Below are 227,469 nucleotides of genomic sequence, written 5' to 3'. Positions count from 1 at the left end.
AACATACTGTCCCCGCCGCGCATCTGAGCGCAGCGGGGACGGAGCCCTCATTTTTTTCGCCGGCAGGCCGGGGGAATCCCAAGCTCTCCACGGTATTTGGCCACCGTGCGGCGGGACAGGTGGATATTCATTCCGGCCAGGGCGGAGCTGAGCACCTCGTCGGACAGCGGCTTCTCCGGCGGCTCGGCGGCGATGAGCTTTTTGATCTGCAGCTTGGCGCTGGCGGAGGAGACTCCCGATCCCTCCTCGGACTGAAGGGAGGTGGTGAAGAGGCTGCGCAGGCTGACGATCCGGCTACCCACCTGGATGTACTTGTCCTTGACCGCCCGGCTCACGGTGGAAATATTTACCCCAAGCGTCTCCGCCACCTGGGCCATGGTCATGGGCCGCAGATCCTCGTCCCGGGTGAAAGCCCCCTCCTGAAGCCGGACGATCACATCTATGAGCCGGAACATGGTGTTCTGCCGCTCCTCCAGGCTGGAGATCAGCGTATTGGCTTCCGCCAGCTTCTCCTTCAGATAGAGATGGGCCTCTTTGGAATCGGCGCCCTCCAGCAGCGCACAGTTTTCCCGGCTGATGGAGACCTGAGGCAGCACCGTGCTGTTCATCTCAATGACTATGCCCCCCTCCGCGCCGCGGCGGACCGTTGCCTCCGGAATGGTGTACACGGTCCGGGAACCGGTGTAAAACCCGCTGGAGGGGATGGGGTTCAGGCTGCGGATGTCGGCCGCCGCCCGCTTGACGTCCGCTTTGCTGACACCCAACAGTCTGGAGAGGCCGTCCAGGTCGTTCTTGGCAAGCAGCGGCAGCCCGTCCCGCACCAGATGGATGTTCACCGCGTTGAAATGCTCTCCCTGCACCAGCTGCAGCAGAAGGCACTCGGAAAGGCTTCTGGCTCCCACGCCCGGCGGGTCCAGGCTCTGCACCACATAGAGGGCCTGCTCCAGCTCAAAGTGGTCGCAGCCCAAATCCTCCGACAGCTCGTTTAAAGGGCAGTCCAGATAGCCGGCGGAATTCAGACAGCCCACCAGATACTGGCACATGGCCTGCATGGCGTTGTCCAGCCCGGTCATCTGGCCCAGCTGGCTGTTGAGATAGTCGGTGAACGACTCGGGCTGCGAGGCAAAATTGGAAAAGTTCCGCTCCTCGCCGCCTCCGTTTTCCCAGATAATCTGCTCCCGGCGCTCAATTGGCAAGTCCCGCAGCTCTTCCCGGGCCACGGCGGCTTTTTGCAACTCCATCATCTCCTCGCCCAGAGGCGGGTCCTCCACCTCCAAAACCGGATTGGACATGGACGCCTCCTGAAGAAAGTCCCGCAGAGAAATGGCCGGGAGCTGAAGAATCTGGAGTGACTGTCGCATTTTCTGGGTCAGCGTGAGCCGATAAGTCTGGCTCAGACTCTGGTCAAGAATCACAAGGCTTCCCCCTCTATCGCATCTTTACGCGGCGGCTGAGCGCCGCGTCCGGCGCGGTTTTCCGTTTGCAAACGGTCTGTCCGTGGCTATTATACCAGTTTTCCCTTTATTTGAAAAGAACCAAGTTCGCTGTTGCGCCCTTTACCCCTCCGTGAGTATGCTTTAAAAAATCAGGCAGCCCCTCCGGAGCTGCCTGCCATCGTCTATTCCGCCGTCTGTCCACCGTCCTTGCGGCCAAACAGGATAAAAAGATACGGCGCCAGTCCGTCTAAAAACACGCCGGCCCACAAAAAATCCATACCCCCTGCCTTGAAAAGCAGCTGCGAGAGAAAATGGCTCCACTCAGAACTCTGGGATAGGTACCAGAGGGCGGTGCCCAGCGATTCCGTCATGCCGCCCGCCGCAAGCTCAAATGCCGCAAGGGCCAGTTGAAACGCGACAATGATCGTGGCGGAGAGGGCGATCTCCTTTCGCGTCATGGAGCGGAGAATCATCGCCCCCACAGATAGAGCGGCAAGGAAAACGATCCCATAGACAATGAGCTGCCGTGTCAGATCGATGGAGACGACTCCGTCGGGCAGCGTCACAACCGCAAGCCGCCCAAGCCAGCGGATGATCAGCTGGCGGGAGACCACCCCTGCCGCCGCGCAGTACGCAGGCACTCTCCACAGGGTATGCTTCCTCACCTTCATCTCACTTGCCCCAATCTGATTCTTTCACTTCAAAATTAAACTTACACCCCGTTGACCACGTTGATTGGCCGGCCCGCAAGATACGCCTTCACCGTCTCCACCGCGCAGTCCATGATCCGCTGGCGGCTCTCCTTCGGCGCCCAGGAGATGTGAGGCGTGATGATGCAGTTTCTTGCGCTGAGCAGGGGGTTGTCGTCGCGGATTGGCTCCGTGGACGCCACATCCAGCCCGGCGGCCGCCACCTTTCCGGAATTGAGCGCGTCCGCCAGGTCCTGTTCCACCACCAGCTGGCCGCGGCTGTTATTCAGCAAAATCACGCCGTCCTTCATTTTCCCAATGCTCTCCCGGTTGATGAGCCCTTCTGTCTCCGGGAACAGCGGACAGTGGAGGGAGATCACGTCGGAACGCCGAAGCAGCTCCTCCAGCTCCACGTACTCCGCGATCCCGGCCCCCTCCTCCGTGGGGCGGGAGCCGGCGGCCAGCACCTTCATGCCCAGGGCCTTTGCGATCCGGCCCGTGCGGCGGCCGATGCGGCCAAAGCCGATGATGCCCATGGTCTTCCCCTCCAGCTCGATGAGCGGATAGTCCCAGTAGCACCAGTCGGCGCTGCGGCTCCACCCGCCGGCGTGGACGGAGTCGCTGTGGGCCCCGATGTGATGGCAGATCTCCAGCAGCAGCGCAATGGCAAACTGCCCCACAGCGGCGGTGCCGTAAGCGGGCACGTTGGAGACCGGGATACCCTTCTGCGCCGCGTAGGCGCAATCCACCACATTGTAGCCCGTGGCCAGCACGCCGATCATCCCGATCCCGGGGCATCGGTCCAAAATCCGCCTGGTGATGGGGGTCTTATTGGTCAGCACAATCTCCGCGCCGCCGATGCGGCTGACCGTTTCCTCCTCATCCGTCAGGGAGGTGCGGTCATAGACCGTCAGGTCGCCCAGCCGCTCTAAGTCCCCCCAGCTCAGATCGCCCGGGTTCTCCGTATAACCGTCCAATACCACAAGTTTCATACTCTGCGCCTCCTTTGTCTCCTCCCACTATATCGGCCGTTCCGGGTAAAGTCAACAAAAAAGGAGCCGGAGTTTCCTCCGGCTCCCTATGTACGGGAGAATCAGATCTTGTTGGCGGGGCAGGTGGGCTTTTCGCCGTTGCAGACGCGCACCAGGTCGTTTGCCACGTTGGTGCAGCAGTTGATGACGGACTCCTCAGTGGTGGCCGCGGTGTGGGGGGTCAGAACCACGTTCTCCAGGGTCAGCAGCGGCATGCTGGACTCGCACAGGGGCTCGGGCTCGTAGACGTCCAGACCGGCGGCATACAGCGTGCCGTCCTGCAGGGCCTTCACCAGCTCCTCTTCCTTGATCAGGCCGCCGCGGGCCACGTTGATGAAGATGGCGCGCCGTTTCATCAGCTTGAACTGCTCCATGCCGATGGTCCGCTCGGTGGCGGGCATTAGAGGCAGGTGCACGCTGATGAAATCGCCATTTTTATAGATCTCCTCAGCGCTGTCCTTCAGCTCAATGGCCAGATCGCCCAGCTGCTCCTGGGTGATATAGGGATCGTAGCCGATGACCTTCATGCCCATGCCGATGGCCTTGGTGGCCACCAGGCGGGAGATGCGGCCGCAGCCGATCAGGCCCAGGGTCTTGCCCTGAATCTCAAAGGTGTTCTCCAGACCCATGCGGACCCAGAAGTTGCCCTTGTGGAACTCGCGGTCCACGTAGTTGAAGCGGCGTGCGGTCATCAGCATCAGCATGATGGCGTGCTCTGCCACAGCGTTGGCGTTGCCTGCGGGGAAGAACACCACCTGAATCTTCTTCTCGGTGGCATAGTCCATGTCGATGTTATCCAGGCCGGCGCCCTGCTTGCCGATGCCCTTGAGGTTGCGGCAAGTGTCCATCATCGCCTTGGTGACGGGCTCCGTACGGCACATGATCACGTCGGGCTGGAACTCCTCCAGCTCCCGCACGTAGACCTCTTCGCTGATCTCGGAGGCGGTTTTCACCTCAAAGTCATTGCTCTCAAAGATATCCGTTGCCACACGGCTCAAATGGTTGGTATAGTATACCTTAAACTTGCTCATAAATCGTTCCCCCTACAATTTAAAATTGTAATAAAAATTTTTCTATAGGCCGCATTCCGATTGAAAATCATCTTGCAAAATCCGCTGTTTTTTTCTATTTTGCAGGAACAAATTCATTATATCAATGTATTTGCAGATTAGCAAGCGAATTATTCTCACTTTTGTGAGAAAATCAGGGGGAATTTTCGTGCAGATTGCTGTTTTTCAGAAAGAATGACAGAAAAATTACAATTGCAATATCTCTGTCATTTTTTTCACGAGTTTATCTGTTGAGATTGTGAAAGGCCGGACAGGGCTCCCGGAGCACCCTGTTGCAGGCCGCCTCCCCCTCCCGGGCCAGGGCCCGCTCGTCCACGCCGGTGAGCGTTCCGTCTTTCCAGACCGCCCGGCCGTTGACCATGGTCAGCTTGGTGTAGCCGGTGACCCCCGCGCGGGGCAGCAGGTTCTTAGGATCGTGGAGTGTACCGGTCAGCTCCAGCGTGCCCGCGTCGATCAGGAACAAATCCGCCGCCTTTCCCTCCTCCAAAGAGCCCAGATCGCTGCGGCCCAGTGTCTTAGCGCCGTTGACCGTGGCGATCTTCAGCATCTCATAGGGGGTAACGCAGCCGCGGCGCTCCTTGCTGTGGAAGGCCTGCATCATCCAAGCTATGCGCATGGCGTCCAAGAGGCTGGAGCCGTCGTTGGTGGCGCTGCCGTCGCAGCCCAGGCTGACGCAGACACCTAACTCCTGCAATTTTTGCAGGGGCAGAATGGGGAAGCCACCCAGGACGGCGGGCGTGGGACAGTGGGAGATGGCCATTCCGGCGGAGCCCAGATAGGCATATTCCTCCTCCGTCAGCTCCCAGGCATGGGCCAGCCATACGTCTTCGCCCACGAACCCGATGTCCCTGCACCAGTCCAGCGTGCGCTTTCCGTAGCGCTCCACCATGATCTCATTTTCCCCCTCGCCCAGGTGGGTGTGCATCCGGAGTCCCCGCTTGCGGGCAAAGTCCACGGTTTCAGAAAAGGTCTCCTGGTAGCAGTTGATGGGCTGGCAGGGGGCCATGACGATCTGGGACATGGAGAAGGGGTTGGGGTCGTGGTAAAGCCTGGCCAGCCGGTCGCAGTCCTCCAGAAACTCGTCCGTGGTCTCCAGCATACGTTCGGGGATGGAGCCGCCCTTGTCCCGGGGCAGCGTGTCAGTACCCCGGCCCGCGTGGTAGCGGATGCCAAGGAGCTTCGCCGCCTCCATCTGGCGGTCCACAGGCCGGTTTCCCGTGGCCTTTGTGTAGCAGTATTGATGGTCAAAGGCGCAGGTGCAGCCGTGCTTCACCAGATCCGCCATGGCGGTCAGGGAGGAGTAGTAGATCACCTCGTCGTCAATGACCTGGAATATCCGGTAGATCTGATCGATCCAGTCGGGCACCGTCATATTGGGGTAGTCGATGGTCCTCAGGTTCCGGACAAAGGTCTGGAAGAAATGGTGGTGGGTGTTGATGAGGCCCGGGTAGACAAAGCAGTCCGTGGCGTCGATGACCTCGTCACAGGGGTCTTCTATATTCCGGCCGATCTTCACAATCTGCGGCCCCCGCACCAGCAGATCTCCATGGTCATATACATGGTCCTCCGCGTCGCAGGTCACAATTGCCAGAGCGTTGCGGATGAGAATGGTCTTGTCCATCTTTGCTGCACTCCTCTCTTTTTCCTCAGTATACTACAGGCCGTCAACGCTGTAAAATGCTTTTTGTATATAAAATACGCGACCGGCGGTAAAGGCCGCCGGCCGCAATGAGGAAACATGTTGGATTGAATCTTAGTTGAGCTTGCCGATCTCCTTGAGGATGCCAAGGGTGACCTTCATCTCCTCTTCGGTGGCGGGAGCCAGCGGGCTGCGCGCGGGCCCAAGCTTGATGCCGGTCACAGCCTCGATGGCCGGACGCAGGATGGAGTTGGGCAGGATGCGGCCGTTCTGGCCGGTGGACTTGCAGAACCGGTAGATGGGCACAAACAGCTCCTTGGCCTTCTCGTTGTCGCCTTCCGCAAAGGCCTTGAAGATGGCGCGGATCTCATGGCCGAAGATGTGGGCTCCGCCGGACACCAGGCCCATGGCGCCCTGCACGATGGTGGGCAGCAGCATCACGTCGTCGCCGTTGTAGATGGCAAAGTCGGGGTCCACATCCGCCGTGGCCAAGAAGAAATCCGTCACCTGAGTGGGGTTGATTCCCGCCTCGTCCTTGATGCCGATGATGTTGGGGATGGACGCCAGGCGCCGCACCGTCTCCGCCTCCAGGTTCACGCCCACAAAGATGGGGATGTTGTAGAGCATGATGTTAGCCTTGGTGCTCTCAGCCAGGGTCTTGAAGTGGTTGTAGAGGCCCTCCTGGGTGGGCTTGTTGTAGAACGGGCACACCACCAGGCAGGTCTCGATGCCAAGCTCCACCGCCTTGTTGGTCAGAGCAACCGTCTCCTTGGTGGAGGCGCAGCCGGTGCCGGCGATCACAGGCTTGCGGCCTGCGGCGGCCTTCACCGCGGTCTCCATCAGCTTCACGCGCTCGTCAAAGGTCAAAAGGCTTGCCTCGCCAGTGGTGCCGGTGACGATCAGGGAGTCGCACAGGTCCTTCTCGATCAGGTACTCGATCAGCTCCGCGTACTTGCCGTAATCCACATCCTCGTTGGCGTCATACGGCGTGATCAGCGGCAGCAGAATCTGCCCATACTTTGCTACAAACTTGTTCATGTAATCTATCCTCCAAATTTAATATTGATCTCAGTTTTCAAAGGCCTCGCGGATGGCCTTTTTCTCTTCCTCGGGCAGGTATGTAATGGGGCTTCGGCAGTACCCGCAGTCGCGGCCCAGCACCTTCAGGGCATACTTCAAGCGGATGGGGAACTGATTGCCGCCCAACACCTGCCACTTCTTATAGAGGGACGCCTGAATGGCCAGGCCCTTGGCATGGTCGCCGTTTTGCGCGCATTCCCACATCTCCACGCACTCTTTGGGGAACACGGCCAGAATGGCGCTGATGGCGCCGGCGGCGCCAAAGTTGAAGCAGGAGTAAATCATATCGTCGGTGGCGGCGTACACCCGGCCATGGGTGCCAACCTCCATCAGATCGGCATACAGCGCGGCGATGCCGCCCACGCTCTGCTTGATGCCCATGACGTAGTCCGTCTCATTGAGCAGGCGGTGGAACAGGTCCGGATAAATGGTATTCTGAGGGATGACATTGTAGATGATGATGGGCAGCTGCACCTCTTTGGAAATGGTGCTGTAGAAGTCAAACATGCCCTCCGCGTTGGGAACCAGCACATTGTAGGCGGTGGGAGTCACCATGATGGCGTCGGCTCCGGCGGCTTTCGCAATCAATCCCGTGCGCACGGCGTCCCTTGTGCACATCCGCATGACGCCGCAGACCAGCGTCTGATCCGGACCCACATACTCCCGGCCGATCTTCAGCATCCGCTCCAGCTCCTCGTCCCGCAGCGTGGGACCCTCGCCGGTGCTTCCGCCAACGCTCAGGCCGTGGGAGCCCGCTTTCATGCAGTATTCCATCTCGCGGCGCAGAATGCTCTCGTTGATCTCTCCGTTCTCGTCAAAAGGAGTGACAATGGGAGGGATGCAGCCCTCAAATTTTTTAACCACGTTTCTTTTCCTCCTTCAAGGCCAACCGTCATCATACAATTACAGTCGGATTGTATGATGTGTGACTGTCTGATTCGTTTATACACCCAATCCGGTTCGCCGTCAATACTTTTCTGCCAAAAAACGGGTGTATCCAGGCCCTTTTGGCCAAATCCGTTTGATCTTCCAAAAACGCAAAAAATTTTTGGACAAAATCACAGGTTGACCACCGGCTTCTGTTCCTTCTCATGGATAAGCTCCATATCCATGGAGGTGATCTCAAGGTGCTTTTGCATCTCCTCCACCGCCTGGGCGGCGTTCCTGGTCTGGAAGCAGAAGAGGATCCGCTCGTGGGGCTCCACCGCGTTGACGTAGACGTCTTTGTTGGTAAAGGAATCCCCCCGGTAGATCCGGAAAGACTCCAGCAGCTGCTTGTTGATGTTGATAAGCAGCTGGTTGCGGGTAAAACCGATGATCTTGGTGTGGAACAGCTCATCCAACATAATCATGCGCACCAGGTCCTGGCTTCTCACCGCCCCGGCAAAAGACTCCTCCACCTGGGCCAGCTCCCGAACCTGCTTGACAGAGGCCCGCTCCACGCTCAGCCGCACCGCCAATGTCTCGATGGCCATGCGCACTTCCATGAAGTCGTAAAATTTGGCGTCCTCCACATCGTACCAGGATTTGACGTCGGAGGTCCGCTCTTCGCTGTTGGCCACAAAAGCGCCCTTGCCCGGCTTTAAGTCCACATAGCCCAAGGCCTGGAGCACCCGGATGGCCTCCCGGACGCTGGTGCGGCTGACCTGAAACAGCTCGCACAGCTTGGCCTCAGTGGGCAGCTTCTCCCCCACCTGGCACTGGCCGGAGGTAATCATCTCTTTCATATGGCCAACCACCTCGTCGGTGATCGATATTCTGCGAATCTCCTTCATGGGACACCTCCACAACTCTGGTCCTGCGTTCCTGTCCACGCGTTTCAGGACGCCTTTATATCGTATGATATCATACATTGTAACAGATGTTTGCCTGCCCGTAAATACCAATTTTAAGAATTCTGCATTTCGATCATCTTTTGCACAGAAGAACGGCTTTCGGCCCCTTTTTCTGTGTTCAGCGGGCACAGCATGCCTTTTCTTTGGGCAAAACTCACTATTTTTATCTTCTCTTTTATATCAGTTTGCTAAACATTCTAAAAAACATTTACTTATTTTGTACATTATGTTATTTTAATACAAGAGTTTTTGAGACCAGTTTGTCTGATGTCCTGCAAAGGAGGCTTCCCATGAAAGAAATTCACAGAATCTCCATTACGGATGCGGTTGTTGACAGCATCAAGGAGATGATCGAATCCGGCGAATATCCCATCGGGGAAAAGCTGCCCACCGAAACCAGCCTGTGCGACATGCTGAAGGTCAGCCGCACCAGCGTCCGGGAGGCCGTCCGGGTGCTCCAGGCCCTGGGCTATGTGGACTTAAAGCCGGGCAAGGGCGCTTTTGTGGCCAACTACAGCGCCGTTACCCACACGGACAATTGGTACGATGTGGAGGACGCCAAGTTTTACGACTTCATGGAAGTGCGCATGGCCATCGAGACATTGTCCGTCCGTCTGAGCGTGGAGCGGGCCTCTGCCAAGCAGGTCCATGAGCTGGAGGAAATCCACCAGTCCTTTCTGGAGGCCAACGAATCCAAGGACTTGGTGCGGTTGATTATGTTGGATGAGCTGTTCCACACCAAGATCATCAGTTTTACCCGCAACCAGCTGCTCATCAACATCAACAAGCAGCTGCTGGAGTGTTTTCGGGTTTATCGGGGTGACTCCTTTACCAACAAAGACGTCTACGTCAACGCGGTGGAACCCCACGAGCGGATCCTCTTCTGCTTTCAGACCAGGAATGCCGCCCAGGCCGTACAGGAGATGCGCAGCCACCTTGAGATTACCTCACGGGACATGGAGGCCATCCATAACAGCCATACCCATTGAACAAACAAAAGGTCTCACCCCAAAGGGTGAGACCTTTTTGTCAAATACAAAGCTTACGCGGAAATCATTTTCCTTCTTTTTCCAGTGCTTGCTCTATCGCCCTGGACAGCTGATCCGGGCAGGAGGTTTTTTTAAAGCCGCAGCGAATCCCCTGGAGCCGATCCACAGCTTCCCGGGCGCTCATGCCAGTGACCAGACGGCTGATCCCCTGAAGATTTCCGTTGCAGCCGCCCAAAACCTCCACGTTGCGGATGATTCCATCCTCTAACTCCACCTTCATCAGCTGGGAGCAGACGCCGCTGGGCCGATACGTATATACCATGTCGCAGTTCCTTCCTTTTTCCTTTACTCAGCAGGGAAAGAATAGCACAAAAACATGTTCTGCACAAGAGGTGGATGAAGAAAAAACGGAGGGCAAACGCCCTCCGTTTCATTAAGCTTTTCTGCTCTTGCGCTGAAGCACAAGGCGGTCGGCAATCATGGCAATGAATTCACTGTTGGTCGGCTTACCCTTTGTGTTGGAGACCGTGTATCCGAAGAATTTTTGCAGCGTCTCCAGATCGCCCCGATCCCAGGCCACTTCAATTGCGTGGCGGATGGCTCTTTCCACCCGGGACGGCGTAGTGCTGTAGCGTCTTGCCACCTCAGGATACAGCACCTTGGTCACGGCGTTGATGACGTCCATATCGTCCACCGCGATCATGATGGCTTCGCGCAGATACTGATATCCTTTGATGTGCGCTGGCACGCCGATTTCGTGGATGATGGCGGTCACCTTGTCCTCCAGTCCCGGAGCGTGGGTCCCCTCCTCCATGGCCTGCTCCTCGCAGGCGCCGCGCATTCTGTCCAGCAGGGATTCCATCTCACAGGGCTTCGGCAAAAAATAAGCCACACCTAACTCGGCGGCCTCTGCAACGGTGTGCTCATTGAAAAATGCGGAAACCAAAATCGTTTTCGGCGCCTCGGGAAGGGCGTTGATCCGCTTCACCAGCCCGAACCCATCCAGTCCGGGCAGCACCACGTCCACTAAAACAAGCTGCGGTTTTTTCTCCTCTATTAAATTGAGTGCTTCCAGACCGTCTCCGGCGGAACCCACTACAGAAAACTCTCCTGAATTTTCAATAGCGCTCTGCATCAATGCGCGGTATTCTTCGCTGGCATCTGCCAACACAACCTTTTTCTCCATTATTTAACCCTGTCCTCTTCCATTCATTTTTCAGTCCCTTGAATTTGACATTGGACTCTGCTTTGCGACGGATTCATGAAGCTTCATGCGGCCTTGTATATAAATTATCATAATCGGACAGGATTTTCAACCTAAAATTGTAAACAATTTCCATGATATTTCGACGTTTTTTGCAAAAACTACCCAAAATGCAGTATATTGTGTCTATCTTTTACAACAACCGCAATTTAGGAGACTTCCTCCGCGGATTCCCCGTAAGCCTGATGCATCATGTTCTGAATAAAGATGCCATAGCCCCGGGTGGGATCGTTCAAAAGGACGTGGGTGACGGCCCCCACAATCTTTCCATCCTGAAGGACCGGGCTGCCGCTCATGGTTGATGTCAATATGGGACAACTAAACTTTCTCAAAAAATTATCGAAATCACGCAAAGTAGATCAAATTCATGCACTTTCTGATGGCATTGAAATTTCAGTGCTTTTTTGCTCTACGATCTCATCCCGAAAGTTCCACTCGATCCGCATCCTGTTTTCAGGGAAAATCACGATTTGCCGGATCAGTTCCTTCATCACCGCCGGTGTAAGCTCCGCTATTCCGCGATATTGCGTCTGCTCTCTAAGCAAGTGTATTTCATTTTGCGCAGCGCCGTCAAGGCTTTTCAGTTCCTCCAGCCGCGTCTGCAAAAGGCTGATCTGTAGCGCAATGTCATTTTGATTCAGGCTCACTTCCTCTTTTTGCGACAGAAACATCTCTTTCGACAATTCCCCTTCAGCATACTGTTCGTACAGCTTCAGCTTTTCACGTTCCACCTGTTCCATAAGTTTCCGGCAGCGTTCGATTTCCTGCAGAAAAAACACTTTGTCCTTTCCGGCCTTTCGTTTCTGTTCATCTAATCTTTTTACTTTGGCATCAAACAATTCGCATTGCGTCCGAATGGCTCGCAGCAGGACTTCCTGCAATTTCCGGTCATCCATGCGCACCTGTTCGCAGGAGGTATCTCTCGTATACCTTGCAGAGGAACAAAGCCATGTTTTGTTGGCCTCTTTCCCTTTTGCCAGCCGGTTTCCGCAGCAGCCGCACACCAGATAGGAAGACAGCGGATTTCTCCTGCCATTTGTCGGCTTTCTCGGCGCCACGCCTTTGATCACCTTATGCGCCAAATAGTAGTCCGAGCGGGAAATGATGGCATCATGCGTTTCCGGAATGACCTGCCGCAGCTCTTCCGGGATCACGCGAACTCTCTTGCTCCCTACTCTCATCACATGGGATTTGAACACCTCCGTATCGCCGGTGTAAATGCGATTTCCGAGAATATTCCGTACCGAGTCATAGGTCCAAAAGGCTCTTGTCTTGTATCTCCCCCGCACATCCGCCAGATAGACGGAAGGTGTCTGCACATGATCCTCATTCAAGGTCAACGCAATTTGCGAAACAGACTTTCCCGAAGTCGCCAGCGAAAAGATATGGCGAACGATCTCAGCCGCCGGCTCATCTATCACAATGGTATTATGCCGCTCCCCCTTTTTATAGCCATAGGGAACCGCCCCAAACGCATATTCGCCGTTGTATTTCTTCATGTCCACAACGCTTTTGATCTTGCGGGAAATATCATGGCTGTACATTTGGTTGACAAGGTTGCGGATCGCAAGATCGAGTCCGCCGGTGTCTTCCCCCAGTTCCTCGCTGTCGAAGCCGTCGTTAACAGAAATGAAGCGTACTCCTCTGGACGGAAACTCGATCTCAAGATAATAGCCGGCTTCCAGATAGTTTCTTGCAAAACGTGATAGGTCGCGAACGATGACCGTTCTTACCTGGTTTCTTTTTATCATCGCCAGCAAACGCCTCATCCCGGGACGGTCAAGGCTCGTTCCGGAGTAGCCGTCATCTACGATTTCTTCGAAGTTGCTGCCTAACTCCGGCCTATCGTGCAGGTATTGCTCCACACAGGCTCTTTGTGACGAAATACTGTTGCTCTCGCGCTTATCCTCCTCATCTTCCTCAGATAATCTGAAGTACATGATATCCTTTTGCATCTCAAACGGCATGGCGTTCCTCCGTATACAGGTCCATATAAGCGTATAGAGGCTGGCACGGATCTGCATAATTCAGTTCGATCTTCACGCTCCTGTCCTGAAAAACCTTGATTTCTCGAATCAACAGATCGATCATAGGGCGGTCGATCACAGGGATCTTCTGATAGCGTTTCACCTCCGCAAGCCACTGCTCCGCACTACGAAGCTGCATTTCCGCTACCTTCATAGTTTCCCGAAGTGCAATTTCTTCTGACTGAATCTGCGCATACTGTTCATTGTAGCGCCGTTTTATATACTCATACTCATCCCTGGTAATCAATCCGGTCGTCAGGTCGTGCAGAAGCTGCTCCAGTTTGTTTTCGATATTTTGCCGTTTGACGCGCAGACTCACCTGCTTTTTTGTCTGTGCACTCTTAGCGGCCTTGATTGTCGGCATTTTCTGTACATCTGCAAGCATTTTCCCAAAATCAACAGCGATCCTGACCTGCTGATCGAGGGTATGCTGAATCGCATGAAACAGGGTCTCCTGTCGGATATAGTGACTGCTGCATTGGGTATGATTTGACTTCTTATAGGTACTGCAATCAAAAAACACTCTGCTCCCGCTTTTTGCTCCGGGTCGGGCGCAGCCCTTGGCCGCAGTGAGCAGATGCCCGCATTCTCCGCACACAACCTTTCCTCGAAACAGACTTCTGTGATCCACTGTCACCTCATTGCACGCCCCATAGCGCTCTCTTTTTGCCAATTCCTCCTGATTGATGCGCTGAATCTTCTCAAAAAGTTCCCGTTCCACAATGGCCGGATGTGCATTTTCAATGATCTGCCAACTTTCCTCCGGCCTTTGCGTCTTATTCCGTCCGATTTTATCCCGCTTGATTTTTCCGTGGATCCGGTATCCCAGATACACCCTATCGGTCGCAATTTTTCTTATTGTTTTGGGAAGCCACAGCGCATCCCGATACTTTTCGGATTTTGTAAGTCCGCGCTCATAGCGCAATCTCCCGGGACTCGGCACGCCGTCCGCATTGAGCGTTCGGGCTATTTCGTTGAAAGCACGCCCATCAGCCCGCATGGTAAAAATGCGTTTCACAACATCAGCGGCTTCTGAGTCAATATCATAGGTGTTTTCTTTCACATTCCTCAAATAGCCGTATGGGATACTGCCTGCGGCCGGCAGGAATTCTCCGCTGTTCATTTTTGCCGAAATTCCGCTCCTGATCTTTCGTGAGATGTCTCTGGCATAACTGTCATTCATCACCATTTTCAGCGGCAGCATCAGAAGGTCGGTGTCTGCCTCTTCCCTGATGCTGTCATAGCCATCATTGATGCAGATCAGGCGGACACCCATATTGGGCAAAATGCGTTCTACATACTCGCTGGTGCTCACAAATTCTCTCCCAAAGCGGGAAATATCCTTCACGATAATACAGTTGATCTTTCCCCGTTCCACATCCTCCATCATGCGCTGAAAATCCGGCCGGTCATAATTCATACCCGAGTAGCCGTTATCAAAATAGTGCTCCACAATTACAATGTCATCACGGCCCATCGCATAATGCGCAGCGATCTTTCTCTGATTTCCAATGGAATTGCGCTCGATATCATCGCCGTCTTCCACCGAAAGGCGGCCGTACTGTGCGGCTTGATAGGCTGCCTGCTCCGGCACATCCGCCTGCACAGGATCCGTATATCTGCTCTTTCTTGCCATCTCAGCCCACCGCCTGTTCCAACTGCTTCAAAAGCTCCTGATCGTATGCGATCTCATCCCGGTAGTTGAATTCGATTTTGAGCCGTTTATCTTCATAGACATATATCTTATCGACAAGTGTAACCGCCATTTCCCTTGTCAACGATTTTTCCGCTCGATATTGCGCGAACTGTTCGACCCATGTGCGGTTTCCGGGACGCTCATCGGCAACTCCGGCCCGCTCCTCCATGATTTTTTCAAGCGATGCCTTTGTCTTCTCGATCATTCCCGTGTATTTTTTTCGCATCCCATCATATTCATCACGATCGATCAGTTTCTCATGGAATGCTTCCAGAAGCTTCATACGAAAATCCTGATAATTTTCGATCTCCCTCTCCTTTTCCGCAACCATCGTGTCCAGCCTTTTCAGTTTTATCGCCATAAGATTCCCGTGTTCGGTCTCAGTAAGCAGCTTGTCCATTTCAACAACTATTTCAATTTGCTTTTGAATGGCATGGCACACGATCCGCTCCAGAGCGCTCTGAGAAAAGCTGTGACTACTGCACTCCTTTGTCCGCTTATTTGAGGAACACACATAATAGTAAAATGCGTGCTCTCCTCTTTTCACCACGCGACGGCACATCGCCCGCATACAATCCGCGCAGAACACGATCCCGCTGAGTGGCTGGACCGTTTCCTCCTCGGGTGACTTTCTGGTATCACGCTGCAGCATCCGCTGAACCAATTCAAACATCATCTCATCAACGATCGGCTCATGATTATGGGGGACCACAGACCACTTGCTTTCATCGCGCAGCCGCATCTGCTTGATTTTATAATTTGGTGTTCCACGCTTTCCCTGGATCAGCGTCCCCATATAAATCTCATTGGTTAAAATCCGACGGATCGTCATCGGTCCCCATTCGCTTATGCTCCCATTTTGAAACCCGCTTTTGTAGCGGCTGCCCATCTGCTTTTTGTACTGCGATGGAGACAGCACCCCGTTTTCATTCAGGTGATCCGCGATCGTCTGCGCACTATACCCCTTGATCTTCAGTTGGAAAATCCCCCGAACCACTTCCGCAGCATATTCATCGGGGATCAGCTTGTGTTTGTCTCGGGGATCTTTCAAGTACCCATAGCTCACAAAGGAACCGACATATTCTCCCCTGCTCCGCTGTACCTCAAATTGTCTGCGCAGCTTACGGGACAGTTCACGGCAATACGCCTCGTTCATGATATTCTTGACCGGGATAATAATATCGTCTCCGGCCCGCTCACGCTCACTGTCAACGTCATCATTGATGGAAATGAATCTTACGCCCATCGCCGGGAATACCCGCTCCAAATACTTGCCCGTTTCGATATACTCGCGTCCCAGACGGGAAAGGTCTTTGACAATGACGCAGTTGGCCCTCTTTTCCCTGATCGCCCGCATAACTGCCTGAAAACCGGGCCGCTCATAATTTGTTCCGGTAAAGCCGTCATCCTCTTGTTCATCCACCAGAAGGATCTCAGGGTGGCGGGATAAATACTCCCGAACTAACTTACGCTGATTGGCAATGCTCTCGCTGTCATTGCTCTTGGCGTATTTGGAAAGTCGATAATATGCAACGGCTTCATATACCGTTCCTTCATTTTGGCACAAAAAATCAGCCATAAAACAAACCTCCTTCAAAAGCTTCAGGAAAGTCGTTTCTGGCTGTTATCCTATTTGGCGGTTTCCGCCGTTCTTCATTGACAATGCTATTATGACGGAAATCCTGTTCTTTGTCAACAGATCTGAAGAATTGCCATCACTTTCCTGTCCCTTAACCCAAACTGCTCACATAGGACTTTAATCGGTCTTGCAGGCTGACCTGCGTATCCGCATATCCGATCGCAACCACAACGCCGTCATCTACATAGCAATACGGGTTGCCGATCTGGTCGATATAGCTTTTGATGCGTTCCTTGCATGGCAGCGTGGTATCGATCACAACATTGCGAATATCACAAAGCGCTGCTCTGTCCGCTTTTCTGACGTCAAAGTTCTCTCCACCGTCCATCATCTGCACCTCCCTGATACAGCCATTTTCCCCAACCAGAAGCAAAATTATTCCAGACCCGGATCGCACTTTTATGCGTGGTCTATTCCGTACAAATTACAAAAGGAGATGCCTCCATTCACTGGGGGCATCTCCTTTTTGTCATCCTAATCATACCACAGCGCCATATGACACTTCAAGTACATCGGCTTAGACATTTTTAGGACATTTTCAAAAAATCAGACGCGAAACTGATCGGAATAGGCATACATCTCCGCAAGATTTTCGATGGCAGTACGCTTGATCCGGTCGATGGTGCGGTAGGTCAAGCCAAAGCTGGCAGCAACTTCCTTCGTGGGAATTCCGTCCACAAACACCAGACGAATCACCTCAGCCTGCCGCTTATCCAATAGGCCAATAAAATATGTCAGGCGTCTCTGCTCACATTCCAAGGCAAACAGTTCCTTTGCAATTTCGTGTGCTGACTCTGCATTCATGCGTTCCGCCTGTTCTTCGTAATTGAGTGCAATGTAGAGGGTCTTATTGGAAATATGTCCCGCACTATGGTCAAGACCATCGCCATGTCCGAAGTTCATGGCTTCGATCTGTTCTGACCTGCTTACTTTGGCCGGGTGCTCCAGATTATACCGAAGTACCGCGATTTTGCGCGCTCTCTCGTTATAACTCTCCAACAGCATCAAAACGTATTTACTCATTTCCGTACTCATAGCAATTTCCTTTCTATCATAAATTTTTGGACGCCATGAGTATTGGCGGCGGAGACCGGCAGCGGATCTGTTGACTTTTCTGGGGTATAAAACACAAGTTGCCTTCGCAGGTATCATAACCTGCAAAGGCAACTTGATGTAATATGGAGTTTCTCCAACCGAACAAATATGCGGGGTGTGTATCTAAGTTCTTGCCAATATGCTGAATAAATTCATGTGCAAAGCCCGTAGTACACGACTTGCTGTAAGGAAGCTGTATATGCTGCTGCACGCCGCATTCTACAAGGATAGCATAAGGAGCCTCCTTTTCGTATATGAGTTATAACACACCTCTATATGTCGAATTAAAGCATTCATAGTCGTTTGCCTGCATTATAAGATTACGCTGAGGTGAGTTATAATGCAGGAAGTGAAGGCTAACCTGGGCAGGGTTGTTCGTACAGCACGCAAGCGAAAAGGAATCACACAAGATCATCTTGCTGAAGAGGTAGGGATTCAAACGCGGACAGTTCTGGAAATCGAAAATGGCAGAGGCAATCCTCGATTTGAAAATCTTTTTGCAATGGTTCGTGTTTTGGATATTGCCCCCAACGATATCTTTAATTTTGACCAGAGTTTATCCGAAGATTCTGAGTTGTTTCTTCAGGAACTGTCTGCTTTCAGCAAAGTTGAACAACAAATTGCTGTGGCTGCAGCCAGAGCAGTACTTCGACAGTTCCACCACGATGAAAATTCTGCAGTTTCCGATGATGACCACATGATGCATCCGGAAGAGAGCAGAAGTGGTTAGAGAATATGATCTGGCTCACTCGGATAGCAAGCCAAGAAAAATATACAGCGCAGCGTTCGGGTGAAATCCGTCCGCTGCGCTGTATGCGCATCGAGCTGCAACATTATGTCAGCGGCTTACATATTCATCTATAAGATTGATTTAGCAGACTAAATGAAAGGGGACTCAGCCATAGCTCCGCGTCAGATCAATGGAGTCCGTATCGTCCGGCAGGAAGGGAACCCCTTCGCCGCTGCGCGAACGCTGGAAATGCATCTCCTCGCCGGAGGGGGAGATGAGGATCGGGAAACTGCCGCTGAGGGAGCTGCCGACGCCGGCGGAGAGATCCAGCCGCAGGCAGTCATCCTCCATGCGCCACACGCCGGAAAAGACCCGTGTCAGCTCTGTATTGTCTTCAAAGCGGTGGTAGAGCTCGGCGATCCCGGCATAGTCAGGGTCGCAGTCGCCGTAGTGCAGGCTCATCAGCCAGTCATCACAGACCCAGGTGGTGTCTGCCAGACCCATATCCGTAGGCGGCAGCCACCAGTCGTCGCCCGCCGGCTCCCAATCCTCGGGATAGTCAAGACCTGTGATAGCGCCAAAAATTCCAAAATCCATCAGCATGGGGGCGTAGTTCACACCGGTGGGCACGACGGGGCAGCCGGACTCATCGGTCAGCGGATACCATTTCACCTCCAGGCCGTTGTTGGTCACAAGGTTGACCTCCGTGTCCGGCTCATCTGGCCACTCCTCATAATTCACGAATACCAGCACAGGCTGCGCGTATTCTTCCCGATAGAGAACCTCGTCCGCCACCGGCCACACGCCGTTGCCCTGTGACTCCCAGGTCACATGATTTACAGCGAGACTGGTGCTCTCGTCCCGGGGGACGATGCAGTAGAGTTTGCCGCTCTCTCCGCCGAGTACGCGCTCCGCTGGGATCTCCAGCAGAAACGGCAGCTCGGAAACAAGATCACCGCTGTTTTCGAGCAGCCACTCCGTCATCGACGATCTGTCGTTTGGCTCGCGCTGACCAAGGTAAGCCACCGCGCCGGCCAACTGGTCATCCTCTGCCATACACGCCCGCAGCAGGACAAGTCCCGCCTCCGCTTTCTCTGGATCGCCCTTTGGTTCAGACACATTGCCCTTGCCGCCGGAAAGCGCCCCTGTCATGCCGCTGCCGCCTTCTGTCTCGGGCGGCTCGGTCCCTCCGCCGCAGGCAGTCAGGCTCAGCGCAAATACCAGGCAGAGAAGCGCCGGAAGGAACCTGCGCAGGAACAAATGCTTCATCGTCCGCCTCCTTCTTAAAACTTTCCGCTGCGGCCACTGCCGCCGCCTCCGCTGCAGCTGCTGGTACCAGAGCTGCTGCTGTCATCGCTGCTGGAAATCTTGCTGCGAACCTCGGTGGTGTGGGTATAGCGGTCATACTGCTTGCTCAGCTGCAAGCCGCCCGGTGCAACATACTCGTTTGCCTCGACTTTCTGATGTACGGTTTTCATGCTGCGCTTTAAGAACAGACAAATCGCGCCGGACAAGAGGCAGGAGGCTACAACGGCAATCGCAATCAGCAGTGCCGGACTTTCCCGCACGGGTTTTCCTGCGTCAGCCCGGGTCAAGTACTCGTCGCAAGTGCTCAGATAATTGGAAACGCCGCCATACCAGTCATCTTCCTTGAAGTTGCCCAGGAATGCCTTTTCCAATTTTTCCTGACCGTAGCTGTTAAAGGCGGTTTCCGCATACGTACCGTAAACAAACATGGCGTAATCCCGCTCCGCCATGCTCAGCAGAATGATAATGCCGTCCCGGTCATCGCCCACACCCAGTTGATCTCCGTGGTAGAGCTGATACGTGGTTTTGTAAACACCGCCGCCGTCGCTGTACACGGTGTAATCATCTACAAACGCAACGTAGACGCCGCAATGATGGCGCAGGGAAATTTCCTTTGCCTGTGCCTCCAGCTCCGCCCGCTGGGTATCGGTGAGCATGTGGCTGTGGTCGAACACATAGCTCATGCTCTCGCTTTTCAAGGTCCGGGGCACATTTGGCACCGCCGTGGTGGGCGTTGCCGCCGGCTCCGGGTCCGGTTCCGTCTCGCTGGGCGGGCAATTCGCGTTGATATACTCCGTCACGGCATTCATCATGGCATCGGTGGCTTGAATCAGTGCCGTTCCGCTCATGGTCACGTCTTCCCCGTTCCATGCCCGCTCCGCCATGTAAGGTGCCACCGCATCATATACGGTATCCGCCAAATCCTGCGCGCTGCCCCGGGTCTGGCTCAAAAAGGTATAAATGCTCCAATCGTCTTCTGCCAGTGCATAGGTTCCGTCCGGCTGCGCCCGCATCAGCAGCGTCAGGGAAACGCCGTCCCGGTTCTCGCCCCAACCATAGCCGCTGTTTTCATAGACGTATTCCGCAATGTCCATGACGTCGGTATCTGCGGATACGTCCTCATCGGTAAATACGTCAATCCGCAGGTCCATCTGCAATTTTTCCGAAAGCTCCGGCAGGGCATGCTCGCCCATGTAATCCAGCTCCACGGAGCCAAGGGAATCGGTCTCGTCATAAATCACACCGTATTCCGACACCGCCATGGCAGGAACACACAGTGTCAGCGCCAACAGGAGCGCCATCAGCAAAGCTGTGAATTTCTTGTTCATGTCCGCCCCTCCTTATCGCAGCATCAGCACTGAGACAATCGTTCCCAAAATCGACAGCGGTGCGGCAATGGCGGCAAACAGCCCCCAAAACCGTCCCCAACTCATGGGAAGGTCGCCCACCAGTTTTCCGGTCTGTCCGTTCATGGCAAAGGTAAAGTCCTTGCCGTGCCACTTCGTGTTCAGCATCCACACCGGCATCAAGGCATAATGCACCTTGCCGCGCTGTAGACTGGAGCTGCCGCCGGTTTGAATGCAGGTATCATAACCTCTCACGCTGCTCCGCAGCGCTGCGTCCAAGGTTCCCTGACAGCGCTGATCCGCCCGCTCCCGGCTCTGCTCCACGGTGACGTCGAATTTATCCGCCAAATACCCGGGAAGATAGGCCGTGGAGAAGGGTTTCAGCTTTTTGTAGTCATAGGGTTCGATAGAATCCATGTGGTCATCCGGCATTTTACTGGACGCATCCACCGGAACCTTTTCAAAAGTCACTCTGCCGGCGCGGTAAACGTCAAAATGTCTTGTCTCCGTGATTTCATAATCCCCGGAGGTGTAGGTGCGGGAGCGGGTTGCCTGATAATGGGCATCGCCCTCCGCCTCGCCGTCAAACATCCAGAACGGAACATAAATGCCCTGAATTTTCTGAATATGGTTTTCGTTGGTGAAACTCTTGGGCAGGAAAATTTTTCCCGCGCAGTGCTCTTTCAGCGCCTTGACGGCGTCCTCTTTGCTGTACTTGAAGGGGATAATGAAATCCGGTTTCAGCTGACCGGCAAACTGCCCCGGCACCACCGTGGGGTTGCCGCAATAGGGGCAGGATGTTGCCGCCGTGCTCTCATCGCAGATGAGCTCCGCGCCGCAGCTGGGGCAGCTGTACGCTTTCATGTGCGCGCCCTCCTCGCCCCAGTCGTCACTGAAGCCGGAGGTATCCCAATCGCCGCCGTCGGCGGACGCTTTCTTCTGCTCCGCGGCCTTTTCTTCAGCCGCCTGCTGCGCCGCCGCGGCCTTCTCTTCTTTCTCCGCGTAGAGCGCCTCGATCTCCGCAACGTCGTAACTCGCACCGCAGTATTCGCACTCCAGCTTACCGGAAGCGCCTACGAAGTGCAGCGGACCGGTGCAGCCGGGGCATTGATAGTTGGTTACCTGTGTTGGCATAGATGGTTCCACCTCTTTCTTTTTCTCACAAGAAAGCGCCCGCCCGCGCTGCGGGCGGGCGCCGTTTGATACGCTGTGGTCAGGCAAAATATACCGATGACCTTACTTGATCGTCATGCCGCTGAGGATAACGTCGGGCATCGTACCCGGAACGCAGTCAATATCTGTCAGTCCGATGGACAGCGCACGCCCATCGTCGATCTGCGCGACGTACTCGATCCAGTCGTAGCCGATGCGCTTGTAGGTGCGGCCCTTGAAGGTGATACCGCCGATCACGCGATCATCGATATCCTGATAGTTTTCAAAGCTGTCCTTGTAGTAGTCGAAGTCCTCCACATTGGCTCTTACCTCGAATCTGATGGCACCCGCGCCGAAGGCTGTGGGATCGTCGTTTTCCACAAGGCACTTCTTTCCCTCGTCATACGACCAGCCGGACTCAGGGATCTTCGTCGTGATCTTGACCGCGACATCATCGTGCGCGAACTGCGTGACGGTTACGGAGAAGTCCTTCATCTTGGTGTTTGCGGTGGCGGCCTTATTCACCTCAGCCGCCTCAGCCTTCACGGTGTCAAGATACTTTTCAATCGCCTCCTTGCCGGAGAAGCCGCTGGTGTTGAAGGCGCTGACCTTATAAACGCCCGGTTCCTCCTCGGCGAAGTTGACGTAGACGTAGTGGCTGGGATCGTCCTTCGAGACCCACTTGTAGTAGCGTTGGTTCCTCTTCATGTGGTCGCTGTACTCTTCCTTGACGAACTCACCCTCCACGCCGAAGTAATCGACGAGGTCTTCGTAGGTGCTGTCAAAAATATTGTTATTGACCTCGTTCATCCACACGTAGCCCTTCTGCACCGCTTCCTCGCTCACAAGGCCGGTACCGCTGGGCGCATTTGAATTGCCGCTCGGCGCTGTGGACTTCGTATCGCCGCTGCTTGCCGGGGCGTCCGCGCCGATGGCGTCCGGCATGGACTTGCCCGCCTTGATGAGGGGCAGATACCAGTCGTCGTAGGACTTGGGGCGAGAATCCTCATCCGCGTCGTCCCAGTAGGTTCCCCACGGGCGCAGATAGATTTCGTAGTAGAACTCATCGTCGCCGTTTTCGTAGTAGCCGTCGATGCAGATGAGATCATCCCGATCCGCCAGGCCGGGGTCAACGATCCAGTCCGCGTGCTCGATAGCGATATCCGTGAACTGGCCGTCCTCAGAGGTCATCGTGCCGTGCTCGCCGGTACCGGCGCTGCTCAGGGTGACATTCACCTTCGCCATGAGGCTGTCTCTTGAGTAGTCCTCATCCCAGAGGCGGACGACGCCGGTCTTATCTGCGCCGATGTCAATATTGCCGCAGATATCCCACCAGTCGCCCTCCATGTCCTCGTAATAGCCCGAGCAGCCGGTCATCTTCCACCAGCCGTACCAGTCGCCGTTCCACCAGTCCAGCAGCGTATCACCGGTCTTTTCCGGCGAGGAGTCGGCATCTTCCTTCTCGTAGAGGGTGTAAACCTCGTTGCCCCAGAGATCGTCGAGCATGATGCAGCCGTCCTGTAAAAGGCCATTGCTTTCCAAACCGTCGCGCTTGAGCGTCAAAGCGCCGTCGCTTTCGAGCGACCACTTGATGTCGGTCGCCTCGCCGCCCAGACAGAACACGCCCTTGCCGTCGCTCTTGAGCTCGATATAGCACTCGCCGTCATAGAGGTCAGCTAAGGAATACCAGCTGTCGCCGTCGCTGGAGAACTCTGTGCCGATGTATTTGCCGAGGTTGGGGTCAGCGGATTTCCCGCCGTCCTTGCCGCCGCAGGCGGTAAGGGAGAGCACCAGCACCAATGCCAGTGCAAGAGAAACGATCTTTTTCATAGTAAACTCCTTATCATCGATCCTGTGGTTCCGCGATCTGCGCTTCAGGCGGCGGCATTATGCCTTTTGAACGACGTTGCCGTTTTTATCCGTGAATTTCCCGGTGGCGATCTTGACAAGGTCAATGAGCCAGCCGATCCCGAACAGGCCGCCGGTGAAGAGGTAGAGAATGCCCGTGCCGATCTTGCCCGCATAGAAGCGGTGGATGCCCGCGCCGCCAACAAAGATGCACAGCAGCAGGAGGGTCAGCCAGTTCAGGGGCTTATCCGCACCGGGAGCCACCGCAGGCGCCACATAATCGGGAACCGTCTCGTCGGCAAGGATCTTCTTGATGGTGTCGGTCACACCGTCGATATACTGGCCCTGCAGCAGCGGTCTGCTGGCAACGCCCTTGACGCCCTTGCGCATCACGCTGTTTTTGCCGACGTTGATGCCGTTGATCGTGGCGCTGCTGTCCTGCGTGACCGGCGTGATCTTGATGTGCGTGCCGTTCTTGACATGGAGCCAGATGATAACATCAAGGTTTGGTTCCTTCTCAAAGACGACGCGCTCGCCGGGAATACCGCCCTTGACGGAAAACGGCATCTGGAACGCCGCAGCGCGGGCGTTCAGCTTGTCATAGATCTCCTGGATCGTCATTGCGTTGGGGATATCAAATTCGCGGGGGAAGGTTGCGGTCATAGAGTCCTTCAAATTTCCGGTCAGGTTCGCCATAATCGTTTCCTCCTAAAATTTTTGTATTTATATATTGTTGATCCCTTGCAGGTTCCTCCCATGTATTCGGTTTACTTCTTGCCAAAGGTCAAAAACGGCTGGATCGCCGCGGCCACACCGGAGATGGGCATGGTCTGGAGCCAGATCTTGCCGGGGCCGGTAAGAACGGTGTTGAACAGTCCCTCGCCGCCAAGCACCATGTTTTTGAGTCCCTTGACCTGCTGAATGTCCATGGATACGCTCAATTCAAAGCCCATCACATAGCCGGTATCGACCACCATCTGCTCGCCGGGGGCGAGGGTGTATTCCACCAGTTCGCCGTCCACCTCTGCAAAGGCGATGCCGTTGCCGGTAAGCTTCTGCATGATGAAGCCTTCGCCGCCGAAAAAGCCCGCGCCCAGCTTTTGGTTGACGTGCATCGATAGCTGCACCCCCGCCTCCGAGGCAAGGAACGCGCTCTTTTGCAGGATAAAGCTCTTTCCCGGCGTGACCTCCAACGGAAGGATCTGGCCGGGGAAGCTCGAGCCGAAGGTGATCATTCCTTCGCCCCGCGCCGTGTAAATGTTCTGGAACATGCTCTCGCCGGTAAGGGCTTTGGAAAACATCTTTCCGATGCCGCCGCCACCGGTGGTGGTCATCTCCATGTTCGGCGTCATCCACACCATGGATCCCTTTTCGGTGATCATGCTCTCGCCGCTGTTGAGTCTGCACACTACAACGGGGAATGCGCCTCCTTTGAGTTCGTATTGCATAGGGGTACCTCTCTTTCTCGCTTTTGCGGGTCTCATTTATGCTTTCTCCGGCGTTCCGCCCGAGAGCGGCGCGCCGTTCGTCCCCTCATCAGGGCCGGGGGGATCCGCAGTATTCGCAGAATTTGCCCGTGTTGGCGCCGCCGCAGGCGGGACACGTCCAGGGTCCTGCCGCGGGAATGTCCTGTACAGCTTCGTGCATGATGATGTTCTCTTCCAGTGCAGCACCGGCAGGCTGCTTGCCGCCGCTGCGCGCCTGCTCGAGCGCTTGGCAGATCTCGTCGCCCATCTGACGGTACTTGCGGTACTCCGCACAGTCCTCCGGATCGACACGGCTCGCGTTGATCGTCTTGGGGCGTCCCGAGGGGCGATCCATCGGCGCGTGACTCATCGGAGCGCGCTGCGGCAGTTTCTGCGGTTCATAGTACACAGAGCTGCTGTTGAGCGAAAAGCGCATCTCGTCAAAGTAGGGGTGGCGGACGGAGATGACAAGGAAAAAGTCGTAGGAATACTCGTAGCGGGGCGGAACGTAGCTCACGTCCTTGCCGTCTGCGTCCTCGTGTGTCAGCTCCGTGCGGCTCTCATCGATGTCCATTCGGCAGCCGGTGATGGCGTCAAAGTCCAGAATATCGGGGTTGGCCTCCGCCAGATCCCGCGCGCGGGTGACGGTGAACCAGCGGTGATCCTCGTCCAGCAGCACCTTCCGATCCTCGCCGAATGAGCGGGTGGTGCGGAACTGCGCCGCCCTTTCCCGGTTTTCCTCGCGGTAGGCAAGCTGCCCTTTGATGTCCTCCACCGTGGAGCGGCGGCGGTCGCTGAACCACGGCGAAAGCTTTTTCGCGCAGTCCTTGCAGAGATTGCCGTCCTCTAACTTGCGGTTCCCGAGAAGGCCAATCTTCTCGCCGCAGATGTCGCAGTACTTCTTATCAAATAAGCCCATGATCTATTGCTCCTGTTCCTGTGTTTTTTGGAATGTCACCGTTTCTTCGCTCTCGTCCGGCCGTTCCAGCGTCAGCTCCAGCGTTCCGCTGCCCTCGCCGTCCGCTGCCTCATAGCCAAATTCCCTGATCCCGCCAAGCGAGACACCGTCCGGCGTCACAAGCTCGCGCTCCTCCACTTCCAGCTCCGTCCAGACGACCTTGCCCGGCCGGAGATAGGTAAAATGCAGTGGGGATGTCAGGACGGCTTCGCCGTCCGCGCGGAGAACGATGCCGCTCTCTTCGCCGATGCTCGCCTGCCAGCGGCCATCCGCGCTTTCCCACGCTCCCTCCAGCACGGGCCAGAGTGCGTCGTTGTCCACATAGGTGTGGTCGCCGTCCAGCAGGAATGCGGCATCCGGATTTTCCATGCCGTCGCCCCCGTCCATAATCTGATCTGTGACAAAGTGCTTATATAGCCCGGAAAGGGCTATACCCACGAGTATCCCCGCCAGAAGGATCCAGATCATCCGGCGTTTCATTCAACGATGTCCCCATCGTCAAAGGGATCGCCGCACTCGGGGCAGAACTTGGGGGGATGCTTGGGGTCGGCAGGCTCCCAACCGCACTTGTCACATTTATACTGGGGGACGCCGGCGGGCTTTTTCGCGCCGCACTCAGAGCAGAACTTGCCCTTGTTCACCGCGCCGCAGGCACACGTCCAGCCGTTGTCCGCGACGGCGGGCTTGGGACTGCCGCACTCGGGGCAGAACTTGCCGGTGGCGGTGGCACCGCAGGCGCACTTCCAGCTATCGCCGGCGGGCTTGGGCTCAGGCTTCTTGCTGCCGCAGTTGGGGCAGAAGTTGCCGGTGATGCCGCTCTGGCCGCAGCTGCAAGTCCAGCCCTGTACGGCGGGGGCCGGAGCGGGAGTGGGCTGCGCCGCCTGCTGCTGCATCTGCATCTGTTGCTGCTGCATCTGTTGCTGCTGACCCATCTGGAAGAGGTTCTGCGCGTTCATGCCGCCCGCCTGACCTGCCATACCCATACCCATAAAGGCCATGGCGGGGCCTGCGCCGGTGTTGGCGGCCGCCGCCTTCATCGCATCGCCCTGCGAGCCGACAAGGTGCGCCGCCGCGCGGGTGGGATCCATGAAGGCCGCGTTGCGCTGCAGCTCCTTGATCATCTGCTCGTCTTCCTCGTTGGCCTTCACACTGGAAACGCCGAAGGAAACGATCTCCATGCCGCGCAGATCCCGCCACTTTCCGGAAAGCTGCTCATTGAGGGCGTCCGCCAGCTCCAGGGTATGGCCGGGCAGGGCGGAGTAGCGGATCCCCATTTCGCTGATCTTTGCAAACGCGGGCTGAAGCGCGGTCAGCAGCTCAGTTTTCATCTGGCCCGCGATATTCTCGGTCTTATAGTCCTCGCTGACGTTGCCGCAGACGTTGGTGTAGAACAGCAGCGGGTTTTTCAGGCGGATGCTGTACTCGCCGAAGCAGCGGATGCCGATGTCGAGATCGATGCCCGCACGCTGATCCACCACGCGGAAGGGAACGGGACTGGGCGTGCCGTACTTGTTGCCCGTCAGCTCCTTGGTGTTGAAGTAGTAGATGCGCTGATCCTTGGGGGCTTCGCCGCCAAAGGTGAAGCGCTTGCCGATGTTGGCGAACACGTCCTTGACGCCATCGCCCAGATCACCGGAGAAGATGCTCGGCTCGGTGGACATATCGTAGGTGTATTCGCCGGGCTCTGCGCACACATCGACCACCTTGCCCTGCTCCACGATGAGCATGCACTGGCCGTCCGCAATGGCGATCACGCTGCCGTTGGTGATGATGTTGTCGTCGCCCTTGGTGTTGCTGGAGCGGCCTGTGACCTTTTTCCTGCCCTTGACCGCCAGTACATCCGAGGGGATGGCTTCGCAATAGAAGTATTCTTTCCACTGGTCGGCCAGCACGCCGCCGGCTGCGCCCAATGCCGCTTTAATGAGTCCCATAGTTCCTGTCTCCTTTTCTGTTTGGTTTTGTTTGAAATGGTTTTCTTGCAATGACTGCCGCTTCGCCGTCAGGGCGGCGGGACACTATTCTGCCTCCGTCAGGAAGGTGTCTCCGCTGACAAAAAACGGATCCTGATCCGTAATGGGCCAGGTAAACCAGCTCTCGTCCCAGGGCCGCTTCATGAACAGACACAGCTTTGCCGTTTCCTCCGGAATCGTAAGAGAGAACCACTGGGGTTCGTTGATTCGGATCGTTCCCTCATACAGTACCGTATCCGTGATCCACTCACCCAGTGTGCCGTCCTCATTCTGCTCGGCTCTGCCCGTGCAGAACTGGATATCCGTCTCATACCAGCGTCCCACCAGCAGCAGCTTGTTCTGCCCGCCTTTCTCCAGCGCGGTCATGGGGATCGCCGCAAGCGGCTGCGCCACCTCCGCAGGCGGGTCGCGCCAGTAAAACATCAGAGACTTATCGGGTTCGTCCGCCAGGGCCAGCGTCAGCGTCTCCGGCAGGAGGCTCTCTTCGCGGGTATAGATAGCGGTGCGGGCTGCCGGCGCGTTGTCCAGCTCATAGTATTGCCGGAGGTACAGGGTGTTCCGGTCCGTCAGGGTGACATAGTACTCCGTCTCAGAGTCTTCGGCGTAGAGCCGAGCGGACCAAAGCTCGTTGGGAAGGCCGTACATCAGCGGCTCATCCAGCTTTTCCGTCAGCAGGTTCTTCTCTGTCTCGTATTCCGGAGCGTCCGTATCCAAAAGCCGGGCGTTGTGGTAGTCTGCATGCAGGGTATAGCCGCCCTCATCGTCGGACCACCAGCGCTCAATGTCCAGCAAAGAGGCCATGTGCATCTCCTCCGGGCTGAACTCGTCGCCCTCCACTTCACCGGCGCTCATCCGCCAGGTTCCCTCCAGATCCGCCATACAGAGCTCCCCGCCGGAAGCCGGCCGTTCCGCCGGCTCAAAATAGAAGCGGTTCCCGTAAGGGGTTTCCAGCATCACGGAGCCATCCTTCTCCTTGCGTCCGTCCATGGAGATAAAGCTTCCGTCAAGGTCTTCTCCGGTCAGCCGCAGGGCATTGTCCGCCCCCAGCCACCATTCGGCGTTTATCAGGTAGGAGGCGTAGCCAAAGCCCAACACCTCCCGGAACAGCGCGGTTCCGTCCTCATTGAGATAGAGGTCCGCCCACCATTTCTCAGTGGGCATGGCGCTGACCTCCGTGCGGCCGAAGGAGGGGTTGTAGGACTCGTGCCGCACGGCGGTCCAATAAGTGGTGTCAAGCGGCGCAGGTATCGGCGGCGAGCTGCTGCCTCCCCCACTGGAGGTGGGATCGGTGGGGTCCGGCCGGCTGCCGCAGGCGCTCAGGCTGAGTGCCAGCAGCAGCGCCAGCACCAGCGTCAAACATCTCTTTCCCATCGCGTCATGCCCACGGGTCCTGCGCGGCGGGGATGCGGATGCCGCTCAAGGGGCTGGAATACTCCCACAAAAACCATTCCCCGGTAGAGGGCTTCTGCCGCAGCTTGATGGGACGGGGAGAATCCGCGCCTGCCGTCCTGAGAAATAGCCGGAGATAGCCCGGCTCCATGTCCTGGGGGCGGGGATCCGGCAGGACGTTCAGCACATAGGGCTGCGCGGGGGTATAGCTGTTTTCCGGCGCTGCGCCCTCAAAGTAGGCCAGAGGCAGATACTCCTTGCCCCGCAGACGGTCCCGCAGGAATTGGGTGTCGTAGGGCGTCATGGGGCGCGGTCCGCGCAGAATGTCCATGGCGGCCACACCCGCGTCCTTGTCCTTTATGTATAGGTTCAATGCGCACAGGAAGCATGCGCAGACCTGCTCGGGCGTCTGCCGGGGCAGGGCCTCAAATTCCGCGAGCGTCGTGGGGAGAGATCGCATCGTTACCTGCATGGATAAGCTCAGTCCTTTCCTAATGATCTGTTTCTAACTAAGGCAATACCGCATAATTGGACAAGAGCGATTTGTGAGTCAATTTTGCGTGCTGACGAGGCGCGGTTTTGCGGTAATACTTGATGTATTACCGTGAAATCGCAACAAAGTCAGGGTGCAAAATTTCCACAAAGCGCCGCAGCTCTAATTGTGCGGTGTTGCCCTAAGAATCTTCTGACCGTTTTTCTCTTGTTCGTCTTTATTTTAGTCATCTCCTTCTGTCGAATCGTCGTATGGTGTTTCTGGGTGGGTCTTCTGCGATGATGAGACATTGCCGGCTACAATGTCGCCGCGTACCTTCAGCTTTCCGGCGCAGGCAGTGCATAAATCCAGATCCTCGCAGATCAGGAAGCAGCGGTCGCACACAAGCCTTCCGCAGACAGGGCACCGGCTGAAGATCTCTGAGGCTTCCGCCGCGGCCTTTTCCCGTGCAGCCGCCCGTTCCCGCTCGTAGAGCGTCCGGAACACCGCACGCATCCCCTCTGTCTCCGGCTCCGTGCCGGCCTTGGAAAAGCGGACGGGGCTGCTGTGCCATGTTCTGCCGCACTCCTGACAGCGAAGGAGAAAGCGAAACTCCCCTATGGTAGAGCAGTCTCCCATCGCCTCCTTTATGACCTGCTTCATGTGTAGTCCCTCCTCTCCGGCAGTTCTCCCGATTGCGGCTTTGTTGATTCTATCTCTACCAGTTTTCGCAGGAAAAAAATATAGGCCTAAGTCCTGTTTTGGGGCAAAACCCGCAAAAATAGGACTCGGTCATAGACGAAATGCACAAAAGAAAGTGTGCTTGTTGGATATTTTCGACAAAAGAAAGACGGAGGACGGTTTTTCCGTCCTCCGTCTTTTGATAGAGATGTTCGCCCTTTGGGTAGGTGCTGCGGCACGGGAAAAACAGCCCCGTCCGTTATCGATATGAAAAAGGCTGCCAACCGGCAGCCTTTTTCATCGGTGCGATCATTTACCGCCGCCCTGCAGCATCTCCTCCAGCCGTCCGCAGCGCTTGAGAATGTCGAGATACGCCTTGAGCGCGTCGTAGGAATCCACTCCCAGCTTGCTGTAGATGTGGCTGTTGTGCCCCTTGACCGTACCCGCACTGATAAACAGCAGGTCGGGAATATCCTTAACGCCGTAGCCCTCGGCATAGTAACGCAAGATGATGCGCTCGGTACTCGTCAGCCCGCGCGAGCGGTCAATGAGTTCGCTGATGAGGTTCTCGACCTGCATTGGCAGGGCGTCGTCCGGCCGGCTCTCGCGCAGCTGGCTATGGAAGTAGGCGGTCAGTTCGTCGATCTCCCGAATGCCGGTGGGCTTCCAGTCCTGCTCGCAGCTTCTGGCCGCCTCAAAGCCCTGCGTGATGGGCATGGTAAAGCGGCGGGCGAGAACGGCGGTCAGCGCCAGCATGGCGGCGAGGAAGGCGAGCGAGCCGAGCACCCAGCCGATGCGCGCGGCCTGCGCGTGGTGGCGATATCCGCTCTCGGGCACCAGTGTTACCGCCGCGAGCGGATAGCCGTCCGCCAGCCGCCCGGGAACGATCTGGTATTTGCCGAGATAGGTCGTGTCGTTCCACGCAAAGGTGTCGTAATCGCGCCCTTCCTTGATCTTCATCGTGCCGGAAGCGGAAAGATTCGTCCCCTCCGTGCTGCCCAGCATCGCCTTATCGAGAAGGAGCGTATCGCCGTTGATTGGCGCGAGCAGCATGATGAAGCTGCCGTAGGAACTGGAAACGACGCTGTGGGAAAGGCTGAAGTAGAGGTCGCTCAGCTCCATACCGCAGATGCCGCGCACATGGCCTGCGCCGTCCCGCACGGGCACACACAGCAGCGTCACATTTTCCCATGTGTCGAGCAGCGGCACGCGCTCTGTCCAGAGGCAGCCGCCGGAAAGGCGCTCGCCCGTCCATGCCATCACCTGCTTATAGCCGGGGATCAGGGACGTGTCCAGCTCCGGATTCCAGCGGTTATGGAGCTGCAAGCCGCTTTCGCGCGCGGCGTCCACCGTGCCGCGGAAGTAAGCCGTGTTGCCGCTTGGTGGGATGGAGCGGAGGCTTGAATAGCGCAGGTATACGCCCATGCGGTGATTCTCCGCATCGGGCAGCGAAGTGTTGGCGGTCGCGTCAAGGCAGAAGTAAACACCGCTGCAGGTGCTGCCTTCCATGGCGGTCTTCAGCGTGGGGATCAGGTTTTTTTCCAGCTGCGCAATGAGGGTAGGGTCGTCGTTCAGTGCGTCAAAGGGAAGGTTCCTGCGGGCGAGAAAGCCTTCCAGCTCCCCGCTGACGGCCTCGGACAGTTCGATGCCGCGCGCGGTGAGCGCGTCCATCTGGGCGCTGAACAGCGCAGCGGTGTTCTTCTGCTGCAGGGTCGTTGTTTCGCCGAACTGCCGTGCCGTGCGGGACAGAACGCCCGTTACGCTCAGCAGGAACAGCGCGGCAGACAGCGTTGCGAGCGCCATGCAGAGCCAGTACAGCACCAGACGACTGCCAATGCTGCGGCTACTGCGCGTCGTGTCGGCAGCCGGATGTCGATTTCCGCGCGTCAGCATGGCGATCTCTCCTTTCTGCTGCGGCATGTCACTTGCCATAATTCTTCTCAAAATCCTCCATCGTGGAGCGCACGAGCGTGTCGAGCGTATCCTCGCCCTGCTCGAGATACTGCGCCCGCCCCGCCGTCAGGCGCAGGCGCACGGCTTTTTCAAAGCGGGTCTCAAGATCGAGATAATCCTCCCGCTGCGGCGGGGTGTAGAAGGTGTAGTCCTGCCGCGTGCGCAAAAATGCTTCATAGAGCGAAACGTACATAGGGTCGCTCAGCGTTTTGATCGCATCGGGCAGATAATCGTCGAAGCCCTCCTTTGTCACGGGCATGTAGCCAAGCTCCGTGACAAAGTCCACATTCCGCTTCGGCTCGGTGAGCCACTTGAGGAAGGTCATGCAGGCCTTTTCACGCTCGGGCGACGATTTCACGGTACAAAGCCCCGCGCCGCGCTGCATGACGAGCTTTTCCCCGCCTTCAAAGGTGGGGCAGGGGAGCGAGATGATCTCCACCTGCTCGGTGCTGTTGTCGGGATAGGTCACTACATTGGAATAGTAAAGAACGCTTGCCGAGGACGCGACCGACACGATGGCGTCGCCCGTGCGCAGGGGCTCAGTCGCATAGCCGCTGCCCAGCCACAGCCCGCCGGTCAGCGCGGCTCTGGCGTAGGGCTCCCATGCGTAGGCGAATTTGGGGCCGAAGGCAATGCCGTTCTTGTCGAAAAAGTCCTCGCCCAGCGATTCCACCCCCACCTGGAAATAGTTGAAGTGGTAGTCGTGAACGAAGAAGCACTTGCCGCCCGACCAGTCCGCATACCGCTCGGCGAGGGCATACAGCCCTTCCCAGGTGGAAAGATCATCGATGCTGGCGCCCGTGGCGGCGGCAAAGCGGTCGAAAGCAGTCTTATTAACGTACAGGATTTCCGTGGATTTGGCGATGGGCAGCACCGCAAGGCGGCCGTTCACCGTGCCCTCTTCCAGAAATTCCGGCAAAAAGGCATCCAGTTCCTCATCGGAGAAATAGTCGTGATAGTCCACCAGAATGTCTTCATCGGGCAGGGCCAGCACGGTTTTGGGATAGGAAATGAACAGATCGGGCAGCTCGGACGCGCCGGGATCGTCGTAGGCGGCGGCAAGCACGCTCTCGTGGATGACATTGGTATTGCTGACGCTGTCCACCCGCACGCGGATGTTCTGCTCCTGCCCGACAGTGCGGTTGAACTCCTCCACCAGCGCGTTCATGGGCGAGTTCACCTCACCTCCGTAAACATGCCAGAGGGTGACGGTGACGGGGTCTCCGTTGGTTTCCCCACAAGCGGCGAGGCACAGCACAAGACCGGCGGCCAGCGCCGCCAGCAGGAAGATTCGTTTTTTCATGGATATGCCTCCTCGCTCGGTGGGAAGGGATTCATTCTTCACGCCCATTTTTTTCTTCATAAGCGTTTCCTTTCAAGGGGGAAAAGGCGCGGCGGCGATGCCGCCGCGCCTTTCGGTGCTTTGCTTGCGCGTTATTCCCGGAGGATCACTTCATCGCGCGGTACAGGAACGTCACGATCTGGGCTCTCGTGCAGTTGTTGCCGGAACCGAACAGGCCGTTGCCGATACCGCCGGTAACGCCGTTCTTCTCCGCCCAGGTGACCGCTGCCGCATAGTAAGCGTCAGCTGCCACATCGGTGAAGGCGGAATTGCCGCTGACAGCAGGGCTGCCGTTGGCACGCCACAGGAAGGTGACGATCTGAGCGCGGGTGCAGGAAGCGTTGGGGCTGAAAGCGGTGTCGCTTGTGCCCTTGGTGATGCCCTGCTCCACAGCCCACAGCACCGCGTCATAGTAGTAGCTGCCCGCCTTCACATCGGTAAAGGGCATGGCGCTGGACTTGGGGGCGGGGGAACCGGCGGCTCTCCACAGGAAGGTGACCGCCTGGGCACGGGTGCAGATGCCGTCAGGAGTAAAGGTGGTGGCGCTGGTGCCGGTGGTGATGCCCTTATCCACGGCCCAGATCACAGCGTCCTCATAGTAGCTGCCTTCGGGGACATCGGTGAAGGGGTGGTCGATGACGGGAGCCTCGGCCTTGAAGGTGGCCTGGACGGTGACCTTACTGGCGGGCATGGTGAAGGTGAACTTGCCGCCCTTTTCGGTGAGCTTGATCTCCTTGTCCTTGCTGTCCAGCACGGTGATGTCGTCCAGCACATAGCCCTTATCGGGGGCCACAGTCAGGGTGATGGTGGTGCCCTTGGAGGCGCTCTTGCGGTTGGCGGACACATCGCCGTTTTTGGCGTCCTTCACGGTGATGGCGTAGGTGGTGACGCTGCTGCCGCCGCCACCGCCGCCGGAAGAACCGCTATCGCTATTTTTCACGGTCACGGCGCAGGAAGCAGACTGCTCACCAGCCTTGGCGGTGATGGTCGCGGTACCCGCCTTAACAGCGGTCACCTTGCCGTTTTCAACGGTTGCAACGGTTTCGTCGCTGGAGGTCCAGGTCACCGTCTTGTCTTCAGCGTTGTCAGGCTTGACGGTTGCAGTCAGGGTCTCATTCTTGCCGACCTCCAGGGTCAGAGCGGTCTTGTTCAGCTCGATGCTCGCCACGGGAACGGGGGTAGGAGTTGCTTCGTTCACGGTCACGGCGCAGGAAGCAGACTGCTCACCAGCCTTGGCGGTGATGGTCGCGGTACCCGCCTTAACAGCGGTCACCTTGCCGTTTTCAACGGTTGCAACGGTTTCGTCGCTGGAGGTCCAGGTCACCGTCTTGTCTTCAGCGTTGTCAGGCTTGACGGTTGCAGTCAGGGTCTCATTCTTGCCGACCTCCAGGGTCAGAGCGGTCTTGTTCAGCTCAATGCTTGCCACGGGAACGGGGGTAGGAGTTGCTTCGTTCACGGTCACGGCGCAGGAAGCAGACTGCTCACCAGCCTTGGCGGTGATGGTTGCGGTACCCGCCTTAACAGCGGTCACCTTGCCGTTTTCAACGGTTGCAACGGTTTCGTCGCTGGAGGTCCAGGTCACCGTCTTGTCTTCAGCGTTGTCAGGCTTGACGGTTGCAGTCAGGGTCTCATTCTTGCCGACCTCCAGGGTCAGAGCGGTCTTGTTCAGCTCAATGCTTGCCACGGGAACGGGGGTAGGAGTTGCTTCGTTCACGGTCACGGCGCAGGAAGCAGACTGCTCACCAGCCTTGGCGGTGATGGTTGCGGTACCCGCCTTAACAGCGGTCACCTTGCCGTTTTCAACGGTTGCAACGGTTTCGTCGCTGGAGGTCCAGGTCACCGTCTTGTCTTCAGCGTTGTCAGGCTTGACGGTTGCAGTCAGGGTCTCATTCTTGCCGACCTCCAGGGTCAGAGCGGTCTTGTTCAGCTCAATGCTTGCCACGGGAACGGGGGTAGGAGTTGCTTCGTTCACGGTCACGGCGCAGGAAGCAGACTGCTCACCAGCCTTGGCGGTGATAGTCGCGGTACCCGCCTTAACAGCGGTCACCTTGCCGTTTTCAACGGTTGCAACGGTTTCGTCGCTGGAGGTCCAGGTCACCGTCTTGTCTTCAGCGTTGTCAGGCTTGACGGTTGCAGTCAGGGTCTCATTCTTGCCGACCTCCAGGGTCAGAGCGGTCTTGTTCAGCTCGATGCTTGCCACAGGAACGGGGGTAGGAGTTGCTTCGTTCACGGTCACGGCGCAGGAAGCAGACTGCTCACCAGCCTTGGCGGTGATGGTCGCTTCGCCGGGGGCTACTGCAGTTACCTTACCGGTGGAATCAACGGTTGCTACTTCCGGTTTGTTGGAAGACCAAGCCACTGTATCAGTCGTGTCGGACGGGGTGACAGTTGCCGTCAGAGTTTCGGTTGCACCGGCCGTCAAAGTCAGTTCATCCTTGTTGAGGCTGATACCGGTTGCCGGCGTGGGCGCGGCGGTGACGGTGACGATAGCGGGGGTAATGGTATACTGAATATCCGTCAGGTCATCATCTTGTTCATACCATGTGTCAATCTGAAGAGTAACGGTTTGATCTCCCGTAGCATCAGCGTTGACTGTACAGGTAAAAGTAAGAAGCAAAGTGTCGGTGGTAGATGTATAACCCGCATTTAAACGACCCGCATCAAACGTGTCCAGTTTGAGTGTTTTTAAGTTGAAAGTGGGGGGATCGTCTGTGCCCATTGTCTGCTGAAGATCTTCCGGAACTGTACCGGATGTAAGTGTAAGACCATCTGAAAGCTTTAAGAACGCAGACAAGTTACACATATTGGTAACAGGCCCCATCTTAAGGGTATAAGTGATTTCTTCATTGGGTTTTACATTTGTTTTGTCTGTCGATATCGTCAGCATGGAATTTTGCACAGCCAATACAGGCATTGCATTCGCCAACATTGTAAAGACCATGACGAAACAAAGCAGCAGAGATTTGATTCGCTTGCTCATGACCAAGTTCCTCCTTTAAAATACATTTGCGGGACATCATTTTTACACCAATTCCGAAGTCTCGCTTAGTTTCGAAAGCGGCGACACAGATTTCTCTGTGATTTTTATATTCTTAATCCTTCTTTCCCGCCCCATATGGCGTATGGGGCGGGAACATCGGTTTAAGACGATTTGTGGTATCCCACTTTACCAAAGCGGTCTTGACCCATCCAGATGACGGTTAATTTGTGTCCTGTCTTTGGCATTGACCACTCCATTCCCGTCAATGTCGCCGCAAAGGAATTGATAATCGCTCAAAGGCCGCGAGTTTTCCAAGTGCCGATTTATGAATGTTCTATCCTTTGCATCCAGTTTCCCGTCTCCCGTTACATCTCCCTTGAGGTGAATCTTCACATCCTGGGTCACCGCTTCCGTGCCTACCGTGATGGTGTACTCACGGGTGACGTGATTTTGCTTGATGACCCTCATGGTGTAGGTGCCGGTGGGAACATCGGAGAAGGCGTAGGGGGCGGTGAACTTATTGCCGCTCTGGGTGCCGCCGGAGACCTGAACTTCATATGCCGCCTCGGAGGCGCCCTGCTCAATGAGCTGGATGGTCACGGGGTCGGTGTCGGAGTTGAAGCTCTCCACATTGCCGGAGACGCCGTAGCCCACGATCTCCGTTTCCGGGAAGGTGTAGACGCCCTGGGCCGCGGTGGTGTTGATGGGCACTTCAAGGTCATTGACCTTGAGGGTAAAGGCCTCGTTGTTCAGCCGCCCCATGCCCTCGGTAACGGCAAGCTCGAAGTAAACGCTGTAGGTCTTGCCGCCGAGGAACTTACCGTCCGCCGTGAGGCCGTTTTCAGGCGTGCATTCCTCGTTCTCGTCCAGCTGGCCGTTTCCGTTTGCATCAATGAACCATGTGAGTTTGCGGACGTAAACGCCGTGGTTGACGATCTCCTCGCTCTCGCCGGTGCGGGTCACGCCCGTGACGATGGCGTCGGACGCGACGGCGGCCTTCTCGCCCGTGACGGGCGCGGCCACCGTGACGGTGGCGGTGTTATACGCGGGCTGTCTGTCCGAAACGATGTAGTAGGTGGCTCTCAGCTTGCCGGGCGAGTAGCCGAGGAACTGGTAGCCGTACACATCGTCATACACATCGGCCTGCGAGAACGTGCCGTTGTCCGAGGGATGGAGCAGCTGCACCTTGTAGCCGTTGATGACGAGCGCGGTGTTGGGCTCGAAGTAATACTTCGTGCCGTCTGCCGCAACGCCCGCCGTGATGACCAGCTCGCTGATGTAAGTGCCCGCCTCGTAGCGCTGGCGCATGAGGTCGGCGTCGGGGCGCGGATTGCTGCCGTCATAGAGCACGTCATACCACGAGCCGGGATTATTGAAGCTGGTCGCGCTGTCCTTGTCGGCATACAGCACCGGCGCGTAGGCCGTGCCCGTGCCCGTCACATCGGGAACCTTGGAGACCTTGCTCTCGCTCGAGAGCAAGGGGTAGCCGCCCGCGGTGAAGATATTCTCAATGGTGTTGATGCGGACATTCAGCATATCATTGCGGTAGTTCGAGGGGAGCGTGCCGCCGTAGCGCGGGTCGCCCTCCATGGGCTCATCGGTGGTGAGGAAGACGGTGTTCAGATAGATCGTGCCGCCGGTGGGGTCCTTCAGGCAAGGCTCCTCGTAGGCGTAGTACAGCGTTGCGTTGGCGGGCGTGACGTACGAGCCGTTATAGTACTCGCCGCCCTCCTCACAGCCCTTGAAAATGGCGCTGTCAAGGGAGCTGTCGCCGGGGATGCTGCACTGGATGACCTTGCTGTTGGCCTTCTTGTACCAGGAATCGCCGCTGATGTACGAGGTGTACAGGACGAACTGGTAGCCCTCCTTGGGCTTGATCTCAAAGGTCGCGGTGAACTTGTCGTTGTACTGCACGGGGTCGGTGAGGCGGTTGATGATGCCGGTTTCGGCGTGCTGGCCCTTGATGGTTCTGACCACGGCGCTCATGTACTTGTTGTTCGTGTTCTCCACCCATGTGCCGTTGTAGCAGCGCACGCTCGTAATGGGCATCTCCACCGTTTCGTAGGTCTTGCCGCCGGCAGCCGCCGCGCCGAAGTTGGGCTCGCCCATGCGGAAGCCCTCGATGGGGATGATGACCTTGACATAGCGCGTATAGTCCGCGCCGCTGCCGGAGTATTTCATGCGGACGAGCGCCGTGCCGGGGCTATGCGCCGTCAGCTTGCCGGTGCTTTCCTCGATGGTTGCAATTTCCCGGTCGCTGTCCACGTACCACTTGACCGTGGGGCTGCGCGGGAGGGTGGCATTCGGCTGAATGGGCTGGCAGCCGAGTTTGATGATGTTCGTATTGCCGGGCATGGTGTAGCTCGGCGCGTTGGCGGCCGTTGTGCCGCCGCCGTTGGTGATGTTCTCGCTGCCCACCATCACGTCAACGCCGGTGGCGCGCTTGTCGATCTGAATCGTGCAGGGCGCGCTGTAGATATATTTTGTTTTATCGTTCTCGGTATAGGGCACCTTGAGCATGAAGCGGTACGTGCCGGGGACGAATTTATCGTCGTCAGCTTCGCCGATCCGCTTTATTCTCGTCAGATCGAAGGTCGCTGTGCCCGTGGAATCGAAGAAGATGCGATCGCCCGTCTGCGTATAGTTGCCGTAATAGATGCTCCGGCAGCTGACCTCATTGCCGGTCGTTTTTCCCCACGCGCCTTCGGGCACGCCGTCGCGCTGGAGGACGATATCCGCATAAAAGCTGTTTTTCCAGTCGGCATCGCCGAGGTTGAACTTGGCCGTCAGCGTGCAGCCGGTCTCGTTGTACACGGTGCTGTCCTTGCTCGCCGTCAGCGAGACCTCGCGGGCGCTGGCATCGTAGGTCCTGCCGACCACCGTGATGGGCGCCGCGGAATAACTCTTCACGTTTTTGAAGTTCATCATTACGCGGTAGTCGCCGGAGCGGTAGGTGGCAAGCTTGCCGTCGGCGCTGTTGATCCACACGCCGGGGACGCTGCTGGACTGCTGATAGCCCGTCCCCGTGCTGGTCACGATGACATCCTTCCACTCGCCGCCGGAGCGGTACTGCCACACATAGTCGTTGGTGGTCCTGCCGGCGCTTGTCAGGTAAGATGTACTGGTATAGGGCCGCAGGTAGACAAAATCGAGAGCGCCGTTCTCTTTTTTGGGGCAGTTGACCTTGTCTTTCTCGCGCCAGCTGTAATTCTTCCCCGAGTCGGTGCTTGCGTAGATGCGCGGGAAGACATAGACCTTCCTGGTCATGCCGAGGTTATAGGGGATGCCATTGCTTTCAAAGTCGAACTCGCAGCGCAGGGACTGCTCGCCCTCCGGCAGCGACGCGAAAAAGCTCTGACCCCAGCCGGTGATGGCGCTGGCGTTCGATCCAGAGGTGATATGGATGTCTTTTTCTGCCTCTGTGACCTCCTGCCCGTCCACATAGTAGATAAAGCGGAAGTTACCGTAGTCGAGGCTCGTGATGTGCGAGAAGTTCGTGGAGTTCGTCACCGTGGGCCTCATGATGAAGTCTGCCGTGTCGCCATCCGAGGAGTCGGCCTGCCAGACCTCGCCCGTCATCGTGATGCCGCTCATGTCCACCACGTCCTTCATGAAGCTCCACTCGTTGTAGTACGAGGCGGTGTATTCCTGCGTGGTGCTGAGCGTCTCGCTCACGGTGCAGCGCAGCGTGTAGGGCTTGAGGAAGTCGAGCTTGAGCTCGCCGCCGCTCTTGGCCTTAAAGTCGCTCACCTTCACCGTCCGGCTGGGCTGCGTGCCCGGCGTGAACACATCCGCGATCTCGTCGGATACGCGCTTGCCGTCCTTGTCGTAGATGGCGAAGATATAATATGGGGTGTAGCCCGTGCCGGTCGTGCCGAGGTACTGCTGCTCAAAGAGCTTGCCCCACGAGTTGTCCTCGGTGTAATAGGGGGTGTACCCGGTCAGCCTGACCGTGCCGCTGCCCTCGATGTTGGGGTTATAGATGTTGCTGTTGGTGGTGGCGAGCTTGACATAGTTCGTCTTGACGTTGGTGGGCGGGGAGACCGTGGCGCTGTGGGAGCCTGTGGACAGCTTCGCGCCCGGATAGAGGTGCTCCTCCTTCACGTTCACATCGCCGTATCTTCCTTCTTCATAAACATAATGCGGCGAAGAATGCGCTGCACCGGGATACCTGCCGCAGTGCTCCTTGTCGATCTTGCGGGTCTCAAAGTAGCCGCCGCGGATGCTTACGCTGGGCGGCTGATAGTCGCGGCAACGCAGCGCGTTTGCACCGCCGAGGCCGAGGATGCGGCCGCCGTTGATGACCACAGTGCCGCTGTTCCAAGCATAAATAGCGTCCCGGTAATCGCCGCGGCCGCAGACCGAGCCGCCGTTCATGATCAGCGTGCCGCCATCGACATCAATGCCCGTGGCGTAGAGCTGCTGGCGCACATAGCCGGTATAGTAGTCGGCACTACCGGCGGCATGGGAATAGGTTACCCAGACCTGCTTGGAGCGGCCGCCGTCCAGCTCGCCGCCGTTGAGGATCATCGTGCCCTCCACATGGAACAGGTTGCGAATGGCTCTAAACTTGACCTGACCACCTTCGCTGTTGCAACTCTGATCCATGTCCAGGTATCCGTCGTAGTGGATTCTGCCGCCGCCGCGGGAGTCGCAGACCACGATGGTGGAGCCTTCCGGCACCTCGAACAGCGTCAGCTCTTTTCCCCCGTCTCTATTGACATCGACGGAATAGCCGTTCAGGTCAAGGTACTTGGTTCCCTTGACGGTGATGCCTTCAAAACTGTCATCGTCCAGTGAAATGTTGCCGGTCAGCCGCATGTACCAGGTGTTGTTTTCGTCCTTGAGGTATTCCTTCAATGCGGCAACGCCATACGGGCCGTAAAGCTCGACCCAGCCGTTGTTGGAGTGGGGAGTGTTCGGGTTGGGCGTCGGCAGATAGGCCTCGGCCGTGGTGCTCAGGCCCGTGGGGATGAGGGTCAGCATCAGCGCCAGCGTTAAAAACAGAGATGTGATTCGTTTTCGCATCCGTGCGTTGTCCTCCTTTCGGTTGTCGGTTCATGGTTCATGGTTCTGTGCGCTCGTTCATGGCGCGCGCCGTCTCGGCCAGCCAGATTTCCGCCTGCCGGGCGGTCAGCCCGCCGATGCAATAGCCGTCGATGAGCTTCAGCTCCACCGCCTTTTCCAGCGCGGCCAGCTTTTCCGGGTGGCCGTCCTCGCAGACGAGATAGACCCGGCAGTCCGGCAGCTTCCGCCGCACCTCGACGGCGATGTCGCAACGAGAGGAAACATCCTTATCCTCCACTCCGTTTGAAAAGTCCAGCTCCAGCAGCAGAAGATCCGCCCTCTCCGCCGTACACTGCCAGACCACATCGTCGTAGTCGTCGGATAGAATACCCAGCGGACGGCAGCCGCCCAAATTACCCAGCCAGTCCGCCGCGCGGCGGGTCATGGCGGGAGTGATGAAGCAGGCTGCTGCTCTGGGCAGGGCCTGTTCTGCTCCGGGACCGCTGGCCGGCGGCTCCCGCTTTCGGAATAAGCTCATACCGCGGTCTCCTTTCTCCGTGTCACGCCTGCCTTCGGCAAGCGCGTCCCGCACTCCGGGCAGTACACCGCGTAGTCGGTGACAGCCACACCGCAGCCGGGGCAGCAGCGGTGGCGGGAGAGGTAGAAGTCATAGAGGGTCTTTTCCGGCAGTACCGCGCCGCAGTCAGCGCAGTGCGTGTCCTGCGCGGGGTTTGCCCTGCCGCACTCCGGGCAGAGCTTACATCGCCGCATGGTCTCCGGCCCGAAGCCGAACTCCAGCAGCGTCACCTGCCGCAAAGCTTTCCGGGTTCTCAGGTCATAGTTTGTCATTCGGCGGCTCCCTCCTTTCCGTCTGTGCCGCCCACCTGCAATCTTGCTCCACAGATGGGGCAGAAGCAGGCGTCCGGTTCCTGGAGGCGGACGCCGCAGTGATGGCAGAACGAGGGGTACTCGTCCTCCCACGGGGCGCAGTCCAGACACAGCCCCGCGTTGACATTGAACATAGCGGAGGATACATACTTCCCGCATTTGGGGCAGAGGTTGAACTCCCACTTGCCCTCCTTGTCCCACGCGATCTCCAGCGCCGCTTCCTCCGTGTCCGCCCGGATGGGCTTGGTCACGCAGCACAGCTCACCGGAGATGTCGCAGTAGAAGCGAAACACCCGCCCGCCTCCGGCGTCCGCAACGACCTTGTACGTTGCTGTTTTCTGTGATTCGGCCACAGACATTCCTCCCTTCCGTTTTTTCTTGCGAAGAACTGGGGGTTGTGCTATAATGCGAGAAAATCAAATGGGGGCGAGCGGTCCTTCCGTTGGAGCATAGCTCCAACGGAAAGGGGTACCCCTTTCCGATTTCTCTCTGCTGACCGGACGCTCCGAAGTGTTGCTTGACCGTCCGTTCTCCTGTTGTGTACCATATTTCCTCGCTCCTGTCATCTCCAAAAACCCGAAATTGGGTAGACGGAGACAAAAAAATTTTCAAAAACCATCAAAAATACGCCAATTCGCCAAACGCCTGTTCGATCTGGAGGTTTAACGCATGAAACCAAGATTTTTTGCCGCGCTGCTGGCGGCGCTGATGATTTTCTCCCTCACCGGCTGCGAGAAATCGCTGCTGGACAAGGATAACCCTGTGACGCTGACCTTCTGGCACGTCTACGGCGAGCAGTCCGGCTCTCCCATGGACGAGCTTGTGGACGAGTTCAACCGGACGGTGGGCGCGGAAAAGGGCGTGCGAGTGACCGTCACCGCTACCAGCAGCGCCTCTCAGATCGGTGCGTTTCTGCTGCAGGCGCAGGCGGGCGGCTCCGAGCTTCCGGAGATGCCGGATGTGTTCACCTGCCACATTGGGGATGCGATGGCGCTGGGGGCAGAGAACGTGGTGGACTGGAACGACCTCTTTACCGAGAAGGAGCGCGAGGAGTTCGTTTCCGGCTTTCTGGACGACGGCACGGCGGACGGCAAGCTGCTGGTATTCCCCATGTCCAAATCCACCCATGTGCTGATGCTCAACGGCTCCGCCTTTGACCGCTTCTCCGCCGCCACCGGCGCGCAGTACAGCGACCTTACCACATGGGAGGGCTTTTATCAGACCGCCGGCGCTTTCTATGACTACAGCGGCGGCAAGACCTTCTGCGCTCTGGACTATCCTCTCCGCGCTGTGGAGCTGCGGGCCATGGAGCAGGGTGCGGAGGATTTCTATACCGAGGACGGCTGGTACGACACGGACAACGCCATTTTCAAGGAGAGCTGGCTGGAATTTGCCCGCGCTCTGGTGCAGGGGCATATCCAGATGTCCGACCGCTATTCCAATACGCAGGTCATGACCGGCGAAACCATCTCCGGCATCGGCTCGTCCGCCGCCATCCTCTACTATAATGATAAGGTGAGCTATCTCGACGGCACGGTGGAGCCGATGAATTTGCAGGTCCTGCCCATGCCGAAAACCGACGGCGCGGACGCGCTGATGACTCAGGCGGGCGTGGGTCTTTGCGCCTATAAGACCGATGAAAAGCGGGCGGAGGCCGCGAGCCTGTTCGTCCACTGGCTGACGGAGCCGGAGCGGAACCTTGATTTTGTGGCCGAGACCGGCTATATGCCCGTGCGGAACGGTGCGTTCGATGCCATTGAGAACTATACGGATTTCCCGGAACCGCAGCAGGCATACCAGAATCTCTACGCCGCGCTGAACACCATGAGGCAGGAATATACACCGGTGTCCGAGCCGCGCTTTTCCGGCTATTACGGCAAGGTCAACGCCCTTTACGATGCGCTGCGGGAGGCGCAGAAGGCCTATCCCGCCCGCCTTGCGAACGGTGAGAGCGTGGATGAGCTGGCCAACGAGACATGGACGATGCTTTGCTCCATGGGCTGATGCGGATAAAAAAGAACCACAGGCAGGTAAAAATCGATGCGCCATGCACTGGAAAAACTGAACTACGCCAACCGCTCCATGAAGCACAAGCTGGTGATCTACATGGCGGCGATGGGCCTTCTTCTGGCCGCGGTGCTGCTGGTCAGCCTGCAAATTTTCGGGCGGATCAATACCCCCGGCGAGGAGCTGTCCAAAAGCATGAGCATCCAGATGGAGGTGTTCCGCTCGGATATGGCCTCCCTCTGGCGGAATGTCTCCGGCATGAGCGCCCATCTGTCCAAGGATATGACGGACATTCTGGAGGACACATTGGCCGAACAGGGCATGACCTTTTCGGAGCTGGACGGAAATCTTGACACCATCTCACAGGTAGAGGAGGCGCTGCTGGAGCCGCTGTGCCAGTATGCCCGTCAGACGGACTGCTCCGGAGCCTTTGTCATTCTGGAAGCCGCCATCGGCGTGAGCAGCGGCGAGGCTGACCGCAGCGGGCTGTATGTCCAGCGGAGCAACGCCGAGCATCTGACCGGGGATCTGCTGCTCTACCGAGGCATGGCGGAGATCGGGAAGGCCCACGGGGTCATGCCCCACCGGAAATGGAGCCGGGAGTTCAACACGGAGACTCTGCCGGATTACCGGCAATGCCTTGCGGATGCGGCCACGCCGGTATCTTCCGCCTCCTGCCGCACCTCGGCACTGATCACCCTTCCCGGCACCTCGGAGCGGGCCGTTCTGCTGACCATTCCCATGGTCGGGGAGGACGGCACGGTATACGGACTGTGCGGCTTTGGGGTCAACCAGACTTATTTTGCAGCTCACCACAAGCAGCCTACTGGCTTTCAAAGCGTTGCCTGCCTCATGGCATCGGAGGGCGGCGTGTCCAACACGCTGGACAGCGGCGGGTGTCTGATGACCGGCGGTGCGGGAGACTACTGCTATGTTCCCATTAACGACCGTCTCACACTCAAGCCCATGCGTCACGGCATGACATCCATGAAGTGCGGGGACCTTTCCTATGTAGGCATAACCATGGACTTTACCGCTGCAGGTGGAGACAGCGAAAGCCGGACATTGGCGGTGCTGATCCCCGCGCAGGATTACCGGCAGCTTGTGGTACGCAGCGTCTGGCAGACCGCTTTGCTGCTGTTCCTGCTGCTCTTTGCCCTGTGTCTGGCCTGCATTGTCCTCAGCCGCAGATACCTCTCTCCGCTGCTGCGGGATCTCCGGCAGCTTACGGAGGAAAACCGGGGCGACGGGCAGATGCGCTACAGCGAATTTGCCGCCGTATCCGGATCTCTGCGGGCGCAGGATGAAGCGCATCAGGAGACTGTTTCCGCGCTGGAGAGCGAGAAGGACGCGGCCCTGCGGCAAAGCGAATTTCTTCAGGCGCAGGTCGAGGAAACGCAAAGTCAGTTGGAAACCGTACAGACGGACGCATCCCGGATGGCTCACGCGCAGAAGGACGACATCGACCCGGAGGTGTACCGGATCTTTGTGACCGGGCTGGATAAGCTGACGAGTACGGAGCGCAAGATCTATGAGGGCTATGTTGCCGGCATGGGGCCACAGGAGATGAGCGTTCAATTCTCTGTTAAGGTGAGCACCATTTACAGCCACACCAAGAGCATTCTCCGAAAGACGGGGCTTGATTCCTACCGAAAGGTACAGCAATATGCCGCGATCCTGCGTCAGACGCAGGAGGAACAGGAGAACGAAACATAGTAACAGGCTCATCGTGCGAAACCTCCTGCAGGGGTGCCGATTGTTCCCCAGAGCGGCAGAGCTGCTCTGCCGCCAACATTCCATATTAACCTGAATTATATGGGATACCGGGCGAAAAAACAACAAAAAGTTCGCCTGCTCAACAGGATAAGGCGGGACTGCGCTTGCAGTCCCGCCTTGTGTCTGTACGCTTCAAGGCTTACGCAGCCTTTTGAAAGCGGATGCTCCGGGCCCGTACCTGAAGCTCCTGCGAAAGGAGCTTCAAGACGGAAAACTCATCGTCCAGCCCGTCCAGTTCGCGCTGCAGCACGCCCTCATAGTGGCGCTTCTTTTCCTCCAGCGCCTGCACCTTGAGTACCCAACGTTCCATAACTGCGGGACTCTGGCTGCTGCTCTTAATGAGGTAGTCGCACTTTTCCTGATAGGCAGCGATCTCCTTTTTCACTGCCAGATAGAATTCCTCCGTCATCTTATCCCGCTGCTTGGCATCGTCAATGATGTAGAAGCTGTTGACCACCAGCGGCGTCTGCTTTTTATTCAGTCCGCTGAGCAGGGTGATGAAGTCCTCGAAAATATCCACGCGCTCCATAAAAGTGCGGGGGACAAAGTACATATGGCCGGTGACACTCAGTTTGGTTGCCTCCATTCCCCGCAGGAAATTGACGCAGATGGTCTCGATCTGCTTGCGGTTTGCGCATCGCTGGTAGAGCTCAAAAAGCTCCTCCGCTTTTCGGCAGCAGCCCTGCACATCCACCGCATCGTCCAGCACGAGATTATCGCAGCGGAACATCCCGTCGTTCTTACCGCAGCTGATATTCGCCAGCTTTTCGTACTGGTTGGTATGGCGGTTCAAGGTTTCCTTCACCAGCTCACGGGAGAGAATGCCCGCCGTGTGCTTATTGTCACGACAGTAGGCGAGGTAGATATTCGTCTCGCCGTCCGTGGTGACCGGAACACGTTCCCGAATGTCTCCTGTGGCGGACCGAAACGCATCCGACACCGAGAGTCGGTTGCACCCGGCGTAAGCAATGCCCATGCTCTCACAGAGCGCGGAAAGTTCCTCTTTCTCTACCAGAAGGTTGGAAAGAGAAAAATAAAGAAACTTTCCCAACATGTGCCGCTTATCACCGGTGGCGGCACCGATAAATTCACCCATGTTTATGACATTGTCCATATTCGTGTCGTTCCTTTCTATGGTGAGATGCCTCACCAATTTTTGATGACCTCCGGGAGCTTATCATACTGCCCGGAGATCAGCAGCCCACATTCGTAGTGGAAATTGATGTAGGTGAGATGATATTCGATCTTTTCCATCGTCTTCTTATCACCGGTTTTCCGTGCGCGCCGGTGCTCTATGAAATACTGCTTCATTTGCTCCAGCGTAATGCCATAGCCGTCTTTTCGGATCTTCGCCATGATCCGCGCTTCCTCTTGTGCTGTTAACATTTTTTCTCCTTTACATCGTTGCCGCCCGGCTCAGAAGGTAGTCGTCCACTCCCTTGTAGGCGGGATTCCATGTGTACTTTGAATAGCGAATGCCCGGTATCTTCTGCACTTCCTTCCGCATGGTGAGAATGGCGCTGCGCACATTTGGATTGGTCATCTGATCCATGTCCATCGCCTCTATGACTTCGCGGACGCCAAGACCTCGGATGGTATCATTCAAGCCATTCAGCGCGTTGACGCCGCCGATGCAGATAAAGAGCGCATCTTGCGCAAGGAAACTGGCTACATCGCCCTTCAGCGGACCTTCCGTCAGAAACGCACGCTTGCTTTGGGTGTTCCCTGTCACATGCACCCACGAATAGCTGCGGGTGCCGGATGGCAGATTTCGGCTGGAAAGCCAGCGGTACTTGCGATTGGCCTGCTGCGCATCATCCAGACGGATCTTCAGCCCTTGAATCAGCCCATCCTTGTTCCGAACCGGAATCAAGAAACCGTTGGGGCCGGAGAGTGTCCAGTCGCTATAATAAGTGCGAAAGCCCGGAATACCGTGCAGGTCATGGCCGTGACTGCGCAGGAGGTCGGTCAAAAGCCGACGCCCGCGCTCTGTTTCCGGCATACTGCGATACTCGTTTCTTCGGATGCGCTCTTCGCTCAAGCCCCGTTCTAAGAGATTCTCGCCGTGTTTTGGGAGAAGCGTCAGATGCGCCAGCATATCCGAATACACGGCATGGCGCTGATCCAATGAGCAGGGCTGCCGTTCCTGTGTTTGGGGAGATGGCGATTGAGGCAAGGGGTAGACCTTGCTCTCATGCGCCAGCTCCAAATAAGCCTCTTTGTTACAGATCCCTTTGATCCGTGCATACAGGCTCACGCTGTTTCCGTGGGTGCCGCAGAGATTGCAGCGGTATTGGTCGGTATCCGTATTAAGGCTTAAATGATATTTCCCCGGCCCGTGGTCACCGCAGAAGGGGCAGCTTGCCTCGACTTCCTTTCGCCGCAGCGTCCGGGAGTCGAGGACAAGCCCACACCGTCTGGCCGTGTCCACAATGGGGATCTTATCGTAAATTTTTGCGGCCAAACGGTTTCACCTCCATCATGCGGCTCTCTGCTCCGCAAAGACAATGGGTCTTACGGGTTTTACCTGCAGCGCCGCGCCGCTGACACATTTTGCCATGATGATCTGTCCTGTTGGCCTTACATTGGCAAGGTCATCTACCGACTCCATGTTATCGACAAACACGGGGTAATTTCGTCCCGTCAGCCGCTTCATCAGCTCAGAGACCTCCATGCCGGCCCGGATCTTCTCCGAAAGAGAAAGCCGGTCGTAACGGCGACCGCCATACTGGAATTTGAAGGTGTCTTTGACTTCCCCGGTGGATTTCACCACATCGTAGAGTGAGATCTCCACACGGTTCATTTTAAGCTGCGAGAAGGTCAGCTCTGCCCGCTTGCTGATGTACGCGATCACATTGGCCATTTTGCGCTTGATCTCCGCAATGCTGGCATTGGCCTGCGCGATCTCCCGGTCAAAATCAGGAAGCTGCGCCGCCGTCATAGTCTGAAGCGCCGCTATTTTCGCTTCGCTCTGCCGCAGTTCCTCCCGGCATGTACCGAGGTGGTCGTATTCCGACTGCGAAAGATTGCCGTACTCCAGGTCAGCAGTCAGCGTCTGGATCTCTGCGCGCAGGCGCTCCGTTTCTGCGGAAGCCTGCTCCGCAAGCGAGGCACAGCGCTGCTCCATTTCCGCAGCTTCCGCGGCCCATTTGCCAAGGTCATCTTCTTTGAACTGTGCGAAGGTATCCGCAGCCTTTTTGTCCATCTCCTGAAGCTCTATCAGCTGAGCGCGCTGTTCACTGCCGGCAGCATAAAGCTCGGAGAGCACTTTTTTCAGCGCCGCCTGCACTTCGGGCAAGCTCTGCTCTGTCACGCTCCGGTGACAGGCAGGACACTCCATACCGGCATGAAACGCCTTATATGCAGCGCTTTCCCGCTGATACCGCACGCCCAGGTCTTTGACTCTGGCAGACACTTCCGCCAACGCTTCCGTGAATTTGGACTGGTACTTCTCCACTTCTCTGCGGGCGATCTTTTCCCGAAGAAGCTGAAGCTGTTCCCGCAATTTGGAAGTATCGGTGCGTTCATCCCTGGCAGCTTCCTCATATCGTCCGCTCAGTTCTACAAGCCGCTCCTGCATGTCACTTACATCCATGCCGGAAAACTGCCTTTGCTCCAGTTCCGCGATTTCCTCGCGAAGGGTGTCTGCCTGCAAGGTCAGCTCCTGCTCGGCCTGCTCATGGGATTCCCCCTGCGACGCCGCCAAGTCCTTCTGGCCTCTCAGATAGGTAATGCGTTCCTCCAGACCTCGGATCTCCTCCCGGCAGCGCTTGAGGCTGCCCTCCGGCGAGAGAATCGTCTCGTTTTTGAGATGTTCCCGCACGGGCTCAGATAGCTGAGAGAGTACCGTTTCATGAGGAATCGTCGGAAGATATCGCTCCAAAAGCTTTTTTCCATCCTCGCCCAACTCCTCAATAAAGTACAGAGGATTGAGAATGGACAAGAATACATCCCGCTCTCCAAAGAGATCTGCCAGATCCAACTGCCGGATCTCATAGCCATCATAGGTGATGGTCATGCGGTTTTTCCTGCGGGTGCGATTGAGCTCATGGAGCGTGCCTGTTTCGTCCACAAAGCACATCCGAATGGCGACATCGGGGTTATTCTCATTGTGCAGGCGGTCAATCCCACGCTCTCCAAAGAAGGGACAGCCGGTAACGGCAAAGGCGATGGCGTCTGCAATGCTGCTTTTCCCCCGCCCGTTGCCGCCGGTGATGACCGTAGGATTGCCGAACACCAGTTCTGTCGGCTCCTCATAGGACTTGAAGCCCGAAAGCATCAGGCTGGTGATTTGAAACTGCTCAATCTTTTTCAAAGAATTGCTCCTTTCCGTTTTTCGATGAATCGCTGTTTACGCCGCCCTGTCCTCCTGTGGGACAATCTCGTAGGATTCCAGCACGTAAAATGCCACGGTATCCTGCTGACGCATGGTGAGCTTTACATTGCTCAGAACGGTGCCTGCGCTCAGTTCGGGCCGTGCGCCGCGGGCGAAGGCCGGGATCTGCTTGCCGTCCGGCGCTCGGAGCGTAACAAGCGTGCTGCTGCCGCTCATACCGCCCTGTACCTTGGTGCTCAGAACCACATAGCAGTCTGTTCTCTGCCGCGCTGCGCTCTGCGGCGGGGTAAAGGGAACTGTGCGGGAAGCTGCCGCTCTGCTTTGCTGTGCGGGCAGAGTCTGCTGTGAAGCGCTCAGTGTCGTAGGCAACTCTGCTCTTTGCGAAGCCGGTGCAGGCGTGGGCTGGGAATTTCCCTGCTTTGGCTGCGGATTTGCTGCAGTCGCGTTTTCCTCCGGCGCTGTCTGCCCAGGCAGGGTTTTCGGCGTCAGCAGCGATTGAATGCCGCAGGCCGCGGCCGGTGTCAGCCCCAGACGCTTCAGCGCGCTCAGATAAGCGTTATCCAGCTTGGCGCGTTCGCTGTCCTTGATCACAAAGCTGCGCCCGCGCTTCTCAATCTCGACCCAGACGGTATTAAGGTCGTACAGCACGCGGCCGATCCCCCATTGGACGGCAGCGCGCTTCATACTGTCGGATAGGCCGCCCTTGACAGCCTCGATATCTGAGTCCTCGGCGCCGTCCCACTTGGTAATGAAGCCGCGGCCCTCAAAGTAGATGGCGATGCCGCAAAGCTGCGCCTCCTTTTTCCCGTTGCTATGCCAGGGCTTGAAGTCGTTATACCAGTTCTCCGGCCCGCAGACCTCGTCCAGGCGGTTCTGAATGGCGCGGTTTGTCACATAGGGAACGGCCAGGCCGCGCATCTTCTCTTCTATCGTGTTCTGCAGCCGCCATTCCAGATCCTCCGGGGCGAAGGGCTTTGCGAGAGCCTGCTGCATTTCTTTTGGGTTAAGCTGTGCCATGATGCTACCTCCTGCTGATAAAATCTCCCAGTGTTTTTCCATTGGAAACCAGAATGTCCGTGTAGTAATATGTGGGATCTTTGTCCTTGAGCTGTTCCAGAAGTTCTCCGTGCGAAAGCTTTAATCTGTTATGCTCCCTGTCATACATATCGTCGTTGTCAGGTAGACCCAACAGATACCGCGGAAAGTTCTTCAGCGCGGAAATCTTTCGATACCGCGGCAGCACATTGTTGCCCGTGCAGACCCGATCATCCGAATGGACATTGGAAAAGGGGTAAAAGAACATCGGCGTATCCACGGTTGGCGTTTCATCGGCAACGACGCCCATGGAACACTCCGCGACTTTGCCGTTTTCCAGAACCCGCACGCCAAACACCATGCGGGGAATCGGAAAATTTGGGTATTCCTTGTCCCCGTAAATCACATCTGCCCGCAGTTCCGGATTCCAAAGCACGAAATACTTCTCCGTAGCGGACATGGATAGGTGAAGGCAGTGTTCCGGAAGAAAGCCGCTGTCCAGATAATCATTGCTGGCATAGCTCTGGTTGATAACATAGTACAGCTCCAGAGGATCAATTTCCCTGTAGGCGGCAATGCCACCCGGTTTTTGCTCCTCTACAATGATCGTATTTCTGGTGGGAGATAACCGCAGAATGACATCTCTCGAATAATCCTTGTTTTCAGCCGGCTGCATCAGGCAGCCTCCTTTCTTATGTTTTCCGTTTCTCTCTCAGCAAGTTTTGCCTCTATTCGCCGGACACTGCATTGGCAGTAACGAAGCAGATCCACCAGCGAATTTGCAAAATAGAGCGGCTCGTAGTAATCCGGCGACAGGCAAAACTCCAGAACGACATGATCTCCGGCGATATGCTGTGAGAATTTGTTAACGGAGTTTGTTGCCCCCAGCACGAAATACTCAGTAATATCATGCAGCTTTTTACTCCATACGCTTTGCCTGCTTCCGTGCTTCGGATCAGAAGCACGCCCCTGCTCATACAGCCGGTCGATGATTGGATGGGAGCATTGCACGACGGTCGCTTCATACTCTTCATCGAAGAAAAAGTTCACATCGTCAAAAATATCCCACATAACTTCATCGATCACCATGAGAAGCTCCTCCATATCAACGACAGGGTAGCTTTGGCAAAAGATGTGTGCGGCATCCGGAGACTGCATATGCAGGAATTTAATCATACGCAGAAGCAGCAGGATATCGTCTTCATACTCAATTCCATACATAACCGGCACCTCAAAAGAAAGAACGCTCTTGCCGCTGGAAAACAGGAGCTTTCCGACAGTAGTGGATAAAGCCCTGTATCCAACCATCGAAGACCCGATGATAGACCCGCTCATAATTTTCGGGCGTTACATTCTCTATTTGGAACGCATCCCAATCAATGATAGAAAGGTCAATGGTTTCTTCTTTATCAAAGGCTTCCAGCAGCTTTTGGATATATGGGCTGCGCTCTGATTTGGGGAATAACGCCGCGTCGTCTTTTTGCGAAACAGAAAGCAGCATTTTTACGAAAACATTCCGATCAAATGCAGTCATCTTTTTCCACCTCCGGGCTGAGCCGCACGACGCAAATGGCATATCCGGCGGGGTTTGCCAGAATCGCCCGCTGTTCCTCTTGAGACGCGACCGCACGGCCAAGGGCGGTATAGTAAATCCCGCAGTCCGGGAGCGGTGCGCCTTTTTGCAGCGAAATGTGCCACAGCGCGTGAATCATCAGCTCCGGATCGCTGCCATCGACCACTACGGGGCAGATAAGCGAATCGCCCGCTTTCTGCGCCTTGTCCATATCCACCTTTTTGATCATGGCGGCTGCATGAAATGCAACGGCCTCCTGCTGTGTCTGCTGCCCGGCCAGGAAGAGCGTTAAGAACAGCTCCGGCTCCTGACAGCCCAGCGCCACGCCGAAAGGACTGGTGAGCTTATGTCCCCATGCGTCATTTGCGGGATGGAACTGGCGGTACAGCTTTCCCAAGGCAGGCATCAGCAGATTGGATGCCTGTCCCCAAACCTGCGCGCTGAGCGCGGCCTTGCTGCCGGTGAGCTGATCTATCGGGACAACAACTGCCATGTTGCAAAACTTCATTCTCATTCACCTCAATATTCTTCCGGCAGCAGGATCGTCGTTGCGGAGCGATCCGCTTCCGTGATGATCATAATGCGAAGCTCTTTGGATACCTGATACCATGAAATAATCCGGTTCCCGCTGCGAAGCGCCTCCTCATTGGTCCTTGCATCGCTTTCACAGGTATCACCCCAATCGCCGCTCAGATGGCGTTCCAAAAGCCGGATCAGCCCTGCTCTTCCGACCTTATCCAATGCCGCAGGCGTCGCACAGAGCTGACCGCAGCGAAAACGCGCTTTTTTGTCTTGCATAAATTCCGCCTCTTTTCATGTCAATGCCTTAAAGCCGTTTGGCGTCAGGACATTGAAAATCATTTTGTTTGTAATGGTTTCTTTCACTTCGCTGCCAATGTGATTGCCCTGCACGCTGAACTTTTCCTCGCTCTCTGTGCGGATGACCTTGACGATGCGGCCTTTGATGATGTGCGGCGTATCGCACGCTATGAGGCCGTTGATCATACCGGAGCCGCCGATCAGTCCGATCTGACTGATGGAGAGCGGGAGCAGCGGCCGCTTTACGCCGCTGTCCAGTTCGCTGCGCGCCATCATCTGTGCAAAGCTGTTGCAGCGCCGAAGCTGCTGCTCCAATTCTTTCTGATTGAATCGCTCTCCCTTGAAGGCATTGACCTCTATCGTGTGATCTGGCAGAGCGTAGCGTTCTTCCGGCATCTCTGCAAGAGAGCGAATGGACATGGGCGCGGACGCAAGCTCCTCCAGCCAGAGGGTATCCTGCAGTTCTGTCCCCCGGGGCTTTCGGACACCCAGCACCGCTACCTGCTTGAATTTCCGAAATTCGCTCTCGGTAAAGCGCCAGACGGTAAGATCATCAAAATTGTCCACAAGGATACGGCAGATATCCGGCGTTAAACGGTAATAGGGAATCACATAGATCAGTAGGCCGCCGTATGCCAACGCAGGCAGGCTTTCAATCAGAAATCGCTTTTCATGCCGGGAGCGTCCGCCGCTCTCATTGATGACCGAGAGATACGGCGGGTTGAGAAACAGCAGATGGAAAGCTTCGCGGCTGATGCTGCTATGAAAGAAGCTGCCGAAGCCCACGCGGTGAAGCCTTGTCTGCGCTTCCTCCGCGCGGCTCTCGTCCAGTTCCACGCCATAGGCATAGCAGTTATTGCCCTGTGCCAGTTGTCGAAGTGCCTTGCCGCAGCCGCAGCAGGGGTCCAGCAAGTTCGTGGTCACACCCTCCGGAAATTTGATCCCCCGCAAAAGAAGATCGATATTATCCGGGTCTGTTGGGTAATAGCCCAGCTTAATGTTGTTCATCAGCCGACCTACCACCGCAGCATTGGTCTTTTGCCCTACAGGAAGGGATGAGGCAAAACGGCTCAGAGCCTCGTAGACGCTCTTATAGCCGGTGCTCATCAATGCAAATCCCGCAAGGCCCTGCCGAAGCTGTCCGGATATTTTCGCAAGTGCGTACTCCTCCATTTCCATGAGGAAAAGCTGCGTCTGCGCAAGTGCTTCCACCAATGCTTCCCGCGTCTTACTCAGTTCCGCGTAAATGTCCCGCGCTGCGGCAAGGTCGCTTTGGCGGCAGCGCTCAATCCGCGCCCGCTGCAAAACCATGCTTTGGGAGAGCTGGATGATCTTACCTTTAAGCTGCGCAAGCTGATCCAGAGCATACGGCTTTTGCGCGGAAAGGTCAGGCAGCTCGCTCATAACGGCACCCATCCTTCCGCAAAGCACTCAGCGTCTCCAAAAGCTGCGGATATGACCAGGTTTTCAGGTCGCTGCTGGTGAGAAAATGATTGTATCCGCCTTTGAAGTCCCTGCTGCTTCGGATCGTCCGATAGCAAAGCACCTTCCCATCCGCGCATAAGCGCTGCTCGATCCACACTGCAATGCCGCCGTCCTCCCACATTCCATAAAGGGAGCATGTTCCCGACACCGCGATGCCGCCGCTGTTTGCACTGACTGTAACCTCGTGCAGTCCAAGATCCTTGGCAAGGGCACGGAGGAATACCTTCCCCACATTCAAAAAAGCTTTCTTACTTCCATTGGGTCCGCTTTCCCTCTCGCCAAAGATGCAACCTAAATCAGCGGTCAGCAGCAGCGCAAGCTGCCGCATGTGACCTTCCTGTGATTTGATAGACATGTTGTATCCTCCTTTATTTTCGGATAAAAGAGGGCAAGGAACAAGATCTGTTCCTTGCCTTCCGTTCGGGCGGCTCACGCCGCTCCCTTCCATTCTTTTTCGTGTCCCACCGCCCGCAGCTCCATCTGCATACGGGCAAGGGGAATCCGCCGCTCATAATATGCCAGCAGGCGCAGTCCGCCGCCTTGCGTCGGAACACCGCGATAGATCTTTTCATAGAGCACGGTGCGGCCGTGTTCCTCTACGCGGGTTCTGCTTTCCACTTTTACTTCACACATAGGCGATTAAGCTGCGGGGCGAAGGATGCGCTCGTTTTCAAAATCGAAAACAGGCGCGTTTTCCTCCGGTGTCCCGGGAATCAGCTTGAGGGTATAACCCTGCTCGCGTGAGAGCTTAAAGAGCCCAACGATACGGTTGAGTTCCTCGTCCACTGTCTCTTCCTGCTTTTCTTCGACTTCCGGTGCGCTCTGGTCAGATGCAGAGAACTCCGCGCTCCCTTCATTCTGCACAGTTTCCGTGTGGCCTTCCTGCGCGGGCACAAATTCAGCGTCCAGAACTTCAGCTTTCTGCCCGGGCGCGGTCAGCGCCGTCCAGAACGAGCGCAGCATGGAGGCAAAGAGTGTACCGAAGAGGGTGCGCTTTTTCGGTGTAAGATTCACGACCTCCTGCGCCACGACCTCATCCACCTCACTGATCGCTGCCGTCAGCTTTCCCGTTTCCACATAGGCTGCGGAGAGGAAGCAGGACACGGCGGCACTCTCGGAGGCAAACACCTCCGGCGCCTGCACACGCTTGGCAATCAGGCGCTTGCAGATCACGGTGCCGCTTTCCACATCGTCGATGCAGACGGTATCCGCGTTGATGCTGCCGGCGTCGATCACGCCGCTTCCGGTGATGCTCTGCGCCTTGACGCCGTAGGTCACATGAAGGCGGCCATGCACCACCAAATGCTCCGTTGCCAGAGACTCATAATGGACGGTTTCTCCCTTGGGAATGTAAACAGTTTTCATCTTGTATTCTCCTTTTTCTTTTTTAGATGGCTATGCCATCTGTTTTTCCTTTCAAGCTGCCATTTCTTCTTTCAGCCGGACCGGCACCACCAGGGCAAAATCACTGCGCCCCGCAGCATCGATCACGATAGGAGCATGAGGACTGCTGAGATGGATACAAACTTCCTCTTCGCCCTTAAACTGCTTCAGGGCATCCAGCATATGGTAGAGATCAAAGCCGAGAACCATGTCTCCGCGGCCCCTCACCTCAATGCCGGTTTCAAATGCTCCACTGGCCGCCGCAATGGAAAGCCGTTCACCCGCAAAGCGCACATAAGGCTTTGCCGTGAGTGCAGAGCACTCCTTCAGATAATTCAGTTCCCGCACAAAGTCAGCCGTTTTGACAGTCACGCTCTCCCGATACCCTTTAGGGATCACTGCATCCACGTTATAGGTATCCACGCCCTGTAAGCGGGCAAGCATACGCAAATTGCCGCTTGCAAACAGCACATGGCTGCTTCCGATCCGCACGGTCATATCTTCCTTGCCGAAAGCGCTCAGGTGCGCAAGCACATCGGCGCGCACCAAAAAAGGCTTTGGGAAAGAAACACCTTCCAGCGTATCGCAGGCAAGGCGGGTTCCATCCAGTGCGTAGACGCGATTCCCGCAAAACTGCACGCAGATCGCGGCGGGTCTTGCACTCACGCTGGGCTTTTCCGCAGCATAGCGCACACGCTCCACACAGGCGGAAAGCCTCGCGCTGCTTACTGAAAATGCATCGCCCTCCGAAGCCTGCGGCATATTCGGATAATCCGCTCCGTCGTAGACCTCAAATTCCGCGCCGCGGCGTTCACAGCGGAGCAAAACCCTTCCGGCTTTCTTACTGCCGCTCTGCGTTTCGGAAAATTCCATCGTCAGCTCACCGGCAAAGTGGGAACAGGCGCGCAGGATGTCCTTGGTTTTTCGGAAAGCAAAGAACATATCATCGCCCGAAGCCGGGAACTCTGCCGTAAGCCATGTTTCGAGATCTGTTGCCGTCAATGTGCAGCGCCCATTCTGAATCCGGAGACAGACCTCCTCCAGAATGGGTATTGCGCACTTTTTGAGGATTTTACTGATTTTGCTCATTGCATGGGAAAACTCTTTTGCGTCAATGACTGCACGACTCATGCCGCACGCCTCCTTGTCTTCTTTTCCAGCACCGTCTGCATCCGGATCGTTTGGGTGGAAAAATCCGTCTGCAAGGCATTGTTTTCTCCATGGGTCAGAATGTTATAGACCATGATGAGCACAGCGGTCGCCGCAGTCACATTGGCCACAATACTCTGCGGATCTTCCTGTGCGGCTTCCGCGCAGCTGATCTCCGAGGGAAACAGGTCGGTGTCCTTCAGCATTTCGGGATGAACGCCGCCAATAGATTTGCGGATCGTTCTTCCGTTTCTTCGCACGCCGCACACGACCTGCCCGGTATACTTTCCGTTGCCGCTGTCGATGTAGATGAGTTCCTCGCTCTGATGAAAAGCCTGATGGCAGAGCTGCCGCGTCTTATTGTTATCCACGCAGCCCAGCAGCAGTACCATTTCCTTCGTCCGCTTGGTAGAATAGGGATTCAGCTCCCATTCCTTCGGCTCGATCAGTTCCATCAGATCCGGCAGCTTTTCAATAAAGCTGGGAACATACTCTGTCTCCATTCCAAGCACAGTGGAATACCGCTCTGCCAGCACGCGGGCTTTATTTTCACCCAAGTCTGCGGGGACAAAGTTCTGCCGGTCCAGGTTCTTTGGCTCGACAATATCCCCATCGCAGACAACAAAGCGGGCAGGACGATCCAGCATATGAAGCAGGCGAAACACATACGGGGCAACATAGCCTCCTGTGCCGCCAGCCCCCAGCATAACCACCTTGACAGGGCGATCCGTTGGAAACTTCATAGGAACGCCTCCTCCAGAAGGTCCCGGAAGCTGCGCTTATCCGGCTTTTTGAATCGTTCGGGCTTTCTGCTGCGGATGCTTACCTGCGTCAACCATTCCTTGGGAAACGGCTGCTCCAATCCTTCCATCACAATATTGGGATCGATGGATGCAAAGGAGTCGCCGCAGAAAATACGTGCTTTGACGTCCGGATAGAATTTATCAAGTTTTCCCAAAACGAGGTAGAGTCCTGTGGAGCGCTCATCCTGATCATCTTTACCGGAGAAAAAGGCATCCATGCTGTTATGAGAGTGGATATCCGCGTAGCAAAGATACCGCTCTTCATCGTCATAGGGGCAGTCATGGAGATCGGCCTCTACTTCCTCCTTGCACACGCTCTGCTTGGGGACGTAGGCAAAAAAGCGTTTTTCCGCCTTGTCCCAGTAAATCTGGGCAAATGCTTCATTCTCCCCATGATCCGTCATAAAGGCACGGAAAAAGGCGATGATCTGTCCCATCAGCTCGGCGGGGATCTTCGGCAGAGCCGGGGAAAACCCGGCTCTGACCTCAGAGAAATCCACCACATTCTTTTTGGGGGCGATAAACTCGCCCTGCTCCATCTTGCGAAGCTCATAGATTCTGCCGTCGTTGGAGGGGATCAGGCAGATGACCTTATCCGAGGTGCGAGCCTCTTCCAAGGTGCCGAATTTCCCCTTATAAGCGGCATTCCCCTTGGTTTTCATTTCCACCTTTGGCTTTACATAGCAGCAAGGGGCTTTGTCCTTCGTTTTCTTGAGGGCGTCGAGAAATTCGCGGGAGCGTTCGATCATCTCCTTCATGGAAATGATCGTGGTTCCCTTGGGGTCTTTGACCTCTTTACGAATACCGCAGTATTCCACGCTCCAGGATACCCTTTTGCCTTCCTCCAGATCGGTAAAATCATCGGACTTACGGATGCGCAGCTCCTCAAAGGTCATGGAGGGATCGTCGATTTTCTCTTTCACGCCCTTGTGGTAAAATACCGGCGGCTTTTCCAACAGGCCCTTTTTGGTATTCTCCGCTGTTTTCTGCTCAAACGCTGCGGCAATGGGATTCTCCGCAGGAGCTTCGACCGGCGCCTTGGCGATGGGTGCGGTTGTCGGCTGCGATGTTGCAGCAACTGCCGGTGTGATTTCCTGCGCCACGGGTGTCGGAGACGACGGAACGCTCTGTGCTGCCGCCGGAGGCGCAAACGGGTCTCCCTGCGGCGCAGCGCTGCTGTTTCCAAAAATCGCGCTGATGTCCAATCCCTCTTCTTCTGGGATCTCCTGAAAGGGCCACGCGCCGTTGCTGGGTTCACTCATAGTAAATTACTCCTTTCGATTTTGGGACAAAAAAAGACCGCAATCACTCCTATGAGCAATTACGGTTTCGTTCTCGTCCTTATTACATTTCAAGTCGTTTGAGTTCGACGGTACTCGCAAGGAGCATGCCACATCTCTAAGCGGTAAAACCGCCATGAGTTGTGCAAAGGGCATACTACCTCCTTTCCACTCTTTCTTTCCTAACTTACTCCGCCCTAACTTACTTCGCCCTGAAATACAGCTTCATTGTAGCATTACAGGGAAAGGCTGTATAGTTGGAGTTTTTCCATAGTAACAGTTCTCCGCATCCATTTAGGGACGAGGGATACTATTGCAAGTGTTTTTCCTGCACATGGAAGCTTTGACACTCCCCACGGCTAAAGCCGGGGGATTCTCGGTTCAGCCACCGCCGCCTGCACCAGCGAGGTCTTACACGGTGTCCCCGAGCGTATAGGTTTGGGCGTGTCCCGCCCTACCGTATGTTTCTGCTACGCCAACAGGCGCAAGCCCTCATTCAAAATGTTCTTTGCGGCGTTTACATCCCGGTCATGGATAGTGCCGCACTTGGGGCAAGCCCACTCCCGGACGGACAGGTCTTTCGTCCCTGGCCATTGAGCACCGCAAGTGGAGCAAAGCTGACTGGACGGAAAGAAGCGGTCGACCGTGACCACCTGTTTTCCGTACCACGCCGCTTTGTACTCCAGCTGCCGCCGAAACTCGCCCCAGCTTGCGTCAGAAATAGACCGGGCAAGTTTGTGGTTCTTGACCATATTGGACGGAGCCAAATCCTCAATCGCAATCAGGTCATAGGTTCTCACAAGGCTGGTGGACAGCTTATGGAGCATATCCTGCCGCTGGTTGGAAACGTGTTCGTGGAGACGGGCTACTTGTATCCTCGCCTTTTCCCGGCGGTTACTGCCCCTTGATTTTCGGGACAACTGCCGCTGGAGTTTGGCAAGTTTCTTCTGGTTCCGTGTCAGGTATTTATGGTTCGGATACTCTACGCCATCGGAGGTGATTGCAAATGCTTTCAGGCCCATGTCGATACCGGCTACCGCCCCGGTAGAGGTCAGCGGCACTATTTCTACATCGGTGCAACAGAGGGCAACGAAGTATTCCCCGCTTGGATTCTGGCTGACAGTAGCGGACAGGATACGCCCCTTGACATCTTTGGAGATACGGCACTTTACAAAGCCGAGTTTTGGGAGCTGCACCGCCTTGTCCAGCACCTTGATATTCGTCCCCACGCACTTGCTCTTATAGCTTTTCTTGCTATGGTGCTTGCTCTTGAATTTTGGATAGCCGGGTTTCTGGCCCTGTTTCACACGCCGGAAGAAGTTTTGATATGCCGTGTCTAAATCACGCAGAGAAGATTGCAGAGCGGTTGCATCTACTTCTCTCAGCCAGGGAAGGGTTTTCTTGAGCTGTGTCATATCCCCAGAGCAGGTACTATAGTTCATTGTCTTTCCATCTTGCTCATAGAGGTCTTTCCGCAACGCGAGATAGTGATTCCAGACGAACCGACAACAGCCAAACGTCCTTTGTATCTGCCGCGCTTGCGCCGCGGTGGGGTAGACGCGGAATTTATAGCTGTATTCCATCTCGATACCTCACACATTCTTCTGGTTCTCTATGTACTGCTTGATGACCGACAAAGGCGCTCCGCCAACGGTAGAAACAAAATATGAATTTGTCCATAAAGACGGAATCCTTGAGCGGAGCCATCCATACTCTTGCCTCAAAACACGGGACGTTCGCCCTTTTATTAGTTTTACCGCTTTATGTATACCAAATTGCGGGTCTACCTCCATGAGCAAATGGATGTGGTCGGGCATGATTTCCATCTCTATGATGTCGATGTGGTATTCGCCGCAGATTTCCTCTATGAGTTTCTTCAAGCGTATATCGACACCGTTGACCAAGACCTTGCGGCGGTATTTTGGACACCAGACTACATGATACTTGCAGGAGTACACCACATTGTGATTACTTTTATATTCCATGGATTTATTATACCACTCAACGGCATCTAACACAATCCTCGGAAGTCTTGTTACGAGGGAACAATGTGTGGCTTATATCCCCATGCCTAAAGGCAGGGGTATTACGCCACGCGTGATAATTTTTTGACAGAGGCGATGACAAATAGACGCACAAGGCGGGAACATCTTCAATGATGTTCCCGCCTCTACTATTATGAGTGTTGCGATAGAAAACCATCGCCTTTTTCGTTCCGCTCAACCGTCCAAGACTGTTTTCTGCCGGTAGCACTCCGCAATATAATCGCGGGGCTGATAATAGAAGGCAGAATTATAGTCCGAAAGCAGACCGTCGATCCAGGAGGTAAAGACCTGCAAGATGGTTTCTACGATGTTGTCCTCATCGGACACATCCTCGATGAGCCTTGCATAGACCTTTCCCATCGTCCACACATCGGGGACTGTATATCTTGCCTCGGCAAGATTGTCAAAGTCTCCGCCTTGCAGTGAAAATTCCGTGATCACATCGTCCGCGACCTTTTCGATCGGCTCACAGTGCAGAATGTCTGCATTGAGGTAGAGCGTCTGAATGCCGGCCTCGCCCAGTTCCGCAGCCACCTTACCGCGCCGCATGTGAAGGGAGCGGCCAAGCTGTTCGATCAGAGAACAGGTGAAAAAGAGCGCGTCATTGTTTCTCTTGCACATTGGCGACATAGCTCCTTTCAAATTTCAGTGCAGCGAGAGCACGTGCAGTGTGGAAGCTGATCTGATGGGTGGGATACTTGAATTTTGCCAACTCCCAGAAAGCAGCTCTGGAGATCTCACCATCCAAAAAGCTCTGCACATAATTGAAGATGGTATCGTCCGCCATCGGGCCTTCCACCACATCATAGTCATGGGGAACTCCATTCCGGCATGCCGCAATAAAATCCAACCATTCATCGCTCATTTCCAGGAAGCGCTTGATGTTGAGCTCAGTCTGGTCATCGAAGGAATAGACATTGACAACCCCGGCTTTTCCAAAGCGCGTTGCCCAGCGCAGCGCCTGCTGTTCATAGGAGGTGCAGTAAAAGCCCCAGTAAAAATCCTTATGGAATTTTTGAATGCGGATCTCAGGCCGCTCCACAACAGTCCTGCTTCCGCAGTAAATGGTCTGCATAGCCATACTCCTTTGAACTCCCATTTCATAACACTATAACCTGTTTTCTTTCTGCGAGCAACCAATATCATACGCGATCCAACACAATTTCCCCGACGATCTGCTCTCCGGTCAGCTCACTGGTGCGGTAAATATTCTGGCAAAAGGGTTTCAGGCTGAAATCCATGCCGGCGTTTCCCTCATCCAGCAGAATCCCTGTGACGGTAAAGCGAAGCTCCGATTGCGCCCTTTGCAGTGTCTCCACACAGATTTCTGGCAGCGAACACTCACCGTCCGTAATAAACGCGATGTCAGCATTTTCAAAGCCATCCTCCCGCATGAGGCGTTCCGCCTCCGCAAGCGGCGTTTGAAAATCCGTGCCGCCGCCAAGAAAAGTTTCCGCCGCGCGTAGCTTCTCTTCAAGAGAAGACTGCCCGGGAAGAAATACATCCGTTTGAAAGCGGCCGGGGCCGGAGAAATGAACAAGAGCGAATTTTCGTCCCTCGCTCTGCGCGATCTCCAGCAGCGTCAGGGCAACGGCTTTTCCCCACGCGGCCAGATCTCCCGCAGTAGAGCCAGATTCGTCCAGGCAGCAGATGATATCGCCTGCACCCTTATAGACCGACTCCCGCCGACGGTATTGCTTGATCTGTCGGTGCTGATACTTCCGCAGGAACAACGGCAGCGTTTCCGGCACAGCAAGCATGGCAAGCTCGGAGGTCAGTGCGCGGGACAGGTCGTTTCCCAGCTCCAACGCATATTTTTCCCCGCGGCCATAGGCATAGCCATTGCGCTTGCCCTGCGCGAAAATCTCCCGAAAACGTCCCAGATAGCGGGAAATGTCCCGCAGCGTTTCGCTGGCACGCACACGCTCTAAAAGCGCCGCATTCGCGTCTGTCTTCCGCATATCACCGGGAGCGTCGCTCCATGCGCCGAGGATCGTCTGTACCTCTTCCGCCCTTTCCGCGGCAGCAGACACCGCGCGGGCGATCAGCGCACCGGATTCTGCCTGATTCTGCGCAAGGCCAGCGTCAACGAGCTTATTGACCGCATCTGCCTGCCGCCGTTTGCTCTCGGCGTCATTGGCGGCTTTTACCACAGCGGCACTCAGAGCCGGATCGTCCTGCGGAGCCCCACGAAGCTGCTCCAGCAGTGCCGTGAGCTTGTCCTCTGCGGTTTTCTCTGCCTGCTCCAGCTTTTCCAGCGTCTGTACAGCGCCGGGTTTTCCGCCCAATTGGGAAAGTAAGTCATCCAGTTCTCCCGAGGTCTGGGCAGCAAACTCCGCCGCCGCTTCATAGGCCGGAAGCTCCCGTCCTTCACACACCTCCTTGAGCGTGGGGTAGTCTTCGCTTTGGGTGATGTGCTCCAGAATCGGCATGTTGATCTTCCGCGCCGCTGTCGAGAGGTCATCGTCCGCGTTGCGCCGGGGCATCAGGGAATAAAAGGACTGGAAAATATCCCGCGAGAGCGCTGGAAAAGAGCGCAGCTTTTCGCCTGCGCTGTTCTCGATCTCGTCCATACCCGTATCCTCCATGCGCAGATCCCGGTAAATGCTATCCTCCAGTTTGGTCGAGCGCAAAACGCGGTCTGTCTGTTGCGGACTACGTTTCACTCCCTGCACCTGCGCCCACGGAGAGGAAAGAACATCCTGAACTGTCCGGTAGGGCTTCAGCATTTTGTATCCGCCTCCTTCTCGCAAAATGTGCCGAACCACGCCAGCAGGATTTTTCTTGCCCGTTCCGGCGAATATCGCAGCTCCGGAAATTCTTCCTGCAAGTATGGTGCTGCTCCGTACATATTTGTTTCGCCGCTTTGACGCAGCCGTTCCAGATAGTCAAAATACTTCTGGCATTCATTCTTGGAATAGGTGCTAAGAATACTCGTTTCCATATAAAACGCTCCCCTATCAATGCGAGTTTGTCACTTACCGTCTGCAAGATCGTCTTTGGTGAGTTCAAAGTCATCCAGCCAGTCTACATCGTCCCGTTCGACAAAAGTAGATCCGTCCGCGTCTGAGAGTGCGCGATCATACGCGCGCATCAGGGCGAAGTGGCTTTCGTCACCCAATTCTTCTCCCTGTTTGCCGCCCCGGAAACGATACTGCTGGACGGCGATCCTTGCGTCGCTGCCTACTGCGTCCCACATATCGCGGAAGGGCTGGTCGTGCTTCAAAAGCTCGCGGATATCAAGTTCATCCAAACAACCACCCTCCATAAAGGAAAGCTCCACGCCACCACGGTCTTCGATCCGTACTTCCGTAAAAACAATGCTCATTTTGTTTTCTCCTCTTATCTTTATATGGAGGGAGGGCTGATGCCCTCCCTCGCTTATTTGGTGCTCTTAAAAGGGCATTTCCCCGGATTCGCCGCCAAAGTCCGGTGTAAAGCCGTCCGGCACGGCAAAGCTGTCGGGCGCTCCGGTATAGGCAGAAATATCATCCTCCTCACCGCCGTCTTTCGGCTTGGAATCTCCGAAGTAGACATTGTCTGCAATGACTTCGGCACTGCGGCGCTTGCCGCCTTCCTTGTCTGTCCAGTCGCGGATCTGGAGCCGGCCCTCCACGACGGCCATGCGGCCTTTTGTGAAATACTTGCTCACAAACTCCGCCGTGGCGCGCCAGGCAACGATATCAATAAAGTCCGTCTCCTTTTCCCCGTTTTTGGACTTGAAGTCCCGATCCACCGCGATTGAAAACGAACAAACAGCGGTACCGCTCTCTGTCCTGCGCAGTTCAGGATCGCGCGTGAGTCTTCCCATAAGAATGATCTTGTTCAGCATCGTGATTCCTCCAATATTTTTTAATTTAACGCTGCGATCTCTTCCAGCGTCGTATAAGTAAAATGTGTCTGCTCGTGGGCCTTGCGGCTGATCTTCTCCAAATCGGCCAAGAGGTCATCCACCAGTGCTGTCTCGCCGTCAGACTGCGCCGCCGTGCGAAGGCTGCACTGCATCTGATAAAGATGCGTCAGTTCACCGCGCAGCTTGATAAATGCCTTGCGCACAGTATCGGCCTTGCTGCCATCCCCCAGCGCAGCGTCAAATTCCTCCTGGGATTCCAACGCCATACCGCGGATATTGTTGACCTTATCCTGCATGGGGTTGACACACAGGCGGGTGAGCACCGCTTCCACCTTTTCACAGTCTGAGGGCAGGCGCCAGAGATAATTCTTCAGCGCCAGAAGGTCACAGGATTCTACCTTGTCATGGCCGGAAAGCCATGCCTTGGCCTGCGCGATGGGATAATAGCCCAGATACTTTCGGTCCGACACCGCCATATCCTTACGAAGCTCGCAGAGGATATCGTCAGCCAACTCGTTGATGGCGTCGGGAACGAGGATCGACGCGACCTCCTGCTGCATTTGCCGCAATTCCTCCAACGTGATCGTAACGGTGACCTGTCCGAAGGTGCCGGCCTGCTTAGTCTTCAAAACGGCAAGGCGCGTGTCCCGATCCTCCATATTGGCCGTCACGACCTTCAGTTCCAGGCGGTCATACAGCGCTTCCAGGATCTTTTCCTGCGGATCGTTGAAATTAGGGATCTCATTGGAGGCCGCAAAAAAAGAAATGACCGGAATGGGATAGGTGCGTCCCTCGTTGGTGTATTTCCGCTCATTGAGGGCGGTGAGCAGTGAGTTCAGCACGCCGTCGTTGCACTTGAAGATCTCATCCAGCAATACGATATCGGCCTCTGGAATTTTGCCGGCTGTCTGCACCGTGGGCTCGCTTTTGTGAAGCGCCGAGAGCGCTGCACGATAAAGCTCCAGCTTTTCGGTGCCGCTCTTGAGCTTTTCCCATGTTGCGGGCTCGTCCTTCATGGAGCCGATGCCCTCGACGAGGACACGCAGGTTGAAGCGCTGGTTTTGATAGGTTGCGTCCTGCTCCAGCACGGTCGGCGGCACAGAGCCCGGCAGCAGACTCGCAAGATCAACACGGCCGAAAAGCTGTTCTTCATCGCTCTGCTTGGAAAGAAGCCTCTCAAACTGCCGCGCACCGGTGATGTGCCGACGGAACAGGTTGATGGCATAGCTCTTGGCCTGTCCCGGCTCACCCAGAACAAACAGGTTTTTTCGCGTCAGCAGGGCAATGGCGATCATCTCCACCAATTCCTCCCGCTCAGCTACGCTATCATTGGTATCCGCAATGACCGCCAGCATCTTATCTCTCAGCGTCATTTCCGTGCCTCCTTACGCCGCCAGCGCCTCTTCATAGAGGCCGCTGTTCTCAGAGAGCGTATCGATGGAAATGATATGGCTCTTTCGGAACGAGTGCGGTGTGCCGGTCATACCGCAGAGCCGGTAGGCCGATCTGCAGCTAAGAAGCTCATACTTGAGCTGGGCGAAAATGTGCTGCTCCAGGCGTCCCTTTTCCGGGTCATAGCCCGCCACAGCCTTGATAAGCCGCAGGGCAAGCTGCTGGTACACATCGTCATATTCCAGCCGAGCCGCTCTCATGAGCGGGCGATTCTGACGGATCACACTGTCGATGCACCAAAGATTTGCTTCCACAATGGCGTTGCGCTGAGCGATTGAGTAATTATTTTTCATTGTCGTTTCCTTCCTCTGGTATGGACGCCCAAAAGCGGCAGTGGCCTTGGTCCCAGTCCTCCAGCAACATTTTGGTGGTATAGTTCACGGAATTATAGTTCTTGTTTCTACAGTACTGCGTTTTTGTCATCGGTCCGCGATTGCTCGGCAGATCATAGGAATATCGGCAGTTGCTGCAGCTTTTTACAGTTTCCTTCAATCAATTTCCTCCCTGATATTCTTCTTGGCAGTCTTGGCATCAAACGAGAATAAAAGCTCATAGCCATGCTCCGTTTTGTAGAAAAAGGCAGGCTTGATACCGTCGTCAATTTCCACAACATCGTAGTGCTGGACTGCTGCACCCAAAATCTCATCATCCGATTTTTCATTGCAGCACTCGAAAAACTCATACGGTGCCAGATCGGCATGTCCTTCATAGCGCACCGCATAGCGGAATGCAGATGGAGAAGTATCCTCGCCCAGATACGCGCACATACTGCGGTGCATCCTCCATTCTCTCTGATTCTTGAAGCCATAGATCCGCAGCTCACAGGGAGCCTTGAGTCTGGGACACCAGCTTGGCACATAGGTTTTGGGATCACTGCGTTTGAATTTCCTCGCGCGCTTTCCCGCAACACAGAAACGCTCCCCCAAGTGCATGGTGACGCCCTTTTTCTTGATCGGCAATCTTTCCATGTATTGGAGATTATGTGGGCAATCAGCGCAGGTCGGTTTTCGCAGCATCATCAGCCGCACCTCCTTTTTCTTCGATATTTTCTGCGTACAGCGGACTTTCGATGATCTCATAGCGGGTAAACCATCCGGCGGCATAGCCGTCCCGGTAAGCCTCCCAGAAATCCTCGCCGTACTCCTCACAGTATTCTTCTGTCGGAAACGGGATCGTCCGATTTTCCTTTTCCTCCGCCACAAGGCGCGCAAGCTCCTTGCGGGCCTCCTCCTTCACAGTGAAGGCTGCCATACCTTCCGGAGCAGGAAAATTGCCCTGATCCGCATCCGCCCAGGAGTGGACGATGGTATAGACTCTCTTCGCATTTCCGCAGATCATGGCATGGATCGACTGGTTTTCCGGCATGCTCAGCCAGTCCTCAACAGCGGCGCGATCCTCCTTACGGAACATCTCTACAAACTTTGTGCGAAACGCCGCGCGAGGCAAGCACTGACCGATGGAGCGGTGAAAATGGTATAAATGCCGGTATACCGCAGCAAGGAAACCGTCAGTGCTATCCGCCTCAACGGGCCTTTGCTCCATGCACAGCCGCCCGCCGCAGATCCTGCATTTCCCGACCAGACACAACTGATAGGGCTTTATCTCCTTCAGGCTGTTGTAGGTCAGGCTCCATTGGACTTGCTCCATGTTCTCCGCCAAATGCGCGGCCATTCCAAGGGCGTCCCTGCAAGCGACCGGCGGACACGAGCAAAGTTTCTCATGCTCATGCCGGCAATATGTTCTCTCACACATTTATGCTGCCTCCTTCTTTTTCTCTTTGTTTCGTTCCTTTTCGCATAGCCGGATCAGCTTCTGGCACCGATCCATCTCAAAGCCGCCGATGTGTGCAAGCTCTTCAGAGAGTCTCAGCTTCTTTGCCATCCACTTATAGCCCTGCGTTCTGCTCATGCCCCGCTCCTTCCAGAAGCTGTCAAAGACCTGATGGGTCTCCATCCGCTTCATGCGAAGGGCTTCGTTGGCAAGATTGCCCAGCGGCCGCGTGCTGCCCTTATGACAGCCCACACGGGCATTGCAGTTCTGACATTGATAAAATTTCTCACGTTCCAAGCCCAGTCTTTTTGCCGCCGCGGGGCCATACACCTTTGCCGCGGGAACAAGATGGACTGCACCGCCGCAATAGCGGCAGATCGTCGGAATCTCTACCAAAGGCATCCCTCCTTACGCCGCTTTCGCAGCAGCCGGCTGCGCGGCTTTTTGAGTTTTCTTCTGGGTTTCCGGCCGCATGGCGTTTTGCAGATAGTAGGCGTCCTGCGTGGCAAGCGTCAGCATTCCGCCCTGCGCGATCCCCAGCGTGACCGTGCCGCTCAAGGCTTTCAGGCAGGTGACAAGCTGCTTTGCGTTGAACCAGTAATCTCCCGCAGGGGTGCCGGTCAATGCAATTACCTCAATGGGCGCCGATGCGCTGACGCAATCGCCTGCACATTGGAATACAAGGCGCTGATCCTGAAAACTCAGCTTCACCCGGTTTCCGGTGCCAATGCTTAGGACGGACGAGAGCGCCGCTCTCATGTCGTGAATATCCGTCAGCACGGTAAACGTATTCCGGATGCTGCCTACCAACTGATCCGTATCGATGTAGCCGCCCTCCATGAGCCGCGCGCTGAAAAGGAAGTTCTCGCGGAAAAAGACGATGCTCTTTCCCGTGGTGCCGACGCGGAATTCATCCTTGTCCTGGCACATATTCGAGAGCTTTCCAAGCGAGGCGGCGGGAATGAGCAGGCTCACATCACCCGTGCTCTGATTGTCGCCTCTGGCCGTCACGATACAGTTTCCGTTGCTGCCGGCCGCGCGCAGTCCCGTGCTGGTAAACATGAGATTGACGCACTTGAGAAGCGGCTTGCTGTTATCCTGTGCGGTTGCAAATACGGTGTGCTGCGCCATAGCGGGAATCCCGCTGAGTTTGACGGTATCCTCCGGAAAAGGAATATCCGGCTTTGGAAAAGCGCCTCGCTCCCACACATCCACTTCATAGCAGGCATCTCCGCTTCTGAGCGTCATGCGTCCCTGATTTTCTGCCCGGCAGAGCTGCACGGTATCCTGCGGCAGCCGTGAGAGCATTTCTGCAAGCATCTTCGCACCAAATACCAGCGCCCCATTCTCCTGAACGGTACAGGGGAGCTTTTCCTCCAGTGCCGCTTCCAGATTAGTCGAGGTGACGGTGAGCTTTCCTGCGGCGGCATCCGCCTCCAGCAAAACGCCCCGGAGCACGTCCAACGGCGAATCCGCCGGTGCGACGGCCGATGCACGCTTGATGGCGCTCAGCATTTCCGCCCGATTGATCGTTACATTCAAATAATCTCCTCCTTTACGCAGCAAAGCCGAAGATCGACAGTTGGTTTTCATCCACCTCTGCCTTCTTCGACTTCCGTTTTTTCTGTTCTTCCGCAGTCCTGGCAAGCAGTCCTTCATAAAGTGCCTGACGCACTTGTGCCTGCGCCGTGCGCACGCCGAAGGAATCCTTGGCTGCGGGTGCTTTTTGTTCTTCTGCCGCAGTCTCTTTCAACTGCGCAGCTGCGATGTTCTTTTTCCGCTCCGGGTTAATGACCGCCATTTTCCGAAAGGCCGCCGCAATATCCTCCACATTATCCCGGATCCCCAGCGCCAGTTCCTTTGCCATCTGTGAGGTCAGGTCCTTTACATCACTCATGGCCGCAAGGCCCTCTTCAGAAAATGTCCCCTCGATGATGCCCGCTACCGCCAACTTGGATGCCATCAGCTTCATGGCCTTTGCCTGCATGGTATCGGCGTAGTAGAGCATATATACCTCCACTCTGGGGGCGGTCTGATTGATCCGCCACGACCGGCGGGATGCCTGCCGCAGCGTAAAGAGGTTATAGCCCATGGAGTAGAAGATAATGGTGGTAAAGGCATTGAGGTCAAGGCCGGTTTCCACGCAGCGCGGGTTGGTGATGAGCACCTGCAAACCGTTCTTGACACGCTTGTTGACCCAGTCCTCCCGCTTATCCGTAGCGATCTGCGGCGTCAGGATCTCTGTCCGATAACCTTCCGAGCAAAGAAGCTTCTGGAGCTTTTTCTGTGAATCCGTGCGCGTCCAACTGGTATAGATGAGCACGCGCTCTCCGTTTGCCGCCTTCTGCCGCACCAGCTCCAATACCCGTTCCTCCTTGGGAAGCAGACGGGAAAAATCGCCGCAGTTCTTTGGCGTTACAATGGGCATTCCGTTTATGGGATGCACTACCTCCGCTTGATCGTAGGGCTGGTCCGGGTAGACCGTCAGCAAATTGAGATAGGTGGACAGGATCTTCTGCGCCGCCTTCCGGTCTGTACGCAGGACTTTCTGCAATTCGTGTTCCGCCTCTTTATAGGCCGTGCGTACATCCGCCGGCATCTCCAGCGGTACGGGGATCTCTTCGTAGTCCGGCAGGTCTTTGCCCATGTCGGAGAGGGAGAGAAATGCCGTGTATTCCAGCAGGAAACGGGAAAATACCAGCGGCGATACGCCGGGCAGCTGCTTTGACTTTGTTCTGCGCTTACTGGTGCGCCGGTTGGAATTGTACTCCGCATCCTGTATCTCATAGGTATTTTCCACCACGCCGTACTCCGCATCGAAATCACCGGGGCTTTTGTAGCGTTTGCCATCCTTGAGCATCAGCCCGGGGACGATACGGTAGAGCAGGTGAAAAATGCCGGAGGAATAGCCGTTGATAAGCGTTGCCGTCATTCCGACAAAACACCTGGACGCGCCGTACAGCTCTGCCATGGCATCGCCCTGCCCGCTATTGTTGTTGTACTCGTGCAGTTCATCGCAGAGGAAGCCGTCGATGCGCCCGTGCAGCTTTTTCTTGATGTAGGTACTCAGGGGAAACCGCCGGTGCGCTCCGCGGATCGGGTAGAATGCATCCGGATTTTGGGCGATCTCAGTGAGCTGATCGAGAACACGCTCGTTTTTGGTACGATGCAGATGTGCCTGCGCGCCGTAGCGGTAGACCCATCCGTATTCTCCGATCTTCACCCAGTCGATCCGCTTGTCCGGATTGACCGCAGACCATAGCGGCGTACCGCAATGGGGACAGGTGTGATTTTTCTTGTGCTCCTTCTGAAAAAAGAACTGGTCGGCCGGCACCGTATAGCGGCTGCCGTCCTCGCTGATCTCCATTTCGATCACACCGTCACAGTCCGGGCAGAGAAACGCGCGTCTGCGCCGGTTCCAACGCACGGCGGGGTAACGCATATAGCCGTCCCGCGCCTGCTCCTTGGAAAAAACAGCAAATACACTTTTGTCGCCCTCCTCATACATTGCATACAGACGGTCGAGATCCTGAATCGTGCGCACCACCATGCCGTAGGTATCCGGGAGCGTTTCTCCAATCTCCCGCACCCACTTTTGTGTGACATGGGAGGGACACATGACGATGCCAAAGGATTTCCTGCCGCCTTTCCGCTTCTGATCGGCCCACAGCCCGTGCAAAGCGCCAAGAGCAGTCGAACCGATCTTCGTCTTGCCGCTACCGCATTCTGCGATAATGAGCGCCACACGCTTACGCGCAAGCTGCCGTTTGACAGCCTCTGCTACCGCAAGCTGGGCATCGTAGAGAGAATATCCTACACGGCTCATGATGCAGTCGTTGATAGCGAGCACTTCATCGGAAAGCGGTTCCTTGGCAGGATCAAAAAGGGGCATGAACTGATTGCGGATACGGTCAGCTACGGTAACACCAAAGGTATTGAGATAGCCTGTGACATTTTCCACATTCTCAAATCCGTCTGGGCTGCCCGGCAAGGTGCCGGGGATCTGGATGGCTCCACTCTGCAAGCCCTGCTCCAGCACCTCCACCACATTCTGATCCTGCGGCTTCAGATCCAGCACCCATGCATCTATCCGCTCTTTCAGGGAAATGACCTCCAGTTGCCGGAGATCTCCCCGTTGGCGCAGACTGTTGAGCACATAATCCTGAAATTCCGGGATCAGCGGCGCTGCCGTTTTGCGATCCAGTTCCTCAAAGAGCCGTCTTTGATCCCCGGTGGGACAGAAGATGTAGCACCTGCGGGGCTGCAGCTCCATCTGCTCCGTATCTACGAGGTTTGTATCCTCGTCTTCTCCGCACTTCTCTTTCGGGGCATCCTTCTGCACGGTATCCGCAGTCATCAGGGTTGCCACGGCGTAGATCCCATCGTGGGTGATCTGCCGCTGATAACTTTTGAGGCTGCTTTGGAGCATTCGGGTCGTGTCGTTTTGGGCGGCTTCTATCGTCGCACCGCCGTAGATGGCATCTGCCATTGCCCGCACCATTTCGGGATAGCCGCCGAAGCGGATGGCACTGATGATGCTGCCGTTTTGATCGTGGTCGAGTACCAGCGTATCTGCATAGGCCGACAAGCGCACCTGTGCGGATGGGTCATAGTAACTCAGTTCGATCAGCTTACTATTGGACATTCATTGCCTGACTCCTTTCTTTTGACGAAACAAAAAAAGACCGCAATCACTCCTATGAGCAATTACGGTTTCATTCTCGTCCTTATTACATTTCAAGTCGTTTGGGTTCGACGGTACTCGCAAGGAGTATGCCACATCTCTAAGCGGTAAAACCGCCATGAGCTGTGCAAAGGGCATACTACCTCCTTTCCACTCTTTCTTTCCTAACTTACTCCGCCCTAACTTACTTCGCCCTGAAATACAGCTTCATTGTAGCATTACGGGGAAAGACTGTATAGTTGGAGTTTTTCCATAGCTTCAATCTCATCTTGTACACGAAAAAAACTTTTGTGTTTTCCATTTTTCTATATACAATCATCTACAATAGTGACTTTTATATGCTGCGCTGTTGCTTTTTCCTTCCTGCGGTGTATAATATAGCAAGATAATACGCAAGATAGTACGCAAGTACACGGAGGTGATTTTTTGAATCATTACACGCCGCCCTATGCGATCACAAACGAGATTTTGTCCTATGTGTCTTCGATTTCAGAAAAAGTCGGACGCATGACAACCGTTGCTAACTTGGAATCAAAACCACACCTGCGGAAGAACAATCGCATCAAATCTATTCATTCTTCTTTGCGGATCGAGGCAAATTCGCTCTCCCTCGGGCAGGTCAGAGATGTTATCAACGGAAAGTTGGTGTTAGGGGAACAGAAAGAAATTCAGGAGGTCAAAAACGCATACGCGGCCTACGAGGAACTTTCTAAAATTGATCCTTATAATATTCAGGAATTGAAGCGGCTGCACGGTATTATGACAAAATATACTGTCGAGGAATCGGGCGTCTTCCGCAAAGGAGAAGAAGGCGTTTTCAACGGGGATCAGTGTATTTTTATGGCTCCGCCGGCGCGGTTCGTCCCTCAGCTCGTGGAGGATCTGTTTCGATGGATGCAGGAATCAAAAAACAGCGTTCATCCGCTCATTCTCAGCAGCGTATTCCATTATGAGTTTGTCTTTATTCACCCGTTTTCGGATGGTAATGGCCGAATGGCTCGGTTGTGGCATACGGCGATTCTTTCCAAGTGGAAGCCCCTTTTTGAATTTATCCCGATTGAAAGTCAGGTCGAAGCATTTCAGGAAGACTACTATTCTGCCATTGCAAAATGTCATGTAGAAGGTGCATCTACCACCTTTATCGAATTTATGCTCGCACAGATCGATAAGATCCTGGATGATGTTTCTGTCCAGATCAGCGAAGACAATGAACAGCTTTCAGAATATGTCAAGCGGCTGCTGGATGCTATGGAATACGACCTTCCGTACACCAGTCTTGCCTTGATGGAGAAGCTGGGACTTAAATCCAAGGAGGGATTCCGCAGAAATTACCTGCACCCTGCAATCGAAAAGGATTTGATCCGTATGACAATCCCGGATAAGCCAAACAGCCGAAACCAGCGATATATAAAAATATGAACCACTTTTCAAATGATCTCTGCAAACATAGTCAAACGAGATGCAGCAACGATATTGCTGTATCTTGTTTGCGTTTCCCACCACTTGCTCATGATCTTGCCGTACATCAAAGTTCATTACACAGGTAGCTCTGCCGGTGGTGAGGGACAGATAAGGCAGGTAATCGCATCAAATCCATATCTATATATTAAGAAAAGACTCCCAAATAAAATTCAACAAAAAGATAAGAACAATCTATCATTCCGTTAAATATACGCTGTATTGTGCCGATAATCCGCAAAGTGTTATTCCGATACCGTCGATATTATTCCGATAGTACCTTTGACGAATACCACGCAAAGCACAACCTTTCCGCAATGGAAAACCTCTTTGCCGGGTATGTCAATGCACGACTGGATAAGTATCTGAAAATCTTACAGGGCTAAACGAAAAAGGACCTCTGCCGACACACAACTGGATCGGCAGAGGCCCTCTTTTCGGAATGATATTAAACCATGTGCTGCTTCTCACCACTTGCTCATGATCTTGCCGTACATCTGGAGCTTTTCATGATCGTAGCGCTGCACCATCAGCATGACGTGCTCGCCAACCATGAAGTCCGCATCCTCGTGCTGATAGGAGTAGTTGCACATACAGGTCACGCCGTCAGGGAGGTTGCAGAAAACGCCGCCGCCATATTTGCCGGAGATCATCGCAAAGCGGCGGGAGCCTACGGGGTGGCGCTCCTCCGCGCCAAAGAAGGGGTTGACCTCCGTTTCCTTGGCGGAAACGATCAGTTCACCGGTGCGAGGATGATACTCTTTTACAATGCAGTCGATCTCTGAGCCCGGGTGGAACTCCGTGCGAAGATCCGGGATGGCCGCATAGCGGATCTCTCTTTGGGTCATATCAAGGTCGTAGCCATAACAGTCCACAAGGCAGCGGCGTGGGCCGACTGCCAGCATCCTGCAGGTAATGCGGGAGCCGGCGGTATGAAGATCCTCACGGGCAGCGAAAAAGCGGCGCTGGCTGCGGCTTGCCTGACGGCGGGACGCCTGTGCGCGGTTAGCGGTACGCTCCACCTTGGTAACGATCACATCGATGCTGGCGCCCACCATATTTCGCAGCACGAAGTCAGGTCGCTCCTCTCCCAACTCCCACATTTCGGACTCGCGGATCAGAATAGGGATGCGATACGGCACCACAACGGCACAGAGCTCCCGTCTGTTTTCAAGCATTCTTGCCTCACTGCGCGGAAGGTATCGTGCGTAGAGATCCACGCCGATGATCGTTCCGGTAATGGCGCTGCGGCCGCGGAAAGAGGCATAGATGGAGTTCCATTCCTTCCGCTCCTCTTCACTTAGCCCCCGATCCAGTTCGTTGAAGTCCAGCTCGTAGAAGAGCGTGCGTTCGCTCTTTTCCTCCGGTGCATCAAGCATTTCAGAGTTACCTGCTGCCAGGTATTCATCCTCCGCGGCTTCTGCTGCGGCTTCTTCCGGGACCGGTTCCCCAAAGCCCCAGTCCGCTTCATCGGTCTCAGAAACCTGCGGAACAGAAGTGGGCAAATCTGAAATCAAATTCTCCTCTGCATCCGGAAATTCCGACATCTCTTCGTGCAGTTCCGCTTCTTCCACTCGCTCCTCTGCGGTATCGCTTTCGCCTTGGGATGCAGTTTTCTCCTCTGTGGAAAGTCCAAGTGGTTTCGCCTCGGCTGACTCCATTGCAGAAAGCGTTTCCGACTGCTCTGCCGTTTCCTCCGCAGAAAGATCCCCCTCTGGCAACTCTGCGGGAACGTCGCCGGTATCTGCGCCTGCCTCGTCAGGCAGCACGCTACCCGCAGGGACACTCCCCAGGGCAGTTTCTTCACCGACAGCATTTACGATCTCTTCTTCCGGGGTGACTTTTTTCCTTGCCATACAATGTTCCTCCTAAGTGTTATATTTTTTCCGGCTCATTGGAGCCAAAAAAGCGATGGGTGCCGTTCTCCTGACGGGCGGCAAAAAAGTGGTGCCGGGGCAGATTGATTTCTCCAAAGGATCCGCTCTCGGAGATCCAGATGATCCGCTCGCCCTTCATACGGGGGACGGCTGCAATGCGAGTAGCGGCGTCCAGCCATGCCACGCTGAAAAGGTATCCGACCCCCTTTCCGTTTCCGGTAAAGCGCAGGAGAAAGGGTTCATGCAGTCCGTCTTTCGAGTAAAATCCGGGCTGCGCCTTCGTCAGTTCCAGCATAACGTCCAGTGCTTCCAATAGCCGAGGGTCTATCCTGCGGTCTCCGTAAGAAACCACATCACCTCGCAGCCAGACATAATTGGTGCCTGTGCGCATCTGGCGAAGCATGATCTCCATGCGCCTTTCGTCAATTTTGATTCCCTGTGTACGGTAATGGGCCTGCACCAGAGCATAGAGCTGGCGGACACGCAGGTACTTAAACTCCTTGAGTATTTCGAGGATATACTTTTGCTGGTTGGATAGCAGCATTGTTTTCCCTCCCTTCAAACGGCCGCGCAGATGGTATTGAGATATGGGTCGATCATAAGATCGCTCTCACTTTCGGCAATGCAGTTGAACAGCACCGCCATGGTGTAGGCCGTGCTGTTTTTTACATTCCGCTCCTGATTGGCGCGGAGCTTACTCTCTGCCTCCCGCAGGATCATGCCGTCCAGCCGTCTGAGCTTTGCCCGCACGCGGCTTTGCGGAAGCGTGGCATTGCCAATACGGAAGCTGTCGGCATAAAAAAGCCGCTCAATGGCGTTTTCAAACACCAGAGCGGTTTCCGGTGCGAAGCATTCAAGCTCGCAGCCGTCCAAAATATCCAAAAGTTCTTCTTCTGCGTCCCCGTCGGTCCGTCCGTCCTGCACCGGGGCTCTGACAGACTGACGGACTTCCATATGACTTTGATCAATCTTTCTTTTTTCTTTCTTACTTGGCGTCAATTTCTGCGGTTCTGGAATCGCGGATTTTGCAGTTCTTGAAGCGCAATCTTCACGATTCTTGGACAGCAGATTCTGCGGTTCTTGGCATGCTGCTGAAGGTTTCCCATCAGCAAGACCCTCCAGATTCGAGGTTCTTGAACCGCGTACTTCCGATTCATCCTCTGTGATAAACGGCGCACAGGAATAGTCCGGATCTTCGATCGGTGTGACACGGGCAAGATAGATCTGATTGGCATCACCTCGCCCGCAGCGTTTTTCCCATACCAGCTTGAGCTCCACCAACTTCTTAAAAGCCGCCGTGACCCGCTGCTCACAGATGCGCAGCTCTTTGGCAAGCGCTTTGCGAGGAAAGATCACAAACACCTCCCCGCGCTCGTTGACCCATCCGTTCCTGCGCGAGAGCTGGAAGCGGTTTAAGAGAAAGGTGTAGGTCACCTTGGCATCCAGGCTCATCTCGCAGTAACGTGGATCAGAAAATAACCAGCGCGGCATCTGCATATGATAAATACTCTGCACGTCTGTCTGGCACATCAGTTGGAAAGTTGGACGCTCCTTCATTTTCGCTGCCCTCATAACGGGCACCTCCTCTTTCTTTTTTGATATAGGCAAACAACCTGCCTGTTTTCCAATCGCGTTACTGCACGCCGACAGCAAGTACAGCTTTCTTGGATTGGGGACGCGGACTGCTTTTCGTCATTTTGTGGATTTCAATGTCACTTTCAAACATTTCTTTAGAACTCTATTGACTAAAATCACGGTATCGTGATATAATGATGATGCTATGAAAGGAGGCTTGATTTGCGATGCCTGTTTTATCAAGGTTCTATGGAATTATTATCAGAATGTATTTCCTGCAAAGCGAGCACAATCCTCCGCATATCCATGCAATTTACAACGAGGATGTTGCTGCAATCGACTTTATGACCGGAGAAGTCATTGAAGGAGAACTACCGCCCAAGGCGCTTGCAATGGTGCGAGAGTGGTTGGGACTGCACAAAGATACTTTGCAGGAAATTTGGGAGACGCAGGAGTTTAAGAAAATTCCTCCGTTGGAGTAAGGAGGCAGCTTATGTTTCACAAGGTAAAAAGCGTATCTCCGCTTGCCGACTTCAAATTGAGTGTTCAGTTCAGCGAGGGCGTTACCAAGCTATATGATGTAAAGCCTTTGTTCGATAAGATTCCTGCTTTCAGCTATCTGAAAGATCATCCTGATGAATTTTCCGACGTTGCTGTCGATGTTGGCGGCTATGGCATTGTCTGGAGCGATGAACTGGATTTAAGCTGTGACGAGCTGTGGGAACACGGTGTGCAGGTAAATACTCCCTTTGACGGTCTCATGGCGTTCAGCGACGCCACTGAGCTGTGGGGACTTAACGAGAGCACTCTGCGAAAGGCAGTCACCTACGGAAAGCTTGTAAACGGCGTGGATGTCTGCAAGTTCGGCAAGCAATGGGTCGTTTCGATTGACGCCATGAAGCGAGAGTACGGGCAAACAGTACGCTGACAATGGAATATTTTCTTTAAAGAGAGACCGAGAAATCGGTCTCTTTTTATATGCCGCGGCCCGGCGGTATCCGAGTGGGATCGTCCAGTTCTTCCAGTTCCGGGTCATCGCCTTCCAGAATAGCTTCGCAGGTCATCTCCACAAGACCAATTTCCTCCGGAGTCATGTTGTCATTTCCGCAGGAGCTTCCGCTGGCTGCGGCTTCTTCGGTGGGAGAAGTCTGGGGCTGCATATCCGGCCGTTTCCCCGATGCAGGCGACGGCTGTGGTGCGGGCGGAGCGGACGATGTGTTCCTTGCAGCGGCCGATGTGCGATTTCCTGCCGTGCGACGCTTTGCACCCTCTTCTTCTCTCTTTTTCCATTCCGGCACATAGTCAAAGACGCTGCATTTTTTCAGCTTTTTGTATTCCGGCAGTTCCTCCAGCATGATCTTATAGAGCTGGGCGGGCTTATAGTGGTTGAACATCACAATACAGAGAAACTTATTGAGCCGCAGGAATTCATCGGGCTGGAGGAGGTCTCGCTGGGTGTTGCTTCGCGTCTGGGAATAGGGGCGGGTGGTACTGTAGATGGGAGAAAACAGCGGTGCCAAGGGAAACTGATTGTTGGTGACGGAGATCGTGACCTTACCGCACTTTTTAGCAAAGTATTCCGCGCTCGTCATATCGTTGCAGCCCATGTAGAGGGTCATGTCAAAGGAGCCGAGCTGATTTTCCCATTCCTTCCCCGGATACTTTTCCTGCCATTGGGAGAGGGACTGCACCGCCACCTGCACAGACATATTGAAGCCGCGGATGGAGTTGAAAACATCAGAGATGCCCTCCATGTAGCCGATGTTGAGATATTCTTCCAAGCAGAAGTTTGTCAGAACGGGAAGCCGTCCTCCGTGGAGACGGGCGTAATTGGATAGTTGCGGGAAGGTCAGGGAGAAAAAGAGGGAGCTTAAAAATCGATAGGCGCTATCTTGTGCGGAGATGATGACAAAGTACGCACAGGGCTTTTGCCCGGGAAGAAGCAGGTCTACATCGTGGTTGCGGGTGATCTTGTCCACCAGCGGATTCTGAAAGACCGCGAGACGGTTGCCAAGGCCGATGATGATATTGCCCCAGAGGTTTTCCCTTGCCTTCAGAAAGAGGCCGTGGGGCCCTTTGGCGGGATGCTCCGGCGGCAGCTCCGCAAGGATGCGGTTGATCTCGTTGACGCTTTTATAGGCGAGGATCTTATAGACGTCTCCGAGGCTGCGCTGCTCCAACGGAAGAAGATTGCCGCGGGCATCCTTCAGATTGCAGACATAGTGGATAAGTGCCATCAGGAGGTTCAATTCCGCACGGCTCCAGAAGTCATCCGCCTCCTTGGGGCCGGAGGTGTTTTGAATGATGGTGTTGGCCACGGTGGTTACAAGGTCAGGGTTTGCTTCCAGTCCCGCAAGGCAGTTCCAACCGTCAGAGTGCGCCATATCGAGGAAATTGACCGCCTTGACATAGAAGCCATGCTCCCGAAAATACGGCGCAAGGTTTTCAAAGAGTTCGCCTTTGGGGTCGGTCACGACAACGGATTCATGGTGTCCGCCGCTGCTTCGCTGCGCGCAGCCCATGAGGAAGGGAATGATAAAGCCTCTGGACTTATAGGAGCCGGGTGCGCCGATGCAGAGGATGTTATTGTTTTCCCCAGGCTTCATGCGGTGCGCCACGTAGGTGGCGTATTTTTCCGGATCATCCGGCCGCGCCTTAATGCGTCCAAGGAGCATTCCGGTAACTTCTTCGGCGCTGCCCAGCTCCAGATGCTCAGCAAGCTCCTTTTTTGTCGCAAATCCGGAGGTGCCGTGAGTGCCGTCCGGCAGGATATCAAAGCCGCGGGCGTCCCGGGTAAATTTGTAGCCTGAAAACCAGCTGTAGCCTTTTTTCGTAATGAGGCAGACCATAAGGGCAATGAAGGTGGAAACGCCAAGGCCAAAGGGCGTAAAAACAGCGAAGAGATTTTTGAAGGGGTTGAATACCCAAATGCTCTCGATCACTTCACCGGTGGTGTTGAATACGGATTCCTTTCCCAGCTTGAGGGAATTGAGGAACATTCCGTAGAGATACCAGCCGATGCCGCCCAGCACCGCATACAGCGGCACGCGGGCCTTATTTCGTTCATACCAGCAGCCCCATTTATTTGCGAGGCGATCCTCTATCTTTTCGATCAACTTGGATAAGCGGGGCATCCACCACGGCTCCTTTCTTCGTCAGATATTGTGTGCAAGGGGGAAGATAGAGCGACGGAGGATGGCCGAACAGCTCCGTCAGAACGCTCTCCGTCACCTTATAGATGACGGCGTAGCCGGTATCTTTATAGCGCCGCAGCAGCACCGCGTCACCCTGAGCATCCAAGGCGGCCAGTGAAATCGGCAGGCATCCCCTCTTTTTTGCGCTTGCGATGGCGGCATCAATCCGCCGCAGGTTCATATCCGCTCCAATGACGAAGGGGCGGTTCTGGTAGATGGCGTCCCACGCGGGAGCATCCTCCGGCGGAGGGCGGTAAGCAGAGCGCAGCATCAGCTTTGCAAGCTTCATGCGGTAGTCCGGAACAGCCATAATTTGAAGCTGACGCGCGCCTGTTTCATCACAGGAGAGCAGATGGACGGGATAGTGAAGTCCCCGATAGGCTTCGCTATATCGGATCAACTTGGCATCCCGCTTTTCATCACGCGCCTTGAGTTCCTCTATGATGTCAGCGTAGGAAGCTCCAGCGAAGAGAAAGGCACGCTGCGTGTCTTTGCCGAAATTGGTGTGATTATGAAACGCTGCCAGTTCGTCATTGACCGCCATGCGGCCGATTCCAGAATAGATATAATGTACCGCGTAGTAAGTGCTGCCCAGATGTGCAATCGCCCCGACGCGGGCGCTGCCCCATGGATTGTGTCCGCGGCTTCTTGTAATCGCAGTAATAAACAGCGTGGAAGGCTCCGCCAGACTGTTCGCTGTTATTGTGAATACATTGATCCCCGCATGGTAAGCAGTCATCATCAGAGCGGAAAGCCGCACACGCCGCTCAATCGCCGCATCATGGTACGAGAGCGTCAAATTTGGAACATCACCCTCTAAGGCTGCCTGCAAAAAGGCTCTACCGCTGTTTGTGAGAAGCAGCGTGTCACTTCGTTGATGGCGTTTGATCAAGCCCAGCGTTATCAAGTTTTCACGCTCTGTTTCTGTAGAGATACTGCTCAAATCATCGGGACGCACATTTTGACACCAGCAGAGAAGCCTCAGAACATCCATATCTCTTACGCTCATAAGCACACATGAACCACTCCCTTCCCAATTCCTGCGAACGCCGAAATCGCCCTTGCGCCGAAAACGGCGCAAGAACAATTTCGGCGTCCTTACGAGCCGCTATGTGGGCGCAGCCTGTTGCCCCCACATAGTAGACAGGTCAGTATGCGAAAACCGGCCAAAAACACTTCTCAAAAAAGCTGTTGTTTCAAGCCTTCCAAGCCCGCTGACACCCAACAGGCCAGCCGCGCTGCAAAGCAGCTCCAAGGCGCTTGAAATCAGGCAGCAATCTGTTGGGTGTTTTCGCAGCTTTTTCACCTGCTTTGCCCATCAGCACCATCCACCGAAACAGAAGTTTCCGGGGGCATAGTCACTGGAATGTGCGGAGAAAAAGTCATGAGCATCGGACAGGGGCAGGACGGTGATATGACAGCACTCCTGGCTTTGCACTGCCGTAGAAAGAAGGGCGACTGCCAGCGTATGCTGGTCATCATCCGGAATAAGTCTTCCTTTGATGGCGTTGCTGACCGCCTTCCACCCCTTGTTGTCCTGATCGAAAATATGCCGGCCTTCCATGGCGGTATGCTCATCAATGATCAGCATGGCCCGCTCAAAAAACGGCAATTCCTTTCCACACGCCTCATAGCTGTCCAGCAGCCGCCGAATGGTATCGCTGAGCCAGTTTGGGCTTTGATACCGGCAATGGGGCAGCAGCGTATTGATCGTGATATGGAGCCAGCCATAGCCAAAGGCCTCCACGCTGCCCGTTACATCCATGGATGGCAGAATTGGCTTTTTCGCAAAGCCCCCGCTTCCCGGTGCGTACCGCTCGCAGAGTTTTCGCAGTTCCAGAGTGGCTGCTTCAAATTGTTCCATCGTCTGCTCCAATGTCTTTTGCAGCTTGTTTGGATTCATCTGCCCGCCGTCTGTCAGGGCAACCAGAGAGCCGGTCTGTCGGAAGGCATTGCCGATCAGTTCCTGAATCCGCATCATATCCCGCTTTAGATCATTCATCGATTTGCCCCGTTCGCTTTACGCGCAGATCGGTGGGTGAAGTGGTAATGGCTTCATATTCCTTTGGTGTCGTGTGGAACGCAATGGGAACATGGTTGTAGCCGATGCAGAGAAGTCCCTCGCCGCGCCGAAAGCGGGTGATCTGCCGAACCTCATCTTCGGAAAGGTTCAGCTTATCCTGAATGAGCCGTGCCTCCTGCTCCTCCATCTGCATAACCAGTTTAATGCGGCTGGAATCGAGGATTCCTTTGCCGTAACTCCCGCCCTCCAGACTGAAAAGGTCCTGCATTCCCTGGGTGCTGGTAACTGCGATCCCGCCAAGGCCACGGATGGTCTTTACCATTTCCAGCACAAACCCGGCCGCCTGCGGGTTTGCCGTAGCACCCACAAGACTCCATAACTCGTCTGCCAGAAGCGCCGAGAGTTCGTCCTCACAGTTCATAATGAGGTCGTAGGCGATGCTGGTGGCCCAGAAGGTGCCGTCCGCGATCATATCATCCGGCATACCAGAGAGGTCGAGGACAATGTACTTATTGTTAAGTTCAATGTCGTTTCGGCCTGCCATTGCCGCAGCCGAGCCAGTGACATAGCGAGAGAGCACTACTGCCAGATGCCGCGTGTCCTGCTCTTGATAAAGAATCTCATACCAGTCCGAGAGAATGGGCATGGTGCGGAAATTTCCGTTCTCATCGACAATGGTGCTGTTGTCGAAGGTAATGCCGTAGCGCTTATAAACCTCCACCAGCGAGGAGTCAAGGCGGCTCTTATCCTCTTCGTTCAGATCCTTTTTCTTCAGAGAAAACCAGATGATCAGCTGCGCGATCTTGTCTGCCAGCACAGAGTCATCCCGCGCGGCGATATTTTTGAGCTTTGCGTAGGAGTCCAGCGATTTCCGCCGAATCGCCATCAGATTCGGACAGTCCTTTGAGGATGGCGACATCCGCAAATACAGCCCGCCCAGACGCTCACAGAGGGGGCGGAACTCATGCCCTTTCTTGGGAACGATGATGATGACCCGCTTGCCCTGTTCCCGCAGCCGCCCACCGAGACATTGCAGCGTCACCGTCTTGCCTGCACCGGTAGAGCCGCCGATCCACCAGTTGCCGCTGGTGTACTTATAATCATCATAGGGATTGAGAAATACCGGAGAGCGGTTGTAGAGGTTCAGTCCCAGAAAGATCCCATCGTGGTCACTCAGCTCATAGGAAACGAACGGAAAGGCTGCTGCCACGCCGGAGGTCAGCGCATTGCGGCGTGCCTTACGCTCAATATCCGGATCAAGCGCCAGAATGGGAAGAGCCGAGAGAAACGCCTGCTCGTTTTTATAGTCGCAGCGCCGTGCGATCATATCCACGGATACGCACAGCTTCTCCACCTCTGTGACGCGCTGTTCCAGCGTTTCGGGATCAGATGCCGTCACTTCAATCAAGGTATGCATATAATAGAAATTCTCGCCTTGCCGGTTCATTACATCCTTGAGATAAAGGCCGGAACTGATCGCACTATCCAGTTCCTCGTAGTCCTGCCGCGTATCGCCCACATCCCGCATCCGGGAGCGGTTGACCATAGTGGTCTGGGCGATTTTGGAGAGGATCTTTTCCTTGGGCTGACGCTTGACGAGAAAACTCAGGTTAATCCCTTCGCCAGCCTCCACCAAAGGCGCAAGCCAGCAGGTGCCGACGGTAGTGGTATAGCCATAGCCCGTGATATAGAGATAAGCATGATACACGTCGTCTACGATGATGTAGTCACGGCTTTTTGTATCCACCGTGGTGGGAGAGAGAATGTCAAGAATGGTGGTGGAGCCTGCTTCAAGCTCACTGAGATCCGGCTTTTCCTCGCCAAAGAGCATCCGCTTCAAAAAAGGCTGTTTTTTGATCTGACTCTCCCCAGGCTGTTTTTTCTTACCAGTCTTCTCCGGAGCGGACTTTGCCGCCGGCGCCTTTTTCGTTTTCGTTTTAACCACTGAATCACATCCTTTGCATACGTTTTGGGCAGCAAAAAAGCACCTCCGCAGAGATGCTTTTGCTGTTGTTTTTTAAGTTGTTGAGTCCGGTTCTTCCATGCCGAAGATATGGTAGATGTAATTTTTCCGGGCGTCTGCGAGATGGTAGATATAGACAGTATCACCTTCAATTTTATAGACACAAGCATATTGGTCAATGAACAACGCCCGAAAACCATGCTTTCCCATCAGCGTGTCATATTTCAAAACACCTATTTCTGGAAAACGCTCGAGTTGATTTACGCTCGTCAGTATCTTACTCGCAAACTTCCGCGCATACGGCAGACCAACTTCTGTTTTATAATACTGAAGCAATTGACGGTACTCATTGCGCGCTTCGCTCAGCCATTCAACTCTCACGAAGCAGCTCCTCCGTTTCCGCCTGCATATCCGCAGCAGAATAAGTCCTTGCGCCGGCAAATCTGTTCTGCTCTCTCCGAAGCATCTCAGCAAACAGTTCCAGCTCTGCCTGACGCTTCTCCCAAAGCTCGATCGGTAAAAAGACCATTTCGCCATCTCCGTTGCGCGTGAGGAAAATCGGCTCTTGCTTTTCGATGGACAGCTTCACCATGCCGTCATAATCATTCCGCAGTGCAGTAGCAGATCGAATCATCATGTGGAACGCCTCCTTGTATTTATTACTTCTTAATTATATAAGAATTATTACCTCTCGTCAAGAAAAATGCGCTCCGCCGTGTTATTCCCCATAGATCCCATGAACGGCCGTTGTCATATCGAAAACGCCCTCCGGCAGACGCACACGCTGGCTGGTTTTCTTGTTCAAAATCTCATAGAGCAGCTTGAGCACAAAATTATCGGAATACTGAGGCTCTAATACCTCCAGTTCACATAGATCCAGATACCGCCTTGCGGTGTCGGCCTCTTCGTTGAGCCGCTGGATGATGGCCTGCACCGTGTTGCGCTTGGCCCGCATGGAGGGTTCATACTGAAACACAAGGAAAAAGCGATGCCGCATGGCGCCGCCGGCGATGCCATGACCGATCTCCCGAATGTTATCCTCGATCATCTCCCGGCACGCTTCGTTTTCCTCCTGTTCTGCATAGCGCTGCATCTGCTCTACATACGCCTGCGTGTCCGCGGGCAGCGTGCGGGCGATCATCTGCAGTTCATCCGGTGCGATCTGCAAATACGATGCAAAGGACGAGATAATATTCTGCCGGTCAATGGCAGACTTCAGATAGATGTTGACAGGCAGCACTTCCATGATCTTCACAAAGCGGTTATCTTTGGTGATGACTACGCCGCCGATGATATTTTTGATTGGGAGCCACGCCTGCACGCTGTCACGGTATACTCCGCCGCTGCCGTCGGTATGAACGCTTCCTCCAAAAATCAGTTCCTTGAGATTCATTTCCTGACCTCCCCTCGAAATAAGATAATCCGGCGGGATCTCCGCCATTTCCACCAGCTTCCCAGCCACCGTGTCATACTGTCATCACTGATGCCGATCAGCCCAAAGCCGCCCAGCGGCACAATGATCGTCAGCGTCACTATGATTTTCGGAGTCAGATCCAGCGGAAGAAAAGCAATGCAAAGATACAGTGCCGGGAGCGTCAGGAGGACAGCCTCCACCAGATTCCGCAGCTCAAAGAGTCCCATAACGCGGCCTGCATCTGTAAAATTGGTAGGAATGTGATAGACCTCATAGTTCATTCGGATCCACCTCCACGGCATCTAACAGATGTCCTTTGTGCTCATAGCAAATCTGTGCCAGCTTCATCAGCTCCTCTGCACGGGAGAGAATGATATCCAGCATGGCACGGTCCAGCGTTTCCGCATTTCTGGGCGTACAGTTTGCCCTGCCCAGTTCCAGCAGGCTCAAATACTGGTTGCTGAAGCTGCTGTGCTCTTCCAATTCCATCAGCGTAATGCCGCATTTCAGCCGTATATAGCGTAAATAGGTTGTCTCTGCCAATTACTCCACCTCCAGATAGTCGATATAGGGCAGCTTACACCACCCCTGCCAGCCGCGTCCGCTGACTTCGGTTTTCACAACACCTTTTCGCGTTCCCATGGCTTCTATTGCGTAACCGCCGCCAATATAAACGCCGGCGTGTCCGCTTTTCCATAACATCAGTCCGGGGATTTCCGGCATGGAGGATACCGTGCCGTAGTCTGTTCCTTGAATGCCGGCATTCTTTGCCGCCTGATACATCTGATCCGCACCGTAATCCGGCATTCCGTTTGCGGCATAACCGATGCGCATGGTGGAAGCATCCAGCCACGCATAGCCTTTGATCAGGCCGATGCAGTCTGCCGTGCGCCGTCCCAGCCAGTTTGCTTCAATAAAATCAGCGTAATTGCCGACTCCGTCCGGGTACTGCTGCTTTTTATAGGCAAAGAGGGACTCTGTGAGAATATTGCCGTAGGTTCCCCACACATAGCCCCAGTTGTTCTCCCACGCCTGCACCGCATAGGCGGCAAGGTCGAGATTATTTTTCGTAGACGGGCTGACAAAACGGGAAATGTCAATGTCATTATCATAGCTTGTACCATGCTGAATATCGCCGGAATAGGAGCCATCCCCGCTGTAATCCGGTTGGTAGGCGCTGAAGTACCCGCCGTACTTCTCAAGCGCGCCGCTATCCTTCAGCGTTTCAAAGAGGGCGCCTGCCCACTGTCTGGCATCCTCATTGAAGCCCATCTGCTCCATCAACTCTTCCGGATCGATCCGCTTGATCTCTACCTCCAGCGTTGCGGAGGTGCTGCCACCCAGAAGAGAAAGCGATGGCTGATAGGACAGGGTGGATTGGCAGAAATTCTGAATCAGCTCCGCGCTCATGGCGTCCAGATCCTGCTCATAGGCGGCGGAATTGATTGCAATGATCCAGAGCAGGTCATCCTCTTTCATCGTGTTTTTGACTTCAATATGGTCAATTGCCGTTCCATCCGCCTCATATTCCGCCGCAATACCGGTTATGATGGAGTCAATCTGCGTTCGCTCGAAATCATCCAGACTCATATACGCCCCGCCGATACGCATGGCTTGTTCCGTCATATGGATCACCGAAGCGGTATCAGAGGAATCGTAGCCGAAAAAAATATTGGGCAGCGCTGTAAATACTACCATCGGGATCACGATTAGGATGAGCAGAACGGCAAGGAAAAACTTTACCAGGGCCGGAACGGTTTCTTTTACCGCAGCGGCAGCGGCACCGTGAACACCAGACACCGCAGCAGCCTGCGCAATCCGGTAGGCTGCTTTTGCGGCACGGCCAAGATCAGCCGCCGTTTGAAGGGAAGATCGGGAATTGTCTTTCTCATCCATGCTTCTTACCCCGCTGTTTTCTTGACGGTTTTACATCGCCGTCTGCCTTTACGCTGCCTTTGAGTGCCGCAGTTGTGGATACCGCTTTCTTTCCGGGCTGCGCGCTGCTTTTCGCAGAAGGTGCGGACGGTCTGACTGTCTGCCGCGACTGTGATGCCGATGGGACGCCTGCCGCCGTTCCTGCCGGGTCGGGGTGTCGGTTAGGCGCTGTCCCTTTGAGTGTCGGCGCGGCGGCTGCGGAAGCACTGCGCGATTCCTGCCGGATCGGACTATGCTGCCGTGCATCCGGAGAAACTGCCGTGCGGCTTGGAATACCATTCCTGCCGGGTCGCGGTTCTCCAGACGGCCGCTGCGCAGAAACGGCGCTTTGCATTCCTGCGGTGCCGGGGTGCGGGCTTTCCGCCCGAGGCGGCGATGCCTGACCGGTTGGCTGCTTGGGTGGCCGCTGCGTATAGCGCGCATTGGGTGTATGTTGCTGCACGGTCTGTATTCCGCCGCGAACAGAGGCGGTGGTAAGCATCGCGCCACCAATCCCCGCCGCAGGTCTTGGAGAGTTGTCCTGCAAAGTGTTCACGGTGGTTTGTCCCACCGTGATCCCTGTGTGCTCTGCGGCCTGCGTCACCTGACCAGTTGCTCCACCCTGTACTTTTTGTGCGTTTATCTGACTCATACGGGAAGCGGATGGTGCTGCCGACGTTCCTGCACGGCCGGGCTGCGTTGTCTCTGGCGAATGTACTCTCATGCGCTGCGAGGCTGGGGAGCGCACGCCGCTTTGAAGAGTCTCTGCCGCTCCCGCCACACTGGGGCGTGCCGAAGCGCCAGCTTTTCCTGCCGTACCGGGTCTGCCGGATGCATTCTGCGCACCGACAGGCGGTATCTTTGTTGCAGCCTTGATATGTGTCAGAGAGCGGCGTGTGCCGAGAGGAACAGAACTTTTCCGTTCCTGCGAGGGCCTTGGCGCTGTCGAATTTTTAGGCATACTGTCCTGCGCAGCAAATGGGGCGGACTTTTCCTGCGAGGGTGATTGCGGCGCGCCTGTATGTACTGAGGCGCTTTGCGCATCAGACGATTTCTGTGATGTGCTTTGATTTGTGCTGCTTTGCTGCGCTGCGCTTTGCCGGACATACTCCGCCGTGTTGCCATGACCTCCGCCGGGCCCGCCCATGCGGGGGCCGCCGGACGGCGCGTTGGGCGCAGCGCCTTTGCCGCCGTTTCCTGCGGACTTGCCCACTGCCTTTGTAATTTGAGAAGCCGCACTGCGAACCACCATATAAGTCAGCGTGCCGGGGAGTCCTCTTCCCAGAGAGTCACCGGTGATAGCGGGATTTAAGCCGATGCGCGTTACAATGGCGTCTGCTTTCCGTGCGACCTTGACAATCGTAAGGATCAGCACGATCCACGGGAGAACATCTAAACCGCTGGGAACTGTGGCAAGAACAGACAGCAGCATTTTGAAGAAAATCACATTTGTCACCATCAAAAGGCACATACTGCCGAACATCCGGCACCAGCCTGTGAAAATCTCCGAGGTGCTTTTGCTGCCGCCCATAGCAAAGGCCAGCGGCGCTGTGATCGTAAGCATGGCGAGGATGACATACCGCTCCGCAATCTCCAAAAGAAGCTTAAACACCTTGAACATCACGATAATGCCGAAAATAATGACCAGCAGCCATGCTGCACCTATGGCTCCGAATACGCTCTCATCTACAAATGTGACATTAACTGCGTCAGGAATCTGGAGCAGCTCAATGATCTTTGACGTCATACTCAGCCCGATCTCGCAGATCTGCGGACTTGCCAGCAGTAAAAACGCAAAAACGAAGGTGCGGGCAAAGAGCAGCTTTGGATCTTCTCCTTCAAAGCCAAGCCCCACCGCCATACTTTTGAGCGCCTGAAAAACCAGATTGCCGATCAGGAGCGCCCAACCAACTGCCAGAAGGATCTGCATGATCTCGTCCACAACGGGAGCGTGGCTTTTCAGATATGCAAAATCCATACTCATAATATCCAGCAGCGCCGTAGAGAAATATTGCCAGCATTCCAGAGCGAGCCCATAGGCCCATTCGAGAAAGCCTTGAAAAATAAGCTCAAGCAACGGGGACACCTCCTTTGCGCCGGAGCTTTGCCCTCATTACGGCGTCAGAGTGGCAAGGCCGCTGAAGAGCGGTGCAACATAGGCGATAAAAGCGCCGATGCCGTTAATAATGGCCCATGCGACCCAAATGCGCTTGAGCCAATCCCACGCCTGATCGGTCTTATGCTGATTATTTGAAATTTTTGCTCCGATCACGGCAACGGCGGACATTAAACCTGCCAGCACCGTACTGATGCCGACAATTTTTGTGTAAACATCTACGATAATGCGGTTGGCAACAGTCCACATATCGTCTACGGCAAAGGCTGATGCGGTCATCGCGGCCATAACCCACATCAGGGTCATAATAAGTGTGTAGAATTTGTAGCATTTTCTGATCATAGAGAGGCTCCTTTTCATATGAGAATACCGGAAGCAGGCTGCCTGACATTGCGAACATCCGAGAATCATGCTTATTTGTTCGAGGTCATCAAACAAAGAGAATGAAAATGGACATCTGCCCAAATCGGCAGATGTCCATTTTATGCTTGCAAAATATGCTTGTACCTGTCAAGAAAAGTGATTCTCACAGCAATTCTTTTGTTTTTCGTGCGAGATACAGCGGGAGATTGGTAAAATCACCATCCTTGCGGTAGCCGCGCTTGGAGAAGCGGAAAGCGTGTTCCGGCTTGTGGTCTGCGACATACTTCTTGAACGATGGGGCAGACTTATCTTCGCCGCCCTTGGCTTCAATGGGGATGATCTCCATGCCGTTTTGCAGCACAAAGTCGATCTCGCTGTTCTTATCGGAGTAGTAACGAGGCTCGACCTCGAATTGCCCACGAAGCTGTTGCAGGACATAGTTTTCGGTGAGTGGTCCTTTGAACTGATAGTCGGTTTTCAGCAGGACCGCCGCATTGTCAATGCCCGCCATGTGCTTGAGCAGTCCCGTATCAAAGACAAAGAGTTTGAACTGATCGAGCTTGTCAAAGGCAGACAGCGGGTGCTCCATCTTCGAGACATTGTAGACACGGTTCAGCATACCGGCTGAAACGAGCCATTCAATCGCTTCTTCAAAGTCTCTGGCTCTGCCGCCCTCGCGAACAGCGCCGTACATGAACTTCTCGTTGGGCTTGGCAAGCTGAGCAACGATACTGCGGAACACCATGAGGATCCGTCCGCTGTTGACCTTGCCGTTGTGCTTGGAGAAGTCGTTTTCATAGACCTCGATCAGTTCTCGCTGAATCTGCGACACCTTGGCAGGGTCTTTGTACTTGATCCAAGAGGACACGCATTCCGGCATACCGCCGATGATGAGATAGTAATTGTATGCCTCCAACAGGCGATTGTGGAAGATCTCCTCGATCGGCTGTTCCTTTTCGATGCTCTCATAGTAGGCGTATAGGCCGGGATCCGTTGCCTCCAGAAACTCATCAAAGGTCAGCGGATAGATGTCCAGAAGATTCACCATGCCGACAGGGTAAGACTTCGGCTTGGCAAGCAGTGTGCCGAGCAGACTGCCTGCGGCAATCACATGGTATTCATTCGCTTTTTCCTTGAAGTATTTAAGCGTATTCAGCGCTTCGGGACACTCCTGTATCTCGTCAAAGATAATCAGGGTTTTCTCCGGCTCGATTTTCTCGCCGCAGATCATGGAGAGCAGCTCAATGATACGGTGCGGATTCTTGTTCGTCTCAAAGATGGACTTCAGCTCATCTTCCTCGTCAAAGTTGAAGTAGACGAAGTGATCGTAGTAGTTCTGCCCGAACGCTTTCATCAGCCAGGTCTTGCCGACCTGCCGTGCGCCCTTGAGCACCATGGGCTTGCGCTCGGCGCTGTCTTTCCAACGGATTAGCTCCGAAATTGCGTTGCGCTTCAAGTGCATCACCATCCTTTTCAAGTGGTGATTATAGTATAACACATTTTTCTTGAATTTTCAACGCAGATTTCACACATTTTTCCCGAATTATTATCGAGTAAAAATCACATTTTTCTACAGCAATCTTACTTGTTTGTAGCAGTCAAGAAAAGAGTCCTTGCAATCAAGATACTGATTCGCTATAATCAAATCATTATGAGGTGATGGCTTTGATATTTACGAGTGAAGAACTTGCAATGATTGAAGGAGTTCTCGGCTCCTTTTTTTCTGGTAATCATACATCAGAAGACCTGAGAAAAGCCTATTCCCGTGTATGGCAGCATCTTGCAGCGGATACATTAGATTCTGAGGATCTTCGGCGCATTTCCTCTGCGGTCGATTTTGCAATGAAAAATCAGTTTTGTGAATCCTGCAGCAGAGAAAGCCAGCGTGTTCTGACAACGGTACTCATCAAGTCGATTTCCGCACAATGATTGAAGCATAATTTGTATATAGCAGGCGGCAACCAGCGTAAAGCTGGTTGCCGCCTTTCAGTAGTTAATATCCCGTCTTGGGCAGTTTCGGGGTAGTGCCGATCTTGCGGACAATGGTGATCCAGTTGGCTGTTGCGGTCTGCCAGGTACCCTGATACTTGCCGCCGGCATCGGCGCGGTTGACCATCTGGTAGCCATTGACCGCCATGCCCTTGACCATCACGCTCAGAGTGGGATTCGCCACGGACTGGAAGCCCACCGGCACGGTTCCGAAGTCAAAATAGATGTCGGTTACCACCTCACCTGCCTGCATGGGGATGGCGTTTAGGGCAAAGCTGTAGTTGTTGCTGCTCAGCAAATTGGACGCCAACACCTGATAGCTCGCGCTGTAGTTAGTCTTATAAAGAATACGGTAGGTAAGCCGCGCACTGTAGGTGCCGGTACTCAGCACGGTCGCGTTGGCAATATCCGTAGGAATGCGGTCATGCCAGAAGAATGACTCCAGCGGCACATTGCTGGTGTTGGCAACGGTGAAGTCATAGCGCATCTGACTGCCAGCCATCACAGCACTATTGCCGCGCTTGGTGATCGTAACGCCCAGAGAGGAAGGTTTATCGTAGGCAGACAGCTTGATGATCTGGCCGGGATATTCCAGCGTAACATCAAACACTTCCGAGGACACCTGCCAATACGCAGGCGCTGTGACCTCGCGAATCTGATACCGCGTTAAAGGCAGCGGCTTACTGGCCGCAACACCCCTCGCATCGGTGGTGATGTAGTCCAACACCTTGCCGCTGCGGGCGTTGACAATCTCATAGACTGCTCCCTTTAACGGCGTGCCGGGTGCTGTGCCGGTGACTTCGTTATATTCAGCGGCGTACTTGTAAATCTGGATCTGACCGGTAACAGGCTCGTTCTCCCACTCGATCTCAATGGTTTTGCCTGCCGTTACATAGACGGTCTTGAGCTGCTTGTCCACATGGTAGCCCTCGTTTTCCAGCTCACGGATATAGTAGCGGCCGGACTTTTCAAGGTCGGCGATGTAAACATAGCCGTCCTGATCGGATTCATACTGTCCCATGGGATTCTTATTGCCGTCATAGAGCAGGAAGGTTACGCCATAGATGCCCTCGCCAGTGGTACTGTCGATTTTGTGGATGAGGATGCCGGACAGCGCCTTGTTCTTGACGGTCAGCGTGGTGGTTTTGCCGCCCTTGACCTCAAAGTAATGGGGCGTATTATCCAGTCGGAAGCCATCCGCTGCCTCGACCTCAACGGCGTAGTAAGCGCCATCCGGCAAAGAGCAGAACACGCTGCCGTTTTTCCCTGTGGTCACGGTGTCCACCAGCGCATCGTCCACCTTGCGAATCTCAAAGGTAGTGTTGGGAATGCGCTGAGAGGTCTTATCCGCATTGACCTTGATAATCTCCACGCCGCCCACGGGATCGTTGTAAAAGTGAAGCGTCTGGGTATCATTGGGATTGATGGTAACGGTTTGCGTGCGGCTGTTTTCGTCGATAGTATAGCCGGGGATCGTCTCAACCTCCGTCACCACAACGGTGCCGGAAATGCCGGAGAGGGTGATCTTGCCCTCCTTATCCGTCCAGTACAGGCCGTTGGAGGACAGCGTGCCGCCCTCGGCATCTACATACGAGCCATCCGCATAGACGATCTTGAACTGAACGCCCTCCAGCGGTTCCTTTGTGATGGAATCCTGCTTGACGATGATAAGGTTGCCCTTGGGCTGATTTCTGAACTCTACCGTGGTGACTTCGTTGGATTTGACCTTAACCGTCTGCGGCGTATCGTCCAACAGGTACCCCTCTTTGGCGCGGGTTTCCTTGATGATGAGCGTCGTACCGGGGGCAATGTCGGTAATAGAGAAAGTACCTGCGCTGTCCGTCACGAATTTGCCGTTGGCATTACCGATGAAGTTTCCATCGGAGTCGGTCACGAGGAACTCAACATCGGAGATCGGTTCGTTCGTTGCAGCATCGACCTTTCGAACTAACACACCGCCCTTGGGTTGATTGCGGAACTCCAGCGTCATGACAGAGTTTCGCTTGATCTTGATGCTCTGCGGGGTATCATCCAGAATGTAGCCGTCTTTTGCCCGCACCTCACGGGCGATGACTGTCATGCCGGGGGTCAGGCCATCAATACGGATAGTACCTGCGCTGTCGGTCACATACTTACCATTGGCAGTACCGATGACACTTCCGTCCGAGTCGGTCACAAGGAACTCGACATCGGAGATGGGCGCGCCGGTCACGGCGTCCTTTTTGACAATGAGCAAAGAACCCATCTTATCGTTGCCGAAGGTCACGGTAATGACGTCCTGATCCTTACCGGAGAGATAGACCGTTTCCGCGGCGTCGGTGATCACATACCCGTCCGGCGCGGAGATCTCCTCGCAGACATAAGTGCCTGCCTTGAGGCCGGTTGCAACGATGGTGCCATTGCTGGATGTTTTGTACTCGCCAACCACAGTGCCGCCTGTACCGGAGGTGCCGCCGAGGTAGCGGATTCTAAACCATGCACCTTCCAGCGGCTGACCGCTCTCACTGTCCACCTTGCGGATGATGATGGCGGAAAGGGGTGTGTTTTCGAAAATCAACACCTTGCTCTCACCACCGGCGATGAAGCATTCCTGCGTGGCAGGCTCCTTGATGGCGTACCCGGACGCCGGCTCCAATTCCGTTACTTTGTACCAGCCATCCTTGATCTCAGGAAGAATGATTTTTCCGCTTGCGTCAGAAAAGTAAGTGCCGAGGTCGTTGAGCTCACCGGTGTCGGTATGGTTGCTGCCATACCAGATCTGGAACTTGGCGCCCTTGACGGGATCACCGGTGACGCTATCCAACTTGCGGATCTCCAAGCTGGGCTTGAGGGCATTGAAGAAGGTGACGGTAGATGTCTCACCAGCCTTCAGCGCTACTTCCTGCGGAATGGGGCAGAGAATGACATGGTTGGGGACATTGATCTCCGTCACTTTGAATGTGCCGACCGGGACAGAGTCGAGGAAGATGCGGCCATGGTTATCGGTGGTGGCGCTGGTGGAAAAGCTGCCGTCGATCTGCTCGATGCGGTAGGTCACGCCCTCGATAGGCTCTCCGTTGGCGATGTTCTTCTTGACAATTTCAAGACCGGGCTTTTCATAGTCAACGAAAGTGACCTCGGAGGTTTTGCCGGGGCGCAGCGCCACGGTCTGCTCGGTATTGGTTACGATGTACGGCTCGGGAACGGATTCCTCACGCGCAACATAGACACCGGCAGGAATGGCCGAGAGCGTTGCGGAACCGTCCGTCCCAGTCGTAACGGAGGTGGAATAGCTGCCGGTAACGGACTTAATGGAAAACACCGTGCCGGCAATCGGTTTGCCGCTCATGGCGTCCCGCTTGATGATTTTCATATTGGGCAGTTCATAATTCTCGGCGGTGACCGTGTACTGCTTATCGCCGTCCGTGGTGTCCACATAGACGCTGATGGGGGTAGGATCGGTGCAGTACCCGGCCGGAGCCTCCGTTTCTACGAAGCTCCACAGGCCCTTGGTGACGTCGTTGATCTCGATGATGCCGCCGTTTGCCGTTACATCGCTGCCCACGATCTGACCGTCCCGGTAAATCAGAAAGCGGGCACCATCTAAACCACGGGTGGTTCCTGCGGCAACCTTCTTCAGCGTAATATCGCCTGTACCCGCAGGGGGAATATCCGGTTCTCCCGGCTGCGCTTCAAGAGAGAGTTTTCTCGGCGCGTAATAGTTGAAAAAACTCTGGCGGCCCTTTACGCTGGACTTTGCCCACACTGCCCATTTTGCGGTGTCATCTTCAACAACCGTAGCAATGACGCCCTGTGCGGCGTACTCCTCGATCTGCTTCTGGAAGGCTGCGTCCTCCTTTGCTTTTTCGGCCAACATCCAATCGATGTAGCCCAAGTAAGTCTCATAGGTATCCGCATTAGCAAAGCCTCCGCCGTCGATATCGCCGTCGCCCTCACCCTTGAAGGTCTGGTGATCCCACACATAGGTCTGTGCTGCAAAAAAAAGGCTGCCGGGAATATCTCCCTTGTAATCGACGATATAGGTCATCATCCACTTGAAGTTTTCAAGCTGCTGGGCATCCAGTTCACCCATGCCGCTCTGCGCCAGCGCTGTTTTCAGGACAGCGTCCGCGTCCGCGCCGGTGGCGGATGTATAGGTGTAAGAGTTGAGGAACGACGGAGTACCCCAGCGGTAGCCATAGCCGCGATCCAGGCAGTAGAGCATTTTCCCCGCTGCCATGGGCGGCTTATAGCTGTACGGCGTTCCGTCATGGAGCAGGCGGGTCGTCCAGTAATTTGTGTTGCTGGTGGGCTTGATGCCGGTACCGGTGCTGGACGCCGCCAATGCCGAGGTAGGCAGCAGACTCAGAACGGTCACCAGTACAAGCAGCAGTGATAAAAGTCTTGTTCGCATCTTTTTCAAGGTCTTTTCCTCCTTTTTCGCAAAAGATAAGCAGACCAAGTTTCCTCGGTCTGCTTGGTTGTGTTATGAAATTGTTCATCGTAATTGGTCTTCCGTTAATGTCAACTGATTATGCGAAGTCACCCTTTTGCTGCGGGCGCATCCACCCATGTGACATTGTAGCCGTCCAATAAGAAAAGCTGAACGCAATACCAGTAGGGCTCGCCCATGACAGTGCCTTGTGAAACACCAACGCCGATCGCATGGTATCTCGTATTGAGCATATTTTTCAGATGTGCCGCGCTATTCTTCCACGCTTCAACTGCAAAGGACGGGAGCGAAGAATCTCGAATCTGCCATTCTCCGATCAAGTGAATATTTTCACCGATGTATTTGCAGTCCGTGACTGTCGTATACTTTCTCCCGTCCGGCCTTGTGTGAGAGTAGACACCGCTGGCCGCCATCTCCTCTGCCCGCACCTGCGCTGCCTGCATGAGCTTTTCATTGACGGTCAGGGCAGCTACGCTTTTTTCGCAGCGCAGAGCGTTGGTTCGGTCAATGATGTCCTGCTTGGCCGCAGCAGCATCGAAGGGCTCTGCTGTTTCCTGCACGGCGGCTGCGTCCGATGTTCCATTGGCAGAGAGATTTGGCTGTGCAGTTTCGGACAATTTCACGTCATAACCAAGCCTTGCCAACGTGTGGCAGATCAGCACCGCCATCTTTCCGCGGGTAATCTCGGCGTCCGCAACAGTTTCTTCCGCAGCAAGTCCCAACTGAACGGCAGTCTGGCAGGCAGACTGATAATCCCATACAGCATCAACATCATTCAAGCACCGCAGCATCACCGTGCAGGCCGCCGCAGAAGTAACAGGGTCATTGGAGCCGTAGCGTCCATTGCCATACCCTGCAACCAGATTATTTGCGACGCAGTAGCCCACATAGCTTTTTGCCCATTCCGGAACATCCGTAAAGCTGCAAAGGCTGCGGTAAAAGGCGCTGTCCGTTTCAAATTGCTCGGGATCTGTGACAATTCGGGTGAGCAGCGCCGCCATCTGCGCCCGTGTCAGCCCCTGCTCCAGCATCATGTCGCCAGACTCGTTGCCCAGCATAATGCCGGCTTCACTCAGATAGGCGGCAGCAGACTGCTGCGGACTTTTTTCGGCGGCAAAAGAAGTTACTGTTAAGGATAGTGCAGCAATTACAGCGAGGGAAATAACTCGGATCCGCTTCAAATGATCACGCCCCTTTCCGGTAAAAGACGGTGGTTACACTTGCGGTCATGCGTCGGGTAGCTTCGTCAAAGGTGCATTGATCAAACTCGCAAATGCCCATCCGTTCTGCCTGTTCCGCGACTTCCGCGGGAAGGTCAACAGTGATGTCCATTTTGACCCGTATTTCGTCATCTTTCCTATTTGGTCTGAAATTCTGTACCAAACTGATACTTCCTTTTGATTAAGATTCTCCGGAGTAATTTGAGGATAATACAGAAGGTTCAGGCTGTCAAAGGTTTATTTTAAATCCTTACGCCGATAAAACGGAGACACAACATTTTTTGCACAATTCCATCCGTTTTCCATCATTTTATTGAGTTATTTGCACTGCTTGAACGCAAATTCTTTTTTCAGGCTGATTGGCGAGGCAGGTGGTAAGCGTGATACGGTTGTCTGCTGTCGCCTGCAGATAGCTCCAGTCGGAATTGGAGATAGTCTTTACCAAAACGACCTCATATGTGCGGGTGCCGTAGATCGTGGTATAGGTGATGGTGTCACCGATTTCCAGATCCTTGATGCTGCCGATGGTGTACTTGGCGCCCCGGTTATGGCCGCACACGCCGATATTGCCGTCCCACGCTGAGGTGGAGCTGTAATGCCCCAGTCCCTTTTTCATGCTTTCTTTTGTTTCTCCTTCCCAGACCTTCATGTTGATGTCCAGGGATGGAATTTTCAGGGTGCCGATGCTGCCGTCCTTTCGCTCCATATCTTTGGCACTTGTATAAGCAGGCTCCTGATAGGACGAAATGACGGGTGTGACCGCTGGGATACCTACGCCACTATCCACACCGTAGATACCGGAAGCCGAACCGCCTACAGTCTGCTGTAGGCCGGGGAGTCGGAGCTTTTCCATGACGCCGGTTTGTGTGGTGCTGAGAACGCCGTAGGGAAGTTCGGGAATCTGATAATCCACAAGATTTTTGCTGCCGTAATGATACGCGGTACCGTAGGTGTCCTCATAAGAGGTCGAAGGGTAATAGTCGGTGTCCGCGGCTGTGTCAAAGGTATAGTCCGCGGCAAAAGCGCAAATAGAAAGGGATGCTGTTGCTGTCGCCGTCAATGCCATGCAGACCAGTTTCTGAAAGAGTTTCATGTTTTTACACCTCCTGATCTTCTTCGTTTTCCTCTGTTTCATCCGCTTCACATTCTGCTTTCACTACGGCCTTTCGGCGGCATACAAGCAGCGTGCCGCCAACAGCGGCGCAAATCAGAACGATTCCACCTAAGATCCAAGGAAAGTGATCCGCAAAAAACGCTCCGACCTGAGCGGCAGACGCGCCCTTGTGGTTCGCTTCTGTCCCGATATAGGTCAGAACATAAGTAACACTTTCAACACCCTCGTGGGTCACATCGCCGATATACTCCGCTGTTGTAACATAGCCTGTAGCCGCCTGATAGGACGCTTTCGCAGAGTAGGTAGCAACAGCCTGATATTGAGAGGGCATCAGCGCCTCACCCACAAGATCGGTGCCGGTGACCTGCCACTCCACATTGGCAAGGCTCAGGGTTCTGCCGTTCTTGATGGTTGTCGCGGGGACATAGGACATATCGTTGCGGTCAAGCTGTCCGATGGTTTTGGTTTCCGTCACCGTGTAGTTTTTCGTAGCATAGCCGGCGGCTACGGTATTGAGACTGGTGTGATCCAATGCGAGGGTACCCTGAAATCTGCCGTCATCATACTCGATGGTGGGCTTAAGCTGCTCCAGAATCAGAGCAAGGTCATCTTTCGTTGTTTCAACGGTGATAACCTCGGTATGAATCCGCTTTTCTTCCACGGGATTCTCACTTTTTACAATGTCCGCAAAGGTGTAGAGATACCCTTCCAGCTCAAAGGGCTCCTCAATTAGTGCCGCAGGGTCCTGCTCAGGGGATACTGTAAAGGTTTTGATCGCTTGCTGACTGCCGTTGAGGTTTTGAACCACTGTGTCCGTAGGCACCTCCAACGCAAAGGCATTGGAGGTAAGAACCAGCATCAGCAGCACGCAGGATATTACTCTTTTCATGTTTGGGAGAGCCTCCTTCTCAAATAATTTTTGTGATGCGCATTCCTGCCATACGGTCAGGCGGTATGCCGGATACCTGCTTCATGACGCTTTCTCCTCCTTGATCTTGTATTCTACCGCGCGCTCCGGATGTTCCCGCAGCGCGTCAAGTATTCTGATAGACTGCTCCAGCGCCTGCATTGTATCCCGCTTCTGACGCTTCACAAAGCCATGCAAAAGCAGAACATCTCCATTGGGAAGCGTGCAGAAAATGATGCGTATGAGCACTTTGCTCTTCACCCGCAGCTCCCAGAGATCCCGATAGCGCTCGATTGAAAATCGCTTGAAATGCGGTTCTTTCATTTCCGGCTTTTCAAGCTGGGTCAGGAAATACAGCCGCAGGAGGATTTTTTCCCGCAGCCGCGGATCAAGCCCATCAATAAAATCGGCGAGCGGAGCGGACTTGCTTGTTGGCTGATAGATTAGGATTCCCTTCATGGCTCCGTCACCTCCATTGCCTTGCTCAGCTTCTTCAGATGGCAGATAAAACGCTCTGCAAAGTCCCCGGCAAGCTCCGAATCACCGCTTATCCACCAAATTGGATTGGGAAGCGGCTGAGAGAGCGCGTCGTATTGCAGACAGATCAGCAGAAACTTTTGCCGTGGTTCGGCCTGCTCCGCAGCTTCATATAGTCTCCGAAGGATCTCTGTGATCTCACAAGAATTCTGGCAAGTGTCGCACAAGTCATCAAACAATAAGCCGGAATAGGCGCGGCTCAAGGCGCCCAATGTGGCTTCGTCCACACTTCCATCTATCCTCAGAAGGCCCATACGGTGCAAACGGGCCTTCGCCCCATCGTCAAACGGATTTTGCGGTCGTGTTTTGTGGAACTGTATATTTATTTCTTTCATCTTTGTACCTCACAATGGGATAGAAAAAGGCCCGGCACCTTGCGGTGTCGAGCCTTCTGGCATAAGTCTTATTATTCTTTGTCATCTGCTTCGGCTTGCGCCGGCAGCGCGGCGGCTTCTTCGATCATGCCCACAACCAAGGTGTTCATCTGCGCGGCGTTCTGCGCAGTAATAACCGGAGCGCCGGTGCGCTCCTCAAGAGCCTTTCGTGCTACACCGGCAACCTCACCGCCCTGTCGGGCAACCTCCATACTGCCGGAAAATCCTTCCGGCTTGGAGGCTTTGGAAATATCACGGGTGGACGCCTCGGCCAGCATAGTCAAGACCAATTCGGTATCGCTCATGTTGTCCCGCAGGTTTTCCTTTTTCAGCCCCTTGAGATTCTTGTACTGCCGCGTGGTCATGCCGGACCACGTGCGGGTGATCTCATCGGTCAGAATCGCAAATTCACGACCCTTTTCCACACCGCGTTTCTGCCACTCATCGGTAAGCTCATTTCGAATGCGGATAGAGAGCAGCCTTTGATGTACCCAATCAGGGTCATAGCCCTTTTTCAGATAGGTTTCCAATGCGCGGTCGATGGCCTGCTCCGGATCAATGGTCTCCTCAATGCGTTCCCTGCCGACCTCTGCCAGCCAGCGTTTCACCGGTTCCGCACGGGGGGATGGGATAGACTGAATAATGCGGAGAAGCTGCTCGGTTGTGGCAGCGTCGGTCTTATAGTTCTTTCCATCCGACGATTTCATTTTCAGTTGTACGATATTTTCGTACAACTGAGTTGCCCCCTCAGACTTCAACTTGCGCTTCAAGTCACTCCAATATCTGCGAGGGTTTTCACTTCCAGTCAGTACATGGATTACATCGACAATAGAGAAGTACCACTCCTCTTGTTCTTCATTCCAAGCCGTGCGAATGGGTTGATTTTCAAAAAGCCGAATTTTATCCTGTTCGCTCATAGCGTTGCTATCCTTTCTCTTTCTTTTTTTGATTATACATCAGCCAATTCGCTGCCGCAAGAATTCTAAAAATAAGCTCTCGATTTCCTTATCACTACCCACCTTATCCAGATAGGGCGCAAATTTTCTGCGGTCAAAGGTGATTTTCTTAGGTGGTGCAGCGCGGCGCAACTCCTCATCTGCCCGTGCCTGCCGCCAAGCCGCGTAAATGTCTTGATGCTCAGCGGATGGAGGTGGGCAGGTATGGGCGATCTTCTGTATGGTTGACTTATTGAGTACATATCCCTCAATGGTGCACATTTCTACAAATGCCCTTTGAGAGTCTGCATCATAATCGGCAATGCGTTCCGCACAGGCAATCGGCAGCTTGCGCGGACTGTTCTCCAAAATATCAGCAAGCTGCGGAATCAGTGCTGCCAGCTTGATGGCCTTGCGGATCTCATACTCCGTCACACCGAAGAAATCTGCAACGATCTTTCGGGCGTTGTACCTTTGGTGATTCTCGCCAAAGGTCTCGCCGTCGCTATCTCCATCTAACTTTTGGCGAAAATCGCCAGAAGTTGAGTTGCCTGAAGATTCCTCCAACCTTTGGCGATTTTCGCCAAAGGTTGGATAGGCTGCATTTCGTTGCCCGTTTCTGTTGCTCTCTATAAGCAACGCTCGATACGCTTTGCCGCGTTCAATGATGGTGAGGTCCTGCCGCCGCAGGAGATTGGTGGCAACGGCAATGGAAATCGCTCTTGCGTCATCGGCTTCCACAACCTCAGCAGGAATCATCGAGTGTCCGGTCAGTCGCCACGCCTCGGTACGATTGTGTCCGGCAAGGATCTCATACTGCTCACTATTTGGAATTAGACGAACAATAATGCGCTCATAGATGCCCTGCTCGGCAAGCTGCTGAGAGAATGCGCGGAGCTTTTCAGGCGGGTAGGGATGAAATCCAATATCTGCCGTGCGAAAAGGGCAGAGGCTGTTGATCGGCAGTTCGCAAAAGCGGGGAGCTGCCGCATTCGCCTTTGCTTGAAACATGGTTTCATAAGCCTCATTGCCTACTTCCAACTCTGATGCTTGCTGCGCTGCGCTCATGCGCCGCTTTAACAGGTCATCCATGTTTTTCTTAGCCAAGCCGCAGCACCTCCTGGGCAAGGGAGCGATAGGAGTCAGCAGCAGGATTCTTAGGTGCATAATCGAGAATGCTCATGCCTGCTGCCGGACACTCCGCAACCTTAATCGTCTGCTCAATGGGGCGGTCAAATACATGAATGCTGTCACCGTAGATCTCTCCCACGCTGGAGCGAACGCTTTGGCAGAGCTGCGGGCGGGACTGATACATGGTCAAGAGAATGCCCGCAATCTTCAAATCGGGGTTGAATCGATTCTGTACATTGCGCACCATTTCTAAAACATCGGGAATCCCTTCACTGGCGAGGAAGTGTGCCTGCACCGGAATGATGCAGTAATCTGCCGCAGCCAGAGCATTAACGGTCAATAGTTCATGCTTCAGTCCACAGTCTATGATGATGTAATCATACAGTCCACACAGGGATGCTAACAGCTTGTCCAGCACCTTCTCGCAAGGGTCATCCGAGATGCCAGATGCGTTATACTGTGAAAGCTGCATAACCTGCAAGCGGGCTGCAGCGTCCGCTAACCGCTTGTTGGCAGGGATCAGGTCAAGGCCGCCGCTGGTATGTAGTACAGCACGATCGAGGTGGAGTTCCAGATCCTCCGGAGAGTCAATTTGGACAAGCAGCAGCTTTGCCAGCGTATTCTTCTGTTCCCCCGGCGTATAGCCGAGGGCTGCGGTGAGATTGCCCTGGGGGTCATTGTCGATCAGCAGGACCTTTTTATCTTCAGCTGCGAGGGCAGCCGCGAGGTTCAAAGCGGTAGTTGTTTTTCCAACACCGCCTTTGGAATTGGTAATTGAAATAATCTGACATTGTTTCATGCCTATTCCTCCATCTTTGGCATTATAATGTTGTTCCGTTCACAATCACCTACTTTCTCCTATGTAAAGTTGTTCCCATTCAAATTGTCAATGAAGAAAGGGATAACAGCAGAAACACCCTTTACCCTGTTTGTAAAAAAGGAGTTGTCCCATATTGACCTCGTCTGCACCTCACCGGCGCTCCTATTCTACAAGCCCGCAAAGCCTTGCGGCGCAAGGGTTTCTCTCCTGAGTTGTCCCTATTATAACTCACTACCATGCCCTGGACGATACCGCCGGTCACCGCCAGAAGGGCCGGATCGGTGACTTCAACAAGCATATTCCGGGTGTCGCCTGAGTTATCGAATATCTTGGTGATCTGCACGTCATACTCCTCCACCGTGTCTCCGGAGACATTGGCCAGAATGGTGGCCTGCCCGGTGTGGACCTCGCTGTTTTGCGCCACGGGCATGGCCTCGTGGGTGGCAAAGGTGCAGCCGTCCATGGTTCCGAACACGCCGCAGTCAGTATTTGCATACAGGGGGCCCAGGTCCTCACTCAGATCAAAGTTCCCCCTGAGCTCACCGGCCTCTCCAATCTCGCCCCGCTTGACCGCCTTTACCGTGGAGGCCATCACAGAGCCTGAAGAGAGGCTCATCAGCTGCGCGGTATCCGTATCGGTCACACCGTGGCCCAGGGCGCCAAAGGTTCCGCTTTCGGGGTCATAGAAGGTCATCGTGCCGATCCCGGCCATGGAATCCCGGATCCAGGCGCCCAACAGCCAGTTGCCCTCCTCGCTTTGCACCGGGGTGGTCTTCATCTGAAGGATCTGGCTGCCCCGCTGCACCTGCAGCTTCAGCTCCTGATCCTGGTTTTGCTGGAGCAGGGCCTGCATGTGCTCTGTGGATTGAATCTGGGTGCCGTTGCATTTGCTGATCAGGTCTCCGGTTTTCAGGCCGCAGGCTCGGGCGGGACAGGGACCGTCAGACAATTCCACCACCAACACACCTCTTGAAAACAGCTTTACGCCGATGGTGTGTCCCACAGGGACCAACGTTTTCACTGTGTCGGCGGCCCGGGCGGTTACCACCAGAGGGGATACAAACAGCAGCAGGCTGAGGAAAGCCGCCGCGCCGCCCCGCAGCCGCTTTCTTTGATTTTTTTGTGGTTCATCCATTGGATCACTCCTTTCACACCGGTCCTCCGACCGGCCTCTTTTACTGTTTGCGGAATCCGGCATAATAGCATTTCTAAAAAGCGGCGATAGTTCCATGGCCGCGCTTCCCTGCCGCCGACTTTCGGGCAAAAAAGCAAACCCCGCAGAAAAATCTGCGGGGTTTGCTCAAAAAGTGGAATCAGTCGCGCTTATTGAAAATTTTAAAAATATCGGCAAAGGGATCGTCGTCATCCTCCGCCTCCTCGGGATCCAGAGGCGTGGGAACCTTGGGCTGTTGCTCTGCGCCGGCGGCGGAGGAGGAACTCTCTTCCTGCTTTTTCCTGCCCACGGTGATCCCGGGAGTGGTGTCCTCAAAGCCGGTGGCAATGACGGTGACACGGATCTCGTCGTCCAGCGTCTCGTCGAAGGTTGCGCCAAAGATGGTGAGCGCGTCGGGATGAACCGCCTGCTGCACCAGAGAAGCAGCCTGCTCCACCTCTTCCAGACCGATGTCCATGGAGCCGGTCACATTGATGAGCACGCCCTTGGCGCCGTCGATGGAGGTCTCCAGCAAGGGGCTGGACACGGCCATCCTGGCCGCCTCCTCCGCCTTTCCCTTGCCGGCGGCACGGCCCACGCCCATGTGGGCCAGGCCCGCGTCTTTCATAATCGCGGTGACGTCCGCGAAGTCCAGGTTGATGAAGCCCGTGTCGCGGATCAGGTCGGAGATGGACTGCACCGCCTGGCGCAGCACGTCGTCGGCAATTTCAAACGCGTTTGCGAATGTGATCTTCTGGTCTGTGGCATGCTTGAGCCGCTCGTTGGGGATGATGACCAGAGAGTCCACCTTTCCCTTGAGCTCCTCAATGCCCTGCTCGGCCTGGACCATGCGGCGGCGGCCCTCAAAGCCGAAGGGCTTGGTCACCACGGCGACGGTGAGGATGTCCATCTCATGGGCGATCTCCGCCACAATGGGCGCGCCGCCGGTGCCGGTGCCGCCGCCCATGCCGGCGGTGATGAAGACCATGTCCGTGTTCTCCAGCGCCTTGGCGATCTGGCTGCGGCTTTCCTCCGCGCTCTTGCGGCCCACCTCGGGATCGGAGCCAGCGCCCTGGCCGTGGGTCAGCTTCTCACCAATCTGAATCTTATAGGTTGCGCTGGACACATTCAGCGCCTGCTTGTCCGTATTGACTGCCACAAAGTCGACACCGCGGGTGCCGGATTTGACCATGCGGTTCACCACGTTGTTGCCGCCGCCGCCGACACCGATGACCTTGATGTTCACCACAGTGTCGGGACCGGTCTCCAAACCAAAAGCCATACTGCTTCCTCCTACTACAATTCGTATCTGAAGTGCAATTTATGCAGACTCGTACCCAAGATAATGTATTTATCATATTGTATTACGCTTTGACTCCAAGGTCAATAGTCAGACGCTTTTCTCCGGGAGAATTTTTCGCCTTACGGAATGAAATTCGCCACGCCCTCCCGCGTCAGATCAATCGTTCCAGTCTCATTGATCTCAAGGCAGCTGATGACATATTCCAGATTTTGGATTTGATAGGTAAAGTTGGCGCCCCAGGCGATCTTCACCGTGAAGCGCCCGCCGTATTCCATGGTCAGCACCGACGCGTCCCCCAGGTGCACCGCCTCCACCTGGTCTATCACCTCCGCCTCCCGCAGCGCCTCCAAAAGGCCAAGGAGCTGCTCCTGCTTGTAGGAATCCTCCTCGCCAAAGGAGAGGAAGGAGCTGACGGCGGGAGCCAGCAGCGTACAGCCGTCGATGACGGCGTAGTCCCCGGCCTGACCGGCCGCCAGCTTTTCCAGAATCTTTCCCCTTGGGCTGATGAGCCACCCGGCCCCGTCCTGGACGATGACGCCGGCGGCGGTGGTCTCCGTGATTTCGATGAGCAGTGTGTCCGGCAGCTTGCGGTTGATGCGCGCGTTCTCCACATAGGGGCACTGCTGCATGATGCGGTTTGCCACGGTGTGCTTGTTGAGAAGATACATATTGTCGCCGTGCTGGACCTGGGCGGCATCCAGGATCGCCTGCTTGGTGTAGTGGGACTCCCCGGATATGACGATGGTATTCACTTTGAAAAACAGCGTCAGTGCCGCCACAATGGCGGCGCAGATCACCAAGACGGACAGCAGTTTATACAGAAAGCCGTATCTTCCTCTTCGCCTGCGCCTCCGGTTTGTTCTCCTCGCCATGGGGTTCCTCGCTTTCCACCCGCCGGACCGAGGCGCCCAGCGCCCTGAGATCCCGCGCGATATCTTCGTATCCTCTGTCTATGTGGTGCAGCTCGCCGATCTCGCTTTGTCCCTGGGCCGCAAGGGCCGCCACACACAGCGCCGCCCCGCCCCTGAGATCCGTGGAGCGCAGCGTGGCGCCGTGGAGGGACTCCACCCCGCACACCACCGCCACCCGGCCCTCCACACGGATATCCGCCCCCATACGGGCCAGCTCATCCACGTGGCGGTAGCGGTTTTCAAATATGTTCTCCACAAATACCGTGGCTCCCGCGCTTCGCAGCAGAGCGGCCATCAGCACGGCCTGAGCGTCTGTGGGAAATCCGGGATAGGGCGCGGTACGCACCGGCCGGATGCAGTGCAGCCGGTCCCGCCGGGCAATGGAGATGGTGCTGTTTTGGCTGCGGATTCGGCAGCCCGCCTCCGAAAGGGCCGCCGTCACCGTGGAGAGCTGGCGGTAGTCCACCCCGGTAAGTACCGCTTCCCCGCCGGCGGCCGCCACAGCCGAGAGCAGCGTGGCCGCCGCGATCCGGTCGGCGATGCATCGATGTACGCAGCCATGCAGCGGCCGGCCGCCCTCCACCGTCACGGTGGAGCTGCCCGCGCCGTGGATGCGGGCGCCGCATTTCACCAGAAATTCCTGCAGGTCCATAATCTCCGGCTCCCGGGCGGCGTTGCAGATCACCGTGGTGCCCTCCGCGCCGCAGGCCGCCAGGATGGCGTTTTCCGTGGCTCCCACGCTGGGCAGGCTCAGCACGATCTCCGTGCCGCAGAGCTTTTCCGCCTGGCAGCGCAGCGTCCCGCCCCTGTCCTCAATGTCCGCCCCCAGAGCCCGCAGGGCCGTCAGGTGCAGATCGATGGGCCTGGGGCCTAACTCGCAGCCTCCGGGGTAGGAGAGCTCCGCCTGTCCGCAGCGGGCCAAAACAGCCCCCAAGAAAATCACCGAAGAGCGCATCTCCCGCATCAGCTCATCGGGGATGGAGCAGCAGTTCATCTGCGCCGTGTCCACCACCAAGGCGCCGCTTTCCCATTGGGCCGAGCAGCCCAGGTGCCTGAGGATCTGAATGGAGGCGTCCACGTCCCGCAGCCGGGGACAGTGCTTGATCACGCACTGGCCGCAGGCCAGAATTGTGGCCGCCAGGATGGGCAGGACGCTGTTTTTGGCACCCTGCACCTCCACCTGCCCCTGGAGCGTCCGCCCGCCATCCACCAATAGTATTCCCATATCCGTTACCCTCCGCATACCAAACTAAGCCATAGTATGCGTCAGGCGGTCCCAGGGGTTACTGGTCAATTGCAAGGATCGTCTGATAAATCCGCTCCGTGGCGTCCAAAATCCCAAGTTCTCCCATGGAACGGGCCATGGACAGCCTCTTTTGCTCGTCGTGGAGGATGGCCGCAGCCTCCTGAAACAGCACCTGGGCGCTGGAATCCTTCTCCAGCACCACACGGGCGCCGCCGTGCTCCTCCAGAACCCGGGCGTTCTTCTCCTGATGATTGTTGGTCACATTGGGGGAGGGCACCATGATAGCGGGCACGCCAAGTGCCGTCAGCTCGCTGATGGTGGAGGCGCCGGAGCGGCAGATCACCAGGTCCGCCGCCCGCATCACCACGGACATATCGTAGATATACTCCTTCAGCTGGAGGGCCGGATGCTGCTCCAAATCCACTCCCCTTTGCCGCAGCAGCTCCAGCATTCCGGGATAGCCGGATTTGCCGGCGCCGTGGATGTGGTAAAAGGGCTCGCGGGCCGATTCAATGGCCAGGAACTCCACCATCTGGCGATTCATCTCCCCCGCGCCCAAAGAGCCCCAGAAGGAAACGATCAGCTTGCGCTCCCCAAGCAGGCCTAACTTCTCCCGGGCCTTAAGATGGCTCAGGGCAAAGAAGTCGCCACGGACCGGGGTGCCGGTGACCACCACCTTCTCCGGGTGCTGATAGTGCCTGCGGCATGCCTCAAAGCCCACCATCACCCGGTCGGCATAGGGCTCCAGCATCTTAGTGGTGAGTCCGGGCACCATGTTGGACTCGTGCACAGCCGTGGGAATCCCGTGCTTTGCCGCCGCCTTCACCATAGGAAAGCTGGCGTAGCCCCCGGTGCCCACCACATAGTCGGGCCGAAACTCCTTTAAAATGGCGTTGGCCTCGTAGGGGGCGCGGATCAGGTTGCAGACGGAAATCAGGTTGTGCTTCAGCTCCGCCGGCTTCACCGACCGGTGGAAGCTGGAGATGTGAACCGTGCGGAAGGGATAGCCCGCCTTGGGGATCAGGTCCTTTTCCAGCCCCCGCTCCGCCCCCACAAAGAGGATTTCACACCCCGGGTGCTTGCTCTGAAAGTATCCCGCCAGGGCCAGGGCCGGGTTCACGTGGCCCGCCGTTCCGCCGCAGGTAAATAGAATACGCATCTCTCTTCTCCTCTATCCGGCCCTGGAGGGCTTCATCTGCCGGGAGACGGAGAGCACAATCCCCATCTCCACCAGCTGGATCAGCAGCGCCGTGCCGCCGTAGCTGAAAAACGGCAGGGAGATGCCGGTGGCCGGCACCAGACCGGAGACCACGGCGATGTTCAAAAAGGTCTGCATGGCCAAAAGCGTGGTGACGCCCACCACCAGAAGGCTGCCGAACCGGTCCCGGGCCTGGAGGGCGATCCAGTAGCCCCGCAGAATCAGCAGCGCGAAAAGCACCATGATGATGGTGGCGCCGATGAGTCCCAGCTCCTCGCAAACCACCGAGAAGATGAAGTCGTTGTGCTCCTCCGGCAGGTACAGGTACTTCTGCCGGCTCTTGCCCAGGCCCACGCCGAAAAGGCCGCCGGAGCCGATGGCAAGATAGCTCTGCACCATCTGGTACCCGTCTCCAAGGGAGTCTATCCAGGGGTCCTTCCACATGGCGATGCGGGAGGCGCCGTAACCCACCACGCCGATGAGCAGATACGCGCCCGCCGCGGCCGCGGCCAGCACGCCGCCCACCCATTTCCACTCGATGCCGCCCACCAGCATCAGCGCGGCGCCGGTGCCTAAGATCAGCACCGTGCCCGAGAGGTGGGGCTCCAGCATCATCAGCGCGGCAATTGCCAGCAGGATCACCGCATAGGGGGCGATGCCGTAGCGCAGGGTCTGCATCTTATCCTTCTTCTTTGAGATGCTGTCAGAGAAATAGAGGACCACGCCCAGCTTGGCAAGCTCCGAAGGCTGGAACTCAAGGGGCCCAATCCTCAGCCAGCGGGTGGCGTTGTTGTGCGTCACGCCCACGCCGGGAATGATGACCAGAATCAGCAGCAAAACAGCGCCAAACAGCGCCAATTTTGCAACGCCCCGGAAGCGCTGGTAGTTGATGCGGGAGACAATGATCATCCCGGCGACGCCCATGGCCGCGAACACGCTCTGGCGCATAAAGTACTTGGTCGGGTTCCCCTCTTCATAATAAGCGGAGGGAAAGCTGGCGGAGAGCAGCATGACGAGGCCAATCCCCATCAGCAGCAGCACCAGCAGCAGGAAGGGGACATCCACCGGACCCTTCGCCGCCTCCCGGCTGAGCCGCTCCATCTCTTTTGCATGCTCCTTGCGCTGCGCAATGGCGGCCAGTTCCTCCCGGCTTCTGCGTTGCTGTGCCACAGCCCCCCTCCTTTCTTTACGGATGATTGCCGGTTTTACATGGCGAACCGGCCGGCCACACCCCACAGGGCCAGGGCGCAAAAGAGCACCGTGATCCCGGAAAATACGAACACCAGCTTTTTTTCACTCCAGCCGCACAGCTCCAGGTGGTGGTGCAACGGGGCCATGCGGAAAAAGCGCTTGCCGTGGGTCAGCTTGAAATACCCCACCTGGATGATGTCCGAGAGCGTCTCGGCGATGTAGATGATCCCCACGGGGATCAGGATCAGCGGCATGTCAAAGGCAAAGGCCATGGCCGCCACGGCGCCGCCCAAAAAGAGCGAGCCCGTGTCGCCCATAAACACCTTGGCCGGGTGAAAGTTGTAGATCAGAAAGCCGATCAGACCGCCGCACAGCGCGCCGGCGAACACCCCAAGCTCCCGATAGCCCCACCAGGCCGCGGCAATGGCGAAAAACAGCGCCACCGGCACCGTGACGCTGGCCGCAAGGCCGTCGATGCCGTCGGTCAGGTTCACCGCGTTCACCGTGCCCACGATGACAAAGGCGGCGAAAATCAGGTAAACCACCCAGTTCATCACAAGGTAGGTGTTGAAAAAGGGGAGATACAGGTTGGGCGTCAGCAGCCCCTCAAAGCGCATCAGGCACAAAAATGCCACGGCGGCGGCCAGCTGCATCAAAAACTTCTGCAGCGCGGTGAGCCCTAAGTTCTGATGCATGCGCACCTTTCTGTAGTCGTCCACATAGCCGATGGCGCCGTATACCAGGGCGAAGAGGAACACATAGAGGTGGGAGAAATTTCCCTGAAGCATGCTCTTCCAGCAGCAGATCAGAATGGTTACGCCCACCCCGGCGATGAACATCAGCCCGCCCATGGTCGGCGTGCCCTCCTTGGCCATATGCCATTTGGGTCCGTCGGTCCGGATGCTCTGGCCGGCCTTCAGCTTGCGCAGCTCAGGCACCAGCCACTTCCCCACCAGCGCGGTGACCACAAAACTCAGCACGCAGGCAATCATACTTTCCATTTCTTCTTCCCTCACACAAGCCGCGCCTCACGCGGCCTCTTTCGTTATTGTTTTTCCTTCAGGTGGTCCGCCACGACCTCCCGCTCATCCAGGTGGCGCTTTTCGGTGCCCACCACCTGATAGGTCTCGTGGCCCTTGCCGCACAGCACGATCACGTCGTCCTTCCGGGCGTGGTCCATGGCGTAGTGGATGGCCTCAATCCGGTTCTCCACCACCACATAGGGCGTCTGCGTTCCCTCCATCCCCGGCAGTATCTCCCGGATGATGGCCATGGGGTCCTCCGTCCGGGGATTGTCGGAGGTCACCACCACGAAGTCAGCCAGCTGGGCCGCGATGCGCCCCATCTTCGGCCGCTTGGCCCGGTCCCGGTCGCCGCCGCAGCCAAAAACGGCCACCGTGCGGCCCTTGGCAAAGCCCCTGACGGAGGAGAGCACATTCTCCAGCCCATCCGGGCTGTGGGCGTAGTCGATGAGGACAGTATAGTCTTTGCCCGGCGTGGGGACCACCTCCACCCGGCCCTTTACATGGGGCACAGCGGCAAGAACCCGGGCGCTCTCCTCCAGCGATATGCCCAGCTGGAGTGCCGCCCCTAAAACGTCCAGCGTATTATATACCATAAAACCGCCGGGAATGCCAACTTTTATTTTTACCCGCTCCTCCGCCGTCACCGCGTCGAAGGAGATGTGATCCGCGCCCAGCTCAATGTGCTCCGCCCGCAGGTCCGCATCCGTGTCCCGGGCATAGGAGAAGGCGCGGCAGTCGGCGTCCTTCATCAGCCGCTTCGACCAGGGGTCGTCGGCATTGTAGACGCCCACAGCACAGCTGCGGAACAAGATGGCCTTGGCGTCACAGTAGTTCTCCATGGTCTTGTGAAAATCCAGGTGATCCTGGGTCAGGTTGGTGAAAATTCCTACGGAAAAGGGAATTCCATAGACCCGCCCCTCGTACAGCGCATGGGAGGAGGTCTCCATCACCACATAGCTGCAGCCTTTATCCAGCATGGCCCGGAAGAGCTTTTGCACTTCAAAGGATTCCGGCGTGGTCCGCTCCGTGGGGACCGCCTCCTGGCCGATCATATTCTGGTTGGTGCCGATCAGACCCACTTTGGCCCCTCTGGCCTGCTCCAAAATGGCTTTGAGCAAATAGGTGGTGGTGGTTTTCCCATTGGTGCCCGTGACGGCCACCACGCTCATCTTCTCCGCCGGGCGGCCAAACCAGTTGGCTCCCACCAGCGCCAGGCCGTGGCGGGAGTTGGCCACCCGCACATAGGGGATTTCCTCCTCAGGCGGCCGCTGGCACAGCACGCAGGCCGCCCCAGCCTCCGCCGCTTTGGCGATGAACGCGTGGCCGTCCATGGAATAGCCGGGCATGGCGACAAACAGATCGCCGGGGCGCGTTTTCCGGGAGTCGTAGCTGACGCCGGTGATCTCCGCTTCACCATCCGCGTTGGTATCAAGCACGGGGATATCCCGCAGCAGTTCTTTGAGCTTCATCCTTAAACTCCTCTCTTGTAATCACAGTGGTTCGGCCGGTTGCTCCTGCTTAGTATATCCGCACAATTTTTCCGTGCACATCGGAGAAGGTGCCGAAAACCATGCAAAAGGTGCCTTTTGAGAGGGTCAGTCCAAAACGGAGTTATCGCCTAACTGCACAGTGACCACGGTTCCGGCCTCCACCTCCGTGCCCGCGGCAACGGATTGGGAGATGGCGAACACATTGCCGGAGCTGCTGGAGGTGGCGCCGGTCACCTTCATGATGAGGCCCGCGTTGGCAAGGGCCGCGTTGGCCTGCTCGGCGGTCTTGCCCACCACGGCAGGCACCGTGGATTTATCGGTGGGCTTCTCCGCCCCCAGGTACAGAATCACGGTGGCGTTGCCCGGGACGATGGCGCCGCCCACAGGCGTCTGGTCTGTGACGCTCTGCCCGTCGCCCACGGTCTTGATGTGGAATCCGGCCAGCTTCTCCTTGGCCTGATCCAGGGTGGAGCCCACCACATTGGGCACCGTGGTGTCGGAGCCCACCATCTCCTCGGCGGAGTAATCCGGGTTGATGCCGAGCCAGGGCAGGATTTCAGACATGATGGAGCTGGAGGTGGGCGCCACCATCTGGCCGCCGGACACATAGGTGCCGGTGGTGCGGCTGGGACTGTCCATGGTGATGAGCATCATGACCTGGGGGTCGTCCGCGGGGGCAAAGCACACAAAGGAGACCACCACGTCCTTGTTCTTGTCGCCGGTCTTATCGGCGGTGCCGGTTTTGCCGCCGATGCGGTAGCCAGCCACCTGGCCGTTCTTTCCGGTTCCCTCTGCCACCACGTACTCCAGCATCTCGCACACCGTGGCGGAGGTCTCCTCGCTGATGACCTGGCGCACGGGGGTGGAGTCGTGGTTGTAGAGCACGTTTCCATCGCTGTCCAGCACCTGCTCCACAAAGTAGGGGGTGCGGAGGTATCCGCCGTTGACGCAGGCCGCCTGGGCGGTGATAAGGGAGATGGGCGTGACGTTGAAGGTCTGGCCGAAGGCATAGGAGGCCAGGGAAACCACATTGCTGTTGAAGGACTTCTCATCGGCAAAGATGCCGGTGGTTTCGCCGATGTTGTCCAGGCCCGTTTTCTCCATCAGACCAAAGGATTTTAAGTACTTATAAAAGGTGGTGTTTCCGATTTTCAGGCCCATGGTGATGAAGGCGGGGTTGCAGGAGTTTCCCGTGGCCTGCATCAGGGACTGGGAGCCGTGGCCCGCCTTTTTGGAGCAGTTGATGGGTTTGTTCCAGCCCTGCACGCGGATGGAGCCGGTGCAGTTGAAGGTGGTGTTCTTATTGACAATCCCCTCCTGCAGCGCGGTGGACAGCGTCAGAATCTTAAAGGTGGAGCCGGGCTCATAGGTGTCGTTGATGGCCTTGTTCCGCCACTGCTTTTTCTGGGCCGCGCCCAGGGCCTCCAGATAAGCGTCCCCTTCCAGCCCCTCCAGCGTGGCCTGAAGGTCCGCGTCGTAGACGCTGCTTGGGTTGTTCAGGTCATAGGTGGGGAAGGAGGCCATGGCCAGGATGCCGCCCGTGTTCACATCCATCACAATGCCGGTGGCGCCGTTTTTGGCGTCAAACTTGGCCACCATGCTCTCAATGCCCTTTTCCAGAAAATACTGCACGGTGGTGTCCAGGGTCAGCACCAAACTGTTGCCGTTTTCCGCGTCATAATACTGCTCATACTGGTAGAGCACGTCGGTACCCGCGGCGTTTTTGGCCGTGACCACCATGCCGGAGGTGCCGGTAAGCTCATCGTTGTACTTGCTCTCCAGACCGTAGAGGCCCGTATTGTCCGTGCCCACAAAGCCGATGACCTGGGCCGCCAGGGTGCTGTAGGGGTAATAGCGCTTGGAGTCTGTCACCAGATAAACGCCGTGGAGCCGCTTCTGATTGTCCTTGGCCACCTCGTTGCCCTGGTCGTCGATCTGGCCGTTGACAAACAGCCGCACCTGATCGGCCAGCTCCTGATCCGCCCGCAGCTTCACCACCTCGTATTGGGAGGAGGTCTTCTCCATCTTTTTCAGGATGGTCTCCTCCGCCACATCAAGGATGCGTGAGAGGCCCCTGGCGATATAGGCCGTGTCCTGTTCGCTCTCCGCAATCTCCGCCGGAGAGACGAACACCGTCTCAGCGGTGGCGGAAATGGCCAGCACATTGCCGTTTTTGTCATATATGGTGCCCCGGGAGGCGGTGACCACCGTGCTTCGGGTCTGCTGCTTCACCGCCAGCTGCTGAAGCTCCTCATGCCGCCCGATCTGCAGCGTGTAGAGCCGGACAAAGAGCATGGTAAAGGTCGCAATTCCGAAGATGCCCATCAGAAGCAGGGTCCTGCTCCGGATCACCCGGTTTGCTTTTCGTGCCGCGTCACTTTTTCTTCTTGATGAATCCGCCACAACAGTTCCTCCATTTTATCCCACTGTTTTTCTGTCAAAGTCACGAATATCAAGCAAGGAGTAAGAAGTCCTCCTTCTTACTCCCCGCCTTCTTATATGATGCAATCCTCATTCAAAATATTCCACCACGGCGTAGATCCCCTGGTTCAGTGAGGCAAGCAGGCGGCTGAAGAGGCTTCCCTCCGTTTTTTGATATACCACCACGCTGTCCTCACCGGAGAGGTCGATGTAATAGATCTGGCTGCTGCTGGGCTTGCTCATGCCCGCCGCCATGGCGGCTTCCTTGACCGCCGAAAGGTCAAAGGTCTGCTGATACTGAGCGGTCAGCGCCACATTCTCTGTCTCCAGTTCCCCCAACTGCCCCTGAAGCTCCACCACCGCGTCGGAAATCACCGTCAGCTTCACATAGCTCATCAGCAGCAGAACAGTCATCGCCGCAACGGCAGCAAAGCCCACCACGGCAACGGCGGAAACCTTTTGCCGCTCCCGGACACGCACATGGGGTACGGAACGGACTTTGGCCACTTCCTCCCGGCGGGGTTCTCCGGCATGGCGGAGCATGGTCTCGCGGCTGTCACGATCCAGATCGTAAGCCAGATCTCCGTATGTGAGGTTTCTGTAGCGCGAATCTCTGGCTACTGCTGTCGACACTCCGCTCATCCTTTCTTCCGTAACATCGGTTTATGGTTCGCACCGTTGGGCCACCCGCAGCTTTGCGCTCCGGGCCCGTGGGTTTTCCTCCAGCTCCGCCTCGCCGGCGACCACCGGCTTGCGGCTTATTAGCTCCAATTTCGGTTTCCGGCCGCAGATGCACACCGGAAATTCCGGCGGGCAGATACAGCCTTTGGCCAACTCCTGCAGCGTCTTCTTGACAATGCGGTCCTCAAGGGAGTGGAAGGAGATGACCGCAAGGCGGCCGCCGGAGTTCAATCCGTCCGCCGCCGCTTTGAGCATGGGTGAAAGCGCTCCCAACTCGTCGTTCACCGCAATGCGGATGGCCTGAAAACTGCGTTTCGCGGGATGCTGCTTTTCCCGCAGCGCCTGGGGCGGCATGGCCCGGCGGATGACCTCCACCAGCTCAAGCGTGGTGTCGATGGGCCTGTCCTCTCTCCGGCGGCAGATGGCCCGGGCAATGGCCGGGGCATACCGCTCTTCTCCGTATTCATAGAGAATCCGGCGCAGCTCCTCACAGCTCCACCGGTTCACCACTTCCCAAGCGCTCAGCGGCGCGGACTCATCCATACGCATGTCCAGCGGCGCGTCGTGCATATAGGAAAAGCCCCGGGACGCGTCGTCTAACTGGGGGGAGGAAACTCCAAGGTCAAAGAGCATGCCGTCCACCCCCGTAAGATTCAGCTCCGCAAGGATGGAGGCCAGCTCAGAAAAATTGCTGTGCACCAATGTGACGCGGTCCATGTGCTCCGACAGACGCCGGCGGGCCGCGTCGATGGCGGCCATGTCCCGGTCGATGCAGATCAGCCGGCCCGTGGTCAGGCGGCGGGCAATCTCCAGCGAGTGGCCCGCCCGGCCCAGCGTGCCGTCCAGGTAAATCCCGTCCGGCCGGATTTGAAGCGCCTCTATGCACTCGCGCAGCAGCACGGGCTTATGTGTGTATTCCATCTCCGGCCTCCCAGCGCCCCGGACCGCTCCGGCATCTTGTCCGCCTCGGTCCGCTTAGAATCCCAGTTCCTCCATAACGGCGGCCAGGTTTTCCGGATTCAGCTCCTCTTCCTCCACCGCGCGCCATGCATCCGCGTTCCAGATTTCCGCCCGGTTGGACACGCCGATCACCACCACATCCTTGTGCAGGTCCGCGTAGACGCGCAGCTTCTGGGGAATCAAAATCCGCCCCTGGGCGTCGGGCTCGCATTTGGCGGCATTGGCAAAGAGCGGCCGCATGGCCTTGGTCTTGGTGTAGGGCAGGCTTTCAAATTTCTCCGTGAATTTTGCCCAGCTTGCATCAGAGTAGACGGAGAGACACCTGTCAGTTCCCATGGTGACATAAAACGTCTCCCCCAGTTCCTCCCGCAGCTTGGCAGGAATGAACAGGCGGCCCTTGGCGTCGATATTATGCTGATACTGGCCTGTCATATCTGCCGCCCGCTCCCCTCTGTGGGACTTTAGCACCACTTTTCTCTACTTGGCACCACTTTTCCCCACCACATGTTTTGAGTATAAGCGAAGCGGCATTTAATTGCAAGAAAAAATTTTTGATGAAATTCTCCTGTTTTCTCCAGTTTTATCCAGTATTTCCTCACTTTTTCACCACTAAAACACATGTTTGATTTTCCTCTTGTAGATAAAAAGAAGCCTCACCACAATATATTGTGGTGAGGCTTCTTTTTGCCCGCTTTACATAACGACCGTTATTTTATTTATGGATAGGTAAATTTCCCAGTTGTTTTTTGCGCTGTTATTTTGCACAAAAACATTCGCAAAATTTCGTCAATTATTTTCCTCTTCCCGCTGTTCCTTGTCCCGCTCCTGAAGCTGCTGACGCTGCTGCTGCATCTTCTCGGCGGAGGCGGCGCGGAAGTTGGCGCGGGACTGGCGGATTTCCTCCAGGGCCATGTTGATGGCCTCCTCGGTGCGGCGCAGCGCGTCCTCGGTATATTCGTTGGTGACGCGGTACATCTCCCGGGTTCTGTCCTCCGCCCGCTGAACAATGGCGCGGGCCTTGTCCCGGGCCGCCGCGGTGACCTCGCTCTCGGACACTTTGGTCTTGGCGTCCAACTCCGCCTGACGCATCATGCGTTCCACATCCCGCTTGGCGGACTCCACGTACTCCTCCCGGGCCCGCAGAAGCTCCTGCGCCCGTTTGAGCTCCACCGGCATCTGCGCCCGGATTTCATCCAGAAGGTCCAGCGCCTCGTCCCGGTTGATGGTGCACTTCCCCTGGCCAAAAGCGGTGCCCTTGGCCTCGTCGATCATCCCGTAGAGCATGTCGATCAGATGATTTACATCATTTGCCATACCGTTTCCATTCCTTTCTGTCTATCCGATCCCGCGCGCCTTACCGCCCGTTGATCCACTGTTTGATATCCGGGACAATGGCCGCCGGCAGGTACCGCTCCAGCGGCTGGCCGTAGCGGATCATCTCCCGGGCCATGGTGGAGCTGAAGTGTTCGTACTCCGCCGCGGCCGGCAGCAACACCGTCTCCAGCCCCGGGCACAGCCCGCCGTTGATGCGGGCCATCTGATATTCCTGGTCAAAATCGCTTCCGTTGCGCACGCCCCGGACAATCACCTTCGCGCCGTGCTTTTGTGCGAACTCCGCCAGCAGCCCCGGCCACAGCTCCGCCTCCACGTTGGGAAGTCCCTCCACGGCCTTTCGCACCAGCGTCAGCTTCTGCTCCGGGGTAAACATCTGTCCCCGCTTTTCCGCGTTGGGGACCACGCACACATAGACCCGGTCAAAGCACTCCGCCGCCCGCCGGATGATATCCAGGTGTCCCAGGGTGATGGGATCAAAGCTGCCCGAACAGATCGCCGTTGTCATTGGACTCCTCCTCATCTGCACTTCTATGATACACGGTCAGTCCGATCTTGCCGTACCGGTAGGTGCGGTGGATCCCGTAGGGCGGCGCAAGGGCGGGCAGAGCGCGTCCCGCAGGGCTTTCCGCCACAATTATACCATGGGGGGAAAGAATGTCAAATCGCGCGATGTGGGCCAGCGCCGGCTCTATCAGCTCAGCCCCATAGGGCGGGTCTAACAGGATGATGTCAAACTTTTCCCGCAGGCTTGAAAGATATTCCATTGCGTCCCCGGACACCACTTTGGCCCGGTCCGCCAGGTCCGTCACCTTCAGGTTTTCCCGGATCAGCTTCACCGCGTCGAACCGGTGGTCCACAAATACGGCAAAGGCCGCTCCCCGCGAGAGGGCCTCGATGCCAAGCTGGCCCGTGCCGGCGAACAGGTCCAGCACCCGCCGCCCCTCCAGGTCAAACTGCAAAATGCTGAACATGCCTTCTTTCACCCGGTCGGTGGTGGGACGGGTGTCCTGCCCCTCCAGCTCCTTCAGCCGCCGGCCCCGGGCGGAGCCTGTAATCACTCGCATTTATTGTTCCTCCAACTGTTGATTCTTCCGCTGTGCGCGGTGGGCCAGCAGGTCGCTGGCCACGTAAAAGATCAGCCCCGTCCAGACGAAGCCGAAGAGAATGGCGTAGGTGGTGGTAAACCGCTCATGGAAAAAGAGGGCGCCCACGATGAATTGCAGCGTGGGATTGGCGTACATCAAAATCCCGGCCGTGGTGTAGGGCGTCAGTACGATGCCCTTGGCGTAAAAGAGCAGCGGCACACTGGTGGCAATTCCCGTGGAGGCCAGCAGCGCAAAACCACCCGGCCCCATATTGCCCACGGCGCCGGTCCCGTTCCACTCCGACCAGAGCACAAATGCCAGCGCGGCAGGGGCCAGCACCAGCGTCTCAAGGAAAAGGGACGTGCCCGCGTCCACGCGGCAGCCCTTCTTCACCGCGCCGTACAGGGCGAACGCCCCACCGATGACCAGCGCCAGCCAGGGGATCTGGCCAAAGCGCGCCACAGCCGCCACAATCCCCGCAAGGGTGATCCCCACCGCCACCCACTGGAGCCTGGTCAGCTTTTCATGAAACACAAAGGTCCCGATTAAAATAGTGAGGATGGGATTCATATAGTATGCCAGGCTGGAGTCCAGGATATGACCGCTGTTCACCGCCCAGATGAAGGCGCCCCAGTTGACGCAGATAAGCACCCCGGCCAGGCTGAGACGCAGGAGTTCCCCGCGATCCCGGAGCGCCGCGCGCACACGGTCCATCTGCCCGGAGGCAAGCAGAATCAGCCCCACAAAAATCAGGCTCCAGAGAATCCGGGTGGCCAGAATATAAAAGGAGTCCAGCGAGGACATCAGCTTCCAGTAGCCGGGAAGCAGTCCCCAAATCACATAACAGGCCAGCACACAAAGCGGACCTTTTTTCATCGTATCACTCCCCAGACCAGCCCTGTCTCCCGCAGACCACAATCATATACTGTTCTATTTTAAGTCAGATTCGGAAAGATTTCAATATTGGAATGCCAAAAACAATGCCGTAAAACCCGCGCCGGCTCTTTTTTTGCTTGTACTTCCTGAAAAAATCGTATATAATAAGCTACCGAAACTGTGACCCGGCTCAAAGGCACGTCGTTCAGAGCGCGGGGACATAAGGGATTTTTCCTGACTATCCGGAAAGAAAGGACGCTTTTTATGATAAAATTTCAGTCTGAACGCGGCGAAGTTTCTGTCAGCAGCGCAGTGTTTTCCAACATTGCCGGCGTGGCTGCCACCAACTGCTTTGGCGTGAAGGGCATGGCGTTCCGCTCCATGACCGACGGGCTTGTCCATCTGCTCCGCCGCGAGGCAATGAGCAAGGGCGTCAAGGTCACCTATAACGAGGACGACTCCATTGATATTGAACTCCACATCATCGTGGAAAACGGCGTGAATCTGACAGCCGTATGCCGCTCGATTATGAGCGAGGTGCGGTACGTAGTCAACCACAACACCGGCGTCACCGTGCGCTCAGTGGATGTCTGCGTCGATTCCATGACCATGTGAGGAGGCAGCTTAAAAACATGAACGAACAGCTTACCGGCGCTCTTTTCAAGCAGATGGTGCTCCACGGCGCTGCGGCCATCACCATCCAAAAGCAGGCCATCAACGACCTAAACGTCTTTCCCGTGCCCGACGGAGACACCGGCACCAACATGAGCATGACCATCAACACCGCTGTGGCGGAGCTGAAGAAATCCGATCCCCAGAGCCTGGAGCAGGCCGCCTCCATCACCGCCTCCGCGCTGCTGCGGGGCGCCCGGGGCAACTCCGGCGTCATTTTGTCCCTCCTCTTCCGGGGACTGTCCAAGTCCCTCAAGGGCATGGAGTCCGCCGACAGCGCCGCCTTTGCAAACGCCATGCAGGAGGGCGTGGCCTCCGCCTACAAGGCGGTGATGAAGCCCGCCGAGGGCACCGTGCTCACCGTCTCCCGCCTGGCCGCAAAGCGGGCCTGTGAAGTAGCCGCCGAGACCCAGGACATTGAGAAGGTTCTGGAGGAGGCCATTGCCGAGGGCTACGCCACTCTGGACCAGACCATTGAGATGAACCCGGTACTGAAGAAGGCCGGTGTTGTGGACGCCGGCGGAAAGGGCTATCTGATCGTGCTGGAAGGAATGCTGGCCGCCATGCGCGGGGAACCACTGCCGGAGATAAACGAGGAATCCCATCCCCAGGAAAAGGCCGACTTTGCCGCCCTCACGGATGAGGAGATCACCTTTACCTTTGACACCGTGTTCATCGTCCGCAGGATCCCCGGCAAGTCCATCGAGCCGCTGCGGTCCTATCTGAGCGGCATCGGCGACAGTTTGGTCATCGGCGAGGACGACGACGCCTTCAAGGTCCACGTCCACACCGACATCCCCGGCGCCGCCCTTACCGAGTCCCAGAAATACGGTACGCTGGAGTTAGCGAAAATTGAGAATATGCGCACCCAGTACGAGGACATGGCCGCGGGCCGGAAGACCCAGAGCGTGGACGATCTGGAGGCGGAAGAACCCTCCGCCCCCGCTGAGCCCCCCAAGGAGTTTGGCTTTCTGGCCGTGTGCGCCGGCGACGGCCTGGCCGCTCTGTTCAAGGACCTGGGCGCGGACGGCGTGGTCTCCGGCGGGCAGACCATGAACCCCTCCACGGAAAGCATCCTCAAGGAGATCGAGCGCATCAACGCCAGGACCGTGTTTGTCCTGCCCAACAACGGAAACATCATTATGGCCGCCCAGCAGTGCGCCGGCCTCACCTCCAAGGAGGTGGTGGTCATCCCCACCAAGACCGTGCCTCAGGGCATCACCGCCATGATGAACGTGGATTTTGACGCGGAGGACGCTCAGCAGATTGCAGACGCCATGGCCGATGCCATCGGCGCCGTCACCACGGCCCAGATCACCTATGCCGCCCGGAACTCCGATTTCGACGGCTTTGCCATCAGCGAGGGCGACTACCTTGCCCTTGAGGAGGGGAAGCTTTTCGGCACCGACAGGGACATCACCGCCCTGCTTGGAAAGTTAGCGGAGGACGCCGCCAGCCGGGAAGCCTCCTTTGTCTCCCTCTTTTTCGGAGAGGACGTCAGCGAGGAGGACGCCAGCGTGGCCGCGGACCTCTTCCAGAAGGCCTGCCCCGAGGCGGAAATCTCCGTCCTCTCCGGCGGTCAGCCCGTCTATTATTACATCATCTCGATGGAATAACATGAAAACGCGCGGCGCCTGATAGCGCCGCGCGTTTTTTGCCGCCTGTTCCGGCGGCTTTTTTACAGTCCCAAGGACTCCATTTCCCGGCTGACGGCCTCCTCGCAGGAGCGCATGGCCTCCAGAGTCTTCTCCATCAACGTGTCCAGCTCCCAGCCCAGCAACTCCGCCCCCTGGCGGATCACATCCCGGGAACAGCCCGCGGCAAACTTCTTATCCTTGAACTTCTTCTTCAGGCTGGACAGCTCCATATCCGAACAGCTCTTGGAGGGCCGCATCCGGGCAGCGGCGCCGATGAGCCCGGTCAGCTCGTCGGAGGCAAAGAGCACCTTCTCCATCTCCTCCTCCGGTCGAACCTCGCTGCAAAGGCCGTAGCCGTGACTGCACACCGCATGGATAAACTCCCTGGAGCAGCCCGCCTCCTCCAGCAATTCCGGCGCCTTGACGCAGTGCTCCTCCGGCCACTTCTCAAAATCCACATCGTGCAAAAGGCCCACCGTGGCCCAGAACTCCGCGTCCTCACCGAAGCCCAGGTCCCCGGCGAACCAGCGCATTACGCCCTCCACCGTCAGCGCGTGCTGGATGTGGAAGGGCTCGGCGTTATACTTTCTCAGCAGCGCAAGGGCCGCCTGGCGTGAAATGCATTCTTTCATGATAAGAGGATTCTCCTTTGTATGGATTTTTTGTCAGTATAGCCGCTTTTTTTCCAATGTGCAAGCGTTTTGGAAAGGAATTCCACCTCAAGGCAAAATTTGCTTGACTTTTTGGTTTACACATAGTAAACTCATGGCGTGGGCTACAGTTAGTAGACCGAAAGGAGGCTGCATATGACGGAATATCGGCTGGGCGCCGTGGAGACCAGGTTTGCAGAGTTGATTTGGGACAATGAGCCTCTCTCCTCCGGAGAGTTGGTCAGGCTGTGTGAGCGGGAACTGGAGTGGAAAAAATCAACGACGTACACCATTTTGCGGCGCCTTTGCGAACGCGGTATCTTTCAAAACAGCGGAGGAGCAGTAACATCCCTCCTCTCAAGGCAGGAGTTTTACGCCCGGCAAAGCGAGGAATTTGTGGATGAAGCCTTTCATGGCTCCCTTCCCAGGTTCCTGACAGCCTTTTCCATGCGCAAAAAGCTGTCAAAACAGGAAATTGATGAGCTTCAGAGGTTCATCGATGAACACAGGGGGTGACACCATGTGGATGGATGCAGTGTTCTCCCGGATTTTAGACATGAGCCTTGCGGCAAGCCCCGTGATTCTTGCCGTGGCGCTATCAAGGCTGCTGCTGAAGCGGGCCCCAAAGCTGTTTTCCCATCTCCTGTGGGCGGTGGTTTTATTTCGGCTGCTGTGCCCGGTGTCTTTTTCCTCCCCCATTTCCCTGTTCAACGCGGTGGACATGCCTGTTGCCGTCCATGAGCTCTATCCCGAGCCTCCGGTCACGGAACAGGAGCCCCAATCCTCTCCGGCGGCAGAGACGGAGCCCTCTTTCTTTTCGTTGATTTGGGCGCTTGGCGTAAGCGCACTGCTGATCTGCAGCGCCCTCTCCCTTTGGCGGCTGCGGCGCACTCTTACAGGTTCCGTGCACGTGCGGGATAATCTCTACTCGGCCGATCACATCCATTCCGCCTTTGTGGTGGGGCTGTTCCGGCCTGTCATCTACCTGCCTTCCGCTCTTTCGGAACAGGAGCGCTCTTACATCATTCTCCACGAGCAGACCCATATCCGCCGCCACGATCACATCGTGAAACTCCTTGCCTTTCTTGCCCTGACCCTTCACTGGTTCAATCCCCTGGTCTGGCTGGCCTTTACCCTGTCGGAACGGGACATGGAGATGTCCTGTGACGAAGCCGTGCTGCAACGGGCGGGCGTGGACATCCGGGCCGACTACTCCGCCTCCTTGCTGAAACTGGCCGCCGGGTCATCCTTTGCCGCCGTCCCCCTGGCCTTTGGCGAGGGAGATGTAAAGGGACGGATCAAACATGTGATGCGCTATCGAACCCCTTCCTTTTGGATCGTCTTTCCCGCGGCGGCGGCGGCGGTCGCTGTCATAATCGCTGTGCTGATCACCAATCCCATTCGGATGGCGGAGCAGCGGCAGATCGCCGACGCCGCAAAAGCGCTGGTCAATCAGGGGGAGGAGGATGCGGTGGTGGCGGCCGATGTGTGCGGCGACAGCGTGGTGCTGCTCACCGAATCGCGAAATCCCGAGGACACACGCTATGTCACTATGTACACGGCCTATATCCTTGATAAATCCTATATGGAATACGGCATTGCCGCCCGCTATGACTGCGAGCCCGCCAGGGCTCCGGGATTTCATGGCGCCGTCCTCCATGGAAACGGCGTGACAGCCGCCTTCGGCAGTGTAAATGAGCGATACTGGGACTACCGCACCGATGAGGTACGGCAGGTGCGCTACACCCGGGTGACGGCGGTTTACGACGGCGGTGAACAGTCGGTGGATCTGCCGGATTACGCGGGCTCCGCCCCGTTTCTCATCGTGATCGACGGCACGGTGGACCTGCGCGATCTCCGGTTTTACGAGGGTGAGGAACAGGTGGCCTCCTACGTGGACATCTACGACGCGATGGACGTGGCGTAAAGCCACTCAGCAAATACCCCCTGCTGAGCTGCCTCAGCAGGGGGTATTTTTTTACAGGCTGTCTCCGAAATCGGAGCGGAACTTGGCCACCAGTTTCTCCTGCCAGTCGGACACGGGTGCAAGCCGGCCAAAGAAGAAGCGCAGCACCGCGGGCTCCTCAATGAACTTCAGTCCGCCTACGATCTCCCGGTTTTCATACAGCCACTTCACCCGGTCGATGACATACTTCACCTGGGAGAGGGTGTACACCCGGCGGGGCACCGCCAGCCGCACCAGCTCCATGGCCGCCAGATGCTCGGACCCGTCCGGCTCCCGCTGCTCGGACATGGTGCCGCGCTCCATGCCCCGGATGCCGCCGGCAATGTACAGCGCCGCCGCCAGGGCTCCGGCGGAGTACTGCTCCTGGGGCACATGGGGAAGGAACTGCTTTACGTCGATGTGGCAGCCAAGGCCTCCGGCCGGAGTGATGACCGGCACGCCCGCCGCGTGCAGCTCATCCACCATATAGCGGATGAACTGGGGACCCTGGGAGATGACGTCCTCGTCCATGGTCTCCTCCAAGCCCACGGTGATGGCCTCCATCTCCCGGACGGACATGCCGCCGTAGGTCAAAAACCCCTCGTACACGGGGACCAGCTCTTTCATTTTCAGGCACTCCGCCTCGCTGCGGATGCAGATGCCGCCGCCCCGGGCAAAGCCCAATTTCCGGGCGGAGAAATAGAGGATGTCCATCTCATCCGCGATCTCCCGGGTGATCTGGCGGATGGTCATGTCCTTGCAGGCCTCCTCCCGCTGCTTGATAAAATAGAGGTTGTCCTGAAGGAGGCTTGCGTCCAGCACCGTGAGAATCCCATACTCCCGGCACACGGCGCACACGTCCTTGATGTTCCGCAGAGACAGGGGCTGGCCTCCGATGAGGTTGGTTCCCGCCTCAAGGCGGACAAAGGGGATCTTCTCCGCCCCCTCGGACTCGATGAGCGCGCGGAGCTTGTCCACATTGAAATTGCCCTTGAAGGGATAGTCGTTGAAGGATTCCAGACCCTCGTCGCAGATCAGCTCCTCCACTCTGCCCCCCAGGCGGGTGATGTGGGCCTTGGTGGTGGTGAAGTGATAGTTCATGGGAATCACGGTGCCGGGCTTCACATAGGTTTCCGCCAGGATGTTTTCCGCCGCCCGGCCCTGGTGGGTGGGCAGATAGTAGTCCATGCCGAAGAGCTCATGGAGCTTACTCTCCAGCCGGGTGAAGGTGGCGGAGCCGGCATAGGCGTCGTCGGCCTGCAGCATGGCCGATTGCTGGTTGTCGCTCATGGCGTTGACGCCGCTGTCGGTGAGCATGTCGATGAACACATCTTTATTTTGCAGCAAAAAGGTGTTGTTGCCCGCCGCCTCCATATTTTTCCGGCGCTGCTCCACAGTGGGCAGGTACAGCTTCTGGACAATCCGGACTTTATGCATCTCCAGGGGGATGTTCTCCCCACTCATAAACTTGATCTGGCTCATGATCGATTCCCTCTCTCTTTAAAGTCCCGTTTCTTTTTTACTTTGCGCCGTTACGCTTTTAAGTGTTAAAGTAATTTTAGCACGGTCGCCTCCTCGTGTAAATGTACGTTTCTTCTAAGGAATAGCCATTCCAGGCCCTGTTTATTTGTCGAAAAGAGCAAAGTCTGTGCCGCCGGGCGGCACAGACTTTATGGCGGAGCTACAGAGCCCGCTCCAACAGGGCAAGCATTCTGTCCGCGTGGCGGTATTCATCCTCCGAAAGCTGCGTCAGGAGCTTATTCAGGCAGGGATCGGTGGTTCCCTCCGCCGCCCGTATGTAATTGAAGCCTCCGCAGGCCTCCTCGTGGTAGCGCCCCCGCAGTGCGGCGCACCAGGGGCCGATGCTGATCCGCTCGCTGCCAAAGGCGGGCCGGAAGCATTCCCCGGTGATCAGGTAGTACACGGCCAGCAGCCGTTTTGCATGGCCCGCCTCATCCGCGGCAATTTCCCGCAGTGTGCGGGCAGCCGACGGGTTGGGCGCCTGGCGCGCGAAGGCAAGGTAATACCGCCGGTCTGCCAGCTCCTCCTCGATGAACCCCTTGAGCACCTCTATCGACTCCGCCGCCGCCGATCCCATACAGCAGGGGTCCTGCTGGGCCCCGGGCAGGGTCTCCTCCTCTTGTACGGTCATGGGCGCCGCGGCGGCGCTGTTTTGCGTCCGGGCGGCAGGATAGGGGTTCAGGGTAGGGGCCACCCGCTCCCAGATGCGGTCGTATTGCCGGTAATCATATTGATCCATGGATTCCGCCTCCTTTTCCCGCCATTGTATGCAACCGGGTGAATTTTAGTTCCTGTTGCATCTGCAACCGGTTTAATTTTGCTTTTTTGGTAGAATACTGTATAGATACTCCGCGAATGCGGCGCAGCCAATTGCATTTTCCGGCCACATCTGGTAAAATAATATGATTCCGGCGGGTTTTCCCTGTTTGCGACAAAGGAGGTCAGCGTATGCTGGAACTGAACCATATCTGTTACTCCGTCCACGATCAGGATGGGGAACTTGGAATTTTAAAAGACATCTCCCTGACCATTGAGGACCACCGCCTGGTGGTGTTCACCGGACCCAACGGCGGCGGAAAGACCACCCTTGCCAAAGTCATCATGGGTCTGGTACAGCCCACCTCCGGCCAGATTCTCTGGAACGGGACCGACATCACAGCCCTGGGCATTACCGAGCGGGCGCGACTGGGCATCAGCTACGGCTTTCAGCAGCCGCCCCGGTTTAAGGGGCTGACGGTCCGCAAGCTGCTGACCCTGGCCTCCGGCAACGAGAAGCTGCCCAAGGAGCTCTGCTGTCAGTTTTTGACCAAGGTGGGTCTGTGCGCCAACGACTATCTGGACCGGGAGGTGGATGTGTCCCTCTCCGGCGGCGAGGTCAAGCGCATTGAAATCGCCACCATTCTGGCCCGGGACGCGGAGCTGATGATCTTCGACGAGCCGGAAGCGGGCATCGACCTTTGGAGCTTCTCCCGCCTGACGGAGACGTTTGAGCAGATTCACAGTGCCGGAACCGCCACCATGGTCATCATCTCCCATCAGGAGCGGATCATCTCCCTTGCCGACGAGGTCATCGTGGTGGGCGATGGCTCCATCTCCCACCGGGGCAGCGCCCAGGAGATTCTTCCCAAGATTTTGACCAGTACCATCGGGTCCTGCCCGGTGTTGACGAAAGAAGGTGCGCGCTGATGATGGAGAGCCAGGTGGACCGCAGCCTGCTGGAGAAGATCGCGGATCTGATCGGCAAGCCGGTGGGCGCGTTCAACATCCGCAAAGACTCCGGCTGCGACGGCCGGCAGAGCACCGAGCATATCCAGATCACCGGCAAGGAGGACAAGCCCGGCATTGACATCCGCATCAAGGCCGGCACCGTGGGCGAGACCTGCCACATTCCCGTCATCATCACCAAGCCCGGTATTGAGGAGATGGTGTACAACGACTTCTACATCGGTGAAAACTGTGATGTGGAGATTGTGGCCGGCTGCGGAATTCACAACTGCGGCGCGGAGACCTCCCGCCATGACGGAATTCACACCTTCTATGTGGGCAAGAACTCCAGGGTGCACTATACGGAAAAGCACTACGGTGACGGGGACGGCACCGGCGGGCGCATCATGAACCCCCAGACCGTGGTCTATTTGGAGGAGGGTGCCTCCATCCGGATGGATACCACCCAGATCCGTGGCATCGACTCCACCAAGCGGGACACAAAGATCGTCTGCGGCAAGGGCGCCGAGGCCGTCATCACCGAGCGGCTGCTGACCCACGGCGACCAAGTGGCCGAATCGGATATGGAGATCGTCCTGGACGGCGAGGATGCCAAGGGCCGGGTGATCTCCCGCTCCGTGGCCCAGGACCGCTCCAGCCAGGTCTTCTATCCCCGGATGGTGGGCAACGCCCAGTGCTTCGGCCACGTTCAGTGCGACTCCATCATCATGGGGAACGCCAAAATCCGCTCCATCCCGGCCATCACCGCCAACTGCACCGAGGCCCAGCTGATTCACGAGGCGGCCATCGGCAAGATTGCCGGCGACCAGCTTTTGAAGCTGGAGACCCTTGGCCTCACCGAGGAGGAGGCGGAGGACTGCATCCTGAAGGGTTTTTTGGCCTGAGCTTCCATTGCATAAAAAGCACCCGCGCTATGGCGCGGGTGCTTTTTGCCGTCTATCACCGGCCAGCAACAGTGCGCCGCTCAGCATTGCATGCTGAGCGGCGCATCGGTCACTTTGGCTTCTTTTTCAGGAGTAAAAACGCAACAAGCGAGAGTGCGGCGGAGACAAGCGCGCTCCCCAACACCGCAAGCGCGACTACATTGCTCAAATCCAGGAACCCACTTCCGCGCCCAAAAAGGGCGATGCAGGCGGAGAGCAGAAGAAGCGCTGCCGCCAGAATTGCAAACAGGATACCCGCAAGCTTGCACGCCAGATTCATAGAAATCCCTCCACTCCGTGTCCGTCTGTTGTCTCTGGGCGGCTCCTACTTCCTGCGATAGGCCTCGCGGCCGCAGATCACAACGCCCGCAATCAGCACCAGCAGGGAAATTACGAAAGGAATCAGCGTATCGGTGCCAAGAAAAGAGCCCAACAGCCCATCGATTCCATTGTAGTTCCAGGGGTTGCACAGGGCATGGACGAAACAGATGGCGGCGAACATAAGGCCGATGACTGCCAGCATCACGCCAAACACAAATTTTTTCATTTTCTTCAATTCCCTCCAGCTGTCAACTGTTTTTGCATTCCATGATACCATACCGCCGCCGGCCCTGCAACCGGTTTCGCGGCTTGACAGCTCCCTCCCCCGCCGCTACAATCAAGACAGGATTTTCCCTGAAAGGAGGCGCGCCATGAAACAGTTCCTTCTGGTCCCTGATTCCTTCAAAGGCTCCCTGTCTTCCATCCAGATCTGCCGTCTGGTGGAGGAGGAGCTCCGCTCCTGCGTCCCGGACGCCCGGGTGGTCAGCATCCCTGTGGCCGACGGCGGCGAGGGCAGTGTGGAGGCCTTTTTGTCCGCTTTGGGCGGCCGGCGGGTGGAAGCGCCCTGCCACGGGCCCTACATGGAGGAGCGGACCGGATTCTATGGTCTGCTGCCGGACGGCACCGCCGTGGTGGAGATGGCCGCGGCCGCGGGGCTTCCCCTGACAGGCGGACGCCTTCACCCGGACCAGACCACCACCTTTGGTGTGGGAGAGCTGATCGCGTCGGCCCTGGATCGGGGCGCCGGACGGCTGATCCTGGCCCTGGGCGGCAGCGCCACCAACGACGGCGGCTGCGGCGCCGCCGCCGCGTTGGGCGTTCGCTTTTTGGACGCCGCCGGGAAGGAGTATCTTCCCACCGGCGGCACACTGCACCGCCTGACCCACATCGACGTCAGCGGCCTCCTTCCCCGGCTGCGAACCATGGATGTGGTGGCCATGTGCGACATCGACAACACGCTCTGCGGCCCCGCCGGGGCAAGTTTCGTCTTCGGCCCGCAAAAAGGCGCGACTCCAGAGATCGCGGAGCGGCTGGACGCGGGGCTGCTCCATTTTTCACAGGTGGTCCGCCGGGATCTGGGTGTGGATGTGCTCCATCTGCCCGGAGGCGGTGCCGCCGGAGGCATGGGGGCGGGCGCGGTGGCCCTCCTTGGGGGCCGCCTGCAGATGGGCATTGAAACTGTTCTGGATGCGGTGCATTTTGATGAGCTGCTCCGGCAGGCGGACCTGGTCATCACCGGCGAGGGGCGGCTGGACCGCCAGAGTCTGCGGGGCAAGGTGGTCCTTGGCGTGGCCCGGCGGGCCAGGGCAGCCGGGGTGCCGGTGGCGGCGCTGGTGGGGTCCGCGGCCGGCGATGTGGACGAGGCCTATGACCAAGGGGTGACCGGTATCTTCCCCATCCACCGCCAGCCCATGGCCCTTGAGGAGGCCATGGCCCACAGCGAGGAGGGGCTGCGTCTCACCACCCGGAATCTCCTCCATTTTATTGCCGGGCTGGAGCGCCGCGGCCCGAAATACCCCGCCTGATCTTCCGATCCCTTTTCTCTCCGCCGGGACTGTTCACGTTTTCTTTTGCGGTGAAGGCCTCCGACGTCTTCCGGTGGAGGCCTTTGCTCTACTGCCCGATCCGCTTTTCCAGACACACAAGCTGTACATCCGGAATGCCGTTGAATACGCAGGGCACGATGTCCGCCTCCCAATAGCCCAGGCCGCGGTACAGCCTGCGGGCCGCGGCGTTCACCGCGTTGGTGTCCATGCGGAGATAGGGACAGCTGTGCTGGAGGGCATAGCGCTCATAGAACCGGACGAACTCCGTCCCATACCCCATCCCCGACCGCTCCGGGTCCACTACCAGCGTGTGCAGAACCATGATCTGCTCCTCCGGCGCGTCGGCATACCGCCATCTGGCATTTTTATACTCCGGGACCTGCCTTTGGTTGATCCGCGCGGCGGCGGCCACGGCTCCGTCCTCCTCCAGCACAAAGAGTTCTCCCGCCGCAAGGGCCTCCCGGGCCGTCTGCGCGGTGGGGTAAACGCCCCGAATCCAGCCCACCGACGCAAGTCCGGCCTCCTGCCGCTCCAGAATCCGGTGATAGATTTTTTCAATGGGGCCGATGTCTGCCTCTCTTCCCGCTCGTATCATGGAACCGCTCCCTTCTCCTGTAAGTTACCCTTAGCTTATCACACCGCCCGCCCCGGGGCAACCATGATCCGGCGCATTTGCAACATCGCGGGCGAATGAAAAATCCCTTGACACGCGCCGCAAAGGCTGATAATATACTGAGTACAAATGTGCGATGAGCGGAAAGAGTAGCATCCGTCCAAAGGGCAGAGAGGGCGCGTCAGCGGCTGGAAGCGCGCCTACGGCGGAGGGTGTGAAGTGCATCCGGGAGCACGGGGCGTAATGGCCCCCGGCGGAGCCGCCGTTACCGGGCTGTCCGGCTGTTTGGCCGGCGTGAGCAAAATGCAAGAGTGGAACCGCGTCTTTCGACGTCTCTTGTACCCTGACGGGTATGAGGGGCGTTTTTATTTTGACCCGCATAGGCTGAGCTGTCTTCCCTGCGGATACAGCCGCCTCCGGGCAGGGAGGCACTTATGACTTTTTTCGCACTCCTTCGATGTTGCCGCGCATCCCGCCGACATCTGATTGAATAAAGGAGATCTTAACTTGAATCGTCTCAATGAATTATTGTCCGCTTATCAGCGCCGGGACCCCGCGGCCCGGAGCAAGATAGAGATTTTTTTGCTCTACCCCGGCGTAAAAGCCGTCTTATACCACCGCCTGGCCCACTATCTCTATGTGCGCCGCCGTTTTTTCCTGGCCCGCTGGGTCTCTCAGCGGAGCCGCAAGAAGACCGGCATTGAAATCCATCCCGGCGCCCGGATCGGCCGCCGCCTTGTCATTGACCATGGCATGGGCATCGTCATCGGCGAGACCACGGAAATCGGCGACGATGTGCTGCTCTATCAGTGCGTAACCCTGGGCGGCACGGGAAAGGATAAGGGAAAACGCCATCCCACCATCGGCAACAATGTGATGATCGGCTCCGGCGCCAAGGTGTTAGGCCCCTTCAAGGTGGGCGACAACGCCCGCATCGCCGCCAACGCCGTGGTCCTTGATGAGGTGCCGCCGGACTGCACCGCAGTGGGCGTACCCGCCCAGATCGCCCGTGGCCGTGGTGAACCCGTCCGCTTCACAGACGAAGTGGACCAGATCCATGTGGACAATCCGGTGCATCAGGAGCTGTGCGCCCTGACCGCCCGTATCGAAGAGCTGGAACAAGAACTGAAAAACTCAAAGGAAAGGACTGCCTGATATGCATCTGTACAACTCCGCTTCCCACAAAAAAGAGGAATTCGTCCCCAACCACCCGGACATCGTAAAGATGTACACCTGCGGCCCCACGGTCTACCACTTTGCCCACATCGGCAACCTGCGCTCCTATATCATGGAGGATGTGCTGGAAAAATACCTGCGCTATGCGGGCTACAATGTGAAGCGGGTGATGAACATCACCGACGTGGGGCACCTAACCTCCGACGCGGATTCGGGCGAGGACAAGATGCTCAAGGGCGCCAGGCGGGAACACAAGACCGTCATGGAGATCGCCCAGTTTTACACCGACGCCTTTTTCGAGGACTGCCGCCGCTTAAACATCAAGCGCCCCGACGTGGTGGAGCCCGCCACAGCCTGCATCGGCGAGTATATCAAGATCATCTCCCGGCTGCTGGAGACCGGCTATGCCTATCGCGCCGGCGGCAATGTGTATTTTGACACCTCCAGGCTGGAGAAGTATTATATCTTCAACGACCACGACGCAGACGATCTGGCCGTGGGCGTCCGCGAGGGTGTGGAAGAGGACACAAACAAGCGCAACAAAAACGATTTTGTCCTCTGGTTCACCCAATCCAAATTTGAGGACCAGGCCCTCAAGTGGGACTCCCCCTGGGGCGTCGGCTATCCCGGCTGGCACATCGAGTGCTCCGGCATCTCCATGAAGCACCTTGGCGAGGACCTGGATATCCACTGCGGCGGCATTGACAACGCCTTCCCCCACCACACCAATGAAATCGCCCAATCCGAGGCCTATTTGGGCCACAAGTGGTGCAACTACTGGATGCATGTGCTGCATCTGAACACCACCTCCGGCAAGATGAGCAAATCCAAGGGCGAGTTTCTCACCGTGTCGCTGCTGGAGGAAAAGGGCTACGATCCCCTGGCCTACCGGCTGTTCTGCCTCCAGAGCCACTACCGCAAGTCCCTGGTGTTCTCCTGGGAGAACTTGGACAACGCCGCCGGGGCCTATGGGAAGCTCATCGGCCGCGTCGCCGCCCTGAAAGACAGCGGCGCCGCCGTGGACGAGGAATCCGCCAGGGCGGCGCGGGAAAAATTCAAGGCCGCCCTGGACAACGACCTGAACACCTCCCTGGCCGTCACCGCCCTCTACGACGTGCTCAAGTGCCAGACCAATGATGAGACCAAGCTCCATCTCCTGGGCGAATTCGACCAGGTCTTAGGGCTGAGCCTGCTGGAGAAGGCCGCAGAAAAGCGCAGGGCTGAGGAGTCCTCCGCCAAGTCCGCCGCCGGCGGCTTTCTCATCCAGGGCGAGGGAGACCCGGAGATCGACGCGCTGGTGCTGCAGAGGGCTGAGGCGAAAAAGGCCAGGAACTTTGCGGAGGCCGACCGCATCCGCGACGAATTGAACCAGCAGGGTATTGAGATCACCGACCTTCCCGGCGGCGCCAAGTGGAAGCGGAGCTGACGCGGCAAATAAAGCCTCCTCTGGAGTATTCCAGAGGAGGCTTTTTCTTGACATGATTTTACAAAAAGCGTACTATAATGATAATTTTCGATATTATATCAATCAAAGTAGGTGCATTATGGCAGAGATCAACGAATTTGTGGCGGAAAATGTCAAGCGGCTGCGAAAGATACAGAAGATGAGTCTGGAGCGCACCGCCCGGGAGTCCGGCGTATCGAAAAGCATGCTGGGCCAGATCGAGCGAGGCGAGGCCAACCCTTCGGTGGCCACCCTGGGCAAGATCGCCGGTGCGCTGAAGGTCTCCGTGGAACAGTTGGTGGAGAGCCGGGAGAGCAAAGAGGTGCTGCTTGCGCCGGAGATAGAACGAAAGCCGATCCGGCTGGACGGCGGTAAGGTGGTCCAGCGGCCCATCTTCTACTTTGACGAGCGCTCCCGACTGGAGAGCAGCCACGTGGACATCTTCATCAGCGGGTGCTTTGCGCCGGAGCCCCGGGTGCCCGGCTGCACCGCCTATCTGACCGTGCTGTCCGGCACGGCCGAGGTGACGGTGGGCGGGGAGCTCTGCCGGCTGATGGAATGGGACGCCATCCGCTTTGACGCCGATCAACCCTTTCAGGTGGAAAACCGGAGCAACGCCACCGTACGCATGCATCTGCTGTACCAGTACCGGAAGCTCTGACCCTCTACTAAGGAGCCGGTACAGCAATAAGCCGCGGGAAACAGCCTGTTTCCCACGACTTTATTTTTCCTTTTCCAGACAGTTGCGCACAAATACCGTTAAAATGGCCTCCGCGTCCTGACGCTGCCGGGGCGTCAGCTGGCCCATCAACTCCTCCAGCCGGGAATCTGACAGATCGCTCTGCGCCAGCAGGATGGAATTGGGACTTACTTCCAGAATCTCACACAGCGACAGCAGTGTCTGCACAGACAGTCCGGCTTTTCCTCGTTCAATCTGGCTGAGGAATTTCTCCCCGATGTTGGCCTGGGCGGATACATAGTCCTGGGTGTAGTGCTTTGCCTTTCGCGCCTGCTTCAGCCTGCTGCCGATCAGCTTTGTATCATAGGTCATCCGGTTTCCTCCTGTCTGCGTCTCCCCCTTTATAGTATCCATTTCAATTCGGAACAATAACCATTTTAAAACTTGAGACAGAAGATTAAAACTTGACTTTTTTGGAGAAAAAGCTCATAATATGTTAAAATGTTTGACCTGTGCAACTGTAATTTTATGGGAGGATACCATGGATTTGCTGGAATACCTTGCGCGCAGCAATCACTGCCTGATTTCGGACCTGCGGTATCGGGATCCGGGCACCATCCGCATCGATCCGGTGCTGGAGCGGTCTGATTTTCCCCTGAACCAGTGGAACGACCTGCTGCAGTATTTGTTTGGCAACGCCCCCCACTTTCAAAGCTGCGAGGAGGCCAAGGCCTACCTTGCCTCCCACGTGCCCAAAAAATGACCGGACTGCCGGCGTCCGCATGATTCCGGATAATAAAAAAGCGGCTGCATTGCAGCCGCTTTTTTATTTCCTATCGATGCGCGCCCGACGGTTCAAACCCAGCTGCGGCGGCACATTATATGCCGCAAAGCAGCCCAAAGAGCCGTCTCATATCTGTTTTGACCCGCATACATGTGCCCACTGGCAGTCGCCGCAGACCTGGCTCAGCTTTCCCTCCGCCAAAATCCTGCGGCGGACCAGCTTGGAAAACCGGCCCCAAGTCAGCGTCTCACCCGGTGACAATCCGCACAGCTCCAGTACCGTCCGGTCGTACCGGGCGGCGTCGGGACAGCCGGTGCCGCTGTTGGGACAGAAGGCGCAGATCACATCCTCCCCCGCGGTGAGGTATACCAACGCATCCTCCGTCAGTTCCCCATGGACTTGGGCCATGTGGGCGGTAAACCCCTTGCTGTACCCCTTCCCCTCAAAAAACCGGAGGCACAGGGCGTGGTGGGGCCGCAGCTCATTTGACATGGCGGCCCAGCCGGCGGCTCAGCCACAGAGCCAGCGCGATCTTGCACAGGTCCGGCACAATGAAGGGGATCACGCACCAGCCCAGGGCGGCCGTCAGCCCCACCGGCCCGGAGGTTCTGGCGTAGACCTGCATAAACCAAAGCGTGCCAGAGGCATAGCAGACCGCAAGGCCCAGCACCATGGCGGCGGCCTGGACAGCCGTCTTTGTACCGAACCGGGCGGTGATGGCCCAATAGAGCAGCGCGGAACCTAAAAAGCCAAGGATGTATCCGCCGGTGGTGCTCATCAGAATTCCAATTCCCCCGCTGAAGCCCGCGAACACCGGGATTCCCACAGCGCCCAACAGGATGTACACCAGCACAGCCAGCGTTCCCCGCCTGCCCCCCAACAGCCCCACCGAGGCAAACACGGCAAAGGTCTGGAGGGTAAAGGGCACGGTGGTGGGAATGGCAATCCAGGAACAGACGGCAATCAGCACGGCGAACACCGCGATATAGGCCATATCGCGGGTACTCCACTTCGGTTTTTCCACAGCGACAGCAGACATGTCTTTCAACTCCCTTTTTGATCTGAAAGGAGTATACCACCTGCCCACCCCATTGTCAACCTATTTAAAATAAATAGTTAACATCTTGGCTGTCAACCGTTACACCGCCGTCCGCTGGCAGACCTGACGAATTTTTGCCTGAATCGCCTTCAGGTCCTCAAAGGTGTCGGGCCGCTTAGACGGGTCCCGCAGCAGCGCGGAGGGATGGTAGAGGGCGGTCAGATACACGCCGTTTTTCTCAAACCACTGGCCGTGTTCCCGGGTGATCTTAAAATCCGGCTTGATGAGTTCCGCTGCGGCGATGCGCCCCAGGCAGACCACGATCTTCGGCCTGAGCAGGGCGGTCTGGCGGCGCAGCCAGCCAAGGCACGCGGCCTGCTCCACATTCATGGGGTCCCGGTTCTCCGGCGGGCGACACTTGACGGTGTTGGTGATGTAGACCTTGGTGCGGTCCAGGTGGATCATGGCCAGCATGTCGTCCAACAGCTTGCCGGCCTTGCCCACAAAGGGCAGGCCCTGCTCATCTTCGTTGGCGCCTGGTCCCTCACCCACCAAAAGGACTTCCGCGCTCTCGCTGCCGTCGCCGAATACCACGTGACTGCGGCCGGCGGACAGGGCGCAGGCCTGACAGGCGAGGCATTCCTTTTTCAAATCATTCCAATTGTCCATTTCTCACTCCGCTCCGCATGTTCGCCCCCGCTCCGGGCACAATAGGCCGGGAGGGAACTGCATGCCGTTTTTCTGGTATTTTCTCATATATAGTCTCTTGGGCTACGGCCTGGAAAAAGTGTTTGCCAAAGCCACCCACGCGAAAAAGCAAAACCGGAAAGGGTTTTTGCTGCTGCCGCTGTGTCCCGTCTACGGACTGGGCATGGCGGCGGTGCTGTCGCTGCCCGAAGAGCTGATCCGCTCGCCCTACCATCTCTTCTTCTGGGGAACGCTCACCGCCACGGCGGTGGAATACGCCGTCCACTGGTTCTACGACACAGTTTTCGGCGTCTGTTTCTGGGACTATTCCGGCACCTTTGGAACTATAAGGGGCCGGGTCTGCGTCCCCTTTTCCCTGATCTGGGGCGTCCTCACCACAGTGGCCGTGGTCTTTCTCCAGCCCTTCATTCAGATTGTGGCCTTTCGCATTCCGGACTGGGCCACCTATGGGGCCCTGCTCCTTTTGACGGCGGACCTCGTCTTCTCGGCGCGGCTTTTATCCCTCTATCACGACACGGAGATGCTCAATGTTCATCGGCTGTATTCCGTTTCCCGGCAGCTGTGAGACGGCGCTTGTAGGCGCACAGCTGCTCCTGGCACTGGCTGCATTTGAGCGAGTCGTTGCTGCTTTCAAAAAAACGCTCCGGACTGCGGTGGTAGACGATCTCCCAGCGCAGGAAGATCACCGCCGCCAACGCGCAGGCGGACCAGGTGTAGAAGCTGCGGATGGCCAGCAGGGGCGTGCACAGCATCAGATAGTCCCAGTTGTAGATCCGGCAGGTGGTGCAGCAGCGGTTGTGCATCATCCAGGACTGGAACGGACAGTAAAAGAGGATGCAGACGATGTCGCACACACCGTAAAATCCGGCCAGGCACAGAAGCACCCTCTCGTCGTACCACTTCAGGGCATAGCCAAGGAAAAAGAGGATGTTCACCCCCGTCCAGGTGAGCAGCACCCACCACGCGCCCCGGTTCGCCTGACGGATCTCCGACGGCTCCGGCGCCCTGCCCGTGGGGCGGCAGCGGGCGGCAAACTCCTTCTGGCATCCCATGCTCTCGATTTTTGAGGGGAACAGCCGGAAGGCCATGGAGGCCATCAGCGCCAGCCACAGCACGCTCAGGAAAGAAAAATGTCCCAATCCGGCGTACAGGTCCTCTTGCAGGGCGTAATCCGCCCCATAGACGATCAATGCGCCGAACGCCGCTATCCGTGCCATCAGGCAGACTACATAATATTGCCGTGTACGCCGCTTTGTCATGCTATCCCATCCTTATTTTGTCTATGTTGTTCTTCAGCCACCGGAGGATGTCCCCGTAAACGTCCTCCCGGCAGGATTCATTGAGAATCTCGTGGCGCAGCCCCGGATAGAGCTTCAGCTCCACCTGACGCACCCCCGCGCGGCGAAAGCTCTCATAGGCCCGGCGCACTCCCCTGCCGCACTCCCCCACCGGGTCCTTCTCTCCGGAGAGAAACAAAATGGGGGTATTCATGTTCATCCGCCTCAGGTTGTCCCGGTCGGTGATGAAGCGGATGCCGCCCAGCATCTCCCGGAACAGTCCCACGGTGGCGTTGCCGCCGCAAAGCTCATCGGCGATGTAGGCGTCCACGTTCTCCTCGTTCACGGAGAGCCAGTCATACTCCGTCCGGTTGGGCGCAAAAACCTTGTTGTAGGCGCCGAAAGCCAGTTTTTCCACCACAGGGCTCATCTTGTCCCAGCCCACCCGGCGCCCTTCCGCGGCGGCAACGGCACGTCCCGCGGCCACCATGGGCGGCACCATCTGGCCGGTGCCCATCACAATGGCCCCATCCACGGTCCCGGGGTATCGGATCAGGTAGGTGCGGGCCAGAAAAGAGCCCATGGAGTGTCCCAAGAGAAAGTAGGGCAGGCCCGGAAAGCGCTTTTTCTCCATCCCGTAGAGGGTGTAGAGGTCGTCCACCACGCTCTGCCAGCTGCCCTTTGGCCCAAAGTACAGCCGGGGTCCGCCCGGTTCCACGGAAAGCCCGTGGCCCAGGTGGTCGTTGCCCGCCACCGCGATCCCCCCCTCCGTCAAAAACCGGACAAAGGGCTCATACCGTTCGATATACTCCGCCACGCCGTGGGAAATCTGCAGCACGCCGGTGATCTCTCCCTCGGGCAGCCACTCCACCGCGTGGATTTGGGCGGTCCCATTCCGGGAGGGGTAGGTGAATTCACGTTTTGTCATGGAAAATCAAGCCTCCCTGTGTTACAATAGCCGCAAAGGGCCGTCATTGTGTCGGTTCCATGGCCGCAACGCGGCTATGACGCCACAGGCGCCGTGCCGCCGCGGCATCTTCATAAAATCGGGCATCGTTGCTGTATGCGGTCATTATACCACAAATCTCCCGTGGAGGAAACCGTGGCTTACACGCTTTTGCGGCGGCCGCGCAGCCGAAGGAAAGGCAAGGTGATTTTTTGGACTACATCCTGTCCCTGGACCAGGGGACCACCAGTTCCCGGGCAATTCTCTTTGACCGGCGGGGGGAGATTGTCTCCAAGGCCCAATATCCCTTTCACCAGATCTACCCCCAGCCCGGCTGGGTGGAGCACAACCCCCTGGAAATCTGGGTCACGGAGCGCCGGGCCATGGCGGAGGCCGTCCGCTCGGCCCATGTGGACCCCCACGGCATCGCCGGCATCGGCATCACCAATCAGCGGGAGACCACCATCCTCTGGGACCGCAAAACCGGTAAGCCGGTTTACAACGCCATCGTCTGGCAGTGCCGCCGCACCGCCGCGCTGTGCGACCAGCTGAAGGCCCAGGGGCTGGCTGAACAGGTGGCGGAGACCACGGGGCTGCTCATTGACGCCTATTTCTCCGGCACCAAGATCAAATGGATCTTAGACGCCATCCCCGGCGCCAGGGCCCGGGCGGAGCGCGGGGAGCTTCTCTGCGGCACGGTGGACTCATGGCTGATCTGGAATCTGACGGGAGAGCACGTCACCGACTACTCCAACGCCTCCCGCACCATGCTCTTCGACATCCGAAATCTCCGCTGGGACGAGTCGCTGTGCCATGCGCTTGGCATTCCCATGGCCATGCTCCCCCGTCCGGTGGACTCCTGCCAGTGCTACGGCAGGGTCAAGTCCGGCCTTGCGGAGCTGGAGGACTTTGCCGGCATTCCCGTCTGCGGCAGCGCGGGCGACCAGGCCGCGGCGCTGTTCGGCCAGGGCTGCTTCCAGTCCGGCCAGGCAAAAAATACATACGGCACGGGCTGCTTTACCCTGATGAACGTGGGGAGCACCCCGGTGCGCTCCCGGGCGGGCCTCGTGACCTCCGTGGCCTGGAGCATCGGCGGCAAAACCACCTATGCCCTGGAGGGCAGCGTGTTCAACGCGGGTAGCACCATCCAGTGGCTGCGGGACGAGTTGGGGCTTATCTCCAGCGCGCCGGAGTGCGACCGGTTGGCGGAGAGCGTACGGGACAGCGGCGGCGTCTTTGTGGTGCCGGCCTTTACCGGGCTTGGCGCGCCCTACTGGGATATGTACGCACGGGGCGCCATGGTGGGCCTTACCCGGGGCACCACAAAGGCCAACATCGCCCGGGCCGTACTGGACTCCATCGCCTATCAGGTGACGGACCTGCTCTCCGCCATGCGCCAGGACCTGCCCGTCACCTGCCTGCGGGTGGACGGCGGCGCCTCGGTCAGCGACATTCTGATGCAGACCCAGGCGGATCTGCTGCGCATCCCCGTGGATCGGCCCGCCATGGTGGAGACCACTGCCTTTGGCGCGGCGGCTTTGGCCGGGCTGGCCTCCGGGCTCTGGCGGGACCAGGAGGAGGTCTCCTTGCTGCGCCGCAGCCAGCACGTGTTCCTTCCCCAGCGGGAGCAGGCCGCCTGCGAGGAGGACTACCGCCAGTGGAAGCGGGCCGTGGCCCGGGCGGGCAACTGGATTGAGAAGTAGAAAAATTTACAAATTCGCAATTGCACTGCGTGGACGGGTATGCTATCATGAAGCATATCAAGAGCGCCGGAGGTTTATAAAAACCGCGGCTTGAAAGGAGTTTCACGGTATGGCATTTTTTAATGAGTTGGGTAAAAAGGCCCAGGAAGTCGCCGCAGTTGCCACAGAAAAGGCCAAGGTAGCCGCTTCTGTCGCCGGAGAAAAAGCCCAGGCCGCCGCAGAGCTGGCCAGAATCAACATGGCCATTGTCAGCGAGCAGCGCGAGATCGAAAAGAACTACAAGACCATCGGCGAATGGTTTGTCTCTGAATACGACGGCGAGGTGCCCGACGCGGTGAAGGATCTGGTGGACACCATTGAGGAGTCCAAGAGAAAAATCGCCGAGCTGGAGTCCAGCAAGCCCCAGAAGCAGGAGGATCCGGAAGAGGAGGTCCCCGCGCCTTCGGACATGAAGGTCTGCCCCATCTGCGGAGCAGCCTCCGACAGCAAGTTCTGCCCCCAGTGCGGCGCGCCCATGGGCGAGTAAGCAGGGACACAAAAAAGCCGGCCAAATCCGTTGGATTTGGCCGGCTTTTTCTATTCAGAAAGCGCTCTCCACACTCTTCCGCGCTCCGCCGGCTTTGAATCGTTGGCGACCCGGTCAACCCCTTTTCATTCGCCGCAGAGCTTCAGCAGTTCTCATGCAGATCCCTCGGATTGCCAAGGAAGTGGTCTGGGACCGCATAGGGGATGTTGTGGGCTGCAAGCACCCTGGTCAGGTCCTCTTTCTGTTGGTCACATGCTCCGGAACACGTCTTTGTTCTTGCAGAAGTACTCCACGCCGGAGTACAGCGTGGTCAGCACGATCACCCACACGCAGATCGTATTTGCCACCGCCGGGATAGGCAGGAACATCAGCACAATGCAGACCATGGTGGCGGCGGTCTTCACCTTTCCGGACCACCCCGCGGCGATGACCCGCCCCTCGTCGGAGGCCAGCATTCTCAGTCCGCTGACGGCGAATTCCCGGACGATCACGATCAGCAGCGCCCAGGCGGGCATCTGCCGGTTCTCCACAAACCACAGCATGGCGGCCACCACCAGCATCTTGTCCGCCAGCGGATCGGCAAATTTGCCAAAGTCCGTCACCAGGTTGTACTTCCGGGCGATCTTTCCGTCCAGCAGGTCCGTCAGGCTGGCCGCAATAAAGATGGCCAGAGCCACATAGGGCGCGCCGGGGAATCCCCAGTAGAGCACCGCCATAAAGACGGGGATCAGTAAAATGCGCAGCAGCGTCAGCTTATTGGGTAAGTTCATGTTCCACTCTCTCCTTTTTGTAGGCGCACTACCGTTCTTCCATCTCGCCGGTCAGCTCGCCGTCCATGACGCCGGTGAGGCGCACGGTGACAAATTCGCCGATCTGCGGATCCCTATCCGCAGTGAAGTAGATGCGGCCGTCGATATCCGGCGACTCGGCATAGCTGCGGCCGAAGAACATCTGAGCCTGGCCGTCGAATCCCTCGCACAGCACCTCCCGGCTCCGGCCCAGGACGGAGGCATTGTAGCCATCGATGATGTCGGACTGGACGTCCACCACCAGTTCCGCCCGGCGGACCGCCTCCTCCGTGGGCACGTGGTCCATGGCCGCGGCCCTGGTGCCCTCCTCCGGGGAGAAGGGGAACACGCCCGCCCGCTCGATCTTCACTTTGCGCAAGAATTCACACAGCTCCTCAAAGGCCTCCGGCGTCTCATAGGGAAGGCCGGTGATGAGGCTGGTGCGCAGCACCAGACCGGGAATCCGCTCCCGCAGCGTTTTCAGCAGCGCCAGAAGCTCCGCCTTGGTGTCCCGGCGGTTCATGGCCTTGAGGATCGTGTCATTGCAGTGCTGGATGGGCAGGTCGATGTAGGGCAGCACCTTCTCCTCCTCCGCCACGGTGTCGATCAGCTCGTCGGTGATCTCGTCGGGATAGAGGTAGTGGAGGCGGATCCAGTGGAAGGGCAGCCTGGCAAGCTCCCGCAGCAGCCGGGCCAGGGCATGGTCACCGTAGAGGTCCGTGCCGTAGCGGGTGATGTCCTGGGCAATGACGATCAGCTCCTTCACCCCCGCGTCCGCCAGCCCGGCCGCCTCAGTAAGCAGCTCCTCCATGGGACGGCTGCGGTACTTGCCCCTGAGGGAGGGGATGACGCAGTAGGCGCAGTGGTTGTCGCAGCCCTCGGCGATGCGCAGATACGCATACCAGGGCGGCGTGGACAGGATGCGCTCTCCGCCCTGCTCCGCCGCATGGATGCTTCCAAAGCGGCTGGGCCGCTGACCGGCCATGGCCTGCTCCACGGCGGAGACGATCTCCGTATAGCTCCCCGTGCCCAGGATGCCGTCCACCTCCGGCAGCTCCTCCAACACATCGCCCTTGTAGCGCTGGGCCATGCAGCCCGTGACCAGGATTTTTTGAATCCGGCCGGCGCGCTTGAGCTCAGCCATCTGCAAAATGTTGTCAATGGCCTCCTCGTTGGCGCTGCTCAAAAAGCCGCAGGTGTTGACCACCACCACATCCGCGCCGTCCGGCTCCGCCTGGACATGGTGGCCCGAGCGCTCCACCAGGGCCATCATCTGTTCGCAGTTGACCTGGTTTTTGGCACAGCCAAGGGAGATGAATGCAACGTTGTAACTCAAAGTGATGTCCCTTCCTTTCCCCGCCAGGTGGGGTCGTCGGTGATGCCCACCAGGTAGTCTGTGGACACATGGAAATACTCCGCCAGGAGCACCAACTTTTCAATGGTGGTGCTCCTGCCGCCGCTCTCCAGCATGCTGATGGATTTGTGGGTCAGTCCCAAAACCTCCCCCAACTCCTGCTGGCTGAGATGCGCTGCCTTGCGCAGCTGGTGGACCCGTTCGTTTAGCAAAAGTGTTGTTTGCATAAAAAACACCTCTTGGCTTATTCCTTTAAGCGGAGCATTCTCCACTTAAAGGAATAATAAAATACATGGGGGCATTTTGATGTTTGACTTTCTCTCTTCCATCTACTACGACGAACCGCTGGGCCTGCAGGGCAAGACGCCCATGGCGCCGCCCTATACGCCCCAGGAGCGGGCCATCCGCGATCAGCTGGAGTCTCTTGGCCCAAAGGAGGCGGCCAGGCTCCAGGACGACATCCATATACTGGCCCAGGAGTACCGGAACAGGGCCTTCCAGGCCGGGGCAGAATTCGGCGCCAATCTGACGCTTCAGCTTTTTGACGGCATCCAGCCGTGAAAAAGCCGTCGCCCGGGCCGTCCTTAAGCCCGGATCACTCCTCTTCTATCTCCGCGCCCAGCCGAACGAAGGCGGAGCGGACCTGGTCCCAGGAGTAGCCCCGGCGCACCAGGGCGTCGGAGAGCCGCTTCTTCTCCCTCTCGTCCGGCGCCTGCCCGCGGAGCTTCTGGTGCAAAAAAGCGTCGATCTGCTCCTCCTCTGGCGGAGCCTCCTCCAGGGCGGCGTCCCACAGCTCGCGGGGCACGCCCTTTTCATAGAGCTTGTCGCGCAGGCGGCTGGGGCCGTACCCCATGGCGGCGTAATGGCGCACGACCATGGCCGCGTAAGCGCCGTCGTCCATGGCGCCTATTGCCTCCAGCCACTCGGCGGCATAGCGGGCTTCCGCCTCCGTGGCGCCCTTTTCCCGGAGCTTGCGCATCAGGTCCCGGCGGGACATGGCCCGGCTGCCGATGAGCTCGGCGGCGCGGGCCTTTGCGTCGGATACGCCCGCCGAGCGGCGCAGGGCGGAAAGCTCTTCTTCCGTCAGCTCCCGGCCCGCCCGCAGGTCAAATTCCAGCAGCTCCTGCTCCGTGGCCTTCAGCAGCTCGCCGCCCTCCAAAAACAGCAGGATGCGGCCCTTTTTATGCCTGGACCGCTCCAGCCGCTCAATCCTCATCGTTGAATTCTTCGGCGGACACATCCACCGCACGGCCCGCCGCCCTGGCAGCGATCCGTGCCTGGTTGCTCATCAGTTTCGGGAAGTCCCTGCGGATATCCGCCTCCAGTTTCTCCGCCACCTCGGGGTTTTCCTTCAGGTAGTTTTTGGCCGAGTCCCGGCCCTGGCCGATGCGGGTCTCCCCCATGGAGAACCAGGAGCCGCTCTTTTGCAGCAGATCCAATTTCACGCCCAAATCCACCAGCTCCCCCTCCCGGGAGATGCCCTCGCCGTACATAATGTCGAACTCCGCCTCCCGGAAAGGCGGCGCCACTTTGTTCTTCACCACCTTGGCGCGGGTGCGGTTGCCGATGAGCTCGCTGCCGTTTTTCAGCGCCTCGATCCGGCGCACGTCGATACGGACGCTGGAGTAGAATTTTAAGGCCCGGCCGCCGGTGGTAACCTCCGGATTGCCGTACATCACGCCCACCTTTTCGCGCAGCTGGTTGATGAAGATCACGACGCAGTTGGTCTTTCCGATGGCACCGGTGAGCTTGCGCAGGGCCTGGCTCATCAGCCGGGCCTGGAGGCCCACATAGCTGTCGCCCATCTCTCCCTCGATTTCAGCCCGGGGCACCAGAGCGGCCACAGAGTCCACCACCACCACGTCGATGGCACCGGAGCGCACCAGGGCCTCGGTGATCTCCAGGGCCTGCTCGCCGGTATCCGGCTGGGAGATCAGCATGTCCTCGATGCTGACGCCAAGGGCCCTTGCGTAGGTGGGGTCCAGGGCGTGCTCAGCGTCCACAAAGGCCACCTCTCCGCCCCTTTTCTGGGCCTGGGCCAGGATGTGCAGGGCCAGGGTGGTCTTACCGGAGGATTCGGGACCGTAGATCTCCACAATGCGGCCCTTGGGAATGCCGCCGATGCCCAGCGCCACATCCAGGGCCAATGAGCCGGTGGGGATGAAGTCCACGTTGACGTTCATGTTGTCCCCCAGGCGCATGATGGACCCCTTGCCGTACATCCGCTCGATCTGGGCCATCGCCGTGTCAATGGCCTGCTTCTTATCCGACGCGGCCACCGCAGCGGCCGTCTTGGTCATCTTTTTCTCTGCCATTTCTTTTCCTCCTATACTTCCGGCTAAAGTTCCGTGCAAAGGGTGCCATAGACCACCCGTGGAATCCCCGCCGTATCCCGTACGATCTGAATGTCGCCAAAGCCCTCTGAGCGCATGATCCGCAGCACCTCGTCGGCCTGTCCCACGCCCACCTCAAAATAGAGCCGGCCGCCGGGGGCCAGGGCCGGGCGCCACAGCTTGGAGATGAGGCGGTAGAAGCGGTAGCCGTCCGCGCCCCCGTCCAGGGCCATAGAGGGCTCGTAGTCCCGGACGGATGCGTCCAGTGTGTCCAGGTCCGCTGTGGGGATGTAGGGCGGGTTGCAGACAATACAGCGGAACTCCCCCATGGAGACGGGCTTTTCCAGCGCGTCCGCCCGGACGGAGATCACCCGGCCGGACAGGTTGTTCCGCCGGATGTTCTGGCGGCAGACCTTCAGCGCCTCCTCCGACAGCTCCGCCAGCACCACATGGGCCCGGGGCGTATGGGCGGCCACCGCCAGCCCAACGCAGCCGCTCCCGGCGCACAGGTCCAGCACCCGGCGCTCTCCCTGCTCCTTCAGATAGGAGATGGCCTCCGAGGCCAGAACCTCCGTGTCGGTCCGGGGGATCAGCACATGGCGGGAGATGTCCAGGGGCAACCCATAAAACTCCCACTCGCCGATGAGGTAGGCCACCGGCTCGCCCTTCAAATGGCGTTCCAGGAGTTCCCGGGCCCGCTGCTCAATGGCCGGGGAGGCATAGAGCGCGCTGTCCCGGTACAGCTCCTCCCGGGTCTTTCCCGCGGCGAAGCACGTGAGCTCCCGGGCCTCCAAAGTGGGCATTTCCACTCCGGCGGCCTTCAGCTGCCGCCTGAGGTCCAGATATAAATTGTTATAGGTGACTGCCAAGGCATTTCACTCCTGTTGTCAATTACCACGCGTCCTTGCCTTTTTCCCCGGGCAGCACCAGCTCCAAAGAGCGGATGGCCACCTCGATCATGGAATCGTCAGGCTCATTGGTGGTGAAATTCTGCATCCACATCCCCGGTGCCGTCAGCACCCGGGTCAGCGCGTTGTCATTGCGGCCCACCCAGCGGTTGAACTCATAGGTCACACCCACCACCAGGGGCAGCAGCACCAGGTGCACCGCCGTACGCAGCCAGACGTTGGTGATGGGCCAGATGCCGAAAACCACGCTGGAGAAGAGGATGGACACGAAGATCACCACGAACAAAAAGCTGGTGCCGCAGCGGGGGTGATGGCGGGACTGGGCGCGCACGTTCTCCACCGTCAGCGGCAGTCCCGCCTCATAGCAGAAGATGGTCTTGTGCTCCGCCCCATGGTACTGAAACACCCGGTAGATGTCCTTCTGCCGGGAACAGACGATGAGGTAGATCAGAAAGATGACGATTTTCAGAATGCCCTCCACCAGGTTCCGGCCCCACATGGGAAGGCCGGGAAAAAAGTGCAGCAGCCCGCCGGTCAAAAAGGTGGGCAGCACCAGGAACAAAAAGACGGACAACCCCACGCCCAGCACCACGGAGAGGCCGATGATGAAGCTCTCCATCTTTTTGCTGGAAAAATGTTTTTCCAGCCACTGGTCAAATTTGGAGGGCTTGGCGTTTTCATCGTCCGGGTAGAAATCCGCGGAGTACATCAGGGCCTGGACGCCCTTGACCATGGAGTCCAGGAAGTTCACCGTGCCCCGGATCAGCGGCCAGCCCAAAATGGGGTGCCTGTCCCGGATCAGCTTCAGCTCCTCCACCTTCTCCACCAGCCGGCCCTCCTGGTCCCGGACCACAATGGCCTGCCGCTCCGGGCCCCGCATCAAAATGCCCTCGATCAGAGCCTGTCCGCCGATGCTGGTGCGAAACTTGTTTTTTTCCTCTGCCATAATACCCTTTCCCGACTGAGATTGTATCACAGTCTCTTTAATAATGCAACATCTGTTCTATTTTCAATTGGTGGTTGGAATGCGGATGGTGACCACGGCGCCGCCGCCCTCAGCATTGCCGATGTCAAAAGTGCCGTTGTGCAGCCGGACGATTTCGTCGCACACCGCAAGCCCGATTCCGCTGCCCCGCGCCTTGGAGGAGCCCTTGTAGAACTTCTGCTTCACAAAGGGCAGCTCCTGGGCCGGGACGCCCGGGCCGTAGTCCCGGACCCGGATCACAAGATACACGCCCTCCCTTGCGATGGAGGCGTCAATCCGCTTGCCGGAGCCGCCGTGCTTGGCGGCGTTGTCCAGCACGTTGCAGAACACCTGCTTGAGCCGCTCCGGATCGCCGGTGATGGGCTCATACAGCTCTCCGCCGTCGTCGTAGGTGAGCTCGATGCCCTCCTGCTTAAAGAGCTCTCTGTAGGTGTAGATGGCGTCCTCGAACTCGGCCTGCAAATCCACCTGCTCCACGCTGAGGGTAAAGCGTCCGTCCTCCATCTTGGAGAACTCCAGCAGCTCCTCCACCATGTTGGTCAGCCTGCGGGACTCCTTCATGATGATCCCCAGGCCCCGGCGCTGCTGCTCCGGGTCGCCGCTTGTGTCCTCCATCATGGTCTCGGCCCAGCCGTTGATGGCGGTCAGGGGCGTGCGCAGCTCATGGGAGACGGAGGAGATGAACTCCGTCTTCATCTTTTCGCTCTGGCTGATCTTCAGCGACATGTCGTTGATGTTGTCCACCAGCTCCGCCAGCTCGTCGGAATACCGGTTTTCCACCTGGATGCCGTAGCTGCCGGCGGAGATGCGCTTGGCGGCCTGGCTGACCTCCGCCACCGGCTCCACCACGTTGTTGATGAACAGCAGGTTGGAAAACACCACCATGGCGATACAGACCACGGCAATGAGGATGACGATCAGAATGCTGATGAGAATCTGGCGGTTGACCTGCTGCAGCGAGGTGACATAGCGCATGATGCCCACAGTCCGCCCGTTGAAAGAGAGGGGGCAGGAGACGGACATGATGTTCTCCCCGGTCTGTGGGTCCCGGCCCCGGAACGAGGCGATGTCCCCGGTCTCAACCGCCTCCTGAATGTCGGAGGTGCCGGGAGAGGTTCCGGTGGTCAGACCGTAGGAGGATATCTGGATCTGGCCGGCGCCGTTTAAAAACTGGAGCTCCAGCCGGTCCTTATCCTCAAATCCCTCGGCATAGCTGTTGGCGATCTGATAGTACTGCATGTAATTGTTCAGCGAATAGCTTGTGACAAAGTCGGCGCCCGCCTTTGCCTTGGAACGCAGGGTGTTCTGCATGGTGCTGAAGTAATAGCTTGTGACGCTGGCGGAAAAGAGGCACACGGTCAGCACCACCATCATCAGCACCGGCATAATGGTATTAACCACCCAGCGCTGGCGCAATCCCCGAATCTGGAGGGTGCTTTTCATATTTTTCATGTGTTCGGAGTACTCCATGACTCACCCTCCTTTCTCTTCCAATCCAGCAAAAACCGCCTGCGGTACTTCAGCTCCGCATAGCGCTGTACCCGCTTTAGGACCACCGCGTCCCAGGCGCCTCCCACGGCGCCTGCCACCGGAATTCCCTGGAGGAACTTCATGTACAGGAGATTGCGGGAAAGGGCCGCCGACGCGGAGCGCCGCAGCTCCTCCTGGGGCACAGGCACGGTCCACTCCCCCTCCTGGAGGAAATGGTTCAGCTCCGCGTTTCCCGCCCTCAGCTCCTCTCCGCAGGAGAGAGCCGTGGGGATCAGCTCCAGCACAAACCGGCGCTCCTCATTCCCGTCCCAGGGGTAGCCGTAGTTCACCGCAAGCTCACAGAGGCTTTTGAGCAGCACTCCCGTAAAGAGCACCACATCCGGCAGACCCACACCCACCAGGCCCAGCCCCACGCCCTCCACGCCGGAGAGCAGCAGATTTTTCCGCCCTGCCCCCGCCGCTGCCCGGGAAAAGGCCCGCAGCGACCGGCGGTCCGGCTGGAGCTGGGCAGCATAGCGGCGCAGCAGGTACTCCCGCTCCCGCTTCCGCCTGCCGCTGACTCCCTCGATCAGTCCGGTTCCCTTTTCAAGCACCGTGGAAAACGCCTTCTCAAAAGCGGATTCCAATGTCTTTTGCAGCGTTTTCGGCACCACCGTCTCCAGCCTGCGGTTCAGATAAGGCGTGCGCTGGGTCTGATTCTGCTCCAAAAACCGCTTCTCCCGCTTCCAAAGCCGGGCGTACTCCTGCTCCCATACCGTCTTTTTACTGGCCATTGTCTCCTATATACCGCTCCGCAGCTGCGGCCCGGCGGCTCTGCTCCACGCTTAAAAGCCCCATTTATACCCGTATCCCCACACGGTGGTGATATAGGTGGGGTTGGTCACATTGTCCTCGATTTTCAGACGCAGACGGCGGATGTTCACGTCCACGATCTTCAGCTCGCCAAAGTAGTCCCGGCCCCAGACCATATCCAGGATTTCCTCCCGGGAGAGGGCCTTTCCCGGGTTCTCCATGAACATCTTCATAATGGAGTACTCCACCTGAGTCAGCTTGATCCGCTCCCCGCTTTTCTCCAGCGTGCGGTTGCGGGTATTGAGCAGAAACGGCTCCTGCCGGATTTCACCGCTTTGCTCGTCCGCCCCGCCGCCGGCCCGGCGGAACAGGGCGTCCACCCGGGCGGTGAGCTCCGCAGGGGAGAAGGGCTTGGTCACATAGTCGTCGGCGCCGGTCATCAGGCCCGTCACCTTATCCATCTCCTGAGAGCGGGCGGTGAGCATGATGATGCCGATTTTTGTGTTGGTTGCACGGATCCTGCGGCACACTTCAAACCCGTCGATGCCGGGGAGCATGATATCCAGCAGCGCGACCCTGGTATCCGGGTTGTCCTTCAGACGCTCCAGCGCCTCCTCGCCGCTCTCCGCCTCCACCACTTCATATCCGGCACGGCGCAGGTTGATGACGATAAAGCTGCGGATGCTGGACTCATCTTCCAAAACCAATACTTTTTTCATGGCTGCCTCCCTTTCATCAATCGTCTCCCGACGCCCATTCGGTGACAATCAGTTTGAAGCTGCTACGCAGTTCGTCCTCCGTGATGCCGAACTCCCAGCTTTCGTTGGCGTCCAGCAGCTCCCCCGCGAAAATGGTCTCCGCCTGACGGCTGAGCAGAAAACGGCTGCCCTGGGTAATCCTGTACTCCGGGCTGCTACCGCTGATGGCATATATCTTCAGGAATTCCTGATAGAGCTCCGTATCGCTGCCCTGGATGGCAAAGGTCACGGCGACCTCATCCGGATCGCTGTCGTCCCGCGAGACCGTCACCCGCTTTTTCCACTCCTCGGGCAGAATGAGGTACCACCCGTCCGCCGCGTCGTGGTAGGTGCTGATGGCCAGCGTGGGCGATCCGTTGATGTCGTACCTTCTCCAGTTGATGGAGTAGCATGCGTCGGTGCTGCCCCAGCCGGCAAGGTCAAAGGGCGCCGGGACCTCCGTCAGCCCGTCTCCGTCGATGTCCGTGGGAAACAGGGGCTGGTAGCGGAAAATCTCAGTGGACACGCCGGTAGCATTGTTCATGGTGATGTTCACCAGTTCGTCGTTTTTCACCGCCAGGATATCCGTGACCTGGAACAGGGAGTCCTCCACCCCGGTGACAAACAGGGCCGGGACGCCGCCTTCCAGCATGCCGGAGCGGACGCGGCCCGAGGAGAGCTCGGCGATGGAGACGGAGATGTTGGCGGACGGGCGCTGAACCAGCGTCTGATCGTTCCAGACATAGTAGTCCGCCACCGTGTTTCCCTGGTCGTCGGAGCGGATCATCACCAGCTCCTGCATCCCATCCTGATTGAGATCCCGCACCGCGTAGCGGGAATAGGTGTTGCGCAGCAGCTCCACAGGCTGGAAATCCTTCAAGGAATAAACCGTCAGCGCCTGAAGCTCCGTGCTGACGCGCCACCCCACGATCAGCTCCTGCATGCCGTCCTGGTTCATATCGGTATAGGAGATGCTGTAAATGGCGCTGCCGCTGCCTTCAATCACCGCCGCCTCCTCATAGGAGTCGCCCACGGACCGGAAGATGTAGATCTTTAACGGCCGCTCGTCCGCGCTCCTGCGCATGAAGGCCAGCGCCTCCTCTTCCCCGTCCCCGTCCAGATCCACCATCTGTACGGGCTGGATGTTGCTGCCCGACTGGGGCGCGGCGTACTCCCCGCCCCCGGCCATGATGGCGTCAATGCGCTCTCTCAGCGCCGTGTACTCCGGAGGAAGCTGGGGCAGGCTGTAAAGCTCCTCCACCGAGGCGTTGAACAAACACCCCGACAAACAGAAGGTGACTGCCAGCAAAATGGCAGCCATCCAGCATTTTTTCATCATACGGCCCACTGGCAATCCCCTTTCCTTTTCAGGACATATTTTAACTTGTATATGATAGCACATTGCTTCTTGTTTGTGTAGCTTTTTTGCTGTTTTTCAAAGGAGTTTTTCATTTGTTCATTTTTGTGGAGATTCCCCTTGCGGCACAGGCTCATCTTTTCAAAAGTTCCTCTTGAATTTGTGGTTTCTTTCAGGTATAATAACACCGTTCATCTGCCGGTGTGATGGAATTGGTAGACGTAGTGGACTCAAAATCCACCGCTGGCGACAGCGTGCCGGTTCGAGTCCGGCCACCGGCACCAACGCCCCGCAGCTTATATAGCTGCGGGGCGTTTTCTTATTGCTCCGCGATGGTAAAAGCCTGCCGGTTCCCGGACGGTTGAAATTTCACTCCGCAGGGCGGGCGCGCCTAAGACACAAAACGCTTGACTTCCGAAAATAATTGTGGTAAATATTTATCATAAAGAGTGAAATATATCACATTATTTGGAGGGCTGTTTTATGAGACATGGACTGAATTATCTGGGCTTTTTATCTCTTTTGGCATTGATAGCCGTTTTGGGGTGGACAACGGAAAATGAAGGGCTCTATGGATTTTTGGGGTTTGCCTATTATCTTCGCTATTTCTGGGTCATCCCTGATGAGTTTTTTCGGCTCAATGTTCAAAAAGCCGCCACATTTGCATTCATGGCGGAAATGATTTCTCTTGTCCCGTTTATGTTTGCCTGTTCATTTCTTTTCGGTGCCGTCAAAGCCGTCCCAACCGCTTTTGGGCTGAGCTATGCGGCTGCAATCCTTGCGTTTACCGCTGCTCTGCTTGCATTGGAGTGGAAAGAACAAAAGGGGGCAAATGATGATTAAAAATCGTATAAAAGAGTATCGGGCAAGATATGACATGAGCCAGGAGGATTTAGCCAAACGGGTGGGCGTGCGCAGAGAAACCATTGGAAACCTTGAAAAAGGCAGGTACAATCCCTCATTGGTCCTGGCATGGAATATCGCAAAAGTGTTTCACGCATCCATTGAGGAAGTATTTACTGTAGAAGAGTAGCGGGACGCCTTCCATGGGGCGCCGTTTATGCCTGGGCATCCCATTGATCCGGAAAAAACGCCCGCAGGGTGATTTGCGGACCTCCCCGCCGCATAAAGTACCAATGCGGCAGTCGTTATTTCCACAGCGATATGAGACGCGCAAAAATGTTTCGTGTAAATTTACGCAAACGACTGTTGAAATTTGCGCAAGTCATGCTATAATAAATGCATAGCAAAGCCCCGCCTTAGTAATTTTGAAAATATCGGGAGGTAATGATCATGGGCTATCCTCAGACAGGCAACGAGGTATATGTCGGCTTTTCTCTGTCCGACACCATGTTTTCCGGAATCGGCAAAGGAACCATCACCCGGGAGACGGTTTCCGCTGATTATTTGAAGGACCTGTTTACAAAGTACGGCGTGGTCGTCTCGGCAAAGCCCGAGCAGCGCCGGCTTTTGGAAATGGTGAACGCAATCTATGATTTGAAGCTTGAGATCCCCGAGACGCTGAAGATCATCCAGCTTTCGGAAAAGCACCGCCGCCTCGTGACCATCTCCGTCCAGGGGCTCAGACGGATCAACGGCTCCCTGCTTCCCGAATACTCGAATGAGGAGTTCCAGGAGGCTACCTTCGGCTTTGTCAAATACTACGTCCAGAGCCGCCACTATGACGAACTGGTGGCGGAAAACGAAAAGCTGAAAAAGGATTTGGATCTGGAAGTTGCCTGGCGCACCCGGGTATCCGACATCTGATTCCTCCGCGGCTGCCCTTGATTTTCGGGCGGACCTCCCGGCAGACAAAAATGAAAAGCGGCAACGGACGGGACACCTGATCCGCTGCCGTTTTTTGCCGCCTTTTTTCAAAAACCGTCGAAATCAGCGGGACAACTTCGGGAAAACTTGCTATAATACGCAAAGAAGCTTTAATACGAACGCGCCCGCGCACCGGGAAAGCTCCCGTGACGCAGCCCACCGCAGCAGGCGCGGCAGATCAGGGAGGTTGCCATGTACCATTCCACTACATACCCATCCCCTGTGGGGACGCTCACCCTTGCGTGCGACGGTAGCCACTTGGCAGGTCTTTGGCTGGAGGGGCAGAAGTATTATGGGGGCTCCCTGACCGAAGAGCTGGTTCCGGCCGATGACCTGCCGGTTCTGAATGCCGCAAAGGAGTGGCTGGACAGATACTTTGCCGGCCAGCGGCCCAGCTGTCATGAGCTCCCGCTGCGCCCCGCCGGCAGTCCGTTCCGCCAGCTGATCTGGGAGCTTCTCCGGGAGATTCCCTACGGCCAGGTGGTCACCTATGGGGAGATCGCCCGCCGGGCGGCAGCAAGGCTGCACCGGGAAACCATGTCCGCTCAGGCGGTGGGCGGCGCTGTTGGGCACAATCCGATCTCGATTATCGTCCCCTGCCACCGGGTGGTGGGCGCGGATGGCAGCTTGACAGGCTACGCCGGAGGCATCCCGGTTAAAAAGAAGCTGCTGGAGATAGAGGGCGCCGACCTGTCCGGGCTGTTTTGTCCCCGCGCCGGGCGCGCGCTTTGATGTTTGAGTGTGCTGCTTGTGATTCGAAGGTCCGCTATTGAGGCGGACCTTCCATTTTGGCGAAACCGTGGTATACTGGACACATACTCCCGGCTCCGGGGCACGGGAGGCAATCTGTAAAGCAGGAGGACATTGCGTGCAGCAGATCACGGTGGACGGTGAGTCGGTGCTGATTCACCGCAAGCCCATTCGAAATATGTACCTGCGCCTCCCCTCTGCCGGCGGGGCGCTGTATGTCACCGCTCCCTGCTCCGTCAGCGACCAAGCGGTGGCCGCCTTTGTCCGCGCCCGCCGGGACTGGATTGAAAAGCAGCGGTCCGCGCGGCCGCCGCGGCCGCCCTGCGCCGGCTGCTCCGGAGAGCGGTTTTTTCTCTGGGGCGAGATGCTTCCTCTGCGTGTGGATGAGGGCCCCTCTCCCGGTGTATCCCTTTGTCAGCGCCGGGAAATCCGGATGACTGTCCCCCCGGGCAGCACGGCTTCCCAGCGGCTGGCCCTGCTGGATCAGTGGTACCGCCGGGAGCTTCAGTCCGCCCTTCCCGATGCCATCGCCCGGGGCGAGGAAGCCACCGGACTTCAGGCGCGGCAGTGGATAATACGGGACATGCGCACCCGCTGGGGCAGCTGCACACCCAAAACCGGCGCCATCCGCGTCAATTTACAGCTTGTCCGCAGGCCCGCTGCGTGTCTGGACTATGTGGTGGTCCATGAGCTGACCCACCTGCTGATCGGCGGGCACGGCCCCCGGTTCCGCCAGGCCATGGACCGATTTTATCCCTCATGGCAGGAAGTCCGCCGGCTTCTGAATCAATTTGACGCCCAGCCCCTTCCGCCGGAAGTGGTTTGATTTTTTTGCTTTTTTTCAGATCATGGTTGAAATTTTCAGAAATTCCCTATACTCTATAATAGAGTTATTATGTACCATAAGACCGCCGACTGCCGCGGTACAGATAAGGAGAATCCATCTATGGACAACACCTACCAAATTATCACCGACGCCACTGCCGATCTGGACCCCCAGACCGCCGCCGCGCCGGAACTGAAGGTAATCCCCATGCCGGTCACCATGGAGGGCCGCACCTTCCACCACTACTGCGACTTCCGCGAGGTATCCGCCAAGGATTTTTACGATCAGCTGCGGGGCGGCGCCATGCCCCAGACGGCACAGATCAATATCCTCACCTATCTGCGGGCGTTTATCCCGGCGCTGAAGGCAGGAAAGGATGTGGTCTACCTCTGCTTCTCTTCCGGCCTTTCGGGCACCATCCAGTCGGCCCATATGGTCATGGCGGTGCTGCGGGAAAAATTTCCCCAGCGGAAAATCGTCTGCATCGACACACTTGCCGCCAGCATAGGCCAGGGCTTTTTCGTCCGTCAGGCGCTCCAGCGCCAGCGCCTGGGAGATTCCTTCCAGCAGCTGTGCGACTGGGCGGAGGAGCGCAAGCTCCAGGTCGCCCACTGGTTCACCGTGGAGGACCTGAATCACCTGCACCGCGGCGGCCGTCTTTCCAGAACAGCGGCCGTGGCGGGCACCATGCTCCAGATCAAGCCCATCCTTACCCTGGATCGGGAGGGCCACCTTCAGGTGGCCGGGAAGGTGCGGGGCACCGTCAAGGCCTATCAGTCCATGATTTCCCGGATGAAGGACACCTGCACTGACTTCTCCTGCGCTTACATCGGCCACTGTGATGCGCCGGAGTCGGCGGAAAAGTTGGCGCAGATGGCCCGGGACGCCGGGATCCAGACCACTCTCATCGCCCCCATCGGGCCCGTTATCGGCTCCCACGTGGGCGCGGGCATGACCGCTCTGGTCTACTGGAATAGCGGACGGTAAATAAAAAACCTCCCCGGAACAAAGGGTTGTTCCGGGGAGGTTTTTTAAGGGCCTGCCGGCGGTGGTTGGTCTGAGCGTATCCTCACGGGTTGAGGCAGAAGAAGGTGAAGTCCCCCGTCACCAGCAGCTTTCCTTCGCTGCTGCGCACCTCCGAGCGAACCACACAGGTGGTCCTGCCCCGGTGGATAATGGTCGCCTCCGCCCGGATGGTCCCCTCTTTGACGGTGCTGATGAACTGCATGTTGCTGTTTTGTGTCACATAGCGCCTTCCGTCGGTGCGGGCCGCCGTACCTGCCGCCGTATCCGCCATGGTGTAATAGGCGCCGCCATGGGGCATCCCGTAGGGGTTGCAGCTCTCCGGCACCACGGTCAGCTCCACCGCGGCAAAGTCCTTCTCCACCGCCGCCAGGGAAATGTGATTATACTGCATGAAGCCGTTGGACAGGCACTGGGCCTCGCCCCGCTCCCGAATCTCCCGCTCTTTTTCATCCATACGCTCTCATCCTTTCCGAATTTGCCGCAGGTGCCATTGCCCGCGGCCAGACTTGCCTCTTAAGATGGCTTTTTCCCATTGAAGTATACCATATTCTTCCCCTGCTGTCATATAATTTGCGCCTTCCGCCATCTCATTTCCATTGATTTTTCCAGCCGATGGCTTTATAATAGGAACGAATTTTAGTATCCGCATCTGATTGCGGCAAGGAGGTCTTATTGATGTACTGTGTCAGGCAGATTCTGCCAGAGCTCTGGTGGGTCGGCGGAAACGACCGGAGAATCGCGCTTTTTGAAAATGTGTTTCCGGTGCCCCGAGGCGTCTCCTATAACTCCTATCTCCTTCTGGACGAGAAGACCGTCCTGCTGGATACGGTGGACAAAGCCGCCGGGGAGGTTTTTTTTGAAAACTTAGAGCACCTTCTGTGTCAGCGTTCTCTGGACTATGTGGTGGTCAATCATATGGAGCCGGATCACTGCGCCACTCTGGCCGATCTGCTGCGCCGCCATCCGGAGACCACCGTGGTGGGAAACGCCAAGACCTTCCAGCTGATCCGCCAGTTTTTTGGCCTGGACCTGGCGGACCGCTCCCTTGTGGTGGCGGAGGGCGACCAGCTCTCTGTCGGCAGCCACACCTTCCGCTTTTTGATGATGCCCATGGTCCACTGGCCGGAGGCCATGGCCTCTTTTGAAGAGTCGCAGGGTATCCTGTTTTCCGCCGACGCCTTTGGTTCCTTTGGCGCCCTCTCCGGCAGCCTCTTTGCCGACGAGGTGAATCTTGAAAAGGACTGGATGGATGAATGCCGCCGATACTATGCCAACATTGTGGGTAAATACGGCACCCAGGTGCAGTCTGTGCTGAAAAAGGCCGCGGCCCTGGACATCCGCATGATCTGCCCCCTCCATGGCCTTATCTGGCGCAGCAATCTGTCCCTTCTGCTGGACAAGTATGAAAAATGGAGCACATACACTCCGGAAAATCATGCGGTACTGATCCCCTACGCCTCCGTCTACGGCCACACTGAAACCGCTGTGGAGGCTCTGGCCTGCCGTCTGGCCGACGCGGGCATCACGGACATCTCCCTTTATGATGTATCGGCCATCCACCCCTCCTACATAGTCTCCGAGGCCTTCCGGTGCAGTCACATTGTTCTGGCCTCCACCACCTATAACGGCGGGATCTTCTGCAACATGGAGACGCTTTTGATGGACTTGAAGGCCCATGGACTGCAAAGCCGGACTGTTGCCATTGTGGAAAACGGCTCCTGGGGTCCCATGTCGGGCCGGTTGATGCGGGAGCTGGTGGGCTCCATGAAGAATATGACGCTTCTGGAGCAGAGTCTCACCCTGCGCTCCGCTCTGGCGAACAGCCAGTACGACCAGCTTGACACCCTGGCGAAGGCCATTGCAGATTCCATGAACAGCGCCGCGGTTGAGGAGACCGCGACGGCGGAAGAAAAAAAGAAGGGTTATCGCTGCAGCATCTGCGGCTATGTATACGAAGGGGATTCCCTGCCGGAGGGCTTCACCTGTCCGGTGTGCCATGTGACTGCGGATCACTTTGAGCCTGTTTCATAAAAAATCGAATTCTGTTCAAAAGGGAGAGCGTATAGCGCTCTCCCTTTTTTGTACCCAATAGCGCACAGCCGCATATTCTGTTAACAGGAGAGAACCAGGGGTTCTCTCCGAAAAACTATTCGGAGGCTGACTCTTATGACTGCTTTATCAGATTTACGGGAGGGGCAGCGGGGCCAGGTGGTCTCATTGCTCACCCGCGACAGCATGCGGCGCAGGCTACAGGATATCGGGCTGATCGAGGGAACGGAAGTGGAGTGTGTTCTGAAAAGCCCCGCCGGTGATCCTGCCGCCTATCAAATCCGGGGTGCGCTCATTGCGCTGCGTCGGGAGGATTCCGATCAGGTCATGGTCCTTCCCGCGTGAACTTTTCTTTGGAGGTGAATCGAATTGGGTCTTACCGTCGGTTCTACCGGCAGAGCCGCCATTGACACAAGGCTGCGCAGCAGCGGAGAACATGAGGCAGTGTTCGCCCTGGCCGGAAATCCCAATGTGGGAAAATCAACGGTGTTCAACGCATTGACAGGCATGAATCAACATACCGGGAATTGGCCCGGTAAAACAGTGGCAACCGCGCAGGGGATCTGCCAACACGGCGAAAAATCGTACTTACTGGTGGACCTGCCAGGCTGCTACTCCTTGCTGGCTCACTCCGCTGAGGAGGAAGTGGCCCGCGACTTCCTCTGCGGCGGAGAGCCGGATGCGGTAATCGTCGTCTGTGACGCCACCTGCCTGGAGCGCAATCTCAACCTGGTCCTTCAAACGCTGGAGATCACCTCAAAGACTGTGGTCTGCGTCAATTTGATGGACGAGGCAAAGCGCCGGAACGTCACCGTGGACATAGAGGCGCTTTCAGCCAAGCTGGGTGTCCCGGTAGTTCCCGCCGCCGCCCGCAGCGGCACAGGACTCAGCGAATTGATGGACGTTGCCGTCAGTCAGGCAAAGCTTGACGGCGGTACCGCCCGCCCGGTGATCTACCCGCCGGATATAGAGGCGGCCGTGGGGCTTCTCTCACCAGCCCTCTGCGAGTCAAGCGTCCATCCACGCTGGGCAGCGCTCCAGATGCTCTGCGGGAACCTTACGCCCCCAGACAACTGCCCCCAGTTGGAGGAGGCCCGAACCCTGCTTCAGGATGCTTACCCCACCCCCGACAAGCTGCAGGATGCCGTTGTCTCCCGGATTGTGGAGACAGCGGAGCGGATTGGCCGCAGCGTGGTATACCAGAGAGAGGATCGGCGCACAGAGCGGGACCGGCGCCTGGACCACATTCTGACCAGTCGAAAGACCGGTATTCCTGTGATGCTGGCGCTCCTGGCCGGCATTTTCTGGCTGACCATCACCGGCGCCAACTACCCCTCCTCTCTGCTCTCCTCCACCCTGCTTTCCTTTGAAGAGCCAATCCGAAGCCTGCTCCACACTTTAGGCGCGCCGACATGGCTCAGCGGCGCTTTGGTGGACGGCATCTATCGGACGCTGGCCTGGGTGGTCTCCGTCATGCTGCCGCCCATGGCCATTTTTTTCCCCCTCTTCACCCTGTTGGAAGATTTGGGGTATCTGCCCCGGGTGGCCTTCAACCTGGACCACAGCTTCCGCCGGTGCCGCGCCTGTGGGAAGCAGGCGCTGACCATGGCCATGGGGTTTGGCTGCAACGCCGCGGGCGTCACGGGCTGCCGCATCATCGACTCCCCACGGGAGCGTTTGATCGCCATTCTCACCAACAACTTCGTCCCCTGCAACGGCCGTTTTCCCACCTTGATTACCATGCTCACCATCTTCTTTGTGGGAGTGGAGCGCCAGTCGTCTTTGCTGTCCGCTCTTCTGCTCACCGCCCTGGTCCTTCTTGGCGTGGGAATGACGCTGGCCGCCAGCAGCCTGCTGTCCCGGACGCTGCTGCGGGGCGTCCCTTCCTCCTTTACGCTGGAGCTGCCCCCTTACCGCCGTCCCCAGGTGGGCAAGGTCATCGTACGCTCGATCTTTGACCGAACCCTTTTCGTTTTGGGAAGAGCGGTTTCCGTGGCGGCGCCTGCGGGCCTGGTGATCTGGCTCTTATCCAATGTCTCTCCCGGAGGGGTCTCTCTTTTGTCCCGCTTTGCCTCTGCGCTGGATCCTGCGGGGCGGTTCCTTGGCCTGGACGGAGTCATTCTGCTGGCCTTCATTTTGGGCTTCCCGGCCAATGAGATTGTGGTGCCCATCATCCTCATGGCCTATACCGCGCAAAATACCATCATCGAGATGACAGATCTGCGTTCCCTTCAGGTTTTGCTCACCTCCAACGGCTGGACGTGGGTCACCGCTCTGTGTGTGATGCTCTTCTCCCTCTTTCACTGGCCCTGCTCCACCACCTGTCTGACTATCTACCAGGAGACAAGAAGCATTCGCTGGACGCTGCTGGCCATCGCCCTTCCCACCGTCATCGGAATTGTCCTTTGCGCTGTGCTCTCTCATCTGCTGGTGCTGTTTGTCTGATGAAAAAGGCCCCGCCTTGTAAGGCGGGGCCTTTTTCTATTCCATCGTCTTTGCCAGCCGTTCCAGAAAGGCGGCCATTTCCTCCCGGGTGCAGAAGCTTTTGTACATCATGTTTCCATCCTTGTCGCCCCGGATGATTCCCTCCCGCTCTGCCCATGCTCTGGCCTCGGCGCTCCAATCGGAGGGCTCGTGTTTGGCGCGGGCCTCCAGATAGGTCTCCATCATCTTGTTGAACTGTTCTTGCGTCATGGGTTCCTCCTCTTGCTGATAAAGCGGCATGGGCGGCGGATAACGGCCGGCGCGGATATCCGCGTTGGTGTAGCTGCCCTTGTCGTCCCACTGAAAATGGGGGCGGTCCACAATGGATTTCCAATCTCCGCCCCACGTAAATCCCATCTGCTTGGCCAGTGCGGCCACCTTTCGGAAAAAGTCCGGATCGCTGTATTCCTCACCCTTGACATTTTTGCTGATGTCAAAGGCCAGACCGGCCTTCACCGAGTGAAAGGTCGGGACCTTTCCATTGGTGACAATGCTCCCCGGGCGTGTCCTGCCCTGTTCGTAGAGATATGCTTGGTATTCCTCGTCCCGCACCGTATTGGTCACCAGTACCGCCAGGCCGCGCTCTTTGCACAGCGCAAGCAGCGTGCGGCAGTTGGCCTCCACATCGGAGCGCAAACGGGAAATGTCTCTGCTGTTGATCATCTCAATCACCTTATATGGCCTGATCCTGCGTGCTTTGTTTAAGCGGCGGCCCCGGTATAGGGCCGCGCTGTCCGGCGTCTCCCAGGCCTCCGGGACGCTTCTTTATCAGTATAGCCGGAATCCGGCGCTGTGCCACCGGCCCCTTGGGTCATACCGCCATCTGGAAGGCAAGGAAGGTATAGCCCGCAGCCTCCACCTCGGCCCATGTGTAGCCGTGGGCCTCGCACTCCGCCCAAGTCAAATATCTATAGTAGAACTCCGTCTCCAAATGGGCCGGGATGATGTCCAGAATGATTTTCTCAATCCGCTCAGACTCCTCCGGCATTCCAACCAAACCGGGAAATATGATCCGGATCCGGTCCTCCAACTCAATGGCCTGGGCGGGAATTCCGCATCCGCCGATGGTGTCGTTGATTGCCTTGAGCGTAAAGCTGTCTCCGTCGATGCGCATCAGGGCGGCAATTGCCTCCCGTCTCAGCTCAGTGGTGGGCGCGGCGTTTCTCCGCGCAAACAGCGCTTCTCTCCGGTCCAGGCCCTCCTCTTCCGCCGTGGCATTGATTCCCTCCCGCTCGGCGCGGTCCAGCGCCCCGGCGCACAGGTCCAGCCCCCCGCCTGCGGCGGACAGCTCCCCTCCGCTGAGACTGCCCTCTTTCATCTGATAGATTCCAAGAGGCCGCAGCAGGTCCTTCAGATAGGTTTCATACCCCATGTCCCAGCCTCCTTAGCCGTTCATCTTGTTGATGGTCACAGGGCCTAACACAGGCAGGACCTTGCTGTCCGCCGGAATGTCCTCCGTGGGCAGCACAAGGTGGTAGTTCTCCACGCCTGCCGCGTGATAGATCAGGTTGCCCAACTGCGCCAGGGTCACCGACTTGCCTAACTGCTTTCCGGAGAACTGCTGGACAAGGGCTTCCTCTACGCTGGTCTTCACCGATTCAAACGTATACCCGCTCTGCGCTTCCACCTGAGCCGTCACCGCCACCTCCCGTGTCTCGGGCGCAAGAACCTGAACATCCACGGCGATCTCCCGCTTTTCCTGGAGGTCCGCCCGGATTTCCTCTATCAGATCCTCCGAAGGGACTCCGGTGGCGGCCGCTACGTAGACGTCCACTGTGCCGATGCCTCTGGCCCGTCCCACCACGGTGGCAGCTGCCACTGAGGCGTGATTCATGGCGATCTTCTGGTAAAAGGCGGCGTTTGCGCCGTTGGGCAGCCTTTGATAGCTTTCAAGAATGCGCTTGCGAAGGGATTCATCGTCCTCCGCGTCGCTTCCTCCCGCGAAGGGGTTCGGATTGGTGCAGCGCGTGATCCCCACCGGCATGGCGGCCATCCACACAATGGACCCTGCCACCGCGTTGCCCGCGCTGCCGGCCTCCACGGCCGCGGCAGGCACGTCCACCGACAGCGTCCCCGCCGCCATGGTGACCTCCCTGGTGGTGACAAAACGCACGTTATCCTCCGTCATGCACTCCGTGCCAGCTTCAATCATCAGGTCCATGGTTAAGGCGTTGTCTGTGAGAAAGCGCAGCGTTCCCTGGGCACGGACCGCCTCCTGGCGGGTAATCCCCCTGAGCTGTGCGTGGTAGTCCAGATACTCCCCCTGGGCGGTCTGGGGAAAGCTCTGGTCCAGTACCCAGTCCGCCTGAATCAGAAGCGAGTGCACCTGGGCCGCCACGGCGTAGAGGCGGACACTCAGGTCGCAGGACTCCTCTGGAACAAATCCCGCCTTTTCCGCAAAGGTTTCCAGAAGCTCCTGATAGATTTCGTCAATGGTTTTCATTCTCTTCTCCTTACCGGACTGTGAGGGGCACTCTGAGCTCCTCTCCCTCATAGAGCAGATGAACCTTGATGTCCAGCCGCCCCTGCCCGTCCTTGCCTAACTCCACGTCCGTCACGCTTAAGTCCTCCTCGTCGGAAAGCGCCTCCGTCACATATTGCAGCGCGGCTCCCTTTCTCCCCACAGGGTTCTCGCCTCCCAGCTGATAGAGCCTGCTGCCCAACTGAGGCAGAAAGGGCAGGGCGCCTCTGCGGGCCGTCAGCTTGAACAGCACCCTCTGCAAAAGGGCCTCCCGGCCACTGACATGCCTGAGCCCGCCGGCTCCGTCGGTCACATAGTCTCCGTCCCTGATCTTCAATTCCATACTCTCACTCCCCGATGACCGGCGCCTGATACTCCTCGCCGTTGATATAAAGCCTGCCGGACAGGTGGATTTCCCCGTTGTTGTTCAGACGGATGGAGGCCCCGTTGGAGTGGATGAGGACTTCGCCCGGCTCCAGGTCTTTTCCCTCCGGGTCCTCCACCCCGGCCACGCAGCACTCCTCAGCCCCGGTGCCTCCCCGGATCAAAAGGGCGGCCGTGCCGTTGTCCGGCTTCCAGGCAAATCCGCCCGGCCCCATGACCGGAAGGTTGCGCACCTCTCCCCGGGCCAGCACGCCTGCGCTGTCGCCGCTGATGGTGGTCACGCCCAGATCGGCGGCGGGGAGCTCCGCCGTCCCCTGGGCGCTTCTCAGCTGTCTTGATAGCCACATACCGATTATCTCTCCTTCAGTGTCAAAAGGCAGGTCTCTCCGCTCTCATCCAGGCTGCTGCGGGCCTCTTCCACCCGGTAGCTTCCGGAGATGCCCGTCCTCTCCATGCGCAGCGTCACCTGGTCGCCCGGCTCCGCCGCAAACGCCCCCTGCAGCTTGACCTCAACGGACAGCTGATCCTTCCGGGACTCCTCGATCTGATAGGTCCCCGTGTAGCGCATGGCCTCGTACGTACTCTTTCCCGGCGTATACAGCACCCGCCGGCAGCTGCCGCCCCGGCTCAAAAAGGGCTCGTTTTTCACCTGGTGGGAGACGCCCCGGGACTTGTCCACCACCAGCACCTCCGACAGCACGCCGTAGCGCTGCTCCCGTTTCACTATGGAGAGCACCGGCGAGCCGTCCGTCAGAGCAAGCGTCTTTCCGGCCACGTTTTTTTGAAGAATCACTCTCCCAACATGGTCGAAATAGGGAGAAAATCCGCCATAGCGCCGGGTGAACCCATCTATCGCCTTCCACTGGCTGACGCCGGAGCTGACGGCATAGGCGCCGGAGAGCGGCAGAGCCGCGCTGCAAGTCAGTCCGTAGGGCGTCACGTGATTGCGTAAAATCACCTCTGTGGTGGCCCGCTGGTAGTTGGCCGCGGTGGATTCGTTGTCCAGCAGCAGCGCGCACAGGCCGCGTCCGGCCACCGTCAGCAAAAGGCCCTGCTCCGACTGGTGGATTTCGTATTCATCCAGCACGCCGTAGAAAACGCTGACCCCATCTACCGCCGCCCGGAAACGGTTCACCCTGGGCAACACCTCCGCCATGGACCTCTCATAGAGGCACACAGCGGTAAAGCTGTCGCAGGGCACCCCTCCTGTCCGGATGATCTCCCAGTTCAGCAGGACCGGCAGCGTGTACACCACGCCATCGTACGTTTTCAGTTGCCCCTTCACCTGATCTTCACCTGATTTCCCGGATAGATGAGGTTGGGATTTTTGATCTGCGGGTTATTGGCAATCAGGGACTGAAGCGTGACCCCATACCGGTTTGCAATCCCCCATAGCGTGTCGCCTTTGACCACAGTGTAGTAAACGCTGCTGTTTCCCCGGCTCACAGTGCTTCCGCCGGCCTCCTGGTCCACACTGAAGGACCCGTAGCCGTCAAAGCTCTCCCAGAATTCAAACGTGTACTTGACGTAGTCGGGCCTTGGCTGTTGGGCCAGGCTCAGGGAGATGAAATAGGCGTTGGCCGCCATCCACACAGGATGCACCAGCAGCCCCGGCCCCTTCTTGTAAAATACCACCGCCAGTTTGCGGAACTCATCATAAGCCCCGGCCCCGGCAAATTCTCCCTCGCCCCGCATCACCCGGTTCCCAAGGTCCAGATCCTGCATACAGTACCGGCCAAAGGGCACCTTGTGAACCGCCACCTTTCTCTGGTAGGTGATGCTGTAGGTGGCCGGATTGTGGGGCCATACATAGTCCTTAAAGCGCATGGGTGTCAGTTCCATCTGATTCCTCCTGTCAGTAAAGGGCATATCCGCCGTCATAGCGGCGGGCATCCCTTTGAATCTGCCGGGAGAAGTCCGCCGGCGCTCCCCCCTGGGGCGGAGCGGCCCCTGTAAAGCTTTCCCGCTCCTCCCAATCCTTCGGCTCCTGGGGCCCCGCCTTTCGCTCAGCCCGCCCGTCCTCTTTCCGGATCAGCCGCCGATTTGGGAATCCAGCCTTCTCATATCCCTGCTCTCCCGCCGCCTGAGCAAAGCCCGCCTGTTCCCCAAGATATGGTTCCCTGCGCATCTCCCGCTGTGCCATCGCCCTCTCGGCGGCAGTCCCGGCCCGGGGTTCCTGCTCTTTTTGCTCCTCCCGCTCTTCCCCTGTCAGCAGCATTCTCCACAGCTGACTCTGCCGCAGCAGGAGCTGTTCAATATAATTCATGTAGTCTCCTCCTGCAAACGGTGAAACCGCTCCTGGTCAAAGGCGGCGCTTTTTCCTCCGTCCAGCGGGCGTTCCCCTGGCTGCTCCCCGGCACAGAGCAGCCGGATCAGCCGCTCGATCTGTTCCGCTGTCAGCGCCTCCATCACCTCTTCGGCGCTTTCAAACGCCGCCTTATCCTCATAGTAGCAGCATTTAGAGAGCACCAGGGCATTGCCCAAAAGGCCGGACTCCTCCGGCGCGCACTGGCTGAGCAGCGGATCCCGCCGCAGCTTCAGCAGCTGGGCCGCCGTCACCGGCCGCAGTTCGTCGATCTCATTCATCACGCGGCGATCTCAATGCGCCCCGTGGCCAATACCGTCACCCTTTCAGCCACCATGGCGTTCAGCTCACCCTGCTCGGAGATGTTGCTCCACTGGCAGCCGCTGTAAATCACCTTGCGGTCCGGCTTGCAGATTACAAGGGAGAAGTCCTCCAGATTGTAGAAGCTGATACCGTCGCTGATGGCCTCGTCGGTGGCATAGAGCCTGGTCAGCTCCAGGGTGTATTTGCACTGGCCGGGAATGGTGGCCACCGGTTCGCTTTCACCGAAGGCTTCAATGGTCTGGCTGCTCCGGGTGACTTTAGCGGAGTAGCTCTGTACCACCGCCACTTTCTTTCCGTTGAGTTCCAGATAGATGTCCGCGCTGGTGGGAAAACCTGCAATCTCCATAAACTTGCCTCCTTAAACCGTAATGTGGGCCGTCAGATAGATCTGATTGAGCCCATGGGCCACGGCAAAGCTGAACTCCACCAGGCAGACGGTGGGATTTTCCTCCGATACGCTCACCGACACCTCGCCGTAACTGTCGATGATCTCCGCCTTGACCTTGCTCTCCAGGTCCACCACCACCTGGGAGCGGATGGCTCCTCTTGTCTGGGCGGTATTTTTGGTGCGGGTGAACTTGCTGCGCAGAGAGCTGCGGATGGTGGGAATCACATTGTCCACAATCAGGATGGTGGTCAGCTCCCGCCAGGTACTGTCGGCCACGCCTCCTGTGGTGGTGCGGGTGGTAACGCCGCGGACAGGGGAAATCACACCCGCCACCTCCTCCAGCGGCGTCACGCCCCCCTGCACCAGCAGATCAATATCGTTGTCGCTGTAGCGCTGACTCACCCCGCCCAGGCCGTAAAGCTTTGCGCCGTTGAGGGGCACGGCCGGGTCCCGGTTGACCGCGATGGCCGCGGCCACTGCCGCCGCGCTGCAGGTGCCGGGCAGGGTCTTTCCGGACTCGTCCAGCGCGTCAGGGCCCACCAGCACCACACGCTCACTGTTAATCTGAGCCGCGTGGTCCTTGAGCTGTACCGCGCTTTTGGCACTGCTCCCCACCACCGCGATGCGTTCCCTGCGGTTTTGGGAGGCGGATTCCACACTCTGCCTCAGCGTCTGATGCACCTCGGCGTCCGCGCTGTCGCAGACCACAATCTGAATATTCTCCTGCTGGGCCAGGACATCGAAGGCCGCGGTATAGCCGCTGACCGTCTTCTCTTCCACCGCGGCCGCCACCACAGTGGACGCGCCGCCGGCAAACAGCAGCTTCAGCAGCGTGGACATGCCCGCGCTGCCTGCGGCGTCCTCGCCAAAGGCGGCAAGCCCCGCAGCATAGCTGGTCAGAGTCACGGCTTCATTGGCCGTCCCCTTTGTGGCTGAAGCCGCCAGACCGATGATCCGGATGGCGGCGCCGCCGTTTAAAACGGCGGATGCGTCGTAGGAGGAATAGACTCCGGGACGCTCATGAACTGTACTCAACAAGGAAGTACCACACCTTTCAATTCAAAATCCAGCAGCGCCCCGCTCTCCTCGCTGCCTGTCGCTGTAAAGTACGCCGTGCACCGGACCGCTCCCTGGCGAACGTACAGGTCCCGGTCCCGATCCCATTTCACTTCACCCCAGCTGGCCTCCAATGGCTTGAGTCCGGAGGGCAGCCCGGAGAGCAGCACCTCTGCCGCCGTCTCCGCTGCGGCTTCACACTCGTCGCTCTCAGGCGCGTAGATGTCCACCGCCAGATCCACCTCCAGCCGTTTGCCATAGAGCTCCCGGACGGTTCCCTTTTCCTCATCATAAACCTGCCCCAGATAGCTGCAAAAGCCCATGGCCCGTCCGCTGCTCTGACGGACGCCCACTGCCGCCACCGCGCCGCCCGGGCGCTTTTCCCGCTGCTGTCCCATCCGGGGGACCGCCTCCAGCCCGGAGTCCTGCAAGCAGCGGATCACCGCGCCGCGCACCTGATTCATTCCCGTCATACCGCCGCCTCCCATTCCGGCCGCAGGGCCGCCCAGTAATGGCTCAGCTCCCGCCCCACATAATAGGGGGAGGAGGTTCTTACCCGCAGCCGCAGCCCCTGCCAGATCAGCACATCTCCAGGCTCCACGGCCGTCCGCCCCAGGTAGACGAAGAGGCGCTCGTCTTCTCTCCCCAACACGTCCCCCGCGTCCTCCAGCCGGTTTCGGTCGGCCGAGGGCTGGATAAAAGCCCGTATGGGAGTCTCTGCCCCCTCCCGGATCAAAATCGCCTCCTGGCCGTACCGGGACACGATCTCCATGAGCCTCTCCGTCATCCTCTCACCCCGCAAAATAAGAAGCCCTCGTCGTTCACATAAGGTTCCATCAGTCGCCAAGCCTCCCGGCGCAGCCGGTCGGCGGAGGCGCCGGTCTCTGTTGCGGATATGCCGCCGACAGAGACCGTGCCCGCCGTAAAGGAGGAAAATCCGCCCTGGCCGCCCCGGCACTCCAAAAGGCTGGCAGCGGCCAGCATTGCCGCGGCGCAGGGATAGGCTGCGGCGCAGCTTTGCTGTGTGATGCCCTGGCGCAGCTTTGTGCGGAGAGAATCCTCCGCCGCGGCGCACAGCGTCTCCAACAGCTCTGACTCCTGCTCCGATGCGCCGCTGAGCGTCTTTGCCAGGCTCAAAATTTCATCACTCATATTTGTCCTCCCTATGCCGCGCTCCGCGCGGCTTTAAATCACACCGCCAGCACCTTGGAGGCGTCGCTGTAGAGCTTTGCAAAGCCGGAGATGCTGGTGATCGCGGCCCGCTCCAGCTGCCGGTCGATCAGCTTGTCATACTCCACCGTCACGCCGCTGCCGTTGATCATCTCAAGGGCGTAGTTCTTGTCCAGGCCAATCATCTTGCCGGCCGGCATGGCGGAGGTGCGCAGCAGCTTTGCCCCCAGAGGGGAGGTCAATGTGCCGGTGCCCTGGAAGTTCAATCCGGTCAGCGGATTCTGGAATTCACTGAGTTTCAGCATGGCCAGCATCACATCGTCTGCAACCAGCATGGTGTTCAGGGCATAGGGGTCAAACTGGGCCCAGAAGTCCAGCAGCGCGTCATAGCTCAAAGCGCCCGCGGTGCCGCCGATGGGCTTGGTGCCCACGGCAAAGCTCTTGGCGGCGTTGTTGTTTCCGTCGCCATTGAGGATAACGGAGATGGCGTCCTCCAGGTGCATCCTTGCGATGTAGGCGCCGATCTGGCGCAGCGTCACGGAGAAAAGGTCCAGCCGCTGGAAGCGGATGGCCTCATAGGACGCCACCAGCATCCGGCCCCGCTTGTGCAGCCGCACCAGGTTTTCCTGGGTGCGGATGGAGGTGGTTGGAATTTCGCTGCCCTCCTCCACACGCCGGAGAGACTTTTCCTCCTCCGTGGGCACGGAGGCAATGGAGCGGTAGTCCATACCGTCAAAATTGGTCACCGTGGCGGTGATGTTAGGCAGGATGTTTTCCGACTCCATGCCCTGGCGCACCACCCGGGATACGAACTCAGGGAACAGCACGGCGGAATCCGTGGTGTGGAAAAACTTCTCCACCATATCGCTTCCGACACCCTTGACATGGATGTCAAAGCGCTTGAGCTGGCGCTGGAAGGCGTCCATTCCCTCCAGGGCGGTGCCCCGGTAGCTTTCGCTGGGGTCCAGCTCCTCCAGGGTCTGGGTAAAGCTCTTGCCGGACTGGGCGTACATGCCCTTGTCCAGCTTCAAATTGTCAAAATGATAGGCCATTGTCCATCTTCCTCCTTACAGTACAAAGGTTACGGTACTTGCGCCGGTATCGATGTCCAGCACCAGATACTCCCGGCCGGTCGAGCTGGTCTTGACGCCGCCGGTGCCGTTGGCCGAAAGCTTTGCGTAGCCCACGGCGGGCGCGGCGCCGGTGCAGGGTGCCGTCACCACGCCGGCAAGCTGCACGGCGCAGGCGTCCTCCGAGCGCTTTGCGGCGGTAACGCCGCAGAAGCTGTCGCCGTCGGCGCAGGCACCCACCGTGGCGCCTGCGGTCATCTTGACCACCTGCCCCTCCACTGCGTCCGAGGTGGCAAAGGTAGCTGTCCACTGGTTCATGCCGTCAAAAGAAATGTTCATTGTCGTCCTCCCTTTTTATATTCCGCTTTCTCATCACACGAGAAAAACAGCTTTATTGTCCGTGGCCTGTTCCACGTCCCGCAGCTGGGTCTGCAGCGGGTATCTGCTCCGCATCTGCTTCTCATATACCCGCTTGAGCTCCAGAAGCTCCGGTTCGCTCAGCTTGTCTGCGATCCCTGAAAAAACATCCGCGTTCAGCGATTCGTCGGTCAGCGCGGCCAGACGGCTCACCTCGGCGCGCAGGGCGCCAAGGTACTTGCGCCCCAACTCCGCCTGCTGCTGCAGGGCCTTCCACTCCTCCAGACACGCGCCCTGCTCCGCCGCCTCCACAAGCTGCTTCAGCGTGCCGCAGCGCTTGATGACGCCGGCACGGCGCTGGGCGGGTACGGCCACAAAGGACCACTCATATGCGTCCGTGGGATTTCGAAGCTCTGCGAAACAGAGCTTGCCGCCGTAGGTCTCTCCCTTTTGGTGGGCGCAGCTCCCCATTTCGCTGCCGCAGATGGAGCAGACGCTCCGCTCCACGCTGCATCCCACGCTGACCTCTTTTTTGATACCGCCCTCAATCTCCGCAATCAGGTCCTTGTTCTTTTCACTGCGGAGCATGTAGGCATACCCCTTCAGATAGCAGGACACCTCCCCCAGGGATGTTTTTTTCTCCGGCTCAAAGCATACCTCTGTGCGGTAGATACGGGCGGTTTGGCCGTTGGAGGCCCATTGGTGGTCAAAAATACCGCTTTTTCCCACAAAGAGGTCGCCCAACTTGTGAAGGGCCGGCTCGTCGAATCGCTCATAGTCCCGGTCCACCTCGTTGTCGCACAGCCGCACGCCAAAGGTATACACCTGCTCCGCGCTCAGCTTGCCCTTGGACAATTGGTTGATCAGCTCCAAATCCGCCTCAGCCGCGGGACAGCTCAGCGTCCCCTCCCGCTCTTTTCTGATATCCATGTTCTCCTCCTGTCACTGCCGCACTTCCGCCGCGTCGTTTTCAATCCGCAGCTTTCTTGCCTGTTCTTTGTAAAGGGCCGCCCTGGCCTCTTCCAACTCATCCTGGAGATTGATGTCATCCCACAGGATTTCCACCTGGTCGCTCATGCCCTGCATTCTGAGCCACAGCCGGCAGATTCTCTCCAGCATGGGCGTCAGCGTCCGCCGGATGGCCGTGATCTCCGTGGTCAGAAGGTCCGCCTGCTGGGAACTCATCCGCTCCGTGGAGGACCAGCTCAGCCCCAGCATAAAGGGCGGAATTCCCGTCTTGGCCACAATCTGCTCCAGAATCTGCCGGACCGGCACTTCGCTGTCTAAGATTTGGTTGTCGGCCCCAATGACCCGGATGTCCACATCGCCCACGGCCACAAAGTCCCGGACGCTTCCGCTTTTCGTGCTCTGCATGGCGCTGGCCCACTCTTTTGCAAGCTGCTGCCCGCGCTCCTGGGCCTGCACGCCGGAAAGCTCCTTCTCCTGGGGCTTGTAGACCACGGCAAACCGGACGTTTCCGCACCGCTCCCAGTTGACGCCGATGGTGTTGTATATCTTCATCAGGATATCGCTCAAAAAGGGCAGCGAGCGCAGCAGCGACACGCCATAGGGGTTGTCCGCCTCCGGGTTGAGGGGCGTAAACAGCAGCAGGTTCTGATAGGGCAGCGGAACGACGGCTCCGTGTTCGTCGGGGCCGCAGATCACAAACTCCAGCGGGCTGTGCCCCTCCCGGATCTCCAGGTTGTCCACCCGTCCGCAGAGGAGGGCCGCAATATCCCGGTTTCCCCGCTCCGGCACAATTTCTCCGATGGCCCTGCCGCAGGTCAGCAGAGAATCCACATAGCAGTCCACAAAGGAGTTCAGCCCAAACTGGCCGCGCCCCACGTTGACCGTCTTCAAAAAATGATTCAGCGCCTCATCCGCCCGGGCCTGCGGGCATTGGACCCGAACGCCTCCCACCAGGCGGATCAGCTTGTAGATGGCCGCGTCCACAATGGGCACCGCCTCCCGCACCGCGCGGCAGAGCTGCGTTTCGCCTCCGCGCATGGGCACGCAGTTGTTCAGCAGTCCAAAGGGATGCTGATCCGGTTGGCGCAGCTGAACAAACGCGGGTGCCGTCTCCTTCTTTTTCCAAAAGCTCATTTGGCTCTCCTTTTTGTATAAACTCACCGCTCCACATAGGTGGCGGCAAAGCCGCCCTCCTCCTGCTTGCGCACCCACATGGCAAAATAGCGCATGTCGTCCATGGCGTGGTCGTTTTCCTTTTTGGGTGCATCGTGGCCCATACGTTCATCCCAGGTGTACAGCCCCATCTCCCGGATGCAGTCGCCGCAGGTGTCGCAGATTACGATCCGCTTCCGCTTCAGAAGGTCCGCCGTCACCCGGATTCCGTCGGCCACGTCGTTTTTGGCCCGCTCCACAGAGAACCCCTCCCGCCGAAGAGCCTCGATGAAGCTGGCGGCGGAGGGATCCACCAGCACCGCCGCCAGCGGCCGCCCATCCGCCAGAGCACGGATGGCCTCCACGTATTCGGCGTCCGTCTTTTGGCAGCCCTCTTTCCGGGAATTGTAGTAGTACTCCCGCAGTCTGTACCACACATTGTTCCTGAGCCCCCAGAATCCGCAGGAGGTGGGGTTGGCCGTCCCATAGTCCACGGAAATGCAGTAGCGCTCCATCTCCCCCTCCGGGGGCGGAACACAGCAGCTCTCCGGCTCAAAAAAGTCGTAGATCAGACCCTGTGCGGCGGTCCACTCCCCCAGAACGAACCTGCGGTAGAAAATTCCGCTGTAGGAGTTTCGGTAGCGAACGCGGATCCGCTCGGAAAGGGCCGGATTGTCCTCCATGGTAAAGTGGAGATACAGGGCGTGTCGCTCCCGGCTCTTTAAAATCCACTCCTGGTAAAACCAGTGCTGTGGCCCTTCGGGGTTGCAGCTGAACCACAGTCTGCTTCCCGATACGGAGCACCGGGCGCAGGCCTGCTCCACAAAGGAGCGGGGCATCAGTGCCACCTCGTCCAACAACACCCCGGCAAAGGTAATGCCCTGGATCAGCGCGGCGCTGGACTCATCGTAGCCTCCAAAAAGATAGAAGCGGTTCTCCCGGCTGCCATGCCGGATCAGAATCAGATTCTCCGAACGCTTTTCGAGACACTGAAAGCCAAGCTGCCTCAAATAGGGCAGCAGCTCGCTGAGCACATTGCGCCGCAGAGATATAATGCTCTTTCCGCACAGGCCAAACTGCCTGCGGTCAAAGCAGCGCATTGCCCAGCAGACAAATGAAATGCCCATGCACAGTGTCTTTCCGCTTCGCACGGCCCCGTCACATATGATCGCCTCGTGGTAATTGTCCCTCACCCACCAGGTCAGAACTTTCCTTTGCTTGGGGGAAAACCGTCTGATCTTCATTCGCCTCCGGCATCCTCAAGCGCCTGAAAAAAGTCCATGGCCCCGTCTGGCGCTCCATCTCCTAACAGGGAGTAAAGCGCCTCAAGGGCCCGCACCCGGTCCACGAACTTCACCTCCAGCCCTCTGTCCGTCGCCTTGAACTCCGCCACAGCGGACAGGTCCAGCCCATCAGGGTCGTACGTCCCCTCATGAAGGGCCAGCCGGATGGCGTCATTGACCCGCCCAAAGGCCAGCTGCGCCAAACGCCGCAGCACATCTTCCCGCTTGAGCTGCCCCGCCGCCGCTTCCCGCATCTTTTCCAGCTGCTCCTGTACGCTTTTTCGGGACAGGGCGGAAAACCCGTCCCGGCAGCCCGCCTCAGCGGCGGCCTGTTCCGGGTCCATGGTCCGCAGATACACCTCGCAGAACTTCTGCCGGTCTCCTCCAGCGCACGTCTCTTTCATGATCCTCTTCACCTCCGTCCTCTCATACACCTGTTGACGGGGAGAAATAATTGCACACCTGCATGCATACAGGATAAATTTCCTTTGCCGCAGCAGTGTCTGCGGGCAAAAAAATACCGCAGGGAAAAATTCCCTGCGGTATCTCACCTGATGCAGTTTTTATGCGCTGCGCTTTACGTTGCGCTGCTCCAAAATCAACGCGGCGGCCTCCGCGTTGCTGATGCAGTAGAACACCAATCCTGCGGCGCAGTCCTGATCGTCGTTGGTCATCACGTCGATCTTGGGATGGCAGGCGCGCCACCGGAGCTGCTTGTGCACCTCGCCGAAGAGCTCGCTGCCAAGGACCAGGCAGTCCTGAGCCGCCACATCCGTCACCAGCTGGAAATCGTCCACATCGGAGAGCTCCATGTAGTAGAGTGCCTTGCCCTTTGTCATCACAATCGCCCGCTGATCCGTGATCCAGTACTTCTGCTTGCGCAGATTGATCCGCTCCAAAATGGGAGAAACCATAATCAGCGCGGCAACCGCCAGCGTCAGAGCAATGAATCCCATGCTCCACTCCTCATTTTTGGAGCAGTACAGCATCAGCAGGCCGGTGGTAATGGCTACCGTCAAAATCCAGGTGCGCAGAATGCGGAATTTGTTCTCGCTGTCCAATAGCTGAAAGTCCGTCGGCTTTCCCTGCCAGCGCACCACTTCATTCTTTCTCAAAAAATCATTCAATTCTTTCTCCATGGGGACACACTCCTTTATCAGCTTATGCAGGTCTTCTGCCTGGTATTATTATACGGGAAGGACCCGTTCAACTGCTGCTAAAGCTCAATGTTTCCTTGTTAAGCGTTTGTCAAGAAGAGGCTCGTCCGGTTGTCTCTCCTCTCTATTTTAGCGGAAATTTAACGCTTTATTTGATATAATGGTCGAAAGCAGTCGTCCCGCACTGCCGCGCCGGATCCCTTAGCCGCCGGCGGGCGGCCTGATTTCTGCCAGCAGAATCCGCTGTGCAAACTCCGACTTATGTGTTACAATTGACAGTGCCGTTTTACATCCGATGGGGCCCGCCCATGCGGCAATCATCTGTTTTCCGGTTTCGCGGAGAAAGTGAGGTGCCTTTTGAATATAAAAAACCCGCGAATTTTTTCATTCTCCTGGAAAGATCTGCTGATCTCAGCGGGAATTCTCTTCTGCGCGGTGGAACTTTGTATTCTGCTGCGGATGGCGGATACCAGCGACGGCTTTGCCTCGCCGATCTTCGTGCTTGCGGTGCTGCTGATCTCCCGGCTGACCACAGGCTATTTGTTCGGACTGATCTCGGCGGTTTTGGGCGTCATCGGCGTCAACTTTATTTTTACTTACCCCTATTGGGCGTTTAACTTCACCATTTCCGGCTATCCGCTGACCTTTCTCACGCTGCTTGGCGTATCCCTGATCACCTGCACCATGACCACAAAGATCAAGCAGCAGGACCGGCTGAGGGCGGAGACGGAAAAGGAAAAAATGCGCGCCAACCTGCTCCGTTCCGTCTCCCATGACATCCGCACTCCACTGACCTCCATCATGGGTTCCACCTCAGCGGTGTTGGAAAACCCGAATCTCTCCAAAGAGGAGCAGAAAAAGCTGCTGGAGGACGCCCGGGATGAGGCCCAGTGGCTCATTCGGGTCGTGGAAAACCTGCTGTCCATCACCCGGATCGGCGATGCCCAGGCTCAGATTACAAAAGAGCCGGAGGCGGCGGAAGAGGTGTTGGGCGAGGCTGTGCGAAAGTTCCGCAAGCGCTTCCCCTCTGTCTGCGTGCGGGTAGAGGCTCCGGATGAACTGCTTTTGGTTCCCATGGACGCGATCCTCATTGAGCAGGTTCTGTCCAATCTTTTGGAAAACGCCGTATTTCACGGAGAGACCACCACAAGCATCCTGCTCTCCGTCCAGTCCGAGGGCCGCTACGCCCGGTTCTCCGTGGCGGACAACGGCTGCGGCATTCCAGAGAAGGAACTTTCCACTCTCTTCGATGGCACGCTTAAGCGCAGTGAAACGGCATCCGGAGACGGCAAGCGCAACATGGGCCTGGGGCTCTCCGTCTGCCTGGCCATTGTCCGAGCCCACAACGGCACCATGGACGCTAAAAATTTGGATAGAGGGGCGGAGTTTTCATTTCGCCTGCCCCTTTTTGAGGAGGAGTCTCTATGACCATTCGTGAAAAAGTCTTAGTGGTGGAGGATGAAAAGAGCATCTCCCACTTCATCTGCACCATTTTAAACTCAAATGGCTACGAAACCATGCAGGCCCGCACAGGGGAGGAGGCCCTCTCCATGATTTCCTCCCACTGCCCCGACCTGATTATTTTGGACCTGGGACTGCCGGATATGGATGGATTGGATGTCCTCAACAGCCTGCGGAGCTGGTCCAGCCTTCCGGTTGTGGTGGTTTCCGCCCGCTCGCATGAGCATGATAAAGTAAACGCCCTGGATTTGGGCGCCGACGATTATCTCACCAAGCCCTTTGGCACCGATGAGCTGCTGGCCCGGGTCCGCACGGCCATCCGCCACACACGCACTTCCTCCGGCAACGATGAGATCGCCCAGAAAGGCACCTACACGGTGGGGGAACTGACCATTGATTACAACAAGCATCAGGTGCTGGTCCGCGGGAAAAACGTCCATCTGACCCTCAGCGAGTTTCGCATTGTGGCGCTGTTGGGCAAGTATGCCGGCAAGGTGCTGACCTACGATTTCATCATCAAGGAGCTGTGGGGTCCACGGGCCAGCGGAGACAACCAGATTCTCCGGGTCAACATGGCCAACATCCGGCGAAAGGTGGAAAAAAACCCCGCCGAGCCGGAGTATCTTTTCACCGAGGTGGGTGTGGGATATCGTTTGGCTGAGGGTGACTGAGTACAGGACGCTGCCGGCAGGGCAGCGTCTTTTTATATGTGTTAGCGCCGTGCGCTTTTTTGATACCGGAGATTCCCTTTCTCTGCCCGACACAGCGTTTTGGCGACGAACACCTCTTTTCGTCAATAGATAAGTATTTTGCGCTTCATGCGGCTCTCCTTTATGCATTGATAACCGATCTTGGCATACCCTTAACGTGTATTTTTTGACAAAGCCTGATAGAATAAAATCAGGCGGAGGGGGGAGTCCCTCCCAGGACCGCCGGGTTCATCCTTTACCCTTTCACTTGCCCGGAGTCTTTCAAAATCAAATTTCTCTCCCGCATTGTATGTTTGATCTCTTTTCTATCAGTCAGGCAGCCTCTCACCTCCTCCGGGCAAAAAGAGATTCCATCCCACACCGGATGGAATCTCTTTTCTTCTTTTCATGCCGCCGCATCGCAAACCTTGCATGGGCACGGTCCGAAGGAGGTACGCTTTCCTGCCGCGTCCACCTTCAGAAAATCAAACTCCGCGTATCCCGTCTTATGCATAGACGATGATCAGGCCAACCATCATCCCGGCTGTTGCGGCGAAGGCCGGGGCCTTGGACCTCCACATCTCCGTCGCCTCCGGCAAAAGCTCCCCGAACACCACATAGAGCATGGCGCCGCTGGCAAAGCTCAGCGAAAGCGTCAGCGCCATCGGCCCCATGGACCCAAGGTGGAAGCCAAGCAGCGCGCCCAAAACTGTGGGAAATCCGGACAAAGCTGTAATACCCACTGCCCTTGCGGCGCTCATCCCGCCGGCGATCAGCGGAACAGCCACTGCCACTCCCTCGGGGATGTTGTGCAGGCCAATGACAATCGCCATGAGGATCCCGCCCCGGAACGCCGCCTCCCCTGATCGGGCGAAAGAGGCGCCGATTACCATACCCTCCGGCATATTGTGAAGCGCAATGGCCGCCGCCATGACCACCCCCGCCACAAAGAGCTGTCTGCGGGATAGCTCCCGGTCTGAAGACCTGGCCTCTTTACTTGTGCGGCGCAGGTTCACCAGCATGATTCTGCGCCTTGTGGCGCCTGTTCCCTCTATCCAGCCATTGAGCAGCCCGATGACGCCGTAGCCTGTCAGGACGCCAAGCACCACCGCCAGCACATTGGAGATTCCCGCGTTGTTCACCGGACCAAGCGCGTCTGTCAGCAGGTCAAAACAGACCACGCTGGTCATCACACCGGCCGCAAAGGACATGAGCAGGCTCACCGTCCTGTCCGAGTCCCTCCGAAACAAGGTGGCCGCCGCGCCGCCCAATCCGGTGCCGCCCACGCCGGCAATGGCGGTGATGGTCAAAATGCTTCCTATAACCCCCATGCATAATTCCTTTCCTTCCCTCTTGCCGTTTGTTCTCCTTTGTGCATGGCGATCAAAAAAGGGAGAGGAATCCTCTCCCTTTTTCCTATGTGCGAATTAAAATGTAGAGCAGAGCGCTCACCAATCCCAGTCCCGCCAGCAGCAGGTCAAAGGAAAATGTCTTGAGCACCGTGTGCTTGCGGGGCTCTTTTGCATAGGTGCCGAACTCCTCGTTGCCCTTTGGAACAATGATTCCCGGGGCCTTCAAAAAAAGCACCCTCCGCCCCATCTCCAGCACCGTGTCGCCCACGGAGGACAAGGTACGCGCCGCCATTGCGCCAAGAAAGGCCGCGGCGTCCAGAGCCGGGCGGTAGATCCTCTCCTCAATATCCAGCCACCGGGGCCACCGGTCTATGTAGACCCATTCCCCGTTGTGTCCCCGTTTCATCAGACAGGTTCGGATGAACAAAAAATAGACGCAGAGTCCAATGCCAAGGGAGATCAGCGCCCCCTTCAGATTCACCCAGGCAAAATAGTGGACGTGGCTCTCCAGCGGCGCGGCGTGGAGGAACTCCTGGGAAAACCGGGCCAATCGCTCCATAGTAAGGGTGGGTGTCATCCCCATTCCCACCAGCAGCAGCGCTCCCATCCCCATGGCCGCGGCAGTGGAGCGGTCCATATACTGAGCCGGCGGCACGTGGTGTCCGGGCATCTTCGGGTCAATGCACAGCGCCACAAAAAGCTTGGTCATGTAAGCCACCGTAAGGCCTCCGGTAAAGAGGAACAGCGCTTCCACCGCTTGATAGGCCCCGGTGCTCACACCTTCTTCCCCCAGGAGGTGTATGTACTCCACAATGCTCTCGTGAAGCAGCGTTTTGCTCACATAGCCGGAAAACAGCGGCACGCCGCAGATGGACAGCGCTCCGATGGTAAAGACGGCCGCCAGGCGCGGCCGGTCGTTGGCAAAGCCCCGTACCGCGTTGAGATTCAGCGAATGGGTGCCCCGGTAGACCACTCCGGCGGCCACAAACAGAACAAGCTTAATCAGCGAGTGATTCACAAGGTGCAGCACAGTTCCCGCCGCGGCCAGCGCGTTTTCCCGGTTGAGCAGCACCTGCATCCCCACGCCCACCAAAATGAACCCGATCTGGGACATGGACGAACAGGCCAGCGTCCGCTTCAGATCGATGGAAAACACCGCCAGCACAGCTCCGCCCAACATGGTGATCACGCCCAGCAGCAAAATGAGCTTGCCCCATGCCATATCATATAGGAAGAGATTGCAGCTGATGACTAAAATTCCATAAATCCCGGATTTCGTCAGGATGCCGGACAAAAGCGCCGAAGATGGTGCCGGCGCCACCGGGTGTGCCTTGGGCAGCCAGATATGCAGGGGGAACATGCCGGCCTTTGCCCCAAACCCGAAGAGGCAGCAGCCTCCCGCAGCGTACAGCTGGCCCAACTTGGCCTCCGGCAGCCCTGTCACCAGCGGCCCCAGGGCCTCAATGCGCAGCGTGCCGAACAGATCCTGCAGCAAGAAGAGCCCCATCAGCAGCGTCATTCCACCGATGACCGCCACGGCAAGGTAGGTGTCCGACGCCCGGATGGCCTCCCTTGTCTCGTTTTGCACCACCCAGATGTAGGAGGTGAAGGACATCATCTCAAAAAAGAGGAAGGTGGTAAACAGGTCATTGGACAAAAACACCCCCATCAGCGCCCCCAGGGTCAACAGGTAAAAGAGGTAGTACCGGGTGCGGCTGTCTGATTCGGCAAAGTATTCCCGGGAGGGCAGTGCCGTCATCAGCCACAAAAATGCGGCCAGGATCGCCAGCAGTCCGTGAAATCCATCCGGGCTCAGGGAAATTCCAAACCCGCAAATACCGCCCAACGTCAGCTCCCGCCCCTGCACAAACAGCACAAGCAGCGCCGCCGCCAGTTCCACAGCCGCCGTGACAACCACGTAGTGATCCTGGATGTCCCGGTGGCGCCGCCCGATCACGTAGCACACAAATCCCATCACCATGGGGAAACACACCAAAAATACCAGCAGAAACGACGCCATAACTCCTCCTTTCTCAGAATAATCCGTAGGCGGCCTGCCGGATCAGATGAATAAGCTCTCCTGAACAAAAGGCCGCCGCGATTCCCGCCGCCGTCAGAAAAATCATGGTCCCCTTCATGTTTGCGCCCGGGTCGGCGACACGTTCCAGGCCGGAGCGGTACTCCTCGCCCACCGGGAAATATCCCCGCAGCACCACCGTCATCAGATAGAGGGTGGTCAGAAGCGTGGAGAGAATCAGCGCCCCGATCCCCCAGTAGGCAATCGGCCTTCCCGTGGCCACAGCTGCGGAGGCGATGCACCACTTTCCCACGAATCCCCCCAGGGGCGGCACACCGATCAGTGCCACAGAGGAGATGGTAAACGTTCCGAACACAACCGGCATGGCGTGGCCGAACCCCTCCAGGTCATAGACGTATTCCTTCCCTGTTTTGCAGAGGATCGCCCCGGCGCAGAAAAACAGGGTGATCTTGATAACGGCGTGATAGACCATATGGGTCAGCCCGCCGGCCATTCCCTCCGGCGTCATCAGGGTAAATCCAAAGAGGATGTAGGAGAGATTGCTGACCGTGGAGTAAGCCAGCCGCCGTTTTAAGTGGGGCGTCCGCAGCGCCCTGGCCGAACCGTAAACAATGGTGACAATGGCCGCGGCCATGGTCACGTCCTGGGCAAAGGTTCCCCGGAGAAAGTCCGCGCCAAATCCAAAGTAGATGAGCCTCATCACCGCAAAGATACCGGACTTCACCACTGCCACGGCGTGCAGCAGCGCCGAGACCGGGGTGGGCGCCACTGAGGCGTCCGGCAGCCAGCCGTGAAAGGGGAAGATGGCGGCTTTCACCCCAAACCCGAAAAACGCGCACAAAAACGCCCACAGCAGCATCTGTTCATTGCCGGCGACCAGCGTCTCATTTAGTACGCCGCCCAGCGAAAAGTCCAGACTGGTGCCGTAGTTGAGTAAAAATACCATCCCGATGAAGGCAAAGGCCGCGCCGGAGAGGGAGTAGATCAGGTACTTCTTTCCGGCATAGCGGGCCTGGTGATCCATGGCGTGCATCACCAGCGGCAGCGTAGCCAGCGTCAGCAGCTCGTAAAACAGGTACAGCGTCAAAAAGTTGGCCGCAAAAGCCACCCCCAACACCACGCCGAAGGCAATGGTGAAAAACCCGAAAAACCGGTTCTCACTGCCCTCGTGCTGCATGTATTCAAAGGCATAGATCGCCGTCACCGGCCACAGCGCGGCGATCATGGCCCCAAAGAGGCGGGATGCGCCGTCAACGCGCAGCGTCAAAGAGAGCGCCTGGGAAAAGCGGACCGGTGTGCAGGTGAACGCGTCCACCCCCAATTTCCAGGAGAGGAAGATACAGGATGCCGCCAAAAGCGAGGTGACTGCGGTGACAAAAAGGACGTAGCGCTCCCTGTGCTTTTTCTGCCCCGGATTCCAGATCATAAGCCCGGTTCCCGTCAGAATGGGGAAAAGGATCGCAGCGGCCAGCAGGCTTCCCATTTCAGGCGCCTCCTTTCTCTTGAAATGCGGCTCAGGAGCAAAACAGCAGACGAATGAGCCCCGTCAGCTGCTGTGAAACAATCCCGGGCACTATCCCCAGGACAACCGTCAGGGCGGAGAGCACCATCATGGGTACGGTCATCAGCCGCCCGGCCTCCCGGTGCTCCACGATGACCCCCTTGCCGGGGAAAAAGCCCCGGGTGATGATGGGCAGAAGATATCCTGCCGTCAGCAGGGCGGATACCAGCAGCACCACGATTCCCACCAGGGCGATCCCACGGAAGTTGCTGTCCATGGCACCTAAGGCCAGATACCACTTGCTGACAAAGCCGCTCATGGGCGGAATCCCGATCAGGGACAGCGACGCGATGGAAAAGCACCACATGGTAACCGGCATTTTCTTTCCAATGCCCTCAAGCTGGTCCACCCGGGTGGCGCTGGTCATGTAGAGGATGGCACCCGCGGCCAAAAACAGCGCGTCCTTGGCGATGGCGTGGAACAGTATCTGCAAAAGGGCCCCCGCCATCCCCTGTTTTGTCAGCAAAAAGATGCCGAACAGCGCGTAGGAGATCTGGCTGACCGTGGAGTAGGCCAGCCGCTTTTTCAGCACCTTTTCCTTGTAAGCCAGCATGGAGCCGGTGAAAATGGTGGTCAGGGTCAGGATCAGCAGCACCTCCTGAACCCAGGTCCCCCGCAGGAAGTCGTCGCCATAGAGGTAAAACGTCACCCGCAGGATCCCCAGCACGCCCGCTTTTGTGATCACGCCGGACAAAAGGGCCGATGCCGGGGCCGGAGCCACCGGATGGGCGGTGGTCAGCCAGGCCTGCATGGGCAGCAGGCCCGCCTTGCAGCCAAATCCGATGACCATCAGAAAGTAGACGATCAGCAGCATCTGGCGGTGCTCCCCAGCCCGGACGGTATCCAGCGCGCCGCCGGCCGCAAAGTCAAAGGAAGTCAGGTAGGGGGCCAGGAAGAAAAAACCTGCCAGGGCAATGCCGGCCCCAAGCACGGAGTATCCCAGGTATTTTAAGGAAGCGCCCCGGGCGCCGGCGTCCCCGGTGTGCAGCACCAGCGGAACCGTCAAAAGCGTCATCAGCTCGAAAAACATATAAAATGTGATGAAGTTGCGTGACAGGGACAGCCCCATCAGGGTACCCAACGCCATGGTGAAAAATCCGAAAAACTGCTGTTCCTTCCCCACATGACGGATATAGGGAAAGGCAAAATAGGTCACCACGATCCAGATGCCGGAGATCAGAAGAAGGAAAAACCGTCCCAGCGGGTCCACTGCAAGGGCCAGGGTCAGATGCCCCTCAATGGTCAGCAGCTCCATGGGCGCCGCAGGCAGCAGGCAGACCAGAAGGGCCGAGAGCGCGGTGAGCCACACCGTGCAGAGAACGGCGGCATTTCTCTGCCTCTCCCGCTTTTCAAAAAACACAATGCACCCGCCGGCAAACGGGATCAGAAGGGGGGCCAGCAGCAACGGTCTCACCTCGCTTTCTTGTGGAAGTTTTACATCAGCCGGATGCCCGCCTCGATGATGGACACCGCCGGCTCATAGAAGATACCCAAGGTCAGCACCGCCGCAATCAGGCAAACTGCGGCGGCGGAGAAGGACGGGTCCTTGGCCGCGCTCGCTGCGGCGAGCGTTTCCTCCGAACCGGACCGGGACCAGATGGAAATCAGCGCCGGTACATAGTAGAGGGCGTTGAGCACCGTGCTGGCGGCGATCACCAACAGAATGAGGGCCGTCCGGCCGGAGTTCAGCAAGCTGGCGTTGGCAAAATAGAGCTTGGAGACAAAGCCTCCGAAAAGTGGGATTCCGATCATGGAGAGGGCTCCGACGGTAAAGCCCACTCCGGCCAGAAGGTCCCGGTAGGCGCTGCCGCGCAGCTTGGCCAGGCTCTTGTGATGATCGCTGACAGCGCTGAGCCGTCCGGCGCAGCAAAAGAGCAGCGGCTTGGAGCAGGCGTGCACCAGGATGTGGAGGCACGAGGCCACCAGGCCCGCCTCGGTCCCCAGCCCGACTCCCATGAAGATATACCCCACCTGCGCCACAGAGGAAAAGGCCAGCATGCGCTTGATGTGGTGTTCCCGCATGGCCCCCAGGGATCCGAACAGCATTCCCAGCAGTCCGAATATCAGCACCACATCGGTGATGTGAAACCTGACCGCTGTCTCAAGGGTAAATACACGGACAAAGATGGTCATCAGAAGGACAATGTACCCCTTGAGCACCAGACCGGACAAAATAGCGCTGGAGGAGGTGGTGGCGGAGCCGTGGGCGTCGGGCAGCCACAAGTGGAAGGGGAACATGGCGCTCTTGATGCCAAGCCCCACCGTGATCAGGCCGATCACCACCGTCAGCGGCACCTGATAGCGCCCGCTTTCCACCAGAGCCTCCACGCTGCCCCGCAGGGCCTGCATCAGGAGATACCCCGTGATGCTGTTGAGGAACGTCACGCCCAAAAGGAACAGCCCGGACCCCACCAGACTCATAAAAAGATAGCGGATGGTGGCAATGAGATTCCTGCCCGTGTCCTTGGCCATCACCATGGCGCAGGCGGCAATGGTGCTGATCTCAATGAACACATATCCGGTAAAAATATCGGTGGTGTAGGTGAGGGTCAGCAAAGACGCCAGAGTCAAATTGGTCATAATGAAATAGAAAGGCTGCCGCCTGGGCGAAATATCCTGAAAAAGGTCTGTCTTTCCCCCCATCAGGGAAAGCCCCATCACCACGGAAAACGTCAGGCACAGCAGCGCCTGAAGCGGGCCCGCCTTCAGAGCGTTCCCATAGGGAGCGGCAAACTTGCCCATGCGGAAAAGAAAGCTGTAGTCGTGGATCGTCAGATAGGCGGCCAGCACCGCGGACATCAAGGCCACCGCGCCAATGACAAAGAGGCTGATCCGGTAGGCGGCCCGCCCGCTTCTCACGATGGACAGCAGAATCCCCGTTCCCATACACAAAAAAATACAGAAAAAGGGGAAATTTTCAATCAGCGGCCTCACCGATCCCCCTCCTTCTCCAGTTTGTCCAGCAGCTCCCGGAGGGAAACGGTGCGGTAGCGCTGATAAATCCGCAGAATCAGCGCCAGGGAAAAGGCGGAGATGCTGACGGACACCACAATTCCCGTAAGAACCAGCCCGCTGGGGATGGGGTTGATATAGAGGGAGGGATCGGTCAGCGCCGCGTCCACAATGGGCGCCACCTTCCCGTCGATGTAGCCGGTGGCGGCCAGCATCAAGAAGATGGCGCTGTCCATGATGTTAAACCCCACCACCTTGCGGACCAGATTGTCCTGAAGCATCATATTGGCAAAGCCGATGCCGAACAAAATGACGGCTGTGATGGAAAATCGATTGTCCAAAATGGTCTGGACCATACGTCCCTCCTTCCCCCCGGTCTCTTTTCAAATCTCGCCCCGTGCAAAGAGGGCGTAAAACCCGTATATCGTGCAGGCCACCACAATTCCCACCGCGATCTCAATGGGAGCAATCAGCCCACCGTGTTCTGTGGAAATATGGCTGCCCAGCCCATTGGCCCCAACAAAAATGTAAAACGCGTACAGCACCGCATAGACGCCCAGCCCCAGCACCCGGACCACATTGTAGACATCATAGTCCAGATAGGTCTGAAGCGCGGAAAACCCAAAGGCGGCGGAAAACAGGATCAGCGCGCCGCCTAAGATCGTGCCGCCGGAGAATCCACCCCCCGGTGAGGAATGGCCGTTGAGCAGTACATAGGCGCCAAAGAGAACAATCAGCGGAATCATCAGCCGCGCGGCCTGCTGCAGGATCAGGTCCGCCGGCGCCTCTTCAATGCACTCCCTCTTTCCCCGCAGGCGAATGGAGTTCTCCTCATCGTCCCGCCGGAGAAGCATGATCACGCAGTTCACTGCCAAAAACAGCACGCAGGATTCACCAAAGGTGTCAAATCCACGATAGTTGAGGATCATACCGGTGACGGCGTTGGTGGCGCCGGTCTCCTCCTCGCTCATCTCGATGTAGTGCTCTGCCACATCGTTGTTGGTGGGGTTATCAGGGTTTCCAAAGGGCGGCAGAGAGAGTGCCGTCACCAGCAGGATTCCCACCATGCACAGGGTGATGGCCACGGCGGCAATGGGATAGAATCGGAAAAAACTCCTCAGATGGCGCTGGTCCTGACGGCTCTCCTCTTCCTCACTGCGCCTTTCCCTCCTGGGCTTGGTGGCCATGGTAAAGAGTACGTACTCCCTGGGCTGGTAGTCCCCGTTGACCCAGTCGGCGAAATGGCTCCACTTACTCATCTTTCGTCCCCTTCAGCGCATGGATTCTCCGCAGCGTCAGGAAAAAGAGGATGCTGGTGATTCCCGCGCCCACAGCGGCCTCGGTGATGGCAAGGTCCGGACTTTGCAGCAGGCTCCACAGGATCGCCATCAGCAGGCTGAAGGACATATAGACAATCACCATCACCAACAGCCTCCGGCACAGCGGAGCCGCTGCCGCCGTAAGAATCAGCCCAAGCAGCAGGATGTTTTCAAGGCCGGTCATCTTCTCTCCACCTCGCATTCCCGCTCCAGGTCGGGATTGGTCGCCGTCTCCATCTCCGCCAGCAGATGGCTTGCCACCGGGCTGGTAAACCAGAGAAACAGCAAAATCAGCCCAAGCTTAAAGCCTGTCATGGAGATGCCCCGCAGGAAAATCAGCCCCACCAGAACAGAAAAAATCCCCAGTGCATCGCACAGCGCGGCGGCGTGCATCCGGTTCAGTACATAGTCCAGCCGGTACAGCCCCACCACGCAGGTGAAAAACACAAAAAGTCCAAAGAGCACGAATGCAATTCCAATTGCCGTCACAGCTTTCCCTCCTTGCTGTGGAATTTGACCCCGCTCCTGCGCCGTCGGGCCAGCACCAGGCGGGAGAGCACCACAACTGTCAAAAAACTCAGCAGCGCGTAAACCAGCGCCACATCCACCAAATAGTCCTCTCCCAGCCAGACCGACAGAATGCTGATCACCGCCACCACCATGGTGTTCAATACATTGACCGCCACAATCCGGTCTGTAAACCGAGGTCCCAGGATGGAGCGGATCAAAGCGGCAAGAATCAGCAGCGTAAAGGCCACTGTGCTTCCAAGGAGGATATAGTGTCTCATCATCCCTCTTCCTCCAACTCCCTGAGCCGGCGGACAAATCCGCACCGCTCCATTCCCTCTGCAAGCGTCTGATCCAGCGTGTGAACGCACAGTTCCGACCCCTCCGCGGCCACGGTGATCGTTCCTGCGGTCAGCGTGATGGAATCGGCCAGCAGGGCTCTTGCCTCATTCGTCTGCAGGCCACTGTCAAAATAGATGATCTGCGGCCGGAGCTCCCTTTTGGGCCGCCAGATCAGGACGATGATCCGCAGCGCCGCCAGAATAATTTCCCAGATCAGCGCCAGAAAATAAATTGTTTTTTTCCACAAGCAGCGAAAAGAGAACCGGCGGAACCGGTACCCCAGCGCCTTGCGGCTAACCACAGTCAAAACCACAGCCGCAATCACTCCGCAGAGGCAGCTTTCCCAGCTCAGCGTTCCGCTCAGTACAATCCACAGCACAACATATAACAAGGGCATTCTCTTTTCACCTCCTCCTGTCAGACACGAAAAATGGCGCCAAAAGACCCGGGATTTCCCGCACCTCTTTCTGGCGTCGCTTCCTCTTTTATATCACTTGATCAGCGGCCGCAACGGGGTTCTCCCACCTCATCCACCGCTCTTCTTTCCTCACCGGCCGCCAACTCCCTGCAACATCTCCACGGACTTCTTTCATGCGCCTAATCTCCGCCTTCAACCACAGGCGCATGTCTCAAACCGGCCGCTTTGGCCACAGAACGCTTGTATTCTGTAAAAAAGCAGCTGAAACCGTTCTTTTTATTATAAAGATTCTCCCAATAGAAGTCAAGGCGAACGCGGTGCTCTCACCGTTTGTTGCGGTTAAAAATAATAACCAAAATTATTTTTCTTTTCTTATGCAATTCACCAGTTTTTTCTTGCAGAAGTCCTTGATTGTGTGCTGTCTTCTCTTCGGCATGCATAGTCTTCCATGAGGTGATCTGACATGCAGATACATGTGGTAAAGCCTGGAGAAACTGTATTTTCCATTGCCGCCGGATATGGCGTCGACCCGCAGCGTCTGGCTGCGGACAATGAGGTTCCCGCCACCGGCGCGCTGGCCGTGGGCCAGACCCTGGTGGTGCAGTTCCCGCGTACGGTCCATGCCGTGGCTCCCGGCGAGTCCCTTTCTTCCATCGCGGCACAGTACGGCGTCTCTTTGCGCCAGCTCTATCGAAACAATTGGCCGCTGCAGGGCCGGCCCGATCTGATCCCCGGGCAGAGGATTGTAATCTCTTATGTCGGAGAGAAACTGGGCCTGCTCCAATCCAACAGCTATGCCTACCCATTTATCTCCACCACGCTTTTAAACGCCGAGCTTCCCTATCTCACCTATCTGACGCCCTTTACCTATGGAGTCACTGAAACCGGCAATCTCCTGCCCCTGGACGATGAACCCCTCCTTGCCTCCGCCCGGAATTACGGCACCGCCCCCATGCTCCACCTCTCCACGCTGACGGAGGAGGGCGGCTTTTCCAGCCAGCGGGCCGTCCGCATCCTGACGGATCCGCAGGCCCAATCCCGCCTGATTGAGGATGTGCTGCGCACGGTGGAGGAAAAGTCCTTTTACGGCGTGGATGTGGATTTTGAGTATATTCCAGGGGCCCAGCGCCAGGATTACATCGATTTTTTGGACCGGCTGCACCGGAGCCTGACGCCGCGCCCTCTGTGGGCGGCCCTGGCGCCGAAAACGTCACCCGATCAGCCGGGGCTGCTCTATGAGGCCCATGACTACGGCGGCATAGGCGCTGTGGTAGACGGGGTTTTGCTGATGACTTATGAGTGGGGGTATACTGCAGGCCCGCCCATGGCGGTGTCTCCCCTGCCCAACGTCCGGGCCGTCCTTGATTATGCGGTGACGGAAATCCCACCGGAGAAAATTTTCCTGGGCATGTCCAACTATGGGTACGACTGGCCCCTCCCCTTTGTGGAGGGCGTCACCCGGGCCGCGTCGCTCTCCAACCAGCAGGCCATCAACCTTGCCATCCAGTACGGCACACCCATTGAATATGACGATTGGGCGCAGGCGCCGCACTTCACCTATTGGGACGGTGCGGGCACCGAACACCAGGTTTGGTTTGAAGATGCCCGCAGCCAGGACGCCCGGCTGCGCCTGGTGGCCGAATATGGACTCAAAGGAGTAGGGTATTGGAACCTCATGCGTCCCTTTTCCCAGACCTGGCTGACACTCAACGCGCTTTATGACATTGCGGACATCTCGCAAACGTAAAATGGACGGTTCTTTCGAACCGTCCATTTTACCGTATGATATAGAGAAAGGAGAGGGGAGAAATGGTATCTTAATACCCGATTGGTCCGCCCCCACGGCGATATATCAAACCGCCGTTCCATCCGGGAACCGTCCCAATCACAGCGGGAAGGGATCCTGCCTCTTTCCGCTTGGTTTATGGCTTCATCCTACCGTCCAAACCGCCGGAAGTCAAGGGCATTTCCATATCATTCACAATTTGTTTACACCATTTCCATTTTGGCAATCTTTTGTTCATATTTGATTCAAATTTTCTCTGATTTTTCTTTTTTTTCGCACATCCTATTCAGAAATCGTATTTCGTATATTTTGTCGGAACTTGTCATCGTTTTGTGTTTTCTTTCCCCTTCTCATCTGCTATACTCGATGCAGAGAGAACTTCACAAAGGAGATCACAGCCCATGAAAAAGAGTGTCATCGTTCTATTTTTACTCTGCTGCCTGACTTTATCTGCCTGCGGAGCTTCCGGTGCCTCGTCCGCGGGGGATGCCTCGTCCTCCGGCGGCGTCTCCTCAGCCGGAAGTGCTTCCGGCTCCTCTTCTCAGCAGGAACCGGAGGAACAAATTCCGCCGGAAGAGCCTGTCTTTGACCTCTCCTCCGTCCAGCTGGTCAATTATGAAGGAGTGGTGGAGCACCTGTTCTTCCATCCTGTGGTTGCCTATCCGGAGCTGGCTTTCGACGGAGACGCCCAGGCCAACGGCATCGACGACTGGATGGTCACGGTGGACGAGTATGATAAAATTCTCAACAGCCTGTACGCCAACGATTACGTTCTGGTGGACATCAATCAGGTCTGGTCAGAGTCAAAGGATGAATCAGGCAATCCCGTGATGGTCCGCAATGAGCTGATGGTTCCGGAGGGGAAAAAGCCCTTGATCCTCTCCTTTGACGATGTAAACTATTACCCCTACATGCTGGAAAACGGCTTCACCCATAAGCTGATTATCGGCGACAATGGTCAGCTCTGGAGCTACGGGAAAGACCCTCAGGGCGCCGAGGTGATCTCCCAGGATCTGGACGCCGTCACCATTCTGGATAAATTTGTCCGGGAGCACCCCGACTTCTCCCCCTATGGCGCCAAGGGCTGCCTGTCCCTGACCGGCTACTGCGGCATCCTGGGCTACCGGACCATGACGGAAAAGGAGGATGCCTCCGCCGCCCATGAGGAGAACCGCCAGCGGGAAATTGAAGCGGTCAAGCCCATCATAGCCGAGCTCAGGCGCACCGGCTGGACCTTCGGCAGCCACACCTGGGGTCACGTCAACCTGGCCGACAGGCCCCTGGAGGTGATCCAGGCCGACATGGAGAAATGGATGAATGAAGTGGGCTCTCTGGTGGGCCCCACCAGCATTCTCTTTTACCCCCATGGCGCCCGCCCCGACGGCGACGACTGGCGCCAGACCGGCCCCAAGTTCCAGTATCTTCAGAGCAAGGGCTTCCGGGTATTCTGCTCCGTGGGAACGGAGAGCTTCAGCTATATCAAAAAGGACATCTGCGCTGTGATCTGCGACCGTCTGCATCCCGACGGCACCACCCTCCGCCACTCCCGGGACCGCTACCTGAAGTTCTACGACGCCAAGGACGTGATGGACGTGGCGGTCCGCCCCCAGCGGCAAATTGACTGGCAGTAACGTATGGATGAAAAAGGAGGATTTTTTATGACGGAACAAGCGCTCTGCGATGCCGCCATCTCCATGCTGGACCGGGCTTATTGCCCGTATTCCCATTTCGCCGTGGGTGCGGCCCTTGAGTGTGGCGACGGCACGGTGTTCACCGGCTGCAATATCGAAAACGCCGCCTACTCCCCCTCCATCTGCGCTGAGCGTGCGGCGGTGGCCAAGGCGGTCAGCGAAGGGCGCCGGGACTTTGTCCGCATCGCTGTGGCCGGGCGCGGCAGGGACTACTGTGTCCCCTGCGGCGTCTGCCGCCAGGTGCTTCAGGAGTTTTCCCCGGAGATTCAGGTCATCTGCATCAACGGCGCCGGGGAATCCAAATCCTTTTCCCTGAGAGAGCTGCTGCCCCACAGCTTTGACAGCGCCGCCCTTTCCGACTGACATCCCGGCGCTATTAAACCCTTTTCTTTCGGTCATATCCGCAAGGCAGCCAAACAGGAGCCGATGCTTATTAAGCATCGGCTCCTGTTGTTTCAATGATTTTTTCGAAAATACTCCCTGGTCAGCCTGATCACCACCGGTGACAAAAGGAGCAGTGCGATCAGGTTGGGAATGGCCATCAGCCCATTGAGGGTGTCCGCGATGGCCCAGGCAAGGTCCAGCTTCATGGTGGCGCCGATCACCATAAAAACGCAGAAGGTCATCTGATAGGGCTTGATGATCCCCGGCCCGAACAGGTACTCGGCGCAGCGGGTCCCGTACAGTCCCCAGCTGAGGGTGGTGGAGAGGGCGAACAAGGTCAGTCCGATGGCAATCAGTACGCCCGCCGTCCTCCCTCCAAAACTGGTGGTAAAGGCACCAATGGCCAGGTCCGCGCCGATGTCGTTTTGTCCGTAGGGCACCTTCACGCCGCTGCACAGCACGGTCAGCGCCGTCAGGGTGCAGATGACGATGGTGTCGGCAAACACCTCAAAGATTCCAAACAAGCCCTGCTGCACGGCGCTGTTGGTGTCCGCCGCCGCGTGGGCGATGGGTGCGGAGCCAAGACCGGCCTCGTTGGAAAAAAGGCCCCGCCCAACGCCGCTTTTGACCACCTGGGCAATTCCGGTTCCCAGTACACCGCCCATCGCAGCATCAGGGTGGAAGGCTCCTTCAAAAATGGAGATCAACACCGGACCGATGTGCCGGGCATGGGAAATGATCACAAAGAGCGAACCGGCGATATAAATCAGCGCCATCACAGGCACCAGTTTTTCCGTCACGCTGCCGATGCGCTTCACACCGCCCAGGTAAACCAGCGCCGCGATGACGGCCGCCAGGATGCCCACACCAAGGTAGAGCAGCTGGAGTTCCCCTTTGGACAACCCGATAAACTGGGTGAGCGCGGTGCCGATGGTGGCGGCAATGGTGTTGACCTGCGTCATGTTTCCAATGCCGAACGCGGCCAGAGAGCCGAACACGGCAAAAATCGCCCCCAGCCACTTCCATCCGGAGCCCAGGCCGTTTTTGATGTAGTACATGGGTCCGCCAACCCAGTCGCCCTTTCGGTTCCTCTCCCGAAAGGCAATGGCCAGCGTGACCTCGGAAAATTTGGTGCACATACCGAACAGGGCCGATACCCACATCCAGAATACCGCGCCGGGTCCGCCTAAAGCGATCGCGCCGCAGACGCCCGCAATGTTGCCCGTGCCCACCGTGGCGGCCAGTGCGGTGGTCAGCGCCTGTACCGGAGTGACAGAGCCCGGTCTGGCCTTTGTCTTCCGGAAGCATTTCCCCACCGTGTTTTTCATAACAAATCCAAATTTTCGGATTTGCAAAAATCCGGTGCGGACGGTGAAAAACACCCCTGTGCCGACAATCAAAATCATCATGGGAACGCCCCAGACAAAGCCGTTGACAACGTCGTTGATACTTTGAATCAGGTCTGCCATATCTCTTTCCCCTCTCTGCGGTCTCCCGCCGCAACCGCCTTCTGCTTCAATATAACAGGTTGATCGGATTTATGTGAATCATCCGCTCTGTGTCCCGCCTGGACAGACGATCTTTTCTTCTTGCATTTTAACTGAAAACTGACTACAATAAATAAATTAAGGATGCTTTTAAAAAGGAAGGATTAACATGACAAAAATAGATATCGTCTCCGGTTTCCTTGGCGCCGGGAAGACCACTTTCATCAAAAAGCTGCTGAAGGAGGCCTATCAAGGTGAAAAGATCGTGCTGATAGAAAATGAATTCGGCGAAATCAGCATCGACGGCGGATTTCTGAAGGATTCCGGCGTTCAGATCTCCGAAATGTCCTCCGGATGCATCTGCTGTTCCCTGGTGGGCGACTTTGGCCAGGCGCTGGAGGATGTGCAGAAGCAGTTCAGCCCTGACCGGATTCTCATCGAGCCCTCCGGCGTGGGCAAGCTCTCCGATGTGATCCGCGCGGTGGAGAACGTAGCTGCAAAGGACTCTCAGCTGAAGCTCAACAGCTATGTGACTGTGGCGGATGTGACCAAGTGCAAGGTCTATATGAAAAATTTCGGCGAGTTCTTTAATAACCAGGTGGAGAGCGCCGGCACCATCGTTCTCAGCCGCACCCAGAAAGCCTCCCCGGAAAAGGTGGAGGCCGCTGTGGAGCTGCTGCGCCGGCATAACCCCGACGCCACCATCATCACCACGCCCTGGGACCAGTTGAACGGCGCCCAGATCCTCAAGGCGGTGGAAAAGGACTCCCGGTCCTTCCATGATCTTCTGGAGGAGCATCTCCGCGAAGAGGACCATGAGTGCTGCAATCACGACCACCATGCGCATCATCATGACCATGACGAACATCATGACCACGACCATGCATGCTGCGGCCACGACCATCATGACCACGACGAGCACGACGCCCACGACCACCACGATCATGCGTGCTGCGGCCACGATCACCCCCATCATCACGCCGACGAGGTCTTCACCAGCTGGGGCCGCGAGACTCCCCGGCAGTTCACTGAAGGAGAGGTGGAGCAGATCCTGACGGCCCTGGATTCCGGCGACTATGGCAAGGTCCTGCGGGCAAAGGGAATTGTCCCCACTCCCGACGGCCGCTGGATCCACTTTGACCATGTGCCGGAGGAACGGCAGGTCCGCTATGGCACGGCGGAATACACCGGCCGGCTCTGCGTCATCGGCTCGGAGCTGAATGAGGCAAAGCTTGCCGAACTCTTTGGAATCTGATAGGGGAACACAATGGATATTCCTGTTTACCTGATTGCCGGTTTTATAGATGCCGGCAAAACAAGATTTATCAACGGCACGCTGGAGGATGGCTTTGCCCGGGAGGACCGCACGCTGCTCATCTGCTGCGAAGAGGGCGAGGAGGAGTATGAGAAGGCCGCCCTGGACAATGTCACGGTCGTCACGGTAGAAGAGCCCGAAGAACTGACCTGCTCTTTTCTGAAGGAGTGCGAAAAAAAATACGCCCCCCGCCAGGTGATGATCGAATACAACGGAATGTGGCCCATGGAAACGCTGTATCGGGACATCCTTCCGGCCAATTGGATTTTGTATCAGATCATGACCTTCGTGGACGCCGCCACGTTTGAGGTGTACGCAAAAAATATGGGGCAGCTGATGATGGAGAAGATTACCAACGCGGACATGATCGTCTTCAACCGCTGCACGGAGGAGCTGCGCGCCTCACTGCGCAGGCGGAACCTGCGCATGGTAAACCGCCGGGCGGACATCTACCTTGAAAATGTGGACGGCAGCAGTGAAGACTATCTGACCGGCGACGAGTGCCCTTTCGACCTGAGTCAGGAGGTCGTGGACATCCCGGACGACGATTTTGGCGTTTGGTATGTGGACGTGATGGATCACCCGGAGCGGTACGATGGAAAAACCGTCCGGCTCAAGGCCATGATGTGCCATTCCAAAAAGCTCAAAGGCGTCTCGGTGCCCGGCCGTTTTGCCATGGTCTGCTGTGAAAAGGACGTAACCTTCCTTGGGATTGTATGCAAGGGAGACTCCCTCAATTCCTACGAGAACCGGGACTGGATCAAGCTGACGGCCCGGGTGAAGGTGGAAAAGCACAAAGCCTACCGGGGCATGGGGCCGGTCCTCTATGCCCTGGCTGTGGCTCCCTGTGAAAAGCCGGAGGAAGAAGTGGTCACATTCTAATACCATTTGTAGAATTTGGTTGAGAAAATACGTTTCGTTGTGGATTTTGCAGCGAAACGTATTTTTATAGCCGGGTGCTGTTTGGTTATAAAAACGGCCCGGACATCAGGCGTATCGCCCCACCTATCGGCTCAACTTGCAATTTCCCTTCAATCAGGTATAATAGGTCTATTCAACAACGGATGGAAGGTGCAGACTTTTTTGAACTTGAAACGACAAATTGGGTACTTGCCCACGTTCTTTTTGGTGGTACTGCTCTCCGGCCTGACCACAGGCCTGGTGCTCTGGATGCATCCGGTCAGCACCATGGCCATGATCAAAGCCATGCTTTTGAAGCAGCCCGTGCTGCTGCTTCTCAACTACCTGCCATTGTTTTTGCTGATACTGTCTTTCACCTGCCTGCTGCGGAACGTCTTTTTTGCCACCGGCCTGGTGGGGTTTGTCACCGCGCTGATGTCGGTGGCCAATCGTGTCAAAATACAAATCCGGGATGAGCCGCTGGTTCCCCGGGATTTCGGCCTTCTGAAGGAGGCAGCGGACGCGGCCGGCAATTACGACCTGCGCCTGCCCTGGATGCTGATCGGCTGCGTGGTGGTTTTTGCCGCGATTATGATTGCCCTGGGCATCCTCCTCCCCACAAAAGCCCCCGATCACCAGTATCTGGTGCGGCTGGCGGGGTTTGCAGCGAGTGCCCTGGCCCTGCTGCTGAGCGTCCGGTTTTTGTACAGCTCTTCCACCCTCTACAACTCCTTTTCCGTCACCAACCCCTATTATCTGACCAGTGTCAGCAATGAGCTGGGCTTCCCCTACTACTTCTGCTATCACTTCTCCACTTATCAGGTGCAAAAGCCCGAGGGCTACAGCAAGGCCCAGGCCGCCGCCTGGGAGACGGATGACTCCGCCGGCCAGGGGAAAGACGTCCACGTCATTGTGGTGATGAACGAGGCATTTTCCGACCTGACCAACTACGACGTCTTTCAGTACAGCGGGGAGGACGATCCCCTGAAGCAGTTCAACGCGCTGCGCAAGGGGGAAAACGCCGTCTCCGGCGCCTTGGTGGTTCCCGGCTATGCCGGCGGCACCGCCAACACGGAGTTCGATGTGGCCACCGGTATGCAGACCAACAACCTGCACACCACCTCCGCCTTCCGCTCTTTCAACCGGAATTTGGACAGCGTCTTCCGGGTCTTTGGCGCAGACGGGTACCATACGGTCTTCATGCACCCCGGCGACGCCTGGTTCTATAACCGGCAGAACGTCTACCGCTGGCTGGGCGCTGACGAAATCCTCTTCAGCGGCGACTTTGTGAACAGCGTCAGCCGGGGCCGCTGGGTCACCGACGATACGGTGGCTGAGAATATCATTCTGAAATTTGAGGAAGCGGTATCCGGCGGTCAGACCCTGTTCGACTATGCCGTCACCATCCAGAACCATATGTCCTACACCGCCGACAAGTACGGAGAAAGCGGTCCCTATCCCGCCGTTCCGGTGGACCTGCCCCTCTCCAAGGAAGCGCAGACGCTGCTGAGCGTATATGTCGAGGGGCTTCGGGATGCCGACGCCATGCTGAAAACGCTGACGGACTATTTCTCCGCCTCCGATGAGCCTGTGGTCCTGGCCTTCTTCGGCGACCACCTGCCGTATCTGGGGGATGACCGTCTTTGCTACCGGGAGCTGGGCCTTCCCATGGCGGACGACTCGGCGGAGAACTTCACCTCCTATGAGACCCCCTATCTCATTTGGTGCAACGATGCCGCGGCGGTGGAAGTGGACCTGAACTCCCTGTCCCTGCCCGCGGACGGACAGCTCAGCGCCTGCTACCTTGGGGCTGTGCTGTTGGAGCTGACGGGTCGGGGCGAGGAATCGGCGTGGTTTTCCTACCTCAATGAGCTGCGCCGTCAGCTGCCTGTCATGCAAAACGGCGTGTATGAGACCATGGACGGCACAGTGACCTCCTCTCCGGAACAGACGGAGCTGATCTCCAAATACCTCAACTGGAGCTACTACAAATTGAAGGATAAAAAGGTCAGCTGAAAGGAGAATCCCCATGCAAGAGCGAAGCCGCCGGATCGCGCTGTGCGGTATGCTGGCAGCCCTGTCTGTCGTAATCCTGCTTTTGGGCGGCATTGTGCCCCTTGCCACGTTCTGCTGCCCCATTTTGGCCATGGTGGTCCTGCTCCCCATCCATCTGGAGTACGGCGCTCGAACCGGGCTGACCGTCTATGCGGCGGTCAGTGTCCTGTCGATGCTGCTGGTTCCGGACCCGGAGGTCTCTTTGTTCTTTGTCTTTCTTGGTTTTTATCCCATCGCGCAACCCCGGCTGAACCGCATCCGTCACGCCGCCCCCCGCGTTCTCTCCAAGCTGTTGATCTGCAACGCCGCCATTGCCGGCATGTACGGCTGCCTCCTGTTCCTCTTCCGCGCCCCCGGCGCCTGGGAAGAGTTCTCCCGGTATTCCATGCCCCTGCTTCTGATGTTCCTTGTCACAGCCAACCTCACCTTTTTCCTCCTTGATATCGCCCTGAGGCGGTTTTCCAACATCTACCGCCTCCGCATTCGGGGCTTGTTGTTCCGACGCTGAAAAAGAGGGGCCGGATCCATGGATCCGGCCCCTCTTTTTTATGCTTAAAATGCCACAGCCTCACCTGTCAGCCGCTCAATCCAAACTTTTGCCGCCGGGTATTCGCGCATCAGCCTCTCCTTCACTCCGTGCTCATAGCACCCGGGGGTAAAGCCGGGGGACATGGTGGTCCCAAGGAGAGCGAACTTGCCGCCCGGCAGCAGATGAGAACCCTGCCAGCTGCCAGCGCGCACAAGGTGCTGTGGCGTCTGTCCCTTTTCAAGATCGGTCCCCAATTGAATGACGCGCTGCTTCCCGTCGGGCAGCAACTCCACCAGTTCCACCGGATCGCCAAGATAGAAGTGGTACACCTCGTCGCCCGTCAATTTGTGGAAGTGGGAGAAGGAGCGCTCTGTCAGGAAGTAGTAAATGGCGCCTCCGATGGGCTCGCCATCCACAGTCTTTTCACAGGTATAGGTGACGCGATACATACCGCCCTCCTGCTCCAGGGGCTCAAGATTCAGGCTTTTGACAATCTCTTCTGCATTCAGCATAACGATTCCTCCCTTTTGACCTGTCTCCACCATACCATGAACTCCCCGCATCCGTCAATTGTTTCCACAATTGACTTACAGGCGCTTCATAGTATAATGAATCTAAGCTGCCAGCGTCCCAAGTAAAAATAAGGAGAGGATACCAATGAGCAATCCTGTGGATAAAAGCGCCATTACCGGTCAAAGCATCCGTCAATACCTGACCTGTCTCGCCCCCGGCGACGTGGGAGAGTACGTACTGCTGCCCGGCGACCCCGCCCGCTGTGACCGAACGGCCAAATATTTGGAAGACGCCAGGCTGGTGGCCAACAACCGGGAGCACCGTACTTTCACCGGCACATATAAGGGTCTTACCGTCAGCGTCACCTCCACCGGCATGGGCTGTCCCTCCGCCGCCATCGCCACGGAGGAGCTGTGCAACGCCGGCGCCAAAGTGTTTATCCGCATCGGTTCCACCGCCGCCATTCAGGATGAGATTCGGGTGGGCGATCTGATCGTCAGCACCGGCTCCATGAAAAACGAGGGCACTTCCCGCTTCTTTGTCCCCGACTCCTTCCCCGCTGTCCCTGACTTTGACCTGACGGCCCTGCTGCTCTCCACAGCCCGGGAGATGTCTGAAGTCTCCGTCCACTACGGCATCGGCTCCACCGACGACTCCTTCTATGGGGAAACGCCCGAATTCATAGACCGCCTGGTGAGCTATGGCTGCATCAACCTGGAGATGGAGGCCTCCGGCGTATTCACTGTGGCCCACCGCAAAGGCTGCCGCGCCGCCGCCATCTTCGGCTGCTCTGCAAATCTGAAGACCAGTGAGCTCTACTACGCCGACGGCACGCCGGAATCCGGCAACCAAAAGTTGGTGGACGCCTGGGAACAGGAGATTCAAATCGCCCTTGAGACTTTTTACCGCTTCCATCAGCAGCAGGTATGATTCTCTCTGACATAAAAGGAACGGCCCGGAGCAAGCAGCTCCGGGCCGTCATTTCTTATTCCACTCTGCTGCGGCTTGCCACGGGGATTTCCTTTTCCCGTACCAGGCTGACAAAAATTTTGGCCAGATCCGGGTCAAACTGAGTGCCGGCTCCCTGCTCAATCTGCTGGAGCGCGTACTCTGTGGGCAATCCGCTGCGGTACGGCCGGTCCGTGGTCATGGCGTCGAATACGTCGGCGATGGCCAGGCAGCGGGCGGAAACCGGAATCTGCTTGCCCGCAATGCCCCGGGGATACCCCTGCCCGTCCCACCGCTCATGATGCCCGATGGCGGCCGGGATCAAATAGTCCATGTCCGGCAGGTGGCGGATCATCTCAATGGAGTTGTTCACATGGGACTGCATGACCTGGAACTCTTCATCGCTGAGCTTTCCCCTTTTGTTGAGGATGTCCTCGGGAATGCTGATCTTTCCGATGTCATGCAGCAGCCCCGCCGAGTAGATCATCCGCACCTGCTCGTCGTTAAAGCCGGCGGCGGTGGCCAGCATGGCCGCGTAATAGGCCACATTCTTACTGTGGTCGTAGGTGTAGTGGTCCTTGGCGTCAATGGCTGCGGTCAGCGCCGAAATCATGGACAGGGCGTTGCGGTAGATGTCGTTGTCCTCCCGCTCGATCTGCTCCACAACGGCGTTGGTCTTCTCCGTCAGCTTCTGCGGCAGAGCCTTTGCCCCGCGGAACACGGAAATCCGGTTTTTTCCGCTGCGCTTTGCGCTGTAAACCGCCATATCCACATTGTCCCGCAGCTCCTTGGCGGTAGCCGCCGCATAAGGGGCGGCGCAGATGCCGATGCTGACTGTGATGGCTTTTTTCTGGCTGTCCTGATTGACCTGATCAATGCGGCTTTGCATCTCCCGGGCCATGGTCTCGGCGGTTCGGGCGTCGGTGTGGGGCAGCAGCACGGCGAATACCTTTCCGCTGGTGCGGAACACCATCCCCGTCTCGCCGGTGCATTGGGAGATCACCGAGGCGACGGCCCGCAGTGCCGCGTCCCCCTCCGCCACGCCGTAGAGCTGGTTATAGAGCTTGAAGTCGTCGATGTCTATGAACATCAGCGAGATGCAGTCGCCCTTGCAGGCGCTGAACTGCTCCGCCACCTTCTCCACAAAATAGCGGTAGTTGAACACATTGGTCAGGCTGTCGATCCTGGCCTCCCGGAACATCTTCTCGTAAAGTCCCGCGTTCTTCATGGCAATGGAGGCCACGGAACTGATGGTCTCCAGAAAGCTGATCTCCACATAGCTGAAGCTCCGGTTTCGGTCGGAGGCGGCTAACAATATGAGTCCCACAATGTCCTTGCCGTCCCGCATGGCAAACACACAGTCGATGTTCAGCCGCCGAAAGAGGTCCTTCTCCTCCTCCCATACCGACAGGTAGAGAGGGTTGCTGCGGAACTCCGACATAAGGAGGTAGGGTTCCTGATCTCTTAAATAACTGATCTGGGGGCTGGTCCGGGAAATGGAAAAAGACAGTGACGCCAGCGGGCTGGAGCAGTATCGGGCCGCGTAGCGGTCCTTGTCCGCCAGGCAGATATAGACCTGCTCGATGGGAATCTCCTCCCGGATTGCGTCCGAAAGCTTGGCCATGATCTCGCCGGTGTCCAGCGTCTGGGTGGCGTCGGCGGTAAATTGCTTGAGCAGCTTGTTCTGCTGCTCCTCGCGGGTGAAGATGGAGTCGATCAGCCGCTTGGTAAGCAGATAGGACATGGATAAAAGCAGGGCAAAGATGATGGCAACCACCGTGGTGGCGCTGCTGGCCGCCATGCCGATCGACGTGGTAAAGAACTGCTCCAAAGGGGCGATCACATAGACGCCTGCCACCACGCAGATGACCACCAGGACAATCATCAGAAGGCTGCGGGAGATCATCAGCGTCATGCGGAACATTCTCCGCTTGTAAAGGGCGGACATCAGCAGGCAGGCAAAGCAGATGCCGGCCAGGGCGTCATAGGGGAAGGTGTTTCCCGGAATTCCGATCTGCATCAAATTGCCCACCAGCATCACCAGTCCGCCCAGAACAATCACCCGGATACCCGGGGAGTGGATGCCCTGCTCCCGGATGATCTTGCGCAGCAGCTGCAGCGTGGAGATGATGATGGCTACAAACAACACGCAGGGAATCAGGATATGCCAGTTCGTGCTGTACGTAAACACAGTGCCGCCGCTTGCCGTCACCATCGGGGTGGGCGGCGCCAGGTAAAATCCGCTGATGGTTCCGGGCCAGATGGCAAGGGTCAGAACGGTCCAGAGAATCAGCGTGAATTTTCCCCTCTGGCGGGAGAAGTTGTGCACAAAGAGATAGAACAGCCACTCCAGGGAAAAGAGGGATACGATGGAAACATAGTACCAAAATTCCATGCCGGGCCACATCTGCAGCCGCATGAGGATAGCGCCGCCGGACCAGAGAATGCAGCCCGCCAGCACCGCCATAAAGGCCCGGATCTCCGGCGTTTTCTTGGCCGCCAGAAATGTTGCAAACATCAGCGTAAAGCAGCTCAGCGCAATCATGTTCACAAACAGATACGGGATGGAGTGCGTCATCATACGTGCTCCTCCCATACCTGCGCCTGGTACTTCAGCAGCCCGGTGATGTCCAGCATGCCCGGGTTGATGCGGTAAAGCTTGTGCCCGGTTTGCTGTTCATAGCCGGAAATGGTTCCGTACTTCAAAATGGTGATCTGAAGGGGCTCCATGTTCAGCAGTTTTTTCAAATCGCTGTAGTCGCTGTCAAAGTACTTGAAATAGACCGTCAGATGCTCAGTCAGGACCTGCCGCGTGGTCACATCGTCCACCTGTGCCTCCGGCGTAATCTCCACATACATGTGCAAAAAGGGGTTGCTTTGGGCGTCAAACTCCTTTTTCATCACCCAGTCGCCAATTCCAAGCTTGGACAGGTGGATCACCTCTTCCACAGAGGAGGCTGTGATCCTGGTGAATCCGGCGATGTCGATCACGTCGGGTACCCGGTCCACAAAGGAAAAGCGGGGCAGTTCGCCCTTGCCGCCCCGAAGGCAGTGGTAGGTGTCTCCGATCCGGTAGCGCATAAACGCGCCGCCGTGGAGCACGCTGATCACCAGCTCATAGGTTTCTCCGGCACACACCTCGTCCATCAGGCAGGTCCGGGGCTGGTAGGTCTCGTCCGCCCGGTTTCTGCGCATCTCCTCCTCGGGGATAAACTCATAAAAGCAGGCGTCTGGAAAAAACACCATTCCATTGCGCTCCCAGGTTTCCGCGCCCAGACAGGTGGACTCGGTCCCGGCGGCCAGCTCCAGAGGGACCGTCCCCCAGGCCGCACTCAGGCGGTCCCGGTAGCAGCGGGCGTCCGTCCCGGCGTAAAAGAGGGCCTTCAGACGGAAGATATCCCCCGGCACCACGCTGCGCCCGTCCCGCCGGCTGATGTACTTGGCCCTGACATAGCGCAGGGCGTGTTTCACGGAAATATTCAGCTTTCCGCCGCTGCCGCCTTTGCCGAAGCTCTCCGTGATATAGTTGGCCACGCTGCCGATTCCGAAAAAGAAATCCACGCCGCCGCTCATGGCCATGGAGAAGCCCTTCTTGATCCGCTGGCTGAAGCTCAAATCAGAGTGGGCGTTGGAATCGGGCAGCCAGGTGAATTCGATATCCTCGTCAAACAGGGAGGGCATCAGTCCCGTGGCATAGGGCAGCGGCGCGCCTCCGTACAGAATACGGTCGCCCCGCTTTAAATCGAAATCGCCTTTTTTCCTGCTGGTGGCCATCATCATCACCGACAGCAGATTATGCCGATAGCAGTCCAGCATCCCCCTGGTGTAGGGTGCCAGCTTGATGGGGCGAAGCCCCCCCTCCCAGGTGGTCTGAATCCAGACCGCCGGCTCGCCGCAGAGCATGTCCGACCGCCGGGGCAGCAGCACATCGGCATAGTCCGCATAGGTGGTGAGGGGCAGCATATCCCGCAGTTCCTCAATGCTGCCCGGCTTTTTGCCGTCCAACAGCTTCCGCCCCAAAGGACAGCCGGACCACACCCGCATCTGCTCCTCCATCAGGCGGCGCTGGATGTACATATACTCTTCCATGGACATGTCCAAAAAGCCGCAGTATTCCCGCCAGAGCTGCTCCTTGCTGCACTTTTTCAGCCGATCCTGAAACTTCATGGAACACACCCTCTTTCTCTCAATCTCCTTTGTTGGACGCCAGAAACTCCCGGATGCTGCCGGCAGAAGGCACCAAAAACGGCGTCCTCTTCTGATACGCGTCATATCCTTCCAGCAGCACCGGAAACACACACCGGTCCTCGTAGACCACCAAAAGCACATCCAGCAGGCTGTACACCGCCACACACAAAAGCGGCAGGCCGCAGGAGAGCCACAGACAGATCAGCAGCCCGATCATCCATAAAACGCCGGGATGGCGGCAAAGCGCATAAACGCCCTGGGTCAGCGCCGGCCGCTTTGCGCCCGGCTTGCCGTAAGAGTCACCGGCCGGCAGGGCAAAAAACAGCGAATAGACCTCCAGCGCCAAAAATATAACCGCCGCAGCCGCGGCTATGATTTGCCAGGCTCCGGTAAGCGGTGCCGCTCCGGGACGGCTCTCCGCCGCAACCGCTGAGCAAAAAAGCACCGCCCCGGCCGGGAACAGCCAGCAGAGGCGCTTGTCACCCCGGTGCAGATCATTCCAGTCACTGAGGAAGAACAAGGCAAATCCCATTACACCAAACAGGACCATGTCCCTTCCCCCTCTTCCCCGCTCCCGGTGAAGGCGGCGGTTGTCTCTGCAGCTGCAGGCGCTCTATGGTATTCATATTATGTATACCAATTATATTCATTATATGATAAATTTTGTGCGGATTCAACAAATTTCACACAGTGAATTTTCACAAATCGGATGTACCCTTTATCGATCACAAGATATGGGAACTCCATTCTCCCTGTTCCCCAAGAGTTGGGAAGCTCAATCGGTTTCTTCAGCATTATGATTTAATCACCGCAAAATTCATCCGCCTCTTACGCATCTGTTTAGTCAATTTGACGAAATCCTGAATCCTTTGCAGTTTCTTATCTTCTTTTGATCATTCCAAATTTTCTTCTAAATTTTTGAGCGTGCTTTTGTCCAGAACGCCAATTTCAAAAATTTGACAGTGTTCTGGACTCTGCTCTATAATAAAGCCACATCTTCCTTTTCCTGAAGCCAAAGAACATGCGCGGCTTTCCTTCCCTTTTCCAACCGTTTCCGCTGGTGCGAGTGCCCGCAATTATGTGCCGTCCAGTTTTTCAACGCAGACACGATCCATTTCCCCGCTTTTTCTTCTCCAAGTAGCCCGTCAAAGTTCAAGGTTGTGCTTTCCAAATCCGCAGTATTCACTTTTGTGCAATATATCAGCTTTTATATATGATATACTGCGTTTTATTTTCTTTTGAGTAGAAACCCTTTCCCCCGCCAAATCATATCCCGAGGTGATCAACATGCCAAAAATCCGATACAACGCTCCGGTGGTGCTGACCTTTGCGCTGCTCTCCATGGCAGTCCTTCTTTTAAACCAATTCACCTCCGGCTGGTCCAACATGCATCTGTTCAGCGTGTACCGCAGTTCCCTTGTGGACCCGCTCTTTTACTTCCGCCTCTTTGGCCATGTGTTGGGGCATGCCAATTGGGCCCACTACAGCGGAAATATGGTCCTTCTTCTCCTCACCGGTCCCATGCTGGAGGAGAAGTACGGAAGCCTCCGGGTCGCGGCGGTCATCGCCATCACCGCCCTGGTCACCGGTCTGACTGAGGTCTTTTTCTTCCCCGGAACGGCTTTGCTGGGCGCCTCCGGAGTGGTCTTCGCCTTCATCCTCCTCTCCTCCGTCACCGGGAGCGGACGGGACGGAATTCCTCTGACCCTGATTGTGATTGCCGTCATTTACCTGGGCGGTCAGATCTATGAGGGCTTTACCCAGCAGGACAACGTGTCCCACCTGACTCACATCTTGGGCGGCGTCATTGGCGGCGGAGCCGGCCTTGCCCTGCGGCCCAGGAAATAGCTGCCCATATTAAGAAAAAGAGCGCGCGGAACGTTCCGCGCGCTCTTTTGGCTCAGTTCAGGCGAACCTCTTTGGCCTTCTCCGGCTCAAAGTACCCCTTCATGTCGTACTTGTTGTAGCCGGAGTAGTCGGACAGGACCCGGCCCCCCAGGGAATAGCTGCGGATGAACCGCTTGCCGTCCACGGAGGTCCAGTTCTCAGCATCCCAGCTGAGATAGCCGTCCTCGTCGCTCTTTTTCTCCGCAAAGATCAGATCCACCTGCCGGTTGTGGTTGGCCACCAGGTCAATAAGCTCTTCGGTGGTCAATTCCTTTTCGCATTTTTCAATGACATCGTTGACTTTCATGTGCTCGCTTCCTTCTTTTAGCCCACATATCCGGCCTTCTGGAGAATCTCCAGGGCCTTGGCATGGTTGGCCTCGCTCATCATCACCAGGGGACCGGTGCAGCCCATGCCGGACTCAGCGTAAATGCCGGCCTTCCACAGGGCTTTCACAGCATCCTCCAGGTCCATGACCTCGATGCCGGGAATGCTGGCGGTGACAGGCTCCGCGGGAGGCGCCTTGACCTCTTCCTCCTCGGCTGCGGGCTTGGCCGCGGCCTTGCGAGCTTCCAGGATTTTGTTCAATCCTGCCTTTTCCGCCTTGGCAAACTCCTCGGCCGCAACCTGGAACACCTTGCCCTGCACCAGCTGTGCGGCAAATTCCAGAGCGTTGGCAATCAGAGGTGCGCCGGAGGCGCGGGAGATGATGAGGATCAGCTTTTCGTAGCCCTTGCCGATGCCGGGGCCATAGCCATATCCGGTGGCCTCAAAGCTGCCGCCGGTGGTGTAAGCGGAGAGCATCTTGATCAGCACGTTGCCGGTTAAGGAATCGGTGACCATCACGTCGGGCGTACCCTGCAGCACATCGTTGCCGCGCATGACGGCGCCGCCGTCGGCCCTGGCGGAGTTGGCGAACTGGAAGTCATAACCGCCCTCCTGCAGCTGCTTGAGGGCCATTTCGGTCTGGCGGGCGCCATCCACGTTCAGGATACCCACAGTGGGGTTCTGCACGCCGGAGGCCTTGGCCGCAATGATGCCGTAAACGGCATTTTTGATCATGCCCTCGATGCGGTCGGCGCTGGAGGTGCCGGTGGTGTTGGCCACAAACATCTCCTTGCCCTTGGCCGGGGTAACGACCCGGCCAACAGTGGAAACGCCGATGGGGAACGGGAAGTGCATGGTGACCGCGCCGTCCACCTCGTGGTTCTCCACCATCTGCTCCATCTTCTTGTGGCCCTCGTCCTCATCCGCCACTTTGACGGTGGTGACGCCTTCCGCCTCCAGGGTGCCGATGTAGTACACATCCACACCGCGCCCGGCGGCCATCTTGGCGGCGGCCATGGCGTTTTCCTCGCCATGCTCGCTGCCCATGCCGGTCAGGGCAATCTTGGGACGGACGCCGTAGGAACCGTTTTCCAGGCCCTCAGCCATCTCCAAGAATGCCTTGGCAATTGTTTTTTCCAAATTACTCATGATTGCCTCCCTTATTCGGCCTGAGCCATCAAAGTGGCGGCAAACTCCTTCATGGCCTTGGCGATCATGCCCTTGACCTCTTCCTCGCTGACGCCCGCATTGTCGCCTGCGCCGGAGTTCTTCTGGATCACAAAGGATACGCCGTCAAAGAGGTTGGTCATGCGGCCCAGGAACAAAGAGCCCTTGCCGATGATCATCACACGCTGGATGGCGCCGGCCAGGATGTCCTCACGGGCAAAGCCGATGTAGGGCACGCCGGAAGGAATGTGGCCCTGGGTGGGAGCCCAGCCGGTGAGGCCGTGCTCGACGGTGAACTTGGCCAGGTCGGCCTTGGCGATGTCGCCCCGCTTGACAGCCAGGGCGGCGATCATCTTGTAGTTGGCCAAAGGCACGTCACCGGCGCCGGCGGGCTTGGTGATGTCGGGGTTCTGCATCTCGGGGGAGAACTTGTCGATATCAGTGACCTTCAGGCCGGCGCGCTCCAGGGGATCGGTGACCAGGGAGCCGATGACGGCCTGAGGGGCGGAACCGGTGCCCACCGTGTGGCGGCCCAGGATTTCCAGGTTGATCTCGGGGTTCACGCCGTCATTCTGGGTGACCACAACGGCGAATCCGCCCACCATATCCTCCAGAATGGGCAGGCCTTTCTTCACGTGGTCCTTACCGTTCATGCCCAACTTGGCGGTGCAGCCGCCGGCGGTGACGATGACGGTCTTATAGGCGCCGGACTCCACCAGAGCGGCGGCCTCGATCATGGCGTGGGCCGGACCGGCGCAGAAGCCGCGGGCATCGGAGCCGGTGGCGCAGCTCAGCCCGGCAATCTCGGCGGCCGCCTTGGCAAAGTTGCCGCCGCCGCGCTGGTTCATATCGCCGCAGGCCTCCTCGCAGCAGTCGACAACATACTCCACCTCATCCTTGCTGATGCCCGCGTTCTTCACAGCGGACAGCAGGGCCAGCACAGAGGATGCCTTGGACACGATGTTCTCGTGCATCACGTGGGCGGACAGGTTCACGTCAATGTCATGGGCGCGGTTGACGCAGCCCACCAGCTTGTCGTGATGATAGAGGCCCTCGGAGTGCTCCTCCGCCACCAGACGGGCAACCTCGGCGCCCTCGACGCCGTCGTTGATGCGGGCCATAATGGTCTCGTCAATCAGGGGGTTGGCGGCCAGGGCAGCCTTGTGCTCAGCCACAAACTCCTTATCCATCTTCACCAGATCAAAGACATCGCAGGCCTGCATCAGAAGCAGGAACTCCTCCTGGGGCATGATCTGGCCGAACTTGCCGTAGCGCTCGTTCACGTCGCAGGTCTTGTCGTGCCAGGGCTGCTCCACACCGGCCAGGTCCTCGGGGGTCTTGTTGCCGATGTAGACCTGGTTGGGCCAATAGCTCAGGGTCTGCTCAAAGCTGCGGATGTGGCTGGGCAGCTCCTTGAGGTAGTCACCGTCGGGATTGACGATGCGTTCGGTGGTTTGGGTGGTGCCGTTGTGAATCACCATGTCGGGCGTATGTACCAGGATATAGCCCGCGCCTTTGATAACACTCTTCATAAGAAAATCGTCCTCTCTGCATTTTCAAAAATGTAGTTCATCGCCATGGATCATTGCAGCAGCGCTGCGTCCTCCGAGTGCGGCCTTCTGCGATCATCCACATCGACGCAGAATGCGCCTAAAAGACGGACAGAGGCGGCGGCTGAAGCCGCCGCCCCCAAGCTCAGTCATTAGCCCAAATACTTGCAGTACTGATCGCGAATGGCACTCATCTCACTGATGATATCATCCACATCCAGAACCATCTCCATCATGGAGACCTGCTCCTCGTAGACAGCCTCGTCAAACTCAGCCTTCACTTCAGGCTCGCACACGTGGTAAACCGTGAGTCCCAACTGGACTCCTGTCAACGGACCGGCATAAGTCGGGTCACCATTGGTGACCGTCTCAGCAGCCAAGCCGGAAGCCTCGCCCTCAGCAGCGCCCAACAGAACGACAACGTTCTCGGGACCATACTGCTCAGCGAACTCCTTGACTCGCTTCTGATTTTCCAGATCCATTGCACCAGCGGCGGTTCAGACGAAGCACTCCGTCGAGGAAAACACGACCTCAGCTCCAGCGCTCACAGCGCAGGCCTCGATGGCCTGACCGGGAATGCCGTCACGGTCACCGATGATGATGACCTTTTTGCCAGCTAAAATGCTCATGTCTCTTTTCCTCCTTTGCAATGAATTTATAGAAAGCTGCTTGGCAGCGTTCTACCGCTTTGTGGCGCCATCCACCTTAGATGTGGCGCTTGATCATGGCCTCGACGTTCTCGGGGGTAGCGTCGTCCTTGACACAGGAGTCGATCATCGCGCCGTTTTCATAGACGGCGATGACGGGCAGGCCCAGAATCTTCTGGCCAATGGCCAGGCGGCGCGCCTTAGTGGTGTTCAGGGCGCAGAACTTCAGCTTGTCGCCGTAGGTTTCGGCAAAGCCGTGGACGTGGGGCATCAGAGCGGCGCAGGGCACACAGCCGTCGCCGTAGAAGTCCACTACCACCTTGCCGCTGGCCTGAAGCACTTCGGCCTCAAAAGTATTCTTATCAACTTCCAGCATAACTCTCAGTCTCCTTACTTCAGATTTGCGATATAGTGCTCAGCCTGCATGGCGGCGATGGCGCCGTCGGCGGCAGCTGTGACAACCTGGCGCAGGCTCTTCACGCGGATATCACCGGCGGCATAGACGCCGGGAAGGTTGGTGTGCATGTTGTCGTCGGTCTTGATGTAGCCGTTCTCCATGTCGATGATGCCATCGAACAGCTTGGAGTTGGGCAGCAGGCCGATGAAGCCGAAAAGGCCGAACATGCCGTCCTCGGGATCCGCCTCCACAGTGGTCAGCTCACCGGTCTTGGTGTTCTTGACGATCATCTTGGAGAGGATCTCGTCGCCGTCCACCTCATCCACCACGGTGTCCCACATGAAGTTCAGCTTGGGATTCTTGAACGCCTTCTCCTGAATGGATTTGGCGGCACGCAGCTCGTCGCGGCGGTGAATGATGGTCACCTTGCGGGCGAACTTGGTCAGATACATGGCCTCTTCCACGGCAGCGTCGCCGCCGCCCACCACATAGACCTCAAAGTCCTCAAAGAACGCTGCGTCACAGGTGGCGCAGAAGGAAATGCCCTTGCCCACATACTGAGCCTCATTTTTGCAGCCGATGGGGCGGGGGAATGCGCCGGTGGCAATGATCACGACCTTGGCAAGGTATTCGCCTTTATTACCCACCAGCTTCTTCACATCGCCGTCCAGCTCCACGCTCTTGATCACGTCGCTGACGCGCTCGGTGCCGAACTTCTTGGCCTGCTCGGTCATGCGGGCAATCAGGCTGGGGCCGCTCTCGCCCTCCAGCAGCTGGCCGGGGTAGTTTTCGATCTCGTTGGTGATGGCGATCTGACCGCCGTCCTGGCCCTTTTCAATTATCAGGGTGTCCAGACGGCTGCGTCCGGCGTAAAGGCCGGCGGCAAGGCCGGCAGGGCCGGCGCCCAGAACAATAACATCGTAGATTTTGCTCATTCTTTTACGCTCCTAATTTAAAGGATGCTCTCCCACGGCGCCTTTGTTGCGCCGTGGGAGCATCTTCATTCAAAATCAGACCTCGAAGATGGTCTGGTCCTCCACCTCGGTGGTCAGAGCCTCCAGGGCGCGGGAAACCAGCTTCTTACGCAGGGCGTACTCCTCTTCCTTGGTCAGCGCGGGGTTGCCCAGGGGATGGGGGATTGCAATGGTCGGGACAATTCTGTTGGCGCCGACCGTCATGGAGATGGGGGTAACTGTGCACATATGCACCACGGGGATGCCAGCGCGCTCAATCTCTTTTACCATCGTTGCACCGCAACGCGTGCAGGTGCCTCAGGTGGAGGTCATGATGACGGCATCCACTCCTGCGGACAGGAGCTTCTGCGCGTACTCAGCGGCAAAGGCTTTTGCGGAGGCAACGGCAGTTCCGTTACCGACAGTGGTGTAGAAGAAGTCGTGCAGCTTGCCGATCTTGCCCTCGCGCTCAAACTCGCGCAGCACGTCCACAGGCAGAACGCGGTCGGGGTCCTCGTTGGCATAGACCGGATCGTAGCCGCCGTGGGCGGTCTCGTAGGTGGCCTCGGTCAGATCCTGCACGCCGGCGATGTTGTACTCGCCATAGTGGGAGGCGGAGGAAGACTCGATATGGTCGGGGTTGCCCTTGGGAACAATACCGCCGGAGGTGCACAGGGCGATGGTGGCCTTGCTCAGATCCTTGATAGCCTTTTCCGGAGCCACGCGGTCAAAGGAGGGCATAGGATACTCGGTGGTGAAGGGCTTGTCAGCAAGCTTGTTGATCAGCATCTTCACAGCGCGCTTTGCACCACGCTCCTTCTCAAAGAAGTTGCGGCGGATGCCGTTGGGCATATAGCCGTCCTCGCAGGAGGCGCCCAACTCTTCGCCCTTCATCAGCTTCATCGCCAGCTTGGCCATCACGGGGGCGGCCTTGCGCATGCCGGCGGCGCTGTTGGCGGTGGCAACGATCAGAACCTTGTCCTTCAGATCAGCGCCGGGGTTTTCCTCATACATACCGGTCAGGACGGGGATTCCCAGTTCCTCCTGGACAGCCAGCGCGACGTTGGCGCAGGCATAGCCGTAACGGCCGGCGTTAAAGGCGGGGCCGGCGATGAAGAGGTCGGGCTTGGCAGCCTTGACCCACTCCAGGACCTGGGCCTTGGCGTCTTTTTCATGCTCAGCGAAATAGGAGTCGCCGCAGACGATGGTCTGGACGATCTCGGCCTCACCCTTCCAGGCCTGGTTGAAGGCCATACCGGGGCCTACAAAGCCCTCCCGCAGCTCGGGGGGCACATGAGCCATTTCCTCGCCGCCGATGTTGGCGAAGAACTGGTTGATATAGTGTACTACACGATAACTCATTGTTCTCTAAGTCCTCCTTCCCTTATCTTGCGCTCAGGCAGTTGAAGCCCATCTCGTTGGTAGCGCCGGTGATAACCTGCAGCTCCGCCTCGATGGAACCGTCGGGACGCAGGGAACCGGCATGACCGCCGGCGATCTTATCCACATAGTCCAGCGTGCCGATGACCTTATCCATCTTGGGCAGGACAATGACCTGGTTGGCGTTGCCGCCGGTGACCACGGCGTCGGCCAAAGGATCGGCGTCCGCCAGAGACTGGGACTTGCCGTCCTGGCCGGCATACTCGTCGGTGATGATGGTGGTCTTGACGCCCTGCAGCTCGATCTTCTTGGTATTCATGATCAGATCGGTATCGGGGTTGCCGAAGCCCTCCTGGGAGACGATGGCGCCGTCCAGATCCAGCAGGCGGCACAGCTTGGCCGTCCAGTCGGAGGAGCGCTGCTTGTCAGCAAGGTAGACGTTCTCGTTGGTGATGATGTTGCAGACATAGTTGAGGCTCTTGCCGTGCTCTTCGAACAGCTCGGCCACCACGGGGTTGTTCAGGTGGTGATAAGTGGTGTTCTTGTCGCAGGCGGACACGCAGTTGCCGGAGATGATGGCGCCGTCCATGGTCTCGGTGGGGTTGAGGATCGTGGTCAGGGAGCGCTTGGCGTCCACGCCGTAGACATAGGTGTCATGCAGCAGGCCCTGGCTCTGGAGCATATGGACATAGGCCACGCGGGGCAGGTTGGGGAACTTCTCAATTCCTTCCTTGATGCCATAGGTCTCGAAGGTCTTGACCTCGTCGGGAACCAGATCGCGGCCCAGCTCACCGATGAAGGTGGCGGCGCGCAGGCCCACCAGGCGTACCGCATGCTCATACTCGTGCTGATGCACGCCCTCCACGGGCTCGCAGACCAGCACCAGGTTCAGCAGCTTGGAGAACGGGGTGTAGTCGGCGCCGGGGCCGGACATGTCGATGATGCCTTCCTGGAAACCGACGATCTTGCCGGCGGTGACCACAGCCATGCCGCGCAGGACATGGGTCTTGCCGGAGCCGACGGTGTCAACCTTGGCGATGACGCCGGGGAAGATTCCACCGGGGCCCTCCACCTTCACGCGGGGCTCGATGACGTCCTTGACCGGGGTGATGCGAACGCTCTCGCCGGGCTTGGCAATGTCAAATACCACGCTCTTGACGCAGGCCTTGACATCGTCGTCCTCGTATACGAAAGCTTTCACCTCATCGGCATTTACGAAAAGCGTTCCGTTTTCTACCTTGCATTCCTTTGAAAATTGAATGTCTTTCATCTGGATATAGCCCAGTTCCAATTTCAAAGAGAACACCTCCTTCTTATATTTTCCTTATGGTTGAGCAAATTTACTAAGACCCGCCGCCGCGTCGAAATTCAAAGCGCCCGACAGCAGGGTATAGTCGATCAGTTGAAAGTCCCGCCGGATCTGATCGGTCAGGACCACGTTGCGCTGGACGAACTTATCATAGGCCAAAATGGCATTTCCCATGATCTCCGCCTGCTCCGCCGAAAAGCCGTGAGGGACCTTGGAGACCACCACGGACTTATAGGGGGTCTCGTTGGGCTTGACGCTGCCGGAAAGAGGGTGGGTATAGAGTGTGTGCCCCTCATAGACCATATCCCGGGCCAGCACCAGGATTTCCCGGTAGCCCAGCGCCTCCTCCAGACGGATGGTAAACCGCCCGTCCATGCAGCGCGCCGCAAGGGGATTGTTGGTCAAAATCAAATAGTCTCTCTCCGAACTCATATCAAGCTCCATTTTCCATACTTTTCCGCAAAAAAGGGCCGAAAATCTTACTTTTCAGCCAACCGGCAGGTCAAATCCCCAAACTCCGGCTTTATAATCATCATCATACAGGAAAATGAAAAAATGGCAAGCAAAAAGAGGGATTTATAAATAAATTCAATCCGGTTTTTGCATTTTTCTGTGTTTTTGTCAGACCTGCACAGTTTTTTCTTGAGAAGTTATCTATTTTGTCGGTTCAATTGGAAAACTTATCCAGATCAGAGCCCTTTTGTCCGTTATATAAAAACACATGTCCCCTGCACATCCTCACATGAGAGCGCTTCATCTCTTCCATGCAGACAGCTATGCGTCTTGTCATTTGTCAGAGTAATCGATATAGGTCCTTTAATAAGTATAAACCATAGCACTGTTATCGCGGCTCACTTCGCGGCCTGTCCTTGGCAAGAAAACAGATTCCCTGTTAAGCCCGGGCGCTCCCGTCTCCAGGATTTCCCTTTTTGTAATACTCAAGGGCATATTCATAGAAGGTCTGGGCAATGGGGGACAGAATTCCCTTTTTGTGCCGCACCGCATAGAGCTTCCGGCGGAGGCTGACGCTGTCAAAGTCAAAGGCCAGAAGGTTTCCGAACTGGCAATCGCTCTCCGAGGCGGTTTTGGAGATGACGGCGATCCCCAGCCCCTCACTGACCATCTTTTTGATGTCGTCGGTGGAGCGCACCTCCACGGCAATCTTCATCCGCGCCACATCCACACCCATCTCCCGGAGGAACTGTTCCGTCTCCTTCCGGGTGCCGCTGCCGCTCTCCCGGCTGATGAAGCTCTCCTCCAGGATCCGGCGGACGGGAAAGCCCTTTTTCTGATACTGCCGGTATTTGCGGGTATTGGGCGTGATGAGGACCAGCCGGTCGTCGGCAAACTCCTGGAAGGTACACTTGGGCGTGTCCAGCATGGTGCCGCAAAAGCCGATCTCCGCGCCGCGGGAGGAAACCGCCGCCGCCACCTCCTGGCTGTCGGTGATCTCCATGGCGAACTGAATATCCGGATACTCCTCCCGAAATCCGCGCATCAGCCGGGGCAGGAAATACTGGCCCGGGATGGTGGAGGCGGCTATGTGAATGGTGCCGCACATCTCCTTGGAGTAGGACTGGATGGCCTCAAGGGCCTCCCTGCGGAGCTTCAGCATGCGCCGGGCATATTGGTACAGCAGCTTTCCCGCCTCAGAGGGAAATATCTCCTTGGTGGTCCGGACAATGAGCTTGATTTTCAGTTCCTTTTCCAGGGAGGCGATATGGGTGCTGACCGTCGGCTGGGTCAGGTGCAGCTGCTCCGCCGCCTTGGAAAAGCTGTTGCTGTCCACCACCGCGGCGAACACCTCCAGCTGCTTGATGTCCAATTCCCATCCCTCCTCTTCAATGAAAAAAGAGCGCCGCATCGCTGCAGCGCTCTTTTGGCGGGAATATGTGGGAATCGAACCCACCTGGGCGGCTCTTCACCACCTGCACCGGTTTTGAAGACCGGGGGGCACACCAGCACCCATCTACTCCCATGCGACGCTCAGTATAGCACACCAGCCGCTGCAAGGCAAGCATGTTTTGCGTCAATTCGGCAGATCCCGCCCAAATCCCTGGGCCAGTCGGCGGAAATCTCCCTCTTTCTTTGTAACCTTATTCCGGTCAAAATATTCCAGCACGGCCAGCGCGTACTTGCGGGAGGTCCCCAAAGCATCCCGCAGCTCCGCCAGGGTGATGGTCTCGTGGTCCTCAAAGTGTTTGCCGACCACTCCGCACACCCGCTCATAGGTTTCCCTGCTCCAGCAGATCTGGGGGGAGAGCATCACCAGCTCCCCATCGGAGAGCACGCTGTCCAGCACCTGTTTGGAGTCATTTTTCTCATTAGGCGCGAACATGGCCATGACCTCGTCCACCGTTGCCGTCTCCACTCCGGCGTCCTTATAGGCCTTGAGTAGCCGCTCCCGGATGGCGGTCTGCCGCTTGGTGTAGTGAATGTCGAACTCTGACAGCGCGTACCGGTCCGCCACCTTTTTGATCTTGCCCTCGGAGCGCAGCGCGCCCAACACCGCGTCGGCCACCGTCTGCTCCGTGGATTTGAAGAGCTTCTGGCGCACCTCCGCCTGACGCATGCCCGCGTGGAGGGGGTTGGCCTTGTGATAGCCCTCCAGCAGCGCGCGGCAGCTGCCCCACACCGTATCCAGAACCGAGGCCGCCAGATAGCGGCCCGGCAGAGCTTCCATGACCTCGCCGCGGCCCACCAGTTCCTGCAGGTCCGCCTCCATGTCTTCCGGGTTGCATGAAAGCTTGTCCGCTATCTTCTTCCGGTCCGGCAGGGCATAGCCGAACCCGGCCACCGCCTGTACCAGCCGTTCGCCTCCGCTGCCGCTCTCCCGGATGGCCAGTGCCTCCATCACCTCTGGGCGGTTGCGCTTGTGTCGCACCGGCGTGTCGTCCAACACCACGCCGCCGCCAATGGTCTCAAGCGGAGAGAAAAACCGGATGACAAACCGGTCCCCCGCCTTGGTGGATACGCTTTGCGTCATGCGCAGCTGGGCATAGCAGCTCTCCCCCGGCTCCAGCTTGTCCCGGTCCAGCAGCACCACCTTGCACAGCTGCTCCGTGGAACCGTGGTAGAGATGAACCTGGGAGTCGTTGAGGATCACACGCTGGGAGTTGCGCAGGTTCTGGAGCCGGACGTCTATCATCAGCGAGGAGCGTACAGTGCCCGGCTTTGCCACCGTGTCCCCCCGGGCGACCTCCGTCTTTTTCAGTCCCGCCAGGTTGATGGCCACCCGCTGTCCGGCGTAGGCCGTCTCCACGTCTTTTCCGTGGACCTGAAGGTTGCGCACCTTGGCCGTCAGACCCGAGGGCACCAGCTCCGCCGTCTCCCCCTCCTGGATGCACCCCTCGATCAGCGTGCCGGTGACCACGGTACCGAATCCCTCCACGGAGAACACCCGGTCCACCGGCAGGCGGAAGGGCACCCGCATGCTCTTCTCCGACGCCTTCATCACCAGCTGGTGCAGGTGCTCCTTCAGCTCTGGAATGCCCTCGCCCGTATAGGCGGAGACCGCCAGAACAGGCTTGCCCTCCAAAAAGGTGCCTTTCACCTGCTGGGCCACGTCCTCCCGGATCATTTCCACCCATTCGCTCTCCGCCATGTCGCACTTGGTGATCACCACCAGCCCGTCCCGGATACCCAGCAGGCTCAAGATGCCAAGGTGCTCCACCGTCTGGGGCATAAACCCCTCGTCGGCGGCCACCACCAGCATGGCAAGATCGATGCCGCCGGCTCCGGCCAGCATGTTTTTGATGAATTTCTCATGGCCCGGCACATCCACGATGCCCGCCTGGGTGCCGTCGTCAAACTCCACGTGGGCAAACCCCAGTTCAATGGTGATGCCCCGCTTTTTCTCCTCCTGAAGCCGGTCCGTGTCGATGCCGGTCAGAGCCTTTACCAGCAGGGTCTTGCCGTGGTCCACGTGTCCGGCGGTGCCGATAATGATGTGTTTCATGATAAAACCTCAAACAGTGCAGTTTCCACCGCGGGGAAGTCCTCCTCCCGCAGCGTGCGCAGGTCCAGAAGATACCGGTCATGGGCGATCCGGCCGATGATGGGCCGCTCCCGCAGGCGCAGCGCCCGCTCCAGCTCGTCCACGCTGCATTTGACCGGGGCGATCGCCACCGCGAAGGTGGGCAGCAGCTGGGTGGGCACGGAGCCTCCGCCCACCTGGCACTGCTCCGCGGCCACCTGAGCCTCCACCCCGCCTTTCACCAAAGCGTCGCAGAGCAGCTGCGCCTTTGCACGCAGCTCCTCCTCCGGCGCGCCCAACATGGCCAGCGTTGGGATTTCCTCCAGAGCGCTCTCCTCGGCGTAACTGCGCAGCGTGGCCTCCAGGGCCGCCAAAGTCATCTTGTCCACCCGCATGGCCCGGGTCAGCGGGTGGCGCGCCAGCTCTGCGATGTACTCCGCTTTGCCGATGATGATGCCGGCCTGAGGACCGCCCAGCAGCTTGTCGCCGGAAAAGGAGATCACATCCACCCCCGCCCGGACGGAGTTTTGAACCGTGGGCTCGCCGTGGATTCCAAACTGCTCCAGGTCCATCAGGGAGCCGCTGCCCAAGTCCTCAATCACCGGCAGGCCGTTTTCGTGTCCAAGGGCCACCATCTCCTCCAGGGGCACGGATTCGGTGAAGCCCAAAATCTTAAAATTGCTGGTGTGCACCTTCATCAGCGCCCTGGTGTTGTCATCGATGGCGGCGGCATAGTCCCGCAGATGGGTCTTGTTGGTGGTCCCCACCTCTTTGAGCTTGCAGCCGCACTGCTCCATGATCTCCGGGACCCGGAAGGACCCGCCGATCTCCACCAGTTCCCCCCGGGAGGTGATGACCTCGCCTCCGGCGGCCATTGCCGAGAGGATCAGCAGCACTGCCGCGGCGTTGTTGTTCACCACCATGGCGGCCTCGGCGCCGGTGACCTTGCGCAGCAGTGACTCCACGTGGGTGTAGCGCAGTCCCCGGCCGCCCCGCTCCAGATCGTATTCCAGAGTGGAGTAGCTCCGGGCCACATCGTAGGCCGCCTCCGCCGCCCGCCGGGAAAGGCAGGCCCTGCCCAAATTGGTGTGCAGGATCACCCCTGTGCCGTTGATTACGCCCCGCAGCGAGGGCAGCTGCTGGCGGCGGCAGCGCTTTAGGATTTTCCCGCACAGCGCCTCGCTCCCCGGAAGCTCCGTCACCGCGCCGCTCAGGATTCCGGCGCGCAGCTCCTCCAGCTCAGCACGCACCGCCTCCCGCACCGCGGCCGCGGCAAGCTCTGCCTCCTCAATGGCGGGCAGCTTTAAGATCTCGTCCACTTTCGGGATTCCGCGCAGCAGCTCTCTGGTCTCCATTCTCTCCACGCTCCAATCATTCACTCAATAAATTAGTTATATATGAAAAATCAATAAATGTAAATGCATATTTTGTAAATTCAGACCCTGCCCACTGCAAATATGGACAGCTTGGTATGCAAAATCCTCATAACCCTGCGAAAAGCGCCTCCGGCGGGCCCGCCGGAGGCGCTTTTTCATAGCGGCGCCTTCAGCCGAGGCTGAAAGCGCAAGCGCTCTTCAATCCTTGTGAAAAAAGGCGTACACCGCCTGGGCGGCGGGCCGGGGAACCGCCTCCGCCAGAACATCCACCCCGGCCTCCCGGATAGCCCGCACGCTGCCGAAGCGTTTGAGCAGCGCCTTTTTCCGGCTCTCGCCCACACCGGGAATATCGTCCAGCACCGAGTGGACGGCGCTGCGGCGGTGGCTCTCCCGGTGAAAGGTGATGGCAAAGCGATGGGTCTCCTCCTGGATCTGGCCGATGAGGGAAAAGACCGCCTGGTTGGCGGAGATTCCGATTTCCTTCCCCTCCGGCGTCACCAGCGCCCGGGTCCGGTGGCGGTCGTCCTTCACCATGCCGAACACCGGCGTCTCCAGGCCGTATTCGCCCCGGATTACCTCCACGGCGGCCCTTGCGTGGGTTTCGCCGCCATCGATCAAAAATACGTCCGGTAGCTGGGAGAACTTCTCGTCCCCATCCTTCCAGCGGTTCAGCCGCCGCCGGAGCACCTCCTGCATGGAGGCGTAGTCGTCGGGATGGTCCAACTCCTTGATTTTAAAGCGGCGGTAGTCCCGCTTCAGCGGCTTGGTGCCGGCAAACACCGTCATGGATGCCACAATGTCGGACTTCCCCGTGTTGGAGATGTCGTAGGCTTCCATCCGCCGGGGCGGCCGGTTGAGACCGGTTATCCGGGCCAGCAGCTCCAGCGTCCGGTCGCTGCGCTCCTGCAGCGTGGTGACCTTTTCCACCTCCTCCCGGGCGTTGTCGATGGCCAGGGATAGGAGCTCCGCCTTCTCGCCCCGCTGGGGGATGCGGATATACACCCGGTGCCCTGCCCGCTCAAAGAGGGCCCGGGACAGCTCTTCAATGTCCCCCGTGTCAAAAGGCAGCAGAATCTCCCTGGGCAAAGCCGCCCGGGGCAGGTAGTACTGGGAGGTGATGGCGGAAAGCATCTCCGCGTCGTTTTCGTCCGCCGGGGCGGAGAACACCTCCACCTCCCGTCCGGTGAGCTGCCCGTCCTCCACGTGAAGCACCGCATACCCGCTTTTCACCGCGCCGCGGTAGATGCCCCACACGTCCGTATCCGCGCAGATGCCTGCGATGACCGTCTGCTTTTTGCTGAGCACGGAGATGGCGGCAATCCGGTCCCGCAGCAGCGCGGCTTTTTCGAAGTGGAGGGCCTCCGCCTCGGCCGCCATCTCCTCCTCCATGGCCCGGCTGAGCTGTCTGGACTTGCCGGAGAGCAGCATCACCGCCTGCTCGATGCGCTTGCGGTATTCCTCGGCGCTCATCTCCCGGCGGCAGAACCCGTCGCACCGGCCCATGTGGAAGTTGAGGCAGGGCCGCTCCGCCCCGATATCCCGGGGGAACTTGCGGCTGCATGTGGGAAGCCGCAGCGCCGTGCAGATGGCGTCCAGGGCCATACGCGTCTCATGCCGCCCGCCGAAGGGCCCAAAATAGCGGGCCCCGTCGTCGGCGATGCGGTTGACCATGGTAAAGCGGGGATAGCTGGTCCTGTCCAGCCGCACAAAGGGGTACCCCTTGTCGTCCTTGAGCAGGATGTTGTACTTGGGACTGTACTGCTTAATGAGGGCGTTTTCAAGGATCAGCGCTTCAAACTCACTTGAGACAAAAATGGTGTCAAAGTGGTCCACCTGGGCCACCATGGCCCGGGTCTTGACCGCGTGGGAAGCCGTGTCCTGAAAATACTGGCTAACCCGGTTTTTCAGTTTTTTCGCCTTGCCCACGTAGATGACCTTCCCGGATTTGTCCATCATCAGATAGACGCCCGGCAGCAGCGGCAGGTCGCCGGCTTTTTCCTTCAGTTCCTCCCTGGTCACCCAATCCCCCCTTTCACGAAAAAAAGCGGCTCCGCTTCAATCGGAGCCGCCGTTTTTACAGCCGGAATCTTATTCGCCGAAATTGCCGGAAACCAGATCGGCCAATGCGGCGACCGCTTCTTTCTCGTCCACGCCATCGGCAATCAGGGTGATGGTAGTGCCCTTTACAATGCCCAGGGACAGCACACCCAGCAGGCTCTTGGCGTTGACGCGGCGCTCGTCCTTCTCCACCCAGATGCCGCTTTTGAACTCGTTGGCCTTCTGAATGAAGAATGTGGCGGGTCTTGCATGCAGCCCAACTTCATTGTTGACAGTAATTTCCTGTGTATACATAGATACAGCACTCCTTCTCCACGCTTGATTTTCACGTTTCATGTCCGGAAACCAAGATGCCCAATTACCTATTATAATATCTGCTTTTCTCTTTTTCGTCAATGTTGTTTTTCACAAACATTACCTGAAAAGTGATTTTCCAGTACAGAAAAAATTATCATTTCCTCCAATTTCCAGATTTCACCATACTTTTGGGCGCCACTTTGCACAGTTTTGCTCCTTCGGTTTTGTGCAATTTCGCATCTGCGCCGCAAACCGGCCCGCTTCATCGCAGCTCTGCCACGGTCACGCCGGCCTCGCCCTCGCCGTAGACCCCCAGCCGGAAGGACTTTACCGCCGGGTTCCGCCTCAGCATCTGGTGCACCGCCTTGCGCAGCGCGCCGGTGCCTTTTCCGTGGATGATGGTGACCTGGTTCAGCTTGCCCATGACGGCACTGTCGATGAAGCGCTCCACCACCGGCTCCGCCTCCAGGGTCTCCATGCCCCGGATGTCCAGCTCCGACGCGGCCGCGGCCATGGTCCGCAGGCTCTGAGCCGCCCGCTGCTGGATGCTCACGGGCTTCTTTCTGCGCTCCTCCTCTTCGATGAGCCGCACCTCGCCGGGCTTCACCGTCATCTTCAGCATGCCGGCCTTCAGCTGCAGCGAGCCGTCCTTTCCCACGGAAACCACCTCCGCCGCCGTCCGGACCCCGGGCAGCTCCACCAGGTCGCCCTCCCGGATGGGACGGCTGGGGGCGGGAATTGGCTCCTGTTCCATCTCCCTGCTTTGCAGTGCCTCTTCGGCCTCATTCAAGTGACGGCGGACAGCGGCCCGGGCGTCGTTTGTATCCTGCCAGTTTTGGGCACGGGTCTGCTGGCGGCGCAGCTCGTTGAGTTCTGCAAAAATCTGATCCGCAGTGTCCCGGGCCTCTTTCAGCACCCGTTTCGCCTCCGCCTCCCCTCTGGAGCGGGCCCGCTCCTTGGCTTTTTCCATCTGCTCCCGGAACTCCCGGGCCTTGCGGGCGTCCTCCTCCCGCTGACGCAGCAGCCGCTCGGTTTCCAACTGCTTTTTCTCCAGGGTCTGACGCTTTTCCTCCAACTGGGCCAGCACGTCTTCAAACCGGATGCTCTCGCTGTTCATCTGCTCTTTGGCTGCGTCAATCACCTGCTCCGGCAGCCCAAGCCGCTTGGAGATGGCAAAGGCGTTGGATTTTCCGGGAATGCCAATCAGCAGCCGGTAAGTGGGACGCAGCGTCTCCACGTCGAACTCACAGGAGGCGTTCTCCACGCCGGCCGTGGTCATTGCAAAGGTCTTCAGCTCCGCATAGTGGGTGGTGGCGGCGATCTTCGCGCCCTTGCTCCGCGCCTCCTGAATGATGGCAATGGCCAGCGCGGCTCCCTCCACCGGGTCGGTGCCGGCCCCTAACTCGTCGAAGAGTATGAGGCTGCGGCGGTCCGCTTCTTCCAGAATATGCACGATGTTGACCATATGTGCTGAAAATGTGGACAGACTTTGCTCGATGCTCTGCTCGTCGCCCACATCGGCCAGCACCCGGTCGTATACGGACAGGGCGCTGCGGTCGGCGGCGGGGATGTGAAGCCCGCATTGGGCCATCAGCGTCAAAAGGCCCAGGGTCTTTAAACTCACGGTCTTGCCGCCGGTGTTGGGCCCGGTGATCACAAGGGTGTCAAAAGTGTCCCCCAACTCAATGTCAATGGGCACCGCCCTGGCCGGGTCCAGCAGGGGATGGCGGGCGCGGCGGAGATTCAATCCCCCGTCGGCGCGGATCTCCGGCCGGCAGGCGTTCATCTGGTAAGAGAGCTGTCCCTTGGCGAAGATCAGATCCAGATGCACCAAAGTGTCGTAGTCCCAGAGAATGTCTCCCTGGTGGGCGGCCGCCTCGGCGGACAGGGTGAAGAGAATCTTCTCAATCTCCTTCTTCTCCTTGGCCTCCAGTTCCTTCAGCTCGTTGTTGGCCTGCACCACCCCCATGGGTTCCACAAAAAGCGTTGCCCCGGAGGAGGAGATGTCGTGGACCAGGCCCGGCAGTTCTCCCTTGCACTCCGCCTTCACCGGCACCACGAACCGGCCGTCGCGCTGGGTGATGATGGCCTCCTGCAGCACCCTTGCGTAAGAGGGGGAGGAGATGATCCGCTGGAGAATCTGGCGGCTCTTGGCTCCGGCCGAGCGCATGTGCCTGCGGATGTCCTGGAGCTCCGGGCTGGCGGAGTCGGCGATCTCATCCTCGCTCAGGATGGATCGGTTGATCTTCTCCTCCAGGAAGCGGTTGGCGTGGAGGGATAAAAAGAGATGGTCAATGGCCGTCTTCTCTCCGCTGTCGCCTCCCAAATATTCCCGGACCCGGCGGGCGGTGGTCAAAAGCCCCGCGATGGTCAAAAGCTCCGTGGTGTTCAGCATTCCGCCCCGGTCCGCCCGGGCCAGGGCCTCCGCCACCGGTTTGATGCCGGTAAAGGTAGGGCTGCCGTGCAGCCCGATCATGGTCCGCGCCGCGTCGGTCTGATCCTGGAGCTTGAGCACTTCCTCCCGCTCCGTCTCCGGCCGGACCCGAAGGGCCCGCCGCTTGGCCTCGTCGCTGACCGCCTGGGCGCTGAGCAGCTCCAAAACCCGGGGCAGCTCCAGCGTCCGTATGGATTTATCAAATAATTCGCTCATATTCGACTCCTCTGCGTATCATAACAGGAGAATTATACAAAATGTTATCAGTTTTTGTCAGGCTTTGATGCTTTTATAAAAGCTCAGCGTACGGAAATCCCGCTCAAGCTGAGCCGCAGAGAATGCCTCCGACACCTGGGCAAACTGCTCCATGGACTCCTTGTTCAGGGTGAAGGAGTAGAGATGCTTGGCGTCGCCATAGAGGGCGTGCCGGACCGCCGCCAGGGTGGACGGCGACAGCGGAAGGGACAGACCCATTCCCCTTTCTCCGCACGCCCTGCAGTGCACAACGCCCTGTCGGATATCTATCATGGCCTCCTCCGGCTCTCCCTTTCCACAGTAGACGCACCCCTCCGCCAGCGGCTCGTAGCCGGACAGGGCCATCAGCCGCAGCTCAAATGCGCCCTTGACCAGCAGCTGGGGTTTATGCAGTCGGTCCAGGGCGTACAGGGCGTTTAGCAGCAGCGACAGGATTTCCGGAGACGGCAGTTCCTCCCCCGTCACAGCTTCCGTCAGCTCGGCGAAATAGGAGCCCAGCGCCAGCAGCTCCAGATCCCGACGCAGTCCTGGAAACAGCTCTATCGTAGCCCCCTCGTTGAGGAAGTACCAGTCCTTGCTTTTGTAGAGCGTCAGTTCGGAGTAGGCAAGAAGCTGGGCGGAAGCTGCAAAGCGGCAGCCCTTGCGGCGGGCGCCCCGGGCAATCACAGCGATCTTTCCCAAATCCCGGGTCAGTACGGTGAGGATTTTGTCCGCCTCCTTGGTCTCCGTCTCCCGCAGGAT

228 protein-coding genes, 2 tRNA genes and 1 pseudogene (1 of these 231 only partly in view) are annotated in these 227,469 nt (G+C 57.4%); 44 read left to right on the top strand and 187 right to left on the bottom strand.

Features of this window, described 5'->3' with window-relative positions; translation table 11 throughout:
• Positions 1-47 precede the first annotated feature (47 nt).
• The 8 genes from rpoN to KQI82_RS05770 all read right to left on the bottom strand — a co-directional run bounded on the left by rpoN (position 48) and on the right by KQI82_RS05770 (position 8,720).
• Positions 48-1,415, bottom strand: coding sequence for an RNA polymerase factor sigma-54 (rpoN, locus tag KQI82_RS05805; RefSeq protein ID WP_216631919.1), 1,368 nt, complete (start codon positions 1,413-1,415; stop codon positions 48-50).
• Positions 1,416-1,618: 203 nt separating this feature from the next.
• Complete coding sequence (locus KQI82_RS05800; protein ID WP_216631918.1) at positions 1,619-2,101, bottom strand: hypothetical protein; 483 nt, start codon at positions 2,099-2,101, stop codon at positions 1,619-1,621.
• 47 nt (positions 2,102-2,148) lie between these two features.
• Positions 2,149-3,117, bottom strand: a complete 969-nt coding sequence (locus KQI82_RS05795; RefSeq protein ID WP_216631917.1) for a D-2-hydroxyacid dehydrogenase — start codon at positions 3,115-3,117, stop codon at positions 2,149-2,151.
• A gap of 101 nt (positions 3,118-3,218) precedes the next feature.
• Entirely contained in the window at positions 3,219-4,187 is a 969-nt protein-coding gene (locus tag KQI82_RS05790) for a hydroxyacid dehydrogenase (RefSeq protein ID WP_216631916.1), read from the bottom strand.
• A 262-nt stretch (positions 4,188-4,449) separates the two neighbouring features.
• On the bottom strand, positions 4,450-5,847 hold the full coding sequence (locus tag KQI82_RS05785) for an amidohydrolase (RefSeq protein ID WP_216631915.1): 1,398 nt from the start codon (positions 5,845-5,847) through the stop codon (positions 4,450-4,452).
• A 132-nt stretch (positions 5,848-5,979) separates the two neighbouring features.
• Positions 5,980-6,903: a 4-hydroxy-tetrahydrodipicolinate synthase gene (dapA, locus tag KQI82_RS05780; RefSeq protein ID WP_187332231.1), complete on the bottom strand. Its 924-nt coding sequence runs from the start codon at positions 6,901-6,903 to the stop codon at positions 5,980-5,982.
• 30 nt (positions 6,904-6,933) lie between these two features.
• Positions 6,934-7,809 carry a dihydrodipicolinate synthase family protein gene (locus KQI82_RS05775; protein WP_216631914.1) on the bottom strand — a complete coding sequence of 292 codons (876 nt, stop codon included), beginning with the start codon at positions 7,807-7,809 and terminating at the stop codon, positions 6,934-6,936.
• A 194-nt stretch (positions 7,810-8,003) separates the two neighbouring features.
• Positions 8,004-8,720: a FadR/GntR family transcriptional regulator gene (locus KQI82_RS05770; protein ID WP_216631913.1), complete on the bottom strand. Its 717-nt coding sequence runs from the start codon at positions 8,718-8,720 to the stop codon at positions 8,004-8,006.
• A 350-nt stretch (positions 8,721-9,070) separates the two neighbouring features.
• On the opposite strand from KQI82_RS05770, the gene KQI82_RS05765 reads away from it, so the two are divergent.
• Complete coding sequence (locus KQI82_RS05765) at positions 9,071-9,769, top strand: FadR/GntR family transcriptional regulator (RefSeq protein ID WP_216631912.1); 699 nt, start codon at positions 9,071-9,073, stop codon at positions 9,767-9,769.
• Between the two features lie 64 nt (positions 9,770-9,833).
• On the opposite strand, the gene KQI82_RS05760 is transcribed toward KQI82_RS05765, so the two are convergent.
• The 8 genes and pseudogenes from KQI82_RS05760 to KQI82_RS05725 all read right to left on the bottom strand — a co-directional run bounded on the left by KQI82_RS05760 (position 9,834) and on the right by KQI82_RS05725 (position 17,430).
• Positions 9,834-10,091, bottom strand: a complete 258-nt coding sequence (locus KQI82_RS05760) for a TIGR03905 family TSCPD domain-containing protein (RefSeq protein ID WP_216631911.1) — start codon at positions 10,089-10,091, stop codon at positions 9,834-9,836.
• A 111-nt stretch (positions 10,092-10,202) separates the two neighbouring features.
• Positions 10,203-10,955, bottom strand: a complete 753-nt coding sequence (spo0A, locus tag KQI82_RS05755) for a sporulation transcription factor Spo0A (protein ID WP_216631910.1) — start codon at positions 10,953-10,955, stop codon at positions 10,203-10,205.
• A 227-nt stretch (positions 10,956-11,182) separates the two neighbouring features.
• A pseudogene (locus KQI82_RS05750) lies at positions 11,183-11,329 on the bottom strand (SpoIVB peptidase S55 domain-containing protein); the annotation flags it as partial.
• A 69-nt stretch (positions 11,330-11,398) separates the two neighbouring features.
• Positions 11,399-13,000, bottom strand: a complete 1,602-nt coding sequence (locus tag KQI82_RS05745) for a recombinase family protein (protein WP_216631909.1) — start codon at positions 12,998-13,000, stop codon at positions 11,399-11,401.
• Positions 12,990-14,696, bottom strand: a complete 1,707-nt coding sequence (locus tag KQI82_RS05740; protein ID WP_216631908.1) for a recombinase family protein — start codon at positions 14,694-14,696, stop codon at positions 12,990-12,992. Before KQI82_RS05740 ends, KQI82_RS05745 begins: the two co-directional genes overlap by 11 nt.
• Position 14,697: 1 nt before the next feature.
• Positions 14,698-16,335, bottom strand: a complete 1,638-nt coding sequence (locus tag KQI82_RS05735; protein ID WP_216522310.1) for a recombinase family protein — start codon at positions 16,333-16,335, stop codon at positions 14,698-14,700.
• 151 nt (positions 16,336-16,486) lie between these two features.
• Complete coding sequence (locus tag KQI82_RS05730) at positions 16,487-16,726, bottom strand: DUF6870 family protein (protein WP_216522324.1); 240 nt, start codon at positions 16,724-16,726, stop codon at positions 16,487-16,489.
• 215 nt (positions 16,727-16,941) lie between these two features.
• Complete coding sequence (locus tag KQI82_RS05725; protein WP_216631907.1) at positions 16,942-17,430, bottom strand: sigma factor-like helix-turn-helix DNA-binding protein; 489 nt, start codon at positions 17,428-17,430, stop codon at positions 16,942-16,944.
• 400 nt (positions 17,431-17,830) lie between these two features.
• Here KQI82_RS05725 and KQI82_RS05720 point away from each other — a divergent pair, with 400 nt between their 5' ends.
• A complete protein-coding gene (locus KQI82_RS05720; protein ID WP_216522307.1) occupies positions 17,831-18,220 on the top strand; it encodes a helix-turn-helix transcriptional regulator in 390 nt (129 codons plus the stop codon).
• Positions 18,221-18,385: 165 nt separating this feature from the next.
• Here the strand turns inward: KQI82_RS05720 and KQI82_RS05715 are convergent, their stop codons facing one another.
• The 19 genes from KQI82_RS05715 to KQI82_RS05625 form a co-directional block, all read right to left on the bottom strand.
• Positions 18,386-19,489: a hypothetical protein gene (locus KQI82_RS05715; RefSeq protein ID WP_216631906.1), complete on the bottom strand. Its 1,104-nt coding sequence runs from the start codon at positions 19,487-19,489 to the stop codon at positions 18,386-18,388.
• Between the two features lie 14 nt (positions 19,490-19,503).
• Positions 19,504-20,856 carry a TPM domain-containing protein gene (locus KQI82_RS05710; protein WP_216631905.1) on the bottom strand — a complete coding sequence of 451 codons (1,353 nt, stop codon included), beginning with the start codon at positions 20,854-20,856 and terminating at the stop codon, positions 19,504-19,506.
• A gap of 12 nt (positions 20,857-20,868) precedes the next feature.
• Positions 20,869-22,008: an Rpo12/RPC10 RNA polymerase subunit family protein gene (locus tag KQI82_RS05705; RefSeq protein WP_216631904.1), complete on the bottom strand. Its 1,140-nt coding sequence runs from the start codon at positions 22,006-22,008 to the stop codon at positions 20,869-20,871.
• Between the two features lie 102 nt (positions 22,009-22,110).
• Positions 22,111-23,856: a hypothetical protein gene (locus KQI82_RS05700; RefSeq protein ID WP_216631903.1), complete on the bottom strand. Its 1,746-nt coding sequence runs from the start codon at positions 23,854-23,856 to the stop codon at positions 22,111-22,113.
• A gap of 57 nt (positions 23,857-23,913) precedes the next feature.
• Positions 23,914-24,570 carry a TM2 domain-containing protein gene (locus KQI82_RS05695; protein ID WP_241426628.1) on the bottom strand — a complete coding sequence of 219 codons (657 nt, stop codon included), beginning with the start codon at positions 24,568-24,570 and terminating at the stop codon, positions 23,914-23,916.
• A 71-nt stretch (positions 24,571-24,641) separates the two neighbouring features.
• On the bottom strand, positions 24,642-25,322 hold the full coding sequence (locus tag KQI82_RS05690) for a TIGR00266 family protein (protein WP_216631902.1): 681 nt from the start codon (positions 25,320-25,322) through the stop codon (positions 24,642-24,644).
• An 88-nt stretch (positions 25,323-25,410) separates the two neighbouring features.
• Entirely contained in the window at positions 25,411-26,259 is an 849-nt protein-coding gene (locus KQI82_RS05685) for a DUF4428 domain-containing protein (RefSeq protein ID WP_216631901.1), read from the bottom strand.
• Between the two features lie 3 nt (positions 26,260-26,262).
• Positions 26,263-26,778 carry a hypothetical protein gene (locus KQI82_RS05680; RefSeq protein ID WP_216631900.1) on the bottom strand — a complete coding sequence of 172 codons (516 nt, stop codon included), beginning with the start codon at positions 26,776-26,778 and terminating at the stop codon, positions 26,263-26,265.
• Positions 26,775-28,229, bottom strand: coding sequence for an SPFH domain-containing protein (locus tag KQI82_RS05675; protein ID WP_216631899.1), 1,455 nt, complete (start codon positions 28,227-28,229; stop codon positions 26,775-26,777). Before KQI82_RS05675 ends, KQI82_RS05680 begins: the two co-directional genes overlap by 4 nt.
• 84 nt (positions 28,230-28,313) lie before the next feature.
• Positions 28,314-29,639 (bottom strand): hypothetical protein, encoded by a 1,326-nt coding sequence (locus KQI82_RS05670; protein WP_216631898.1) that lies wholly within the window; start codon positions 29,637-29,639, stop codon positions 28,314-28,316.
• A gap of 4 nt (positions 29,640-29,643) precedes the next feature.
• Positions 29,644-30,129 carry a DUF6935 domain-containing protein gene (locus KQI82_RS05665; RefSeq protein ID WP_216631897.1) on the bottom strand — a complete coding sequence of 162 codons (486 nt, stop codon included), beginning with the start codon at positions 30,127-30,129 and terminating at the stop codon, positions 29,644-29,646.
• A gap of 243 nt (positions 30,130-30,372) precedes the next feature.
• Positions 30,373-30,792: a hypothetical protein gene (locus tag KQI82_RS05660; protein WP_216631896.1), complete on the bottom strand. Its 420-nt coding sequence runs from the start codon at positions 30,790-30,792 to the stop codon at positions 30,373-30,375.
• A gap of 327 nt (positions 30,793-31,119) precedes the next feature.
• Positions 31,120-32,742, bottom strand: a complete 1,623-nt coding sequence (locus KQI82_RS05655; protein ID WP_216631895.1) for a helix-turn-helix transcriptional regulator — start codon at positions 32,740-32,742, stop codon at positions 31,120-31,122.
• The gene (locus tag KQI82_RS05650; RefSeq protein ID WP_216631894.1) at positions 32,732-34,066 is read right to left on the bottom strand and encodes an extracellular solute-binding protein; all 1,335 of its coding nucleotides are present in this window, start codon (positions 34,064-34,066) and stop codon (positions 32,732-32,734) included. The genes KQI82_RS05655 and KQI82_RS05650 overlap by 11 nt, the downstream gene beginning before the upstream one ends.
• 145 nt (positions 34,067-34,211) lie before the next feature.
• Positions 34,212-36,722, bottom strand: a complete 2,511-nt coding sequence (locus KQI82_RS05645) for an Ig-like domain-containing protein (protein WP_216631893.1) — start codon at positions 36,720-36,722, stop codon at positions 34,212-34,214.
• A gap of 549 nt (positions 36,723-37,271) precedes the next feature.
• Positions 37,272-42,113 (bottom strand): dockerin type I repeat-containing protein, encoded by a 4,842-nt coding sequence (locus KQI82_RS05640; RefSeq protein WP_216631892.1) that lies wholly within the window; start codon positions 42,111-42,113, stop codon positions 37,272-37,274.
• Positions 42,114-42,150: 37 nt separating this feature from the next.
• The gene (locus KQI82_RS05635; RefSeq protein ID WP_216631891.1) at positions 42,151-42,630 is read right to left on the bottom strand and encodes a hypothetical protein; all 480 of its coding nucleotides are present in this window, start codon (positions 42,628-42,630) and stop codon (positions 42,151-42,153) included.
• Positions 42,627-42,941, bottom strand: a complete 315-nt coding sequence (locus KQI82_RS05630) for a double zinc ribbon domain-containing protein (protein WP_216631890.1) — start codon at positions 42,939-42,941, stop codon at positions 42,627-42,629. The genes KQI82_RS05635 and KQI82_RS05630 overlap by 4 nt, the downstream gene beginning before the upstream one ends.
• Positions 42,938-43,333: a hypothetical protein gene (locus KQI82_RS05625; RefSeq protein WP_216631889.1), complete on the bottom strand. Its 396-nt coding sequence runs from the start codon at positions 43,331-43,333 to the stop codon at positions 42,938-42,940. The genes KQI82_RS05630 and KQI82_RS05625 overlap by 4 nt, the downstream gene beginning before the upstream one ends.
• Positions 43,334-43,649: 316 nt before the next feature.
• Between KQI82_RS05625 and KQI82_RS05620 the strand changes: the two genes are divergently transcribed.
• Together KQI82_RS05620 and KQI82_RS05615 are read left to right on the top strand one after the other, a co-directional pair.
• Positions 43,650-44,984, top strand: coding sequence for an ABC transporter substrate-binding protein (locus KQI82_RS05620; protein ID WP_216557307.1), 1,335 nt, complete (start codon positions 43,650-43,652; stop codon positions 44,982-44,984).
• Positions 44,985-45,020: 36 nt separating this feature from the next.
• A complete protein-coding gene (locus KQI82_RS05615; protein ID WP_216557304.1) occupies positions 45,021-46,703 on the top strand; it encodes a helix-turn-helix transcriptional regulator in 1,683 nt (560 codons plus the stop codon).
• A 199-nt stretch (positions 46,704-46,902) separates the two neighbouring features.
• On the opposite strand, the gene KQI82_RS05610 is transcribed toward KQI82_RS05615, so the two are convergent.
• The 32 genes from KQI82_RS05610 to KQI82_RS05455 form a co-directional block, all read right to left on the bottom strand.
• The gene (locus KQI82_RS05610; protein WP_338148951.1) at positions 46,903-47,877 is read right to left on the bottom strand and encodes a DUF6744 family protein; all 975 of its coding nucleotides are present in this window, start codon (positions 47,875-47,877) and stop codon (positions 46,903-46,905) included.
• A gap of 32 nt (positions 47,878-47,909) precedes the next feature.
• Entirely contained in the window at positions 47,910-48,119 is a 210-nt protein-coding gene (locus tag KQI82_RS05605; RefSeq protein ID WP_216631887.1) for a hypothetical protein, read from the bottom strand.
• 40 nt (positions 48,120-48,159) lie between these two features.
• A complete protein-coding gene (locus KQI82_RS05600; protein WP_216631886.1) occupies positions 48,160-49,227 on the bottom strand; it encodes a hypothetical protein in 1,068 nt (355 codons plus the stop codon).
• Between the two features lie 15 nt (positions 49,228-49,242).
• Positions 49,243-51,078, bottom strand: coding sequence for an AAA family ATPase (locus KQI82_RS05595; RefSeq protein ID WP_216631885.1), 1,836 nt, complete (start codon positions 51,076-51,078; stop codon positions 49,243-49,245).
• 36 nt (positions 51,079-51,114) lie between these two features.
• Positions 51,115-52,116 carry a Rad52/Rad22 family DNA repair protein gene (locus KQI82_RS05590; protein ID WP_216631884.1) on the bottom strand — a complete coding sequence of 334 codons (1,002 nt, stop codon included), beginning with the start codon at positions 52,114-52,116 and terminating at the stop codon, positions 51,115-51,117.
• Positions 52,117-52,120: 4 nt separating this feature from the next.
• A complete protein-coding gene (locus tag KQI82_RS05585) occupies positions 52,121-52,810 on the bottom strand; it encodes a prokaryotic E2 ligase family D protein (RefSeq protein WP_216631883.1) in 690 nt (229 codons plus the stop codon).
• Positions 52,810-53,355, bottom strand: a complete 546-nt coding sequence (locus KQI82_RS05580; protein ID WP_216631882.1) for a hypothetical protein — start codon at positions 53,353-53,355, stop codon at positions 52,810-52,812. The genes KQI82_RS05585 and KQI82_RS05580 overlap by 1 nt, the downstream gene beginning before the upstream one ends.
• Positions 53,356-53,365: 10 nt before the next feature.
• The gene (locus tag KQI82_RS05575) at positions 53,366-53,668 is read right to left on the bottom strand and encodes a hypothetical protein (protein ID WP_118624643.1); all 303 of its coding nucleotides are present in this window, start codon (positions 53,666-53,668) and stop codon (positions 53,366-53,368) included.
• Complete coding sequence (locus tag KQI82_RS05570) at positions 53,655-54,200, bottom strand: hypothetical protein (protein WP_216631881.1); 546 nt, start codon at positions 54,198-54,200, stop codon at positions 53,655-53,657. The genes KQI82_RS05575 and KQI82_RS05570 overlap by 14 nt, the downstream gene beginning before the upstream one ends.
• Positions 54,201-54,226: 26 nt before the next feature.
• Positions 54,227-54,505, bottom strand: coding sequence for a hypothetical protein (locus tag KQI82_RS05565; RefSeq protein WP_216631880.1), 279 nt, complete (start codon positions 54,503-54,505; stop codon positions 54,227-54,229).
• A 15-nt stretch (positions 54,506-54,520) separates the two neighbouring features.
• The gene (locus tag KQI82_RS05560) at positions 54,521-55,930 is read right to left on the bottom strand and encodes a DUF6094 domain-containing protein (RefSeq protein WP_216631879.1); all 1,410 of its coding nucleotides are present in this window, start codon (positions 55,928-55,930) and stop codon (positions 54,521-54,523) included.
• Complete coding sequence (locus tag KQI82_RS05555; RefSeq protein WP_216631878.1) at positions 55,914-56,366, bottom strand: hypothetical protein; 453 nt, start codon at positions 56,364-56,366, stop codon at positions 55,914-55,916. Before KQI82_RS05555 ends, KQI82_RS05560 begins: the two co-directional genes overlap by 17 nt.
• A 74-nt stretch (positions 56,367-56,440) precedes the next feature.
• Positions 56,441-56,644: a hypothetical protein gene (locus tag KQI82_RS05550; RefSeq protein WP_216631877.1), complete on the bottom strand. Its 204-nt coding sequence runs from the start codon at positions 56,642-56,644 to the stop codon at positions 56,441-56,443.
• 6 nt (positions 56,645-56,650) lie between these two features.
• A complete protein-coding gene (locus tag KQI82_RS05545) occupies positions 56,651-57,376 on the bottom strand; it encodes a hypothetical protein (RefSeq protein WP_216631876.1) in 726 nt (241 codons plus the stop codon).
• A 51-nt stretch (positions 57,377-57,427) separates the two neighbouring features.
• A complete protein-coding gene (locus tag KQI82_RS05540; protein ID WP_216631875.1) occupies positions 57,428-58,483 on the bottom strand; it encodes a DNA polymerase III subunit beta in 1,056 nt (351 codons plus the stop codon).
• A 38-nt stretch (positions 58,484-58,521) separates the two neighbouring features.
• Positions 58,522-59,286 carry a ThiF family adenylyltransferase gene (locus KQI82_RS05535; RefSeq protein ID WP_216631874.1) on the bottom strand — a complete coding sequence of 255 codons (765 nt, stop codon included), beginning with the start codon at positions 59,284-59,286 and terminating at the stop codon, positions 58,522-58,524.
• On the bottom strand, positions 59,283-60,608 hold the full coding sequence (locus KQI82_RS05530; protein ID WP_216631873.1) for a hypothetical protein: 1,326 nt from the start codon (positions 60,606-60,608) through the stop codon (positions 59,283-59,285). Before KQI82_RS05530 ends, KQI82_RS05535 begins: the two co-directional genes overlap by 4 nt.
• 488 nt (positions 60,609-61,096) lie before the next feature.
• On the bottom strand, positions 61,097-62,209 hold the full coding sequence (tnpB, locus tag KQI82_RS05525; RefSeq protein WP_216631872.1) for an IS200/IS605 family element RNA-guided endonuclease TnpB: 1,113 nt from the start codon (positions 62,207-62,209) through the stop codon (positions 61,097-61,099).
• A 9-nt stretch (positions 62,210-62,218) separates the two neighbouring features.
• Positions 62,219-62,611: an IS200/IS605 family transposase gene (tnpA, locus tag KQI82_RS05520; protein WP_216633638.1), complete on the bottom strand. Its 393-nt coding sequence runs from the start codon at positions 62,609-62,611 to the stop codon at positions 62,219-62,221.
• A 234-nt stretch (positions 62,612-62,845) separates the two neighbouring features.
• Positions 62,846-63,292, bottom strand: coding sequence for a hypothetical protein (locus KQI82_RS05515; protein WP_216631871.1), 447 nt, complete (start codon positions 63,290-63,292; stop codon positions 62,846-62,848).
• A complete protein-coding gene (locus tag KQI82_RS05510) occupies positions 63,273-63,752 on the bottom strand; it encodes a DUF3990 domain-containing protein (RefSeq protein ID WP_216631870.1) in 480 nt (159 codons plus the stop codon). The genes KQI82_RS05515 and KQI82_RS05510 overlap by 20 nt, the downstream gene beginning before the upstream one ends.
• Positions 63,753-63,813: 61 nt before the next feature.
• Positions 63,814-65,304, bottom strand: a complete 1,491-nt coding sequence (locus KQI82_RS05505; protein ID WP_216631869.1) for a VWA domain-containing protein — start codon at positions 65,302-65,304, stop codon at positions 63,814-63,816.
• A gap of 89 nt (positions 65,305-65,393) precedes the next feature.
• Entirely contained in the window at positions 65,394-65,615 is a 222-nt protein-coding gene (locus KQI82_RS05500; RefSeq protein WP_216631868.1) for a hypothetical protein, read from the bottom strand.
• 30 nt (positions 65,616-65,645) lie between these two features.
• On the bottom strand, positions 65,646-65,999 hold the full coding sequence (locus KQI82_RS05495; RefSeq protein WP_216631867.1) for a hypothetical protein: 354 nt from the start codon (positions 65,997-65,999) through the stop codon (positions 65,646-65,648).
• A 66-nt stretch (positions 66,000-66,065) separates the two neighbouring features.
• Positions 66,066-66,503 (bottom strand): single-stranded DNA-binding protein, encoded by a 438-nt coding sequence (locus KQI82_RS05490; RefSeq protein ID WP_241426627.1) that lies wholly within the window; start codon positions 66,501-66,503, stop codon positions 66,066-66,068.
• A 20-nt stretch (positions 66,504-66,523) separates the two neighbouring features.
• Positions 66,524-67,897 carry an AAA family ATPase gene (locus KQI82_RS05485; protein WP_216631866.1) on the bottom strand — a complete coding sequence of 458 codons (1,374 nt, stop codon included), beginning with the start codon at positions 67,895-67,897 and terminating at the stop codon, positions 66,524-66,526.
• A gap of 12 nt (positions 67,898-67,909) precedes the next feature.
• Positions 67,910-68,269, bottom strand: coding sequence for a sigma factor (locus KQI82_RS05480; protein WP_216631865.1), 360 nt, complete (start codon positions 68,267-68,269; stop codon positions 67,910-67,912).
• A 195-nt stretch (positions 68,270-68,464) separates the two neighbouring features.
• Positions 68,465-68,995 (bottom strand): hypothetical protein, encoded by a 531-nt coding sequence (locus KQI82_RS05475; protein ID WP_216631864.1) that lies wholly within the window; start codon positions 68,993-68,995, stop codon positions 68,465-68,467.
• Positions 68,967-69,728: a hypothetical protein gene (locus KQI82_RS05470; protein WP_216631863.1), complete on the bottom strand. Its 762-nt coding sequence runs from the start codon at positions 69,726-69,728 to the stop codon at positions 68,967-68,969. Before KQI82_RS05470 ends, KQI82_RS05475 begins: the two co-directional genes overlap by 29 nt.
• Positions 69,729-70,142 carry a zinc-finger-containing protein gene (locus KQI82_RS05465; RefSeq protein WP_241426626.1) on the bottom strand — a complete coding sequence of 138 codons (414 nt, stop codon included), beginning with the start codon at positions 70,140-70,142 and terminating at the stop codon, positions 69,729-69,731.
• A gap of 12 nt (positions 70,143-70,154) precedes the next feature.
• Positions 70,155-71,288 (bottom strand): DNA polymerase III subunit beta, encoded by a 1,134-nt coding sequence (locus KQI82_RS05460; RefSeq protein ID WP_216631861.1) that lies wholly within the window; start codon positions 71,286-71,288, stop codon positions 70,155-70,157.
• 13 nt (positions 71,289-71,301) lie between these two features.
• Positions 71,302-74,391, bottom strand: coding sequence for a DEAD/DEAH box helicase (locus KQI82_RS05455; RefSeq protein ID WP_216631860.1), 3,090 nt, complete (start codon positions 74,389-74,391; stop codon positions 71,302-71,304).
• Positions 74,392-74,856: 465 nt separating this feature from the next.
• Between KQI82_RS05455 and KQI82_RS05450 the strand changes: the two genes are divergently transcribed.
• Positions 74,857-75,849, top strand: coding sequence for a Fic family protein (locus KQI82_RS05450; RefSeq protein WP_216631859.1), 993 nt, complete (start codon positions 74,857-74,859; stop codon positions 75,847-75,849).
• Between the two features lie 506 nt (positions 75,850-76,355).
• Here the strand turns inward: KQI82_RS05450 and KQI82_RS05445 are convergent.
• The 3 genes from KQI82_RS05445 to KQI82_RS05435 are packed head-to-tail and all read right to left on the bottom strand — an operon-like array spanning position 76,356 to position 79,337.
• Positions 76,356-77,744 (bottom strand): hypothetical protein, encoded by a 1,389-nt coding sequence (locus tag KQI82_RS05445; protein WP_216631858.1) that lies wholly within the window; start codon positions 77,742-77,744, stop codon positions 76,356-76,358.
• 19 nt (positions 77,745-77,763) lie between these two features.
• Positions 77,764-78,309 carry a DUF5697 family protein gene (locus KQI82_RS05440; RefSeq protein WP_216631857.1) on the bottom strand — a complete coding sequence of 182 codons (546 nt, stop codon included), beginning with the start codon at positions 78,307-78,309 and terminating at the stop codon, positions 77,764-77,766.
• A 14-nt stretch (positions 78,310-78,323) separates the two neighbouring features.
• Positions 78,324-79,337, bottom strand: coding sequence for a replication initiator protein A (locus tag KQI82_RS05435; RefSeq protein WP_216522153.1), 1,014 nt, complete (start codon positions 79,335-79,337; stop codon positions 78,324-78,326).
• Positions 79,338-79,567: 230 nt separating this feature from the next.
• Between KQI82_RS05435 and KQI82_RS05430 the strand changes: the two genes are divergently transcribed.
• The gene (locus KQI82_RS05430) at positions 79,568-79,822 is read left to right on the top strand and encodes a DUF4160 domain-containing protein (RefSeq protein WP_216631856.1); all 255 of its coding nucleotides are present in this window, start codon (positions 79,568-79,570) and stop codon (positions 79,820-79,822) included.
• Between the two features lie 11 nt (positions 79,823-79,833).
• Positions 79,834-80,268, top strand: coding sequence for a DUF2442 domain-containing protein (locus KQI82_RS05425; protein WP_216631855.1), 435 nt, complete (start codon positions 79,834-79,836; stop codon positions 80,266-80,268).
• A 46-nt stretch (positions 80,269-80,314) separates the two neighbouring features.
• On the opposite strand, the gene KQI82_RS05420 is transcribed toward KQI82_RS05425, so the two are convergent.
• The 13 genes from KQI82_RS05420 to KQI82_RS05360 form a co-directional block, all read right to left on the bottom strand.
• Positions 80,315-82,474, bottom strand: coding sequence for a VirD4-like conjugal transfer protein, CD1115 family (locus KQI82_RS05420; RefSeq protein ID WP_216631854.1), 2,160 nt, complete (start codon positions 82,472-82,474; stop codon positions 80,315-80,317).
• Complete coding sequence (locus KQI82_RS05415) at positions 82,422-83,528, bottom strand: Clp protease/crotonase-like domain-containing protein (RefSeq protein ID WP_216631853.1); 1,107 nt, start codon at positions 83,526-83,528, stop codon at positions 82,422-82,424. Before KQI82_RS05415 ends, KQI82_RS05420 begins: the two co-directional genes overlap by 53 nt.
• Positions 83,529-83,852: 324 nt before the next feature.
• Positions 83,853-84,536, bottom strand: coding sequence for a YggN family protein (locus tag KQI82_RS05410; protein ID WP_216631852.1), 684 nt, complete (start codon positions 84,534-84,536; stop codon positions 83,853-83,855).
• The gene (locus tag KQI82_RS05405) at positions 84,529-86,502 is read right to left on the bottom strand and encodes a VirB4 family type IV secretion system protein (protein ID WP_338148950.1); all 1,974 of its coding nucleotides are present in this window, start codon (positions 86,500-86,502) and stop codon (positions 84,529-84,531) included. Before KQI82_RS05405 ends, KQI82_RS05410 begins: the two co-directional genes overlap by 8 nt.
• A gap of 72 nt (positions 86,503-86,574) precedes the next feature.
• On the bottom strand, positions 86,575-86,901 hold the full coding sequence (locus tag KQI82_RS05400) for a type II toxin-antitoxin system RelE/ParE family toxin (protein WP_216522145.1): 327 nt from the start codon (positions 86,899-86,901) through the stop codon (positions 86,575-86,577).
• The gene (locus tag KQI82_RS05395) at positions 86,891-87,157 is read right to left on the bottom strand and encodes a type II toxin-antitoxin system Phd/YefM family antitoxin (protein ID WP_216522143.1); all 267 of its coding nucleotides are present in this window, start codon (positions 87,155-87,157) and stop codon (positions 86,891-86,893) included. Before KQI82_RS05395 ends, KQI82_RS05400 begins: the two co-directional genes overlap by 11 nt.
• A gap of 81 nt (positions 87,158-87,238) precedes the next feature.
• The gene (locus KQI82_RS05390; protein WP_216631851.1) at positions 87,239-87,913 is read right to left on the bottom strand and encodes a hypothetical protein; all 675 of its coding nucleotides are present in this window, start codon (positions 87,911-87,913) and stop codon (positions 87,239-87,241) included.
• A complete protein-coding gene (locus KQI82_RS05385; protein WP_216522139.1) occupies positions 87,910-88,215 on the bottom strand; it encodes a hypothetical protein in 306 nt (101 codons plus the stop codon). The genes KQI82_RS05390 and KQI82_RS05385 overlap by 4 nt, the downstream gene beginning before the upstream one ends.
• Positions 88,205-88,477: a helix-turn-helix domain-containing protein gene (locus KQI82_RS05380; protein ID WP_216522136.1), complete on the bottom strand. Its 273-nt coding sequence runs from the start codon at positions 88,475-88,477 to the stop codon at positions 88,205-88,207. Before KQI82_RS05380 ends, KQI82_RS05385 begins: the two co-directional genes overlap by 11 nt.
• Positions 88,478-89,830, bottom strand: coding sequence for an NlpC/P60 family protein (locus KQI82_RS05375; RefSeq protein ID WP_216631850.1), 1,353 nt, complete (start codon positions 89,828-89,830; stop codon positions 88,478-88,480).
• The gene (locus tag KQI82_RS05370; protein ID WP_216631849.1) at positions 89,823-91,925 is read right to left on the bottom strand and encodes a TrbL/VirB6 family protein; all 2,103 of its coding nucleotides are present in this window, start codon (positions 91,923-91,925) and stop codon (positions 89,823-89,825) included. The genes KQI82_RS05375 and KQI82_RS05370 overlap by 8 nt, the downstream gene beginning before the upstream one ends.
• Positions 91,926-91,961: 36 nt before the next feature.
• Positions 91,962-92,270: a hypothetical protein gene (locus KQI82_RS05365; RefSeq protein WP_241426625.1), complete on the bottom strand. Its 309-nt coding sequence runs from the start codon at positions 92,268-92,270 to the stop codon at positions 91,962-91,964.
• 220 nt (positions 92,271-92,490) lie between these two features.
• Entirely contained in the window at positions 92,491-93,795 is a 1,305-nt protein-coding gene (locus KQI82_RS05360; RefSeq protein WP_241426624.1) for an ATP-binding protein, read from the bottom strand.
• Between the two features lie 197 nt (positions 93,796-93,992).
• On the opposite strand from KQI82_RS05360, the gene KQI82_RS05355 reads away from it, so the two are divergent.
• The gene (locus tag KQI82_RS05355) at positions 93,993-94,256 is read left to right on the top strand and encodes a hypothetical protein (protein ID WP_216631848.1); all 264 of its coding nucleotides are present in this window, start codon (positions 93,993-93,995) and stop codon (positions 94,254-94,256) included.
• 64 nt (positions 94,257-94,320) lie between these two features.
• Here KQI82_RS05355 and KQI82_RS05350 read toward each other — a convergent pair whose 3' ends face one another.
• The 26 genes from KQI82_RS05350 to rarD form a co-directional block, all read right to left on the bottom strand.
• Positions 94,321-98,709, bottom strand: a complete 4,389-nt coding sequence (locus KQI82_RS05350; RefSeq protein WP_216633635.1) for a SpaA isopeptide-forming pilin-related protein — start codon at positions 98,707-98,709, stop codon at positions 94,321-94,323.
• Between the two features lie 128 nt (positions 98,710-98,837).
• Positions 98,838-99,929 (bottom strand): CAP and S-layer homology domain-containing protein, encoded by a 1,092-nt coding sequence (locus KQI82_RS05345; RefSeq protein ID WP_216631847.1) that lies wholly within the window; start codon positions 99,927-99,929, stop codon positions 98,838-98,840.
• Positions 99,930-99,933: 4 nt separating this feature from the next.
• Positions 99,934-100,080 (bottom strand): hypothetical protein, encoded by a 147-nt coding sequence (locus KQI82_RS05340; RefSeq protein WP_216631846.1) that lies wholly within the window; start codon positions 100,078-100,080, stop codon positions 99,934-99,936.
• A 198-nt stretch (positions 100,081-100,278) separates the two neighbouring features.
• Complete coding sequence (locus KQI82_RS05335) at positions 100,279-101,061, bottom strand: class D sortase (protein WP_216631845.1); 783 nt, start codon at positions 101,059-101,061, stop codon at positions 100,279-100,281.
• Between the two features lie 4 nt (positions 101,062-101,065).
• On the bottom strand, positions 101,066-101,971 hold the full coding sequence (locus KQI82_RS05330; protein WP_216631844.1) for a hypothetical protein: 906 nt from the start codon (positions 101,969-101,971) through the stop codon (positions 101,066-101,068).
• Between the two features lie 81 nt (positions 101,972-102,052).
• Entirely contained in the window at positions 102,053-102,448 is a 396-nt protein-coding gene (locus KQI82_RS05325; protein ID WP_216631843.1) for a type II toxin-antitoxin system RelE/ParE family toxin, read from the bottom strand.
• Positions 102,445-102,861 carry a hypothetical protein gene (locus KQI82_RS05320; RefSeq protein ID WP_216631842.1) on the bottom strand — a complete coding sequence of 139 codons (417 nt, stop codon included), beginning with the start codon at positions 102,859-102,861 and terminating at the stop codon, positions 102,445-102,447. The genes KQI82_RS05325 and KQI82_RS05320 overlap by 4 nt, the downstream gene beginning before the upstream one ends.
• A gap of 71 nt (positions 102,862-102,932) precedes the next feature.
• Positions 102,933-103,817 (bottom strand): BRO-N domain-containing protein, encoded by an 885-nt coding sequence (locus KQI82_RS05315; RefSeq protein WP_216631841.1) that lies wholly within the window; start codon positions 103,815-103,817, stop codon positions 102,933-102,935.
• Positions 103,818-103,856: 39 nt separating this feature from the next.
• Positions 103,857-104,942, bottom strand: a complete 1,086-nt coding sequence (locus KQI82_RS05310; protein ID WP_216631840.1) for a ParB/RepB/Spo0J family partition protein — start codon at positions 104,940-104,942, stop codon at positions 103,857-103,859.
• A complete protein-coding gene (locus KQI82_RS05305) occupies positions 104,935-105,765 on the bottom strand; it encodes a ParA family protein (protein WP_216631839.1) in 831 nt (276 codons plus the stop codon). The genes KQI82_RS05310 and KQI82_RS05305 overlap by 8 nt, the downstream gene beginning before the upstream one ends.
• A 121-nt stretch (positions 105,766-105,886) precedes the next feature.
• Positions 105,887-106,921: a SpoIVB peptidase S55 domain-containing protein gene (locus tag KQI82_RS05300; protein ID WP_241426623.1), complete on the bottom strand. Its 1,035-nt coding sequence runs from the start codon at positions 106,919-106,921 to the stop codon at positions 105,887-105,889.
• Between the two features lie 178 nt (positions 106,922-107,099).
• Positions 107,100-108,221, bottom strand: coding sequence for a cell division protein FtsZ (ftsZ, locus tag KQI82_RS05295; RefSeq protein WP_216631837.1), 1,122 nt, complete (start codon positions 108,219-108,221; stop codon positions 107,100-107,102).
• Positions 108,222-108,361: 140 nt separating this feature from the next.
• Positions 108,362-109,039 carry a cell division protein FtsQ/DivIB gene (locus tag KQI82_RS05290; protein ID WP_338148999.1) on the bottom strand — a complete coding sequence of 226 codons (678 nt, stop codon included), beginning with the start codon at positions 109,037-109,039 and terminating at the stop codon, positions 108,362-108,364.
• Positions 109,040-109,055: 16 nt separating this feature from the next.
• Positions 109,056-110,378 (bottom strand): UDP-N-acetylglucosamine 1-carboxyvinyltransferase, encoded by a 1,323-nt coding sequence (murA, locus tag KQI82_RS05285; RefSeq protein WP_216631835.1) that lies wholly within the window; start codon positions 110,376-110,378, stop codon positions 109,056-109,058.
• 58 nt (positions 110,379-110,436) lie between these two features.
• Entirely contained in the window at positions 110,437-111,558 is a 1,122-nt protein-coding gene (murG, locus tag KQI82_RS05280) for an undecaprenyldiphospho-muramoylpentapeptide beta-N-acetylglucosaminyltransferase (protein ID WP_216631834.1), read from the bottom strand.
• Between the two features lie 12 nt (positions 111,559-111,570).
• Positions 111,571-112,767: a putative lipid II flippase FtsW gene (gene ftsW / locus KQI82_RS05275; protein ID WP_338148949.1), complete on the bottom strand. Its 1,197-nt coding sequence runs from the start codon at positions 112,765-112,767 to the stop codon at positions 111,571-111,573.
• 35 nt (positions 112,768-112,802) lie between these two features.
• Positions 112,803-113,780, bottom strand: a complete 978-nt coding sequence (gene mraY, locus KQI82_RS05270) for a phospho-N-acetylmuramoyl-pentapeptide-transferase (RefSeq protein WP_216633633.1) — start codon at positions 113,778-113,780, stop codon at positions 112,803-112,805.
• 53 nt (positions 113,781-113,833) lie between these two features.
• On the bottom strand, positions 113,834-115,282 hold the full coding sequence (locus tag KQI82_RS05265) for a UDP-N-acetylmuramoyl-L-alanyl-D-glutamate--2,6-diaminopimelate ligase (protein WP_216631833.1): 1,449 nt from the start codon (positions 115,280-115,282) through the stop codon (positions 113,834-113,836).
• A gap of 126 nt (positions 115,283-115,408) precedes the next feature.
• Positions 115,409-117,655 (bottom strand): penicillin-binding transpeptidase domain-containing protein, encoded by a 2,247-nt coding sequence (locus tag KQI82_RS05260; protein ID WP_338148948.1) that lies wholly within the window; start codon positions 117,653-117,655, stop codon positions 115,409-115,411.
• Positions 117,656-117,814: 159 nt separating this feature from the next.
• On the bottom strand, positions 117,815-118,366 hold the full coding sequence (locus KQI82_RS05255; protein ID WP_216631832.1) for a hypothetical protein: 552 nt from the start codon (positions 118,364-118,366) through the stop codon (positions 117,815-117,817).
• Between the two features lie 21 nt (positions 118,367-118,387).
• Positions 118,388-119,326 carry a 16S rRNA (cytosine(1402)-N(4))-methyltransferase RsmH gene (gene rsmH / locus KQI82_RS05250; protein WP_216631831.1) on the bottom strand — a complete coding sequence of 313 codons (939 nt, stop codon included), beginning with the start codon at positions 119,324-119,326 and terminating at the stop codon, positions 118,388-118,390.
• A gap of 54 nt (positions 119,327-119,380) precedes the next feature.
• Entirely contained in the window at positions 119,381-119,797 is a 417-nt protein-coding gene (gene mraZ / locus KQI82_RS05245; RefSeq protein ID WP_216631830.1) for a division/cell wall cluster transcriptional repressor MraZ, read from the bottom strand.
• A 354-nt stretch (positions 119,798-120,151) separates the two neighbouring features.
• Complete coding sequence (locus KQI82_RS05240) at positions 120,152-120,679, bottom strand: hypothetical protein (protein ID WP_216631829.1); 528 nt, start codon at positions 120,677-120,679, stop codon at positions 120,152-120,154.
• A gap of 40 nt (positions 120,680-120,719) precedes the next feature.
• Complete coding sequence (gene coaD / locus KQI82_RS05235) at positions 120,720-121,205, bottom strand: pantetheine-phosphate adenylyltransferase (protein ID WP_216631828.1); 486 nt, start codon at positions 121,203-121,205, stop codon at positions 120,720-120,722.
• Positions 121,174-121,764 carry a 16S rRNA (guanine(966)-N(2))-methyltransferase RsmD gene (rsmD, locus tag KQI82_RS05230; RefSeq protein WP_216631827.1) on the bottom strand — a complete coding sequence of 197 codons (591 nt, stop codon included), beginning with the start codon at positions 121,762-121,764 and terminating at the stop codon, positions 121,174-121,176. The genes coaD and rsmD overlap by 32 nt, the downstream gene beginning before the upstream one ends.
• On the bottom strand, positions 121,765-122,661 hold the full coding sequence (rarD, locus tag KQI82_RS05225; RefSeq protein ID WP_216631826.1) for an EamA family transporter RarD: 897 nt from the start codon (positions 122,659-122,661) through the stop codon (positions 121,765-121,767).
• 264 nt (positions 122,662-122,925) lie between these two features.
• Between rarD and KQI82_RS05220 the strand changes: the two genes are divergently transcribed.
• Together KQI82_RS05220 and KQI82_RS05215 are read left to right on the top strand one after the other, a co-directional pair.
• Complete coding sequence (locus KQI82_RS05220; protein WP_241426620.1) at positions 122,926-123,276, top strand: Asp23/Gls24 family envelope stress response protein; 351 nt, start codon at positions 122,926-122,928, stop codon at positions 123,274-123,276.
• A 17-nt stretch (positions 123,277-123,293) separates the two neighbouring features.
• Complete coding sequence (locus KQI82_RS05215) at positions 123,294-124,949, top strand: DAK2 domain-containing protein (protein ID WP_216631825.1); 1,656 nt, start codon at positions 123,294-123,296, stop codon at positions 124,947-124,949.
• Between the two features lie 62 nt (positions 124,950-125,011).
• Here the strand turns inward: KQI82_RS05215 and KQI82_RS05210 are convergent, their stop codons facing one another.
• The gene (locus KQI82_RS05210; RefSeq protein WP_216631824.1) at positions 125,012-125,602 is read right to left on the bottom strand and encodes a hydrolase; all 591 of its coding nucleotides are present in this window, start codon (positions 125,600-125,602) and stop codon (positions 125,012-125,014) included.
• A gap of 174 nt (positions 125,603-125,776) precedes the next feature.
• Here KQI82_RS05210 and KQI82_RS05205 point away from each other — a divergent pair, with 174 nt between their 5' ends.
• Positions 125,777-126,136 carry a BlaI/MecI/CopY family transcriptional regulator gene (locus KQI82_RS05205; protein WP_216631823.1) on the top strand — a complete coding sequence of 120 codons (360 nt, stop codon included), beginning with the start codon at positions 125,777-125,779 and terminating at the stop codon, positions 126,134-126,136.
• A 4-nt stretch (positions 126,137-126,140) separates the two neighbouring features.
• The gene (locus KQI82_RS05200; protein ID WP_216631822.1) at positions 126,141-127,547 is read left to right on the top strand and encodes a M56 family metallopeptidase; all 1,407 of its coding nucleotides are present in this window, start codon (positions 126,141-126,143) and stop codon (positions 127,545-127,547) included.
• A gap of 51 nt (positions 127,548-127,598) precedes the next feature.
• Here KQI82_RS05200 and KQI82_RS05195 read toward each other — a convergent pair whose 3' ends face one another.
• Complete coding sequence (locus tag KQI82_RS05195; RefSeq protein WP_216631821.1) at positions 127,599-129,047, bottom strand: tryptophanase; 1,449 nt, start codon at positions 129,045-129,047, stop codon at positions 127,599-127,601.
• A gap of 199 nt (positions 129,048-129,246) precedes the next feature.
• Positions 129,247-129,825: a ferritin family protein gene (locus KQI82_RS05190; protein ID WP_216631820.1), complete on the bottom strand. Its 579-nt coding sequence runs from the start codon at positions 129,823-129,825 to the stop codon at positions 129,247-129,249.
• Positions 129,826-130,034: 209 nt separating this feature from the next.
• On the opposite strand from KQI82_RS05190, the gene KQI82_RS05185 reads away from it, so the two are divergent.
• Positions 130,035-130,772: an ABC transporter ATP-binding protein gene (locus KQI82_RS05185; protein ID WP_216631819.1), complete on the top strand. Its 738-nt coding sequence runs from the start codon at positions 130,035-130,037 to the stop codon at positions 130,770-130,772.
• On the top strand, positions 130,772-131,695 hold the full coding sequence (locus tag KQI82_RS05180) for a SufB/SufD family protein (RefSeq protein WP_216631818.1): 924 nt from the start codon (positions 130,772-130,774) through the stop codon (positions 131,693-131,695). Before KQI82_RS05185 ends, KQI82_RS05180 begins: the two co-directional genes overlap by 1 nt.
• A gap of 109 nt (positions 131,696-131,804) precedes the next feature.
• Here KQI82_RS05180 and KQI82_RS05175 read toward each other — a convergent pair whose 3' ends face one another.
• Complete coding sequence (locus KQI82_RS05175) at positions 131,805-132,014, bottom strand: hypothetical protein (RefSeq protein WP_216631817.1); 210 nt, start codon at positions 132,012-132,014, stop codon at positions 131,805-131,807.
• Positions 132,015-132,059: 45 nt separating this feature from the next.
• The gene (locus KQI82_RS05170; protein ID WP_216631816.1) at positions 132,060-132,281 is read right to left on the bottom strand and encodes a hypothetical protein; all 222 of its coding nucleotides are present in this window, start codon (positions 132,279-132,281) and stop codon (positions 132,060-132,062) included.
• Positions 132,282-132,426: 145 nt separating this feature from the next.
• Here KQI82_RS05170 and KQI82_RS05165 point away from each other — a divergent pair, with 145 nt between their 5' ends.
• Positions 132,427-133,581, top strand: a complete 1,155-nt coding sequence (locus KQI82_RS05165; protein ID WP_216631815.1) for a glycerate kinase family protein — start codon at positions 132,427-132,429, stop codon at positions 133,579-133,581.
• Between the two features lie 88 nt (positions 133,582-133,669).
• Here KQI82_RS05165 and KQI82_RS05160 read toward each other — a convergent pair whose 3' ends face one another.
• Positions 133,670-134,197 carry a GNAT family N-acetyltransferase gene (locus KQI82_RS05160; RefSeq protein WP_216631814.1) on the bottom strand — a complete coding sequence of 176 codons (528 nt, stop codon included), beginning with the start codon at positions 134,195-134,197 and terminating at the stop codon, positions 133,670-133,672.
• 525 nt (positions 134,198-134,722) lie between these two features.
• Between KQI82_RS05160 and epsC the strand changes: the two genes are divergently transcribed.
• The 3 genes from epsC to KQI82_RS05145 all read left to right on the top strand — a co-directional run bounded on the left by epsC (position 134,723) and on the right by KQI82_RS05145 (position 137,496).
• The gene (gene epsC, locus KQI82_RS05155) at positions 134,723-135,370 is read left to right on the top strand and encodes a serine O-acetyltransferase EpsC (protein ID WP_216631813.1); all 648 of its coding nucleotides are present in this window, start codon (positions 134,723-134,725) and stop codon (positions 135,368-135,370) included.
• A gap of 1 nt (position 135,371) precedes the next feature.
• Positions 135,372-136,817, top strand: coding sequence for a cysteine--tRNA ligase (gene cysS, locus KQI82_RS05150; protein ID WP_216631812.1), 1,446 nt, complete (start codon positions 135,372-135,374; stop codon positions 136,815-136,817).
• Positions 136,818-136,935: 118 nt separating this feature from the next.
• The gene (locus KQI82_RS05145) at positions 136,936-137,496 is read left to right on the top strand and encodes a helix-turn-helix domain-containing protein (protein WP_216631811.1); all 561 of its coding nucleotides are present in this window, start codon (positions 136,936-136,938) and stop codon (positions 137,494-137,496) included.
• Positions 137,497-137,556: 60 nt separating this feature from the next.
• On the opposite strand, the gene KQI82_RS05140 is transcribed toward KQI82_RS05145, so the two are convergent.
• Positions 137,557-137,886, bottom strand: a complete 330-nt coding sequence (locus KQI82_RS05140) for a helix-turn-helix domain-containing protein (protein WP_216631810.1) — start codon at positions 137,884-137,886, stop codon at positions 137,557-137,559.
• Between the two features lie 169 nt (positions 137,887-138,055).
• Here KQI82_RS05140 and KQI82_RS05135 point away from each other — a divergent pair, with 169 nt between their 5' ends.
• Positions 138,056-138,277 carry a hypothetical protein gene (locus KQI82_RS05135; protein WP_216631809.1) on the top strand — a complete coding sequence of 74 codons (222 nt, stop codon included), beginning with the start codon at positions 138,056-138,058 and terminating at the stop codon, positions 138,275-138,277.
• 147 nt (positions 138,278-138,424) lie between these two features.
• Here the strand turns inward: KQI82_RS05135 and KQI82_RS05130 are convergent, their stop codons facing one another.
• The 3 genes from KQI82_RS05130 to KQI82_RS05120 form a co-directional block, all read right to left on the bottom strand.
• Positions 138,425-138,790 carry a DUF1284 domain-containing protein gene (locus KQI82_RS05130; protein ID WP_216631808.1) on the bottom strand — a complete coding sequence of 122 codons (366 nt, stop codon included), beginning with the start codon at positions 138,788-138,790 and terminating at the stop codon, positions 138,425-138,427.
• Positions 138,780-139,337, bottom strand: a complete 558-nt coding sequence (locus tag KQI82_RS05125) for a biotin transporter BioY (RefSeq protein ID WP_216631807.1) — start codon at positions 139,335-139,337, stop codon at positions 138,780-138,782. The genes KQI82_RS05130 and KQI82_RS05125 overlap by 11 nt, the downstream gene beginning before the upstream one ends.
• A gap of 99 nt (positions 139,338-139,436) precedes the next feature.
• Entirely contained in the window at positions 139,437-140,006 is a 570-nt protein-coding gene (locus tag KQI82_RS05120) for a uracil-DNA glycosylase (RefSeq protein ID WP_216631806.1), read from the bottom strand.
• Between the two features lie 61 nt (positions 140,007-140,067).
• Between KQI82_RS05120 and KQI82_RS05115 the strand changes: the two genes are divergently transcribed.
• On the top strand, positions 140,068-140,610 hold the full coding sequence (locus tag KQI82_RS05115; protein WP_216631805.1) for a putative ABC transporter permease: 543 nt from the start codon (positions 140,068-140,070) through the stop codon (positions 140,608-140,610).
• On the opposite strand, the gene KQI82_RS05110 is transcribed toward KQI82_RS05115, so the two are convergent.
• Positions 140,570-141,262, bottom strand: coding sequence for a hypothetical protein (locus KQI82_RS05110; protein ID WP_216631804.1), 693 nt, complete (start codon positions 141,260-141,262; stop codon positions 140,570-140,572). The genes KQI82_RS05115 and KQI82_RS05110 overlap by 41 nt on opposite strands.
• Positions 141,263-141,305: 43 nt before the next feature.
• Positions 141,306-142,250 (bottom strand): alpha/beta hydrolase, encoded by a 945-nt coding sequence (locus tag KQI82_RS05105; protein ID WP_216631803.1) that lies wholly within the window; start codon positions 142,248-142,250, stop codon positions 141,306-141,308.
• Positions 142,251-142,480: 230 nt separating this feature from the next.
• Between KQI82_RS05105 and glpK the strand changes: the two genes are divergently transcribed.
• Both glpK and KQI82_RS05095 read left to right on the top strand, forming a co-directional pair.
• Positions 142,481-143,971 (top strand): glycerol kinase GlpK, encoded by a 1,491-nt coding sequence (glpK, locus tag KQI82_RS05100; protein WP_216631802.1) that lies wholly within the window; start codon positions 142,481-142,483, stop codon positions 143,969-143,971.
• A gap of 109 nt (positions 143,972-144,080) precedes the next feature.
• Entirely contained in the window at positions 144,081-144,497 is a 417-nt protein-coding gene (locus KQI82_RS05095) for a zinc ribbon domain-containing protein (protein ID WP_216631801.1), read from the top strand.
• 248 nt (positions 144,498-144,745) lie between these two features.
• On the opposite strand, the gene pgsA is transcribed toward KQI82_RS05095, so the two are convergent.
• The 3 genes from pgsA to KQI82_RS05080 are packed head-to-tail and all read right to left on the bottom strand — an operon-like array spanning position 144,746 to position 146,866.
• On the bottom strand, positions 144,746-145,267 hold the full coding sequence (gene pgsA / locus KQI82_RS05090; protein ID WP_216631800.1) for a CDP-diacylglycerol--glycerol-3-phosphate 3-phosphatidyltransferase: 522 nt from the start codon (positions 145,265-145,267) through the stop codon (positions 144,746-144,748).
• A gap of 28 nt (positions 145,268-145,295) precedes the next feature.
• On the bottom strand, positions 145,296-146,621 hold the full coding sequence (gene rimO, locus KQI82_RS05085; protein WP_216631799.1) for a 30S ribosomal protein S12 methylthiotransferase RimO: 1,326 nt from the start codon (positions 146,619-146,621) through the stop codon (positions 145,296-145,298).
• Positions 146,618-146,866 (bottom strand): helix-turn-helix domain-containing protein, encoded by a 249-nt coding sequence (locus KQI82_RS05080; protein WP_216631798.1) that lies wholly within the window; start codon positions 146,864-146,866, stop codon positions 146,618-146,620. Before KQI82_RS05080 ends, rimO begins: the two co-directional genes overlap by 4 nt.
• A 79-nt stretch (positions 146,867-146,945) precedes the next feature.
• Here KQI82_RS05080 and KQI82_RS05075 point away from each other — a divergent pair, with 79 nt between their 5' ends.
• Positions 146,946-147,200 (top strand): hypothetical protein, encoded by a 255-nt coding sequence (locus tag KQI82_RS05075; protein WP_216631797.1) that lies wholly within the window; start codon positions 146,946-146,948, stop codon positions 147,198-147,200.
• Positions 147,201-147,234: 34 nt separating this feature from the next.
• Here KQI82_RS05075 and KQI82_RS05070 read toward each other — a convergent pair whose 3' ends face one another.
• The 8 genes from KQI82_RS05070 to KQI82_RS05035 all read right to left on the bottom strand — a co-directional run bounded on the left by KQI82_RS05070 (position 147,235) and on the right by KQI82_RS05035 (position 155,224).
• Positions 147,235-147,855 (bottom strand): regulatory protein RecX, encoded by a 621-nt coding sequence (locus KQI82_RS05070; RefSeq protein WP_216631796.1) that lies wholly within the window; start codon positions 147,853-147,855, stop codon positions 147,235-147,237.
• Positions 147,845-148,954, bottom strand: coding sequence for a recombinase RecA (recA, locus tag KQI82_RS05065; protein WP_216631795.1), 1,110 nt, complete (start codon positions 148,952-148,954; stop codon positions 147,845-147,847). Before recA ends, KQI82_RS05070 begins: the two co-directional genes overlap by 11 nt.
• 23 nt (positions 148,955-148,977) lie before the next feature.
• Complete coding sequence (prmC, locus tag KQI82_RS05060) at positions 148,978-149,841, bottom strand: peptide chain release factor N(5)-glutamine methyltransferase (RefSeq protein WP_216631794.1); 864 nt, start codon at positions 149,839-149,841, stop codon at positions 148,978-148,980.
• 22 nt (positions 149,842-149,863) lie between these two features.
• Positions 149,864-150,826, bottom strand: coding sequence for a DUF1385 domain-containing protein (locus tag KQI82_RS05055; protein WP_216631793.1), 963 nt, complete (start codon positions 150,824-150,826; stop codon positions 149,864-149,866).
• Positions 150,827-150,889: 63 nt separating this feature from the next.
• Positions 150,890-152,335 carry a sensor histidine kinase gene (locus tag KQI82_RS05050; protein WP_241426619.1) on the bottom strand — a complete coding sequence of 482 codons (1,446 nt, stop codon included), beginning with the start codon at positions 152,333-152,335 and terminating at the stop codon, positions 150,890-150,892.
• A complete protein-coding gene (locus KQI82_RS05045; RefSeq protein WP_216631792.1) occupies positions 152,314-153,129 on the bottom strand; it encodes an EcsC family protein in 816 nt (271 codons plus the stop codon). The genes KQI82_RS05050 and KQI82_RS05045 overlap by 22 nt, the downstream gene beginning before the upstream one ends.
• A 51-nt stretch (positions 153,130-153,180) precedes the next feature.
• Complete coding sequence (locus KQI82_RS05040; RefSeq protein WP_216631791.1) at positions 153,181-153,867, bottom strand: response regulator transcription factor; 687 nt, start codon at positions 153,865-153,867, stop codon at positions 153,181-153,183.
• A 16-nt stretch (positions 153,868-153,883) separates the two neighbouring features.
• Positions 153,884-155,224 (bottom strand): FG-GAP repeat domain-containing protein, encoded by a 1,341-nt coding sequence (locus KQI82_RS05035; protein WP_216631790.1) that lies wholly within the window; start codon positions 155,222-155,224, stop codon positions 153,884-153,886.
• Positions 155,225-155,439: 215 nt separating this feature from the next.
• Between KQI82_RS05035 and KQI82_RS05030 the strand changes: the two genes are divergently transcribed.
• The 7 genes from KQI82_RS05030 to KQI82_RS05000 all read left to right on the top strand — a co-directional run bounded on the left by KQI82_RS05030 (position 155,440) and on the right by KQI82_RS05000 (position 159,632).
• Positions 155,440-155,526: transfer RNA gene (locus KQI82_RS05030), tRNA-Leu, on the top strand.
• 199 nt (positions 155,527-155,725) lie between these two features.
• Positions 155,726-156,085: a DUF3796 domain-containing protein gene (locus KQI82_RS05025; RefSeq protein ID WP_216631789.1), complete on the top strand. Its 360-nt coding sequence runs from the start codon at positions 155,726-155,728 to the stop codon at positions 156,083-156,085.
• Positions 156,075-156,275 carry a helix-turn-helix transcriptional regulator gene (locus KQI82_RS05020; protein WP_478213749.1) on the top strand — a complete coding sequence of 67 codons (201 nt, stop codon included), beginning with the start codon at positions 156,075-156,077 and terminating at the stop codon, positions 156,273-156,275. Before KQI82_RS05025 ends, KQI82_RS05020 begins: the two co-directional genes overlap by 11 nt.
• 260 nt (positions 156,276-156,535) lie before the next feature.
• Positions 156,536-157,009 carry a hypothetical protein gene (locus KQI82_RS05015; protein ID WP_216631788.1) on the top strand — a complete coding sequence of 158 codons (474 nt, stop codon included), beginning with the start codon at positions 156,536-156,538 and terminating at the stop codon, positions 157,007-157,009.
• Between the two features lie 252 nt (positions 157,010-157,261).
• Positions 157,262-157,801, top strand: a complete 540-nt coding sequence (locus KQI82_RS05010; protein ID WP_216631787.1) for a methylated-DNA--[protein]-cysteine S-methyltransferase — start codon at positions 157,262-157,264, stop codon at positions 157,799-157,801.
• A gap of 136 nt (positions 157,802-157,937) precedes the next feature.
• Positions 157,938-158,645: a M48 family metallopeptidase gene (locus tag KQI82_RS05005; RefSeq protein ID WP_216631786.1), complete on the top strand. Its 708-nt coding sequence runs from the start codon at positions 157,938-157,940 to the stop codon at positions 158,643-158,645.
• A gap of 120 nt (positions 158,646-158,765) precedes the next feature.
• A complete protein-coding gene (locus tag KQI82_RS05000; protein ID WP_216631785.1) occupies positions 158,766-159,632 on the top strand; it encodes a DegV family protein in 867 nt (288 codons plus the stop codon).
• A gap of 82 nt (positions 159,633-159,714) precedes the next feature.
• Here the strand turns inward: KQI82_RS05000 and KQI82_RS04995 are convergent, their stop codons facing one another.
• Complete coding sequence (locus tag KQI82_RS04995; protein ID WP_216631784.1) at positions 159,715-160,125, bottom strand: PaaI family thioesterase; 411 nt, start codon at positions 160,123-160,125, stop codon at positions 159,715-159,717.
• A 221-nt stretch (positions 160,126-160,346) separates the two neighbouring features.
• On the opposite strand from KQI82_RS04995, the gene KQI82_RS04990 reads away from it, so the two are divergent.
• The 3 genes from KQI82_RS04990 (at position 160,347) to feoB (ending at position 164,165) form a co-directional block, all read left to right on the top strand.
• Complete coding sequence (locus KQI82_RS04990) at positions 160,347-161,702, top strand: oxygen-binding di-iron domain-containing protein (RefSeq protein WP_216631783.1); 1,356 nt, start codon at positions 160,347-160,349, stop codon at positions 161,700-161,702.
• Positions 161,703-161,837: 135 nt separating this feature from the next.
• Positions 161,838-162,065 carry a FeoA family protein gene (locus KQI82_RS04985; RefSeq protein ID WP_187332293.1) on the top strand — a complete coding sequence of 76 codons (228 nt, stop codon included), beginning with the start codon at positions 161,838-161,840 and terminating at the stop codon, positions 162,063-162,065.
• Between the two features lie 24 nt (positions 162,066-162,089).
• Positions 162,090-164,165 carry a ferrous iron transport protein B gene (gene feoB / locus KQI82_RS04980; protein ID WP_216631782.1) on the top strand — a complete coding sequence of 692 codons (2,076 nt, stop codon included), beginning with the start codon at positions 162,090-162,092 and terminating at the stop codon, positions 164,163-164,165.
• Between the two features lie 36 nt (positions 164,166-164,201).
• Here feoB and KQI82_RS04975 read toward each other — a convergent pair whose 3' ends face one another.
• From KQI82_RS04975 to KQI82_RS04875, 21 genes are all read right to left on the bottom strand, one after another.
• The gene (locus KQI82_RS04975; RefSeq protein WP_216631781.1) at positions 164,202-164,867 is read right to left on the bottom strand and encodes a M15 family metallopeptidase; all 666 of its coding nucleotides are present in this window, start codon (positions 164,865-164,867) and stop codon (positions 164,202-164,204) included.
• A 148-nt stretch (positions 164,868-165,015) separates the two neighbouring features.
• Entirely contained in the window at positions 165,016-165,576 is a 561-nt protein-coding gene (locus KQI82_RS04970; protein WP_216631780.1) for a hypothetical protein, read from the bottom strand.
• 12 nt (positions 165,577-165,588) lie between these two features.
• Positions 165,589-166,647 (bottom strand): baseplate J/gp47 family protein, encoded by a 1,059-nt coding sequence (locus KQI82_RS04965; RefSeq protein ID WP_216631779.1) that lies wholly within the window; start codon positions 166,645-166,647, stop codon positions 165,589-165,591.
• Between the two features lie 10 nt (positions 166,648-166,657).
• On the bottom strand, positions 166,658-167,008 hold the full coding sequence (locus tag KQI82_RS04960) for a hypothetical protein (protein WP_216631778.1): 351 nt from the start codon (positions 167,006-167,008) through the stop codon (positions 166,658-166,660).
• Between the two features lie 4 nt (positions 167,009-167,012).
• Positions 167,013-167,396, bottom strand: coding sequence for a hypothetical protein (locus tag KQI82_RS04955; RefSeq protein WP_216631777.1), 384 nt, complete (start codon positions 167,394-167,396; stop codon positions 167,013-167,015).
• 5 nt (positions 167,397-167,401) lie between these two features.
• Positions 167,402-168,334, bottom strand: coding sequence for a hypothetical protein (locus tag KQI82_RS04950; RefSeq protein WP_216631776.1), 933 nt, complete (start codon positions 168,332-168,334; stop codon positions 167,402-167,404).
• Positions 168,331-168,891 (bottom strand): SafA/ExsA family spore coat assembly protein, encoded by a 561-nt coding sequence (gene safA / locus KQI82_RS04945; protein WP_241426618.1) that lies wholly within the window; start codon positions 168,889-168,891, stop codon positions 168,331-168,333. The genes KQI82_RS04950 and safA overlap by 4 nt, the downstream gene beginning before the upstream one ends.
• A 13-nt stretch (positions 168,892-168,904) precedes the next feature.
• On the bottom strand, positions 168,905-169,315 hold the full coding sequence (locus tag KQI82_RS04940; RefSeq protein ID WP_216631775.1) for a hypothetical protein: 411 nt from the start codon (positions 169,313-169,315) through the stop codon (positions 168,905-168,907).
• Positions 169,312-169,635 carry a hypothetical protein gene (locus tag KQI82_RS04935; protein WP_216631774.1) on the bottom strand — a complete coding sequence of 108 codons (324 nt, stop codon included), beginning with the start codon at positions 169,633-169,635 and terminating at the stop codon, positions 169,312-169,314. The genes KQI82_RS04940 and KQI82_RS04935 overlap by 4 nt, the downstream gene beginning before the upstream one ends.
• A complete protein-coding gene (locus KQI82_RS04930) occupies positions 169,635-170,024 on the bottom strand; it encodes a hypothetical protein (protein WP_216631773.1) in 390 nt (129 codons plus the stop codon). Before KQI82_RS04930 ends, KQI82_RS04935 begins: the two co-directional genes overlap by 1 nt.
• A 12-nt stretch (positions 170,025-170,036) precedes the next feature.
• Positions 170,037-171,101, bottom strand: a complete 1,065-nt coding sequence (locus tag KQI82_RS04925) for a phage tail sheath C-terminal domain-containing protein (protein ID WP_241426617.1) — start codon at positions 171,099-171,101, stop codon at positions 170,037-170,039.
• The gene (locus KQI82_RS04920) at positions 171,098-171,595 is read right to left on the bottom strand and encodes a hypothetical protein (protein ID WP_216631771.1); all 498 of its coding nucleotides are present in this window, start codon (positions 171,593-171,595) and stop codon (positions 171,098-171,100) included. The genes KQI82_RS04925 and KQI82_RS04920 overlap by 4 nt, the downstream gene beginning before the upstream one ends.
• A complete protein-coding gene (locus tag KQI82_RS04915) occupies positions 171,592-171,894 on the bottom strand; it encodes a hypothetical protein (RefSeq protein WP_216631770.1) in 303 nt (100 codons plus the stop codon). The genes KQI82_RS04920 and KQI82_RS04915 overlap by 4 nt, the downstream gene beginning before the upstream one ends.
• 11 nt (positions 171,895-171,905) lie before the next feature.
• Entirely contained in the window at positions 171,906-172,274 is a 369-nt protein-coding gene (locus KQI82_RS04910) for a hypothetical protein (RefSeq protein WP_216631769.1), read from the bottom strand.
• Between the two features lie 38 nt (positions 172,275-172,312).
• Positions 172,313-173,344: a phage major capsid protein gene (locus KQI82_RS04905; RefSeq protein WP_216631768.1), complete on the bottom strand. Its 1,032-nt coding sequence runs from the start codon at positions 173,342-173,344 to the stop codon at positions 172,313-172,315.
• A 15-nt stretch (positions 173,345-173,359) separates the two neighbouring features.
• A complete protein-coding gene (locus KQI82_RS04900) occupies positions 173,360-173,701 on the bottom strand; it encodes a hypothetical protein (protein ID WP_216631767.1) in 342 nt (113 codons plus the stop codon).
• A 33-nt stretch (positions 173,702-173,734) separates the two neighbouring features.
• Entirely contained in the window at positions 173,735-174,649 is a 915-nt protein-coding gene (locus tag KQI82_RS04895) for a hypothetical protein (RefSeq protein ID WP_216631766.1), read from the bottom strand.
• A gap of 12 nt (positions 174,650-174,661) precedes the next feature.
• Complete coding sequence (locus KQI82_RS04890; protein WP_216631765.1) at positions 174,662-175,822, bottom strand: phage portal family protein; 1,161 nt, start codon at positions 175,820-175,822, stop codon at positions 174,662-174,664.
• A gap of 23 nt (positions 175,823-175,845) precedes the next feature.
• A complete protein-coding gene (locus KQI82_RS04885; RefSeq protein WP_216631764.1) occupies positions 175,846-177,084 on the bottom strand; it encodes a PBSX family phage terminase large subunit in 1,239 nt (412 codons plus the stop codon).
• Entirely contained in the window at positions 177,081-177,527 is a 447-nt protein-coding gene (locus tag KQI82_RS04880; RefSeq protein WP_216631763.1) for a terminase small subunit, read from the bottom strand. Before KQI82_RS04880 ends, KQI82_RS04885 begins: the two co-directional genes overlap by 4 nt.
• Positions 177,528-177,686: 159 nt before the next feature.
• Positions 177,687-178,262, bottom strand: coding sequence for a hypothetical protein (locus KQI82_RS04875; RefSeq protein WP_216631762.1), 576 nt, complete (start codon positions 178,260-178,262; stop codon positions 177,687-177,689).
• A 363-nt stretch (positions 178,263-178,625) separates the two neighbouring features.
• Here KQI82_RS04875 and KQI82_RS04870 point away from each other — a divergent pair, with 363 nt between their 5' ends.
• Positions 178,626-179,708 (top strand): sensor histidine kinase, encoded by a 1,083-nt coding sequence (locus KQI82_RS04870; RefSeq protein WP_338148946.1) that lies wholly within the window; start codon positions 178,626-178,628, stop codon positions 179,706-179,708.
• Entirely contained in the window at positions 179,705-180,412 is a 708-nt protein-coding gene (locus tag KQI82_RS04865) for a response regulator (RefSeq protein WP_216631761.1), read from the top strand. The genes KQI82_RS04870 and KQI82_RS04865 overlap by 4 nt, the downstream gene beginning before the upstream one ends.
• A gap of 524 nt (positions 180,413-180,936) precedes the next feature.
• On the opposite strand, the gene KQI82_RS04860 is transcribed toward KQI82_RS04865, so the two are convergent.
• From KQI82_RS04860 to KQI82_RS04810, 11 genes are all read right to left on the bottom strand, one after another.
• On the bottom strand, positions 180,937-181,761 hold the full coding sequence (locus KQI82_RS04860; RefSeq protein ID WP_216631760.1) for a ZIP family metal transporter: 825 nt from the start codon (positions 181,759-181,761) through the stop codon (positions 180,937-180,939).
• An 85-nt stretch (positions 181,762-181,846) separates the two neighbouring features.
• Positions 181,847-183,802: a complex I subunit 5 family protein gene (locus KQI82_RS04855; protein ID WP_216631759.1), complete on the bottom strand. Its 1,956-nt coding sequence runs from the start codon at positions 183,800-183,802 to the stop codon at positions 181,847-181,849.
• 13 nt (positions 183,803-183,815) lie between these two features.
• Positions 183,816-185,303: a complex I subunit 5 family protein gene (locus tag KQI82_RS04850; RefSeq protein ID WP_216631758.1), complete on the bottom strand. Its 1,488-nt coding sequence runs from the start codon at positions 185,301-185,303 to the stop codon at positions 183,816-183,818.
• Positions 185,304-185,334: 31 nt separating this feature from the next.
• On the bottom strand, positions 185,335-186,795 hold the full coding sequence (locus tag KQI82_RS04845; RefSeq protein ID WP_338148945.1) for a complex I subunit 5 family protein: 1,461 nt from the start codon (positions 186,793-186,795) through the stop codon (positions 185,335-185,337).
• Between the two features lie 20 nt (positions 186,796-186,815).
• Complete coding sequence (locus KQI82_RS04840; RefSeq protein ID WP_241426616.1) at positions 186,816-188,267, bottom strand: complex I subunit 5 family protein; 1,452 nt, start codon at positions 188,265-188,267, stop codon at positions 186,816-186,818.
• Between the two features lie 44 nt (positions 188,268-188,311).
• Positions 188,312-188,689, bottom strand: coding sequence for a sodium:proton antiporter (locus tag KQI82_RS04835; protein ID WP_216631756.1), 378 nt, complete (start codon positions 188,687-188,689; stop codon positions 188,312-188,314).
• Between the two features lie 27 nt (positions 188,690-188,716).
• Positions 188,717-189,592: a hydrogen gas-evolving membrane-bound hydrogenase subunit E gene (mbhE, locus tag KQI82_RS04830; protein WP_216631755.1), complete on the bottom strand. Its 876-nt coding sequence runs from the start codon at positions 189,590-189,592 to the stop codon at positions 188,717-188,719.
• A complete protein-coding gene (locus tag KQI82_RS04825; RefSeq protein ID WP_216631754.1) occupies positions 189,585-189,836 on the bottom strand; it encodes a hydrogenase subunit MbhD domain-containing protein in 252 nt (83 codons plus the stop codon). The genes mbhE and KQI82_RS04825 overlap by 8 nt, the downstream gene beginning before the upstream one ends.
• Positions 189,833-190,141 (bottom strand): cation:proton antiporter, encoded by a 309-nt coding sequence (locus KQI82_RS04820; protein ID WP_216631753.1) that lies wholly within the window; start codon positions 190,139-190,141, stop codon positions 189,833-189,835. Before KQI82_RS04820 ends, KQI82_RS04825 begins: the two co-directional genes overlap by 4 nt.
• Complete coding sequence (locus KQI82_RS04815; RefSeq protein WP_216631752.1) at positions 190,138-190,443, bottom strand: monovalent cation/H+ antiporter complex subunit F; 306 nt, start codon at positions 190,441-190,443, stop codon at positions 190,138-190,140. The genes KQI82_RS04820 and KQI82_RS04815 overlap by 4 nt, the downstream gene beginning before the upstream one ends.
• Entirely contained in the window at positions 190,440-190,898 is a 459-nt protein-coding gene (locus KQI82_RS04810; protein WP_216631751.1) for a Na+/H+ antiporter subunit E, read from the bottom strand. The genes KQI82_RS04815 and KQI82_RS04810 overlap by 4 nt, the downstream gene beginning before the upstream one ends.
• Positions 190,899-191,382: 484 nt before the next feature.
• Between KQI82_RS04810 and KQI82_RS04805 the strand changes: the two genes are divergently transcribed.
• From KQI82_RS04805 to cdd, 3 genes are all read left to right on the top strand, one after another.
• Positions 191,383-192,666 (top strand): glycosyl hydrolase family 18 protein, encoded by a 1,284-nt coding sequence (locus tag KQI82_RS04805; protein ID WP_216631750.1) that lies wholly within the window; start codon positions 191,383-191,385, stop codon positions 192,664-192,666.
• Between the two features lie 440 nt (positions 192,667-193,106).
• Positions 193,107-194,336 (top strand): polysaccharide deacetylase family protein, encoded by a 1,230-nt coding sequence (locus KQI82_RS04800; RefSeq protein ID WP_216631749.1) that lies wholly within the window; start codon positions 193,107-193,109, stop codon positions 194,334-194,336.
• Positions 194,337-194,363: 27 nt separating this feature from the next.
• Positions 194,364-194,759: a cytidine deaminase gene (gene cdd / locus KQI82_RS04795; RefSeq protein ID WP_216631748.1), complete on the top strand. Its 396-nt coding sequence runs from the start codon at positions 194,364-194,366 to the stop codon at positions 194,757-194,759.
• A 92-nt stretch (positions 194,760-194,851) separates the two neighbouring features.
• Here cdd and KQI82_RS04790 read toward each other — a convergent pair whose 3' ends face one another.
• Entirely contained in the window at positions 194,852-196,249 is a 1,398-nt protein-coding gene (locus KQI82_RS04790) for an alanine/glycine:cation symporter family protein (RefSeq protein WP_216631747.1), read from the bottom strand.
• 187 nt (positions 196,250-196,436) lie between these two features.
• On the opposite strand from KQI82_RS04790, the gene KQI82_RS04785 reads away from it, so the two are divergent.
• The 4 genes from KQI82_RS04785 (at position 196,437) to KQI82_RS04770 (ending at position 201,045) form a co-directional block, all read left to right on the top strand.
• A complete protein-coding gene (locus KQI82_RS04785; protein ID WP_216631746.1) occupies positions 196,437-197,522 on the top strand; it encodes a CobW family GTP-binding protein in 1,086 nt (361 codons plus the stop codon).
• A 12-nt stretch (positions 197,523-197,534) separates the two neighbouring features.
• Complete coding sequence (locus tag KQI82_RS04780) at positions 197,535-198,464, top strand: TIGR03943 family putative permease subunit (protein WP_216631745.1); 930 nt, start codon at positions 197,535-197,537, stop codon at positions 198,462-198,464.
• A gap of 207 nt (positions 198,465-198,671) precedes the next feature.
• Entirely contained in the window at positions 198,672-200,498 is a 1,827-nt protein-coding gene (locus KQI82_RS04775) for an LTA synthase family protein (RefSeq protein ID WP_241426615.1), read from the top strand.
• Positions 200,499-200,511: 13 nt separating this feature from the next.
• Positions 200,512-201,045: a hypothetical protein gene (locus KQI82_RS04770; RefSeq protein WP_216631744.1), complete on the top strand. Its 534-nt coding sequence runs from the start codon at positions 200,512-200,514 to the stop codon at positions 201,043-201,045.
• A 44-nt stretch (positions 201,046-201,089) separates the two neighbouring features.
• Here KQI82_RS04770 and KQI82_RS04765 read toward each other — a convergent pair whose 3' ends face one another.
• On the bottom strand, positions 201,090-201,578 hold the full coding sequence (locus tag KQI82_RS04765) for a cupin domain-containing protein (RefSeq protein ID WP_216631743.1): 489 nt from the start codon (positions 201,576-201,578) through the stop codon (positions 201,090-201,092).
• Between the two features lie 145 nt (positions 201,579-201,723).
• On the opposite strand from KQI82_RS04765, the gene KQI82_RS04760 reads away from it, so the two are divergent.
• Entirely contained in the window at positions 201,724-202,509 is a 786-nt protein-coding gene (locus KQI82_RS04760) for a nucleoside phosphorylase (RefSeq protein WP_216631742.1), read from the top strand.
• Positions 202,510-202,564: 55 nt separating this feature from the next.
• Here the strand turns inward: KQI82_RS04760 and KQI82_RS04755 are convergent, their stop codons facing one another.
• From KQI82_RS04755 to KQI82_RS04745, 3 genes are read right to left on the bottom strand one after another with little or no spacing between them, the layout of a single operon-like run.
• The gene (locus KQI82_RS04755) at positions 202,565-205,108 is read right to left on the bottom strand and encodes an HD domain-containing phosphohydrolase (protein ID WP_216631741.1); all 2,544 of its coding nucleotides are present in this window, start codon (positions 205,106-205,108) and stop codon (positions 202,565-202,567) included.
• Positions 205,105-206,694, bottom strand: a complete 1,590-nt coding sequence (locus KQI82_RS04750) for a GH3 domain-containing protein (protein WP_216631740.1) — start codon at positions 206,692-206,694, stop codon at positions 205,105-205,107. The genes KQI82_RS04755 and KQI82_RS04750 overlap by 4 nt, the downstream gene beginning before the upstream one ends.
• Before the next feature lie 19 nt (positions 206,695-206,713).
• The gene (locus KQI82_RS04745) at positions 206,714-207,265 is read right to left on the bottom strand and encodes a hypothetical protein (protein ID WP_216631739.1); all 552 of its coding nucleotides are present in this window, start codon (positions 207,263-207,265) and stop codon (positions 206,714-206,716) included.
• Between the two features lie 737 nt (positions 207,266-208,002).
• Between KQI82_RS04745 and KQI82_RS04740 the strand changes: the two genes are divergently transcribed.
• Positions 208,003-208,563 carry a rhomboid family intramembrane serine protease gene (locus KQI82_RS04740; protein WP_216631738.1) on the top strand — a complete coding sequence of 187 codons (561 nt, stop codon included), beginning with the start codon at positions 208,003-208,005 and terminating at the stop codon, positions 208,561-208,563.
• A gap of 52 nt (positions 208,564-208,615) precedes the next feature.
• Here KQI82_RS04740 and KQI82_RS04735 read toward each other — a convergent pair whose 3' ends face one another.
• The 17 genes from KQI82_RS04735 to recO all read right to left on the bottom strand — a co-directional run.
• Positions 208,616-208,909 carry a hypothetical protein gene (locus KQI82_RS04735; RefSeq protein WP_216631737.1) on the bottom strand — a complete coding sequence of 98 codons (294 nt, stop codon included), beginning with the start codon at positions 208,907-208,909 and terminating at the stop codon, positions 208,616-208,618.
• 17 nt (positions 208,910-208,926) lie between these two features.
• Entirely contained in the window at positions 208,927-210,078 is a 1,152-nt protein-coding gene (grdD, locus tag KQI82_RS04730; protein WP_216631736.1) for a glycine/sarcosine/betaine reductase complex component C subunit alpha, read from the bottom strand.
• An 11-nt stretch (positions 210,079-210,089) separates the two neighbouring features.
• A complete protein-coding gene (gene grdC, locus KQI82_RS04725) occupies positions 210,090-211,628 on the bottom strand; it encodes a glycine/sarcosine/betaine reductase complex component C subunit beta (protein ID WP_216631735.1) in 1,539 nt (512 codons plus the stop codon).
• A gap of 170 nt (positions 211,629-211,798) precedes the next feature.
• Positions 211,799-212,275, bottom strand: coding sequence for a glycine/sarcosine/betaine reductase complex selenoprotein A (gene grdA, locus KQI82_RS04720; RefSeq protein WP_187332349.1), 477 nt, complete (start codon positions 212,273-212,275; stop codon positions 211,799-211,801).
• Between the two features lie 76 nt (positions 212,276-212,351).
• Positions 212,352-212,669, bottom strand: a complete 318-nt coding sequence (gene trxA, locus KQI82_RS04715; protein ID WP_216631734.1) for a thioredoxin TrxA — start codon at positions 212,667-212,669, stop codon at positions 212,352-212,354.
• Between the two features lie 14 nt (positions 212,670-212,683).
• A complete protein-coding gene (gene trxB / locus KQI82_RS04710; protein ID WP_216631733.1) occupies positions 212,684-213,625 on the bottom strand; it encodes a thioredoxin-disulfide reductase in 942 nt (313 codons plus the stop codon).
• Between the two features lie 75 nt (positions 213,626-213,700).
• Positions 213,701-215,005: a glycine reductase complex selenoprotein B gene (gene grdB / locus KQI82_RS04705; RefSeq protein ID WP_216631732.1), complete on the bottom strand. Its 1,305-nt coding sequence runs from the start codon at positions 215,003-215,005 to the stop codon at positions 213,701-213,703.
• A 22-nt stretch (positions 215,006-215,027) separates the two neighbouring features.
• Positions 215,028-216,320 carry a glycine/sarcosine/betaine reductase component B subunit gene (locus tag KQI82_RS04700; RefSeq protein ID WP_187332353.1) on the bottom strand — a complete coding sequence of 431 codons (1,293 nt, stop codon included), beginning with the start codon at positions 216,318-216,320 and terminating at the stop codon, positions 215,028-215,030.
• A gap of 27 nt (positions 216,321-216,347) precedes the next feature.
• Entirely contained in the window at positions 216,348-216,764 is a 417-nt protein-coding gene (locus KQI82_RS04695) for a GrdX family protein (protein ID WP_216631731.1), read from the bottom strand.
• A 460-nt stretch (positions 216,765-217,224) separates the two neighbouring features.
• On the bottom strand, positions 217,225-218,157 hold the full coding sequence (locus KQI82_RS04690; RefSeq protein WP_216631730.1) for a selenium metabolism-associated LysR family transcriptional regulator: 933 nt from the start codon (positions 218,155-218,157) through the stop codon (positions 217,225-217,227).
• A 55-nt stretch (positions 218,158-218,212) separates the two neighbouring features.
• Positions 218,213-218,309: transfer RNA gene (locus KQI82_RS04685), tRNA-Sec, on the bottom strand.
• 52 nt (positions 218,310-218,361) lie between these two features.
• Positions 218,362-220,290: a selenocysteine-specific translation elongation factor gene (selB, locus tag KQI82_RS04680; RefSeq protein WP_216631729.1), complete on the bottom strand. Its 1,929-nt coding sequence runs from the start codon at positions 220,288-220,290 to the stop codon at positions 218,362-218,364.
• Positions 220,287-221,663, bottom strand: coding sequence for an L-seryl-tRNA(Sec) selenium transferase (gene selA / locus KQI82_RS04675; protein ID WP_216631728.1), 1,377 nt, complete (start codon positions 221,661-221,663; stop codon positions 220,287-220,289). Before selA ends, selB begins: the two co-directional genes overlap by 4 nt.
• 219 nt (positions 221,664-221,882) lie before the next feature.
• On the bottom strand, positions 221,883-223,703 hold the full coding sequence (gene uvrC, locus KQI82_RS04670; RefSeq protein ID WP_216631727.1) for an excinuclease ABC subunit UvrC: 1,821 nt from the start codon (positions 223,701-223,703) through the stop codon (positions 221,883-221,885).
• 69 nt (positions 223,704-223,772) lie between these two features.
• Positions 223,773-224,036 (bottom strand): HPr family phosphocarrier protein, encoded by a 264-nt coding sequence (locus KQI82_RS04665; RefSeq protein ID WP_187332359.1) that lies wholly within the window; start codon positions 224,034-224,036, stop codon positions 223,773-223,775.
• A gap of 265 nt (positions 224,037-224,301) precedes the next feature.
• Positions 224,302-226,689, bottom strand: coding sequence for an endonuclease MutS2 (locus tag KQI82_RS04660; protein WP_216631726.1), 2,388 nt, complete (start codon positions 226,687-226,689; stop codon positions 224,302-224,304).
• Between the two features lie 57 nt (positions 226,690-226,746).
• Positions 226,747-227,469, bottom strand: the 3' portion of a protein-coding gene (gene recO, locus KQI82_RS04655) for a DNA repair protein RecO (RefSeq protein WP_216631725.1). The gene runs 30 nt beyond the window's last position; the window shows 723 of its 753 coding nt (coding positions 31-753); its start codon lies off the right edge, out of view — the gene reads right to left on this strand; its stop codon occupies positions 226,747-226,749.

Source organism: Dysosmobacter acutus, assembly GCF_018919205.1.
Lineage (GTDB): Bacteria > Bacillota > Clostridia > Oscillospirales > Oscillospiraceae > Oscillibacter > Oscillibacter acutus.
Note: the sequence above shows the minus strand (reverse complement) of the source record. Positions and strands in the feature narration are given on the sequence as shown.

Excerpts from the sequence above, each read along its gene's own strand:
- KQI82_RS05730 (WP_216522324.1), bottom strand. The coding sequence starts at position 16,726 with ATGATGGACGGTGGAGAGAACTTTGACGTCAGAAAAGCGGACAGAGCA.
- KQI82_RS04970 (WP_216631780.1), bottom strand. The coding sequence starts at position 165,576 with ATGGGGTATGAAACCTATCTGAAGGACCTGCTGCGGCCTCTTGGAATC.
- KQI82_RS05530 (WP_216631873.1), bottom strand. The coding sequence starts at position 60,608 with ATGAGTGAACCCAGCAACGGCGCGTGGCCCTTTCAGGAGATCCCAGAA.
- grdC (WP_216631735.1), bottom strand. The coding sequence starts at position 211,628 with ATGAAGAGTGTTATCAAAGGCGCGGGCTATATCCTGGTACATACGCCC.
- KQI82_RS05170 (WP_216631816.1), bottom strand. The coding sequence starts at position 132,281 with ATGAAAAAATTTGTGTTTGGCGTGATGCTGGCAGTCATCGGCCTTATG.
- KQI82_RS05420 (WP_216631854.1), bottom strand. The coding sequence starts at position 82,474 with ATGCCCCGCTTATCCAAGTTGATCGAAAAGATAGAGGATCGCCTCGCA.
- KQI82_RS05430 (WP_216631856.1), top strand. The coding sequence starts at position 79,568 with ATGCCTGTTTTATCAAGGTTCTATGGAATTATTATCAGAATGTATTTC.
- KQI82_RS05770 (WP_216631913.1), bottom strand. The coding sequence starts at position 8,720 with ATGAAGGAGATTCGCAGAATATCGATCACCGACGAGGTGGTTGGCCAT.
- KQI82_RS05745 (WP_216631909.1), bottom strand. The coding sequence starts at position 13,000 with ATGCCGTTTGAGATGCAAAAGGATATCATGTACTTCAGATTATCTGAG.
- mbhE (WP_216631755.1), bottom strand. The coding sequence starts at position 189,592 with ATGAGTAAGTGGAGCCATTTCGCCGACTGGGTCAACGGGGACTACCAG.
- KQI82_RS04835 (WP_216631756.1), bottom strand. The coding sequence starts at position 188,689 with ATGGTCCAGACCATTTTGGACAATCGATTTTCCATCACAGCCGTCATT.
- KQI82_RS04965 (WP_216631779.1), bottom strand. The coding sequence starts at position 166,647 with ATGAAAACCATTGACGAAATCTATCAGGAGCTTCTGGAAACCTTTGCG.
- KQI82_RS05685 (WP_216631901.1), bottom strand. The coding sequence starts at position 26,259 with ATGGGCTTATTTGATAAGAAGTACTGCGACATCTGCGGCGAGAAGATT.
- KQI82_RS05360 (WP_241426624.1), bottom strand. The coding sequence starts at position 93,795 with ATGGTGATGCACTTGAAGCGCAACGCAATTTCGGAGCTAATCCGTTGG.
- KQI82_RS05655 (WP_216631895.1), bottom strand. The coding sequence starts at position 32,742 with ATGGCAAGTGACATGCCGCAGCAGAAAGGAGAGATCGCCATGCTGACG.
- KQI82_RS04695 (WP_216631731.1), bottom strand. The coding sequence starts at position 216,764 with ATGAGTTCGGAGAGAGACTATTTGATTTTGACCAACAATCCCCTTGCG.
- KQI82_RS05205 (WP_216631823.1), top strand. The coding sequence starts at position 125,777 with ATGACGGAATATCGGCTGGGCGCCGTGGAGACCAGGTTTGCAGAGTTG.
- KQI82_RS05690 (WP_216631902.1), bottom strand. The coding sequence starts at position 25,322 with ATGCAATACGAACTCAAAGGAGGCGCATTCCCCGTTGTAGTGTGCAGA.
- KQI82_RS04855 (WP_216631759.1), bottom strand. The coding sequence starts at position 183,802 with ATGGCGTCGTTTCTGCTGGTATTTTTGGTGTGTTTCCCCATGGTGATG.
- KQI82_RS04850 (WP_216631758.1), bottom strand. The coding sequence starts at position 185,303 with ATGGGAAGCCTGCTGGCCGCTGCGATCCTTTTCCCCATTCTGACGGGA.
- KQI82_RS05425 (WP_216631855.1), top strand. The coding sequence starts at position 79,834 with ATGTTTCACAAGGTAAAAAGCGTATCTCCGCTTGCCGACTTCAAATTG.
- KQI82_RS05680 (WP_216631900.1), bottom strand. The coding sequence starts at position 26,778 with ATGAAACGCCGGATGATCTGGATCCTTCTGGCGGGGATACTCGTGGGT.
- KQI82_RS05585 (WP_216631883.1), bottom strand. The coding sequence starts at position 52,810 with ATGCAGCCGGCTGAAAACAAGGATTATTCGAGAGATGTCATTCTGCGG.
- KQI82_RS05160 (WP_216631814.1), bottom strand. The coding sequence starts at position 134,197 with ATGATACGAGCGGGAAGAGAGGCAGACATCGGCCCCATTGAAAAAATC.
- KQI82_RS05640 (WP_216631892.1), bottom strand. The coding sequence starts at position 42,113 with ATGCGAAAACGAATCACATCTCTGTTTTTAACGCTGGCGCTGATGCTG.
- cdd (WP_216631748.1), top strand. The coding sequence starts at position 194,364 with ATGACGGAACAAGCGCTCTGCGATGCCGCCATCTCCATGCTGGACCGG.
- KQI82_RS05675 (WP_216631899.1), bottom strand. The coding sequence starts at position 28,229 with ATGGGACTCATTAAAGCGGCATTGGGCGCAGCCGGCGGCGTGCTGGCC.
- KQI82_RS04825 (WP_216631754.1), bottom strand. The coding sequence starts at position 189,836 with ATGACCGGCCTTGAAAACATCCTGCTGCTTGGGCTGATTCTTACGGCG.
- KQI82_RS05500 (WP_216631868.1), bottom strand. The coding sequence starts at position 65,615 with ATGGAAACGAGTATTCTTAGCACCTATTCCAAGAATGAATGCCAGAAG.
- KQI82_RS05180 (WP_216631818.1), top strand. The coding sequence starts at position 130,772 with ATGATGGAGAGCCAGGTGGACCGCAGCCTGCTGGAGAAGATCGCGGAT.
- KQI82_RS05220 (WP_241426620.1), top strand. The coding sequence starts at position 122,926 with ATGATAAAATTTCAGTCTGAACGCGGCGAAGTTTCTGTCAGCAGCGCA.
- KQI82_RS05200 (WP_216631822.1), top strand. The coding sequence starts at position 126,141 with ATGTGGATGGATGCAGTGTTCTCCCGGATTTTAGACATGAGCCTTGCG.
- KQI82_RS05300 (WP_241426623.1), bottom strand. The coding sequence starts at position 106,921 with ATGGATGAACCACAAAAAAATCAAAGAAAGCGGCTGCGGGGCGGCGCG.
- KQI82_RS05395 (WP_216522143.1), bottom strand. The coding sequence starts at position 87,157 with ATGATGATTCGATCTGCTACTGCACTGCGGAATGATTATGACGGCATG.
- KQI82_RS05320 (WP_216631842.1), bottom strand. The coding sequence starts at position 102,861 with ATGAAAGAAATAAATATACAGTTCCACAAAACACGACCGCAAAATCCG.
- KQI82_RS05620 (WP_216557307.1), top strand. The coding sequence starts at position 43,650 with ATGAAACCAAGATTTTTTGCCGCGCTGCTGGCGGCGCTGATGATTTTC.
- KQI82_RS05185 (WP_216631819.1), top strand. The coding sequence starts at position 130,035 with ATGCTGGAACTGAACCATATCTGTTACTCCGTCCACGATCAGGATGGG.
- KQI82_RS04865 (WP_216631761.1), top strand. The coding sequence starts at position 179,705 with ATGACCATTCGTGAAAAAGTCTTAGTGGTGGAGGATGAAAAGAGCATC.
- KQI82_RS05375 (WP_216631850.1), bottom strand. The coding sequence starts at position 89,830 with ATGGATGAGAAAGACAATTCCCGATCTTCCCTTCAAACGGCGGCTGAT.
- KQI82_RS04935 (WP_216631774.1), bottom strand. The coding sequence starts at position 169,635 with ATGAATGAGATCGACGAACTGCGGCCGGTGACGGCGGCCCAGCTGCTG.
- tnpA (WP_216633638.1), bottom strand. The coding sequence starts at position 62,611 with ATGGAATATAAAAGTAATCACAATGTGGTGTACTCCTGCAAGTATCAT.
- KQI82_RS05785 (WP_216631915.1), bottom strand. The coding sequence starts at position 5,847 with ATGGACAAGACCATTCTCATCCGCAACGCTCTGGCAATTGTGACCTGC.
- KQI82_RS04920 (WP_216631771.1), bottom strand. The coding sequence starts at position 171,595 with ATGACGGGAATGAATCAGGTGCGCGGCGCGGTGATCCGCTGCTTGCAG.
- KQI82_RS05340 (WP_216631846.1), bottom strand. The coding sequence starts at position 100,080 with ATGGACATCACTGTTGACCTTCCCGCGGAAGTCGCGGAACAGGCAGAA.
- rsmD (WP_216631827.1), bottom strand. The coding sequence starts at position 121,764 with ATGCGAGTGATTACAGGCTCCGCCCGGGGCCGGCGGCTGAAGGAGCTG.
- KQI82_RS04800 (WP_216631749.1), top strand. The coding sequence starts at position 193,107 with ATGAAAAAGAGTGTCATCGTTCTATTTTTACTCTGCTGCCTGACTTTA.
- KQI82_RS05560 (WP_216631879.1), bottom strand. The coding sequence starts at position 55,930 with ATGAGCGAGCTGCCTGACCTTTCCGCGCAAAAGCCGTATGCTCTGGAT.
- KQI82_RS05580 (WP_216631882.1), bottom strand. The coding sequence starts at position 53,355 with ATGTATGGAATTGAGTATGAAGACGATATCCTGCTGCTTCTGCGTATG.
- KQI82_RS05515 (WP_216631871.1), bottom strand. The coding sequence starts at position 63,292 with ATGTGCAAGAGAAACAATGACGCGCTCTTTTTCACCTGTTCTCTGATC.
- KQI82_RS05435 (WP_216522153.1), bottom strand. The coding sequence starts at position 79,337 with ATGAGGGCAGCGAAAATGAAGGAGCGTCCAACTTTCCAACTGATGTGC.
- KQI82_RS05175 (WP_216631817.1), bottom strand. The coding sequence starts at position 132,014 with ATGAATCTGGCGTGCAAGCTTGCGGGTATCCTGTTTGCAATTCTGGCG.
- KQI82_RS05195 (WP_216631821.1), bottom strand. The coding sequence starts at position 129,047 with ATGAGCCAGATCAAGTTTATGAGTGGGGAGAACATCCCCCTGGAGATG.
- KQI82_RS05335 (WP_216631845.1), bottom strand. The coding sequence starts at position 101,061 with ATGAAACTCTTTCAGAAACTGGTCTGCATGGCATTGACGGCGACAGCA.
- KQI82_RS05265 (WP_216631833.1), bottom strand. The coding sequence starts at position 115,282 with ATGAAGCTCAAAGAACTGCTGCGGGATATCCCCGTGCTTGATACCAAC.
- KQI82_RS05735 (WP_216522310.1), bottom strand. The coding sequence starts at position 16,335 with ATGGCTGATTTTTTGTGCCAAAATGAAGGAACGGTATATGAAGCCGTT.
- KQI82_RS04990 (WP_216631783.1), top strand. The coding sequence starts at position 160,347 with ATGTACTGTGTCAGGCAGATTCTGCCAGAGCTCTGGTGGGTCGGCGGA.
- KQI82_RS05135 (WP_216631809.1), top strand. The coding sequence starts at position 138,056 with ATGGATTTGCTGGAATACCTTGCGCGCAGCAATCACTGCCTGATTTCG.
- KQI82_RS05660 (WP_216631896.1), bottom strand. The coding sequence starts at position 30,792 with ATGAAGCAGGTCATAAAGGAGGCGATGGGAGACTGCTCTACCATAGGG.
- KQI82_RS05480 (WP_216631865.1), bottom strand. The coding sequence starts at position 68,269 with ATGAAAAATAATTACTCAATCGCTCAGCGCAACGCCATTGTGGAAGCA.
- KQI82_RS05350 (WP_216633635.1), bottom strand. The coding sequence starts at position 98,709 with ATGCGAACAAGACTTTTATCACTGCTGCTTGTACTGGTGACCGTTCTG.
- KQI82_RS04735 (WP_216631737.1), bottom strand. The coding sequence starts at position 208,909 with ATGAAAGTCAACGATGTCATTGAAAAATGCGAAAAGGAATTGACCACC.
- KQI82_RS05145 (WP_216631811.1), top strand. The coding sequence starts at position 136,936 with ATGGCAGAGATCAACGAATTTGTGGCGGAAAATGTCAAGCGGCTGCGA.
- KQI82_RS05215 (WP_216631825.1), top strand. The coding sequence starts at position 123,294 with ATGAACGAACAGCTTACCGGCGCTCTTTTCAAGCAGATGGTGCTCCAC.
- KQI82_RS05440 (WP_216631857.1), bottom strand. The coding sequence starts at position 78,309 with ATGCTGCTATCCAACCAGCAAAAGTATATCCTCGAAATACTCAAGGAG.
- KQI82_RS05475 (WP_216631864.1), bottom strand. The coding sequence starts at position 68,995 with ATGATGCTGCGAAAACCGACCTGCGCTGATTGCCCACATAATCTCCAA.
- KQI82_RS05240 (WP_216631829.1), bottom strand. The coding sequence starts at position 120,679 with ATGGCAAATGATGTAAATCATCTGATCGACATGCTCTACGGGATGATC.
- KQI82_RS05140 (WP_216631810.1), bottom strand. The coding sequence starts at position 137,886 with ATGACCTATGATACAAAGCTGATCGGCAGCAGGCTGAAGCAGGCGCGA.
- KQI82_RS05470 (WP_216631863.1), bottom strand. The coding sequence starts at position 69,728 with ATGTGTGAGAGAACATATTGCCGGCATGAGCATGAGAAACTTTGCTCG.
- KQI82_RS05740 (WP_216631908.1), bottom strand. The coding sequence starts at position 14,696 with ATGGCAAGAAAGAGCAGATATACGGATCCTGTGCAGGCGGATGTGCCG.
- KQI82_RS05715 (WP_216631906.1), bottom strand. The coding sequence starts at position 19,489 with ATGAAGCATTTGTTCCTGCGCAGGTTCCTTCCGGCGCTTCTCTGCCTG.
- rsmH (WP_216631831.1), bottom strand. The coding sequence starts at position 119,326 with ATGGAATACACACATAAGCCCGTGCTGCTGCGCGAGTGCATAGAGGCG.
- KQI82_RS05700 (WP_216631903.1), bottom strand. The coding sequence starts at position 23,856 with ATGAAAAAGATCGTTTCTCTTGCACTGGCATTGGTGCTGGTGCTCTCC.
- KQI82_RS05550 (WP_216631877.1), bottom strand. The coding sequence starts at position 56,644 with ATGTGTGAAGTAAAAGTGGAAAGCAGAACCCGCGTAGAGGAACACGGC.
- KQI82_RS05040 (WP_216631791.1), bottom strand. The coding sequence starts at position 153,867 with ATGAAAAAAGTATTGGTTTTGGAAGATGAGTCCAGCATCCGCAGCTTT.
- KQI82_RS05385 (WP_216522139.1), bottom strand. The coding sequence starts at position 88,215 with ATGAACTATGAGGTCTATCACATTCCTACCAATTTTACAGATGCAGGC.
- KQI82_RS05610 (WP_338148951.1), bottom strand. The coding sequence starts at position 47,877 with ATGGACAATGTCATAAACATGGGTGAATTTATCGGTGCCGCCACCGGT.
- KQI82_RS05305 (WP_216631839.1), bottom strand. The coding sequence starts at position 105,765 with ATGAAACAATGTCAGATTATTTCAATTACCAATTCCAAAGGCGGTGTT.
- KQI82_RS04960 (WP_216631778.1), bottom strand. The coding sequence starts at position 167,008 with ATGGAATTGAAGATCAGGGACGGAGACTATGTGACCGACGGAGCCGGC.
- KQI82_RS05080 (WP_216631798.1), bottom strand. The coding sequence starts at position 146,866 with ATGCAAACAACACTTTTGCTAAACGAACGGGTCCACCAGCTGCGCAAG.
- recA (WP_216631795.1), bottom strand. The coding sequence starts at position 148,954 with ATGGCAGAGAAAAAGATGACCAAGACGGCCGCTGCGGTGGCCGCGTCG.
- KQI82_RS05765 (WP_216631912.1), top strand. The coding sequence starts at position 9,071 with ATGAAAGAAATTCACAGAATCTCCATTACGGATGCGGTTGTTGACAGC.
- KQI82_RS05315 (WP_216631841.1), bottom strand. The coding sequence starts at position 103,817 with ATGAGCGAACAGGATAAAATTCGGCTTTTTGAAAATCAACCCATTCGC.
- KQI82_RS05535 (WP_216631874.1), bottom strand. The coding sequence starts at position 59,286 with ATGAAGTTTCCAACGGATCGCCCTGTCAAGGTGGTTATGCTGGGGGCT.
- KQI82_RS04785 (WP_216631746.1), top strand. The coding sequence starts at position 196,437 with ATGACAAAAATAGATATCGTCTCCGGTTTCCTTGGCGCCGGGAAGACC.
- KQI82_RS05710 (WP_216631905.1), bottom strand. The coding sequence starts at position 20,856 with ATGAACAAGAAATTCACAGCTTTGCTGATGGCGCTCCTGTTGGCGCTG.
- cysS (WP_216631812.1), top strand. The coding sequence starts at position 135,372 with ATGCATCTGTACAACTCCGCTTCCCACAAAAAAGAGGAATTCGTCCCC.
- trxA (WP_216631734.1), bottom strand. The coding sequence starts at position 212,669 with ATGCTGGAAGTTGATAAGAATACTTTTGAGGCCGAAGTGCTTCAGGCC.
- KQI82_RS05010 (WP_216631787.1), top strand. The coding sequence starts at position 157,262 with ATGTACCATTCCACTACATACCCATCCCCTGTGGGGACGCTCACCCTT.
- KQI82_RS04975 (WP_216631781.1), bottom strand. The coding sequence starts at position 164,867 with ATGATCAACAGCAGAGACATTTCCCGTTTGCGCTCCGATGTGGAGGCC.
- KQI82_RS05105 (WP_216631803.1), bottom strand. The coding sequence starts at position 142,250 with ATGACAAAACGTGAATTCACCTACCCCTCCCGGAATGGGACCGCCCAA.
- KQI82_RS04895 (WP_216631766.1), bottom strand. The coding sequence starts at position 174,649 with ATGGATATCAGAAAAGAGCGGGAGGGGACGCTGAGCTGTCCCGCGGCT.
- KQI82_RS05760 (WP_216631911.1), bottom strand. The coding sequence starts at position 10,091 with ATGGTATATACGTATCGGCCCAGCGGCGTCTGCTCCCAGCTGATGAAG.
- KQI82_RS04955 (WP_216631777.1), bottom strand. The coding sequence starts at position 167,396 with ATGTGGCTATCAAGACAGCTGAGAAGCGCCCAGGGGACGGCGGAGCTC.
- KQI82_RS04760 (WP_216631742.1), top strand. The coding sequence starts at position 201,724 with ATGAGCAATCCTGTGGATAAAAGCGCCATTACCGGTCAAAGCATCCGT.
- KQI82_RS04890 (WP_216631765.1), bottom strand. The coding sequence starts at position 175,822 with ATGAGCTTTTGGAAAAAGAAGGAGACGGCACCCGCGTTTGTTCAGCTG.
- rarD (WP_216631826.1), bottom strand. The coding sequence starts at position 122,661 with ATGAAAAAAGGTCCGCTTTGTGTGCTGGCCTGTTATGTGATTTGGGGA.
- KQI82_RS05555 (WP_216631878.1), bottom strand. The coding sequence starts at position 56,366 with ATGTCTATCAAATCACAGGAAGGTCACATGCGGCAGCTTGCGCTGCTG.
- KQI82_RS05590 (WP_216631884.1), bottom strand. The coding sequence starts at position 52,116 with ATGGCACAGCTTAACCCAAAAGAAATGCAGCAGGCTCTCGCAAAGCCC.
- KQI82_RS05665 (WP_216631897.1), bottom strand. The coding sequence starts at position 30,129 with ATGCAGGTAACGATGCGATCTCTCCCCACGACGCTCGCGGAATTTGAG.
- KQI82_RS04915 (WP_216631770.1), bottom strand. The coding sequence starts at position 171,894 with ATGGAGATCGTGTCCCGGTACGGCCAGGAGGCGATTTTGATCCGGGAG.
- KQI82_RS05050 (WP_241426619.1), bottom strand. The coding sequence starts at position 152,335 with ATGGAGTACTCCGAACACATGAAAAATATGAAAAGCACCCTCCAGATT.
- KQI82_RS04995 (WP_216631784.1), bottom strand. The coding sequence starts at position 160,125 with ATGGATGAAAAAGAGCGGGAGATTCGGGAGCGGGGCGAGGCCCAGTGC.
- KQI82_RS04930 (WP_216631773.1), bottom strand. The coding sequence starts at position 170,024 with ATGGAGATTGCAGGTTTTCCCACCAGCGCGGACATCTATCTGGAACTC.
- KQI82_RS05790 (WP_216631916.1), bottom strand. The coding sequence starts at position 4,187 with ATGAGCAAGTTTAAGGTATACTATACCAACCATTTGAGCCGTGTGGCA.
- KQI82_RS04815 (WP_216631752.1), bottom strand. The coding sequence starts at position 190,443 with ATGATGAGACACTATATCCTCCTTGGAAGCACAGTGGCCTTTACGCTG.
- KQI82_RS04910 (WP_216631769.1), bottom strand. The coding sequence starts at position 172,274 with ATGAGTGATGAAATTTTGAGCCTGGCAAAGACGCTCAGCGGCGCATCG.
- KQI82_RS04790 (WP_216631747.1), bottom strand. The coding sequence starts at position 196,249 with ATGGCAGACCTGATTCAAAGTATCAACGACGTTGTCAACGGCTTTGTC.
- ftsZ (WP_216631837.1), bottom strand. The coding sequence starts at position 108,221 with ATGGCTTTTGGTTTGGAGACCGGTCCCGACACTGTGGTGAACATCAAG.
- KQI82_RS05325 (WP_216631843.1), bottom strand. The coding sequence starts at position 102,448 with ATGAAGGGAATCCTAATCTATCAGCCAACAAGCAAGTCCGCTCCGCTC.
- KQI82_RS05445 (WP_216631858.1), bottom strand. The coding sequence starts at position 77,744 with ATGGCAAGGAAAAAAGTCACCCCGGAAGAAGAGATCGTAAATGCTGTC.
- KQI82_RS04905 (WP_216631768.1), bottom strand. The coding sequence starts at position 173,344 with ATGGCCTATCATTTTGACAATTTGAAGCTGGACAAGGGCATGTACGCC.
- KQI82_RS05485 (WP_216631866.1), bottom strand. The coding sequence starts at position 67,897 with ATGACGCTGAGAGATAAGATGCTGGCGGTCATTGCGGATACCAATGAT.
- murA (WP_216631835.1), bottom strand. The coding sequence starts at position 110,378 with ATGGGAATACTATTGGTGGATGGCGGGCGGACGCTCCAGGGGCAGGTG.
- KQI82_RS05720 (WP_216522307.1), top strand. The coding sequence starts at position 17,831 with ATGCAGGAAGTGAAGGCTAACCTGGGCAGGGTTGTTCGTACAGCACGC.
- KQI82_RS04900 (WP_216631767.1), bottom strand. The coding sequence starts at position 173,701 with ATGAACATTTCTTTTGACGGCATGAACCAGTGGACAGCTACCTTTGCC.
- KQI82_RS05055 (WP_216631793.1), bottom strand. The coding sequence starts at position 150,826 with ATGGCAGAGGAAAAAAACAAGTTTCGCACCAGCATCGGCGGACAGGCT.
- KQI82_RS05210 (WP_216631824.1), bottom strand. The coding sequence starts at position 125,602 with ATGAAAGAATGCATTTCACGCCAGGCGGCCCTTGCGCTGCTGAGAAAG.
- KQI82_RS05410 (WP_216631852.1), bottom strand. The coding sequence starts at position 84,536 with ATGAATGATCTAAAGCGGGATATGATGCGGATTCAGGAACTGATCGGC.
- KQI82_RS05495 (WP_216631867.1), bottom strand. The coding sequence starts at position 65,999 with ATGAGCATTGTTTTTACGGAAGTACGGATCGAAGACCGTGGTGGCGTG.
- KQI82_RS05455 (WP_216631860.1), bottom strand. The coding sequence starts at position 74,391 with ATGTCCAATAGTAAGCTGATCGAACTGAGTTACTATGACCCATCCGCA.
- KQI82_RS05025 (WP_216631789.1), top strand. The coding sequence starts at position 155,726 with ATGAGACATGGACTGAATTATCTGGGCTTTTTATCTCTTTTGGCATTG.
- KQI82_RS04765 (WP_216631743.1), bottom strand. The coding sequence starts at position 201,578 with ATGCTGAATGCAGAAGAGATTGTCAAAAGCCTGAATCTTGAGCCCCTG.
- safA (WP_241426618.1), bottom strand. The coding sequence starts at position 168,891 with ATGGAACTGACACCCATGCGCTTTAAGGACTATGTATGGCCCCACAAT.
- KQI82_RS04755 (WP_216631741.1), bottom strand. The coding sequence starts at position 205,108 with ATGATGACGCACTCCATCCCGTATCTGTTTGTGAACATGATTGCGCTG.
- KQI82_RS05255 (WP_216631832.1), bottom strand. The coding sequence starts at position 118,366 with ATGAGCGGAGTGTCGACAGCAGTAGCCAGAGATTCGCGCTACAGAAAC.
- KQI82_RS04860 (WP_216631760.1), bottom strand. The coding sequence starts at position 181,761 with ATGGGGGTTATAGGAAGCATTTTGACCATCACCGCCATTGCCGGCGTG.
- KQI82_RS05670 (WP_216631898.1), bottom strand. The coding sequence starts at position 29,639 with ATGGGAAAGAGATGTTTGACGCTGGTGCTGGCGCTGCTGCTGGCACTC.
- KQI82_RS05650 (WP_216631894.1), bottom strand. The coding sequence starts at position 34,066 with ATGAAAAAACGAATCTTCCTGCTGGCGGCGCTGGCCGCCGGTCTTGTG.
- mraZ (WP_216631830.1), bottom strand. The coding sequence starts at position 119,797 with ATGACAGGCCAGTATCAGCATAATATCGACGCCAAGGGCCGCCTGTTC.
- KQI82_RS05015 (WP_216631788.1), top strand. The coding sequence starts at position 156,536 with ATGGGCTATCCTCAGACAGGCAACGAGGTATATGTCGGCTTTTCTCTG.
- coaD (WP_216631828.1), bottom strand. The coding sequence starts at position 121,205 with ATGACAACGGCGATCTGTTCGGGCAGCTTTGATCCCATCACCCTGGGA.
- KQI82_RS05695 (WP_241426628.1), bottom strand. The coding sequence starts at position 24,570 with ATGGCGAACCTGACCGGAAATTTGAAGGACTCTATGACCGCAACCTTC.
- KQI82_RS05725 (WP_216631907.1), bottom strand. The coding sequence starts at position 17,430 with ATGAGTACGGAAATGAGTAAATACGTTTTGATGCTGTTGGAGAGTTAT.
- KQI82_RS05035 (WP_216631790.1), bottom strand. The coding sequence starts at position 155,224 with ATGATGAAAAAATGCTGGATGGCTGCCATTTTGCTGGCAGTCACCTTC.
- KQI82_RS05330 (WP_216631844.1), bottom strand. The coding sequence starts at position 101,971 with ATGAAAAGAGTAATATCCTGCGTGCTGCTGATGCTGGTTCTTACCTCC.
- KQI82_RS05575 (WP_118624643.1), bottom strand. The coding sequence starts at position 53,668 with ATGACTGCATTTGATCGGAATGTTTTCGTAAAAATGCTGCTTTCTGTT.
- KQI82_RS04750 (WP_216631740.1), bottom strand. The coding sequence starts at position 206,694 with ATGAAGTTTCAGGATCGGCTGAAAAAGTGCAGCAAGGAGCAGCTCTGG.
- KQI82_RS04805 (WP_216631750.1), top strand. The coding sequence starts at position 191,383 with ATGCAGATACATGTGGTAAAGCCTGGAGAAACTGTATTTTCCATTGCC.
- KQI82_RS05020 (WP_478213749.1), top strand. The coding sequence starts at position 156,075 with ATGATGATTAAAAATCGTATAAAAGAGTATCGGGCAAGATATGACATG.
- trxB (WP_216631733.1), bottom strand. The coding sequence starts at position 213,625 with ATGAGCAAAATCTACGATGTTATTGTTCTGGGCGCCGGCCCTGCCGGC.
- KQI82_RS05390 (WP_216631851.1), bottom strand. The coding sequence starts at position 87,913 with ATGAATCTCAAGGAACTGATTTTTGGAGGAAGCGTTCATACCGACGGC.
- KQI82_RS05125 (WP_216631807.1), bottom strand. The coding sequence starts at position 139,337 with ATGTCTGCTGTCGCTGTGGAAAAACCGAAGTGGAGTACCCGCGATATG.
- KQI82_RS05075 (WP_216631797.1), top strand. The coding sequence starts at position 146,946 with ATGTTTGACTTTCTCTCTTCCATCTACTACGACGAACCGCTGGGCCTG.
- KQI82_RS05490 (WP_241426627.1), bottom strand. The coding sequence starts at position 66,503 with ATGCTGAACAAGATCATTCTTATGGGAAGACTCACGCGCGATCCTGAA.
- KQI82_RS05120 (WP_216631806.1), bottom strand. The coding sequence starts at position 140,006 with ATGGACAATTGGAATGATTTGAAAAAGGAATGCCTCGCCTGTCAGGCC.
- KQI82_RS05630 (WP_216631890.1), bottom strand. The coding sequence starts at position 42,941 with ATGACAAACTATGACCTGAGAACCCGGAAAGCTTTGCGGCAGGTGACG.
- dapA (WP_187332231.1), bottom strand. The coding sequence starts at position 6,903 with ATGAACAAGTTTGTAGCAAAGTATGGGCAGATTCTGCTGCCGCTGATC.
- KQI82_RS05605 (WP_216631887.1), bottom strand. The coding sequence starts at position 48,119 with ATGGCGAAGATCCGAAAAGACGGCTATGGCATTACGCTGGAGCAAATG.
- KQI82_RS05365 (WP_241426625.1), bottom strand. The coding sequence starts at position 92,270 with ATGACCCTGATGTGGGTTATGGCCGCGATGACCGCATCAGCCTTTGCC.
- spo0A (WP_216631910.1), bottom strand. The coding sequence starts at position 10,955 with ATGGAGAAAAAGGTTGTGTTGGCAGATGCCAGCGAAGAATACCGCGCA.
- KQI82_RS05415 (WP_216631853.1), bottom strand. The coding sequence starts at position 83,528 with ATGGATGTTCTGAGGCTTCTCTGCTGGTGTCAAAATGTGCGTCCCGAT.
- KQI82_RS05635 (WP_216631891.1), bottom strand. The coding sequence starts at position 42,630 with ATGAGCTTATTCCGAAAGCGGGAGCCGCCGGCCAGCGGTCCCGGAGCA.
- murG (WP_216631834.1), bottom strand. The coding sequence starts at position 111,558 with ATGCGTATTCTATTTACCTGCGGCGGAACGGCGGGCCACGTGAACCCG.
- KQI82_RS04875 (WP_216631762.1), bottom strand. The coding sequence starts at position 178,262 with ATGGAGAAAGAATTGAATGATTTTTTGAGAAAGAATGAAGTGGTGCGC.
- KQI82_RS05615 (WP_216557304.1), top strand. The coding sequence starts at position 45,021 with ATGCGCCATGCACTGGAAAAACTGAACTACGCCAACCGCTCCATGAAG.
- grdD (WP_216631736.1), bottom strand. The coding sequence starts at position 210,078 with ATGAGTAATTTGGAAAAAACAATTGCCAAGGCATTCTTGGAGATGGCT.
- mraY (WP_216633633.1), bottom strand. The coding sequence starts at position 113,780 with ATGATTGCCTGCGTGCTGAGTTTTGTGGTCACCGCGCTGGTGGGGAAG.
- KQI82_RS04770 (WP_216631744.1), top strand. The coding sequence starts at position 200,512 with ATGCAAGAGCGAAGCCGCCGGATCGCGCTGTGCGGTATGCTGGCAGCC.
- selA (WP_216631728.1), bottom strand. The coding sequence starts at position 221,663 with ATGGAGACCAGAGAGCTGCTGCGCGGAATCCCGAAAGTGGACGAGATC.
- KQI82_RS05095 (WP_216631801.1), top strand. The coding sequence starts at position 144,081 with ATGGCATTTTTTAATGAGTTGGGTAAAAAGGCCCAGGAAGTCGCCGCA.
- KQI82_RS04880 (WP_216631763.1), bottom strand. The coding sequence starts at position 177,527 with ATGAAAGAGACGTGCGCTGGAGGAGACCGGCAGAAGTTCTGCGAGGTG.
- KQI82_RS04810 (WP_216631751.1), bottom strand. The coding sequence starts at position 190,898 with ATGCCCTTGTTATATGTTGTGCTGTGGATTGTACTGAGCGGAACGCTG.
- KQI82_RS05570 (WP_216631881.1), bottom strand. The coding sequence starts at position 54,200 with ATGGCAGTTGTTGTCCCGATAGATCAGCTCACCGGCAGCAAGGCCGCG.
- KQI82_RS05510 (WP_216631870.1), bottom strand. The coding sequence starts at position 63,752 with ATGGCTATGCAGACCATTTACTGCGGAAGCAGGACTGTTGTGGAGCGG.
- KQI82_RS04745 (WP_216631739.1), bottom strand. The coding sequence starts at position 207,265 with ATGGTCCTGTTTGGTGTAATGGGATTTGCCTTGTTCTTCCTCAGTGAC.
- KQI82_RS05795 (WP_216631917.1), bottom strand. The coding sequence starts at position 3,117 with ATGAAACTTGTGGTATTGGACGGTTATACGGAGAACCCGGGCGATCTG.
- KQI82_RS05045 (WP_216631792.1), bottom strand. The coding sequence starts at position 153,129 with ATGGCCAGTAAAAAGACGGTATGGGAGCAGGAGTACGCCCGGCTTTGG.
- KQI82_RS05165 (WP_216631815.1), top strand. The coding sequence starts at position 132,427 with ATGAAACAGTTCCTTCTGGTCCCTGATTCCTTCAAAGGCTCCCTGTCT.
- KQI82_RS04665 (WP_187332359.1), bottom strand. The coding sequence starts at position 224,036 with ATGTATACACAGGAAATTACTGTCAACAATGAAGTTGGGCTGCATGCA.
- KQI82_RS04985 (WP_187332293.1), top strand. The coding sequence starts at position 161,838 with ATGACTGCTTTATCAGATTTACGGGAGGGGCAGCGGGGCCAGGTGGTC.
- KQI82_RS04780 (WP_216631745.1), top strand. The coding sequence starts at position 197,535 with ATGGATATTCCTGTTTACCTGATTGCCGGTTTTATAGATGCCGGCAAA.
- KQI82_RS05115 (WP_216631805.1), top strand. The coding sequence starts at position 140,068 with ATGCCGTTTTTCTGGTATTTTCTCATATATAGTCTCTTGGGCTACGGC.
- KQI82_RS04660 (WP_216631726.1), bottom strand. The coding sequence starts at position 226,689 with ATGAGCGAATTATTTGATAAATCCATACGGACGCTGGAGCTGCCCCGG.
- selB (WP_216631729.1), bottom strand. The coding sequence starts at position 220,290 with ATGAAACACATCATTATCGGCACCGCCGGACACGTGGACCACGGCAAG.
- KQI82_RS05540 (WP_216631875.1), bottom strand. The coding sequence starts at position 58,483 with ATGAGCAAAATCAGTAAAATCCTCAAAAAGTGCGCAATACCCATTCTG.
- KQI82_RS04940 (WP_216631775.1), bottom strand. The coding sequence starts at position 169,315 with ATGAATTATATTGAACAGCTCCTGCTGCGGCAGAGTCAGCTGTGGAGA.
- KQI82_RS04740 (WP_216631738.1), top strand. The coding sequence starts at position 208,003 with ATGCCAAAAATCCGATACAACGCTCCGGTGGTGCTGACCTTTGCGCTG.
- KQI82_RS05070 (WP_216631796.1), bottom strand. The coding sequence starts at position 147,855 with ATGAGGATTGAGCGGCTGGAGCGGTCCAGGCATAAAAAGGGCCGCATC.
- KQI82_RS05565 (WP_216631880.1), bottom strand. The coding sequence starts at position 54,505 with ATGCAAGACAAAAAAGCGCGTTTTCGCTGCGGTCAGCTCTGTGCGACG.
- KQI82_RS05130 (WP_216631808.1), bottom strand. The coding sequence starts at position 138,790 with ATGTCAAATGAGCTGCGGCCCCACCACGCCCTGTGCCTCCGGTTTTTT.
- tnpB (WP_216631872.1), bottom strand. The coding sequence starts at position 62,209 with ATGGAATACAGCTATAAATTCCGCGTCTACCCCACCGCGGCGCAAGCG.
- KQI82_RS05190 (WP_216631820.1), bottom strand. The coding sequence starts at position 129,825 with ATGGATCAATATGATTACCGGCAATACGACCGCATCTGGGAGCGGGTG.
- pgsA (WP_216631800.1), bottom strand. The coding sequence starts at position 145,267 with ATGAACTTACCCAATAAGCTGACGCTGCTGCGCATTTTACTGATCCCC.
- KQI82_RS04885 (WP_216631764.1), bottom strand. The coding sequence starts at position 177,084 with ATGAAGATCAGACGGTTTTCCCCCAAGCAAAGGAAAGTTCTGACCTGG.
- KQI82_RS05000 (WP_216631785.1), top strand. The coding sequence starts at position 158,766 with ATGGACAACACCTACCAAATTATCACCGACGCCACTGCCGATCTGGAC.
- KQI82_RS04840 (WP_241426616.1), bottom strand. The coding sequence starts at position 188,267 with ATGGGAACGGGGATTCTGCTGTCCATCGTGAGAAGCGGGCGGGCCGCC.
- KQI82_RS05705 (WP_216631904.1), bottom strand. The coding sequence starts at position 22,008 with ATGCCAACACAGGTAACCAACTATCAATGCCCCGGCTGCACCGGTCCG.
- KQI82_RS05110 (WP_216631804.1), bottom strand. The coding sequence starts at position 141,262 with ATGGCACGGATAGCGGCGTTCGGCGCATTGATCGTCTATGGGGCGGAT.
- KQI82_RS05545 (WP_216631876.1), bottom strand. The coding sequence starts at position 57,376 with ATGAAAACTGTTTACATTCCCAAGGGAGAAACCGTCCATTATGAGTCT.